Source organism: Streptomyces sp. NBC_00669, from assembly GCF_036226785.1.
Classification (GTDB): domain Bacteria; phylum Actinomycetota; class Actinomycetes; order Streptomycetales; family Streptomycetaceae; genus Actinacidiphila.
The window spans coordinates 7819105-8049790 of record NZ_CP109018.1 but is presented as its reverse complement, the minus strand read 5'-3'; the positions used below and the strand labels follow the sequence as shown (position 1 = coordinate 8049790).

Below are 230686 nucleotides of genomic sequence, written 5' to 3'. Positions count from 1 at the left end.
TGACACGGAAGAGGTCACTGGTTCAATCCCAGTATCGCGCACGCGCCATCGGTATCACCTGAATCACCAGCAGCAGCACCAGCACCACCGCAGTATCTTGCGCGGCACCATCCCGGACGATTAGCTCAGCGGGAGAGCGCTTCCCTGACACGGAAGAGGTCACTGGTTCAATCCCAGTATCGTCCACACTCGGCGAGGGCCGGAGACGAAAGCGTCTCCGGCCCTTTCGCATGGGCCGAAGTAGCCGTGGGCCGAAGTAGCCGTGGGCGGGCGCGGTCGTGAGCGGGCGCGGTGGTGGGCGGGCGCGTCCGCGAACCGACACGTCCGTGGGTTGACGCGGCCCGGAAACAGCGCTGTGCCCGGGTATCGGCTGATACCCGGGCAACCGCTGCCGTCCGCCCTACCCCCGTCCCCACGGGGTTGAGACCGGTGATCCCCGACCCGGACCGCTCTTCCGGGCCTGAAGCGTGGTGTGACGCCTCAACAGGCCGATCACGGACGACGTCTGCGCGACCCCGCCGCAGGGTGCGGCGGTGATCGAATCCGTGTTGTTCACGTCTGGGCGGCGGACGCTTGACCTCGGGGGACGAGTACGTCGCCCGCCGCTTGACCTCAAATCTATGGGCCGTGGCCGCCCGGGTCGTCATGCCTCCGGACCCCTTTCCGGCCTCCCGGAGGATGACGTCCCATCCGTCGCATACTCCCCAGGGTGGACGTCGGCCATGGCCGCCTCAGGGGTGTCCCGGAGGCCGTCCGTGGCTGATCAGGGCGCGGGTGGCCGGGCGGGCACGGGCGCGGCGGGCCCGGGGACCGGGTCCTCGCGGGGCACGGGGTGCTCGACGAGCGCGAGCACGCGCGTGGCCATGAAACGGGCGGTGCGCACCGCGGTGCCACTGCGGGTGACCTCGCTCACCTCCACGACCCCGCGCCGCACCGCGGTCTCGACCCTGCGGCCTGCGCGGGTCGCGGTCACCTCATAGGTGCGGGTGGTGTCACCCGCGTCGACGACTATCTCCACACGATCACCTTTCACGGCGTCACTCCCCCTTGGTGGACTGCCCGTTGGCGACTTCCCCGGGAGTGCCGCGACCTGCCGCCCGACCGCCTCTCCCGGCCGGCGTCCGCGTCCCGCGTCATCTCCCGTCCCCTCAGAATGCCACCAGGCACTGACAATTCACGGCCCGTCGCCTGCGAGGCATCAACGCGCGGCGGGACTTGAGTACGTAAGCTGTGGGCGGCCGACCGGCCAGCGACGCGGAGTGGGGCCCTCTCCCCCACCACCGGAGGTAGGGGACGGACAGACATGGCGATGATGCGGCTCCGGCGCGAGGACCCGCGGGTCGTCGGCTCGTTCCGGCTGCATCGGCGGCTGGGCGCGGGCGGCATGGGTGTGGTGTACCTGGGCGCGGACAAGCGCGGGCAGCGGGTGGCGCTGAAGGTGATCAGGCCGGAGCTGGCCGAGGACCAGGAGTTCCGGTCCCGGTTCGCCCGTGAGGTGTCGGCGGCGCGGCGGATCAGGGGCGGCTGCACCGCCCGGCTGGTCGCCGCGGACCTGGAGGCCGAACGGCCCTGGTTCGCCACGCAGTACGTCCCCGGGCCGTCGCTGCACGACAAGGTCGCGGAGGGCGGCATCCTGCCGGCCGCCGAGGTCGCCGCGATCGGGTCGGCGCTCGCGGAGGGTCTGGTGGCCGTGCACGAGGCCGGCGTCGTGCACCGCGACCTGAAGCCGTCGAACATCCTGCTGTCGCCCAAGGGCCCGCGGATCATCGACTTCGGGATCGCCTGGGCGACCGGGGCGAGCACCCTGACCCACGTCGGGACGGCGGTCGGCTCGCCCGGATTCCTCGCGCCCGAGCAGGTGCGGGGCGCGGCGGTCACGCCGGCCACGGACGTGTTCGCGTTCGGGGCGACGCTGGCGTACGCGGCGACCGCGGACTCGCCGTTCGGGCAGGGCAGCTCCGAGGTGATGCTCTACCGGGTGGTGCACGAGGAGCCCGATCTCGTCGGGGTGCCCGACGCGCTCGCGCCGCTGGTGTACGCGTGTCTCGCGAAGGACCCGGAGGAGCGGCCGAGCACCGTGCAGCTCTCCGAGCGGCTGTCGGAGATCGCGACGCGGGAGGCGCGGGGGCTGGCGACGGTCCGGCCGCCGCGACCGGAGCGCCCCACCGGGCGGCGCGCCGAGGAGTACGCGCAGCAGCGGACGGAGCGGGGCGCGGCGGTCTCCAACGGGGGGCGTACGGCGGGGGGTTCGACCGGCGGCGGAGGAAGCGAGCGGGTCGAGCGAGCTGAGCGGGCGGGGCGGGGGGCGCAGCGGACCCCGGCGAGGACTCCGGCGCGGACCCCCGCCGCGCGGACGCCCGCGGCGCGGGCGCAGGGGACTCCCACGGGGCGGACGACGGGGACGCGGACCCCCGCGAACCGGACCCCCGCGCAGCGCAGGCCCGGTGCTCCCGAATCCCGGCGGCGGCTGCTCCGTCAACGGGTGTTCGTGTTCGTGATCGTCACGCTGATCGCGGCTGTGTGCATCGCGGTGCTTCAGGCGGCATAGCGCTCCCCGAGTTGAGCCGCAGGGTCGCGCCGCGGTGCGCCGTGTTTCGCTCCCGGGTGCCGCCCGGTGGGTGGGTCGGCGCTCCGCTCTCCCCCAGAGGTTCGCCTGGGTGGTACCCCCACGCGCCCCCAGGGGGTGCCCCTTGCGGCCCGCCGTCAGCCGACCGCCGCACGCGGTTGCGCGCGCAGTTCCCCGCGCCCCCAGGGGGTGCCCCTTGCGGCCCGCCGTCAGCCCACCGCCGCACGTGGTTGCGCGCGCAGTTCCCCGCGCCCCCAAGGGGTGCCCCTTCCGGTCCGCCGTCAGCCCACCGCCGCACGTGGTTGCGCGCGCAGTTCCCCGCGCCCCCAAGGGGTGCGTGCCCCTTCCGGCCCGCGTTCAACCGACCGCGCCATGCGGTTGCGCGCGCAGTTCCCCGCGCCCCCAAGGGGGCTGCCCCTTCCGGCCCGCGTTCAACCGACCGCCCCATGGGGTTGCGCGCATGACGGGACTGTCCCTGGCGGTCCTTGCGGGTGCGCGGGCGGCTCAGGGGGCGGGTGGTGAGGCGGCGGGCCGGGCCGGGGCGGGGCGGCTTCGTCGATGCCGGGGACATCGCGGCCGTCGCCGTGCGCGCCCTGGCCGACGCGCACGCCCCGAACACCGATCTCGTCCTCACCGGCCCGGGGGCGCTCGGCTATGACAACAACACCGCGATCGTCACCGAGGCCACCGGCCGGCGCGTGGTCCACCAGCGGCTGGCCCCCGAGCAGATGCGCGACCGCCACGCGCGGGAGATGCCGCTGGAGTTCGCCACGATGCCGGCGCGTTACGGGCAGGCTGGCGCGGGGGTTCCGCGAGTTGCTCGGAGCGAGGCCGGCCGGGTAGCGGCCTCGGGCAGCACCGGAGTAGCACCGGCCGGGTGGCACCGGGGTGGCTCCGGGGGGAGCATCGGTCAGGTCGTGCCGGGGGTTCGAACAGCCATGGTTCGAACAGCCCTAGGCACGAGCGCGGATGTCCGCTACGTTAACAAGCGCTTGCTTAGAGACGTGGGTGGCCGGGAAGACGGGAAGGGCGGCAGCGCGATGGCGAAGGGCCGGGAGGCGGAGCACGGCGGGGAGGACGGCGCCGTGGACGCGGCGGAGCTGCGCGGACGGGTGCGGGAGCTGCTGGCCGCGCACCCACCGGGAGCCGTCTCCCCCGAGGAGTTCCTGCGGGCCCGGTTCGACGCGGGCCTGGCGTGGGTGCACTTCCCGCGGGGCCTGGGCGGCCTCGGCGCCCCGCGCTCGCTCCAGCCCGTGGTGGACGCGGAACTCGCCGCGGCCGACGCGCCCGACAACGACCCGCGCCGCATCGGCATCGGCCTGGGCATGGCCGCGCCGACCATCCTCCGCTACGGCACCGAGGAGCAGAAGCAGCGCTTCCTGCGCCCGTTGTGGACCGGCGAGGAGCCGTGGTGCCAGCTGTTCTCCGAGCCGGGCGCCGGCTCGGACCTGGCGGGGCTGCGCACCCGGGCGGTCCGCGAACCCGGCGGCGACTGGATCGTGGACGGCCAGAAGGTCTGGACGTCCAGCGCCCACACCGCGCGCTGGGCGATCCTCATCGCCCGTACCGACCCGGACGTGCCCAAGCACCAGGGCATCACGTACTTCGTGTGCGACATGACCGACCCGGGCGTGGAGGTCAGGCCGCTGCGGCAGCTCACCGGCGAGGCGGAGTTCAACGAGGTCTTCCTGACCGGGGTGCGCATACCCGACGCGCACCGGCTCGGCGCGATCGGCGACGGCTGGCGGGTCGCTCAGGCCACCTTGATGAACGAGCGGGTCGCGATCGGCGGCCGGGTGCTGCCGCGCGAGGCGGGCATGGTCGCGGCTGCCGCGGCCACCTGGCGGGAGCGGCCGGAGCTGCGTACCCCCGAGCTGCACGACCGGCTGCTGTCCGCGTGGGTCGACGCGGAGGTGGCGCGGCTGTCCGCGGAGCGGGTCCGGCAGCAGCTCGCGGTCGGCTCGCCCGGGCCGGAGGGCGCCGGCCTGAAGCTCGCCTTCGCCCGGCTCAACCAGCGGATCAGCGGCCTGGAGGTCGAACTCCTCGGCGAGGACGGCCTGCGCTACGGCGACTGGACGATGGTCCGCCCACGCAGCGTCGACTTCTACGGCCGCGACGCGGGCTACCGCTATCTGCGGGCGAAGGGCAACTCCATCGAGGGCGGCACCTCGGAGATCCTGCGCAACATCATCGCCGAGCGGGTGCTGGAGCTGCCCGCGGAACCCCGTACCGACAAGGACGCCGCCTGGAAGGACCTGCCCCGATGACCGCGCCGACCCAGCCCGCCGACCGTTCCCAGGCCCACCCCGCGGCCCAGGCCCATCCCGCGGCCCAAGTCCGCCCCGCGGCCCCGGACCTGCTCTACTCCGACGTCGAGGACGACCTGCGCGCCGCGGTGCGCGACCTGCTCGCCGACCGCTGCCCGCCCGGCGCGGTGCTCACCCGGGTGGAGGGCGAGCAGCCGTACGACCCCGAGCTGTGGCGGCTGCTCGCGGCCGAACTCGGCCTCGCCGGACTGCTGGTGCCCGAGGAACAGGGCGGCCAGGGCGCGACCGCGCGCGAAGTGGCCGTCGTACTGGAGGAGTTGGGCGGCGCGGTGGTCCCGACACCGTTCCTCGGCAGCGCGGTGCTGGCCACCTCGGCACTGCTGCGCTGCGACCTCGCGGACGAGGCGGTCGCCGGCCTGCTGGGGCGACTGGCCGCGGGCACCACGACCGCGGCCCTGGCCGTACCGCTGTCGGCGGCACCCGGTGGCGACTTCCCCGCGACCGTACGGGCCGACGCCGAGGGCCGGCTGACCGGGCGGGTGACCAGCGTCGCGGACACTCCCGGCGCGGGCGTGCTGGTGGTGCCCGCGGTCGGCCCGGACGGCCCGGGGCTGTACGAAGTGGCCGCGGCGGACGCCTCGGTCGGGGTCGAGCCGTTCAGTTCGCTGGACCTCACCCGACCGCTCGCGGACGTGTCCTTCGCCGGCAGCACCGCGCGCCCGCTGCCCTCCGCCGACGCGCCCGCCGCACTGGACGCGGCCCTGCTGACCGCTGCGGGCCTGCTCGCCTCGGAACAGCTGGGGGTGGCGCAGTGGTGCCTCGACGAGACGGTCCGCTACCTCGGGCAGCGGCACCAGTTCGGGCGGGTGGTGGGCTCGTTCCAGTCGCTCAAGCACCGGCTGGCCGACCTGTGGCTGGAGGTCGTCTCCGCACGGGCGGCGGCGCGGGCCGCGGCCGACGCGCTCGCGACCGGCTCCCCCGACGCGCCGGTGGCCGTGGCCGTCGCCCAGTCCTACGCGGCCGGCGTCGCGGTGCACGCGGCCGAGGAGGCGGTGCAGTTGCACGGCGGGATCGGGATGACCTGGGAGCACCCCGCGCACCTCTATCTCAAGCGGGCGAAGGCCGACGAGATCGCACTGGGCACCCCGGGCCGCCACCGCGCCACCCTCGCCACCCTGGTCGAACTCCCCCCGCCCAACTGACCCCCCGCCCGGGGCCGGTTGCCGTACCACCTGCCACTCCAGCCCGTTGGTCCCACCCCGCCCCAAGGCCACAACACGCCGATGTGTGATAATCACGCCGCGCGCTGGCAAGATGACACGCGGTATTGGTTACGTGTCGGCCCTGCGTGGCCGACAGGGGGAGGGGTCCCATGGTTCAGCCGGACGGAGATGGCGACTTCAGTGGGATTGAGCCGCAGCAACTCTGGAACATGATCAACTCGATCAAGAACAGGACCAGTTGGGACGGCAACGGCAGCGGGGCTCCGCTGGTGGCGAGTTGGCTGAGTCAGGCGGGCAGGATCGGTCTCGACGCCACCCGGCTCAACACGATCAACAAGCACTTCTCGTGGGCCCAGGACCAGTTGCCGATGTTGCGGCGTCGGCACAGTCTCGCGGCAGCCGAGGCCAAGGAGGAGAGCGACTTCGGCGCCTCGGGCATGGTCACGGCGGGCTCGGGCGACCTCGGGAAGTACAAGACCCAGGAAGCCGCGCAGAAGGCCGGCAAGGATGCCGCAAAGAAGTACAAGGACGGTGACATCACCGCCCAGCAGTACCTGCAGCTCATGCAGCAGAACGAGGACGACCCGGACTTCGCGGCCGCTTCCTGCAAGGAACTCGGGCAAGCGCGGCTGGCCGAGCTGGAGCCGTACTCCAGCCAGTTGGACAGCGACAATCCGGACGCCGGACGCTCCGTGTTCGCCAACTTCGTGGCCACCTCCATGCGGGGCGGCATGCAGTACAAGGACTCCGCGGGCCACGAGGACATCGACTTCCTCGCCCCGTTGGTCACCGAGGCGAACTTCCCCGCCGACGTCCTGACCGACCTGGGCACCCAGGCGCTCCTCCCGGGCAACACCGTGTACTCCGACCAGGTGTGGAAGGCGCTGGCCGCCGACCCCAAGGCAGCCACTCAGTTCGTGCACGACAACATCAAAATCCTGCCCACCTTCATGCAGTCGGATTCCGAGCACCGTGGCGGGCTGATCAATCCGAACGCGAAGGACTTCGCCGCAGTACTCAGGGCCGGCACAATGCCCGGCCCCGGCTCGGATCCGAACATGGCCGCCGACAACACGACGAATCTCGCCAAGTACTACTCCAATCACCCGGACGACCACACCCATCCGGAGATCCAGCAGGTATTCGCCGACGACATCAAATTCTACTTCTCCGACCTTGAATCTTCTCTTACCGACCCGGCGCCGGTCGATCAGGGAAAGGGGCATGTGAACCTCAAAGCTGAGGAATGGGAGGGGTTCATGCACGAGGCGATGCAAGACCCCTCATCTACAGCTGCGCTACTGGCGTACAGTTCCGAGCAGACAGATCTACTCGCCGACGGCGACCCGCACAATCCGGAGGTCGAGCAGGCCGCCGGACTTATCGATGGCACCTTTAGCTTCGAGGCAACGAAGGTCTTCCAGGAGAAGCAAGCCGCTGGCGACAAGACAGCTGAGGACTGGCAGGAAACCGTCACCGAACGACTCAACAAGACGATCGAGACGGGTGTCGAAGTCGCCTTCGAGCCGGGCGACGCCGTCAAGATTATATCCAAGGCGTCCATCGGCTACGTACTCACTACGTTCACCGACTCGATGGTGAAGACCAGCCCCGCCGACTTGGGCCCTGCACCCTCAAAGGTGAAGTGGCAGCACGAGTGGATGGAAGCAGCCTCACACGCCTATGTCGACAACCCCGATGTCGGAAATCCGAAGCAGTACGCTCAGACGTACTCCGGTGGGAAGCCGTTCCTGACGAGCAGCGGGCAGTTGGTTCCGAATGCCAATGCCGGACAGAAACAGGCGTACAACGAATGGCTGAAGGACCCCACCACATCCAAAGCCATGTACTCGATGTTCCTCCAGCGCGACCACGGACGTGTCGCAGCCATCACAGGAAGCTGAGCAGGTATGAAACTCCGTGGCCGCGCCACCACTTGGGCCGCACTGCCCGCCGTCGCCCTCACCTTCGCGGTGAGCGGGTGCGGCGGCGGAATCAGCAGCTCGGAGGGCACGAAGCAGGCGAAAGAGGTCCGATCCTCAACGGCCATGGTGTACTGGAAGGTCCGCAGCATGATGCCGACCTCACTACACCTCGACACGCCCGAGGGGAGTGGCAACTTCGTCGCCTGCTCCGAGGACGAGAAGAACGGCAAGGGAGCCGTGAAGTACGACCTCGCCGATTACCTCGACCCTGAGAACAAGCTGACGATGGCCCAGTTGGTGTCAGGTGTGGAGAACGGGCTGAAGCCGCTGGGGTGGACCTTCGCCACACGGTCCATCCCCACGAAGAGCATGCCAGATGCCAAGAAGGAGAAGCTGTACGGCTGGGCCGCTCACAAGGGGGACTTCACCATCGAGCTCACCTTCCATGAGGCGAGCAAGGGGAAGTCAGCCGCTGGTTATTTCGACGTGCTCAGCGCGTGCAAGAAGTACGGAAAAGCCCAGAAGAAGCTGCTCTCCCAGTACGCCAACGGAAACAGCTTCGACACGTACGATCCGCGACCCGGAACTCCGCAGCCCGTTCCGACTGGCTTCCCCAGCCCCGCCCTCTGACGAACCGGCAGGCCGCACTTGCAAGGTGCGGCCACTTCATGGACCGGCAGCCCACCGGACGGACCGCCGAACGCCTAACAACCAACCACACCACCACCCCACGCACCACCAACGGGAGGAAGCAGCGCCATGGCAGACAAGAAGGTGCCCAGCCCCATGTGGCAGGCACTCAGCGACCTGCACACCGAGGTCCAGAAGGACCTCGCGACCGTCAACGGCTCGCTGAAGGACGCCGACAAGCGGATGGCCGGCGGCAAGGGCGACGTGTGGGTGGGCGCCACCGCACGCGCCTGGGCGAGCGACCTGGCCGGGGCGGCCAACGACGTCACCACGCAGGCCAACGGCTTCGCCGAGTACGTCAGCCGCGAACTGGCCGCCCACCCCAAGGAAGTCACCCAGGCCGAGGCCGACAGCGAACGCCGCGTGCTCGCCGGCCGGATGGGCTGACCCGCGAGCCGCCCTCGCCCGGGCACCGCACACGCGATGTTCCTCCAGCGCGACCACGGACGTGTCGCGGCCATCACAGGAAGCTGAGCAGGTATGAAACTCCGTGGCCGCGCCGCCACTTGGGCCGCACTGCCGGCGGTCGCCCTCACCTTCGCGGTGAGCGCGTGCGGGGGCGGTTCCGGCCCATCGCGCAGCCCCCAGTCCATACGGTCCTCGCTGGCGAAGACGTACTGGAAGGTCAACGCCGCACTACCCTCGACGGTCGACGTGTCGGTCGGTAACGGCAAGTTCGTCAAGTGCTCAGCCGACAAACCGAAGCTAGCCGTCTACAAAGTGGAGAACGAGCTCAACGCCAAGGACGGCTCGATGACCGCGGCCCAACTCCTGGCTCAGTTCCGGACCGCGCTGGCCCCGCAGGGATGGAAGATCGGGCTCGACAAGGTGCAGCCGAGTCCGACCGAGAGCGCCACCATGTCCAAGACAACGGGCTACGTGGCGAACAAGGACGGCATGCAACTGCAACTGCTGATCCAGGAGCGAATGTCCGACGTCCCGGCGGGCGGCTTCATGGACCTGTACAGCGGTTGCGCCAAGCTCGGGAAGGACCAGAAGAACATCCTGGCCACGTACGCTCCGGGCGACTCGGTGGACCTCTACCAACCGACGAAGACCACCCCGCGCCCCGTCCCGACCGGGCCGACCACGGCGCCGTAGTCACCCCAACAACACTGCGGCACCCGGGGATCAGGTGCGGGTGGTGTAGAAGGCGACCGCGGAGGCGGCGGCTACGTTGAGGGAGTCGACGCCCGCGGCCATGGGGATGGTGACGCGGGTGTCGGCGGCGCGGAGGGCCGCGGGGGTGAGGCCATCGCCCTCGGTGCCGAGCAGGAGGGCGAGCCGGGGCGGGCGGCGGGCCGCGAGCGCGTCGAGCGGTATCGCGTCGTCGGCGAGGCAGAGGGCGGCGAGCAGGAAGCCGTGGGCGCGCAGGAGTTCGAGGTCGTGTGGCCAGTCGTCGAGCCGGGTCCACGGCACGGAGAAGACCGCACCCATGGAGACCTTGACCGCGCGCCGGTAGAACGGGTCGGCGCAGCGCGGGCTGAGCAGGACCGCGTCCACGCCGAGCGCGGCGGCGGAGCGGAACCCGGCACCGAGGTTGGCGTGGTCGACGGTGTCCTCGAAGACGGCGACCCGGCGCGGGCCGGGGCCGAGCCCGGCCAGCAGCGCGTCCACGGAGGGCAGCGGGGTACGGGCCATCGAAGCGAGCGCGCCGCGGTGCACGTGGTAGCCGGTGACCTCTTCGGCGAGCGCGGGTGTCACTTCGTACACCGGGGCGGTCGCCGCGTCGATCACGTCGCGCATCGGGCCGAGCCACTTCGGGGAGAGCAGCATCGAGCGCATCGGGTAGCCGGCGGCCAGGGCGCGCCGGATCACCTTCTCGCCCTCGGCGATGAACAGCCCTTCGGCGGGTTCGCGGCGGCGGCGCAGTTCGACGTCGGTGAGGGAGGTGTAGTCGGCCAGGCGCGGGTCGGCGGGGTCCTCGACGGCGACCGGTTCAGCCACGCGCTCCCCCAGCAGCTCCCCCAGCAACTCCCCCAGCAACTCCCCCAGCGGCTTCCCCACCTGGTACGCCACCCGTTACGCCACCCGCTGTGCTCCCCGCCCCGCCACGCGCTCCCCCGATCGGGTCCGCGGCGGGCCCCGAAGCCCCCGCCGCCCGCGCCGCATCGGCGACCGCCCCGCCCACGGCCACCACATCGCCGATCACGATCACCGCCGGCGGCCGCACCCCCTCCTCGGCGACCCGGCGGCCGACCGTGCCGAGCGTGGCGTCCACCCGGCGCTGCGCGGCAGTGGTGCCCTCCTGGACGACAGCGACCGGGGTGTCGGCCGACCGGCCCTGCGCGACCAGGGCCGCCGCGATCGGCTCGATCCGCTCCACCGCCATCAGCAGCACCAGGGTGCCGCGCAGTTTCGCCAGCGCCGCCCAGTCCACCAGCGAGCGCGGGTCTTCCGGCGCGACGTGCCCGCTGACCACGGTGAACTCGTGGGCCACTCCCCGGTGGGTGACCGGGATACCGGCGGCGGCCGGCACGCTGATCGCGCTGGAGATGCCGGGCACCACCGTCACCGGGATGCCCTCCCGGGCCAGCGCCTCCGCCTCCTCCATGCCGCGCCCGAACACGTACGGGTCGCCGCCCTTGAGCCGGACCACGGCCTTGCCCGCCTTCGCGTGCTCGACCAGGGCCGCGTTGATCGCCTCCTGCGCCATCGCCCGGCCGTACGGGATCTTCGCCGCGTCGATCACCTCGACGTGCGGGCCGAGTTCGTCGAGCAGGTCGCGCGGGCCGAGCCGGTCGGCCACCACCACGTCGGCCTCCGCGAGGAGCCGGCGGCCGCGCACCGTGATCAGGTCCGGGTCCCCCGGGCCGCCGCCCACCAGGGCGACCCCGGCGGTGCGGGCCCGGTGGTACGGCGCCACCAGCGTGCCGTCCCGCAGCCCCGCGACCACCGCGTCACGTACCGCCGCCGAGCGCCGCGGGTCCTGGCCGGTCAGCACCGCCACGGTCACGCCCTCGGTCCGGCCGGTCGCCGGGGTCCACGCGGTCGCCGCGTCCGCGTCGTCGCTGCGTACGCACCACACCCGGCGCTCTTCCGCCTCCGCGCCCGCCGCGGCGTTGGCCGCCTCGTCCGTGCTCGCGATCAGCGCGTACCAGGCGCCCGCGAGGTCGCCCGCACGGTACTTGCGGCGCTCCCACCGCAACTCGCCCGCCGTCACCATCGCCTCGACCGAAGCGGTGGCCGACGGTGACACCAGCACGATGTCGGCTCCCGCGGAGACCAGTGCGGGAAGCCGCCGCTGAGCGACCTGGCCACCGCCGATCACCACGACCCGCCTGCCGGCGAGCCGCAGCCCAACGGGGTACGCGGGGGCGTCGTCGTGCGGCATGAGGGCTCCTTGCTGTGCGGGCTTCTTACTTTACGGTTCAGCGCCGTTACGGTTGCGGTGCACTGCCGACCGCAGGCCGGTGACCTGCTAGGGGGACGTCCCCGCGCCCCTGACGTGGCTGACCGCCGCTGCCACCTGCGGAAGAACTCCTCGCCCACAAGGGCAAAGGGCAGGGGCGCAGCGGGGAACAGCCCGTGTTCAGGGGCCCGGGGACGGGCCGGGAGTCGTAGCGACGGGGACCCGATTACCCCTTTTCGGTGACGCCCGCGGCGTCGAACGTGGCGACCTCGTGCATCACCCGGGCCGCGCTCTGGACCAGCGGAAGCGCGAGCAGCGCACCCGTCCCCTCACCGAGCCGCAGATCGAGGTCGACCAGCGGCCGCAACCCGAGCGTGGTGAGCGCGGCGACATGCCCGGGCTCGGCGCTGCGGTGACCGGCGATGCACGCGGCGAGCACCTCGGGGGCGATCGCGCGGGCGACCAGCGCGGCCGCGCCGGCACTGACCCCGTCGAGGATGACGGGCGTACGCAGGGCGGCGGCGCCGAGCAACAGCCCGACCATCGCGGCGTGTTCGAGCCCGCCGACGGCTGTGAGGACGGCGACGGGGTCGCCCGGGTCGGGCCGGTGCAGGTCGAGCGCGCGCCGGACGACGTCGATCTTGCGGGCGTGCATCTCGTCGTTGATGCCGGTGCCGCGCCCGGTGACCTCCGCGGGGTCCGCACCGGTGTAGACGGAGACGATCGCGGCGGACGCGGTGGTGTTGGCGATGCCCATCTCGCCGGTCAGCAGCGCCTTGTTGCCCGCGGCCACCAGGTCGCGCGCGGTCTCGATGCCGACCTCGATCGCCTTGAGCACGTCCTCGCGGCTCATCGCCGGACCGGCGGTGAAGTCGTCGGTGCCGGGCCGTACCTTGCGCGGCAACAGCCCCGGGGTGGCGGGCAGTTCGGAGGCGACACCGACGTCGATGACGCAGACCTCGGCGCCGACCTGGTTGGCGAAGGCGTTGCAGACCGCTCCGCCGCCGAGGATGTTGGCCACCATCTGGCCGGTGACCTCCTGCGGCCAGGCGGTCACGCCCTGGGCGTGCACGCCGTGGTCGCCGGCGAACACCGCGACCGCGGCGGGCTCGGGGATCGGCGGCGGGCACTGCCGGGACAACCCGCTGAGCTGCGCGGAGATGATCTCCAGCATGCCCAGCGCGCCGGCCGGCTTGGTCATCCGCTTCTGCCGCTCCCACGCCTCGCCGAGCGCCTTCGCGTCCAGCGGGCGGATACCCCGCAGGGTCTCCTCCAGCAGGTCGTGCGGCTCCTCGCCGGGCAGCGCGCGGTTGCCGTACTCCTCGTCGTGGACGACCCAGGACAGCGGGCGGCGCTGCGACCAGCCCGCCTGCATCAGCTCGGGGTCCTCCGGGAACTCGTCGACATACCCGACGCACAGGTAGGCGACGACCTCCAGGTGCTCGGGCAGGCCGAGTTCGGCGACCATCTGGCGCTCGTCGAAGAAGCTGACCCAGCCGACGCCGAGCCCTTCCGCGCGGGCGGCGATCCAGAGGTTCTCCACGGCGAGCGCGGAGGAGTACGGCGCCATCTGCGGCTGGGTGTGCCGGCCGAGGGTGTGCCGGCCGCCGCGGGTCGGGTCGGCGGTGACCACGATGTTCACCGGGGTGTCGAGGATCGCCTCGATCTTCAGCTCGCGGAACTGCCGGGCCCGCGCCTTGGGCAGGGACTTGGCGTACGCCTCGCGCTGGGCCATCGCCAGCTCGTGCATCTTCTCGCGGGTCTTCTCCGAGCGGATCACCACGAAGTCCCACGGCTGGGAGTGGCCGACGCTGGGCGCGGTGTGCGCCGCCTCCAGCACCCGCAGCAGCACGTCGTGCGGGATCGGGTCGGACCGGAAACCGTTGCGGATGTCGCGCCGCTCCCGGATCACCCGGTGGACGGCGTCGCGCACGGCCGGGTCGTACGGCTCCGCGGCGGACCCCTGCGACGCGGGCGCGGCGGCGGCCGGGGCCTCCTCGGGCTCCCCGGGCTCCTCTGCCTGCGCGGGCTCGGGTGCTTCGGACACGTCCGGCTCCGCGGGCGCCGCGGGCTCCTCGCCCTGGTCCGCCTGCGCGGCGGGTACGTCCTCGGCGGCGACGGGCGCCGCGGCCGGTACGGCAACGGGCTCGGCGACGGCTTCGGCCTCCGGCTCGGCTTCGGCGACGGGAGCCGAGGCCGGGGCCGGGACGACCACGACCTCGGGTGCGGCCTCCGGTGCGGGCTGCGGCGCGGACTGCGCTGCCACCGGCTGCGGTTCGGGCTGCTGGACCGGCTCGGCGTCCTCCGGCGCCGGGGCGGCCCGGCGCTTGCCGCGGCGGCCTCGGCCGGGGGCGGCAGCCGCGGCCTGCTCAGCGGCGGCGGGGTCCGCGGCGGGCGCGGGCTCCTGCTCCGGCGCCTGCTCGGTGGGGGCTTCGGCGTCCGTCTCGGCGACAGCCGCCGGTACGGATTCGGGTGCGGGTGCGGGTGCGGCGGCGGGCGCGGGTGCCTCCGCCGTCGGGGCCACCTCCGGTGCGGCCGGGACCGGTTCGGCCTCGGCCACGACCTGCGGCGCGGGTTCCGCGACGGCCTCGGGTGCGGCCTGGGCGGCGGTCGCGACCGCCGCCGGAACCGGCGCGGCGGCTGCCTGCACGGCGGCCTGCTCCGACTGCTCCGGCGGCTGGGGCACCGCGAAGCCGCCACCCTGCGAGGCGACCGGGCCGCCCTGCGCGGGTACGACCGGCTCGGGCGTGGCCGGGACGGCCTGCGCGGCGGGTGCGGGGGCAGGGGCGGGCGCCTCCGCCACGGGCTGCGCTGTCGCGGCCGGTTCGGCCTCGGCCACGACCTGCGGCGCGACGACCGCTGCCTGCGGCTGTGCCTGCTCCTGCTCCTGCGCGACCGCCTCCGTCTGCGGTTCGGCCTGCGCCTCGACCGGCGGTTCGGCCTGAGCCGCGTCGGCCTCAGCCGCCTCGGCCTCAGCCGGGACCGGCTCGGCGGCGGCCACCACGCTCTGGGCCACCTCGCTCTGCGGCTGCTCCGGCTGTTCCTGCTGCTGGGGCTGCTCCTGCTGCGGCTGCTGCGCGGCCGCCTCGGTCGCCTGCGGCGCGGTGACCGCGCCCTGCACCGGGATCGCGGCATCGGCCGGACGCGGCACGCTGTCCGCGCGCGGGATCAACGACTGCTGCGAGGCGTCGCCGGGCGCGGCGGGCCACGGGCTGCCCGGGGTGACGACCGCGGCGGCACCGGGTTCACCGGTCTGCTGCGCGGGGATGCCGTTCACGTCGTCGCGCGGCACGTCGAGGTACTCCGGGCCGGACGTCGGCGGCCCGGCCACGGTCACCGCGGGTCCGCGGTCGGCGAGCGACCGTACGGAGACGCCGCCGCTGGGCGTGTCGGTCACCGGCGGGCCCATGTGCAGAGGACGGCGGGGCACGGCGGCCTGCTGGGGCACCGCGGGCGCCTCGTGGGGCGCGTTCCACCCGGGTGCGGCGGGCTGCTGCTGTGCCGCGTCGCCGTCGGCGGGTTCGGCCTGGGCCGCCACCGGCGGTACGCCCGCGGCCCCTTCGCCGTCGCCGGCCTGCGCGGCGGCGGGGTCGGGGTACGCGGTGAGGTCCAGTCCGGGACCGCCCTGCTGCGGCTGGACGTACTGGGCTTGCTGCGGCTGCTGGGCGACGAAGACCTGCGCGCCGTTCCCGAGCACCGGCGGCGCCATCGTCTCCAGCGGCACCTCGACCGGCACCTCCACGGAGATCGGCAGATCCATCGACGGCTGCTGCAAGGAGACCGCCTGCGGGTGCTGCCCGTTCTGGAAGTGCGCGGGCTGCTGCGCCGGTACGGGCGCGGGCGCCGGCACCGGCTGCGGGTCGCTCCAAGAGCCCTGCGGCCCTGGCATCAGCAGCACGTCGTCCTCGTCGTCGAGCACCGCGCCGGGCGGCGCCGGGTGGTCGAGGTACGCGTATCCGGGCGCGGGCTGCTCGCTCGCGGGCGCGGTCCCCCAATCCGGCTGCGGCGGCGCGCCGTTGCCGGGGAAGGCCGTGTGCGGCGGGAGAAGCGCTTCGGCGCCTGTGTCCGCGCCAGCGTTCTCCGGCAGCCCCTCGCCGGGGATCTGACCGGTGTCCGTCATGCGTGCCCCTCGCCCATCGGTTTCGCTCCTTCCAGCCGCTGCGCCCTGCCCGACCCGACCCTCTCCCTACAACAACGAGCGGGTCCGGTATGCGGCACGTCGGACACGGGCGCCCGCACTGCTCGACGGCCCGTCAACGTGTGATGACGGCACAACGATCCGTCAGCCTACCTTGGGCACGGCCGCGGTCAGGCCGGTAGTCCGCACCTCGGGACGTATCTCACACCCGCCTGGTAAGTACCGCTGCCACCAGGGGAAACGTCTTTCGCACCCGTCTCGGCGACCTTGTCGGGGGGGTTGCGCGGAGCCCCCGAACAGGGGCCTGCGGACGGCTTGTTGGCGGCCGGCGGTCAGCGCCGGGAACCACAGAGCGCGAAGCTCACCGATCGCTCACGCTCGGCCCAGTCGCTGTCCAGTTCGACCGATTGGAGCAGGGTGCGCTCCACGTCGTAACCGCCTTCGGACAGTGCCTGGGTGATCGCCTCGGCCTGGTCCCGGTTGCCGGCCGCGGTGACGATCCGCTCGGGCCGGCGGGCCGCGCAGGCGGCGGCGACCTCGGGGTCGGCGGTGCCGATCCGGACCACGTCGGGCTCGGGCAGGTCCTCCAGCGCGGTCGGCGCGGTGCCGTGCACGACCTGGAGTTGCACCCCGGTTCGGCGGGCGGTCGCGGTGATCCAGTCGCACGCGTCGGCGTCGCGGTCCACCGCGATGACGGCGGCACCGAAACCGGCCGCCTCCACCGCGAGCGAGCCGTCGGCGGCGCCGATGTCCCACACCAGGTCCCCGGCCCGCGGGCCGAGCCGGGCGAGTTGGAAGGCGCGCAGCTCCGCCGGGAGGTGGCCGCCGTACTCGGCCGCGGGCAGCGCCCAGCCGCGCACGGCGCCGGGGAAACCGGGGTCGCGGCCGGCGATCCAGCCGCCGCCGGAGTGGGTGGCGGGGCCGCCCAGCGCGGCGATGCCCTGTCCCGGGGCGGAGATCCCGCCGACCACCAGCACCACGTTCGGGTCGCGCCATATGTGGTCGGCGACCTTGTCGGAGGTGAGGACGGACACCTCTTCGTGCTCGGTGCCCAGTGCCTCGCAGATCACGAAGGTGCGGTGGACTCCCGTGAGCATCAGGGCGAGTTCGGCGGGGCCGGCGCCCGGCGCGGTGAGCACGGCGACCTTCGCGCTGGCGCGGCAGACGTTCACCGCCCGGCGCAGGGTGCGGCTGGTCGCGACGACCACGCGCGCGTCGTCCCACGGCATCCCGGCCCGGGCGAAGGCGCGCGCGACCGCGGAGACGGCGGGGACGACCTCGACCTCCAGGCCGAGTTCGGGTGCCCGCAGCGCCCGGACGACGCCGAAGAAACCCGGGTCGCCGTCGGCGAGCACCACCGCGGTGCCGCGGTGCCCGGCGACCCGGCGGGCCGCGATGTCGATACTGCCGAGCACGATCTGCTCGGCGCCCTTCGGGACGTACGGCAGCGCGAGGTGGTGGCGGGTGCCGGCCACGAGCGTGGCGGCGTCGAGCGCGGCCCGCGCCGCGCCGGACAGCGGCGAGCCGTCCCATCCGATCACGGTGACCCGGTCGGCCATCGTCGTCTGCCTCCATGGCGTGTGAGGGTCCCGCCAAACCTTAACCCGCCCCTGACCCTCCAGGGTGGTCGGTGCTGTCGGTTCGGGGACCACCTGCCGGTGACGGGTTGCGCGCGCAGTTCCCCGCGCCCCCGAGTATGTGCGGCTTCTTCCCCGAACAGAAGGCCAAGCACCCAGGGGCGCGTGGGGGTACCTCCCAGGCGAAGCCCTCGGGGAGAACCGCGCGCGCAGCAGACCACCGGCCTGCGGCCGGGCACTTGACTCGACCACAACGGCGCGTAGCCGAAGGGGCGCGGGGAACTGCGCGCCCAACCCCCGCTTACCGCAAGATCCGGGCGGAAACGCCGACGGGCACCCCGGGCGGTCCCGTTGAAGCGTCAGCGCCAGTCCGCGAAGGCGGTGTAGTCGTCCGCGTAGTTCGCCGCACCGGCATCCGCACGGCGCCCGGCGCCGGCCGACCCGCCAAGGTCCCCCGGGTAGTCGAGGTCCTCCCGGAGCAAGCTCCACACCAGCAGGTCGGTACGGACCTCGGTCCACGCCCCGGCGGGGTCCGCGTCGGGCCGGGCCCGGACGATCCCCGCGCTGCGCAGCACCCCTTCGCTGACGCACCCGATCTTCTGGGCGACCTGCTGCGACGCGGTGTTGTCCGCGGCGGTGCGCAGCTCGACCCGTTCGAAGCCCTGCTCCCGGAAGAGCCAGCGGCACACGGTGAGCACGGACTCGCAGGCGTATCCCTCGCCGCGGGCCCAGTGGGCGGTGAGGTACCCGGCCTCGGTGCCGCGGATACGCCAGTCCGTGTGCTGGAGCGTGACGGTGCCGACCAGCCGCTGGGTGAGCATCTCGGTGACGGCCAGCACCAACCCGCGGCCCTGCTCGCGTTCGGCGGGCGCGGTCCGGGTGACGAAGTCCCGCGCGTCCGCCGCGGTGTACGGCTGGGGCATGTTCGTCCACGCCGCGATCAGGTCGTCGTTCATCATCTCCACGAGTGCGGGGATGTCGTCCTCGTCGTACGGGCGCAGCACCAGCCGGTCCGTACTGAGTGAGATGTCCGGAAAGGTGGAGGTCATTCGTGCTCCGTAACCAGGGCATGGGTGGATTGCACAGCATGCAGTATCGCGCCCGGCGCGCGCCGGGCAGGGTGGGCGCGGTGCGGCGGCGTGGCGCGGGCGGCGCGGGTGAACTCGCTTCCAGGGTAGGGGGAATGGGCGGGCGACCGGGTGTCCCGCCGTTCGGTCCTGGTATCCGTGAACGTCATCCGATCCTGCTACCGTCAGCCCGCGTGAGAGTGCACCACGCAGCAGGAGTCGGCTATCAGCGGGCCGCGGGGGTCTACGAGCGCTCCCGGCCCTCCTACCCGCTCGCGGCGCTCGCCGCCCTCGCGGACGCGCTGCCGCTGGAGCGGGGCCGTACCGTGGTCGATCTGGGGGCGGGCACCGGCAAGTTCACCCGGCTGCTGGCGCTGACCGGGGCCGAGGTGCTCGCGGTGGAGCCGGTCGCGGAGATGCGCGAGCGGCTGGCCGAGCTGCTGCCCGGGGTGGCGGTGACCGCGGGCACCGCGGAGGACAGCGGGTTGCGGGCGGGGTGCGCGGACGCGGTGGTGGCGGCGCAGTCCTGGCACTGGTTCGAGGCGGACCGGGCGCTGGCGGAGGTCGAGCGGCTGCTGCGGCCGGGCGGCGCGCTGGTGCTGGTGTGGAACACCTACGACACGTCGGTGCCGTGGGTGCGGGACTACCAGGACATCTACTTCCGGCTCGCCCCGCGCGACCTGCCCAGCCCCCCGCTGGCCTCGGGCCCGGGCAGTGCGGGTGCGGGTAGGCGGACGCCCTCCGGTCCGGTTCCGGCCGCGGGGGCCGGCCTGGAGGCGCCCGGCGACCCCGCCCGCGCCTGGCGCGAGGCTTTCGCCGCCCGCCCGGGCTGGGGCGCGATCGAGGAGCGGCACTGGCCGAACCCGCACTCCACGACCGTGGCCGACGTGGTGGAGCGGATGATGTCGTCCAGCCACATAGCCGTGCTCGACCCGGCCCGGCAGGAGCGGGTGCGGGCGGAGCTCCAGGCGGTGCTGAGCGCGCACGACGCGACGCGGGGCAGCGGTGCGATCGAGATGCCGTACACCACGGACGTGTACTGGGCGCGGCACCGCTGAGCAGGGGCGGAGCAGGGGGCAGGGTACCCGGTCACCCGGGAGCGAGAGCGGTTCGGCGCCCGTAATACAGTCGTCGCATGCTCGATTGGGTCATCTGGACGGTCTCCGTGCTCGCGCTGCTGCTCGCGGCGTGGTGCGGCTGGGCCGCGTACCGCGACTCGGCGACGAAGGACTGGCACTTCGCCGGGATGGCCGTGGTCACCCTCGCGGTCCTGGTCCAGCTGGTGATCTCCATCGTCCAGCTCACCCGGGGGGACCGGCCGGAGCACGGGCTGGCGGTGTTCGTGCCGTACCTGATCGGCGCGGTCTGCGCGATCCCGGCGGCGGCGGTCATGTCGCTCGCGGAGCGCACCCGTTGGGGCTCGGCGATCGTCGCGGCGGGCGGGGTGATCCTGGCCGTGCTGGAGCTGCGGCTGGACCAGATCTGGGGAGCGGGACATGGCTGAGGGCAGCACCGGTAACACCACCGGGAACACAGTGGAAGGCAGCGACGTGACGTCACCCCAGCCGGCGGCCGAGACGGCGGCAGCGCGGACGACCCCGCAAACGGCTCCGCGAACCGCTCCGCAGGAGGCAGCGCCGGCGCCGGCGCCGGCGGAGCAGGCGAAGATCGGCACCGGACCCGGGCGGCTGCTGCTGTCGCTGTACGGGGTCTTCACGGTGGCCGCGCTGTCCCGCTCGATCGTGCAGCTCAGCACGAAGTTCCACGAGGCGCCGCTGGCGTACGTGCTGTCCGGGGTGGCCGGAGTCGTCTACGCGGTGATCACCGTGGCGCTGTGGCGGGGCGGCGAGTCGGCCCGCAAGGTGGCCCTGGTCTCCTGCTCGGCGGAGTTGCTCGGGGTGATCACCGTGGGCATCCTGACCGTCGTCGACTCCTCGGCCTTCCCCGACGCGACCGTGTGGTCCGACTTCGGGATCGGCTATGTCTTCCTGCCGATCGCGCTGCCGGTCGCCGGTCTGCTGTGGCTGCGCCGCTCCGCCCGGCAGGGGGCGGAGACGGCGCCTGTACGGCAGACCGGGACCGGCGGCGAGTAGCGCGCCCGACCGCGGCGGCGCGGGTCAGGCGGTGGCCGCGTAGCTCCCGGCGGGGGCCGGCGGCTGCGGTGCGGACTTCTCCATGTGCACCAGGCTGAGCCGGCGGTTGACCGGTTCCGCGACGCCCACCTGTTCGTACCCCAGCTTGCGGTACATCCGCTGGTGCACCTGGCTGCGGTGCCCGGTGAAGAGGCGGTAGCGCTTGGCCTCGGCTTCGGCGGCGAGGCGGTCTTCGAGTGCGGCGAGCAGGCGCCCGCCGAGTCCGTGCCGCTGCAGGCGCGGGTGGACGATGAGCTTGCCGATGCGGGCGGTGCCGTCGTCGTCGACGGCACCGCGGACGGAACCGACGACCTCCTCGCCGAGCCGCGCCACGAGGACGGTGCCTCCGGCGAGTTCGGCGCGCAGTTCGTCGAGGGTCTGGGTGAGCGGTTCGATGGTGTAGTCGCCGTAGAGCTCGGCTTCGCCCTGATAGCACAGGTACTGGAGTTTCAGGATCTTCTCGGCGTCACCGTGGTTCGCCGTAGAGATGGTCACGCTCATGCCCATGTCGCGCGGGCCTCCCCTTCGAAATCCGTCCGGGCGGGTGAGGGTGTGGTGGGCGCCCGGAACGTGTGCCTGTGCGGAGTTGATACGAATGTGCGCTCGATGTCGCCTCCGCTGGCGCCGATGATCGCACAAACGAACCGGCCGGGTACCGCTGCTGCGGTGTCCGGCACAGCGCCGCCAGGGCGGGCCGGAAGCACACCGGGACGTCGGCTGTTTACCGTGCATTACCCCGTCCCACCGGGGATTCAACCCTCCGATTCACGACCGGCCCCGGCTCGTACCGGCCGCCGGGGCGCGACCTGGGCGGCACCCGCCTGTGAGATTCCCAACTCCCGCCGCGTGCGCGGGAAGACGGCCCGGTCGCGCCGGCGCCGCGCACACGCGTCGCGGCCTGCGCGGACCCGCGGTATCCGGTGGGTGAACCCGGCGTGCGCGGGGGGCCCTGGCGGAAGTATCGTCAAGACGTACGGGCCGGTAGGGTCGGTCCGCAGGTTGACGTCCGTACGAGCCCGGAGGGGTCCGTTGTCCCGCATGTCCCGCAGCGTGCTGAAGGCGATTCTGCTGGTGCTGATGCGTGTGCTGTACCGCCCGGTGGTGGAGGGCGTGGAGCACATCCCGGCCGACGGCCCGGTGATCCTGGCGGGCAACCACGTCACCTTCATCGACTCGCTGTTCCTGTCGCTGGTGGTCGACCGGCAGGTCTACTTCATCGGCAAGGACGAGTACGTCACGGGCAAGGGCGTCAAGGGCCGGCTGATGGCCTGGTTCTTCACCACCTGCGGCATGATCCCGGTCGACCGCGACGGCGCCCGCGGCGGTGTGGCGGCCCTGATGACCGGGCGCCGGGTGCTGGACGAGGGCAAGATCTTCGGCATCTACCCCGAGGGCACCCGCTCCCCCGACGGCCGCCTCTACCGCGGCCGCACCGGCATCGCCCGGCTCGCGCTGATGACCGGCGCCCCGGTGGTCCCGTTCGCGATGATCGGCACCGACAAGGTGCAGCCCGGCGGCAACGGCATGCCGCGGCTCGCCCCGGTGAAGGTCCGCTTCGGCACCCCGCTGGACTTCTCCCGCTACGACGGCATGGACCGCGACCGCTACGTGCTGCGCGCGGTCACCGACGAGGTGATGTCCCAGGTGATGCACCTCGGCGGCCAGGAGTACGTCGACATCTACGCCACCAAGGCCAAGGCCGCGTAGCCGGGTGCGCCTGACCCTCCGGGGTTGGCCCCCGTCCGCCGGTTGAGGGACCGCTTGCCGGTGGGGAGTCGCGCAACGGTTCTCCCCCAGTGCTTCGCCTGGCAGGTCCAGCCACGCCCGCCCCCGAGTACCTTCGGCGGGGCAGGTGCCAGGACAGGAACCGCCGGGGCGCGGGGAACGTCACTTGCGGTACGGGTGACGTCACGCGGAGGAGGCCCTGTGGTCGTCGGTGCGGTAGGGCGTGGAACGGGGGCGGCCACGGCCGCCGGGTTACTGCTGGTGGTGGGTGTCCTGGGTGCGGGCGGCTGCGCCGCTCCCCCGGGGCCGGACACCACCGGGAGACGGGCGCACAGCACCGAACGCGCGGTACCCGCCGACGTGCCCGCGCAGGCACCGGCTGACGACCAGTCCTGCCACCCGCTGGAGAGCTACCGCCCCCAGGGCGCGCTGCCGCGGCCCGGGCACATGCCGGCCGGTTCCACGATGGCCGCGATCGTCAAGCGCGGCCGGCTGATCGCGGGCGTGGACCAGAACTCGTACCTGTTCGGCTACCGCAACCCGCTCACCGGGCAGTTGGACGGCTTCGAGATCGAGCTGCTGAAGCGGATCTCGACCGCGCTGTTCGGCTCGCCGAACCGTATCCAGTTCAAGACGATCTCCTCCGACGCCCGGCTCTCCGTGCTCCAGCCGGACCCGAAGACCCGTCAGTCGTCGGTGGACATCGTCATCGACTCGATGACGATCAACTGCGACCGGTGGAAGTCCGTGGCGTTCTCCACCGACTACCTGGACGCGGGCCAGCGCGTGCTGGTGCCGAGGTCGTCGACCGCGAAGTCCATCGACGACCTCGGCGGGAAGCGGGTGTGCGCGGCCTCGGGCACCACGTCGATCGACACGCTGAAGGGGCTGAAGAAGCACCCGGTGGTGCCGGTGGCGGTCAAGGACTGGACGGACTGCCTGATGCTGATGCAGCTCGGCCAGGTGGACGCGGTCTCCACCGACGACACGATCCTGATCGGGCTGGCCGCGCAGGACCCGAACACCAAGCTGATCGGCCCGCGCTTCACCGACGAGCCGCACGGCATCGCGATGCACCAGGACCAGACGGACTTCGTGCGCTTCGTCAACGGAGTGCTGGAGCGGATGCGGCAGGACGGTTCGCTGACCGCGCTGGAGAAGCAGTGGCTGGGGGCGAACGCGAGTTCCTTCGTGCCGCCGCCCAGCCCCGCCTACAAACCGGAGTGACCCGGACTACGCGCCGGAGCCGCCCGTCCCGGTGCCGTCCTTGGCCGTCGCCCAGGCGTGCTGCGCGGCCAGATCTGCCTTGACCTCGGCGAGTTGCACGGCGACCGCCGAGGGCGCGGTGCCGCCGCGGCCGTTGCGGGCGGCGAGCGCCCCCGGCACGTTGAGCACGTCACGCACCTGGGGGGTCAGGTGCGCGGAGATCTTGGCGAACTGCTCGTCGGTGAGCTGGTCGAGTTCGATGCCCTCGGCCTCGCACACCTTGACGCACTCGCCGGCCACCTCGTGCGCGACCCGGAACGGGACGCCCTGCCGGACCAGCCACTCGGCGATGTCGGTGGCCAGCGAGAAACCGGCCGGGGCCAGCTCCGCCATCCGCTCCTCGTGCACGGTGAGGGTGGCCATCATGCCGGTGAACGCCGGGAGCAGCACCTCCAGTTGGTCGCAGGAGTCGAAGACCGGCTCCTTGTCCTCCTGGAGGTCCCGGTTGTAGGCCAGCGGCAGCGCCTTGAGGGTGGCCATCAGGCCGGTGAGGTTGCCGATCAGCCGGCCGGACTTGCCGCGGGCCAGCTCGGCGATGTCCGGGTTCTTCTTCTGCGGCATGATCGAGGAGCCGGTGGAGAAGGCGTCGTGCAGGGTCACGAAGGAGAACTCCTTCGTGTTCCAGATGATGATCTCCTCGGCGATCCGGGACACGTTGATCCCGATCATCGCGGTGATGAAGGCGAACTCGGCGACGAAGTCCCGCGAGGCGGTGCCGTCGATGGAGTTGCCGGCGCTGCCGTGCTCGAAGCCGAGGTCGCGGGCGACCGCCTCCGGGTCCAGGCCGAGCGAGGACCCGGCGAGCGCGCCGGAGCCGTACGGCGAGACCGCGGTGCGCTCGTCCCACTGCCGCAGCCGCTCCGCGTCCCGGGACAGCGCCTGGGCGTGGGCGAGCACGTGGTGGGCGAAGAGCACCGGCTGGGCGTGCTGGAGGTGGGTGCGGCCGGGCATCGCCGCGTCCGGGTGTGCCTCGGCGAGGCCGACCAGCGCGTCCTGGAGGTCGGCGATCAGGCCGCCGACGATCCGGGCGTGGTCGCGCAGGTACATCCGGAAGAGCGTGGCGACCTGGTCGTTCCGGGACCGGCCGGCCCGCAGCTTGCCGCCGAGGTCGGGGCCGACCCGCTCCAGCAGGCCGCGCTCCAGCGCGGTGTGCACGTCCTCGTCGGCGATGGTGCCGGTGAAGGCGCCCGCGGCGACGTCGGCCTCCAGGGCGTCAAGACCGGCGATCATCCGGTCCAGCTCGTCCGCGGTCAGCAGATCCGCCTGGTGCAGCACCCGGGCGTGCGCCCGGGAGCCGGCGATGTCGTACGGCGCGAGCCGGAAGTCGAAGTGCACGGACGCCGACAGCTTCTCCAGCGCGGCGGACGGCCCGTCGGCGAACCGGCCGCCCCACAGCTTGAGGTCCGGCCCGCCGGTGCCGCCGTCCGCGGCTCCGCCGGTCACTGGTCCAGGTCCCGCTTGGCGGCGATCTTGCTGGACATGCCGAACAGCTCGATGAAGCCCTTGGACAGGGACTGGTCGAAGCTGTCGCCGGTGTCGTAGGTGGCGAGGTTGAAGTCGTAGAGCGACTGGTCCGACCGCCGGCCGCTGACGACGGCCCGGCCGCCGTGCAGGGTCATCCGGATGTCGCCCGAGACGTGGCTGTTGGCCTCGGCGATGAAGCCGTCCAGCGCCCGCTTGAGCGGGGAGAACCACAGGCCGTCGTAGACCAGTTCGCCCCAGCGCTGCTCGACCTGCCGCTTGTAGCGGGCGAGTTCGCGCTCGACGGTGACGTTCTCCAGCTCCTGGTGGGCGGTGATCAGGGCGATCGCGCCGGGGGCCTCGTAGATCTCCCGGGACTTGATGCCGACCAGCCGGTCCTCGACCATGTCGATCCGGCCGATGCCCTGGGCGCCGGCCCGCACGTTGAGCTGCTGGATCGCCTCCAGGACGGTGACTTCCTGGCCGTCGATCGCGACCGGGACGCCCTGCTTGAAGGTGATGACGACCTCGTCGGCCTCCCGGGGGGCGGCCGGGTCCTGGGTGTACTCGTAGATGTCCTCGATCGGCGCGTTCCAGATGTCCTCGAGGAAGCCGGTCTCGACCGCCCGCCCGAAGACGTTCTGGTCGATGGAGTACGGGGACTTCTTGGTGGTGGCGATCGGGAGGTTCTTCGCCTCGCAGAACGCGATGGCCTTGTCCCGGGTCATCGCGTAGTCCCGGACCGGGGCGATGCAGTTCAGGCTCGGCGCGAGCGAGGCGATACCGGCCTCGAAGCGGACCTGGTCGTTGCCCTTGCCGGTGCAGCCGTGGGCGACGGTGTCGGCGCCGTGCTTGCGGGCGGCGGCGACCAGGTGCTTGACGATGGCCGGCCGGGACAGCGCGGAGACCAGCGGGTAGCGGTCCATGTACAGCGCGTTCGCCTGGATCGCCGGGAGGCAGTACTCCTCGGCGAACTCGTCCTTGGCGTCGGCGACCTCGGCCTCGACGGCACCGCAGGCGATCGCGCGCTTGCGGATCACGTCCAGGTCCTCGCCGCCCTGGCCGACGTCGACCGCGACAGCGATGACCTCGGCGCCGGTCTCCTCGGCGATCCAGCCGATGGCGACGGAGGTGTCCAGGCCGCCTGAGTAGGCGAGTACGACGCGCTCGGTCACGGGTCTCTCCTTACGATGCATCCTCTGACTGGTATAAGTATGCACTCCCCCGCATGAAACGTCAAAGTGCCAGGTCAAGGTCCCGAACGCAGAAAAACCCGCGCCCCCGAAGGGGCGCGGGAAACTGCGCGAGCAACCGCGAGAGACCACAAGGTCCGGCGTCCCGCAGGGCGGGGCAGCCGGAGGGAGTCAGTCCCCTTGGGCGAGCCGCAGCAAGTGGTCGGCCAGCTTCTGGCCCCCCTCCGGGTCCCGTGAAATGAGGACCACGGTGTCGTCGCCGGCGATCGTCCCGAGGATGTCGTAGACCTCGGCCTGGTCCATCGCGGACGCGAGGAACTGGGCCGCACCCGGCGGAGTGCGGACCACCACCAGGTTCGCCGACGCCTCCGCGGAGATCAGCAGCTCCGCGGCGAGCCGCCGCATCCGCTCCTCCTTGACCGACTCCCCCAGCGGCGCCTGCGGCGTGCGGAACCCTCCCTCGGAGGGCACCGCGTAGATCAACTCACCGTCGTTCGTACGGATCTTGACCGCGCCGAGCTCGTCGAGGTCCCGGCTGAGCGTCGCCTGGGTGACGCTCAGCCCGTCGTCGGCGAGCAGCTTCGCGAGCTGGCTCTGCGACCGCACCGGTTGCCGCCCGAGCAGGTCCACGATCCTGCGGTGGCGTGCGGTACGGGTCTGCGGGACTGCCTGGCCCCCGCCATGCGCTTGCGGCTCGGTCATCGCGTACGGATCTCCGTCATTCTCCCGGTCGGTCGGCCTGTGCGGCCCGGTACACCTCGTCGAGCACACCCGGCAGCGCCTGGAGGAACGCGTCGGTCTCCGCGTCGCCCACGACGAGCGGAGGCGCCAGCCGCACCACGTCGGGCACGGCCGCGTTCACCAGGAGTCCGGCATCCTGCGCCGCCCGTTCGACCTTGGCGGACAGCGGCTCGGTGAGCACGATACCGATCAGCAGCCCGGAACCGCGCACATGATCGACCAGCGGGTGGTTCAGCGCCTCCACGCCCTGCCGCAGCTTCTCGCCCTGCCGCTTGACGTTGTCGAGCAGATCCTCGGCCGCGATGGTGTCCAGCACGGCCAGCGCGGCGGCGCAGGCGACCGGGTTGCCGCCGAAGGTGGTGCCGTGGCTGCCGGGGGTGATCAGGTCGGCGGCCGGGCCGAAGGCAACCGCGGCGCCGAGCGGCAGGCCGCCGCCGAGCCCCTTGGCGAGGGTGACGACATCGGGCTCGACGCCCTGCGCCAGGCACTCGAACCAGTGGCCGGTCCGCCCGACGCCGGTCTGCACCTCGTCGAGCACCAGCAGCGTCCCGGTGGCCGCGGTGATCTCCCGGGCCGCCTGGAGGTAGCCGGCCGGCGGCACCACGACGCCGTACTCGCCGAGGATGGGTTCGAGGATCACCATCGCGGTGTCGGTGCTCACCGCGGCGCGCAGCGCGGCCACGTCGCCGTACGGCACGTGGGTGACGTCGCCGGGCAGCGGCTCGAAGGCGGTGCGCTTGGCGGGCTGGCCGGTGAGCGCGAGGGAGCCCATGGTGCGGCCGTGGAAGGCGCCCTGGGCGGCCACCACATGGGTGCGGCCGGTGAGCCGGCCGATCTTGAAGGCGGCCTCGTTGGCCTCGGCGCCGGAGTTGGCGAAGAACACCCGGCCCGGGCGCCCGAAGTGCTGGAGCAGCCGCTCGGCGAGCTGGATGGTCGGCTCGGCGAGGAAGAGGTTGGAGATGTGGCCGAGCGACCCGATCTGCCGGGTGACCGCCTCGACCACCGCCGGGTGGGCGGTGCCCAGCGCGTTGGTGGCGATGCCGCCGACGAAGTCGAGGTACTCCTTGCCGTCGGCGTCCCAGAACCGGACGCCCTCACCGCGGGCGAGGGGCAGCCGGGGGACGCCGTAGCTGTTCATCAGCGCGCCCTGCCAGCGCTGGGCCAGCTCCTTGTTGCCGGTCACCGTGCTCCCCCTTCTGCGGACGTGTCCGCGGTCGCCGTGCCTTCGGAAGTCGCCGCGCCGTCGGAATCGGGCGCGGAGCCGAGCGTGGAATCCAACCCCGGCGCGGAGCCGAGCGCCGGCGCGGAGTCGAGCGCCGAATCGAGCCCCGGCACGGAGTCCAGCCCCGGCCGGAATTCGGAATCGGGCTCGGGCTCCGACTCGGGCTCCGGGTCGGGCACGACCATCGTGCCGATGCCCTCGTCGGTGAAGATCTCCAGCAGGATCGAGTGCTGCACCCGGCCGTCGATGACGCGGGCGGTGGTCACGCCGTTGCGCACCGCGTGCAGGCAGCCCTCCATCTTCGGCACCATGCCGCTGGACAGGTCGGGCAGCAGCTTCTCCAGCTCGGTGGCGGTCAGCCTGCTGATCACGTCGTCGCTGTTCGGCCAGTCCTCGTACAGGCCCTCGACGTCGGTGAGCACCATCAGCGTCTCGGCTCCGAGCGCGGCGGCCAGCGCGGCCGCGGCGGTGTCGGCGTTGACGTTGTAGATGTGGCCGTCGTCGGCGGCTCGGGCGATCGAGGAGACCACCGGGATACGGCCGTCGGCCAGCAGCGCCTCGATGGCGCCGGTGTCGATCGCGGTGATCTCGCCGACCCGCCCGATGTCCACCGACTCGCCGTCGATCGTGGGGCGGTGCTTGACGGCGCTGATGGTGTGCGCGTCCTCGCCGGTCAGGCCGACCGCGAGCGGGCCGTGCCGGTTGAGCAGGCCGACGAGTTCGCGCTGCACCTGGCCGGCGAGCACCATCCGCACCACGTCCATCGCCTCGGGCGTGGTGACCCGCAGGCCCGCCTTGAACTCGCTGACCAGGCCGTGCCGGTCGAGCTGCGCGCTGATCTGCGGGCCGCCGCCGTGCACGACGACCGGCTTGAGCCCGGCGTGCCGCAGGAACACCACGTCCTGGGCGAACGCGGCCTTGAGCGCCTCGTCCACCATGGCGTTGCCGCCGAACTTCACCACCACGGTCTTGCCGTGGTGCCGGGTCAGCCACGGCAGCGCCTCGACCAGGACCCGGGCCTTGGGCAGCGCGGTGTGCTTGCGCGGGGTTCCCCCGGGACGGGGGTCGGCGTCGGTCATGAGCTGTACGCGCTGTTCTCGTGGACGTAGTCGGCCGTGAGGTCGTTGGTCCAGATCACGGCGGACGCGTCTCCGGCGGCGAGGTCGGCGGTGATGACGACCTCGCGGAAGCGCATGTCGACCAGGTCGCGGTCGTCGCCGACCGAGCCGCCCCGGCACACCCACACGCCGTTGATCGCGACGTCGAGCGCGTCGGGCTCGAACGCGGCGGAGGTGGTGCCGATCGCGGACAGCACCCGGCCCCAGTTGGGGTCCTCGCCGTGCACGGCGCACTTGAGCAGGTTGTTGCGGGCGATGGAGCGGCCCACCTCGACGGCGTCGTCCTCGGTCGCGGCGTGCACCACCTCGATCCGGATGTCCTTGCTCGCGCCCTCGGCGTCGCCGATCAACTGGCGGGCCAGGTCGGCGCAGACCGCGCGCACCGTGTCGGCGAACTCGGCGTACTCCGGGACGACTTCGGACGCGCCCGAGGCGAGCAGCAGCACCGTGTCGTTGGTGGACATGCAGCCGTCGGAGTCGATCCGGTCGAAGGTCTGCCGGGTGGCGTCCCGCAGCGCCTTGTCCAGGGTGCCCTGGTCGACGTCGGCGTCCGTGGTGAGCACCACGAGCATGGTGGCCAGGCCCGGCGCGAGCATGCCCGCGCCCTTGGCCATACCGCCGACGGTGAAGCCGGACGGGCCGGTGGCCACGGCGGTCTTGTGCACGCTGTCGGTGGTCTTGATCGCGATGGCGGCCTTCTCGCCGCCGTGCGCGGACAGTTCGGCCGCGGCGGTGCCGATGCCCGGCAGCAGCTTGTCCATCGGGAGCGGCAGGCCGATCAGCCCGGTCGACGCGACCGCGACCTCGCCCGCGCTGTGCCCCAGCACCTCCGCGACGCGCTCGGCGGTCGCGTGCGTGTCCTGGAAGCCCTTCGGGCCCGTACAGGCGTTGGCGCCACCGGAGTTGAGCACCACCGCGGTCACCGCGCCGCCCTTGAGGACCTGCTCCGACCACAGCACCGGGGCGGCCTTCACCCGGTTCGACGTGAAGACGCCCGCGGCGGCCCGGCGCGGCCCGGCGTTGACCACGAGGGCCAGGTCCGGGTTGCCGTTCTCCTTGATCCCGGCGGCGACCCCCGCCGCCGTGAACCCTTTCGCTGCCGTCACGCTCACGACCTGCTCCTGTTCTCCCCCAGGGCTTTCGCCTGGGTGGGGGTGCCCCCGGCGGAGCCAGGGGGAGTACCCCCACCGCCGGCCCGGCACGAAGCCGCGGCCATCGTCGTCATCTGCCGCCCGGCGGCCTCGCGGACGTCGCTCACGGCGCCACTCCGATCGTGGAAAGTCCCGTGCCCTCAGAGAACCCGAGGGCGATGTTCATGCTCTGTACGGCGCCGCCCGCCGTGCCCTTCGCCAGGTTGTCGATCGCGCTGATCGCGATAACCCGGCCGGCGTCCTCGTCGTAGGCGACCTGGACGTGCACGGCGTTGGAGCCGTAGACGGAGGCGGTCGCCGGCCACTGGCCCTCGGGCAGCAGGTGGACGAACGGTTCTTCGGCGTACGCCTTCTCGTACGCGGCGCGTACGTCCGCCGCCCCCACGCCCGGCCGCGCCTTCGCGGAGCAGGTCGCGAGGATGCCGCGCGGCATGGGCGCGAGGGTGGGCGTGAAGGACACGCCGACCCGCTGCCCGGCGACCGCGCTCAGGTTCTGGATCATCTCGGGGGTGTGCCGGTGGCCGCCGCCGACGCCGTACGGGGTCATCGACCCCATCACCTCGGAGCCGAGCAGGTGCGGCTTGGGCGCCTTGCCCGCGCCGGACGTGCCGGACGCGGCGACGATCACCGCCTCGGGTTCGACGAGGGCGGCGCCGTACGCCGGGAACAGCGCGAGCGAGACCGCCGTCGGGTAGCAGCCGGGCACCGCGACGCGCTTGGACCCCTCCAGCGCGGCGCGGCCACCCGGCAGCTCGGGCAGCCCGTACGGCCAGCTGCCCGCATGCTCCGACCCGTAGAACCGCTCCCAGTCGGCGGCGTCCTTGAGCCGGAAGTCCGCGCCCATGTCGATCACGAGCACGTCGTCGCCCAGTTGCTCCGCGACGGCCGCGGACTGGCCGTGCGGCAGCGCGAGGAAGACCACGTCGTGGCCGGCCAGCACCTCCGCGGAGGTCTCCGCGAGCACGCGCCCGGCCAGCGGCACCAGGTGCGGCTGAAGCGCCCCCAGCGGCTGCCCGGCGTTGCTGTTCCCGGTCAGCGCCCCGATCTCGACCTCGGGGTGCCCGACCAGCAGTCTGAGCACTTCCCCGCCGGCATACCCGCTGGCTCCGGCCACCGCCACCCGCACCGTCATCGACTCCTCCTTCGACAGCATGACTATACGGCTGGGCGCACTTTTATGCAATGTACTGCGCAGGTCACCGCCCTGCGCGGCGCCCGTACGCGTGGACGGGGCCGGGCGGGAGCACGGGGCGAGCCGTCAGGGCCGCGTCCTTCCCTCGTCGTCATCGGGGCGGGCGGGGTGCAGCAGGGCGAGCAGGAGCACCGCCGCGGTGGCCGCGAGGACGAGGACCGCGAGCAGGCGGGTCCAGCGGTGGTGGGACAGCGGCAGCACGGCGGCGGCGAAGACGGCGGCGCAGGTGCCGAGCGCGAGGAGCACCGGGGCGAGGGGGCGGGCCGCGCGGGGCGCCCGGGGGCCGGTGGCGCCGGAGATCCAGGGGTCGGTGAGGAGCAGGTAGCCGATCAGGAGGGCGGTCACGCACGCGCCGAGCCACAGCGGCGGCCCCGTCACGGCGGCCAGCACCACCGCGGCGGCCGCGAGCACCGTGGGGGCGCGCCGCCGGGCGAGGGCGGGCCGGCCCACAGAAGCGGCCGGCGGGCGGTCGTCGGCCGCGGGCGCCAGCCACCAGGCGAACCCGGCGGCGGCCACGGCCAGCAGCCCCACCGGGACCCCGACCCGGAACGCGGCGGGCACGTCGCACGCGGCGGCCACCAGCAGCGCGGCGACGGCGCGGGTGAGCAGGCGAAGGGCACCCGGACTCCTCCACGTCCCCGCCGTCCGCCCCGTCTGCGCACCCGGCCTGCCCGCCCCCACCGGCTTGCCCAGTCCCGGGTCCCTCGGCGTCATCGGCGTCATCGGCAGCCTCCGGATACGGATATGGATACGGATGCGGGCACGGGCATGGTGACGACCGTGCCGTGGCCCGCACGGCCCGCGGCGCCTGGCGCACGCTCGCGCGGGGCGGAGAGCCGTCCTGGTGGTGCGGCTGCCAGGACCGGCCCGACGACACTCAAGACGTTCGCCCGGGCTTCGCCGGACGTGCCCGGCCCCGCCGCCGGCCGGGCGGGACGGTGGGGACGCGGCTCATGGCCCGCCGTCGTACCGCTCATCGGGAACCCCCGCGGATACGGGTGCGCAGCAGCGGCGCCAGCGCCAGGTCGAGGGTCTGGCCCGGCTGGTGGGCGATCAGCGCGATGCCGCGCTCGGTCAGCGCGAAGCGCATCGCGTCGCGGTCGGCCCGCCACAGCCGCAGCGCGAGTTCCGCGGTGGTGTCGCCGTGCGGCGCGGGCGGGTCGCCGGAGGGGATCTCGACCACGACGAGCGGGTTGGCGCGGGAGCGCACCTGGTCGAGTACGTCCAGGATGCGCTGGTCGGTGAGCGGGGTGAAGACGTAGACGAGGGCGCCCTCGGGCAGCGCGGGCGGCGGCAGCCGGCTGAGTTCCGGGTCGCGCTGGACCAGGTCCTTGCGGACCTCCAGCACGCTCTCCACGATCCGGTAGAAGTAGGCGTCGCCGCTGCCGGGTTGCAGCCACCGCGTGGTCCCGCCGACCGCGACCACCCCGACCCGGTCGTGCGTCCGCAAATACGCCCGGACCAGCCCTGCCGCCGCACGGAACGTCTCGTCCAGCGACGACAGACCCGTCACCGGATCACGGATGTCGCCCAGCACATCGAGCATCACCACGGTGTCAGCGGCACGCTCCGCCGCGAACTGATGCAGTTGCAGCGACCCGCGCCGCGTCGTCGCCGGCCAGTTGATCCGCCGCTGCCGCTCCCCACGCACGTACGGATGCACTCCGATCACCTCGATCCCCTCCCCCCGCTGCGGCGACGCGTGCTCCCCCAGCCGGGTCGGCAACCGCACCGGAATCGGCGTCAGCCCCGCCGCCGCCGGCAACGGGAAGACCGCCACCTCACCCAGATCCACCCGCACCGTGCGCCGCGCCACACCCCCCGCGTCATAGAGATCGACATCCACCGTGCCCAACGTCCACCGCCCCCACCGCTCGGCGGTGAACCGCAGTTCCAGATGGGCCGTACCCACGGTCAGCGCGTCCAGCCGCACGCCCGGGCCGAGCGTGACCCCGGGGTCGAGCCGCCCCTCGCCTCCGTCGTGGACGACGGCGATCCTCGCCACGACCTGCTCGCCCTCGAAGCAGCGCCGCGCGGCCACCTCCACGGTCGCGGTGAGATGCCCGGCCCGGGGCGTCCGGGGCAGTGCCAGCGCGAGCAGCACCAGCGGACCGGCGGCCAGCGCCAGCAGCCACGGCCGGCCGGTGACGAGAGCGGCGCCCAGCGCGAGCGCGGCCACCGTGCCGTAGCGCAGGGCGCGTTCGCCGGCCCGCCAGCCGTCCGGCGGCTCGGGCGGCGCCTCGGTGGGCCGACCGGGCTCCGACTGCCGCCCGCCGAGGGCGCGTTCGACCGCCTCTGATCCGGTCGCACCCTCCACGACGATGTCGCCGGACCCCGGTACGGACGCGGGCGCGGGCTCGGACGGGATCGGCCCCGGTGCGGACGCAGGCACGGGTTGCTCCTTCATGACGCGGTGCCGGTGCTGGTGCCGGTGCCGGTGCTGGGCGCGGTCCGCGGCGCCGGGACGTCGCCGGGTACGGGCTGCCCCGGATCTGCGGGCTGCTCCGGATCGCCCAGCGCTTCGAGCCGCTCCAGGAGCGCGCGCAGCACCCCCTCGGGCACGGACGGCCGCGGCGGCGGCTCGGCCGGGTCGATCCACGGCCACAGCTCCGCACCGACCAGCGCGCGGGCCCGTTCGGGGGCGCGGTGCAGGTCCGTGCCGTGCCGGGCGGCGAGTCGGGCGGCGAAGAGCCGTTGCAGGTGCGGGCGCAGCCGCTGGGCGAAGTACGCCTCGCCGTCGGGGCCGAGGGCGTTGTGCACCAGCCACTCCCAGCCGCCGAGCGCGGGCTCGCTGCTGCCCAGCAGCCTCACCGGCCTGCGGTAGTCGCCGTCGCGGGCGCCGGCCCCCGCGACATAGCGGGTGACGCAGAACCCGGCCGCGGCGGCCACGGCCAGCCCCACCAGGGCCACCGCGAAGCCGTCGGTGACGCCGAGCAGCAGGACGCCGACGGAGGCGACGGCGACCAGCAGCGTGACGGAGTGGCGGGCCGAGCCCGGCGCGGCGCGCATCCGGGTGCGGGCCGCCGTGCCCGCACCCGGGTGGTGCTCTGTTCCGAGGGTGTCGGGTTCTCCGGGCCCGCCGGCAGTGCCCGAGCGACCGGACCGTCCGGACCTGCGGCCCCCGGCGGACCTGCCGGGGTTGCCGGGGTTGCCGAGAACTCCGGGCAGTTCGAGCAGGGCCGCCCCCGCGGTGCGGCCCCCCGGCGCCGTGCCCGGACCCGGTCCCGCATCCGCGCCCGCATCCCGGGCCGTGTCCGCGTTCCGAGCCATGTCCCTACCCTGAGCCGCGCCCGCATCGCGAGCCGCGTCCCCATCCCGAGCCGCGTCCCCATCCCGAGCCGCGTCCCCATCCCGAGCCGCGTCCCTACCCCGAGCCGCGTCCGTGGACGGCCTCGGGCCCGACACCGGTCCGCCCGTGTCCGGCGAGTCCGTTGCCCTCACGCCCCCTCCTCCGCCCTGGCTCCGGTGCGCGGCGCGGCGAGCCGTTCCGCGAGGTCGGCGAGTGCGTCGGCCGCCTGCGCGCGGTGGGCGTCGCCCATCGGGTGGCTGGAGTAGCGGGCCTCGCGGAACAACTCGGTGAGCACGGAGGCGCTGCCCTCGGTGCGCAGGCCACTCGCGGCGGCGCGTACCAGCAGGTCGTTCGGGCTGTCCGAGACGTGCCGGGACACGCCCGAGCCGGCCAGCGAGGTCTCCATGGCGACGTAGCAGGCGATCACCGCGGTCCGGGCGTCGCCGTTGTCGCGCAGGGCGCGCCGGCCGGACTCCACCGCGTCGGCGAGCAGCCGGGCGTCCTCGTGCGGGTCCCTCCGGGCACGTCGCGGCCCGCGGACGTACTCCGCCCGCAGCCGCCGGTACGCGACGACGAACGCGGCCACGAGCGCCACACCCGCGACCACCAGCAAGGTGACGATCAGCCAGGGCGGCGGGTTGTGCGGCGTGTCGTGCCCGAGGTCGCGCGAGGGGCGCGGGTGGCCGACACCGAACTCGCCGGGCTCCAGCGGCCCCGGGTCGTAGGGCGATCCGAACCGGTGCATGGCCAGGACCGCGGCCGGTACGGCGGCGGCGCCGACCAGCAGCGTGGCGCGCACGACGGCCGCGAGCCGCTGCTCGACCGGGCTCAGCCGGGTGTCGATCCGCGGCCGGACCCGGTACCGGGCCAACAGCGCCAGGCAGCCGACCGCCCATCCGATCGCGAGCAGCGCGACGGCCGGCCCGCTGCGGACCACTCCCGCGCCGCGTCCGACGGACCCGGGCCGCAGGACCAGCGCCGCCAGCACGGTCCCGGCGACGACCACGACGACCAGCGCCGTCCGCGTGTCGCCCGGCACTCCCCTGGTCGAGAGCGCTCTCCGCCCCATCCCTCCACCCCCTCCGTACGCTTCCGCGCCTCGCAGCCTCGCACACGGGTACGGCCCGCCGCGAGGCCCCACCCCGCCCCCGCCGCCGTCAAACCGGGGGCTTGTTCGAGGAAGCGAGGGCAACGGGATATCTTGATATCAAGCAATGTTGGAGACTGGAACGGAGACCAACCGGTGGCTGACTCGACCATCATCTACACACACACCGACGAGGCCCCGGCCCTGGCGACGTACTCGTTCTTGCCCGTGATCCAGGCGTACGCCTCGACCGCCGGGGTCACCGTCGAGAGCCGGGACATCTCGCTGGCGGGTCGGATCATCGCCGGCTTCCCCGAGTACCTGGAGGAGGGCCAGCGGATCGACGACGCGCTGGCCGAGCTGGGCGAGCTGGCGCAGCGGCCCGAGGCGAACATCATCAAGCTGCCGAACATCTCGGCGTCGATCCCGCAGCTCAAGGCGGCCGTCGCCGAGCTGCGCGAGCAGGGCTACGCGCTGCCGGAGTACCCGGACGACCCGAAGACCGACGAGGAGCGCGACATCCGCGCCCGCTACGACAAGGTCAAGGGCAGCGCGGTGAACCCGGTGCTGCGCGAGGGCAACTCCGACCGCCGCGCGGCCGCCGCGGTGAAGAACTACGCCAAGGCGCACCCGCACCGGATGGGCGCCTGGACCGCCGACTCGAAGACGAACGTGGCGACGATGTCCGCCGACGACTTCCGCTCCACCGAGAAGTCCGCGGTGGTCTCCGAGGCCGGCACCCTGCGGATCGAGCTGCACGGCGACGACGGCAGCACCAGCGTGCTGCGCGAGTCCGTACCGGTGCTGGCCGGCGAGGTCGTGGACGCGTCGGTGATGCGGGTCGGCGCGCTGCGCGAGTTCCTCACCGCGCAGGTGGCCCGGGCGAAGGCCGAGGACGTGCTGTTCTCCGTGCACCTCAAGGCCACCATGATGAAGGTCTCCGACCCGATCATCTTCGGCCACGCGGTGCGCGCCTTCTTCCCGAACACCTTCGCGGAGCACGGCGCCACGCTCGCCGCGGCCGGGCTGACCCCCAACGACGGCCTCGGCGCGATCCTGGCCGGCGTGGAGAAGCTGCCGGAGGGCGACGCGATCAAGGCGTCCTTCGCCGCCGAGCTGGCCGACGGCCCGGCGCTGGCGATGGTCGACTCCGACCGCGGCATCACCAACCTGCACGTGCCCAGCGACGTCATCGTGGACGCCTCCATGCCGGCCATGATCCGCACCTCCGGCCACATGTGGGGCCCGGACGGCAAGGAGGCCGACACCCTCGCGGTGCTGCCCGACAGCAGCTACGCCGGCGTCTACCAGGTCGTCCTCGACGACTGCCGCGCGCACGGCGCCTTCGACCCGGCCACCATGGGCTCGGTGCCCAACGTGGGCCTGATGGCGCAGAAGGCCGAGGAGTACGGCAGCCACGACAAGACCTTCGAGATCCCGACCACCGGTACGGTCCGGGTCGTCGACGGCAACGGCGAGGCCGTGCTGGAGCAGGCGGTCGGCGCCGGTGACATCTTCCGGATGTGCCAGACCAAGGACCTGCCGATCCGCGACTGGGTGAAGCTCGCGGTCACCCGCGCCCGCGCCACCGGCGACCCGGCCGTCTTCTGGCTGGACGAGACCCGCGCGCACGACGCGGCGCTGATCGCCAAGGTCGAGGCGTACCTGCCCGAGCACGACACCGAGGGCCTGGACATCCGCGTGCTGTCGCCGGTCGAGGCGACGAAGCTGTCGCTGGAGCGCATCCGGCGCGGTGAGAACACCATCTCCGTGACCGGCAACGTGCTGCGCGACTACCTCACCGACCTCTTCCCGATCCTGGAGCTGGGCACCAGCGCCAAGATGCTGTCGGTGGTTCCGCTGATCAACGGCGGCGGCCTCTTCGAGACCGGCGCCGGCGGCTCCGCGCCCAAGCACGTGCAGCAGCTGGTCAAGGAGGACTACCTGCGCTGGGACAGCCTCGGCGAGTTCCTCGCGCTGGCGGTGAGCTTCGAGCACCTCGCGCAGACCACCGGCAACGCCCGCGCGCAGATCCTCGCGGACACGCTCGACCGCGCCACCGGCACGTTCCTCAACGAGGACAAGTCGCCGTCCCGGCGGGTCGGCGGGATCGACAACCGCGGCAGCCACTTCTACCTGGCGCTGTACTGGGCGCAGGAGCTGGCCGGGCAGTCCGACGACGCGAAGCTCGCGGAGGCGTTCGGGCCGCTGGCCAAGACGCTGGCGGAGCAGGAGGAGACGATCGTCGCCGAGCTGATCGCGGTGCAGGGGTCGCCGGTGGACATCGGTGGGTACTACCAGCCCGACGCGGAGAAGGCGACGGCCGTCATGCGGCCGTCCGCCACGTTCAACGCGGCGGTGGCGTCCCTCGGTTGAGCCGTTCCCGGGGTACCGCTCGTCCTTGCGGGCGGCGGTGCCCCGGGGGGCGTGTTACTTGGTGCTGCGGAGGACCACGAACTTCGGGTGGGAGGCGACGACGTCGCAGTTGCCGAAGAGGCGGCGCAGGCGGGCGTGGTAGCCGAGGTGACGGTTGCCGACGACGCGGAGTTCCCCACCCGGCCGTAGCGCGGCCCTCGCCGTGGTGAACATGCGGCGGGCGGCGGCGTCGGTGGTGGCGCGGTGGGAGTGGAACGGCGGGTTGAGCAGGACGAGGTCGACGCTCTCGGGCGGCAGCGCGGTGAGCGCGTCACCGACCGTGAACTCGGCCTTCGCCCCCGGCAGGGCGTTCGCCCGGAACGTCTCCTCGGCGGAGGCGACCGCCTGGTAGGACTCGTCGGTGAAGAGCACCTCGGCGGCCGGGTTGGCGAGCGCGGCGGCGGTGCCGACGACGCCGTTGCCGCAGCCGAGGTCGACCACCCGGTCCGGCCCGGTGCGCTGCGGCAGGTTCGCGAGCAGCAGCCGGGTGCCGAGGTCGAGCCGGTCCGCGCAGAACACCCCGGCGTGGTTGACGACCGGATGCCCGGACATCGGCCCGATGTCGTCGGGCAGGGCGTACCGCACGGGCCACGGGTTCGTACCGCGGGCCAGGCCCGGTTCGGGCGTGCAGAAGATCAGCCGGGACTTGCGGACCGCCAGCGACGTGGTGGTGGGGCCGATGATCCGCTCGAAGAGCCGGAGCGTGGAGGTGTGGATCTCGCTGACCATGCCGGTGCCGAGCACGGTGGTGCCGGAGTGCACGGCGGGCGCGAGCCGGTGCAGCTGGTCCTCCAGCAGGGCGAGGCTCTTGGGCATGCGGACGATCAGCAGGTCCACCCGGCCGGGCGGGTCGTCCCGGGTGGTGCGCAGGTCGGCGCCGGCGGCCGGGGCGTTGCGCCGCAGGTTCGCCTCGGTGGCCGACCGGCCGAGGAAGGAGTCGGTGACGAGGGTGGGGCGGGTGGCGCCGTGCGCGGCGAGCGCGGTGGTCAGGGCGCCCCAGCGGTCGCCGAGGACGACGGTCGCGCCGGGCGAGGCCGGTCCCCCGGTGTCGGCGAGGTGCTGGAGCGCGTACGCGTCGGCGGCGTCCCAGGCCCGCAGCTGCTCGCGCGGGTCGGCCGGGAAACGGGTCAGGTCGAGGTCGCCCCACGGCGAGCTGAATCGGTGCATCGTGCGACCAGCGTATCCGGAACGTAGGTGAGGCCCGGGGCCTTGTCCTGGCCCCGGGCCCCGCTGATGCCGCCCTGTGCTGCCGTCGGCCCGTGTTGCCGCCCCGGGTGAGCTTCACCTCGCGCGTGATGCCTTTTCACTACCGCCGCACGAGAGCGGCGGGCCGGAGTCGAACCGGCATTTCGCGATCCCATTCCCCAAGACGGTCGGCCGGCGGTCGGCGGCACATGCTGAGTCTGGAGCGAGAGTCTGAGATTCAGTGCGGCGCCGCTGCGTGCGGTCGCCGCCTCACGACAAGCTTCAGTTTCAGCTTTGCGCTCCTCGCGCTCCCCTCCGCTGGGCGAAGGGGCCCCTCCGCACTCGGGCGGAGGGGGCTTGACGGGGGTTACGACCCCAGCAGGTAGCCGAAGACGGCATCCCCCACCCGCTGGTCGGTGACCTCTGCGCCGTTCGCCTCCTCGCGGGCGAACTGCACGGCCTGCTGCAGCTTCTCCACCCGCTCCAGCACCTCGTTGACCCGGCGGGCCGGCAGTGCGCCGGAGAACTTCACCGTGGTCCAGTAGCCCACCGCGATGTCCTCGTAGTAGACCTCGACCTGCGCCGGGTGCTGCTCGGTCGCCTCGGCCTTCACGTGGTTGCGCGGCACCTTGCGGGTGCGGATGGTGCGTACCGGCTCGGTCTTCCAAGCGTCGGTGGAGGCGTCGAGGTTCCACGCCTCGGCGGCGTCGAGCACCGGCAGCTTGCGGATGAACTGGCCCAGCTCGACGAGCTGCTTCTCCAGGAAGAGCAGGTACGTCACCGGCACGTCGCGGACCAGCTCTCGACCGTCCACGGTGATGTCGGCGCGTGCCTCGCAGTTGGCCCAGTCCTTGGTGGCGGTCACGTCGAAGAGCCGGGTCAGGGCGGTCGTCGCGGACCGCAGCACCTGCTCGGCCTGGACCTGGACCCGGGTGGACTCGGGCGGCAACTGCTCGCCTTCCTCGTCCTTGGGCTGGTAGGTCCTGGCAATGCCGGACAGCAGTGCGGGCTTGAGCAAGTCGCGCTGAGCGGACGCCAGTTCGTGGTGGGCCTTGGACTTGGCGCCCTTCTCGACTGCGATGATCTGGTTGAGTTTCGCCACGGGAAGAACGTAACAGCGGAGCTGATCGACGTACGAACGGTTTATCCGATCACGACCGGGCCGTGACAGGGCCACGACCCGGCCGCGACATGCCGTACGGCAGCGGCGCACCGTACGGCAGTTGACGGATCGTCAGGTCACGGCGTGCGCACCCGGGTCGGGTAGTGCTCGGCCACCACCTCGGTCATCGCGCCCAGCGGGTCGGCGGTGACCTGGGTGGCGGAGAAGTAGATGTTGCCGCGCACCTGCGGGTAGTCCGCGTCGAAGGTGAGGTGGCGGGACAGCTCGGCCGGGTCCTGCCACTGCGCGGGCTGGCCGGCGACGCCGACCTTGTAGAGCGCCTCCCCCACGTAGAGCTTCGCCCGGGTGCCGGCCACGACGTCGGACCACCAGGGCACCAGCACCCCGTAGTCGGCGGCGGCGAAGCCGATGTTCCAGTAGACCTGAGGGGCGATGTAGTCCAGCCAGCCGCGCTTGACCCAGCCTCGGGTGTCGGCGTGCAGGTCGTCGTAGGTCTGCACGCCGGCCTGGGTGGCCGAGCCGAGCGGGTCGGTGGCGGCGTTGCGCCAGACCCCGAACGGGCTGATGCCGTACTGGGTGCCGGGCCGGATCTGCTTGATCCGCGCCGCCATCTCGCTGACCAGCAGGTCGGTGTTGTGCCGGCGCCAGGCGTCGCGGTCGGGGAAGCCGGCGCCGTAGCGGGCGTAGCTGGCGTCGTCGGCGAAGGTCTGGCCGGCCACCGGGTACGGGTAGAAGTAGTCGTCCCAGTGCACGGCGTCGATCGGGTAGCGGCGCACCGCGTCGAGCATCGCGTCCTCGACGAAGCGGCGGACGGCCGGCTGCCCGGGGTCGTAGTACAGCTTGCCGCCGTAGGGCAGCACCCACTCCGGGTGCAGCCGGGCCGGGTGGGTGGGGGCGAGCGTGCCGGGGTCGTCGGTCATCGCGACCCGGTACGGGTTGAACCAGGCGTGCAGTTCGAGGCCCCGGCGGTGCGCCTCGTGCACGGCGGTGCCCAGCGGGTCCCAGCCCGGGTCGCGGCCCTGGGTGCCGGTGAGGTACTGCGACCACGGCTCGTACGGCGACGGCCAGAACGCGTCGGCGGTCGGGCGGACCTGGAACATCACGGCGTTGAGCCGGCGTTCGACCGCGGTGTCGAGCAGGTCGATCAGTTCGGCGCGCTGCTCCCGCGGCGACAGGCCCGGCGCGGACGGCCAGTCGGTGTTGGCGACGGTGGCGATCCACATGCCGCGCAGCTCGCGGCGGGCGGTGGGCGGCCGGTGCGCGGGGCCCGCCGGGCGGGCGGCCCCGGCGGTGCCCGGCGCGAGGCGCGCGGCGGCGGTCGGGGTGGGCGCGGTGGCCTGCGCGGTGCCGATCGCCGCGGCCGAGGCCAGCGTGCCGGCCGCCGCCACGGTGAAGGTTCTACGGGAGAGTGGGTCCATACCGTCCTCCTGATCTACCGTCCAGATCCGCCGATGATGGTGGTCCGGGGCAGTGGCGGCAACCGCCGAATGGTCCATCCTCTGAAGGGGCAGGGCGCCGGGCCCGGCGGCTCCGGTGGGCGGTAACGTCTGTCCGGTACACGATCAGGTACGAGCCAGGTATGCGATCAAGCGCCTGCCGGGTGCAGGCAGCGGCAGGCCGGACACGGCCGACGGTCGGGAGGCTGACGAGTGAGTGACATCCAGCGCGTCGGAGTGGTGGGCGCGGGCCAGATGGGTTCGGGCATCGCCGAGGTGTGCGCGAAGGCCGGGCTCGACGTCCGGGTCGCCGAGACCACCGGCGAGGCACTGGAGTTGGGCCGCGCCCGCCTGGCGAACTCCCTCGGCAAGGCCGCCGAGCGCGGCAAGCTCACCGAGCAGGAGCGGGACGCGGCGCTGGACCGGCTCAGCTACACCACCGACCTCGCCGAGTTCGCCGACCGCGACCTGGTGATCGAGGCGGTGGTGGAGAACGAGCAGGTCAAGCTGGACATCTTCAAGACCCTCGACCAGGTCGTCACCCGCCCCGACGCCATCCTCGCCTCCAACACCTCCTCCATCCCGCTGGTCCGGCTCGCGGTGGCCACCTCGCGGCCCGACCAGGTGGTGGGCATCCACTTCTTCAACCCGGCGCCCGTGCAGCGCCTGGTCGAGGTGATCCCGGCGCTCACCACCGGCAGCGAGACCGTGAAGCGGGCCGAGGCCCTGGTCACCGACATCCTCGGCAAGCACCCCATCCGCGCCCAGGACCGCTCCGGTTTCGTCGTCAACGCCCTCCTGGTGCCGTACCTGCTCTCCGCGATCCGCATGTACGAGTCCGGCATCGCCACCCGCGAGGACATCGACAACGGCATGGAGATGGGCTGCGCCCACCCGATGGGCCCGCTCAAGCTCTCCGACCTGATCGGCCTCGACACCGTCGCCGCGATTGCCGACTCCATGTACGCGGAGTACAAGGAGCCCCTGTACGCGGCTCCGCCGATCCTCCAGCGCATGGTCGACGCGGGCCGCCTCGGCCGTAAGTCGGGCGCGGGCTTCTACGCGTACTGACGGCCCCCTGACGTCGGGACGGCCGCGCGTGCGGCCGGGCCCGTCGTGGCGTATCCCCCGAGGTCAGACGACGTGCGGACGGCCCAATGGCGCCTCGCCCGCGCCGGGCCGCGGCGGCGCAGCGGCTCCGGGGAGCGGTCCGGCAAGCAGCTGGTGCCCCGGCCCCCGGAGCCTTTCAGCGCTGTCCGAGCCTTCCGTGCATGCACGGAGGAAAGTCCCTCGGATGTCCCTCCGACAGAGCTGAAAGTCCCCGAAAAGTCCCTGGCTCCGTCCTGCCGGCAGGAACAGCACTCAGCTTGTTCTTTATCTACCAGGATCTTCCGGGCTTGCCGATGGCCTTGAGGGTCTCGGGGCGTTTGACGGTCTTGCCGACGTCGTAACGGGGAGCCCGGTGCTTGTTCTTGGCGCCGGGTGGCCGTCCGGGGCCGGTTCCTCGGGGTTGGGGAACATGGGTCGGGCATGCGAGGTGAGCGCGGATGTTCCTGAACCCTCGGCGGACCCGGGCCGGGGTGAGCCGGTTGGAGGTGGTGGGTTTCTCCCACGGCCGGCGGAAGTCTTCGGCGAGCGGCCGGGCGAGCCGGAGCTGGGTGTGGCACGGCCGAGCGGCACGCCAGGGAGCGGGGGCCGCGGCGACAAGGCCGACCCGGAGAGCGTCCACTCGACACGACAGTCCGGCCCTCAACCTGCTCCAATACCGAAAAATCCCACTACGGGAACCCGGACTTCCTGCCAGTGGTTTGACGGACTCATGAACGATAAAGGCTGGTAGCGAAACCTCGGTGCGAGTAGCCTCAGCGTTTATGAACAAGTCCGGCTCCCGGAATAGGGGCGGCAAGAACACCAGGCGCGGGAACCCCAAGATGGTGTTCCTGATGTCCCTGGTACTCGCCCTAGGTTCCTTAGGGGCTCTCATATTCGTGCCGAAGGTCGCCGCCGAAGCGGTCGGTAAGTCGGGCTACACGCAAGCCCATGGCCTGGCACGAAGCGGGATCGTGACCAGAGTGACGAACCACCATGGCAAGGTCCCGTTCGCCGACATCGAGGTCCGACTGGGGGAGCCGGTCGACGGCCAGGCGACGACCACCGTGCACGACCCCTCCCTCACGTCCCTGAAGCCTGGCGCGGCGGTTCGGGTCCTGGTCGATCCGAAAGGCCCCGGCTACGCCGAGTTTCCCGGTCGGCGGTTCAACGGGAATTCCACATCTCAGCAGGACGCCGTCAGGTTGCTTTTGCTCGTCTGTTGTGCCGCCTTCGCTTTCACGGCGGCCTGGTGGGGTCGGGAGTGGTACCGCGACCACAAGCACCGGCAAACAGCCGAATTTCAGGGAGCGACAGGAGCGACGCAGGGCTGATGCCTTCAGGAGCGACCGTCAGCGGTTGCGGGCCGGGCTCCTTCGGCAGCGAGTCCGCGCAGGAGCACGGCCGCGCCGGCGCCGTCGTGACCGCTCCCCTGCCCTAAGCCTTGTTCTATCTACCGGCCTCGAATGGCATCTCGAACTGAGTCGCTCACCTGGGGATTCGCCGGACACGTGGGCGGCCTTCGTCTGATCGTGTGTTCCGACCAAGGAATGCACGTGACCAGGACGAAGGCCGTGAGGGTGGTGCTGTGTGCGGACGGTGCCGTGAAGTCCCCGGTGGTCTTGACGTTGTTGCCCGAGCATCGTCGTGGGCACGGCGCGATGTACGGCGGCCTGAACCACGGCCGGATGGACAATGCTCGGCTGCGGACGGTGCTGGCCGGGCTGTCGCTGCCGCGGTTCGACGGCGGGCGCCTGGTCCTGGCGGTCGATGTGTCGCCGTGGCTCCGCTCGGACGCGCCGTGCTCGGCGGACCGGCTGTTCTGCCACGTCTACGGCCGCGCGAAGACGGCGTCGCAGTTCATTCCGGGCTGGCCCTACTCCTTCGTCGCTGTGCTGGAGCCGGGGTCCACGTCCTGGACCGCGATCCTGGACGCGGTCCGGCTCGGCCCAATGAACGACGCGACCGTCATCACCGCCGACCAACTCCGGGGGGTCGTCGAACGGCTCATCACCGCTGGTCAGTGGCACGTCGGGGACCCGGACATCGTGATTGTCAGCGACGCCGGCTACGACGTCACCCGCCTGGCCTGGGTCCTGCGCGACCTCCCCGTCGAGCTGGTCGGCCGGGTTCGCTCCGACCGCGTGATGCGTCTGCCGAAACCACCGAGAACGCACGGCGTCAACGGCCGGCCGCCCAAGCACAGCCCGGAATTCCGGTTCACCAAGCCGGAGACCTGGCCCGAGCCCGCGATCACCACGGTCACCGACACCACCAACTACGGCAAGGCCGAAACCCAGGCGTGGGACCGGGTCCACCCCCGGCTCACCCACCGCTCCTCATGGCTCGACCACGACGGCGAACTACCCATTATCGAGGGGACGTTGATGCGGTTGAAGGTCAAGCACCGGTCGAAGGACCGGGATGCCCCGCCGCTGTGGTTATGGTCCTCCAAGACCGGTGCCACCCCGGACGACGTTGACCGCTTCTGGCAGGCATTCCTCCGCCGCTTCGACCTGGAGCACACCTTCCCCTTCGCGAAACAGACCCTGGGCTGGACCACCCCGAAACTCCGCACTCCCGAAGCGGCGGACCGCTGGACCTGGATTCTGATCGTCGCCCACACCCAGCTCCGGCTCGCCCGGCCGCTCGCCGAAGACTTCCGCCGGCCGTGGGAGAAACCGACCCCCTCCAACCGGCTCACCCCGGCCCGGGTCCGCCGAGGGTTCAGGAACATCCGCGCTCACCTCGCCTGCCCGGCCCGTGTTCCCCAACCCCGAGGAGCCGGCCCCGGACGGCCACCCGGCGCCAAGAACAAGCACCGGGCTCCCCGTTACGACGTCGGCAAGACCGTCAAACGCCCCGAGACCCTCAAGGCCATCGGCAAGCCCGGAAGATCCTGGTAGATAAAGAACAAGTCAGAGGGCGGGAAGTGACTGTCTGACCGTATTCAGATCGCTCGTTCGTGTGGGTATGGGTGGGAAGCGGCTGTACAGCGCGTTTGGCTGTGTTGGGCTGGCGGGGTGGTTGAACGCAGGGACTATCCGAGTGATCTGACCGACGAGCGGTGGGCGCTGATCGAGCCGATGATCACGGCGTGGAAGGCGGCGCATCCCTCGGTCAGCAGCCATCAGGGCCGTTACGCGATGCGCGAGATCATCAACGCGATCTTCTACCAGTCCCGGACCGGCTGCCAGTGAGCCTACCTGCCCGGCGACCTACCCCCGCCCGGCGCGGTGAAGTACTACTTCTACAAGTGGCGTGACGATGGCACGACCGAGACGATCCACGAGATCCTGCGCTGCCAGGTGCGCGAGGCGGTCGGCCGCGCCGAGGACCCGTCCCTGGTGGTGCTCGACTCCCAGAGCGTGCACGCGGCGGTCAATGTCCCCGCGGCCACCACCGGCAAGGACGCGGGTAAGAAGGTCCCGGGCCGCAAGCACGGGATCGCGGTCGATGTCCTGGGGCTGATCATTGCGGTGGTGGTGCTGGCCGCGAGTGTGCACGAGAACACGATCGGCACCGCGCTGCTCGACCGGGTCGCTGCCCGCACCCCAACGGTCACCAAAGCCCTGGTCGACCAGGGCTTCAAGACCGAGGTCGTCGAGCACGGCCTCGCAGTGGGCATCGATGTCGAGATTGTGCAGCGCAACCCGCAGGAGAAGGGGTTCGTGCCCCAGCCGATCCGCTGGCGGGTCGAGCAGACTCTCGGCACCCTGATGCTCCACCGACGCCTGGTGCGCGACTACGCGATCAACCCGGCCACCAGCGAAGCCCGGGTGTACTGGGCGATAACCGATGTGATGGCCCGCCGGCTGACCGGCACCTCCACCCCGACCTGGCGCGGAGCGTAGAAGGACACGGCGATGACCACGAGATCGATCCTGGACCTGCTCACCGAGCGCGAGCAGGCCGTACGCACCCACGCCGAGTACCTTCGCGTGCAACTCGAGCAGCTCACCGGCCAGGTGAACGAACTCGAGGCCGAACTCGCCGACCTGGCCACCACCCGCAAGGTCCTACTCGCCCTCGAAACCCGCGAGACCGAGCGCACAGGACCGGCGAACCTACCCGACAACCCCGTCTACCAGCACATCCTCACCGCGCTGGCCGACACCGACCGACCCGTGCGCGCGAAAGACCTGTGCCGGGCCCTGGATACCGGCTTCGAACCCAAGCGCATCGAGGGCATGCGCTCCAAGCTCAAGCGCCTGGTCAGCCTCGGGCTGATCACCGAGACCGAGCCGGGACTGTTCGCCCTACACCGCCAGTGAACTCATGCAACATCGCTGACCAGCAGCCCTGAACCACATTCAAAGATAAACCGGACAAGGGCTCGCTTCCCGCCCTCTGAGCGCTTCACGACCACGAGACGCGAACCTCCCACGGGCCGGCGGACGCACCGCGGCAGCGCCGTCCATGACGAGGCGCCCGCTACCTGCACGGTCCTGGCCGGGGCTGAGGTTCCGCTACCGACCCGGCCCGACCTCGGACCGCCTGGAGAAGCCCAGGTCAGGGGGTGACGATGGAGAAGTCCGGGTCGCCTGGGTCGAGGACGCCGGCGAGACGGGACAGGGCCGATGCGTCGCCGGTGACCTTGATGCCCGCCTTCGCGAGGGCGTCGGCGGTGAGCCCTCCTGCCGCGAGCGCAGGGAGGGCCCGTGCCGTCGTCGCGAGGGTGACGTCCGCGTCGCCCGTCTGGGCCGCTGCGCTGTAGGTGAGCGCGCCGTTGGCCAGCCGCAGGCGGTACCGCTGGTCGGTGTCGGTCAGGACGACGTCGATGGTCAGTTTCTCGTCCCACGCCTCAGGGCCGTTGACCTGGATGGCGATGGCGTCGAAGAGCATCTCCGGGGTGAGGGCGGAGACGACATCCGCGGACGCCGATACGGTCGGCGTGCCGAACTTCCCCTCGCGCAGTTCGGTCGCGCCCGACAGGTAGATGTTGCGCCACACGCCGTTCTCCGCGCCGTAGCCGAGCTGCTCGAAGGTGTCGGCCAGCAGTTCGCGTGCCGCCGCGTGGTCGGGCTGGGCGAACACGACATGGCTGAGGACCTCCGCACTCCAGCGGAAGTCGCCCGCCTCGAACGCGGCGCGCGCCTTTTCGACGACGGCGTCCGCGCCGCCGCCGAGTTCGACGTACCGTTTGCCCTGCTCGACGGGCGGGTGCTGCCACAGGTGCGCGGGGTTGCCGTCGTACCAGCCCATGTAGCGCTGGTAGATCGCCTTGAGGTTGTGGCTCACCGAGCCGTAGTAGCCGCGGGCGTGCCAGGCGTGTTCGAGCACGGGCGGGAGCTTGAGCTCCTCCGCGATCTCGATGCCGGTCCAGCCCTTGTTGATCAGGCGCAGGCACTGGTCGTGCAGGTAGGCGTACAGGTCGCGCTGCTCGGAGAGGAACTTCGTGACCTGGTCATTGCCCCAGGTGGGCCAGTGGTGGGACGCGAAGACCACCTCCGCCTCCGCACCGAAGAGGTCGATGGTCTCGGTGAGGTAGTTCGACCAGGCGTGCGGGTCGCGGACCAGCGCCCCGCGCAGGGTCAGGAGATTGTGCAGCGTGTGGGTCGCGTCCTCCGCGGCGCACAGCGCCTTGTGCTCCGGGAAGTACACGAGGTACTCGGCCGGTGCCTCGGTTCCCGGGGCCATCTGGAAGATCATCCGGACGCCGTCGACCGTCTCGGTCTGCCCGGTCTCGGTGATGTCCAGCGTCGGGGCGATGAGCGTGATGTTGCCGGTCGCCACGGTCTGCGCCAGCCCGGTGCCGAGGGCGCCGTGCGGGCTGCGAGCCAGTGCCGCACCGAACATGTACGCCGAGCGCCGCGACATCGCGGTTCCGGCGTAGACGTTCTCCGACACCGCGTGCTCGGTGAACTCCGCCGGGGCGATGACGGGCACGCGGCCTGCGTCGACGTCTTCCTGCGTGGTGATCCCGCGGACGCCACCGAAGTGGTCCACATGCGGGTGGGTGTACAGCACGCCGGTGACGGGCCGCTCGCCGCGGTGCTCGCGGTACAGCGCGAGCGCGGCCGCCGCCGTCTCCTGCGTCACCAGCGGGTCCAGCACCAGGACCCCGGTCTCGCCCTCGATGAACGTCACGTTCGACAGGTCGAACCCGCGCACCTGGTAGATACCGGGCACGACCTCGAACAGCCCTTGGATCGCGTTGAGCGTCGACTGGCGCCACAGGCTCGGGTTCGCGGTGTCCGGCGCGTCGCCCCGCAGGAAGTCGTACGTGTCGTTGTCCCAGACCACCGCGCCCTCGGCGTTGGTGATGGCGCTCGGGGCCCGCTTCCCGAGGAAGCCGCGTTGCGCGTCATCGAAGTCCTGGGTGTCGGAGAACGGCAGGCTGTTCAGCAGGGCCTGGTTCCGGCTGACGACGGTCGGCGAGACAGGCTTGGGCGTCAGAGACATAGCACTCATACTGGGCGTGGTGGTCCGTCCCCGCACGCCGAGCGGTCGCTCACCGACCGAGCGGCTGCGGACGCGCTTCGGAGCCGGTGGCATCGAGAAGATCGACGACGTAAGGCTCGCGACGCCGGGAGACCACCCAGGGCGTCCTCGGCGCGGGCACTTCCCGAGCAACGCCCGTATAGCCGCAGCGAATGATCATGTAGCCATGGATGGTGGCTCCGGGCGCGGTGCGGGGGCCGGGAACCGTGGCCGCGGCTGCGGCGGCGGCCAGTTCGAGGTGGGAGTTCATGTCCAGCTCGAACCGGCCGTAGGGGTTCCCGTGGGTCCAGAACAGCGGGGACAGGGCCCGCCGGTCCGCGGAGTTCCAGTTCTCCACGACCTGGACCCCGTCGTTGATCTCGCGCCACCGGTCCGCATCAACTCGCGGCAACCCGCCCAGGTCCGTGATCCGCTGAAGCCGACCGCGACCCGGAACCGCCCGCACTGTCAGCAGCCCGTCACCATCGTCGCGCTACCGGCCACCCCGGGGGCAGCCCGGCCGACGATGCCACGCCACCGCACCGACGTCGTCCCCCTGCGACGGACCCCCCCTGACCGGCCGGTCGACGGTTACTCGACGCGGGGCAGCACACCCAGAAGCGCCGAGGTGAAGGAGAACCGCAGCGCGTCACGCAGTTCCAGGTTGAGCACGCCGAGGGCGGGCTCGTCCGCGTAGGCGGCAAGGAGGCTGGGCGGCGGCGGGACGTACGCGGACAAGGCGCCCGCCGAGACCAGGCTCATCAGGCAGAACAGTTGTGTGCCGTCGCCGAGTTCGGGCACGTGGCGGCGCACGAGCTCGACCATGTCCGCGAGCCGCGCGAGGGAGGAGCGCTTGTGGCGCTTGACCACCTCGACCGAGACGTTGTGCTCCAGGACGCCGCCCTGCGCGCCGAAGAGGTCGCACAGCACCACCCGGCCGGCCAGTGACCGGCTGAGGATCTCGGCCAGTTGGGCTGCCCGCACTTCCGGGGCCGCGTGCGCCTCGATGCCCGCGGCCAGCTCCTCCGCCACCTCGGCGAGCCAGTTCCCCAGAAAGACGTCCAGGAGTTCGAGCAGCACCGCCTCGCGGGACTCGAAGTACCGCAGGACGTTCGACTTGGCCAGGCCCACCCGCCGGCTGAGTTCGTTGAGGCTCACCTCGGCCACGGGCATCTCGTCGAGCATCGCCGCCGCCGTGTCCAGGATCGCCCGGCGGCGGATCTCCCGCTGCTCCTCGCTTCGCGCCCGCTGGAATGTCACGCCCTCAGCCTAGCTTAAAGACCGCCGGTTCCTTGACATGAGACCTGCGGTCTCTTACGTTGGAGGCCTTAACAGACCGACGGTTTTTTAGGAGTGCGCCATGAGCGGCGACTGGACCGAGCAGCACATCCCCGATCAGCACGGGCGGGTGGCGATCGTGACCGGCGCCAACACCGGGCTGGGCTTCGAGACCGCCCGGATGCTCGCCGCGCGCGGGGCGGCGGTGGTCCTGGCCGTCCGCGACGTCGAGAAGGGCGAACGGGCAGCCGCGCGCATCACCGGCGACGTCACCGTCCAGGCCCTCGACCTGACCTCCCTGGACTCGGTCCGGTCCGCGGCGGCCGACCTGCGCGCCACCCACCCGCGCATCGACCTTCTGATCAACAACGCGGGCGTGATGTACACCCCGAAGCAGACCACCGCCGACGGCTTCGAGCTGCAGTTCGGCACCAACCACCTCGGCCACTTCGCCCTCACCGGCCTGCTGCTGGACCGGCTCCTGCCCGTCCCCGGCTCACGCGTCGTCACGGTCAGCAGTACCGGCCACCGCATTCGGGCCGCCATCCACTTCGACGACCTGCAGTGGGAGCGCTCGTACGGCCGCGCCGCCGCCTACGGCCAGTCCAAGCTCGCCAACCTGATGTTCACGTACGAACTGCAGCGCCGGCTCGGTCCGCACGGCACCACGCTCGCGGTGGCCGCCCATCCCGGCGTGTCCAACACCGAGCTCATCCGCAACACACCCGCCGCGCTTCGGGTGCCCATCGCCTGGCTCGCGCCGCTGCTCACCCAGAAACCCGAGAGGGGCGCCCTGCCCACCCTGCGCGCCGCCACCGATCCGGCCGTCATCGGCGGCCAGTACTACGGTCCCGGCAACCGGGGGGAGATCCGCGGCTACCCGAAGCTGGTCGAGTCCAGCCCCGACTCCCACGACCAGGCCACGCAGCAGCGGTTGTGGACCGTCTCCGAGGAACTCACCGGGGTGACGTTTCCCGTGCCGGCCCCGCAGCGGACGGACTCCTGAGGCCGGGCCGGCCCCGCGGCCGACCCCGTCGTCTCGCCGCCGACCCGGTCCCGCGCGTGCTCTTCGGTCGCCATCGGTGCCGCCCTTCCGTCTCCGTGCCGCGTGTGCGCGCCGTTCATCCTTGGACGGTGGGCCGGACGACGAGTTCGTTGACGTCCACGTCGGCGGGCTGGTCGATGGCGTAGTGGACGGCTTCGCCGATCGCGGTGGCGGGGATCGCGATGCTCATCTGCGTCTCCACCGCGTCCTTGATCCCGCTGTCGCCGATGGAGGCGGTGGGTTCGCTCCGGGTCAGGCCCGGGCTCATCACGGTGACCCGCAGTTCCCGGCTCTCCTGGCGCAGGCCCTCCGACAGGGCGCGGACCGCGTGTTTGGTGGCGCTGTAGACGGCCGCGGTCGGGTCGACCCGCAGCCCTGAGACGGAGGAGATGTTCACGATGTTCCCGCGGCGCTGGGCCCGCATGAGCGGCAGGACGGCGGCGATGCCGTGCAGGACCCCGCGCAGGTTCACGTCGATCATGCGGTTCCACTCGTCGACCCTCAGAGCGTCCAGACGCGACAACGGCATGACGCCGGCGTTGTTGACCAGGACGTCGATGCGCCCGTACCGGTCGTGGGCGGCCACGACGAAGGACCGCACGCCGGCCTGGTCCGTCACGTCCAGGACGTGCGGGAAGACGCTGCCCGCCCGGGCCTCGATCTCCTGGGCGAGGGCGGTGAGGCGGTCGGTGCGCCGCGCCCCGAGGACCACGTGGTGCCCCGCGGCGGCGAGCCGTCTGGCGGTGGCCGCTCCGATGCCGCTGCTGGCTCCGGTGATCAGGACGACCTTCGGGGCGGGCGGGGTGAGCGGGGCGACCGGGGTGGAGGGGGTGGTCGGGGCGGACTGGGCGGGCCGGGTGGGCATGTTCTTCCCTTCGGAGTGCGAAGTGCGGTCGGCCGCGCATGCGACTGCGACGACCGGTGCCGCCAGGATGTGTCCGATCCCGCGCATGCGGCAGGACGGGCTTTCCTGGGTGCGCCACTCCCAGGAACCGGCGACGTACGATCCCGGCATGAGCGGCAATGAACTGGGGGAATTCCTGCTGGCACGGCGCTCCCGGCTCAGCCCGACGGACGTGGGTCTGCCCCGCTCGCGAAGCCGCCGGGTCAGCGGGCTGCGGCGCGAAGAGGTCGCCGTACTGGCCGGAGTGAGCGCCGACTACTACACCCGTCTGGAACAGGGCCGCGAGCGGCATCCCTCCGGCCAGGTCGTCGACGCCCTCGCGCGGGCCCTGCGGCTGGACTCCGACGCCTGCTGGCACGCCTACCGCCTGGCCGGGCTCGTACCGAGGGACCGAGCCCACACCCACGCCTCGGACGAGGAGCGGGTCTCCCCCGAACTGCTGCGGCTGATGGACGCCTTCCCGGCGGCCGTGGCCTACGTGGTCAACCGGCGTCTCGACGTCCTCGCCTCGAACGCGCTCGCCGACGCCCTGCTCTCCCCGCTCACGGACCCGCGCGGCATGGCCCGTTCCCTGTTCTGCGACCCCGCGGCCCGCGAACTGTTCGCCGACTGGCACACCGTGGCCCGTGACACCGTCGCAGCGCTGCGGCTGGCCCAGGGCCACGACCGGAACGACCCGCGCATGCTCGCCCTGATCGACGGCCTGTTCGCGCAGAGCGAGGAGTTCGCGGCGCTCTGGAGCCGTCAGGACGTCAGCCGCCTGGGCAGCAAGACCAAGACCTTCCACCACCCGCGGGCCGGACAACTGACCCTCGTGTACCAGACGTTCGAGGTCCAGGGCGCTTCCGGCCAGTGCCTCCTGGTCGGCGCCGCCGAGCCCGGGAGCCCCGACGCCCGCGGCCTGGCCTCGCTCGGCGCTCACTGCGCCGCGGGCGAACGGAGCGGCGCGGCACACCGGCGGTGACGCCGGGCCTGCGCTCGGGTCCTCCGCTTGGGCCTCCGCTCGGGTCGTCCGCTCGCGGAGCCGGCTCGGGACCTCGCCGTGGGCAGTCATAACTGTTACGGTTACAACAGGACGGAGGTGAGGGACGACATGGGAGCCAACAGCAGGCTGACCGTCGCCGCGCACGCCCTGACCTGGATCGGGCTGTACCAGCGCCGCGGCCACGAGGTCGCCACCTCCGAGCAGATCGCGACGAGCGTCAACACCAACCCCGTGGTGATCCGCCGCCTGCTCGCCCAACTGCGCAAGGCCGGCCTGGTCGACTCGCGCAGAGGCGCCGGCGCCGGCTGGACGCTGTCGCGGGGCCTGCCGACGATCACCCTGCTCGACGTCTACGAAGCGGTGGAGCCGGGGCCGATCTTCGCCCTGCATCCCGCCACACCCGACCCCGAGTGCGTCGTGGGCCACGGCATAGCGCCGGTGCTGAGCGTCGTCTACGACGGGGTCGAGACCGCTCTCCGCGCGGAACTGGCGAGAACCACGCTGGAAGATGTGCTGCACGACGTACTGAAAGCCACCTAGCTTCGACCGCGGGCCCGACCGGGCCGCGCCGGCAGCGCGCTTTTCGCGGCCCTCAATGTAACCACAACCGTTACATCAACTCATTCGGAGAATGCCATGGGACAGCTGGACGACAAGACCGCCCTCGTGACCGGGGCCTCCACCGGCATCGGCCTGGCCATCGCCCGCCGGTTCGCCGCCGAGGGAGCCACCGTCTACCTCACCGGCCGCCGCAAGGCCGAACTGGAGCACGCCGTCGAACAGGTCGGCGACCGCGCCATCGGCATCCGCAGCGACGTATCGGAACTCGACGACCTCGACCGGCTCTTCGCCGAGATCACCGAGCGCGGCGGACGTCTCGACATCGTCGTGGCCAACGCCGGCGTCGGCGAGTTCGGCCCGCTCGGCTCGATCACCGAGGAGGAGTACGACCGCACCACCTCCATCAACCTCAAGGGCACGATCTTCACCGTCCAGAAGGCGCTTCCGCTGCTGCCGGCCGGCGCCTCGGTGATCCTGCTCTCCTCCAGCGCGGCCCTGCGCGGAGTCCCGGGCCTGGGCGTCTACGCCGCCACCAAGGCCGCGATCCGCAGCCTCGCCCGCACCTGGGCCGCCGAACTCGCCGACCGCGGCATCCGCGTCAACGCCCTCACCCCCGGCCCCGTCACGACCCCCGGCGCCGACGAACTGCGAGCCGCGCTCCCGCAGGACGGCGACGCCGCCGAGCCCCCCGCGCCCACTCCCCTCGGCCGGGCGGGCCGCCCCGACGAGGTCGCGTCCACCGCCCTCTACCTGGCCGGGGACCAGAGTTCCTTCACCACCGGCGCGGAACTCTTCGTCGACGGCGGCACCACCCAGCTCTAGTCACCCAGCCCGCCCCCGACCCACCCCCGCGCCGGGGGCGGGCTGGCCGGCGCGGAAGATGGCGGCGGTTCGGGCCACGCGGCGGCCGAGGTGTTCCGCGGTGGCGATGTCGGCTTTGTGGACTGCCTCGGCGCCCTGGTCGACGTTCGTCTGGGCGGCGGCACCGAGGTGGAAGCCGAGCCGGTTGAGGTCGTTCTCGGATGCCTGGGAGGTGTTCCAGCCGGGCTGGAGGCCGAGGTTGATCCAGTGCATGCCGAGTTGGGCGGCGAGCACGGTGCAACTCTTCCACCGCACCACGCGCCAGGTCACGTTGACGCCCGCCGGCGAGGTCCTGCTGGGGGACGCACGCACGGCACTCGACGCGGTCAGTGCCGCCGGCCGGCGGGCCCGGCACGCTGGCGAACCCACGCAGAAGCTGCGGCTCGCGCTCAAGGCCGACGTCGATGGCGGCCTGCTGCCTGCCATCCTCCACGCGTACGCCCGCGAGGAGGCGGCCCTACCGGTCGCGCTGGTGCTCGGCCGCTACGGCGAGCAGGTTCAGGCGGTACGCGACGGCCGTGCGGACGCCGCGGTGCTGCTCGGCCCCTTCGACGAGCGCGGGCTGGACTCCGAGCAGCTGGTCACCGAGCCGTACCTGATCGCCGTCGCGGCCGACGCCCCGCCGGCCGCCCGTACGTCCGTTCGCCTCGCCGACCTGGCGGGCTGGGAGCTGCCCGACGGGTCCCCCGCGGACCAGGGGCCGGTCGCTGCCCACGGCGGGCTCGGCGAGGCGCGCACCCGCCCATCCGGGCCGGATCGGGACCCGGACCAAGGCCAGGACCGGGACCAGCCGTCCGCGGCGGCGCAGGACTCCTCGGACCTGCCGCAGACCTTCAAGCTCATCGAACTCGGCAGCATCGTCTGCTTCTTCCCCGCCTCGCTCACCCGGCGCTATCCAGCCCCGAGATCGCCTACCGGCCGGTCGAGTACCATGCGCCGGCCACCCTGTCCGTGGTCTGGCCGGAGCGCTCCCGCCGCCCGGCCGTCGCCGCGTTCGTCCGGGCGGCCACCAAGGTGGCGGAGGCCGCCCGACCGGAGCCGGGCACCCCGCGGGCCGCCACCTGACAGAGCACCGCTCCCCCGGTGATCGGCCACGGCAGCGCGCCCGCCGCACTTCCGTCGGCCCCGCATCTGCGCGAACACAGCTGCCTGGCGAGCACCGATGCCCCGCGACGTCGCCGAAGCGTGAGCGAAGCCAGGCACCGCGCAGCAGGAGGATGCGGCCGACCGTCCGCACACCGGACGGCGAGCGGCAGGTCGAGGGCTCCCGCCCGCTGCCGGCGGAGGGCCCCACGACAGCCCCTTCGCGATGCCCGACACACCGTGATGCCGCGGCAGCGGTGGAGCGCTGACTCCGCGTCACCAACCTTCTTGGCCGTAGCCGACACCCGGGGCAGTGGGGGCGTGCAGCATCCCGTCGGAACTCACCGCGGCCTCGCGTACGACGGGATTGGAGTACACGAGCGACTCGTAGTACGTGGTGTTCGAGATGGCCATGCACAGGTGGGCGTTGACGATGCCCGATCCGTGCACCTCGGCCCGGAGTTGAAAGCTGTCGGCGAGGTGGGCGATCCTGAGCGCACCGGTGACGCCGCCCTTGTACTGCGCACTCGTCCGCACGTAGCCCGCGGTGCCGGCCGCGATGAAGTCCGCCGCGTTCAGGTGCGCGCCGTCCGAGGTCTCCGCGACGAGCAGGGGGACGCGCACTCGTTCGCTGAGCCATCGGTACGCGGTGACGCTGAACTCCCGCATCGGTTCCTCGTACCAGGTGTACCCGGCCTCGGTGAGCGCCTGGCCCACGTAGACGGCGTCGGCCAGGTCGAAGCCGGCCGAGCCGTCGTACATCAGCGGCACCGCGTCACCGACGTGGGCGCGTAGCTTCTGGCACAGCTCGGCGTCCGCCCGGGGGTCTCCCCAGGCGTGCAGCTTGATCGCGGAGTAGCCCGCCTCCAGGCACTGGTCGGCGACATCGAGATACTCCGCCACGCTGGAGAAGGTGACCGTGCTCGCATAGGCGGGCAACGCGTCGCGGTAGGAACCGAGCAGACGGTACAGCGGCATTCCCGCGGCCTTCGCCGCGAGGTCCCACAAGGCGACGTCGACCAGTCCGAGCGCATAGATCGGAAACTCTTCTATCCGGTCCAGTTCCCACAGGCGGTGCCAGAGCAGTTCCCGGGCGAGCGGGTCCCGGCCCAGCAGGTCCGCACGGATTCGGCGCTCCACCAGGTCGGCCACGATGATGCCGCGCCGGGTGTGCGCCTCCCCCTCCAGGCCGTCATCGGTACGGATGCGCAGGATGCCCCCGGTCACCGGACTCTCGGAGCCCGGCAGCCCGTCGCGCCAGCGGAACGGCGGTTGCGCGGGCAGATCGACGAGTTCCACCGTGATGTCAGTGATACGCATGACCGTCCTTCGGGTCCCTGGAATCGTGTGGATCAGGAAGAAGCGTCGTCGCCGGGAAGCAGCCGCTTGCGGATCTCCCGCTGGAACTGGCTGACCGTCATGTCGATGTGCGCGGCCATCAGAGAGGCCGCCCGCTCGTCGTCTCCCGAAGCGATGGCCACCCCGATCGCCTGGTGCTGCTCGGCGGCCACGACGAGGGAGCCGCCCGCGGCGCCGGCCAGCCCTATGACACTGACCTGCCGCTGCAGACGTTGCACGGAGTCGACCGTCGCGGCGAAGAACGTGTTCGTCGCCGCTGCGCCGACGGCGGCGTGGAACACCTCATCGGCCTGGTTGAAGACCTCGATGTCGCCCTCGGTCGCCGCCTCCATCGACCGGCTGGCCGCCTCGCGGATCGCCTTGACCTGCGCGGGAGTTGCCCGCTGCGCGGCCAGTCCCGCCGTCGCGGTCTCCACGTGCCGGCGGAACTCGAACATCTCGTCCACCTGCCGCAGGTCGGCGGGCAGGAACTTCGAGAACGACTCCTGCCAGCGCGCACCCTCGGGTTCGGCGACGTAGATGCCGCGGCCCTTCTGCACGGAAAGGCGGCCCACCGCCGAGAGGATCTTCACCGCTTCCCTCACCACGGTCCGGCTCATCTCGACCGCGTCGGCCAGATCCTTCTCGGTGGGCAGGCGGGTACCGGGGGCCAGTTGCTCCTTGACGATGTACTCAAGGATGCGTTCGGCCGCGATCTCGTAACCGGGCCGGTAGCCGCCCGCACCGGACGCCGGACGACTCCTGGATGGCGGTTCAAGCGTCACGTCGTATCCCTCTCACATCACCTGGGCTGCCTGCGGAACCGGCCTGACGCGCCCGCCTCACCCCGTGCATGTTTCATATCTATTTATCCGCTCAGTGCCTCAGTTAATCATAACCAAGCCCTTGACGCGAGAGGTCGGGCGCGCTCAGACTCGTCTCGCTCCGGGTGGGCTGTACACCGTCCCACCCCTGCGGTCTCGCCACTGGAAATCGATCTCGCCCAGGCGTGAGTACCTCGCACGTCCGGACCGCTCGCGGCCGGTGACGACAGAGTGCCACAGCGATATTTCCGATACATGTCGACGCACTTCGCAGGAGAGGCGCTTGCCATGCGTAGTCGATCAGCCAGAAGTCCGTGGTGCGGCCGGTGGTCCGCGACCCCTTGGGGAACTCCTCTCGCGGTCCCCGGCCTGCTCACGGGCACGGCGGGCGGCCTGACGAAAGGACTCCGGGCATGAACGACCTCAGGCTCGGCGTGATCGGCCTGGGCATCCGCAGCGATCTCGTCGGCCTCGCCCACCGACCGGGATCGGGGGCTCGGCTGGTGGCCTGTTGCGACCGCGATCCGGTCCAACTCCGCCAGGCCCGGGACCGATTCGCTCCCGGCGTGCTCGCCGTGTCGAACCACCGCGATCTGCTGCGAGCGGACCTCGACGGCGTCTTCGTCCTCACCCCGGACCACACCCACGAGGCGATCGGCCTGGACTTCCTACGGGCCGGGGTCCCGGTGTTCCTGGACAAGCCGCTCGCCATCACCACCGCGGGGTGCGACCGGCTGCTGGCCACCGCCCGGGAGAGCGGGACACCGCTCTATGTCGGCCACAACATGCGGCACATGCCGGTCGTCACCGCCATCCGCCAGGTCATCGCGGAAGGACACATCGGCGCGGTGAAGGCGATCTGGTGCCGCCACTTCGTCGGCCACGGCGGGGACTTCTACTTCAGGGACTGGCACGCCGACCGGCGCAACACCACCGGTCTGCTGCTGCAGAAGGGAGCCCACGACATCGACGTCATCCACTGGCTCGCCGGCGGGTACTCCCGTCGGGTGAACGCCATGGGCGGGCTGACGGTCTACGGGACCATCGGCTCGCGCCGGGAGCGCACCGGGGAGCGCATGACGGACTGGCTCGCGCCCGACGCGAACTGGCCGCCGCTCAGCCTGCGCGACCTCAATCCGGTCGTCGACGTCGAGGACCTGAGCATGATGCAGATGCAGCTGGACAACGGCGTGTTCGCCAGTTACCAGCAGTGCCACTTCACACCGGACTACTGGCGCAACTACACCGTCATCGGCACCGAGGGGCGGCTGGAGAACTTCGGCGACGCCGAGGGGGCGGTCGTCAAGGTGTGGAACCGCCGGTCGGACTACCGGGTGGACGCCGACATCACCGTGCCCGTCCACACGCCGCCCGGCACGCACGGGGGCGCGGACCCCGTCCTCATCGAGGAGTTCCTGCGGTTCCTCACCGACGGCGGCACCACCGTCACCTCCCCTGTCGCCGCCCGCGAGGCGGTCGCCGCCGGGTACGCCGCCACCGTCTCCCTGCGCAACGGGGGCCAGGTGGTCGAGGTGCCGCCAGCCGACCGCGCGACGGCCGCGTACTTCGACGGTGTCCAGGCCGGGCCCCGCACGAGCCGGCCGCGCACCGGGGGTCCGACCATCCGGAGCTGAACCGGAGCACCCGGCCGCGACGCCCCGCGCGGGCGTTCGGCCCCACTCCGGCACGCCCGCGCTTCACACACTGACGCACTCATCCCACCCGAAAGGGACGATCTCGTGGGAAAGCGACGAAGCACTACCCTGAGAGCAGCGGTACCGGTGCTGGTCCTCGTCATGGCGGCCGGTTTCGCGCCTGCCGCGCAGGCCGCCTCCACCGCACGCCAGTTCACCATCCAGGCCGGTGCGCTGCGCATCGGCCTGGACTCCACGGGCACGGTCACCAGCCTGATCGACCCGGCCCACCACCGGGACTACGCCGACGCCCAGCATCGGACCCCGCTGATCAGGCTCGTCGTCGACGGCGCCGAGCAGAGGCCCACCGCCCTGTCCTACGACGCGGCGAAGTCGACGTACACCTTCACCTTCGGCGGGAAGGGCGTCACGGTCGGCGTCCGCGTCACCGCCGACGCCGGCTACTCCACGCTCGAAGCGACCAGCGTCGACGCCCCCGCCGGAGTGGACGTGCAGACCCTGCTGTGGGGCCCGATCACCACCAGCATCACCCAGACCGTCGGTGAGACCGTCGGGGTGGTCCACGACGGCGACTTCGCGATCGGCATCCACGAACTCAACGACAAGACGGTCGGCGGCTGGCCCGACGAGTACGACAACCTGACCTACCCCGACGGGCCCCCGAAGGTCGGCGTTTCGTCCAGTTGGGCCTTCGGCTGGTTCAGCGCGTCCCAGACCGACTGGGGCAGCATCCTGCAGGCGTACACGTACGACTACACCAAGACCCGCCACCGGTACGTGGGATGGGGGGACAGCCACGAACCGAACGAGCCGGTCCCCGCGTTGAGCGGCGACGACGCGCAGATCAAGGGCTCCAAGATCGCGCTGTTCGGCACCGCGCCCGGCGACGTCCTCAACACCCTCTCGCACATCGAGACCGGGCAGGGCCTGCCACACACGAAAGTGGACGGCCAGTGGGAGAAGACCTCACAGGGCGCGTCCCAGTCCTTCCTGGTCCTGAGCGACCTCGACACCGCCGACGTCACGGACGCCGACAAGTACGCCACCCAGGCGGGGATGCGCTACGTCTACTCGCTGCCGGGCGCGGACGGGCCGTGGCAGTCCGCCGGGCACTACCGGTTCGACTCCGCCTTCGGTGGCTCGGACGCCGGCGCGACCCGGCTGGCCGCCACGGCGGCGACCGGCGGGGAACGAGTGGGCGTGCACACCCTGTCCAATCTGGTCGACACCAACGACCCGTATGTGACGCCGGTTCCCGATCAGGGGCTGGCGACGATGGGCTCGGTCAAGCTGACCAGGCCACTGGATGCGACGTCGAAGACGGTGTACGTCGACTCGGACTCCGTGTTCACCGGCGGGAACGAGAACGTCCTGCGGGTCGGGGACGAACTGCTGAACTTCGGCGCGGTGACCAAGGTGCCGGGCTCCGCGAGCGAGTACCAGGTCGCCATCGACTCCCGCGCCCTGTGGGGGACGACCGCGGCCTCGTACCCGGCCGGCACGGACCTGACCCGGATGCAGCGCTACGCCTACGGCGAGTTCGTCGCCGGCATGCCGCAGATCCCCGAGGTCGCCGGCCGGCTCGCGCAGATCTTCAACACCACCGGGATCAAGGCCATGTCCTTCGACGGCCTGGAGACCGCCACCCTCACCGGGTACGGAACCTTCGCGACCAACAAGCTGGTCAACGGCATGTACCGGAAGATCGACTCCACCGACGACTTCATCTCCGAGGCCAGCAACGTCCTTCCGGGCACCTGGGACGCGACCGGCCGGGCGAGCTGGGGCGAGACCTGTTGCACCAGCCTGCAGGAGCGCTACGACCACCAGTCCTACTACCAGCGCAACTACCTGCCCCAGATGATGGGCTGGGTCTCCTACAGTCCGAGCGACTCGGTCCTCTCCCAGGAGTGGCAGCTCTCCAAGATGGCCGCCTTCAACGCCGGCGCCGGACTACAGGCCAGCGTCTCCGCCCTCAAGTCGAGCGGCAACACCGACCAGGTCCTGGGCGCCTGGAAGGAATGGGAGGCCGCCCGCAACGCCCACGCCTTCACCCAGACCCAGATGACGGCCATGCAGGACCCGAACTCCTACTGGCACCTGGAGACCGTGCGACCGGGCAAGGAGTGGAACCTCTACAACGTCGAATACCCCGCTGACGCCGTCACCGCGCCGAGCGACGGCACCACCAGCACATGGAAGTACACGAACACGCATGACGCGCAGCCGCTGCAGTTCCAGTTGCAGGCTTCCGGCGGCAGCGTGACGAACCCGTCGGTCACCCTCAACGGCAAGACCGTCACCTTCCCCGCCACCGTGCCCACCGACGGCTACCTCGTCGCCGACGGCACCAGCACCGCCAAGGTCTACGACAAAACCTGGCACCAACTCACCACCGTCACCGCCCAAGGCGCCGCCACCTACACCACCGGCGACCAGAACATCAGCTACACCGCGACCGGCACCAACGGCTCCACCGCCAAGATCCGCTTCCTCACCTACAGCGCACCCCAACACGTCAAAGCCCCGGTCACCCTCGACGCCCCGACCACCGTCCAGCGCGGCAGCACCGCCACGGTCACCTCGACCTACACCAACACCGGCACCACCACCCTCCACCACACCACCCTGTCCCTGGTCGTGCCCAAGGGCTGGACCGCCAAAGCCACCCACGGCGCCGGCACCCACACCCTCGCCCCCGGCAGGACCATGACCGCCACCTGGCACCTCACACCCCCCGCCGATGCCAAGCCGGGCGCCAACCCCCTGGTGACACAAGCCACCTACGACGGCGCCCGGACCAGCACCGAGACCACCGCACAGATCACGGTGCCCGCTCAGTCACGCGATCGAGGAGTCAGCTGATGGCACACCGCAGTTCCCCGCGCCGGCGCGTTCTCCTGGCCGTGCTCTCGTCGCTGGTCTGTGTGAGCGGCCTGGCCGGATTCTCGCGACCGGCGGCGGCAGCGGACACCGAACCGATCTACCTGGACACCCACTACTCCTTCCAGGAGCGCGCCGCCGACCTGGTCTCGCGGATGACGCTCGACGAGAAGGTCCAGCAGCTGAACTCCGACGGCATCGGCGGCATCCCCCGGCTCGGAGTACAGGACTACTCCTACGGCAGTGAAGGCCAGCACGGCGTCAACGACCTCGGGAACGACACCGACCCGGGACCGACCGACGGCGGCGCCCACAAGCCGGTGCACGCGACGAGCTTCCCCAGCAACTTCGCCGCCACGATGAGCTGGGACAAGAGCCTGATGTACCAGGAGACCACCGCGATCTCGGACGAGGCACGCGGTTTCCTGGACAAGTCCCTGTGGGGCGTCGCGCAGAACGACCTGGGACTGTCGGCGGCGAACTACGGCGCGCTGTCCTACTGGGCGCCCAACGTCAACATGGACCGCGACCCGCGATGGGGCCGCACCAACGAGGCCTTCGGCGAGGACCCGTACCTGGTCGCGCAGATGGCCGGCGCCTACGTCAACGGCGACCAGGGCCAGACACCGGACGGCAAGCCGACCGGGAAGTACCTGAAGGTCGCCGCGACGGCCAAGCACTACTCCCTCTACAACGTGGAGGACAACCGGTTCGCCAGCGACTCGGTCGCCGGCGACGCGGACATCCACGACTACTACACCGCGCCGTTCAAGAGCCTGATCGAGAACTCCCACGTCGCCGGACTGATGACCGCGTACGACGAGGTCAACGGCACCCCGACGGTGGCGAACACGTACCTGGACAACCAGATCGCCCAGCGCAGTTACGGTTTCGACGGGTACACCACCTCCGACTGCGGCGGCGTGGAGACGGTGTACGGAAACGGCGGGTCCGGCGCCAACTGGGCTCCGCCCGGGTGGACCACCGACAAGCAGGGCCGCGGCGGCACCTGGACCGACACCGCCACCGGGCAGAAGATCCCTGCCATGGCGGGCGGGCAGGCCTGGGCGCTGCGGGCCGGCACCGACTCCAACTGCGGCGGCCCCGAGGCGACCCCGCAGAACATCGGGGAGGCGATCAAGGACGGTGTGCTCAGCGAGGGGGTGATCGACAACGCGCTGGTGCACATGTTCACCGTCCGCATGGAGACCGGCGAGTTCGACCCCCCGAGCGAGAACCCCTACACGAAGATCACCAAGGACGTGATCCAGTCTCCGGCGCACCAGTCGCTGGCGCGGAAGGTCGCGGACAACTCGCTGGTGCTGCTGAAGAACGACAAGGTGGCCGGGACGAACGCGCCGCTGCTGCCGGCGGACCCCGCCAAGCTCGGCAAGGTCGTCATCCTCGGGAACCTGGCCGACCAGGTGACCCTCGGCGGCTACTCCAGCTCCCCCAAGCTCCAGGTCAGTGCCGTGCAGGGCATCACCGACCAGGTCAAGGCCGCCCACCCGGGCGCCGACGTGGTCTTCGACGCGGCGAACACCTCCTCCACCGCGAACTCCGGCACACCCGCGGTGCTGTCCGCGCGGACCACCGCGGACATCAAGAGCGCCGACCTGGTCGTGGTGTTCGTCGGCACCACGACGGACAACACGAACGAGGGCCTCGATCGCGGCAACCTGAACATGCCGGGCAACTACGACTCCCTGATCAGCCAGGTGACGGCGATCGGGAACCCCCGTACCGCGCTGGCGATCCAGTCGGACGGTCCGGTCAGAATCGACGACGTCCAGGGCGAGTTCCCCGCCGTGGTCTACAGCTCCTACAACGGGGAGAGCCAGGGCGATGCGCTGGCGGACGTGCTGTTCGGCAAGCAGAACCCCAGCGGGCACCTGGACTTCACCTGGTACAAGGACGCCTCGCAGCTGCCGGCGATGAGCGACTACGGTCTGACACCGGCCGCCACGGGCGGGCTGGGCCGCACCTACCAGTACTTCACCGGGACACCGACGTACCCGTTCGGCTACGGGCTGAGCTACAGCACCTTCGCCTACTCCCACATCAAGGCCGACAGGTCCTCGGTGTCGGCCGACGGCACGGTGAAGGTCGGCTTCGACGTGCGGAACACCGGCAGCGTGCCGGGGGCGACGGTCGCCCAGCTGTACGCTTCGACGCCGTTCAGCGTGCCGGGAGTGGAACTCCCCAAGGAGCGGCTGGCGGGATTCGAGAAGACCCGGGTACTGCAACCGGGCACCGGCCAGCACGTCGTGCTCCAGGTCAAGGTCTCCGACCTGGCCCTGTGGGACAGCAAGGCGGCGAAGAACGTCGTCCACGACGGCCCCTACCGGTTCCAGGTCGGCCCGGACGCCGCCGACATCGCCGGTGCCGCCACGGTGGACGTGCACGGCACCTGGACACCGAAGGTGCAGACCGTCACGGTGCAGCCGGAGAACGTGGAGTACACGGCGGGCGAGACCCTCGACCTCACCGGCAGGAACCAGTGGATCAAGGACGACACCACGCCTGCCAATGAACCGGACCGCAATATGAGCGTCCAGGCCGACCACGTCGTGGAGGCGGTCGCCAACGACGGCTCGTTCCTCGACCTGGCCAAGGCACACGTCCGCTACAGCAGCAGCGACCCCTCCGTGGCCACGGTCGACGGCAAGGGCCTCGTCACCGCCGTCGGCAACGGCGTCGCCACGATCAAGGCGACCGTCGACGGCGTCACCGGTTCCGTGCCGATCACCGTGCACCACACGCTCGCCGTCACCGCGCCGCAGATCGCGAAGGCCGGCTCCACCACGACGGTGACCACGACGTACACCAACTCCGGCTCCCGCACGCTGCGGAACGCCTCGGTGGCCCTGACGCCTGCGAGCGGACTCACCGTGCGGGCGACCTCGCCGACCGCCTTCGCCGCGATCGCCCCCGGGCGGTCCGTCACGTCCACCTGGCAGATCACCGCACCCGCGGACGCCAAGCCCGGCAGCTACCCGCTGTCGGCGCGGGCCACCTACGCCGGTGCGCGGAGCGACGACGAAACGGTCGGCCAGGTCGTGGTGGCCTATCCCTCGGTGAGCGCCACGTTCGACAACGTCGGGATCAGCGACGACGCCTCCCCCGGCGAGGGTGACTTCGACGGCGGCGGCCGGAGCTTCTCGGCCCAGACCCTCGCCGCGGCCGGGCTCACCCCCGGGGCCCAGGTCACCCATGACGGCGTGACCTTCACCTGGCCGAACTCCGCACCCGGCACACCCGACAACGTCATCGCCGGCGGCCAGTCCTTCCCGCTCACCGGAACCGGCGGCACGCTCGGCTTCCTGGCCACCGGCGCGGGCGACGCCTCGGGCACCGGCACCGTCACCTACACCGACGGCACCACCCAGACCTACTCCCTCGCCGTCAACGACTGGACCGACAACAACGCCTCCGCCCCCGGCAGCGACATCCTCGCCACCCTCCCCCACCGCAACGCCAGCGGAGGCGGCAGTACCGACATCCCCGTCCACGTCTACGGCACCACCGTCGCCCTCCAGCCCGGCAAGACGGTCGCCTACCTGACCCTCCCCGACGCGCCGAGCCTGCACGTCTTCGCCACCGCGATCGGCTGACCCGCGACGGGGAGCCGGCCTCGGATGCCCCCTGCACATCGGCGAGTACGCATGAGCGTCCGGGCCAGGTCATGGCCGCGACCGTCAACGGCGTCACCGGTTCCGTGGCCATCACCGTGCACCACTGACCCACCGTCAGCACGACCCGGCCGCGGGCAGCGCGAGGCCGGTTCCAGCACGCCGGTGACCACGATGTCCGCCGGCACCGGCTCCGCGCTGTCCGCAACACCTCGGTAGCTCTGCCGCGCGCCGACGGGTTCATGGTCGGGCGACCTCACCGACCGCGTCGCCCCCGGGCAGTCCGTCATGTCCACACGGCAGGTCACCACACCCGCACTCATCCACCCAGAAGAGGAGAACTCGTGAGAAAGCGCCGAAGCACGACCCTGAGAGCAGCGGCACCGGTACTGGTGCTCGCCATGGCGGCAGGCTTCGCGCCCGCCGCGCACGCCGCGTCCACCGGGAGCCGGTTCACCATCCAGGCCGGTGCGCTGCGCATCGGGCTGGACTCCACGGGCACGGTCACCAGCCTGATCGACCCCGCACACGACCGGAACTACGCCGATCCCCAGCACAAGACCCCGCTGATCAGGCTCGTCGTCGGCGGAGCCGAGCAGAAGCCCACTGCCCTGTCGTACAACGCGGCGAAGTCGACGTACACCTTCACCTTCGGCGGGAAGAACATCAAGGTCGGCGTCCGCGTCGCCGCCGGCGCCGGCTATTCGACGTTCGAGGTGACCAGCCTCGACGCCCCGTCCGGGGTGGACGTGGAGACCCTGCTGTGGGGGCCGATCACCACCAGCATCACCCAGACCGTCGGTGAGACCGTCGGGGTGGTCCACGACAGCGACTTCGCGATCGGCATCCACGGGCTCAACGACAAGACCCCCGCCGGCTGGCCGGACGAGTTCAAGAGCATGAGCTACACCGAGGGAACCCAGGAGCCGCTCTTCAACTGGCCGTACGGCTGGTTCGCCGCGCACCAGACGACCTGGGGCAGCATCCTGCAGGCGTACACGTACGACTACACCAAGACCCGCCACCGCTACGTGGGGTGGGACGACGAGCACGAGTCGAACGAGCCCATCCCCCCGTTGAGCGGCGGCGACGCGCAGATCAAGGGCTCGAAGATCGCGCTGTTCGGCACCGCGCCCGGCGACGTCCTCAACACCCTCTCGCACATCGAGACCGGGCAGGGCCTTCCGCACACCAAGGTCGACGGCCAGTGGGAGAAGACCTCGCAGGGCGCCTCCCAGTCCTTCCTGGTGCTGAGCGACCTCGGCACCGCCGACGTCACGGACGCCAGCAAGTACGCCAACAAGGCCGGGATTCGCTACCTCTACTCGCTGCCGGGCGTCAACGGACCGTGGCAGTCGTCCGGTCACTACCAGTTCGACTCCGCCTTCGGCGGCTCGGACGCCGGCGCCGCCGGCCTGGTCGACACCGCGGCCGACTACGGGCTCAAGGTCGGGGTCCACACGCTGTCGAACCTGATCGACACCAACGACCCCTATGCCACCCCGGTGCCCAGCGACGGGCTCGCCACCATGGGTTCGGTCAAGCTCACCCGCCCGCTGGCCGCGGACGCCAAGACCGCCTACGTCGACGGCAACGCCATCTTCACCGGCGGCAACGAGAACATCCTGCGCGTCGGCGACGAACTCCTGAGCTACGGCGCCGTGACCAAGGTCCCCGGCTCCGCCACCGAATACCAGGTCACCCTCGACTCCCGCGCCATGTGGGGGACCACCGCGGCCGCCGAGCCGGCCGGCAGCGACCTGACCCGCATCCAGCGGTACGCCTACGGCCAGTTCGTCGGGGGCATGCCCCTGATGGACCAGATAGCCGGCCGGCTCGCCCAGATCTCCAACACCACCGGTGTCAAGGCCATGTCCTACGACGGCCTGGAGACCGCCTCGTTGGCCGGCTACGGGCTGTTCGGCACCACCAAGCTGGTCAACGGCACGTACCGCAAGCTCGACAGCGGCGACGACTTCATCTCCGAGGCCAGCAACCTGCTGCCGGGCACGTGGGACGCGACCACCCGGGTGGGCTGGGGCGCGGAGAACGGCGACCTGGGCGGGACCGGCTGGCCACCCACCGCGATGCAGTTCCAGCCGTACTACGACCGGAACTACATGCCCCACATGATGGGCTGGCGCGGCTACGGTCCCGGCGATTCCGTGCTGTCCCAGGAATGGGAGCTGTCGAAGATGGCGGCCTTCAACGCCGGCGCCGGCATGCAGACCAGCGTCGCGGCGCTCAAGTCGAGCGGCAACACCGACCAGGTCCTGGGCGCCTGGAAGGAATGGGAGGCCGCCCGCAACGCCCACGCCTTCACCCAGACCCAGATGACGGCCATGCAGGACATGAGTTCCTACTGGCACCTGGAGACCGTGCGACCGGGCAAGGAGTGGAACCTCTACAACGTCGAATACCCCGCTGACGCCGTCACCGCGCCGAGCGACGGCACCACCAGCACATGGAAGTACACGAACACGCATGACGCGCAGCCGCTGCAGTTCCAGTTGCAGGCTTCCGGCGGCAGCGTGACGAACCCGTCGGTCACCCTCAACGGCAAGACCGTCACCTTCCCCGCCACCGTGCCCACCGACGGCTACCTCGTCGCCGACGGCACCAGCACCGCCAAGGTCTACGACAAAACCTGGCACCAACTCACCACCGTCACCGCCCAAGGCGCCGCCACCTACACCACCGGCGACCAGAACATCAGCTACACCGCGACCGGCACCAACGGCTCCACCGCCAAGATCCGCTTCCTCACCTACAGCGCACCCCAACACGTCAAAGCCCCGGTCACCCTCGACGCCCCGACCACCGTCCAGCGCGGCAGCACCGCCACGGTCACCTCGACCTACACCAACACCGGCACCACCACCCTCCACCACACCACCCTGTCCCTGGTCGTGCCCAAGGGCTGGACCGCCAAAGCCACCCACGGCGCCGGCACCCACACCCTCGCCCCCGGCAGGACCATGACCGCCACCTGGCACCTCACACCCCCCGCCGATGCCAAGCCGGGCGCCAACCCCCTGGTGACACAAGCCACCTACGACGGCGCCCGGACCAGCACCGAGACCACCGCACAGATCACGGTGCCCGACCCCGTGGCGATCACCACGCCCGCGCTCGTCAAGGCCGGTGCCACCGGCACCGTGACCACCACCTACACCAACGGCAGCACCCGTGACCTGCCCGACGCCACCGTCGCCCTGACGACACCCGCGGGCTGGACCGCCAAAGCGACCACCCCGGCGACGTTCCCCTCCCTCAAGGCCGGACAGACCGCCACGACCACCTGGCAGGTCACCCCGCCCGCCGACGCCAAGCCCGGCGCCAACACCCTGACCGCCAAGGCCACTTACCGCGGCTCACCCGTCACCGACGAGGCCGACGGCCAGATCGCCGTCCCCTACGGCTCCGTCCGGGCCGCGTTCGACAACGCCGGCATCAGCGACGACAGCAACCCCGCGGCGGGCGACCTGGACGGCGGCGGCCGAAGCCTGTCGGCACAGACCCTCACCGCGGCCGGCCTCACCCCCGGAGCCCAGGTCACCCACGACGGCGTCACCTTCACCTGGCCGGACGCCGCATCCGGCGCACCCGACAACGTCAACGCCAACGGCCAGACCATCGCGCTCACCGGCACCGGCGCCACGCTCGGCTTCCTGGCCACCGGCACCGGCGACGTCTCGGGCACCGGCACCGTCACCTACACCGACGGCACCACCCAGACCTACTCCCTCACCGTCAACGACTGGACCCGCACCAGCCCCGCGACCGGCACCGACATCCTCGCCACCCTCCCCCACCGCAACGCCGGCCGGGGCGGCAGCACCGACATCCCCGTCAACATCTACGGCGCCACCGTCGGCCTCAAGGCGGGCAAGACCGTCGCCTACCTGACCCTGCCCGACGCGAGCGGCCTGCACATCTTCGCCGCCGCGACCGGCTGACGCCCCGGCGGCCGGCGCCCTCGAAGGCGCCGGCCGCCCCTCTCATCGAACTCACCTTGTGCCACGGGCACTTCGAGACGTCGACGAACGAAACGGAGCGGGGATGGCTGATGCACTGACCCAGGCGGCCGAGGCGCCGCCCGCTGTCCTGAGAGGGCGCCGGACACCGTCGGGCTCCCCGGCGCGATGGATGTTCCTGCTGCGCCGGCTGGGGTTCTACCTCGTGACGGCGTGGGCCGCCATCACCTTGAACTTCCTGATTCCGCGGTTCATGCCGGGCGACCCCGCGGCGTCACTGCTGAAGAGCCTCCAGCAGACCACGGGCGCGGCGCCCAACGCCGCGAGCGTCAAGGCGGTGCGGCTGTTCTACGGTGACCCGACCCACGACCTCTTCCACCAGTACCTCAGCTACTGGGACAGCCTCGCCCACCTGGACTTCGGGCTGTCGACCAGCCACTACCCGACACCGGTGTCGAGCCTGGTGGCCCAGGCGCTCCCCTGGACCCTGCTGCTGGCCGGCAGCACGACCGTTCTCGGGTGGCTGCTCGGCACGCTCGCCGGCGCCTACACCGGCTGGCGGCCGGGCGGCCGCTTCGACTCGGTCTTCACCCCCGTCACCACCTTTCTGTACTCCCTTCCGCCCTTCTGGCTCGCCCTGCTGGTGGTGTACGTCTTCGGGTTCTCGCTGGGCTGGTTCCCGATCTCCGGTGGCTACGACCCGAACGTCCCCTTCCAGCTCAACAACTTCTGGTTCCTGCTCAGCGTGCTCCGCTACGGCGCCCTGCCGGCGTTCACCCTGATCTTCATCGGCGTCAACGGATGGTCGTTCTCCATGCGCAATGTCATGGTCACCACGGTCAGTGAGGACTACGTACTGCTCGCCCGGGCCAAGGGCCTGAGCCGGCGCCGGGTGATGCTGCGCTACGCCGCGCGCAACGCCCTGCTGCCCAATGTGAGCGGGCTCGCCCTGGCGTTGGGCTCGATCTTCGGCGGAGTCGTCTTCGCCGAGATCGTCTTCACCTATCCGGGCCTCGGCTACCTGCTCTACCAGGCCGTCACCAGTCACGACTACCTGCTCATGCAGACGATCTTCCTCATGATCACGCTGGGCGTTCTCGTGGCGAACCTCATCGCCGACTCGGTCTACGTCCTGCTGGACCCGAGGACCAGGGAGGAGCGGTGAGGGAGTTCCTGGCCAGCGGCAAGGTCCGCACCGGGCTGGTCGTCTTCGGCGCCTTCGTCCTGCTCGCCCTCATCGGGCCGTGGCTGGTCGGCAGCGTGTTCGGAACCGATCCGCACCGTATCGACTACTCCGCCCTGGGCGCCGCGCCCTCCGGCCGCCATCTGCTGGGCACCACCACGTCGGGGCAGGACGTGCTGGCCCAACTGATCACCGGCTGCCGCGGTTCGGTGGTGGTGGGCTTGGTCTCCGGACTGCTGGCCACCGCCCTGGCGATGCTGATCGGGGTCACCGGCGGCTTCCTGGGTGGCAGGACCGACCAGGTCCTGACCTCCTTCACCAACGTCTTCGCCACGCTGCCGAGCTTTCCGTTGATGCTCGTCGTGGCCGGCTACCTCAGCAAGGTCAGCTCCCTCACGATCGCCGTGCTGATCGCGGTCTTCGAGTGGCCGGTCTCCGCCCGCTACCTGCGGGCGCAGACGCTCTCGCTGCGCACCCGCGACTTCGCCGTCGCCCTGCGCATGATCGGCGAGAGCCGCCGGCGGATGATCTTCGTGGAGATCATGCCGCACCTGACCGGACTCCTGTCGTCGCTGTTCCTGCGCGCGGTGGTGATCGGGGTCTTCTCGGAAGCGGGTCTGCGCTTCCTGGGCATCGGCGGCGGCGACACCATCACCTGGGGAACGATGATCGCCCTGGCCCAGCAGCAGGAAGGCGTGCTGCGGGGCATGTGGTGGTGGTTCGCACCGCCCGGACTGTGCATCGCGCTCATCGGCACCGCCACCGCCCTGGTGAACTTCGGGGTGGACGAGATCGGCAACCCCACCCTCAAGTACCACAGCGGCGCCGCTCGTCGCCGGTCGGCGGCGTATCTGGCATCGCGACGCTCCGGCCGTACCGTCCGGGAGGCGGCGTGAACACCTCGCGGACACCGCGGTCCTCGCAGACACCGCAGCCCTCGCCGGCTCCCGCGTCGACGGGCAGCGAACTCCTCATGGAGGTGTCGGCCCTGACGGTCGAGTACGTCACCGACAAGGGCCCCGTGCCTGCTTGCCAGGACGTGTCGCTCACCTTGCGGCGCGGCGAGATCCTGGGTATCGCCGGGGAGTCCGGTTCGGGCAAGAGCACCCTGGTCACGGCCCTCACCCGCCTGCAGCGCCCGCCGGCACTCACCACCGGCGGCCAGATCCGCTACCACCCGCCGGGCCGGGAGCCGGTGGACCTGGTCACGCTGGACGAGCGCGGGCTGCGGCGCCTGCGGTGGACGGAGCTGTCGATCGTCCTGCAGAGCGCGATGGCCGCGTTCAACCCGGTCATGCGGCTGGGCGCGCAGTTCGCCGACGTCATCGCCGAGCATCACAAGGGCATCAGCCGCGCGGAGACCGACGCACGCACCGCCCGGCTGCTGCGCATGGTCGGCATCGCACCCGACCGCGCCCGCTCCTACCCCCACGAGCTGTCCGGCGGGATGCGGCAGCGCGCCCTGATCGCCCTCGCCCTGGCCTGCGATCCGGAACTCGTCGTGATGGACGAACCGACCACGGCCGTGGACGTGGTGATGCAGCGGCAGATCCTGATCCAGATCCTCCGCCTCCAGCGGGAGCTGGGCTTCGCCGTGATCTTCGTGACCCACGATCTGTCCCTGCTCATCGAACTCGCCGACCGGATCGCCATCATGTACGGCGGGCGCGTCGTGGAGACCGGCCCGGCACGGCAGCTCTACTCCGATCCGAAGCACCCCTACACGCGCGGGCTGCGTGACGCCTTCCCGCCGCTGCACGCTCCTTTGTCACGGCTGTCCAGCATTCCCGGCAGCCCACCCGACCTGCGCAACCCGCCACCGGGGTGCGCCTTCGCGCCCCGGTGTGCCCATCGCAGGGACGCCTGCACGCACGTCCTGCCCGAACTGCGGGCCGTCCCCTCCGACACCGGCGACCGGCAGGTGGCCTGCGTGCTGCACCAGCACCCCGACGGACAGGTGATGACTCCATGACCTCCACGACACCGGACGCAGGGTCCCGCCACGACGACGCCGCCACCGTGCTGGAAGCGGTCGACGTCACCAAGCACTTCACCGTGCGGGACTCCCTCGGCCGCAAGTCCACCGTACACGCCGTCGAGCACGCGAGCGTCACCTTGCGTCAAGGGCGGGTCGTGGCCCTGGTGGGCGAGAGCGGCAGCGGCAAGACCACGCTGGCCAGGCTGCTGGCCCAGTTCCATCCCGTCACCTCCGGGGAGATCCGGCTGGCCGGCCGGCCGGCGCCCAAGGCCGGGCCCGGCTACTTCCGCCAGGTCCAGCTGATCTTCCAGGACCCCTTCTCGTCGCTGAACCGGCTGCACCGGGTGCGGCACATCCTGGGACGCGCCCTGCAGATCCACGGCCACGCCCGCACCCGCGCCGAAGTCGAGCGGCAGGTACTGGAGTTGCTGCGGAAGGTCAATCTGACCCCCGCCGAGGAGTTCATCGACAAGCGCCCGCACGAGATGTCCGGCGGGCAGCTCCAGCGGATCTCCATCGCCAGAGCGCTGGCCGTGCGGCCGACCGTCCTGCTCGGCGACGAGCCCATCAGCATGCTGGACGTCTCCATCCGGCTGGACGTACTCAACCTGCTGGCGAAGCTGCGTGACGAGGACGGCCTCGCACTGCTCTACATCACCCACGACATCGCCGGCGCCCGCTACCTGTGCGACGAGGTCCGGGTGATGTACGCGGGGCAGATGGTCGAGGGCGGGCCCAAGGAGGCGGTGATCCAGTCGCCCAAACACCCCTACACCCGGCTGCTCGTCGACGCCTCCCCCGATCCTGACCGGCCGGGTGGCGGGCTGCGGGACCAGCCGGGCACCGCGGACCCGGGGGAACCACCGGACCTGACCGACCCGCCCGCCGGCTGCCGGTTCCATCCCCGCTGCCCGTTCGCGATGGACGACTGCCGGCGCTCGTTCCCGGAGCGCACCACGTTCGACGACGGCCAGTGGGCGCACTGCTGGCTGCACCAACACGGCCGTTCGGCCGAACTCGAAGAGCACCCCATCGGAAAGGACCGCCCATGAAGCGCCTGCTGAGTGCCGGGATCGCGATGGCCGCCACCTGCTGCGTGCTGTCCGCGTGCAGCACCACCCACAGCACGTCGTCCTCGGCGACGGACACGGTGCGGCTGACCACCGGACCCACCCAGTCGTTCCAGAAGGGCTGGAACCCGTTCGCCCCCGCGCCCAACGCCGGTGTGTCGTTCTTCTACGAGCCCCTGCTCCGGGTGGACCCGCAGCACACCACACCGCAGAAGTGGCTCGCCGACTCCTGGGCGTTCAGCGACGGCGGCAGGACCCTCACCTTCCACCTGCACGGCGGGGTCAAGTGGTCCGACGGCCGGGCGTTCACCGCGAACGACGTGAAGTTCAGCCTCGACGTCCCCCTCGAACACCCCGAGCTGAACGTGACCGGGGCCCAGTACACGTCCGTCGACGCGCCCGACGCGTCGACGGTCGTGGTGCACTACCCCAAGCCCGCCTTCACCGACCTGAGCGCGTTCGGCAGACGGGACATCTATCCGGAGCACATCTGGGCGACCCGGAACCTGAAGACGTACACCAACCCCGATCCGGTCGGCACCGGCCCGGTGTCGCTCGACTCCTTCAGCCCCCAGCAGATCACCCTGAAGATCCGCGGCGACTACTGGAACGGCGCCTTCCCGCACGTGAAGAAGGTGGCGATCGTCGCGGCCCAGGAGTCCAGCACGAGGAGCCTGCTGCTGAAGAACCAGCTGGACTGGAGCACCATGTCCTGGCAGGGCGCGCAGCAGAACTTCGTGGCGCCGGACGCCGCGCACCACCAGTACCAGGTGTACGCCCTCATCGGCTCGGAAGGCGTGCTGTTCAACACGCGGCGTGGCCCCACGAGCGATGTCCACGTACGGCAGGCCCTCACCAAGGCCCTCAAGGTGGACGACGTCCTGAAGGTGATGGGCACCGGGCAGCCGGCCGTCAACCCGTCCGGCCTCAACAACACCCTGGGGCGGACCTGGATTCCGTCCGATCTGGCCGGCAAGGTCCTGGAGCAGGACGTGGCCGGCGCCAGGAACGAGCTGGCCGCCGGTGGTTGGAGCGTGCGGGGCGGCCGGCTCACCAAGGCCGGCAAGAGCTACCCGCTCACCCTCGACGTCTACCAGCCGTACGCCAACTGGGTGGACATGGGCGCGGCGCTCAAGGACCAGTGGAAGAGGGCCCTGGGTCTCGACGTGACCGTGACGAACATGCCCGACGCCACCTTCGTGCAGAAGGAACCGGTCGGCGACTTCGACATGGAGACCGCGTTCACCCCGCCGTCCGGCGACGGCAGCATCTACGGCGCCCTGGCGGCGTTCAGCGGCGACAACGCGAAGCCGCTCGGGAAGCCCGCCACCGCCGACTTCGGCCGCTTCGACGACCCCGCCTACACCAAGCTGATCAAGGAGATGGCCGCCGTGGACCCCGCCGACACGGCGAAGCTGGCGCGGCTCACCGGGCCGGCCCTGGACATCCTCGCCCAGCAGGCGCCCTACCTGCCGATCGGCGCCTCGGCGTCGTTCGCCGACATCAACACCTCCCGCTGGACCGGCTGGCCGACCCCCGACAGCGCGCAGTACACCCCGTACACCTCCGCCGGCCCGGACACCACGCTGACGCTCCAGCACCTGCGGCCGGCCTCCTGACCGGCGGCCGCACGCCGGGACCGCGTGATCGACGCCTCCCGGCACCTCCGGGCGGGCGGCACTCCCCTGCCGCCCGCCCGGCGTTCCCCTTCCGCTCGTTCGCCTAGGAGAGCTGTGACCGCCACTCCACCCGCCGGCGCGGAGCTGACCCTCACCGATTCCGGTCTGCTGCGCGCGGGAGCGCCGCATCAGATCGTGTCCGCGGCCATCCACTACTTCCGGGTCCACCCGCAGCTGTGGGACGACCGGCTGCGGCGGCTGCGCGCCATGGGCGTCAACACCGTCGAGACCTATGTCGCCTGGAACGTCCACGAACCCGCCCCGGGGCAGCACGACTTCACCGGGCCGGCCGACATCGCCGCCTTCGTCACCCTCGCCGGCCGGCTCGGTCTGGACGTCATCGTCCGGCCGGGCCCTTACATCTGCGCGGAATGGGAGTTCGGCGGTCTGCCCGGCTGGCTCCTGGCCGATCCCGCCCTGCGCCTGCGCCGCGGCGACGAACGGTATCTGAAGGCCGTGGACGCCTGGTTCGACGTGCTGCTGCCCGTCCTCGTGCCTCTGCTGGCCGGCAACGGCGGACCGGTGGTGGCCCTGCAGATCGAGAACGAGTACGGAAGCTACGGCAACGACACCGCCTACCTCGAACACCTGCGGCAGGGGCTGGTGCGCCGGGGCGCCGGCTGCCTGCTGTTCACCGCCGACGGCGCCACCGACCCCGTCCTGCGCGCCGGCACCCTCCCCGGAGTCCTCGCCACCGCCACCTTCGGTTCCGACCCCGACGAAGCACTCGCGGCGCTCCGCCGGCACCGACCGACCGGCCCGCTCATGTGCATGGAGTACTGGAACGGCTGGTTCGACCACTGGGGCGAGAAGCACCACACCCGCGCCCCCGAGGAAGCCGCCGACGACCTGGACCGCATGCTCGCCCGAGGCGCCTCCGTCAACATCTACATGGGCCACGGCGGCACCAACTTCGGCTGGTGGAACGGCGCCAACCACGACGGGAACGCTTACCAACCCACCTGCACCAGCTACGACTACGGGGCCCCGGTGGGCGAGGCGGGCGAGTTGACCGCGAAGTTCCACGCCTTCCGGGACGTCATCGCCCGGCACACCGGCGGGATCGTGCACGAGCCGCCCCCACCGTCCGACCGGCTGACCCCGCGGTCGCTGCACGTCACCGGCAGCACGACGCTGCGAGAGTCGCTGGACGTCCTCTCCACCCCGGTGCGCCGCCTGTCACCCGAACCCATGGAGGCACTCGGACAGAACACCGGACTGATCCACTACCGCACCCGCCTGAGCGGACCCGTGCCCACGGCGATGCTGCGCGTCGACGGCCTCGCCGACCGCGCGCAGGTCTTCCTCGACGGCGTCGCCATCGGCGTCCTCGATCGCAACGACCCGCAGGCCGGACTGCCGGTCGAGGTGCCGGCGGAGGGCGCCGATCTGGAAGTGCTGGTGGAGAACATGGGCCGGATCAACTACGGCCCCCTGCTCGGCGATCGCAAGGGCATCACCGGCGGGGTCCGCCTGGACACCCGCTTCCAGTTCGGCTGGGACATCCGCACGCTGCCCCTCTCCGACCTGACCGGGCTCCGGTTCAGCCCCCGACCCGCGGACCGGCACCCGGCCTTCCACCTCGTCGAGGCCGACCTCGACGCGCCCGCCGACGGGTTCCTCGCGCTGCCCGGCTGGACCAAGGGCATGGTGTGGGTCAACGGCTTCGCCCTGGGCCGCTACTGGGATCGCGGCCCTCAGCGCACCCTCTACGCGCCGGCCCCGGTCTGGACCGCCGGCCGCAACGAGATCGTGGTCCTGGAACTCCACCGGGCAGGCCCCACCCTCGACATCCGCGACGCCCCGGACCTGGGGTAGCCGGGGGCCGAGGCTCTGCCTTCGGCGCGCACGTCAGGGCCCGTCCCCCCGCTGCCGGGGGGACGATCGAGCACGCAAGGGATCTGACGGGTCCCGCGGGCCCGCACCACCCGACGGGTGGTGCGGGCCCGTGTGGTCGATCGCCTCGGGTCGGGCGGGATCTGTCGGACCGGCCCTACCTACAGGTGAGGACGGGGGCGGCCCAGTCGGCGTGGTCGTTGCCGTTGCCGTTGCCGCCGTCGCCGACGTCCAGGTCGAGGATCTGGCCGTCGGTGACGGGGACGTCGATGCTGACCGGTGTCGACTGCCCGGTGAGGACCGGGGTGGTGGTGAGGACCTTGCCGTCGAGGATGACGGAGAAGGTGGACGAGCCCGGGTCGCCGTTGTCGATCCCGACGGTGGCGGTGAACCTGCTGCACTGTCCGCCGAGGTAGATCTGCACGTCGCTGGGCGCGTTGGTGCCCAGTCCCTTGGCGTAGACGGTGCCGCCCAGCGTGAGCGGAGTGCCGTCGTCCGCGGCCTGCCCGCCGACGCTCTGGTCGCGTTCGACCGGGCCCCAGCCGTTGCTGGCCGACAGGAACGTAAGGTCGCTGACCTGGTCGGTGCCCGCGGGCGGCGGGGCGGGGACCGAACCGATGATCCGCTCGTCGGTGACGGTCCGGGAGCGGCCGCCTTGCCGGAACCGCACGGTGGTGGTGAGCGGGTTCACCTTGCCGGGGGTGGCCGGCGGGGTGACGGTCCAGGTGAAGGTGGCGGAGGTTCCGCCGCGCACCCGGACGGGGTTCGTTGCCGAGGTCTTTCGGGTGACGGTCCAGCCGTCGGGGGCCGCGATCGTGGCGGTCACGTGGGTGGCTTCGGGGGTGCCGGCCGGCACGCTGACCATCGTGGTCGCGGTGAAGGACGTGCCGCCCTGGACCGATCCGGGCACCTGGAGGGCGGCCGACAGCTGGTGCGGGGCGGGCATGGCGTACTTCTTCGCGTCGTACCCGGGGCTGTCGTTCTGCGCGACCTTCAGGGCGGAGGCGTAGCTGCCGTAGTCGGTGAGCTGGACCTTGCCGAGGCCGCCGGTGCTGCCGTCGAGGTTCCACACGGCGATGGCGATGGTGTTCCTGCCCTGCGGGTCCAGCACCCCGTTGGGGACGGGGAAGCTGTGCTGGGGGCCGAGGTAGTTGACGTAGTTGCCCATGTCCCAGCCGTTGACGTAGATCTCGGCGCGGTACTTGCGGGACGGGTCGTCGGTGAGGGTGAGCCCGAGGGAGGTGTCCTGCCCCTTGGGCAGGCGCAGGTTGACGTCGGTGGTGTACCAGGAGACGCCGGGGGTGGTGTCGGTGGCGGGCAGGGTGGTCGGGGTCCAGCCCTTCGTCGGGTAGCCGGGCAGCATGTAGCCGGCGCGCTCGCCGTACAGGCCGCCGGTGGCCAGCGGGCCGCGGACGGGGTCGACGGGGGTCTGACCACCGCGGTTGCCCTGCAGCCGCCAGGTGATGGTGCTCAGCGGGTCGCCCACCAGGTTGGCGCCGGTCAGGCCGCGGACGGTGCTGGCGTCGGACCGTCCCCAGTTCTCGTCGTGTCCCATGTTCACGGTCAGCACGGAGACGACGTTGTCGCCGCCGAGTTTCACCAGGCCCGCGGGGAAGGTGTACGTCTTCTGGCCGTCGGCGGTGGAACTGCCCAGGAAGGTGCCGTTGAGCCACACCGAGGAGGCCGCCGCGCCGCCGCCGCTCGTGGTGGACAGGGTGATGCCGGTCGTCTTGCTGTCGCCGGTGAAGCGGCCGCGGTACCAGACGGACCCGGTGTGGAAGCCGTAGTCGTCGGCGGACAGCACCGGAAGGGTGGCCGGCGTGGTGATCTTCGAGGTGGTCTTGTCGGCCACCTGCCAGGACGAGTCGTCGAAGCCGGGCTGCGACTCCGGCGACTCCTGGATGTGCTTCCAGTCGGTGAGCGCGGGCAGGGTGACCGCCGCGGCGGTCGGGAGCGTGCCGGTGAGGCTGCCGTCCTCCGCCGTGCGGGTGTGGACCGGCAGGCCGTTCCAGGTCAGGGACTTGGCCGCGGACCAGACCTCGATGGAGCCGTCGGTGCCGGTGTCGCCGGTGAGGGCGAACGCGGTGCCGTGGGACGAGGCGCCGCGCAGCAGGTGGGTGCCGCGGACCAGGACCGGGCCGGCGGCGGTGTCCTGCCGCCAGAAGGTCTTGGCGGTCGCGGTGTCGGCGAGCAGCAGCAGGAGCGGGTGGCCGCCGCCGCTGATCCGGACCTGGGTCAGGCCGGTGTGCTGGTAGTTCAGTCGCAGGTCGCCGGTGGTCGCGTCCCAGGTGGAGGTCACGGTGCCGCCGGTGGAGGCGACGGTGGGCTTCTTGTCGTAGTGCAGGACCGTCTCGCCGTCGGTGCCGTGGTCGCCGTAGAGGACCGCGACGTCCCGGCCGCCGATGGTGTCGTCGGTCATGATCTGCGAGGTCGAGTAGCGCAGCAGGTTCTTCTGGCCGAGGTCGTAGTTCGCGACGACGATCGAGGACTCGCGGCCGTTCAGGGTCAGCGACGTGCCGGGCTGCTGCGGAACGGTGTACGTCCGCGCGCCGAGGTCGAGCGTCAGGTGCGCGCTGTCGGTGCTCGTCGCGTTCGAGTCGGCGTGCCGCAGCACGTGGAACTGGGTGCCGGTGTCGGGGTTGACCCGCGCGGTGTCCACGATCTTGGTGTTGTCGGTCGTGACCGAGGGCAGGGCGTCGGTCTTGGTGAGCGGGGCGACGGCCTGCGTGAAGTAGCCGATCAGCTTGTCCTGGTCGTACTTCGGGTCGAGTTGGCGTGTCTCGCGGATCGCGGCGCCGTAGTCGTAGGACGTGTAGTGGCTCATCATGCCGAGCCAGCCCCAGTTGGTGCCGCCGTAGGCCATGTAGAAGTTCTGCATGGTGGCGCCGACGGCGATGTTCTGCTTGTAGTACACGTCGGCGAACTGGTCGTTGTACTGCTGCGCGTAGACGTCGTAGCCGGGCCCGCCCCAGTTGTCGAACCAGCCGCCCTGGTATTCCGCGGTCACCAGTGGCTTTCCGGCCGGGTGGTCGTAGCTGATGTCCGGGACGCCGCACTGCGACGCGTCGGCGCAGAATCCCCCGGGGTAGGAGTCGACGCCGTCCACGTCCAGGGCGCCCGTGCCGGAGTTGAAGGTGCCGTTGTTGTTGCCGACCAGCGGCACGCTGATGCCGTCCGCCCTGGCCTTGTCCTCCAGGTGCTGCATGTACGCCCGGGCGTCCGAGCCGCTGTCGTAGAACTCGTTCTCGACCTGGTACTGGATCACCGTGCCGGTGCCGTTGGTGAGCTGGTGGCGGGCGAGGATGCGGTCGATCTGCGTCTGCCACTGGTCGGAGTACTTCAGCCAGGTCGGGTCGGTGGTGCGGGTGGAGGTGACCTCGTTGTGCAGCCAGGCCGGGAATCCCCCGCCGTCGACTTCGGCGTTGATGTACGGGCCAGGCCGGGCGATCACGTACATGCCCAGCTGGTCCGCCATGTCCAGCAGCTTGTCCACGTCCCGCACACCGGTGAAGTCGTAGACCCCCGGCGCGGGCGAGTGGTAGCCCCAGTCGAAGTACACCGACACGGCGTTGAACCCGGCCGCCTTCATCTTCTGCAGCACGTCCAGCCACTCGCCCTGGCTGGGCAGCCGGAAGTAGTGGAACTCACCGGACCACAGGTAGGTGCGCTTGCCGTCGATCAGGTACGAGTAGCCGTCGTACGTCACCGAATGCCGGGTGCCCGCGGAACTCGCGGACCGCCCGGACTGCGCTGCGTCCGGCCGTGGTGCCGCCGTCGCGCCGCCGGCCACGCCAAGTCCCAGGCCGCAGAGCAGCGCGACGACCGTGGCGGTGGCCAGGAACCGGTGCAGGAGCCGGCGTCTGACGCCCCTCAATCTCATGGAAACCTCCGTTGTCGGTGATGGCGCGGTCGCCTACTGGGCGAGCGCCGGGTAGTTCCACTGCTGGCTGGGCTTGGTGGCGTCGCAGGTCAGCTGCACGAGCGGTGCTCCGTCGCTCGTGGACGATCCGTCCAGGTCGAGGCACTTCCCGCTGTTCACCGAGACCACCTGGTAGGCGCTGCCGCCGGGGAGCTGGACGAACGTCCACTGCTGGCTCGGCCTGGTGGCGTCGCAGGCCCACTGGACGATCGGTGCTCCGTCGCCCGTGGACGCCGCGGTCACGTCGAGGCACTTGCCGCTGCTGCCCGACACCAGCCGGAAGGCGCCGCTGTTTCCGGGAGCCTGGACGAACTGCCATGTCTGGTTCGGCTTGTTGGTGCCGCAGGGCCACTGGATGATCGACCCTCCGTCGCTGGTGGACCCGCCGGACACATCCACGCACTTGCCGCTGTTCACGTCGGTGATCGGGCCCCGGTCGGTGGAGTCGACGCTGATCTCCGCCGCGGACGCGTAGCCTCCGGTGGTGGTGTCGGCTTCGAGGCGGACATAGCGAGCCGCCCGGGCCGGGAAGACGGCGGTCTTGGGGGTGCGGTCCGCCCGCCACTTTCCGGTGGCCGCTTGGTGGAAGGTGGTGCCGTCGGTGCTGGTGTAGACGGTGTACCGCGTGATCGTTCCCGTGGCGCCGCGTCCCTGCGGAGGCAGGTAGGACAGGGCGCCGGCCTTCTTCACCGCGCCGAGGTCGACGGTGACGGACTGGGGCCTGCGGGACGTCTCGCTGCTCCAGGCGGTCGCCGGGTCGCCGTCGACGGCGTTGCGGGCTCCGCTTCCGGCGCGCTGGCTGGTGGCCGTGGCCGTGGCGTGGGTGGTGCCGGCCGGAGCGGTGACGGCGACGTCGGTGAAGTCGACCTTGGCGAAGCTGCCGACCTCGAAGCCGGTCTGCCCGGTGGCGTGGCTGGTGTCGGTGAGGGTCGCGACGCGGGTGTGGTCGATGGACGCCTCGATGGTCGAACCGTTCATGCTCAGCGCCAGGTTGTGCCAGCTCCCGGTGCCGGGCGCGGGGACGGTGCCGCTCGCCAGGGTGGTGTCGGTCGCGCTCTGGTTCTCGGTGTAGAGGCTCCAGGCGCCGTCGGTGCCGAGCTTGAGATGGTACGCGGAGCGGTCGTGGTCGGCGTGGTCGACGCGGCCGAGCAGTTCCGCCGAGGTCGACGGCTGTTCGAACCGGACGTCGGCGCTGGCCTGGTAGTCCTTCCACGCGGGGTCACCGAGGAAGGTGGTGGGGGTGTAGTTCATGTCCGTGTGCCACGGCAGAGGGGCATGGGTGAGGACCTGGCGCAGGCACCCCCGCGTTCCGGAGTCGCCGGGGCACGTCGCGGTCTCGAACGCGCCGGCCCAGTCGTGGAAGTACCGGGGTGAGGTTCCGGCGGGGTAGGTGGAGAAGTCGTTCCGGTAGGGCAGCGGCTGGGTCTGCGAGGGCGGCGGGACGGCGGCGCCCTTGGCCTGGTGGCGCGTGGTGGTGAGGGTGTAGACGGAGCCGGGCTGGAGGGTGAGCGAGTAGGTGCCGTCGTGGGGGGTGATGCTCGCTTCCTGGTCGAACCACTGGGCGGGATCGGTGGAGGCGACGTTGCTGTGCCAGACCTGCACGGCCTTGGTGGACAGGCCGCCCTTCACGGTGAGGCTGACGGTCTGGGGCGCTTGGGCGTCGGTGGTCTCGATGACCGTGCTGTAGTCCCGCCCGGACTTCAGCGTCACGTAGCTGCCGCTGTGTGGATCGCCGCCGCTGCCGCTGCCGGCGAGGTAACCGCCGGCACCGTCGAGGTACTTCCATCCCGGCTGGGCGAACTGCGTGGTGTGCGCCATGACCCAGATGTCCCGGCCGACCGTGTAGGACCCGGACCAGGGCTGGTCGGCCATCAGCGGGGCGGCGCCGTAGAACGGCTCGTTGGACGGCCAGGAGCCGACCAGCGGCCACTTGATGTCCGCGGTGACCTTGGCGTCGATGTACTCGCGGTTGAGGTTGCGGGCCAGCGCCTGCGGGTTCGCGCCGTCGCTGTCGTTGTCGTCCTCGGAGACCCACAGCGGCTTGTCGAGTCCCTCCGCGACCGTGCTGCCGGGGCAGCCGGTGTACGAGGGACTGGAGTGCCAGCACACGCCGTGCAGTCCGACGACCCCGACCGCGTTGTCGAACGCGCTGTCGCCGGCGAGGTCGTCGGCGATCGACCAGCTCCCACCGGTGTTGTCCTCGTCCGGCGCCACCAGCTTGACGGCCGAGTCGCCGGTGGCGTCGAGGTGCTTGCGCAGGGCCTCGAAGTACGTCTTGTCGGTGGGGTTCTCGTTCCACCCGCCGAGGTAACCGACCTTCAGATGGTGGGACTTCGCGCAGCCGAGCCACGTGGTGAGGTAGTCCATGTTGTCCTTGGACCACATGTAGGGCTGCCCGGGCGAGGGGTTGCCGGGGTCGTCGACCCCGATCCAGCCCGGTGCGGCCCATTCCAGGCCGACGAACGTGATGTTCGGGTTGCGGGCGGCGGCCTGCTCCATGATCCACCACTCGTAGCCGGCGTCGCAGTTCACCTTGCCCTTGGTGCGCTCGATGCTGGGTTCGGGTCCGTCGGTGGAGTTGGCGTCACCGCCGATCTCCACCTTCAGGATCTGCATGCTCGCGCCGTAGTCCGGCTTGAACAGATAGTCCAGGATCTGGCTGCGCTGCGGCTCCGGATAGTCGATCAGCGCACGGGAGTTCGCCCCGCCACCGCTGACCGTGCCGATGCCGTCGAAGGTGCGGCCGGGCGACGTGCCGTCCACGGTGATCGACGTCGTGGTGGCCGCACCGGCTCTGGCCGGGGCCAGCAGCACCGCCACCGAGGCCATGATCACGGCCAGGACCGCGGCCAGCGCCACGAAGCGGCTCTCACCGCCTGTCCATCGTCGTTGCCTGTACGTGTCCATGTGCCTGCCTCCTGGAGGACCGCGTCCTCGTCACGCGGATGACAACCGACTCGGTGGAGCGAAGCGGGAAGGGGCGAGCAAGGAATCCAACCGAATCGAACTCAACCGACCAGATTCACTCAGCGGCCAGAGGCTAGACAGGCCCCCGCAGCGCGTCAAGGTTTCACTCCGGTAACTTGCACGTGACGAGGCGCGGTGATCATCGCCAACGGCACTGCCCTGCTGGGCACTTGAGAGAGTGGACCGATCGGGGCAGAACGGGAGGACACGGTCGCGCCGAGCGGCGTTCGACGTCTGTACGGACTCGCTCGCCACGGCCCGCGCATGGCAGCGAAGCCGCCGACCGCACCGGGAACGCCCGGCGGCGAGCGATCAAGAACGCCCATCCAAGCGCTCACGAACGCCCATCCGGTGGACCGCGCCGGCAGCAACAACGCCCGAACGGAGGCTTCCTGACGGCGGGATAGGGTTCGGTCCAGAAGATCCACTTGGCGCAGGCGAGTCGTACCGGGGCCGGACACGGTGGCCGCTCGAGGAGGGACCCGATGCTGGAGGCTCTGGGGCTGGGCGCGCCCGAAGAGGCCGTGTACATGGCGCTGTTGGCCGGGCCGGCAGCCTCCGCGCAGGACCTCGCCTGGCAGACCGGCCTCGAAGAGGCCACCAGCGAGCGGATACTGCGGGACCTCACGGGACGCGGCTTGGTGGCCGTCGCCACCGACACCCGGGCATCGGGCCCGGCCGGGCTCGAAGCCGGACCCGCGCCCGTAGCCGAACCCGGACCTGCACCCGTAGCCGGGCCTACACCCGCACCCGCACCCGAAAAGCCCGGGCCCGAGGCCCCCCGGCCCACCCGCTACCGGCTCACCCCACCGTCGGTGGCCCTGGCCCCCCTCCTCGTCGAGCAGCGCAACGCCCTGCACCTGGCCGAGACCGCGTACGCGAAGCTGACCGAGCGGTACCGCCACACCGCCGCGCACACGGACGGCGGTGTCGTGGAGGTGGTCGTCGGCGCGGAGCAGGTCGCGCACCGGTTCCACCAACTGCAGTGCGGCGCCCAGCGGGAACTGCTCGTCTTCCTCGTCGGCGAGGCCGTCGCGGTGGCGAGGGAGGATGCCGACTCGTCGGAGAGCTCCGCCCTGGGCCGGGGGGTCGACTTCCGGGTGGTGGCCGCCAAGGACTATCTCGACGGTGACGACGTGGTGCGGGACGTGCGGGAGTCCGTCATGGCGGGTGTCGCGTTCCGCCTGGTCGACTCGCTGCCGCTGAAGATGGTCATCTCGGACCGGGAACGCGCCATGGTGCCACTGGAGATGACGGACTCCGGCGGTGTGCCGAGCGCGGTCGTCGTCCACCGCAGCGGCCTGCTGACGGCCCTGGTGCACCTCTTCGAGAAGGAGTGGGCCCAGGCCCGGCCGGTGTTCACCGGCACGGGGACCCTGGAGGACCCGGCCGGCGACCCGCAACCGACCGCGGAGGAACTGGAGGTCCTCGCCCTGCTGCTGGCCGGGGTCTCCGACCGCCGGGCGGCATCCCAACTCGGCCTCTCCATCCGCACCGTGGAGCGACGGGTGCGCCGGCTGACGGACCTCGCCGGCGGAGGGTCGCGCCTCCAACTCGGATGGCACGCCGCACGCGCGGGCTGGCTCTGAGCGGATCACCGCCGTAGCGGCCGTCCGCGGGGAATCCGTCCGCGGAATCCGCCCGCGGAACCGACCCCGCGCGGCGGAACGACCCGGCGGACACGGCCGATTGTCGGAATGCCGTCACGCGGGAGACCCGTCACCCGCGGCGCGTCTCAGCGATCCGTATCCCTGCCAGGATGCAGCCGAGCATGGCATGTCCACGGCTTCGAGTAGGGAGACTCATGCATCCAATAGCGCGGATGGCCCTGGGCGCGGCGACCGCCGCCGTCCTGGCCGTCACCGCCGGCGCGCCGTCCGGGGCAGCGACCGCGCCCCCTGACGGTGCCTCCGGGCAACGTCCCCTCACCGGCAGCGGAACCGCGGCGACGGGCGGCAGGCAGGTCACCGTCACCCTCGTCACCGGCGACAAGGTCGTGGTGACCACGGACCCGTCGGGCCACAGCTCGGCGGCCGTGCTGCCCCGCGAGGACGGCACCCAGCCGCTGGTGGAGACCTTCCAGTCGGGCAAGGACCTCTATGTCTACCCGGCGGACGCCGCCCAGGCGATCGCCGAGGGCAAGGTGGACCAGCAGCTGTTCAACGTCACCGGGCTCATCCGCCAGGGGTACGACGACGCCCACAGCAGCACGCTGCCCCTCATCGCCACCTACCAGAACGGGGTGAATGTCGCCGCCAGCGCGCCGGCCGCCCCGCGGGGCGCCGAGCAGGGCCTGAGCCTCCCGGCCGTGGACGGCGTCGCGCTCAAGGCCGACAAGTCCACCGCCGCCACTTTCTGGCAGGACATCACCGGCACCCGGTCGCGTTCCGCCACCTCGCTGAAGAAGCTGTGGCTGGACAGCAAGGTCAAGGCGACGCTGGAGCAGTCCACCCAGCAGGTGCGCGCGCCGCAGGCCTGGGCCGAGGGCTACGACGGCAAGGGCACCAAGGTCGCCGTGCTGGACACGGGTGTGGACGCCGAACACCCGGACCTGGTCAACCGGATCGCCGAGTCGAAGAACTTCACGGACTCCGACAGCACCGACGACCGGCAGGGCCACGGCACGCACACCGCCTCCACCGTCGGCGGCTCCGGAGCCGCGAGCGACGGCCGCGAGAAGGGCGTCGCCCCCGGAACCTCCCTGCTCATCGGCAAGGTCCTCGACGACAGCGGCTCCGGCGACACCTCCTGGATCATCGCGGGCATGCAGTGGGCCGTCGACCAGCAGGCCGACGTCGTCTCCATGAGCCTGGGCAACCCCGAGATCGGCGACTGCTCCGACCCGCTGGCCCAGGCCGCGCAGGATCTCTCGCAGAACACGCACACCCTGTTCGTCGTCGCCGCCGGCAACTCCGGTCCCGGCACCGAGACCGTCTCCTCGCCCGGTTGCGCGCCCGGCGTGCTGACCGTCGGCGCCGTCGACCAGAAGGACGCCACCGCGTCCTTCTCCAGCCGCGGGCCGGTGGCTGTCACCCACACCCTCAAGCCCGAGATCGCCGCCCCCGGCGTCGACATCCTCGCGGCCAAGGCGGGCGGGCGGGGTGTCTACGCCTACCAGACGATGTCGGGCACCTCCATGGCCACCCCGCACGTCGCCGGCGCGGCGGCCGTCGTCCGCCAGGCCCACCCGACCTGGACCGCGCAGCAGATCAAGGCCGCGCTGGTCTCCTCCGCCCGTACCGGCGGCAAGGTCGCGGGCGCCGACCAGACCGGGGGCGGTGTCCTCGACGTGTACGCGGCGGTGCACCAGAAGGTGCTCTCCGCGCCGGCCGTGCAAGGCGGCAGCTACAACTGGCCGCAGGACGCCTCGGACCGCACCACCGTGCAGGTGCCCTTCACCAACACCGGCACGGCCGCGGTCACCCTGGGTCTCAAGGTCAGCGGCGTGCACGGCAACGACGGCAGCGACGTGGGCTCCCCCGTCATCAAGCCGGCGCAGGGCAAGGTGAGCGTTCCCGCGGGGGCCACCGTCCAGGTGCCGGTGCGGATCGATCCGACCGCCCGTCTCACCGCCGCCCAGTACGGAGCGGTCACCGGCCGGATCACGGCCACCGGCGGCGGCGCGCACGTCTCCGTGCCGGTCACGCTCTACGTCCAGCCGGAGACGCTCACCCTGCGGGTCAAGGTCGTCGACCGCAACGGCGCGCCCGCGACCGGCGCTTCGTCCGTGGACCTGGTCAGCCTCGACACCGCCAAGGGCGAGCGCCGCAGCAACGACGGCGCGAGCGACCAGACGTACAGCGTGCGGCCGGGCGACTACGCCCTCTCCGGCTTCGTGGCCACCTACGACGCGGACAACGCCGTCGAATCCATCGGCTACCTCGCGCGCCCGCAGGTCCACCTCACCCGGGACACCACCATCGTCCTGGACGCCCGCACGGCGCACCGGTTGAGCGTGCGCACCGACCGCCCCTCGACGGTGAGCCACACCACCTTCAGCTACGGCCGCACCTGGGACGACACCTGGCAGCTGAGCGGCTCGCTGATGGCCGGCAGCGACGTGCAGAAGTTCTACGCCTCCGTCGACGGGCGCGCGAAGAAGGGCACCTTCGAGTTCCGGCCCACCTGGCGCGCGACCGGTACGCAGAACGGCTCGCCGTACGTCTACAACCTCTCGTTCCCGACGCAGGGCCCGCTGACGTCCGACCAGGTCTACCGGCCGCGGGACACCAAGCTGGCCCAGGTCACCGAGAAGTGGTACGCCCTCGGCAAGGAAGCCGACTACATGGACGGGCTGTTCCTCGTCCCCTCCTGGGACAGCGGCACCAGCATCACGGTGAGCCTGTTCGACCCGGTCCACGTACCGGGGACGCGGACCGCCTACTACACGACCGGCGACGACGTCTGGCAGCACGGCGCGATGACCAGCTTCCCGTTCGCCGCGTACATGGGCGACCAGAACCGCACCTACCGGGCCGGCGAGCGCCGTACCGAGGAGTGGTACCGCGGTCTCCTGCGGCCGGCGGCGCCGCGCGACACGGACGGCAAGTTGGAACTGGCCGCCGAGCGCCAGGGCGACCTGATCGGCTTCCAGAGCGCGCTGTGGCTCGACGCCTCCGGTGACCACTGGTCCGGCGGCGCGTCGTTCGGCGACCTGGGCAACCTGGTGCTGAAGCGCAACGGCGAGCAGATCGCCACCAGCGCGTATCCGTACGACGTGTTCACGGTGCCGCCCGAGGACTCTGCCTACGAGCTCACCCAGAACCTGTCCAAGATCCCGACCTCGGACCCGAACTGGCTGCGCTCCACCGCCGTCACCACCACCTGGAGCTTCCGCTCGCACCTGGAGCCGGAGGTCTCCTCCCGTGGCCTGCCGATCCTGTTCCCGGCGTACGACCTGCCGGTGGACGGTACGAACACGCTGCCCGCGCGGAGCGGCATCACGGTCGGCCTGTCGGCGGAGGGCCACGCCGGGTACACACCGGGCGCGATCACCGCGGCCGCACTGTCCTACTCCTACGACGACGGCGCCACCTGGACCCAGGCGCCGACCCGTCAGCAGCACGGGAAGTGGACCGCTGTCCTCGACCACACCGGCGCCGCCGGGAAGCAGGTCACGCTGAAGGTCTCCCTCACCGACGCGAACGGCAACGCGGTCACCCAGACCGTCACCCGCGCCTACGACGTGCGGTAGCCGGACAGGCAGACGGAGGAGCGGGCCCGTGTCAGGGACACGGGCCCGCTCCTTTCGGCTATCGCGCCGCCTTCCGGGTGGTCACCTCAGCCCGATGCGGTCGACGGGAATGCGGCGGTAGCCGGGAAGTTGCGCGGCGATCCGGTCGTCACCTCCCAGCCGCGCCGTCCCGTCGGTGACCGTCACCACCCCTGGGTCGGCGGTGAGCGTCAGGTTGTGGTCGACGGTTCCGTAGGTGAGCGCGGACGGGGCAATGCTCAGCGCGGGGGTGCCGTACAGCGCGTTGTACTCGACGGTGTTGTCCTTCGGGTACGCCGGGTCGTCGTCGGTGATGGTCGCGAGGCGCGGATAGCGCGACCGCCAGGGCTCGTCCTGGTAGGGGACGGCGGCCAGCAGGTCGTACATCCCCCAGGCGCCACCGGGTGCCAGGTCCGCGGCCGCCCAGTTGAGTCCGCGCTCGTCGAGCATCACCGAGTGCATGCCCGACAGCATGACGTTGTTGGTGATGACGTTGTCCCGGCCGCCGCCGATCTGGAAGCCCGTGTGGACCTGGTAGAAGATGTTGCCGGACACCGTCGTGCCGCAGTAGCAGTCATCGAGGTAGACGCCCGAGGCGAGGTCGCCGCCGGGGGTGCCGACGATGTCGTGCAGGAAGTTGTAGCGGATGACGGTGCCGCGTCCGGTCCAGTCGCGTCCCGCGTAGATGGCGCCGGCGTCGTTGGTCTGCTTCACCACGTCGTTGATCTCGTTGTACTCGATCAGGTGGTCGTTGCCGCGGAACAGGACCGCGACGTGCGGCGCGTCGTAGATGTGGTTGTTGGCCGCGCGGTTGCCCACGCCGGCGAGTTCGACCGCGGGGCTGTACGTCGCCTGGAGCCGGCTGTAGTCGTGGATCTCGTTGCCGACCGCCTGGTTCCTCGCCGGGGTGAGGGTGGCCCGGTCACCGCCGGCGAGGGAGATGCCGCCCTGGCCGGTGGCCAGGATGTGGCAGCCGCTGACCTCGTTGTGCGATCCGCCCCCCGGTCCGTCCGGCGTGCTCGCGTCGCCGAACCTGACCGCCCGCCCGCCCAGGAGTTGCAGCGTGCAGTCGCGGACGGCGTTGGCGGTGCCGTCGGTGACGACGACGCCGTCACCTCGCGCTCCTTCGAACACCAGGTTCGCGAACGTGACGTTCGAGCAGCCGTCGAGCACCGCCATCGGGTCGGCCAGCAGCGACAGCAGCACGGTCGCGCCGGACAGCGCGTCCGGCGGGTACAGGTACAACTTCCCGGTGTCCCGGTCGAGATACCACTCCCCCGGCGTGTCGAGTTCCTCCAGGACGTTGTAGTAGTAGTACCTCTGACCGGCCCGGACGCTGTACATGCTCGCGGTCTCGGTGGAGATCTGCTGCGCTGCCTTGTCGATCGCCTTGATCCGGAGGTTGCCGTCGGCCCAGTCGTAGAACCAGTAGCCGTACATCCACACGTCGCTGGTGTCGGCCCAGGTCGACGGCCGGGGGTCGGTGTACGCGAAGGTCGCGCCCTTGGCGAACTCCGCCGCCATCTTCGCGGGGTCGCCGAGGACGCTGCGGGGGTTCCCGCCGGGGTCGACGACCTTGCCGACGGTGAGGAAGTCGGCGCTCGGGTAGCGGGCGAGCGTCATCGCCGAGCCGTTGAAGAAGAGTTCGGGCGGGGTCACCGCGGCGGGCAGGCCGTAGCCGGTCTGCACGATCCGGCCGTAGTCGCTGATCCCGAGCGCGGCCAGATCGACCTCCTGGACGAGGTCCCGGACGGCGGCGGGGAGCCGGTCGAGGACCGCCTGGTCGGCGACCGGGGCGAAGCTCGCACCGGGCAGTTCCAGGCCGCCGACGAGCCGTACTTCCTCGCCGTTGTACGCGGTGTAGGTGACCGGTCGGCCCGGTGAACCGGAGTCCCGCGCGTCGAGCGTGAAGCTCTGCGTCCGCCGGTACACGCCGCCCCGGAGCTGGACGGTCACCGGTGCGGTCGCGCGGTCCTTCGACCCCTTCCGCCATTTCCGGATCGCGTCACGCGCTCCTTCGAGCGTCGCGAGCGGCGCGGCCCGCGTGCCCGGGGCGGTGTCGTTCCCACCCGGTGCCACGAAGAACTGCCGGACGGGCTCGGGCTGTCGGCCTCGCCCGTGGGCCGGCTCGGCATGGGCGGCCGGCCCGGTGGCGACGGCTGCCGAGACGGCCGCCGCGGTGGCCCCGGCGGCCTTGAGCAGATCGCGTCGAGAGAACTGGGACATGTGGTGCCTTTCGTGGGTGCCTGCTGGAACCGGGCACCGGTTCGGGCGCAGCGCGCCTCCCCCCACCGGGCCCTCGTTGCACGATGCGGCTTCCTATCGATAATGGCCGAGAGACAAGTAGCCTGTGGCCGACGAGAGTTGTCAAGAGTTCTTGCGTAATCCAGCGGAACCCGCCGTACCTGGGGCTATATCGGCGGTCTGGATGTTGCGAATGGGTAACGCTGGCGTCAACGGCCCTTGACTCCCGCCCAGTTCGCCCCCGAAAGTGAGCGGGCTATCGATAACCGATAGGAACTGAGGGAGGGTTCGATGGTTTCGGGTTCTCACCGGCGCCTGGCCAAGCTGGGTGCCATCGCCGTATCCGCCGCGATGCTGACGGCCTGCTCGACCGGTACCGGCTCGGGCAAGGGCGGCACCGACATCCGGATGCTGGTCAACACCACACCCGTGCTGACCAAACAGTTCTACGAAAACCTGGTGGCGCCGTACGTCGCCGCCCACCCGGGCGTGAAGGTCACGATCGAGGCACCCACCGGCAAGGGCGTCACGGACTCGCTCCAGCAGGATCTGGCCGCGGGCAGGCCGCCGGCCATCATCGCCGGCGGGCAGAACACCCAGTTCGCCGACCAGATGGCACCCCTGCCGGACGAGCCGTGGGTGAGGAACGCGCCGTTCTCCCAGTCCGCCAAGCTCAAGGGCAAGGTCTGGATGGTCGGCACCGGCGTCCAGATCCAGTCGCTGGTGTTCTACAACAAGGCCGCCTTCCAGAAGGCCGGCATCACCGACCCGCCCAGGACGGTCGACCAGTACACCGCGGATCTGCGCAAGCTCAAGACCGCCGGCTACACGCCGCTGCAGACCGGCGGCGAGTGGACCACCGGCTCGCAGTTCCTCATGCTCGCCAACCCGAACGTGATGAACACGGCGCCGGACTGGTACGCGCAGCGCAACAAGAACGCCGTCTCGTTCGCCGACAGCAACTACGCCAAGTACCTCGACGTCTACCAGTCCTGGATCAAGCAGGGCCTGGTCCCCAAGGACGCCGACGGCACCAAGTACCAGGACATGATCACCGACTTCACGACCGGCAAGTCGGCGACCATGGTGATGGGCAGCTGGCTGGTGGCCTCGGTCGACAGCGCGAAGCCGTCCTTCGGCGTCGGGGTCTTTCCGGTCCCGACGTTCGACGGCTCCGAGCCGCCGCAGGCGAGCAACCCGGCCATGACGTACTCGGTGCTCAAGGCGTCCAACCAGCAGACCGCGGCCATGGGCCTGGTGAAGTACCTGGTCAGCGACAAGGCCGCGATCACCACCTCGCTCAAGGCCGAGGGCAACTTCCGTACCGGGTACAGCTACGACGCCTCCCTGCTGACCGACGAGGTCGGGAAGATCCTGGACGCGGCCCACGGCAAGGTCGTCGCCATCGGTCCGGGCCTGGGCGACAACTCCGCCCCGGCCGGATTCGAGGACGAGATCAACACGCAGATCCAGAGCCTGTATCTCGGCACGAAGCCCGCCGCGGTCGCGGCCGCGATGGACAAGTGGTGGACGTCGAATGCGCCCAAGTGAGCTGACCGCCACCGCTCCGGGACCGGCGGACGACCCCCCGGCGCCGCGGTCCACCCGTCACACCGACCTGCCCAGGAACCGCCGCCCGCTGCGGCTGCGCGCCGTCGGTGGCCTGACCGACATGGTGATGGTCGGCCCCGCGCTGCTGGCCGTCGTGGTCTTCGTGCTCATCCCCATCGTGGTGGCCGCCAAGCTCAGCCTCACCAACTGGGACGGCTACTCCCCGCACCCGGAGTTCCTGGGCCTGGCCAACTACCGGCGGCTCTTCTCCGACCCGGGCGTGGCGAGCGCAACGCACGTCACGCTCGTGATCGCGGTCGTCGGCACCGTGGCCTGCAACGTCCTCGGTCTGGGCCTGGCGATGATGCTCAACGGCACGGGCCGGCTCAAGGCGGTCCTGCGCGGCCTGTTCTTCTACCCGCACGTGCTGGGCGCGGTGATCATCGGTTTCCTGTGGTCGGCGGTGCTGAGCAGCGACGGCGCGGTCAACGCGGTGCTGACCGCGGCGCACCACGGGACGATCCCGTTCCTGGCCGATCCGCACTGGGCGCTCGCCGCGGTCGTCTTCGTGGTGGTCTGGTCGACGTTCGGCGTGAACGTGGTGCTCTACCTCTCCGGCCTTCAGACCATTCCGGAGTCGCTGCTGGAGGCCGCGCGCCTGGACGGCGCGTCGCGCTGGCAGACCTTCCGCCATGTCGTGCTGCCGATGCTCGCGCCCACCGTGACGATCAACGTGGTCCTGGTGCTCGTGCAGTTGCTGCGGGTCTACGACCTGGTGCTCGCCATGACGGACGGCGGTCCGGCCGGCCACACCCAGACGTACGCCTACATGGTGCTGGCGTCGTCCTTCCGCAACGGGCAGATCGGCTACGCCCTGGCCCAGAGCGTCGTGCTCATGGTCGCCACGGCGGTCCTCGCCATCGTGATCGTGCTGCTGCGCCAACGCAGCGAGAAGGCGGTGGAGGCATGAACCGCAGGATCGGCAGCTGGACTGCCGCGGGCGTGCTCGGCCTGTGCGCGCTGGTGATGCTGGTGCCGCTGTACCTCGTGGTGGTCAACGCCTTCAAGTCGGACGCGGTGATCAGGCAGAAGCCGTTCGCCGCCGGCCCGGGCGGGCTGTCCACGCACTACCTGCGGGCGGCGCTGTCGTCGCCGGACTACAACGTCGCCAAGGCGTTCGGCATCACGGTGCTGTTCGTGGTGCTGGTCAACGCGCTGTCGCTGGTACTGGCCGGCCCGGCCGCCTACGTCGTCGCCCGCGGGACCCGGCCGTGGCACAAGCTGCTGCTGCTGGTGTTCCTGGCCGGACTGTTCATCCCCGGGCAGGTGCTGGTCATCCCGGTGATCTACGTCCTGCGCTACACGGGTCTGATGGGCACCATCCCCGGCTTCGTCCTCTACGAGACGACGCTGACCGTGCCCCTGTCGATGTTCCTCTACGTCGGCTACATCAAGACCATCCCGCGTCAGCTCGACGAGGCGGCGCAGATCGACGGCGCCGGCCGGCTGCGGATCTTCTGGCAGGTCGTCTTCCCGCTGATGCGCCCGGTCGTGATCACGGCCGTGGTCCTGCACACCATCGGCGTCTGGACGGACTTCGTGAACCCGCAGATCGTGCTGGGCCCCACGTCGGGCGTCTACACCGTGATGACCGGCGTCTACGCCGCGATCGGCCTGCACACCACCGACCTGTCCGTGGTCTATCCGACGCTGCTGCTGGCGATCGCGCCGGTGCTGATCTTCTTCGTGATCATGCAGCGCAAGATCGTCGGCGGCCTCACCGCCGGCGCGACGAAGGGCTGACCGTGACCGAGCAACCGGCAACCGGGCAACCGGTATCCGAGCAACCGCTATCCGGGCAACCGGCGACCGTGACCGTGACCGCCTCCGTGCCGGCCGGCGAGCCGCCGGCCTGGGCCGTGCTGCAGCGGCGGCTGTTCTCCGCGCTGGACGAGGTGTGGAGGGTCTTCGAGGAGAGGTACTGCGACCCCGACGGCGGGCTCCGCTTCGACGGGACGCTTCAAGGACGCGACGGGGCGGACGACTTCTACGAGCCGTTCTTCAACTGGCCCATGCTCTACCTGCTCGGCGGGGCGGACGACCTGCTCGACGCGTGCAAGAGGCACTGGAACGGCGTCACCCGGCAGCTGACAGACGCCGGCTTCCTGATCGACGAGTACGAGCGCGGGTACGACTGGTTCCACCAGGGCGAGTCGCTGCTCATGTTCTACGGGATCTGCGCGGCCGACCCGTCCGACGAGGAGTTCCGCCGGCGGGCGCTGCGCTTCGCCGACCTCTACCTGCCCGCCTCGCCCGCGGGCAACGTGGACGGGCCGCGGCGGATGATCCGGGCCCCGCACACCGGAAGCGGCGGACCGCGCCGGGGCGTCAACGAGGAGTGGGCCGCGGGCTACGGCGCCGAACTGGCCGGCATGCGGCCCTACGGCCTGCCCCTGGAGGACCTGCCCGGCATCGACACCTGGGACGACCTCGCCGACCCCGTCAACGCGCGGCGCATGGGCGAGGAGATGGACCGCCGGCTCGGCGACGGCGACGTCGCGGTGAACCTCGCCTCGACCTCGCTGATCGCCAACGCGTGGCTGTACTCGCACGAAGCCCGCTACCGCGACTGGCTCGTGGCGTACGTACGGGCCTGGCAGGAGAGGACGGCCGGCTGCGGCGGCGCGGTCCCCGACAACGTGGGACCGGCCGGGCAGGTCGGTGAGCTGCACGGCGGCCGCTGGTACGGCGGGGCGTACGGCTGGACCTGGCCGCACGGTCTGCACAGCGTCGGCGCGGTCGCGGTCATCGCCGCCATGAACGCCGCTCTGGTCACCGGCGAGAACGGCGCGTGGTTCGACCTGGCCCGGGCCCCGTTGGACCAGGTGCTGGCCGAGGCGACCCGCGGGCCGATCCGTGACGGGGACTCCAGCATGGCCATGACCTGGCGCCAGCGCCTGGGGGCCGAGGCCGACGGCGACCTGCAACTGGTGCCGTACCGGCGCGGCCTGCACGGCTGGTTCGACCGCCAGCCCCTGCAACTCGCCTTCCCGGCCTGGATCTGGTGGTGCTCGGGCGAAACGCGGGACCAGCGCCGGCTCAGCCGGGTGGAGGCCGAGTGCGGCTACGACTGGACGACCGTGCACGCCTTCCGCGACAAGGAGGAGGCCGGCCACGAGGCGCCGTGGCTGTCCTACCTGGCCGGCCGCAACCCCGACTACCCGGCCCGGGCGCTGGCCATGGCGCTCGGGCAGGTCGCCCGCAGGATGGCGCTGATCCGGGCGGACGACCCGGCGGTGGACCCCGGTGACATCCACCGCTGGCAGCGGCTCAACCCGGTGGTGACGGAGATCCTGGTGCAACTGACCACCGGCGCTCCCGCCGCCCTCTACAACGGCGGGCTCCAGCAGGCAGGGGTGCGCTACTGGGACGCCGACCGCGCCCGGCCCGGCCTGCCGGCCGACGTCGCCGCCCTCGTCGAGGACATCGACCCCGCCCGGATCGTCGTCCACCTGGTGAACCTGAGCAACACCGGCGAGCGGCGCGTGACGGTGCAGGCCGGCGCGTTCGCCGAGGACCGCATCGACCAGGTCGTCGTGGAGGAGCTCGAAGACGGCTACCCAGGCCGGAGCCGCGCCTACCGGGCCGACCGGTTCACCACCAGCACCCGGCGCATCGACGTGGCGGACAACCACCTGCTGGTGATCCTGCCACCGGGAACCCGGCTGCACCTGACCCTGTCGGTCAGCCGCCGTCAGTTCACCCCGAGCCACCCGACGTTCGACCGATTCCAGGAGAAGCAGAAATGACGCATGTTGAGCAGGCCCAGCCGGTGTTCCCCCTTCCGGTGCGCGGCGACGCCTACCAGCGCGCCGACGCGGCGACGGTGGCGCAGATGGGCCAGGTCAGCAGCGCCACCGCGTGCGCGAAGCTCCACGCCCTGGGGATCAGGCGCACCTGGATGGAAGGGCCGCGGCCGCTCGACGCCGGGCAGCGGATCACCGGGTCGGCGCTGACCCTCCAGTTCATGCCGCAGCGCGAGGACATCGCCAGCGGCCTGGCCCAGGAGGCCGTCGAACGCCAGACCGCCCTGTGGGCGGTGCTGGAGGAGGTGCAGCCCGGCGACGTCCTGGTCATCCAGGCGTACGGATCGGCGTTCAGCGGCTGCCTCGGCGACATGCTGGTGCGCTACTTCAAGCGCAAGGGCGGCGCCGGGATCGTCGTCGACGGCAGGATCAGGGACGCGCCGCGGGTCCGCGAACTCGGCGTGCCGATCTGGTGCACCGGCACCACGCCTCACTACGCCTCCCAGTCGGAGCTCTTCCCCTGGGCGTACGACGTGCCGATCGCGGCCGGCGGAGTGCTGTGCATGCCGGGCGACATCGTGGTCGCCGACGACGACGGCGCCGTCGTCGTCCCGCAGCGCACCGCGCCGCAGGTGGCGGCCCACGCCCAGGACCACCAGGACTGGGAGGCGTTCAGCCGGATGCGCCTGGACCAGGGCGCCCGGCTCAGCAACTACTACCCGCTGACGTCGGAGTCGCGCGCCGAGTACGAGCAGTGGCGCGACCAGACCCGGGCGGGGCGGTCATGAACCGCGTCTCGGACCGGACCCTGCTGGGCCGCACCGGCCTCACGATCGGCACGCTCGGCCTGGGGTGCGCGCCGCTGGGCAACCTCTACGAGCCGGTCTCCGAAGCCGACGCCGCGGGCACCGTGCGTGCGGCACTCGACGGTGGGACCCGCCTGTTCGACACCGCCCCCAGGTACGGCAACGGCGTGTCCGAACGGCGCCTGGGCCACGCGCTGGCCGAGGTGCCCAGGTCGCGGGTGGCCGTCGCCACCAAGGTCGGCTACCGCTCGGCCGCCGGGGACCCGAGCAGGATGGAGCCGGACTTCTCCTACGACGGCACCATGCGGTCCCTGGAGGAGAGCCTGACCCGGCTCGGCCTGGACCGCGTGGACATCGCGCACGTGCACGACCCCGACGATCACGAGCAGGAGGCGCTCGCGGGGGCCTTCCGCGCGCTGGCCGACCTGCGGGAACAGGGCGTGGTGGCCGCGATCGGCGCGGGCATGAACCAGAGCGAGATGCTCGAACGGATCGTCGCCCGGGTCGACGTGGACTGCGTGCTGCTGGCCGGCCGGTACACCCTGCTCGACCAGGGCGCCCTGTCCGGCCTGCTGCCCTCGTGCGAGGCCCGTGGCGTCGCGGTTATTCTCGGCGGGGTGTACAACTCCGGCCTGCTGGCCGACCCGCGGCCGGACGCGCGGTACGACTACCGGACGGTGTCGCCGGACCGGCTCGCCGCCGCCCTGGCCGTCCAGGAGATCTGCGCGCGTCACGGGGTGCCGATGAAGGCGGCGGCCCTGCGGTTCGCTCTCGGGCACCCCGCCGTCGCCGCTCTGGTCGTCGGCGCCAGGACCGCCGCCGAAGTGCGGGAGAACCAGGCGATGCTGGACGTCGCGGTCCCCGCGGAGGTCTGGTCCGAGCTGCGGGCGGCGGGCCTGCTCGAAGCGGCGGTGCCGACGCCGTGATCACCGTCGACGCACATGTCCACCTGTGGGACCCCGACCTGCACGACCACGCGTGGCTGCGGGCCGCCGGTGACGCCGAACTGCGGCGCTCCTTCGGCCTCGACGACCTCGTGGCGGCCGCCGCGCCTTCCTCGACGCACATCGTGGTGCAGGCCGGGCGGACGGTCGCGGAGAGCCGTTGGCTGCTGGGCCTGGCGGCGCGGTCCGCGCGGATCGCGGGTGTCGTCATCCACGGGGATCTGGGCGACGCCGCCGTCGTGGACACCATCGACGCGCTGCGTGCGGGCGACGGGGGTTCGGCGCTGGTCGGGCTGCGCGACCCGGTCGGGGCAGGCGACGGCGCCCGTCTCGGCCTGGCCCGGGTACGGCGCTCGATGGCGGCGCTGGCCGAACGCGGCCTGACCGTGGACCTGTTGCTGGGCAACGGCACCCTGGACGACGCCTACCAGGCCACCAGGGATCTGCCGCAGGTGCGGTTCGCCGTCGACCACGCCGCCATCTCGGCCGTCGACGTGCGGCGGGACGGCCTGCGCGGATGGGCCGCGCGGCTGGCACCGCTGGGCACCCTGCCGAACGTGGTGGCCAAGCTGTCCGGACTCGGCAAGGCCACCGCGGAACCGGGCGGGGTGCGGCTGCCCGACGTGGCCCGGGTGGCGCTCGACGTGTTCGGCCCGCACCGGCTGATGTTCGGCTCCGACTGGCCGGTCAGCACGCTGTGGGCGCCGTACGGGGACGTGGCCCGCACCACGGCCCGCGCGCTGGGCGGGCTGACCGCGGACGAGACCGCCGCGGTCTGGGGTGGTACCGCCGCCGCTGCCTACGGACTCGGACCGCCGGACACCGCCGGTAGCGCGAATAGAATGACGACACTCTTGCAGGGGGAGAACCCATGACTGGGCTGAATGATCTGCTCGAACAGAGCAAGGGCATGGCATCCGGCGGCCTGCTGTCCGACCGCGTGTACCGGCTGCTGCGCTCGGCCATCCTCAGCGGCGAGATGGTGCCGGACCAGCGGATCGTGGAGTCGGACATCGCCAAGCGCCTGGGCATCAGCCAGGCCCCTGTGCGCGAGGCGGTCAAGCGGCTGGTCCACGAGAGCCTGGTCACGCACGTGCCGCGGCTGGGCAGCCGGGTTGCCAGCATCTCGGTCGAGCAGGCCGAGCAGGCCCGCGAACTGCGCGGCCTGCTCGAGGAGTACGCCGCCCGAGCCGCCGCCAAGCGCCGCGCCGAGGGGTACGTCGACCAGCTGCGCGCCGTGGTCGACGACATGCGGCGGGCGGACCGGCAGGACGATCCGACCAGCTTCCGCGACAGCGACATGGCCTTCCACCGCCTGGTCTGCCAGGCCAGCGGCGACCACCTGCTGCCCCGGCTGTGGGAAGTGATGGAACCCAGCCTCTGGAGCCTTCGGGTGATCTCCAACCCGTTCTACACCGGCGGTCTCAACACGCTGGTCGCCGAACACGCGCGCCTGGTCGAGATGCTGGCCGACGGCCGGGTGGAGGAGGCCGCGCTGGCCTTCCGCCTGCACGCGACCGGCGAGGCCCAGATCGGCTCCAAGCCGCCGCCGGAGGACGACGAACAGCTCCCCATGTCGTAAGGGCGCCGGCTTCCGCGGCAGAGCGTGACCCGTCCGGAGCGGGCTGATCCGTCACTCGCGGGCGTGACCCGTGCCCGCGCGTGGGTGTCCGCGTCCGCGGTCGACGGCACGGGGCGCCCTCGGCGGGGCACCGAATCACCCTCTGCGGTTGCGCCGAACCGGCGGGCGCGCGGGCGCTGGTTTCGCGGTCCGGCGGCGCTTCGGCCTGCCCCGGAGCCGGCCGAAGCGGCCCGCCTGCCGCCGGTGCCCCTGCCCGCCGCCACGGCACCCCCGGGTGGCGAAGTCCCCTGCTCCGGCTGCCCGACGGCGTAGGCCGCTGCCTGCCTTTGACACGCCCAGCCGCGCACCACCCCGTATCGGAGGTTCCGTATGACCCGGCAAGGCGCGCACTCCACCGGCAGCGCCGACACCACCCGGATACTGCTCACGGGCGCCGCGGGCCGGGTCGGCACGCAGTTGCGGCCGCCGGCGGCGCGTGCGGGCCGCACCCTGCGGCTCCTCGACATCACCGCGCCTCCCGCCATCGAGGGGACCGGCGCCGAGGAGACCGTGCTGGCCTCCCTCACCGACGCCGAGGCGCTGCTGGAGGCATGCCGGGGCGTCAGCGCTGTCGTCCATCTCGGCGGCCAGAGCGTCGAGTCCACCCTGGACGACGTGCTCGACCGCAACGTGCGCGGGACGCTGAACCTCCTTCAGGCGGCCCGACTGGCCGGTGTCCCGCGGGTCGTGCTCGCCTCCTCGACCCACGCCGTCGGCTTCCACCGCTACGACGGCGCTCCGGTCGCCGCCGACGTGCCGGCCCGCCCGGACACGCTCTACGGCTGGAGCAAGGCCGCGATCGAGTCGGCCGGGCGGCTCTACCACGACCGCTTCGGCATGGACGTCATCTGCCTGCGCATCGGCAGCTGGTTCCCGACGCCGGTCGGCATCCGCGGGCTGTCCACGTGGCTGTCGCCGGCCGACGGCCACCGGCTCGTCGAAGCCTGCCTGAGCTGCCCCGATCCCGGCTACCGGATCGTCTGGGGGGTCAGCCGCAACACCCGCGGCTGGGTGAGCCTGGCCGAAGGTGAGGCGATCGGCTACCACCCGCTCGACGACGCCGAGCAGTTCGCGCCCGAGGTGATCCGCCGATCGGCCGCACCGGGCCCTGCCGACCCGGGTGCGCCGCGCCTCGGGGGCTCCTGGTGCGCCGTTCCCCTGGGCCGGCCCGGCTGACCCCCGTCCACCCGTGACCACCGCCCGTCCGTAAACACCACCCGTCCGTGACCGTCACCCGTCCATGACCGTCGGCCGAGCACCACCTGGGCCGACACCACCCCTGAATCGGAGATTTATCCATGAACGTCATGAAATGCGAGGTGCGAGGATGCGACTCTCCGGACTGCTCTCCTTTCCGCTGACTCCGTTCGACGATGACGACAACGTCGACCTGGACGTCTTCGCCGACCACCTCGAAGCGCAGATCGCGGCCGGCCCCAGCGGGCTGTTCGTGGCGTGCGGCACCGGCGAGTTCACCGCGCTCGGGCTCGACGAGTACCGGCAGGTCGTGAACGCCGCGGTGACACGGGCCGCCGGACGCCTGCCGGTGTTCGCCGGAGCGGGCGGCGGCCCGCGCATCGCGCGGGAGTTCGCGCGGGTCGCGCGGGAATGCGGCGTCGACGGACTGCTGCTGTTGCCGCCCTACCTGCTGACGCCCACGCCGCAGGGGCTGGTGCGGCACATCCGCTACGTCGCCGATGCCACGCCCCTGCCGATCATCGTCTACCAGCGGGCCAACGCGGTCCTGGACCCGGCTTCCGCGGTCGAACTGCTCGACATCCCGACCGTCGCCGGCATCAAGGACGGCCGCGGCGACGTCGACGCGATGCTGCGCCTGGTCACCGCGGTGCGCACCAGCCGGCACTCCCGCGCCGCCGAGTTCGCGTTCCTCAACGGCCTGCCGACCGCGGAACTCAGCGCCCGTACCTACGGGGCGATCGGCGTGGAGAGCTACTCCTCGGCGGTGCACTGCTTCGCCCCCGACATCGCCACCGCGTTCCACCGGGCCGTGCGGTCCGGCGACGAGGAGGCGCAGCAGGTCCTGCTGACCGAGTTCTACCAGCCGTTCGCCGCGCTGCGTGACCTCGTTCCCGGCTACGCGGTCTCGCTGGTCAAGGCCGGTGCGGAGCTGGCCGGGCTGGCCGTCGGCACCGTCCGCCCGCCGCTGGTGGCGGCCACACCGGAGCATGTCGCGGAGCTCGCCGCCATCGTGGCGCGTGGACGCGCCGCACGTCATCGACTGGAGGAGTCCCGGGTATGACGACCGATTTCCCCACCGAGAGCGGCCTCGCCGGGGCGCAGAGCCCCTCGGGGCGCGCCACGATCATCGACGTGCGCATCACGCCCATCGCGTTCCCCGATCCGCCGTTGCTCAACGCCGTGGGCTGCCACGAGCCGTGGGCGTTGCGCGCGATCGTCGAAGTGGACTGCGGGGACGGCCTGGTCGGGCTCGGCGAGACCTACGGTGACGCCTCGCACCTGACGGTGCTGCGTATGGTGGCACCGCTGCTCGTCGGGCTGGACCCGTTCCGGACCGAGCATCTCAGGTCCGTGGTGGACCGGTTGCTCGGCACCGCCGAGGCACCGGCGGAGAAGCTCGGGCCCGCCGGCGGGATGGGCCCGGAGAAGACGGCGCTGCGGGTCTTCTCCGCGTTCGAGGTCGCCTGCCTGGACCTCCAGGGCCAGGCGATCGGCCGTCCGGTGCACGACCTGCTCGGTGGCCGGGTGCGCGACGAAGTGCCGTTCTCGGCCTACCTGTTCTACAAGTGGGCGCGGCATCCCGGCGGCGACGCGGACCGCTACGGCGCCGCGCTCGACCCGGACGGGATCGTGGCGCAGGCCCGGACGATGGTGCGGACGTACGGCTTTCAGTCGATCAAGCTGAAGGGTGGCGTCTTCGCTCCCGACGAGGAACTCGACGCCATCCGCGCGCTGCGCGCGGAGTTCCCCACGCTGCCGCTGCGCATCGACCCCAACGCCGCCTGGAGCGTGGCGACTTCGCGCCGGGTCGCCGCCGAGACGCAGGGTCTGCTGGAGTATCTGGAGGACCCCACCGAGGGTCTGGCCGGAATGGCCGCCGTCGCCGAAACGGCGGGGATGCCGCTGGCCACGAACATGTGCGTGGTCTCCTTCGACCACCTTCCCGAGGCCGTCGAACGCGGGTCAGTCCAGGTCGTCCTCTCCGATCACCACTACTGGGGCGGGCTGCGGCAGTCCGTGCGGCTGGCGGGAATCTGCGAGACCTGGGGGCTCGGCCTGTCGATGCACTCCAACAGCCACCTCGGCATCAGCCTCGCCGCGATGACCCATCTCGGCGCGGCCCTGCCGCAGATGGCGTACGCCGCGGACACCCACACGCCGTGGCAGCTCGGCGTCGACGTGGTGGAGCATCCGCTGACCTTCGTGAACGGGGCCGTGCCGGTGCCGACGTCGCCGGGGCTCGGCGTGCGGCTGGACCGGGACGCGCTCGCCCGGCTGCACGAGAACTACCTGCGGCAGGGCATCACCGGCCGCGACGACACGGGCTACATGCGGCGGTTCCACCCGGACTTCGACCCGGCCAAGCCGCGCTGGTGACCTGAGCGCCGGTCGGCCCGGCAGCGGTTCCGAGTTCATGGGCGGAGAGGGGGCAGGGGCGGAGCGGCATGTCCGACGGCTCGCCGGGAGCGGTCAGGGCTCGACCAGGTCCAGTACCGCGGCGAGTTCGCGCTCCAGTTCCTCGATCCGCGGGCGGTCGGGGCCCATCACCGCGTAGCGCCAGTGGGTCCCGGCCCCGCTGGGACGGGCGGCGCCGCCGGCGTACAGGACGACGCCTTCGCCGTGCGTGGAGCCGTAGGCCAGTCCGGTGGTGTCCAGGCGCCGGACGGCCTGGGTGAGCGTGTGCGGGGTGCGGGCGGTCCGTTTGGCGATGAGCCAGGCGGGCGCCGGGCGGCCGGCGGCGTGGCCGAGGCGGGTGACCATGGCCTGCGGTGTGGTGGTGGCCGTGCGCCGTACGTTGCTCTCGGTGGCGTGGAGCGTTCCGTCGTCGTCCAGGAGGGCGTCGATGCTGTACGGCCCGGCGTACCCGTGGTCGGCGAGGTGCTGTCCGAGGGCGACGCCCCACGCGTGCAGTTCCGCGATCACCTCGGCGGGTACGTCGCGAAGCGGTGAGCGGTAGCCGGTGAACGAGGCGTCGTGGGTGAGCATCTCGCCGCTGAACACGACCCGTGGCCCGGCCGCCTCGACGACGCACTGCACGCTGACCTCCTTCGTGTACTGGACGCAGCGCTCCACGACCCACAGCCCGGTCCCGTCCGGTTCCGCTCCGGCGGCCGGGTCGCCGCGGGAGACGAACCGCATGCCGACGCCGCCCGCGGAGCGGTCCGCCTTGACCACCACCCGCCCGAACCTGGACACCATCCGCGCCACCGCACCCGGCACTTCGGCGCCTTGGCACACCTGGCCTTCCGGCATCCGGATGCCCCGCTCCCGCGCGACGGCGCGGAACCCGGTCTTCGTGTTGAGCCGGTCCACCGCGCCCAGCACGCCGGCGCCGGGCCGGCCGGACGCGAACGGGAAGACCTGGATGCCGAGTTCGGCGGCCAGCGCGACCGCCGCGCCGTCCAGCACGAGAGGAAGCAGCCGTGTCCCGGGATGCCGGCGGGCCAGGTCCTGGAGGGTTCCGCCGAGTCCGTGCCGCCGGACGGCCTCCGGCATGCCGGTTCCCGGCAGGTCCGGAACGACGACGACCTCCACCGTCTCGTGGGGGAACCCGAGCAGCCCTCCGGCGTAGCGCCGGAAGTCCTCCGGGATCGGGACCGGGCTGACCAGCACGTCACCGGGCCGGGTCAGCCAGACCTTCCGGGGCGCCTGCTCCGACCACCCCCGCACCGCCTCGCTCGCGTCCAGACTCGCCGGCACCGGGGAAGCGAAGTTCGCGAGAAGAACCAGCGGAGCGACGTCGTCGTGCTCCGGAATCATGATCCGGTCCTTCCCGTTTCCCGTTTCCCGCTTCCCCGTTGCCACATCTCGGGTGGTCGGCTCAGTCGTCGTTCGAGTCGGGGACCAAGACGCTCTGGCCGAACTCGCTGACGGCCCGCTCGCCCGGGCCGACGATGCGGAGCAGGTCACCCGAGCAGTGCGGGCCGCTGTAGACGACCACCGGCTGGTCGGTCTGGTTGTCCACGGTCAGCGGCCACCGGTTCGAGTCGTAGCAGCCCTGCGGGTTCTGGTAGGCGCGTCCGTCGACGATCAACGTGCCCGCGGCCGCCTGGGCGAACGCGGGGACGGCCATCGCGATGCTCGCGGCAGCGGCGAGGGTGCCCAGCGTCTTCATGGCGCGTTTCATCGGTCTCCTCCGTGCAGACTCGGCCGCCGTGTGCGGCCTTCACCGGGATCATGAAGGGCGCCGACGGTGACATACCGTAGCGACGCCGGATCAGTCACCGGGAAAGCGGCAGATAGACCTGACCAGCCGACACGCAGTGTCAAGGTTGCGACCGGGATCGCGCCCGGGCATCCGCGTCGCGCGAAGCAATCCGCACCGCGCGAGGCGTTCACCGCCCGGGACGGCGTGTGGCGTGCCCGACAACTCCGTCGGGCACGCCACCCGCTGAGCGCTCAGAGCTCAGCGGTCAACGGTCAGTTGGGCAGGCCCCAGTGCTGCGCGCCGGTGCCGTTGCAGTCCCAGATCTGGAGTTGGGTGCCCTCGGACGTCGAACTGTTCGGGTCGTCCAGGCACTTGCCGGAGTTGGGGTTGAGCAGCGAGCCGTTGGACTGGGGCTGCCAGACCTGGGCGGAGGTGCTGTTGCAGTCGTAGAGGTCGACGGTGGTGCCGTCCGCGGTGCCGGAGTTGTCCACGTCCAGGCATTTGCCCAGCGCCTGGAGGGTGTTGCCGGCGGCGACGGTCCACTGCTGGGCGGAACTGCCGTTGCAGTTCCAGATCTGCACGGGGTTGAGGTTGGTGGTGTCGGAGGAGCGGTCGTCCACGCACAGCGAGGAGGAGACGCCCGAGACGATCGGCCCGGTCCCCTGCGGGCTGGTGCTTCCGCTGCCGTTGAAGGCACCGAGGCCGTTGGGGGTGCCCAGGCCGGTGGGGCCGTCGTAGCCGGCGGTCGCGGTGCACAGGTAGGAGGGGCTGCACGAACCGTCGGAGCCCGACGTCACGTCGTTGAGCGCGGACGCGTGGCCGTAGAGCACGGACGCGGCGTTCGTGGCGGGGGCGCCGGCGAGCGCGAAGGTCGAGGCGATGATCGGCGAGGAGGCGCTGGTGCCGCCGACCACGAACCAGCCGCCCTGCCCGTAGGTGTCGTAGACGGCCACGCCCGTGCCCGGGTCGGCGACCGCCGAGACGTCGGCGACGGTCCGGTTGCCGCCGCAGCCGGTGTCGGTCTGCCAGGCCGGCTTGGACTCCCACGACGAGCAGCCCGCCCCGGAACCGGACCAGGCCGACTCCGTCCAGCCGCGCGAGGTACCGGAGTCCTGGTGCAGGCTGGTGCCGCCGGCCGCGACGACGTACTTCGAGGTGGCGGGGAAGCTCACCCCGTAGCCGCCGTCGCCGGAGCTGGCGACGTCCACCACCCCGGCGTGGTCGAAGTCCGCGTCGGCGCCGGCGTCGCCCGAACCGTCGCCGGTCCCCCAGCTGTTGGAGATGAAGTGGGCGCCGAGCGACACCGCCAGGTTCTGCGCCGCGTCCAGGTCGCCGGCCTCGATCACCAGGATGTGGCACAGCGGGCACACCGCGGAGACCATGTCGACGTCCAGCGACGCCTCCGTGCCCCAACCCGGGTCCCCGCCGGGGTAGTCGCCCTGCTGGCCGCTCCCGTTGACCTTCCGGAAGCACCCGTTGGCCGTGGTGCACGCGGGCAGGCCGTACTGCGAGCGGTACGTCGCCAGGTCCGACTCGAGGTTCGGGTTGTCCGCCAGTTCCGTGACGGCCACGGTCGCCCCGCCGCCGCTCGACGCGGCGGCGGAGGCCAGGTTGTACGCCTGCTGGAGGTCCGAGGGGCCGTAGCCGGACGGGTTCGCCCGCGGGGACAGCGCGTCGTCATGGAGCGCGTGCAGGTCGGTGCGGACCAGCGCGTAGCAGACCGGGGCACCGGGGTGCAGCGGCGCGGAACACGCGTGTGCGGTCTTCACCTGGCCGGATGAGCCGGATGAGCCGGGCGCGCCGGCCGGAGCGAGGGCGTGGGCCGCGGCCGGCGACGCGGCGGCGAGCCCCGTCGCGGCGGCCAGCGTCAGCACCCACTGGACCAATCTCTTCATGCTGTCACCTGCTCGTGTGGGGGTGGCGAGGGTCCCAACACGGCGGCGGGGACGGGCAAGGACCGCCGACGTGCCGGGAACGCTCTCCCGCGGGTGGCGTCCGAGGTGCGGGGCGCGCGGCTGGACCGGGCGGGCGGACACCATCCGACAACGTTGCCGAGACACCCTGACAACGTTGCCAAATCGTCCCCGGAGTCCGGGAGTTCGCGCATGGAACGGAGCAACCGCCGGGGCGGCCGTGACGGTGGAGGCGGACGCGGGCCATGAGGAGAGCGCTCACCGAAATTAACCAGGCGACATGCACGCGTCAATAGTCTGGACTAACGCCACGCCTCGGCACGCGGCACGGCAGGCGCACGGCGGTGCGGTGCGGCAGCGTGGCGCCTCGCGGTGCGGTGCGGGTGCGGTGCGGGTGCGCCGGAGCGGACCGCTGCCGCGCCGGTGCGGTGCGGCAGCGGGCGCGCGGCGGCCCGGCTACGGACCGCCGCGCCGCGCACCAGGTGCGGCCGGGGAGTCAGCGCTTGATGCCGACGCCGCCGTAGAAGCCGACATGCGCCAACTCCTCCTCCGTCGGCACCGGTTCGTCAGGGCGCCAGAGCGGCGGTTGGACCAGCCCTGGCTCGACCAGCGCGAAGCCGTCGAAGAAGCCCAGCACCTCTTCGTGGGAGCGCAGGGTGAGGGTGGCGGTGGCCCCCTTGTCCCGGTAGACGTCCCGGGCCTCCCCCGCGTCGCCGTCCAGCCGGTGGAAGTCGCCGGTCGTGTGGCTGAGCAGCAGGTGGCTGCCGGCGGGCAGCGCGTCCCGGTAGGCGGCCACCAACCCCGCGGGGTCCTCGTCGTCCCGGATGAAGTGCAGGATCGCCACCAGCATCAACCCGACCGGCTGGTCGAAGTCGATCAGCTCCCTGATGGTCGGATGGCCCAGGATGCTCTGCGGGTCGCGCAGATCACCGAGGAGGAATCCGGTGTTCCCCGCACCCAGCAGATGCGCCCCCGCGTACGTCGCCACGATCGGGTCGTTGTCCACATACGCGACCCGCACCTCGGGCGACACCTCGTGCGCCACCTGGTGGGTGTTGGGCACGGTGGGTATGCCGGTACCGATGTCGATGATCTGCCGGATACCGCTGTCCACCATGTACCGCACCGCCCGGTGCATGAACTGCCGGTTGCCCTGCGCCATCGTCACGATGTCAGGGAACAGGTCGATCACGCGCTGCGCGGCCTCGCGGTCGACCTCGTAGTTGTCCTTGCCACCGAGGTAGTAGTCGTACATGCGGGCCGGGTGGGGCCTGCCGGTGTCGATCTCCTCCACGGAGAACCCCTGATCGGTCAACGCCGTCCTCCCATTCCTTCCATCCGCCCTGCCGGGCCGTTCGGACCGCGCGGCACGGACACCCGTACGCGAGAGCGCGGCCAGGACGCCGGCACCAGATCCTGACGCCGGTGCCGATGCCGGTGCCGGTGCCACCGTAGTCGCCGGCATGGCTCAACTCCTGGGCCATGCACGGCGATCCCCCCGGGTCCGGCTCCGCCAGTGTCCCATCCCGAGCGCGCGACGCGCGGGGGGAATCGTCGGCGATGCCGGCCCGGCCGACGTGGGAAGACACCAGCAGCCCATCCGTCCCCACCTGCCACATCACCGCCGACCTGGCCGCCGGCCCGGCGCCACCGGCGAGCCGGTACCGGCCGCGTCGCCGGCTCGGACGTCGTACTCCCCCGGTAGCCGCGTGAGCGGCGATCCCGGTGCCTCAACCGGCATTCGACACGCTCGACCCGCCTGCGCCAACGCCGGGTCGGCCAGACCAGCGGCGGTAGTCTCGCTCTTCGCCCCTGCCGCTCCGGTCCGGTCCGGGAGACGGTCCAGCGCGCCGCCGACGCCGTGACGGGGGGAGCCGAAGGAGGAGCCCGCGACCGTCGAGGCCGCCGTCGTGCGGGGGTTGCCGGCCGCGAGACGCCTGTTGGAGCGTGATCACATGACCGACCCCACCCGCGACCCGTACCCGACATACGCGGCCATGCGCTCCGCGTGCCCGGTCCAGGCCGTGCCCACCGGTTCGGACGGGGAAGCCGGTTCGGACGGGAAGGCCCGCGCGGACCGGGAATCCGGCTACCTGGTCCTCGGCTACGAGGAAGCCCGGCAGGCGCTGGCCGACCCCCGGCTGTCCAAGGACACCGCCGCCTTCTTCGCCGGCCGGAACTCGCGGCGACGCATGCACCCGGCGGTCGCGCAGACCATGGTGGCCACCGATCCGCCCCGGCACACCAGCCTCCGCAAGCTGGTGACCAGGACGTTCACGACCGGCGCCGTCACACGGCTGCGCCCGTTCATCGCCCGGACCACCGACGCACTGCTGGACCGGTGGCCGGTCGGCGGGCAGGCCGACCTCGTCGCCGACCTGGCGGTGCCCCTGCCGGTCATCGTGATCTGCGAGTTGCTCGGTGTCCCGGAGCCCGACCGGCCCGACGTACAACGCTGGTCCGCCGAGCTGTTCGCCGCCGGGGAACCCGACCTCATCGACGCGGCATCGCACTCCCTGGCCGCGTACGTGACCGGTCTCGTCGCCGCCAAGCGGGCCCGGCCCGGCAACTCGCTCCTGGACCGGCTCATCGCGGCGCGCGACGGGCAGGACCACCTCAGCGAGCACGAGTTGGTCTCCCTGGCGGTGCTGCTGCTGGTGGCCGGCCACGAGACCACCACCAACTTCCTCGGCAACGCCGTCCTGGCGCTCCTCCAGCACCCCTCCGCACTGGAACGCCTGCGCACCGACCCCGAACGCATCCCCGCCGCCCTCGACGAACTGCTGCGCTACGACCCGCCGGTCAGCACGGCCACGTTCCGGTTCGCCACGCGGGCCCTCACGCTCGGCGGCACCGAGATCCCGGCCGACGTCCCCGTGCTGGTGAACCTCGGAGCCGCCAACCGCGACCCGAAGCGCTTCCCCGCGCCGGACCGGCTCGACCTCGACCGCGAGGCCACCGGCCATCTGGCCTTCGGCCACGGCATCCACCGCTGCGTCGGGGCCCCGTTGGCCAAGGCGGAAGCGGACATCGCCCTGCGCGCGATCCTGAGCCGCTTCCCCCGGCTCGGGCTCGCCACGCCGGTCGACCGGTTGGAGTGGCGCCGCACCCGCCTGATGCGCGGACTCGTGTCCCTCCCCGTCCGGACCGGCTGACGCGGTGACGCGGTGAGGCGGTGACGCGTTATGGCACTGAGGAGTTGAGGCAGGCGCCGGAGTGCCGCGCCCGCTACCGCCTGCGGATGAGGCCGAGTTCGGTCGCGGTGGCGACGGCGGCGGTGCGGGAGTCGACGTCGAGCTTGGCGTAGATGTGCGCCAGGTGGGACTTGACCGTCCCCTCCGTGAGGTGGAGCCGGTCGCCGACGGCCCCGTTGGACAGGCCCGTGGCGACCAGGGCCAGGACCTCGGTCTCGCGCCGGGTCAGAGTGGCGCCGGGGGTGCGCAGCCGGTGCATCAGCCGGTCCGCGACGGTGGCCGCCAGGGTGGTGCGGCCGGCGGCGGCGGTGCGTACGGCGGCGGCCAGCTCCTCCGGCGGGGCGTCCTTGAGCAGGTAGCCGGTCGCGCCGGCCTCGATGGCGGGCAGGGTGTCGGCGTCGCTGTCGTAGGTGGTGACGACCAGCACGCGGGGCGCGCCGGGGCGGGCGGTGATGGCGGCGGTGGCCTCGGCGCCGTTCATCCCCCTGCCGAACTGGAGGTCCATGAGGACGACGTCGATGTCTCCTCGGGCGGCGCGGGTCACGGCCTCCTCGGCGGTGGCGGCTTCGGCCACCACGACGAGGCCGGGTTCGGTCTCCAGCACGGCGCGGAGCCCCGCCCGTACGACGGGGTGGTCGTCGGCCAGGAGCAGGCGGATGGGGCGGTCGGTCACGAGCGGGCCTCTGCTGCGGGCGCGAGCGGAAGGCGCGCGGCCACGGAAGCGCCGTGGCCGGGAGCGGACTCGACGGCGAGGGCGCCGCCGAGGGCGTGCACGCGGGCCCGCATCGCCGCCAGCCCGAACCCTCCGGCCTCCGGGTCGGGGACGGGCAGCCGCCCGGGGTCGAAGCCGTGCCCGTCGTCGACGACGTCCACGGCGATGCGGTCGTCCAGGTAGCTGAGGGTGACCTCGGCGGTGGTGGCCGCGGCGTGCCGGACGGTGTTGGCGAGGGCGGACTGGGCGATGCGCAGCAGGGCGACCTCGTGCGCGGTCGGCAGCGTTACGGGGTCGCCGACGACCTGGAAGCGCGCGGTGAGCTGGTGCCGGGTGCTGGTGGCGGTGCACAGGCGTTCCAGGGCGCAGGCGAGGGTGGTGCCCTCCAGAGCGGGCGGGGCGAGGGCGACGACGAAACGCCGCGCCTCGGCGAGGTTGTCCACGGCGGCGTTCCGTGCCTGGTCGACGTAGCGGGCGGCGCTGTCCGGCCGGTCCGGCAGGGCCCGTTCGGCGGCGCGCAGCAGCAACTGGATGCTGGACAGGCCCTGGGCGAGGGTGTCGTGGATCTCGCGGGCCAGGCGCTCGCGTTCGGCCAGCACACCGGCGGCGTGCTGCGCGGCGGCCAGGTCGGCACGGGTGGCGGTGAGCTCCTCGACCAGGCGCCTGCGGTGTTCGCTCTCGCGGTACAGGGCCTGGTAGCCCCAGACCACTGCCACCGCCACGGCGGCACCGAGGGCCGGTCCGATCGCCATGGCCGCGCTGAAGGAGCCCTGGTGTGCGGAGTAGCCGGCGATGGCCGACACCGCTGTGGCCGCGACCGCGGCGAGTCCGGCGCGGCGGGGCAGCAGGTGGAGCTGGAGGAAGTAGAGCGGGAACGCCAGCCACACCCCGTCGGAGGACAGGGCCAGCAGCACCAGCCAGACGGCGCCCATCGCGGCCAGCCACAGTGCGGCGGCCCGGCGCGAGCTGTGCACCCGGGGCAGCACGGGTCCGGCCGCGTACGTCACGGCGCACGCCGCGGCCGCCGCGATGACCGCTCCGGCGTGCGGGCGGTGGTCGATCACGGCCTGGCCGGCGGCCAGGGCGAGCAGGGCGACGACCAGCAGATGCAGGCACCAGGCCAGGGCGCGGGTGGTCGGGGTCAAGGCGGGGGCGGTGACGTTCACGGGGGCGGAGACGTTCGCGGGGGCGGTGATGTTCACAGTCCCTCCAGGCTAAGCAGACGCGGCCGCTCCCGGCCTCCGTCGAAAGTTACAGACCGGGTGCGGCCTTTCGGTGCGGCAAGTGCTGTCCTGGGCCAGATGCCCGGGTGCGGTCCTGACGGCGACGGTGGAGGCACACACCGCGTCCACCCCGCCGGCGGCGGAGGCACACCGCGTCCACCTGCCCGGCGCACGTGACGCACCTCGCGTCCACCCGCCCGGCGAACGTGACGCACCTCGCTTCCACCGCCGCGCCACCCCATGAAAAGGCAGGCCCCAGCCGTGTTCGTCGCCTGGAGAGACCTCAGGTTCGCCAAGGGGCGCTTTGCCCTGATGGGGGCCGTCATCGTGCTGATCACCCTGCTGGTCGGGCTGCTGTCGGGGCTGACCGCCGGGCTGGGCCGGCAGAACATCTCCGCGATCACCGGCCTGCCCGCGGACCGGATCGCCTTCGGCGTGCCGGCCACGGGCGAAGCGCTGTCGTATGCCGACTCCACCGTCACGGAGAAGCAGTGGCGGCGGTGGGCCAGGACACCCGGCGTGAGCAGCGCGGAACCGCTGGGCATCACCACCACCAGGGCGACCGCGGGCGACCGGAGCACCGGGGTGTCGGCCTTCGGGGTGCGGCCGCACTCCCCGCTGGCCCCCGACAGCGACGAGATCGACGACCACGCGGTGGTCCTGTCCACGGCCGCCGCCGACCATCTCGACGTCTCCACGGGCGACAGCATCGCCCTCGCCGGCCGGCAGGTCACCGTCGCGGCGGTGCGCGGGAACGCCTCCTTCAGCCACGTCCCCGTCCTGTGGACCAGCCTCGACACCTGGCGGAAGGCCGCACCCCCTACGGGCACGGCCGGTGGGCCGACCGCCACGGTCATCGCGTTGGCGACCTCTCCCGGTGTCGACGTGAAGGCGGCCGACGCGGCCGCGGGCACGAGGACGGTCGGCAAGGACGACTCGCTGTCCGCGATCGGCTCCTACACCTCCGAGAACGGCTCCCTCCAGCTGATGCGCGGCTTCCTGTTCGCGATCTCCGCGCTGGTCGTCGGCGCCTTCTTCACCGTGTGGACCATCCAGCGCAGTGGAGACGTCGCGGTCCTCAAGGCGCTGGGCGCGTCCACCGCCGGCCTGCTCGGGGACGCCCTCGGACAGGCCCTGGTCCTGCTGGTCGGCGGCACCCTGGCAGGCACCGGTATCGCCATCGGCGTCGGCGCCCTCGTGGCCGGCTCGGCCGTGCCCTTCCTCCTCGAACCCGCCACCGTCCTGGTCCCGGCCGCCGTGATGATCGCGCTCGGCGCGCTCGGCGCCGCCCTGTCCGTCCGGCGCATCACCTCCGTCGACCCGCTGACCGCCCTGGGGAGCACCCGATGAGCCTCGACATCGCCGGCATCACCCTCACCTATCCCGACGGAGGGTCCCGCCTGACCGCCCTCGACCAGGTCACCCTTCAGGTCCCCAAGGGCACCCTGACCGCCGTCATCGGCCCCTCCGGCAGCGGGAAGTCCAGCCTCCTCGCGGTGGCCGCGACCCTCGTCACCCCCGACACCGGCACCGTCACGATCGACGGCACGCCCACCGAGGCCCTGAGCCGCGGCGAACTCGCCGGCCTGCGCCGCCGCAGGATCGGCATCGTCTTCCAGCAGCCCAACCTCCTGCCGGCCCTCACCGCCGCCGAACAGCTCCAGGTCATGGCGCGGATCGACGGCCGGCGGCCCCGTACGGCCAGGAACCGGGCCATGGACCTGCTCGATGCCGTCGGTCTGGCCGACCAGGCCGCACGCCGCCCCCACCAGCTCTCCGGCGGCCAGCGCCAGCGCGTCAACATCGCCCGCGCCCTGATGAACGACCCCACCGTGCTCCTGGTCGACGAACCCACCAGCGCCCTCGACCACGAACGCGGCGCCGCCGTCATCGACCTGATCGCCCGCCTCACCCGCCACCGGTCCACCGCGACCGTCCTGGTCACTCACGACCACGCCCACCTGACCGCGGCCGACCGGATCGCCGAAATCCACGACGGCCGCCTCCGCCCCCCGGCCACCCCCGATCAACCGAGGTGAACCGCCGTACCCGGTCTCATGGTTGGGCGGGGGTGGCGTCGGTGAGGTCGCTTTCGGCGCGGGCCAGGAGGTCGGCCAGGTTCCGGGCCGCCGTTCCGGGGTCGTCCGCGTCGGCCACGGCCTGGCGCACCCACTCCGCGACCGCGTGCACGGCATCCTCCTGACATGACATGAACAGCCGTCACGCGGCGGTCACAGGGTTCGGCGGACTCCGGCCTGCCGTTCGATGTCCCGCAGTTGGCCGGCGAGGTCGCTGCTGGTGGCGCGGGCGGGGCCGATACGGCCGACCGGCAGGACGGCGCGTCCGCGGGTCTCCTCGAAGAGCAGCGCCCAGGCGGTGTACATCGCGGCCCCGGCGAGCAGGAAGCCGAGGTGGCCTGGACGGCCGGTGTCGCTGCACTGCACGAGCGTCGCGTCACTCCCATGGGAACATCGCGCGTCCATCGACATATCCGCGCCGAAAGGTCCCTCGCGGGCCCGAACGCGCACTGCGAGGAACCGAATTCCCTGCGTGTGCACGGCGGTCCGCCGCGACCGCTTCGCCGGGCGGCTGGGAAGGTGACGGCGCGGTGACGCACCGGTGATCCGGTGGTCCCAGGCTCGTCGTACGGCCCCCGGTACTCCGGTGTCGGGGAACGGCAAACGGCCGGTGCCCTCATCTGCGCCCTGGTGATCAGCCTGAACGCCTACCTCATCGTGACCATGGTGTAGGCGACCGAGATCCCGGGACGCCCGCCCGCCGCGTACGCCCCGGCCGGGCCGTCCCGACGCACCACCCCTGCACCCGGACCGCGGCAACCGGCCGAAAGGTGCAGGTGGGCGACGCGCGCCGGACAATGGTGGTGAGCCGGTGGGGGGATCGGCCGCGCACCTCACGCGAGGGAAGGTCCGAGATGCCCGACAGCGGTTCCTTCAGCTTCGATGCCCGGGGGCGGGTGACGGCGGTACGCAGCTCCGCGCAGATCCCGCCGGCCGCCCTGACCGACGCCGTCGGCGAATCCGCCCTGCACGTGCTGCGGGACCTGCTGGAAGCGAGCGAGACGGACGGCACGCCGGTCGTCCAGTTCGACGCCTGGCGGAGCGACGAGGGCACCGTGCTGTCCGCGGTCGGATCGGCGGCCAGCCCGGGAACGGCCCGGGTGCAGAGCGCCTACATGCCGTCGGCGTTCGAGAACGCCGTCGCGGGCCTGGAGTTGTACGACATCCGGCAGACGGTGGTGCGCAGCAACGCGGCCTGCCTGGCCGTGCGCGGCCTGCCGGCCGACGACGTCGTCGGTCACCGTGTGGAGGAGCTCGACTCCACGCTGCCGCTGAGCCCGCTGGTCGGCCGGGCCATGTCGGAGGAGCGGGCCGCCGGCGCGAGCCCGGTCGTCGTCCAGGACGTCCGGAAGGGGCCGGAGGTCTACTCCGTGCTCGCTCTTCCGCTGCGCGAGGGCACGGATGTCGTCGGGGCGGCGACGATCATGCACAACGTGACGGAGAGCGTCCGGTCCCGGGACGCGGAGCGACTGCTCGTCACGATGCACAAGAAGCTGGGCACGGAACTGGGCGTGATGCAGACCGCGCAGGAACTGGCGTCGGCGGCCACCGAGGAGTTCGCCGACGTCGTCTCCGTCGACCTGGCGGAGGCCCTCTTCCACGGCGAGGAGGCCCCGCTTCCGCCGCTGAGCGCCACCTCCCCCCTGCGCCGGGCCGCGTTCGTCTCCGTCACGGAGTTCACCAGCCTGTACGCGGTCGGTGAGCCGAGCCGCTTCGCGTTCCCCACTCCGTACAGCCAGGCGCTGGCGGACACGAAGCCGCGGCTGGTGGACCCGCGCAGCAGCCCGTCGGACTGGCACATGCACGACGCCGCCCGCGCGGGAATCCTGCGTTCGGCGGGTGTGCACTCGATGATCCTGGCGCCCCTGGTGCAGCGGGGCCGCGTGCTGGGGCTGGCCTGCTTCTACCGGGCCGGGCGGGACACCACGCCGTTCGATCGGCATGACCTGGCGCTGGCCGAGCAGATCACCGCCCGGGCGGCCGTCCACATGGAGAACGCGCGCCGCTACACCCGCGAGCTCAACGCGGCGACGACCTTGCAGCGCAGGCTGCTGCCGCAGCGCCTACCCCAGGTGCCCGCCGTCCGCACGGCGTACTTCTGGAACCCGAGCAGACACCAGACCCACTGGTTCGACGTGATCCCGCTGTCCGGCGCCCGGGTGGGCCTGGCCATGGGCCAGATCCCGCAGCACGGCCTGCGCGCCTCGGTGGACATCGGGCGGTTCCGGACCGCGTTCGCCACGCTCGCCCGGATGGACCTGGCCCCTGACGAACTGCTGGCGCACCTGGACGACGTGACCCACACGATCCAGCAGGAGGACGCGGCGTCGCCCGAGGCGCGAGCGGACAACGGCAACGTCGCCGGCCCCGCCGCGGGCGAAACCCGCTGCCTGTACGCGATCTACGACCCGATCGCGGGTGGCCTCGCGCTCGCCTCCGCGGACTGGCCCGCACCGCTGGTGACCACCGCGGACGGCGTCACCACCCCGATCGAGGTGCCGCTGGGCCCCGCGCTGGGCCACCACTCCAGCTACGAGACGGCCCGCACCACGCTCGCGCCGGACACGCTGCTGACCTTCTACTCGGCCTCGATGCTGCACCCGCCCGGCGACGACGACGCCCTCGCGCTGCTCCGGCGCGCGGCCGGCAGGTCGGCGGGAGACGCCCAGGTGGCCTGCGACAACATCGTCTACGCCCTCATGGGCGACCGGGTCGGCGGCGCCCGCGACGGCGGCGCGGTGCTGACCGCGGAGGTCAGACGGCTCGCCCCGGACGACCACGTGTCGTGGACGTCGCCCCGGGAGCGCGCCGCCGTCGCCGACTGCCGGGCGCGCGCCCGCGAGCAGTTGGAGGCATGGCGGCTGGAGGACCAGGTGTTCGCCACCGAGATGGTGGTCAGCGAACTCGTGACCAACGTGCTCCAGCACGCGGGCGGGAAACCGCGGGTCCGCCTCATCCGGGACGAACACCTCACCGTGGAGGTCTCGGACGACTCCACCACCTCCCCCCATCTGCGGCACGCCCGGGCGCAGGACGAGGGCGGCAGGGGCCTGCTGATCGCCGCCACCCTGGCCAGCCGCTGGGGCACCCGCTACGGGGAGGAGGGGAAGACGATCTGGGTCGAGCAGGATCTCCCCGAGGAGGGGCCCCGCTGAGCCCCGACCGGCGCTCAGGGCCCGCTACTTGGTGAAGGACTCGGGGCCGAAGCGGCCGACCGCCACGAACAGGATCAGGGCGAGGTAGACCACGTTCACCAGGACGTGCACGAACTCCCGGCGGCGGGACTCCACGACCGCCGCGCCGATCATGACCAGACCCAGGCCCACCGCGGCGCTCGGCGCCAGGATCTGCGCGATGCCGAGCCAGCCGGGCAGGACCAGTCCGGCGGCGCCCACGACCTCCACGGCGCCGAGGGCCTTGACGAACCCGGCGTCGAAGTCCAGGGCCCATCCCCCGCCGGGGGCCTTGGCCAGCTTCTCCCGGGGGATGAACAGCTTGTTGGCGCCGGCGACCAGGAAGGCCGCGGCCAGCAGCCCGGCGACGATCCACAGAGCGGTGTTCACGTGATCTCTCCTCGACATGTCCTCAGCGGGTCCTGAGCGGGTGGCGGTAGCGGGCCGGGGACGGTCCGACATCCCCGGCCCGCCGCGTTCCGCCTCCTTGGACGAGGAGGGCTGCCGAGAGGTAACAACCTGGTGCACCACGCGGTGGTCCGCGCCGCTGCGTCGCACCGACGCGCCAGGCATCGGGCCGCACCGACGCGCCAGCCATCGGGCCGCACGGACCCGCCAGGCATCCGGTCGCACGGACGGGCCCGGCGACGGATGCCGCCGGGCCCGTGGGCGAGAGGTGGGTCAGCGCTCCAGCAGGCGCATCTGGGCCTCGTTGTGGGTGTCGCCCGCGGCCGGGGGGAGGCTGCTGAGCCGCGCGAGCTGCTCCTCGTCGAGGCGCACCGCGTCGGCGCCGATGTTCTCCTCCACCCGGGCCACGCGACGGGTGCCGGGGATGGGGGCGATGTCGTCGCCCTGGGCCAGCAGCCAGGCGAGCGCGACCTGGGCCGGGGTGGCGCCGATCTCGGTGGCCACGGCGGCGACCGCGTCGGCCAGGCGGAGGTTGTGCTGGAAGTTCTCCTCCGTGAACCGGGGGTTGTCGGCGCGGAAGTCCGCCGGGTCGATCTGGTCGGTGGAGCGGATGGTGCCGGTCAGGAAACCGCGACCGAGCGGCGAGAACGGTACGAAGCCGATGTTCAGCTCGCGCAGCACCGGCAGCACGCGGGCCTCGGGGTCACGGGTGAACAGCGAGTACTCCGACTGGAGCGCGGTGACCGGGTGGACGGCATGGGCGCGGCGGATCGTGTCGGGTCCGGCCTCGGACAGGCCGATGGCGCGGATCTTGCCCTCGGTGACCAGCTCGGCGAGCGTCCCGACCGTCTCCTCGATCGGCGTGCCCGGGTCGACGCGGTGCTGGTAGTACAGATCGATGTAGTCGGTGTCCAGCCGCTTCAGGGAGCCCTCGACCGCGGTGCGGATGCTCGCCGGGCTGCTGTCGGTGCCGTCCTGGCGGCCGGTGTGCGAGATCAGCCCGAACTTCGTCGCCAGCACCACCTCGTCCCGGTGGCCCTTCAGCGCGCGCCCGACGAGTTCCTCGTTGACGTAGGGGCCGTAGACCTCCGCGGTGTCGATGAACGTCAGGCCCAGTTCCAGGGCCCGGTGGATGGTACGGATCGACCCGGCGTCGTCGGTCCCCGCGCCGACGTAGCCGTGGGACATGCCCATCGCGCCCAGGCCGATGCGGGAGACGTCCAGGTCACGCAGCTTGATGTGCTTCATCGCTTCTCGATTCTCCTGATGATCTCGGTGGTACGAACGGTCGGTGGCGGGCGGGGAATTCCGGGGTGGCGGAGGCCGTCCGGCACGGATCGCGGGGTCGTCCCGCACGGAGGGCGGAACCCGCCGCGCACGGACGACGGGGCCGGCCGCGGTCCCGTACGGATATCGCTCCACACCTACGAGCCTGCACCCGCGCGGGCGCTTCCGGCAGGCCGGGATCTGCCGGGGAACGGCCAGCGGGGGTGTGACAGGGCCCCCCACCTCGGGCGTGTCGGGCTGACGGCGGCGGGAGACTGGAGCCATGGCACCCGAGCAGCACGGCGGCGGCCACAGCGGCGGCGAGCAGTTGGGCCGCTTCCTGCGCGCCCGCCGTACCCAGACCAGCCCGCAGGCCGTCGGCCTGACCCCGGGGCCCGGCATCCGCCGCACCCCCGGCCTGCGCCGCGAGGAGCTGGCCACGCTCGCCGGTGTCAGCATCGACTACTACACCCGCCTGGAACGCGGCAAGGAGACCCGCCCGAGTCCCGCGGTGGTCGACGCCCTAGCCCGCGCCCTGCAACTGGACGACGCCGAGCACCAGCACCTGCGCGAACTCGCGGTGCGTGCCGCCCGCTACGCGCCGCAGCCCGTCCCGGCCCCGACCCGCGCCGTGCGCTCCCCGGTGAAGCTGCTGCTGGAGACGGTACGTCCGAACCCCGCCTACGTCCTGAGCCGCAGCATGGACCTGCTCGCCCACAACCCCGGTGGGCTCGCCCTCTACTGCGGCATGGACGACTGGCCCGCCACCCAGCGCAACCTCGCCCGCTACCTCTTCCTCCACCCGACCGCGCGCGAGCTCTTCCCCGACTGGGGCAACCAGGTCCGCGGCTGCGTGGCCCGGCTGCGCGCGCTGGCCGGCACCGACCCCGACGCGCCCGACCTCGCCCAGCTCGTCGGCGAACTCCTGCTGAAGAGCCCGGACTTCGCGGGTCTGTGGGAGCGCTACGAGGTCACCGGCCGCAAGCACCTCACCAAGACCTTTCTGCACCCCCAGGTCGGGGAGATCACGCTCGCCTTCCAGGGCATGGCCCTCGAAGGCACCCCCGGGCACCGGATGGGCGTCTACTCCGCCGACCCCGGCACCCCCGACCACGACGCGATGCAGCTGCTCGACATGACGGCGTCCCAGGCGTCCGCCGAACACGAGCCGCACCCCGGGCACGAACCGCACTCCGGCCACGAACCGCACCCCGGCCACCAGCCCGGCTGACCGGGTGGAGGCCGGGGTGGCGGCCGGAGCGGCGGTGGCGCCGTCAGGTGCTCAGCCGAGTGCCCAGATCTGGTTGTAGCCGCCGTTGCCCACCCACTGGACGACGGGGTCGCCCGCCGTGGTCGACTGGTTGGCGACATCGGCGGCCCAGCCGGTCGCCAGGTTCACCAGCACGAACCAGGAGTCGGTGGGCGAGGTGTACGTCCCCGCGGCTTCCACCGCCCAGCGCTGGTTGCTGCCGCCATCGCACGTCCGCTGGTCGAGTTGCGTGCCCTGGTCGGCCGAACTGCCCGGCACCTCAAGGCACTTGCCGCTGGCCGCGCTCGTCAGGGTGTAGACGTTGCCGTCCACCCTGGACATCGTCCACTTCTGGTTGGCGCCGCCGTCGGCGCCCCACTGGATCACGGCGGCGCCGTCCGCGGTGGAGCCGCCGCTGACGTCCATCAGCAGCGAACTGTTGGCGTTGGCCAGGGTCCTGGTGCCGTCGGCGGGGTTGGAGGAGCCGTTGGACCAGGTGCCGGCCGCGGGGTCCAGCGTCCAGGAGTTCTGCCAGCCGACCGACAGGGTGCTGCCGCTGATCGTCATGGGCAGCCAGACCAGCGCGGAGGACCCCAGGTCGGAGGTGTTCCAGCGGTCGCCGGCGTAGATGTACGTCGTCCCGGACGAGCCCTGGACGGGGATGATGTTCGCGGTCTGGCTGTCGTAGGTGCTGGTGCCGGCCGCTGCGAAGGGGCGCCAGCCGGACCACGGGCCGGCGAGCGACGTGGCGGTGGCGTAGTCGTTGTCGTTGGTGCTCCAGCCGCTCAGGTGCGAGCCGAGCAGGAAGTACCGGCCGCCGACCTTGGCCATCGCGGGGGCTTCGTAGTCGGGCAGGACGGCGACCGCGGACGTCACCGAGAGGTAGTCGGCCGACAGCTTGTCGATCCGCAGGCCGTTGGAGCGGTCCTCGCTGAGCAGGTAGGCGGTGCCGTCGGTGTCCTGGAAGAGGTTCAGGTCACGGCTCTCGAAGCCGAGCGGCCGGAAGCTGCCGCGGTACGTGTACGGCCCGCAGGGCGTGCTGCTGGTCGCCACGCCCACCTTGGCGTCACCGTAGGAGGAGGAGTCGATGTGCAGGTACATCACGTAGGTGTGGGTCGAGGCGTTGTAGATCACCTTGGGGCGCTCGACGACCCGGTTCGGGCCCAGGTCGCCGTCGGCCTGCCGGGTCAGCGCCTGGCCCTTCTTCGTCCAGTGCGCCAGGTCGGTGCTGCTGTAGCAGGGGATGTCCTGGAAGGACGCGTCGCCGGAGTTCTCGCCGGTCTTGTCCTCGCCGAAGCCGTACCAGGTCGAGCCGGACTTGACGATGCCCAGTCCGTGCAGTTGCAGCACCCCGCCGGCGCTGTCCTGCCACGTCTGGCCGGGGTTGAACTGCGCGGTCGCCGCCGCGTGGGCGGCGGTCGAGGGCAGCGCGAAGGCCAGCACCGCGGCCAGCCAGGTGACAAGGGCGGCGGTGAAGGTCGCGGCGCGGCCTCTGCGCGGCCCGCCGGTGAGGGCGTGTCGGGTTCTGGCATGTCCGGTTCTGGCATGTCCGGTTCTGGCATGTCGCAAGGGGAGCATGAGGGGTCCTCGGGAAGGGTCGGCGGTCCGGGGGGACCGCGGGTGGGTGAGGGGATTCGTTCGCCGACGGAACGTCAGGGATGGCCGCGCGGCCCGGCCCGCACGGGCGGCGCCGCCGCCGGAACACGGCTCAGCCGGCGGCCCATTGCTGGTTGCCACCTCCGTTGCAGGTCCACAGCTCCGCGGGCGTGCCGTTCGCGGTGCCGGCGTTGGTGACGTCCAGGCACAGGCCCGAGGCAGGGTTGCGGATCGTGCCGTCCGCGCCGAGCGTCCACTGCTGGCCGGCGGCGCCCGCGGTACAGGTCCACAGGACGACCGCGGTGCCCGGCGCGGTGCCGCCGCCGGAGGCGTCGAGGCACATGCCCTGCACGGTGAGGGTGCCGTTGCGCGCGCGGGTCCAGGTCTGGTTGACGCTGCCGTCGCAGTCCCAGATGTCGACCTTGGTGCCGGGGGTGGTGACGGCACCCGGATCGTCGAGGCAGCGGCCCGAGGCGGCGCCGACGACAGGGCCGCCGGGAAGCAGGCCGATGGTGACCGGGCCGAGGGTGCGCGCCTGGGTGGCGGGGGTCCCGGTGACCGCGGCGACGGGCCTGGCGCCGACCGGGTCGGCGACCTGCTGGACCAGGTAGGAGGAGCCGGCGACGGCGGGAACGGAGATCTGCGCGTTCCCGGTCGAGGCGACGACGACGGTCTTCTCGTCCGTGCCGTCGACCACCTGGATCTGGTGTCCCGGCCAGGGGTTGCGGACCTTGATGGCGCCGGTGGAGCCGGCGTTGATCCCCACCGTGGTGACGACGCCGCCATGGGCCTGGACGGAGACCTTGCTGCCGCCCTGGATGAAGACGGTGCCGTCGGCGTCCCAGCCGGGCGGCAGCGCGGGCGCGATGCGCACCAGGCCGTCGTAGTCCTGGACCAGCGCCTCGTCCAGCGTCGCCGCCACCACGCCCTGCTGTTCGGCGTACGGTTCGTTCCCGACGAAGGTCGCGAGCCCCGAAGGCAGCTTCTGGTACGCCTCGGTGATGCCGGTGAGGGTGCTCGCGACCTCGCTGCCCAGGCCGAGCCGGGCGGCCTGGAGCGGATCGTTGGACCAGTCGTTCGCCAGCTTCTCGGGCCGGTCGGTGTAGGTGCGCTTGGCGAGGTCGGTGAGCGGGCTCGCGTCGCCGATCAGGCCGTAGGGCCAGACCGGTTCCAGGCCGACGTTCTCCGAGTTGTGCGCGCTCGCGGCCGGGTCGTAGGAGGGGGCGATGACATCCGCGCCGGCGGCGTCGTCGGCGGGGGTGAGCAGTTGGGTCCGGGTGGCGGCGTCGGTGCGGGCGTAGGGGCGGATCTCGGGGATGGCGGCGTCGAGCCGGGTGACGAGGTCGGCGTCCTGGCCGAGCAGCCGGGCGGCCTGCACCGTCGCGGGGAACAGCGCCTGCATCGCGGCGATGTCGGTGGTCGGGTCGTGGACGTCCCACTGCGTCTCGTGGGCGTTGGACGGATAGGTGTGCAGGTCGCCGTCGGAGCCCGTGGTCGCGTACGCCAGCAGGAAGCGGGCCGCCTGCGCCATCAGCGGGTAGTTCGCGGTGAGGAACGACCGGTCGCCGGTCATCCGGTACTGCTGCCACACCCACAGCCCGACCTCGGCACCGGTGCTGATCGTCCGGGCGTTGTAGTACGGGCCCGAGCCGGCGTCGCAGTTCAGGCCCGGGGAGGACAGCCAGGTCTCGTACTCGTAGCCCTGCCCGTTGAACCGCATCGTCTCCGGCACGCACGCGCCGGCCCGGCCGCCCATGTGGGCGGTGGTCCAGGTCTGGATGGCGGGGAGGTTGTCCCGGTAGAGGCGGAAGTAGGGGTCGTTGAGCGCGAACGCCCCGGCGGACAGGTTCGCCTGGACCTGCATCCGCAGGTTCCACTGCCAGTACGCGCTCGGGTCCCACTGGTGGGAGTCCTGGTACGGGGAGAACAGGTCCGCGACGCCCGCCTGCGAGCCGGGATAGGTGTCCCGGCTCTCGGCGGCGGCGTCGTACAGGTCCAGGGTGCGCAGGTTCTCCATGTAGTCGGCGCTGCCGTCCGCCGAGGAGAACTCGGTCAGGCCCACTCCGTTCCAGAAGGTGTGCCACCACGACAGGTGTCCGGCGCTGAGGGTGGCGGCGCCGGCGGTCGCATCGCTGCCCAGGAGTGCCGAGGCGGTGGCCTGGGCGTCGCCGCCGGCCCAGTGCGGCGCGGCGGCGATCACCCGGAAGGAGCCGTCCGGGTGCGGTGTGAAGGAGACCTGGACCGTCCGGTCGTCGACGACGCTCGCGCTCACGCCCTGGCCGCCGGCGGTGATGCCGCCGAGCGAGCCGAAGGTGGCGCCGCCCGACCCGGGCCGGCCGGTGTCCTTCCAGGTCTCGGCGAGCGTGCCGATCCCACCGCCCGCCTGCGCCTGGGGCGAACGCCCCGACCACAGGCCCAGCCGCGCGGTCTGGGCGACCGCGGGATCGGCGCCGGTCACCTCGACGACGAGCTCGTCCTTGTCCGCGCGGGTGTAGACGGTGGCGGTCATGCCGCCGCCGGACTCGACCAGGGTGCCGTCGTACAGGTCGAGGTGGGCGGAGAAGTCGGCGGCGTCGGTCAGCCGGGACAGGCCCGGGATGGTCACCCAGCCGGGGGACTTGCGGTCGGGGAGGGTGTCGGAGCGGTTGAGCTGCGCGGTGAAGCCGCCCGCCGCCCAGACCGCCGCGCCCATCGTGCCGTTGCCGAGCGGCATCGCCTGCGCGGGGGTGGTGTCGGGACGCCCGAGGACCACATCGGACCGGCGCACCACGTCGGGCGTGTCCACCGTGAACCGCCCGGCCTGCCAGGCGGTGGTACCGGAGGCGGCGGTGCCGGAGGCGGCGTGGGCGGTGGACCGGCCGGGGGCGATCCCGGCGGGTCCGAAGGCGCCCAGCAGGGCCAGGACGAGGCCGAACACGGTGCCGAGAACGATCGTGCGAGGGGTCATGACATGGCTCTCCAATGCCGAGTCCTGGTGGTGCCGCCGGCGACGGAAGCGCTCCGCGCGGAGCACCTGGCGACGCGCGAGACGTCCGAGGCGCACAGAACGCACAGGGCGTACGAGGCGCACGCGGGCAGGCGAGGGCGGCACCTCGTTCGTCTTCAAACAAGATCGATCACAACAAGCCGTGACCGAACACGGGCTGTGAGTGCGCCATTGGTAGCGCCGACACGTCGTAGCAGTCAAGGGTTGTCGCAGAGTGCGGGCGAAGTTTGCGTAAACACTTGACGCGCGTCCGCGGACGCAGTTCCCTGAGCCCGCCACGTTCGATTGTGAGTGTTTTCGGTTGACTGCGTTGGTTCTCTGGTCAACCTTCCGACCCGCGGGAGTAGCGATGGACCAGCCGGCAATGCCAGGAAGCGGCGGGCTGAGCCGCCGCGGCGCGATCAGACTGCTGGGCGGCGGTGCCGCGGCGGTCATGAGCGCCCAGATCGCCGGGGCCCTGCTGTGGCCGTCCCGGGCGGTGGCGGCGACGGGCACCGTGGGCGCGCCGGTGACGCTGACGAACGTCGGCAGCGGCTGCCTGCTCGACGTCTACGGCGGATCGACGGCGGACGGCGCGCAGGTCATCCAGTGGACGGCCAGTGGCGCGGCCAACCAGCAGTGGACCCTGCTCGACCAGGGCGACGGATGGACCGCCCTCAGCCCGATGCACTCGGGCACCAGGCTCGACGTCAGCGGCGGATCGACGGACGACGGCGCGCAGGTCATCCAGTGGCACGCCACCGGAGGCCCCAACCAGGAATGGCGGCTGGACGACGCGGGCCAGGGGCGGTTCAAGATCGTCAGCAGGCCCAGCGGAAAGCTGCTGACCGTCACGGGCGACGCCACCGCCCCCGGGGCCACGGTCGAGATCCGCTCGGACGCCGACGACCCCGGCCAGTGGTGGACCGTCGCCACGGCCCCGTACCGGCTCGACGCCACGACCACCGAAGCGCGCACCGACGACCCGCTGGCCGGCGCCGGCGGTGTCGCCGCCGGTGTCAGCTACGGCGTGACGCGCAACGGCTGGTCCAGGAACGGGGCCGCCTGGTATCCCGTCAGCGGCGAACTCCACTACGTCCGCTGCTCCGACCAGCGCTGGGAACGCGAGCTGGGCAAGCTGCGTGCCGCCGGCCTCGGCATCGTGTCGACCTACGTGTTCTGGAACCACCACGAGCAGCCGGAAGGAACCTGGGACTGGACCGGACGCAGGAACCTGCGCGCCTTCCTCACCGCCGCCCAGCGCCAGGGACTGCTGGTCTGGCTGCGCGTCGGCCCCTACATCAACGCCGAGACCACCAACGGCGGCATCCCCGACTTCGCCCTGTCCGGTGCGCGCAGCGACGACCCCGGCTACCTGGCCAAGGTGGACGCGTACTTCGCCCAACTCGCCGCGCAGGCCGACGGACTGTTCGCGAAGGACGGCGGCCCGATCGTCGGCATCCAGCTGGAGAACGAGTACGCCTCCGGCGACCCCGCCCACATCACCACGCTGCGCACGATGTGCGCCGACCACGGCATGGTGGTCCCCTACTACACGGTCACCGCCAACTCGGTGTTCGCGCCGGACACCGCGATCCCGCTGCAGGGTTCGTACTGCTACCGCGGCTGGGAGACCGGCGCCGGCACCGAGGCGGTCTCCGGCTTCGTCTACGGCACCGACGAGTGGACCGCCGACACCGACCTCGGCGGCGCCACCTACGACACGCTCGCCTACCCGCGCGGCTTCTGCGAGTTGGGCACCGGCAGCCCGATGCGCGGCACCGACCGCTTCCTGGTCGAGCCCGACCACGTCGTGGGACAGGCGTACGACAGCGTCGGCCGCGGGGCCAACTACCTCGGCTACTACATGTTCCACGGCGGCACCCAGGTCGCGGGCCTGTCCGGGAGTTGGCCGCTCACCTACGATTTCCAGGCGCCGCTGGGCGAGTTCGGCCGGACCAGGGAGTCCTACCGCCGCTACCGGCGGCTGCACACGTTCGTCACCACCTGCGCCACCGAACTGGTGCGCACCAGGATCAGCCGGGACCCCGGACAGCTCCTCGACCCCACGCAGACCCGGCGGCTGCGCTACATCGGCCGGTTCGACACCGACGGCCGCGGCTTCGTCTTCGTCAACAACACCCAGCGCAACGTCACCATGCCCAGCCGCGGCGACGTCCAGCTCCAGATCCACACCGCGGGCGGCACCGTCACCCTCCCCGCCGCGCCGCTGACCATGCCACCGGACCGCAGCACCTTCTTCCCCGTCATGACCGACCTCGGCGGTGTCGACCTGCGCTGGGCCACCGTCGAACCCCTGGCCAAGCTCGCCGGCGACGACCTCCCCACCTGGGTCTACTGGGCCCCCGACTGGACCGACCGCACCCTCGCCTTCGACCGGTCCGTCGCCCTCACCGACGAGTCGGGCACCACGACGCGGCAGACCACCGGCACCGAACTCGTCGTCACCGTCCCGGCCGGCCGGCGCACCTCGCTGCTGGTGCGGGCATCCGCGACCGCGGCTCCCTGCGCCCGGATCGTGGTGCTGACCGAGGCCGAGTCGCTCGACGCGACCGTCGCACCGCTGAACGGCCGCGACCGGCTGATCATCACCACCGCGGGCCAGGTGACCGGCGTGCAGCCGACCGTGCGCTTCGCCGCTGCCGCGGATTCGACCATCAGTGCCGACGTCTTCCCGGCCGGCGGGCTGGCGCCGGCCGCCGGCTGGGAGAGCGCCGGCGGCCAGGCCACGCCGTTCGCCCGCTTCACCTACCGGCTCGCCGCGGCGCCGCCCGCGCCGCGGATCACCGCCACGGGCACCGGCCGGTGGCGGATCAGCGCCGACCCCTCGACGTTCGCCGGCCTGGCGGAAGCCCGCCTGGAACTCGACTACCGGGGCGGCGACGCCACTCTCCTGTCCGGAGGGACGGCGATCGCCGACGACCTCTACCACGGTGAGACGTGGTCCCTCGACCTGATGGACCTCGACGACAGCGCCCTCGCCGACCTCACGCTCCAGGTCACCGCGTGGGACGGCACGATCCAAGGGGTCACCCCGCCTGCGGGCTCGACGCCCGCCCTCGCCGGCTCGACCTGGACGCCGCTGCGCGAAACCGGGTGGAGTGCGGCCGCGGACCACGCGGGCTGACGTGCGGCCGCCGTCGAGGGCGCGCGTCGGGTGACCCGTCAGGACCCGTCCGGGCGCGCGTCGGGTGACCCGTCCGGGCACGCCTCGGGCCGCTCCTCGGGGCGCCCTTGACGCGCGCCCCGACGGGCGCCTCTCCACGGGCCTACTTGTGCCAGAAGAGGTGGTGCGTCACCCCGCTCGGGCTGGGGACGACGTCCAGGTGGAAGCGGTCGCGGAGTTCGTCGGGCGACTCCCAGAGGCGCAGCCCGGACCCGTACTTCACCGGCGAGACGGCGACGTGCAGGGTGTCGACGAGGTCGGCGTCGAGGAACTCCCGGATGGTGGTCACCCCGCCGCCGAGCCGGACGTCCCTGTCCCCCGCCGCCTCGCGGGCCCGTGCGAGGACCGTGGCCGGGTCGCCGTCGACGAAGTGGAACGTGGTGTCGGAGAGGGTGAACGAGGGACGCTCGTGGTGGGTCATGACGAACACCGGTGTGTGGAACGGGGGTTCGTCGCCCCACCAGCCCTGCCACTCGTGGTCCTGCCAGGGCCCGCGCTGGGGCCCGAACTTGTTGCGGCCCATGATCTCGGCGCCGATGTTGTGGCTGAAGTCCCTGGTGAGGTAGTCGTCCAGGCCGCGGCTGCCCGCGGAGTCGGTGCGCAACGGCCAGCTCGCCGTGGCGCCGGCCCAGGAGAACAACTTCCCGGGATCGACATGGCCGAACGGCCGCTCCAGGGTCTGGTCCTCCCCGGCGGCGACCCCGTCGGCGGAGACGGTGAAGTTCTGCACGCGAAGCAACTGGGCCATGGTTTTCCTCCTGCTGGTGTCGGTCTCGGTGATGAGACTCCTCCGGCCGGGAAAACTCATCGCCGCATCCGTGACCGATCGGGGCACGCCGTCACGTACCGGCCACCCACGCGTCAGTAGGGGGCTACGCCGTCAGTAGAGGGCGGCGAAGAGGTCCTTGACGTTGCCGGCCAGGGTGGGGGCGTTGGCGGCGCCGTTGGACTGGGTGCCGGCGAGCGCGACGGGGGTGGTGCCGGTGCAGGTGATCGTGAGGTTGGAGAAGGTGTTGCCGGACAGCAGCCAGCGGGTGCCAGCGAGGTCGGTGGCGGAGACGTCGCTGTACCAGAGGGTGTTGCCGGTGAAGGTGGGCGGCAGCACGCCGCTGACGACGACGCCGCTGCCGGGGTCCTGGCTGGTGCCGCCGATCGGGAAGGCGGTGCCGGCGTTCCACAGTTCCCCGGCACCGCCGTTGGAGTGGTTGAAGGTGTTGCCGGTCAGGCTGCCGTGCGCCCAGTTGTCGGAGGTCAGGGCGCCGTAGGGGCTGGTCCGGGCGAAGGAGTAGTAGGCGCCGTAGCAGCCGACGACGCTGTTGCCGTGGATGGTCCAGTTGCCGGAGGAGTTCCAGATGGCCAGCCGGCAGTAGGCGAAGCTGTTCGCGGTCAGCTGGGAGTACTCGCTGCGGTCGGCCGCGGACACGCCGAAGTAGCAGTTGAGGAAGGCGTTGCCGGTGAGCTTGACCCGGTAGGCGAAGTAGTCGTCGGCGCTCGACCCGTTGACGGTGACGCCGGCGCCGCGCCAGTTGGTGAAGTCGCAGTCGGTGATGCGTACGTCGGTGCTGCGGGTCAGCGCGACGGCGACGTGGTGGAAGGACGGCGCGGTGTCGAGGGGGTTGCCGGCGCGGCCGAGGAAGCGCACGCCGGTGACGGTGATCGTGCTCCTGCCGGTGGCGGTGAGCGCGCCGGTGCTGTCGTCGGCGACCGTGACCGTGGCGCCGTTGCCCTGGATGTGGCATCCGTCGGGGAGCGCGACGGCGGCGGCGAGGGTGTAGGTCGCGCCGGGCAGGAGCTGGACCTGCGGGGTCGCGGCGAGGACCGCCGCCCAGTCGTCGCCGGGTTGCAGCACGGGAAGCGCCCCGGTCGGCGTGGCGGGGGTGGTGGCTCTGGCGGGGGTGGTGGCCAGCGTGGTGGTCAGTGCCGCGCCCGCGGCCAGGCCGAGCCCGGTCAGGGCCCGCCGGCGGGACGGGGCGCTTGCGTCGGAACGGCTCATGGGGGGCTCCCTCGGGACGGCGCGCCGGGCGAAAGGCGAGGCGGGGGCGGCGGCGTCGGGGACACCTTCCACCCACCGGATGGGACAACCGACATCTGATGTCTTATGTGTACGGTGACCCTAGGGGCGCCCGCGTCGGACCGTCAACCCCCTGCGGCACCCCGCGACATGCGGGTCCCGGCCGCCCAAGTCACCTTCCGCGCAGGGATGTTCCGCCGTCCCGCTCGCCCCTCGGACGCGCGACCGCCCCGCTCGGGCGGACCCGGCGGGGCGGACGGTGACGCGCGGCGGCGCCCGGCGCTTCACGTGCGGGGATGCGCCTGCTCGGCCCGCGGAAGCGGAGCTACTCGCGGATCGCCTCCGGCGCGACGCCGGTGGTCTCCTCCTGGGCGACGTGCGCGGAGTCCGCGGACGCCTGCCGCGTCGCCGCGGTGTTCGCCGGAGCGCCGCAGAACACCGGGTCCAGGGCGGCCCGTTCGGCGGCGAAGACCGTCGAGTTGTTGGACGCGTTCGCCGAGATGGTGACCTGCCGCGCACCGTCGACCGTGGTGTAGGAGTAGGTCTGGTAGCCCTGCACGATGCCGTCGTGGCCGTACACCTGGGTGCCGCAGGACAGGGTGTACTCGCGCATGCCGAGGCCGTACGAGGAGGTCCCGGCGGCGTTCTCCGGGTGCATGGTCTCCATCTGTGCGAGCTGCGCCGCGGGCAGCAGGGTGCCGCCGGTCAGCGCCCGCCAGTACTTGTTGAGGTCCGCGGTGTCGGAGATGGCGGCGCCGGCGGTCCCGATCCACGACGCGGTCTGCTCGGTCGCGTCGAAGAGCGGCTTGGAGCGGTCGTCCTGGGTGAGGTAGCCGGTGGCGTGCGGGCCGCCGAGGCCCGTTTCGGGCACGACGTACCGCGTTCCGGTCATGCCGGCCGGCTTCAGCACCCGCTGCTGGAGGTTCTCGGCGAAGGGCTTGCCGGTGACGTGCTCGATCAGCAGGCCGAGCACCACGAAGTTGGTGTTGGAGTACTGGTACTGGGTGCCGGGGGTGAACTGCGACCCGTGGGTGAGCGCGTCCGCGACCTGGTCGGCCGGGTCGAAGGTCTCGTCGCGGAACTGCTGGAAGCCGGTGACGGTGTCGCCCACGAGAATGCCCGGCAGGTCGTTGGTGTAGTCGTACAACCCGCTGGTGTGGTCCAGCAGTTCGCGCACCGTGATCGGCGAGTCGGCCGGCAGCACCCCGCTGGGCAGGTATCCGGCGGCGGGGGCGTCGAGGTCGACCTGGTGCGCGGCGACGAGTTGCAGGGTGAGCACGGCGTCGAAGTTCTTGGTGATGCTGCCGATACGGAACTCCCCCGCGGGGTCGACCGGCGTCTGGGCGGTGAGGTCGCCGGTCCCGGCACTGGCCGTGCCGCCGGCTCCCCCGCGGTCGCTCACGAGCGCGAACGCGCCTGGCGCGCCGGCGGTGACGACGTTCTGCAACGCCTGCTGCAGGCCCGCGTAGTCGGGCGCGGGCAGGGCGGTCGCCGGAGCGGCGCCCGCCGAGCCCGACGCGAACACGGTCGAGGCGAGGGCCACCGCGGCGGCCGCCACGACGAGGGAGCGGCGCTTGGCACCGCTGGAACGAGAAGGCACGACGGGACTCCGCTTGCGTTGTCGGTACGGGTGTGTCGGCTGTGGCGAGTGGGGATGATCTTCACTCTGCCAGACGACACACGGGTAGCCGTGGTTGCAACGAGCCGCAGATCCGCCGCGGGCCGCGCCTTCCACCGAACGGCAGACCCGCCGCGGGCCGGGGAGTTTCCGGTCCCTGCCGGGTCCCTCGTACCGGTCCGTCGTACCGGTCCCTGCCCGGTTCCGCGTACCGGTGTACCGGTCCCTGTTCCGCTCCCCGGCCCGCGCCTCACGCCTCGCTGAGGAGCGGGTCGTAGGCGGTGGAGCGGGCCCGGCCCGCCATGAAGGAGAGGAAGTCCTGCACGAACGCGCTGCGGGAGTACCGGACTTCACCGTCCGTCATGGTGCGGCGGAATCCGGTACGGAACAGCGCCCGGTACTCCTCCGCGTCGATGACCTGGTTGCCGTCCGCGTCGGTGACGTCGAAGAGCACCTCGGCGACCCGGATCAGCGCGGGCCCGGCGAGGGACGGCACCGCGGCGGCGTACTCCTCCGCGCTGATCCGGCCGTCGCCGTCGATGTCGATGTCGGACTGGAGTTCCTTCCACCAGGCGGCGAAGGCGTTGTAGAGCCGGGTCTCCTCCGGCTCGTCCAGATCGAGCCGGGAGGACAACTCCCGTGCCATCGCGGCGAGATCGGGCCAGTCCAGATAGCCGTCACCGGTCTGGTCCAGCACCTCGGTGAAGAACTCGGCGGCGCTCCTGGTCCCGGCCTCCGCCCGTACGGGACCGCGCTCCCGGTCCCGGTCCTGCTCGCTTCCCCGTGCGGGACCGAGGTCCTCGTCGTGCTCGTGGCCGCGCGGCCCGGGCAGCGGCACGACCAGCCGGAACAGCGCTCCGGCCCGCTTCACCTGGTCGCGCAGCGCGTTGAGCGTCGCCGCCTGGGGGTCGGCGCTGTCCGGGGTGAGGTAGAGGAGGTTGGTGACGCTCTCGGTCCGCACCCAGCCCTCGGGCAGGAAACGGGCCAGGCCGGCCGCCATGTACGCGCCCTGCATCAGGGTCTGGGCGCCCGGCGTCTCGGGCAGCCCGGCCCGGCGGCGGAACGGCTCCGGCAGGGACGCCACGGTGATCGTGCCGATCACCGGCCCAGCGAGCGCGCGGCCCGCGGCCCACACGGTGGGTAGGCCGTCCAGCAGAGGCGGCGCCGGGAGGTGGTCGAAGAGCTTGTAGAGGATGACGCGCACCGCGTCCGTGTTCTCCAGCTCCTCCTCGACCACGCGGTCGTAGTACTTCCAGAACTCCGGCAGGGTGGGCGGCAGATGGCCGCCCTTGTCCCCCAACGCGGCCAGGTACGCGAGGAATTCGGCGTACAGCCGCGCCATCGTGGCCTGGTCGAGCGGCTGTCCGCTCAGCCGGCACATGGTGACCGAGCTCTCGAAGAGCGTGGCGACCACCCAGGCGCGGACCTCCGGGTCCATGGCGTCGTAGGCGCGGTTCTGGGCGTCGGTGCCGGACAGCCTGGCGTGCAGGCGGTTGAGGCGCGCGGCCTCCCGCTGCCGGATGTGCTCGTCGGGGCCGAACATCCGCTGCAGGCTGACGAGGGTGTTGCGCAGCCGCCGCCACGGATGGGCGACGAACGTCGAGTTGTCGATCAGGGCGGCACCCACCTGCGGGTGGGCGGCCTCCAGCACGGTGGCCCGCACCACGGCCAGCGCCCAGCGCGGGTCGTCGAAGAACCGGTGGAACTGCGAGTCGGGGCCGAACAGGGAGTCGTCCGAAGGGACTTCGGGGCGGGGCGCCGAAGAGGCGCCGCCCGGACCGGTGTTCGTCGGGCCGCCGCTCCTGGGGCCGGTGCGCCTCGCGCCGCTGCTGCTGCCAACGTCCGTCACAGGTGGGTCTCTCCGTTCGGGTGCGGGGTCACGCCGCCGAAGCGGCGATCGCGGTGCTGGTAGGCGCGTACGCACTCCAGGAAGTGCGGCGCGCGGAAGTCGGGCCAGAGCACCGGCGGGAAGATCCACTCGGCGTAGGCGACCTGCCAGAGCATGAAGTTGGAGATGCGCTGCTCGCCGGACGTACGGATCACGAGGTCCACGTCCGGGGTGTCGGGAAACGGCAGATGGGCGGCGAAGTGCCGCTCGTCGACGTCCTCGGCCGGGGTCTCGCTGCGGATGAGGGAACGCGCCGCCTCGACGATGTCCCGGCGGCCGCCGTGGTCGAACGCCACGGTGAGCGTCATGCCCCGGTTCGGCGCGGTCAGCGTCATCAGGTCGGCGAAGTCGCGGGCCAGCGGCGCCGGAATCCTCGGGTCCGTGACGCCCAGGAACCGGCAGCGGATGCCGCGCGCGTGCAGGAGCGCGGCGTGCTTGCGCACGACGCGGCGCACCAGCCGCATGAGGAAGTCGACCTCGGTGCTCGGGCGGCGCCAGTTCTCCGTGGAGAACGCGTACAGGCTCAGCCACTTCACCCCGGCCGACCGCGCCGCCTCGATGACCTCGATCACCGGTGTCTCGGCCGCCCGGTGGCCCGACGTCCTTGGCAGGGACCGCTGTTCGGCCCATCGGCCGTTGCCGTCCATCACGCAGGCGACGTGCCGCGGTACGGCCCTGGGCCGCCCCTCGTCGGGCGGAGGGGGAGAGTGGGGCGGGCGGGACGGATGCGGACGGGCCCGCGCCGGGACCGCGGAAGCGGCCGGGTCCGCCGGCGACGCGGCGGCCGGGTCTGAGGCCGGGTCCGGGGCCGGAACCGGGTCCCGGGCCGGAGTTGGGGCCGAACCCGGTGCCGGGACTGGGGCCGGAATCGGTGCCGCACCGTCTCGTTCATCGACCGTCACATGTGCCCCCCGCTGTCCGCGCACCCTCCCCCCGCCGCGGACCGGCCCGGCAGGGCCCGACCGCGATCGGTCCGGCACTCAGCAGAGTGCCCACCCCGGGGCGCGGGCGCAGGAAGATCGGCGGGGATTCACCCGTAGCACGCCAGCCCGATTATGCGGCGCCCGCTCCGCCGCTCAGCGAGTGGCCGCCGCTCCGGCTCGACGTCGCCGACCGCGGCGCCGTCACCGCCGCCGCCGGGCGGGCCGCCGGGACCTTCGGCCACCTCGACATCGTCGTCAACAACGCCGGCTACGGCCTCTTCGGCATGGTCGAGGAGACCACCGAGGAGCAGGCCCGCGCCCAACTCGACACCGACCTGCTCGGTCCGCTGCGGGTGACGCAGGCCGCGCGCTGCCGTTCCTGCGCGCCCGGCGCGGCGGGCATTTCATCCAGGTGTCCAGCATCGGCGGCGTCGCCGCCTTCCCCGCCCTCGGCCTGTACCACGCCTCCAAGTGGGCGCTCGAAGGAATGAGCGTGGCCCTCGCCCAGGAGGTCCGCCCGTTCGGCATCCACGTCACGATCGTCGAACCCGGCCCCTACGGCACCGACTGGTCCGGCGCGTCCGCGGTGCACACCGAACCCATCGCCGCCTACGAGCCGGTCCGCGAGGCGAGGCGAGGCGCGCCGCGCCGGCGCCCGCGCCCGCGCGCCACAGGACCCGGGGGCCACCGCCGACGTCATCCTCGAACTCGTCGACACCGGCGAACCGCCACTCCGGCTCTTCCTCGGCACCTACCCCCATCCCGTCGTCGAAGCGGCCTACCGGCAGCGGCTCGTCACCTGGAACGCCTGGCGCCCGCCGGCCGCCAAGGCATGACCGACACGGCGTGACCGATACGGCTGTGACGTGGCTGCGTGCACTCCCCCGGTCCCGGGCGCGCGGGCGGCGCGGTCTTGCGTGGCTACCGACCGTATGCGCCTAATGTGGGCAACGTGATCAAAGCCGTCGCCCTCGACATCGGCGAAACCCTCGTGTCCGACAGCCGTTTCTGGGCCGGGTGGGCCGACTGGCTCGGCGTGCCCCGGCACACCGTCTCCGCGCTGGTGGGAGCGGTGGTCTCACGCGGCGACGACAACGCGGACGCCATAAGGCTGTTGCGCCCCGGCCTGGACATGGAGGCCGCCTACGCGGCCCGCGAAGCCGCCGGGCGGGGCGAGCACCTCGACGAGACGGACCTCTACCCGGACGTACGGCCCTCGCTCGCCGCGCTGCGGCAGGCCGGCGTCCGGGTGGTGGTGGCGGGCAACCAGACCGCCAGGGCGGGGCAGTTGCTCCGCGACCTCGACCTGCCGGCGGACGGCGTCGCGACATCGGGCGAGTGGGGCGTCGCCAAGCCCGACCCGGCGTTCTTCGTCCGCCTGCTGGAGACCACCCGCACACCGGCCGCCGAGACCCTCTACGTCGGCGACCACCCGGCCAACGACATCCACCCGGCCAAGGAAGCGGGCCTGCGCACCGCGCACTTGAGGCGCGGCCCGTGGGGACACCTGTGGGCGGACGACCCGCGGGTGGTCGCGGCGGCGGACTTCCGGGTCGACTCGCTGACCGAACTCGCCGGCCTGCTCCAGGACTGAGCCGCCCTCCCGCTCATCCCCGGCCGGCTCCCTTTCCCTTCACCGGTCAGCTCCTCTCGTACGCGTCCACGACCTCGTCCGTGGGTCCGTCCATGAGGAGTTCGCCCTTCTCGATCCACAGCACCCGGTCGCAGGTGTCGCGGATGGACTTGTTGTTGTGCGACACGAGGAAGACGGTGCCGGCCTCCTCGCGCAGTTCCCGGATACGTTCCTCCGAGCGCTTCTGGAACGCGCGGTCGCCGGTGGCCAGTGCCTCGTCGATCATCAGCACATCGTGGTTCTTCGCGGCGGCGATCGAGAAGCGCAGCCGGGCCGCCATGCCGGAGGAGTACGTGCGCATCGGCAGCGTGATGAAGTCGCCCTTGTCGTTGATGCCGGAGAAGTCGACGATCTGCTGGTAGCGGGCCTGGACCTCCTCCTGGGTCATGCCCATCGCCAGCCCGCCGAGGACCACGTTGGTGCCCCCGGTCAGGTCGTTCATCAGCGCGGCGTTCACCCCCAGCAGCGACGGCTGTCCCTCGGTGTAGACCCGGCCGCGCTCGGCCGGCAGCAGTCCGGCGATCGCCTTGAGCAGCGTGGACTTGCCGGAGCCGTTCGACCCGATGATGCCGATGGCCTCGCCCCGGTACGCGGTGAACGACACGCCGCGCACCGCGTGCACCAGGTGGATGTTGGGCGAGCCGCGCCGCAGCACCATACGGGCCAGCGCCGTGGCCGCGTTGCTGTGGCCCGATCCCGCGGTGTGGATGCGGTACACCACGTGCAAATCGTCCACCACGACCGTCGGAACGAGCGGAAGCACCGGCCCCCCGCGTTCCCTGGCGCCCTCGGCCGGCCCATCGGCCTCCGCCTCCGCCCCCTCCTCAGCCGCCAACCGCGTCGGCGCGGCCTCATCCATCTCCGCCCGCGCCTCTTCGGACTCCGCCCGCTCCAACTCCTCCATCCGCTCGATCCGCGCCATCCGCTCCACCTCGTCGGGTGACTCGGCGCCGCGTCCGCCGCCCGGACGCTCCGGCTGCTCCGGGCGACCGCCCCCACGCCCAGCGCCCTCATCCGCCACGTTTCCACTCCTCCGTGAGCCACCATTCACCACCTTCGCGCATTTCGCCCTCTTACGTACCCCCGTGCCCCCCGGCTCCACCCCTCGCCCTCAACGCTCACGCCCCACTCCGCGCCCGACAACGACGAGCAACCACCACAGGCAGCCCCGGAATGGCCGCACCGACCCAGGGGCGCGTGGGGGCACTCCCCCTGGCTCCGCCGGGGGCACCCCCACCCAGGCGAAGCTCTGGGGGGAACTGCGAGAACGACCACCCACCGGCAGGTGGTCCCGGGACGGACAGGACGGGGGCACCCGGGGGGTGGGGTTAGCTGTAGTACGAAAGCGGGATGCTGACTTCATGTTGCCGGGCGCCCGCAATCCGTAGCGTCGAACTCGACGGGAAAACGGATGGCGAGGAGAGGTCGGAACCATGCGCGGCAACGGGGTCGGGTCGAAAACAGCCAGCTCGCAGGGCACAGGAGGAACCACCCGGGAGGCACTGCGCCTCTCATCGGTGACGAAGGTCTACGAAGGCGCGGGTCACCCCGTCACCGCTCTGGACGGCGTCTCGCTCACCCTGGCAAGCGGCACCTTCACCTCGGTGATGGGCCCCTCGGGCTCCGGCAAGAGCACCCTGCTCCAGTGCGCGGCCGGCCTGGACCGGCCGACCGAGGGCCGGGTCCTGGTGGCCGGCGACGAACTGCCCGGCGGCGGCGAGGCGGAACTGACCAGGTTCCGCAGGTCCCGGATAGGCTTCGTGTTCCAGCACTACAACCTGATCCCGTACCTGACAGTGGCGCAGAACGTGATGCTGCCGCAGCGGCTGGCGGGTCGGCGGGCGCGCCGCGGCGAAGTGGCGGCGGTCCTCGCGCGGCTGAGCATCGCCGACCTCGCCGACCGGCAGCCCGCCGAACTGTCCGGCGGTCAGCAGCAGCGCGTCGCGATCGCCCGGGCCCTGGTCAGCCGCCCGGCGGTGCTCTTCGCCGACGAGCCGACCGGCGCCCTGGACACCGCGAGCGGGCGGCAGGTGCTGGCGCTGCTGCGGGAGAGTGTCCAGCAGTTCGGGCAGACCGTGGTCATGGTCACCCACGACCCGGTCGCCGCGTCGTACGCAGACCGGGTGCTCTTCCTCGCCGACGGCGCGCTGGTGGACGAACTGCCGGACCCGGACGCGGACGAGGTGGCCCGGCGGATGGCGCACCTGGACGCGCGGGCCGCGACGGCCGCCGCCGCCCGGACCACCGGTGCCCCTCCCCACTCCGCGGCCGCGGGGGCCCGCGTGACCGGCCTCGCCCCGAAGGCGGTGGCGTGATGGCGACCGGACTGGCGCGTGCCTCCGTCCGGCACCGGCGCGGCGGCTTCCTGGCGGGCTTCCTCTCCGTCTTCCTCGGCGCGGCGATCCTGATGGCGTTCGCCTCGATGCTCGACACCGCGGGCGCCCCGGGCGTGCACGGCACCGACCGGACCACACTGACGATCATGGCGATGGTGGTCGGCGGCTGGGGCGCGATCGTGGTGGCCTCCGCCGTCGGCACCACCCTGGCGGTCGCCTCCCGGCAGCGCGCCGCCGAACTGGCGCTGCTGCGCAGCCTGGGCGCCACGCCCGGACAGGCGGTGCGGCTGGTGGTGGGCGAGGTGGCACTGGTCGGCGCGGCCGGCGCGCTGCTCGCGATCCCGTTCGGCTACGGCGGCGGATACGGACTGCTGCGCATACTCCAGGACACCGACCAGGTGCACCACGGCATCGGCTACCGCTTCGGCACGGCCGCGCTCGCGGTCGGTGCCGGCGGCTGCCTGCTGGCGGCACTGGCCGCGGCCTGGATCACCGCGCGCCGCACGGCCCGCCGCCGGGTGCGGGACGCCCAGCTCGACGCCGCCGGCGGCGGGCACCGCACCAGCCGGTTCCGCCTGGTCGCCGGAGTGGTGCTGGTCCTGGCCGGTGCGAACTGCGCGGTGCTGACCGCGACCGTGGTCGACGGCAAGCAGCTCCAGAGCCAGTCCGTCGCGGGCGAGGGCGCGATCCTCTCCTCGATCGGCTTCGCGCTGCTGGCACCGGTGATCCTGCGCGCGGCGGTCGCCGTGCTCGGGCCGCTGCTGGAAACCCTGGGCGCCGGCGGACAGCTCGGCGTGCTGGGGGTGCGCCGGCGGCTCCAGCGGGCGGCGACCCCGATGATGCCGATCGTGGTGTGCACGGCGATCTCCGTCGGCACCCTCTACATGCAGGCGATCTGGAACTCCGCGCACCCGGTGATGAACGCCGACGACAAGAGCACCGCGACCCTCAACTACGTGGTGGTCGGCATGCTCGCGGTGTTCGCCGCCGTGATGCTGGTGAACCTGATGGTGGCCGATACCAGCGCGCGGCACCGGGAGTTCGCACAGCTGCGGCTGACCGGCGCGACACCGCGGCAGATCCTCCGGCTGGTCGGTGCGGAGACCGTGCTGACGCTGGTCACCGGGGTGCTGTTCGGCTCGCTCGCCGCGCTGCTGTCGATCGTGCCCTACAGTCTGGCCGTGACCGACAAGGCAGTGCCCGACACCTCACCGGGGATCTACGTCGCCGTGGTGGCCGGTGTCGCCGTTCTGACGCTCGCCGCCGGGCTGGGCTCCGCCCGCCGTACCACCCGCGTCCCGGCCACCGCCGTGCTGCGGGGAGCGGTGGCGTCGTGACCACCGACCCCGGTGCGCTCCGGGCAGGTGAGCGGCGGCGCCGGCCCGGCTGGGGTGCGCTGCTGTGGTGGCAGGCGGCGGCCTCCGTGCCCCTCGGACTCGCCCCCACCATCGTGTGGATGGCGGGCCCGTCGCACTACTTCTGGCCGCGCTGGGTGTGGTTCGGCCTGGGGCTGAACCTCGTGACGCAGTGCGCGCTGCGGTGGGCGCTGGACCGGCCGCCGGGGCGCACCCGGGCGTTCACGGTGCAGGCCGCGCTGAGCGCCGTGTACATCGCGCTCGACGTCACCGTGTGGGCGCTGTCCGGTCGCGGATTCTTCTGGCCCGTGTTCACCATCCCGGTGGTGACGCTGGCACTGCTCGCGCACGCCTGGTGGTTGCCGCTGGCCCGGGAGCGGGAGCGGGAACTGACCGAGCGGGTCGCCGCGCTACGCCGTACCCGCAGCGGCGTGCTGGACGTGCAGGCGGCCGAACTCAAGCGGATCGAGCGGGACCTGCACGACGGGGCGCAGGCCCGGATGGTGTCGCTGGCGATGAACCTGGGGTTGGCCGGCGAGTTGCTGTCGCGCGACCCGGACGCCGTGGCCGAACTCCTCGTCGAGGCCCGCGGCACCACCCTGACCGCGCTGGAGGAGTTGCGCACCGTCATGGAGGGCATCCAGCCCCCGGTCCTCGCCGACCGGGGCCTGGTCGGCGCGGTCGAGGCGGTCGCGCTCGACCTGGCACTGCCGGTGGAGGTCACCGCCGACGTACCCGGGCGGCTCGAAGCGCCGGTCGAGTCGGCGGTCTACTTCGCGATCACCGAATGCCTGGCCAACGTCGTCAAGCACAGCCGGGCCGCCGGCGCGTGGGTCCGCCTCGACCACCGCGCCGATACCCTGTCGGTCGTCGTCGGTGACGACGGGGTCGGCGGCGCCGCACCCGGCGCCGGTACGGGGCTGAGCGGGGTGGCCCGCCGGCTGGAAGTCTTCGACGGCACCGTCACAGTGGACAGCCCGCCCGGTGGCCCGACCCGGGTGGCGATGGAGGTACCTTGCGCGTTGTCATCGCCGAAGACCTCGCCCTCCTCCGGGACGGCCTGACCCGGCTGCTGGGCGCCCACGGCTTCGAGATCGCCGGAGCCGTAGGCGATCCCGAGGCACTGGCGGAGGTCCTGGCCCGCGAGAAGGTCGACGTCGCGATCGTCGACGTCCGGATGCCGCCGAGCTTCACCAACGAGGGGCTGGTCGCGGCGCTGGAGGCGCGTGAACGGCGCCCCGGCCTGCCGGTGGTCGTGCTGAGCCAATACGTCGAGCAGCTCTACGCCCGCGAGTTGCTGCGGTCCGGCGAGGGCGCCATCGGCTACCTCCTCAAGGACCGGGTGGGCAACGTCCCGGACTTCGTGGAGACCGTACGGCAAGTGGCCGGCGGAGCGACGGTGCTCGACCCCAAGGTGGTGGCCGCGATGGTCACCCGCCTCGGCGGCCACGAACCCCTCACCCGGCTCACCCCCCGCGAACGCGAGGTGCTTTCCCTCATGGCGCAGGGCCGTTCCAACGCCGGGATCGGCTCCGCCCTCGTCATCACCGAGAACGCCGTCAGCAAGCACATCAACAACATCTTCACGAAGCTGGATCTGCCGACAGCCCCCGACGACAACCGCCGAGTCCTGGCGGTCCTCCAATACCTCCGCGACCCAGGGCGCCCCTGACCCCCGGGTTCCCCCGCTCCGGCCCCGGGGCCACCCGCCAGTAGTGGGTTGCTCGCTCCTTTCCCCCCGGCGAAGCCAGCGGAAGCCCACCCACGCGCCCTGGAGTTGCGTGGCTCCTCCCCGAAAGGAGGGCCACCTACCAACGGACGCGGGGAACTGCGCCCTCAGCAGACCACCACCCGCAGCCGGGAACGCACCGCGCCCCAACGGCGCACAGCCGAAGGGGCGCGTGGGGGTACCACCCAGGCGAAACTCGGGGGGAGGACGGAGCGAGCAACCCGCTACCGGCGGAAGCCGGGATCAGACCGGGACCGTCGCGGCGGGGGGCCGCGAAGCCCCCCACCGGCGGGTGGTCCCGGGACCCCACAGGACGGGGGCACCCGGGAGGGTCCCGCTAGCTCCGCAGCACCGCGTCGGTGCGCTCTGCCGCGCGGGCGACCGCCGCATCGCGGGCGGCGGACGCCTCCTCCGCGGTGAGCGTCCGATCGTGCGCACGGAAGCGCAGCGCATACGCCAGGGACTTGCGCCCCTCCCCGATCTGCGAACCGGTGAAGACGTCGAAGAGCCGCAGGGACTCAAGGAGTTCACCGGCACCTTCACGCAGCGCCGTCTCGACCTCGGCGGCGGGCACGTCGGCCGCGACGACGAGCGCGACGTCCTGCGTGGCGACGGGGAACGTGGACACCCGCGGCCCCGCCGGGCGTTTCCCGGCCCCGGCGAACTCGATCAGGTCGAGGTCGACCTCCATCGCCGAGGTGCGCTCGGGCACACCGAGCGCCTTGGTGACGCGCGGGTGGAGTTCACCGCCGTGCCCGATGAGCAGCTCCGTGCCGTCGGGGGCGACGGCGTAGAAGGCGGCGCACCGGCCGGGGTGGTAAGGCGCGTGGTGGTCCTGACGCAGGATCAGCTCGACCCCGGCCTCGCGGGCGACCGTACGGGCCGCCTCGATCGCGTCGGCCCAGCCGGCCGGGTGCCCCGGGCCCCACCAGCCGGCGGGCTCGCGGGCCCCGGCCAGCACGACGGCGGCGTGCCGCGGCTGGTCCGGCAGCGCGGCCTCCAGCGCGGCGATCTCCTCCGCGGTGGGCCGGCGGTCGACCGGCGGCCGCGGCGGGCTGCCGGCGCCGTCCTTGGGGTGGAAGACCAGGCCGGTCTCGAAGAGCGCGAGGTCGTGGGTGCCGCGCCCGTCGTTGCGGCGCAGCGCCCCGAGCAGCCCGGGCAGCAGGGTGGTGCGCAGCGCCGGCTCGTTGTCGTACAGCGGGTTGGCGAGGCGGACGGTGCGGCGGCGCGGGTCGTCCGCGTCGAGGCCCAGCGCGTCGAAGACCTCGGCGCCGAGGAAGGGGTAGGTCGGCGCTTCCACGTACCCGATGCCGGCCAGCGCGCGGCCGATCCGGCGGCGCAGCAGCTGGGAGTCGGTCAGGCCGCGCTGCGAGGGCACCTTGGGCAGGGTGGAGGGCAGGTTCTCGTAGCCCTCCAGCCGGATGACCTCTTCCGCGAGGTCGTTGGGGAAGGCGAGGTCGGGCCGCCAGCTCGGCACGCTGACGACCAGGTCGTCCGAGCCGGTGACGTGGCAGCCGACCTGCTGGAGGCGGCGCACCACGGTCTCGCGGCCGTACGCGGTGCCGGCCACCCGGTCCGGGTGGTCGGCGGGCATCGCGACGGTGCGCGGCTCGGCGGGCACGGCGACGTCGGTGACGCCGGGCTCCGCGGCGCCGCCGGCGAGCAGCACCAGCAGGTCCACCGCGCGCTGCGCGGCGGCGGCGGTGGCCTGCGGGTCGGTGCCGCGCTCGAAGCGGCGGGCCGCCTCGGAGCTCAGCTTGTGCCGGCGGGCGGTGCGGGCGATCGACACCGGGTCGAAGTGCGCGGCCTCGATGACGATCTCGCTGGTGCCGGAGTCGACCCCGGAGTCGGCGATCTCGGTGTGCGCGCCACCCATCACGCCGGCCAGGCCGATCGGCCCGGTCTCGTCGGTGATCACCAGGTCCTCGGCGTCCAGCACCCGCTCGACGCCGTCGAGGGTGGTCAGCTTCTCGCCGGCCTCGGCGCGGCGCACCCCGATCGGGCCGGTCAGCCGGGTCCGGTCGTAGGCGTGCAGCGGCTGCCCGACCTCGAACATCACGTAGTTGGTGATGTCCACGGCGAGCGAGATCGGCCGCATGCCGACCTTCTGCAGCCGGCGCTGGAGCCAGATCGGCGAGCGGGCCTCGTGGTTGACGCCGGTGACGGTGCGGGCGGTGAAGCGGTCGCACCCGGCCGGGTCGGAGACCTGCACCGGGTAACCGCCCTCCTTGGGCCCGGGCACGTCGATCAGCGCGGGGTCGCTCAGCGGCAGCCCGAACGCGGTCGCGGCCTCGCGGGCCACGCCGCGCAGCGACAGGCAGTAGCCGCGGTCGGGGGTGACCGCGATGTCCAGGACGTCGTCGACGAGTTCGAGCAGGCCGATCGCGTCGGTGCCGACCTCGTGCTCGGGCGGGAGGACCACGATGCCGTCGTGGTCGTCGCCCATGCCGAGCTCGCGGGCCGAGCAGATCATGCCGTGCGAGGTCTTGCCGTACGTCTTGCGGGCGGAGATCCGGAAGTCGCCGGGCAGCACCCCGCCGGGCAGGATCACCACGACCTTGTCGCCGACCGCGAAGTTCCGCGCGCCGCAGACGATCTCCTGCGGCTCGCCGGACCCGTTGGCCTTGCCGACGTCCACGGTGCAGAACCGGATCGGCTTCTTGAAGCCCTCCAGTTCCTCGATGGTCAGCACCTGGCCGACGATCAGCGGCCCTTGCAGCCCGGCGCCCACGTGCTCGACGGTCTCGACCTCAAGACCGGCGGAAATGAGCTTGGCCTGGACGTCGCGGCCGGTGGTGCCGGCCGGCAGGTCGACGTACTCCCGCAGCCAAGAAAGCGGGACCCGCATCAGATCTCCATCCCGAACGGAAGGGTGAAACGCACGTCACCCTCGACGATGTCTCGCATGTCCTCGACGTTGTGGCGGAACATCATCATCCGCTCGATGCCGAAGCCGAACGCGAAGCCGCTGTACTTCTGGGGGTCGACACCGCAGGCGATGAGCACCTTGGGGTTGACCATGCCGCAGCCGCCCAGCTCGATCCAGCCCTCGGAGGAGCAGGTGCGGCAGGGGCGGTCGGGGTTGCCGACGGACGCGCCGCGGCAGACGTAGCAGAGCATGTCCATCTCGGCGGACGGCTCGGTGAACGGGAAGAAGTTCGGCCGCAGCCGGGTCGTCATCCCCTCGCCGAAGAGCGCGACCACCATGTGGTCCAGCGTGCCCTTGAGGTCCGCCATGGTCAGGCCCTCGTCCACGGCCAGCAGCTCGACCTGGGCGAACACCGGGGTGTGGGTGGCGTCCAGCTCGTCGGAGCGGTAGACCCGGCCGGGCGCGATCACGTACACGGGCAGCTCGCGCGCCAGCAGGGCGCGGATCTGCACCGGCGAGGTGTGCGTGCGCAGCACCATCCCGGACGGCTGGGCGCCGTCGGGGCCGGCCACGAAGAAGGTGTCCTGGGCGTCGCGGGCCGGGTGGTCCGGCGGGAAGTTCAGCGCGTCGAAGTTGAGCCATTCGGACTCGACCTCGGGGCCCTCGGCGACCTCGTAGCCCATGGCGACGAAGATGTCCTCGATGCGGTCGCCCAGGGTGGTCAGCGGGTGGCGGGCGCCCGCCGGGACCCGGCCGTAGGGCAGCGTGACATCGACCGCCTCCTCGACCAGCACCCGCGCGTCGCGCTCGGCTTCCAGCTCGGTCTGGCGGGCGGCGAGCGCCTTGTTCACCTGGCCGCGGGCCTGGCCGACCCGCTTGCCCGCCTCGGCCTTGGCCTGCGGAGGCAGCGCGCCGATCTCGCGGTTGGCCAGCGCGAGCGGCGAACCGCCGCCGGCGTGCGCGGTCTTGACGTGGGTGAGCGCGTCCAGATCGGCGGCGGCCGCGATCGCGGCGAGCGCGTCGTCGCGCATCCGCTCGATCTGCTCCGGCTGCAACGCCTCGACCTCGACTGGGTCGTACGACTTGTTCGGTGCCGACATCTCTTCCCGTTCCGAATTCGGATGCTCTTGGCGGTGACCCCGAGGCGGTGCCTCCGGGGGAGGATCTGCCCGACCGGACCCATGCCAAAGGCCGAGTCTATCGGCCATGGCGGTTCCGCTCGGCTACCGGCGGTGGCGCCCGTCGGGACGGCTGCTCCGCGGTCCGCCCGGGCCGGTGGACTCACCGGTGCGGCTAGGACAGATACGCGGGGGCCCCGACGGGCAGGATAAATCGGAACTCGGCGCCGCCGCCGGGCGCGCGCCCGACGCTGATGGTGCCGCCGTGCGCCTCGACGATGCCCTTGACGATGTACAGCCCCAGGCCGGTGCCGCCGCGCTTGCTCCCCCGCCAGAAGCGGGTGAAGACGCGGCCCATCGACTCCTCGGGGATGCCGGGCCCTTCGTCGCTCACGGTGACTGCCGTGCCCTCCGTCGTACGGTCGTCGCCGCCGATGCCGGCGGCGCGGGTCACCTCGATGGTGACAGTCCCGTCGCCGTGCCGCACCGCGTTTTCCAGCAGGTTGCCGAGGATCTGGTCGATCTTGTCCGGGTCGGCCCACAGCGCCGGCAGCGGCCCGGGCACCCGCACCGCGAACCGCTCGGCGCTCTGCCCGGCCGCGACGTGCGCCTCGACGTGGTGCCGGACGGCCGCGGCGATGTCCACCGGCTGGCGGCGCACCTCCAGCCGGCCGGAGTCGATCCGGGAGATGTCGAGGAGTTCGGCGATCAACCGGGTGACCCGGTTGGCGTCGGCGTCCACGGTCTCCAGCATCAGCTTCTTCTGGTCCTCGGTGAACCGCTCCCACTTCGCCAGCAGCGTGGCGGTGAAGCCCTTGACCGAGGTGAGCGGGGAGCGCAGTTCGTGGGCGACGGTCGCGATCAGCTCGGCGTGCGAGCGCTCGGTACGGCGCCGCGCCTCGGTGCCGCGCAGCGTGACCACCAGCCGCCGCACCGGCCCGCGCGGCCGCTGCCGGACGTACCGCGCCGAGACCAGCACCTCGCGTCCGCCGGGCAGCAGCAGGTTCCGCTCGGGCTGCGCGACACGGATGGCGAGTCCCCCGTACGGGTCGGTGAGCTGCCACCAGCGGCGCCCGTCCAGGTCCTCCAGCGGGAGCGCCTGCTCCATCGGGCGGCCGAGCGCGTCGGCAGGGCGCAGCGCGGTGATCCGGGCGGCCGCGGCGTTGAAGCAGATCACCCGGCCGTGTTCGTCGGCGACCACCAGGCCATCGGGCAGGTCGTCGGGGTCGATGCCCAGCTGGTACGGGTCGGTGGCCGATCCGGCCGCCGCTACCGCGGGCGGCTCCTGACCGGGCGCGGGTACGGCGGCGGCCCATCCCGCCGGCACACCGCGCATGCCGTTCTGCGGCATTACGTCCAACCCCGCCACCCCCCTCTCAGGGCCCCCGGGCGGCCACCCTACTAGCTTCAAGTGACGCTGCGGCACCCCGCGGGCGAGCGCTGCGCCCGGGCGGAGGCGTACAGGCACACCGCGGCGGCCGTCGCGAGGTTCAGGCTCTCGGCCCGGCCGTGGATCGGCACCCGCACCACCGCGTCGGTGAGCGCCCTGGTCTCCTCGGGAAGTCCCCACGCCTCGTTGCCGAACACCCAGGCGGTCGGGCCGAGCATCCGGCCCTCGTCGAGTTCCGCGTCCAGGTCGTGCTCCCCCGCGCCGTCGGCGGCCAGCACCCGGACGCCCTGGGCCCGCAGGCGAGCGACGGAGGTCTCCACCGGCACGCCGACCGCGACCGGCAGGTGGAAGAGGCTGCCGGCGGAGGCGCGTACCGCCTTGGGGTTGTACAGGTCCACGGAGGCGTCGGTGAGCACCACGGCGTCCGCGCCGGCCGCGTCGGCGCAGCGCAGCACCGTGCCGGCGTTGCCGGGGTCGCGGACGTGCGCCAGGACCGCGACCAGCCGCGGCCGCGCGGCCAGCACCTGCTCGAACGGCGTGTCCAGGAACCGGCAGACCCCGATCAGCCCTTGCGGGGTGACGGTGTCCGACATCTCCGCGATCACCTGCGGTGTCGCTCGCAGCAGGGACGCGCCTGCCGCGCGGGCGGCCGCGACCAGTTCGGCGTGCCGCTCCTCCGCCTCCGGCGTGACGTACAGCTCGACGAGCGTCCGCCCTTCCGGGCCACCCTGGTGTGCGACGGCTTCGCGTACCGCCTGCGGGCCCTCCGCCAGGAACCGGCGCTCCTTCGCCCGGAACGACCGCTTGGCCAGCTTCCGCGCGGCGGTCACCCGCGCCGAGCGCAACGAGGTCAGATCCGCGGGTGGGCTGGTCACGGGCTTGGCTTTCTCTTCGTGGTGCGGTCGTCGTGCGGTCGTCGTGCGGGGGTTCGGCTCCGCGCCGTGGAGGTCCGTGTTCGCTGCCGGGTGCCGACCGGTGAGTGGTCCCTGAACCGACAGAACGGGGCACCCCAGAGGAACCGGGGCACCCCGTCAAGCACCGTCACACCGGCTGAGCCCAGCGCAGCGTCACGCGGCCTTCGGCGCGTTGACGTCGGAGGGCAGCGCCTTCTGGGCGACCTCGACGAGCGCGGCGAACGCGGGCGCGTCGGTGACGGCCAGCTCCGCGAGGATCTTGCGGTCCACCTCGACGTTGGCGGCCTTCAGACCCTGGATGAAGCGGTTGTAGGTGATGCCGTTCGCACGGGCCGCGGCGTTGATCCGCTGAATCCAGAGCTGGCGGAAGTCGCCCTTGCGCTTCTTGCGGTCGTTGTAGTTGTAGACCAGGGAGTGGGTGACCTGCTCCTTGGCCTTGCGGTACAGGCGCGAACGCTGACCGCGGTAGCCGCTGGCCTGCTCAAGAATCGCCCGGCGCTTCTTCTGGGCGTTGACTGCCCGCTTGACGCGTGCCACTTGATAACTCCTTCTAGGGGACCGCGGTACCTGGTCACGCGGTCCGAAAGCGATGGGGGTCCCGGATCGGACCGCGCGCCCCGCTCGGGGGCGCGCTGGTCACTTGCCGAGAAGCTTCTTGATCTTCTTGGCGTCGGCCGGGGCCACCTCGACGGTGCCGCTCAGGGCGCGCGTCTTGCTGGACGGCTTGTGCTCCAGGTAGTGGCGAACGCCGGCGCGCTCACGGACCACCTTGCCGGAACCGGTGATCTTGAAGCGCTTGCTCGCACCACTGTGGGTCTTGTTCTTCGGCATGGCGCCGTGGTCTCCTCGTCGCTGGCCCTCCCGGGCGCCCGGTCAAGGGCGTACGGGGAGCGTCAGTCCTGCTATTACCACCCGAAGCCGCCCGCTTCCTGCGGGCGGTGCTTGCGGGGTACTACTCGAGCCGCGGTGTCAGCCGGCGTCGGCCGGAGCCTCGACCTGCTCCTCCGCCTCGGCGATCTCGCCGTCGTCACCGTCGTGGCCGGCGTCGCCCTGGCGCTCCGCCTTGCGGGCTGCCTGGGCCTCGCGGGCCTCGGCCATGGCCTCGGTCTTCTTCTTGTGCGGACCGAGGACCATGATCATGTTGCGGCCGTCCTGCTTCGGGTTCGACTCGATGAACCCGAGGTCCTGGACGTCCTCCGCGAGCCGCTGGAGCAGGCGGTAGCCCAGCTCCGGGCGGGACTGCTCACGGCCACGGAACATGATCGTGATCTTGACCTTGTCGCCCTGCTTGAGGAACCGGACGACGTGACCCTTCTTGGTGTCATAGTCGTGCGGGTCGATCTTCGGCCGGAGCTTCATCTCCTTGATGACCGTGTGCGCCTGGTTCTTGCGCGCCTCACGGGCCTTCATGGCCGACTCGTACTTGAACTTCCCGTAGTCCATGAGCTTGCACACGGGCGGACGGGCGTTCGCCGCGACCTCGACCAGGTCGAGGTCGTACTCCTGCGCAAGCTCCAGTGCCTTGGCAAGCGGCACGATGCCTACCTGCTCGCCACTGGGACCGACAAGTCGCACCTCGGGAACGCGAATCCGGTCGTTGATGCGGGGCTCGGCGCTGATGGGGCCTCCTCGGTTGCACGACGCGACTGACTGGCCGACAGCCGCGCTTTGGGTCGTCTTCTGCTACTACCCTGTGCGTCGGTCCCGAACGTCAAAAACGCCCCGTACGGCACACAGGCGGGCTCCTCACAACCGGGAGCACCGCCGCGTTATTCCGCGGGGCGCATCGGACGGCGGGAGCCGGGCGCGCGACACGCCGACCGAAGCCGTCTGACCGGGGACCCGTCGGCCGACGGGCCGAACAGGTGGGAGATCGGAGCCTCCACTTGGTGGCCGGACACGATGATGTCCGACCGGTCGTTCACCAAGCATAGCAGCGCGGACCCCAAGGCAGTAATCGGCCGGACGGGGCATATCGTGGCGGCCATGAGCGACGCACCGGCCCCCACTGACGCCTCGGCCCCCGCCGCGGCACCCGACTTCGACGACCTGACCCGCGACATCGCGGACGTCCCGGCGGTGGAGGTGATCACCACGGTAGCGGTCCACCTGATGAGCGCCGCCGCGGTGAACCTGGGGCTGGCCGAGGAGGGCGAGCAGCACAAGGACCTCGACGAGGCCCGCAAGCTCATCCAGGCGCTCGCCGGACTGGTCAGCGCCAGCGCCACCGAGATCAGCTCCTTCCACGCCGCCCCGCTGCGGGACGGGCTGAAGTCGCTCCAGCTCGCCTTCCGCGAGGCGTCGGTGGTACCCGACGAGCCCGGCCAGGGCCCGGGCGAGAAGTTCACCGGACCGGTCTACGGCTGACCGCCGCCCTCCTACGCCGCCCCGCCCTCCTGGGTGCGGGCGGCGCTCTCCGCCTCGACGGCGGCGGCGCGGGCGGCCTTCGCGGCGGCCATCGCCGGGTGGGTGGTCTGGTGCACGAGCGCGGCGATCACGGCGCCGACCAGCGGGGCGACCAGGAAGAGCCACACCTGGGTGAGCGCGGGGCTGCCGGCGAACAACGCCGGGGCGAGGCTGCGGGCCGGGTTGACGCCGGTACCGGTGAGCGGGATGCCGACCAGGTGGATCACCGCCAGCGCGATACCGATCGGCAGGCCGTCGAAGCCGACCACGGCGATCTTGTGCGTCACCGCGAGCACCACGAAGACCAGCAGGAAGGTCAGGATCACCTCGGCGACGAACGCGCCGAAGATGTTGATGCCGACCGCCGAGCGCGTGCCGTAGCCGTTGGTGCCGAACGCGCCGTACCGCCTGAAGCCGGGCACCTGCTCGGCGACCAGCAGCAGGAGCGCGGCGCCCACGATCGCGCCGACGAACTGGGCGACCCAGTACTCGACCGCCCGGCGCAGCTCGATCCGACCGGCCAGCAGCATGCCGAGCGTGACCGCCGGGTTGACGTGGCTGCCGGAGATGGGCCCGATCGCGTAGGCGATGGCCAGCAGCACGAAACCGAAGGCCAGCGCGATGCCGAGGGTGCCGATGTACGAGCCGGACAGCACCGCGGCGCCGACCGCGAAGAAGACGAGCGCGAGCGTGCCCACGAATTCGCAGATGACAGCGCGGGTGTCGGTGGGGCGGTAGTTCATCACGTCCGCGGCGGTGAAGGTTGGCCGATCCATCGCGCCTCCTCGAAATGATCAGTCCCTGCCTCTGCATTGTCGGCACAACGGGTGAATCACACATCTCGGGGCATATGCGGCGCCCGTCCGGTGTGGGAAACGGACGCGTGATCGGCGCGGGGCCCCGGTTCGGGGCCGGTGCGCGGCTGACCGGCGCCGGGCCCCGGCGCGAGGGCGGTGGGCGCGGGGCTGCGGACGGGTCCGACTGGAACGCGGGCGCGGCGGGGCTACGGACGGGCCCGGCTTGGAACGCGGGCGCGGCGGAGCGGCGGCGCCCGGCAGGCGCTCAGCGGGTGAAGAGCGGCTCTCCCGGGAGGCTCGCCGTCGGCGGGAGGAGGGCCAGGTCCAGGCCCTGGACCAGTGCGGCGCGCAGCGTCTCGTCGCCGGCCAGCGCCCCGGCCAGCCGGTTCGCGGCGGCGGTCACGTCGGCGCCGTCGGCGAGCACCAGGGTCAAGGTGCCGTCGGTGCCCGGGCCGCCGGGGGTGAGGTGGGCGCGGGCGATGCCCGGCTCCGCGGCGACGGCGGCGCGCAGCGCGGACCGCACCTCGGGGTCGGTCAGCGGGTCGGTACGGGCCGGTCCGGCCGCGGCGGAGCGCAGCGCGGCACCGGTCAGTTCGTACGTCACCGGTCCGGCCAGGTCGATCAGCAGCGTGTCCGCCTGCTCGTGGGCGAGCGCCTGGAGGGCCTGGTGCAGCGGCACGGCCACCGGGCGGGCGTCCGCGCGCCAGCTCGCCAGCGACCGGGTCGAGGTGAAGGCGGGCAGCGCCCGCCGCCCGTCCGGCGCCTGGATGGTCGGCACCGCCATGTCACTGCTCTTCTCCCGGGTCAGCCCGTCGGGTCCGGTCTCCGCCTCGCCGAGCACCGCCACGACCGGGACGAGCAGCCGTGCCCCGTGCAGCGCCGCCACCACGTCCGCGTCCGAGGCCCGCCCCGCCGCGTAGGCCGCGAGTGCTTCGGCCAGCGCCACGTCCGCCGACCCGTCGTCCTCCGCGAACCCGGAGTCCGGAATATTCTTCAACGCCACGAAGGCACCCTATCCGCCGGGCCGGGCGCCCCCCGGCGCGGTGCCGCCTGCACTGCCACACCACGGCCCTGGCCGCCCGCCGACGCCCCGCGCCTTCCGCCGTGCCGCGCGGTGCGAACCCGCTCTCAGGTCCGCCGGCGGACCCGGAAGTAGAGCAGGCCCGCCACGGCGATGAGGGCGGCGCCGACCGCGGCGAAGGCGGTGGCCGCGCCGTTGGCGAGGAGCTGGGACGAGGAGGCCGCCTCGGGCGGGGCGGTCGGGCCGGGCGCGAAGTACGCGTGCGGGTAGGCCGCGGGCGTGGGCAGCACCGGGGCCGGCTTGAGCTTCTTCGCCGCGGCGAGCGCGGCCGCGGGGTCGATCAGCCCGGTGCCGACCTCGTCGTTCCGCCCGCCCGCGGGCTTGTCCCGCGTGGTCTCCTCCAGCACCTGCTTGACCTGCGCCGGGCTGAGCTTCGGGTTCGCGGAGCGGATCAGCGCGGCGGCCCCCGAGGCGTACGCGGAGGCCGCGCTGGTGCCCCATCCGTTGTAGTAGGTCCGGTCGGGGTCGGCGATGACGACCTCGACGCCGGGCGCGGAGACGGACGCGTACCACCGGTGGGTGGAGAAGGAGGCGTGCTCGCCGTGCCGGTCGACCGCCGCCACGGCGATCACCCCGGGATAGGCGGCGGGGTAGGACGAGCGGTCGGCGGCGTCGCCGCCGTTGCCCGCGGACGCGACGACCACGACGCCCTTGCCCAGCGCGTAGCGGATCGCGTCGTCCTCGGCGGCGACCGGCGCCGCGGTGGCGCTGTCGTCGCCGAGCGAGAGGTTGATGACGTCGGCGCCGTGGTCGACGGCCCAGCGGATGCCGGCGGGCAGGGCGTCGCCGCGGTCGGTCCTGGCCTTCTGCCGCTGCGGGTCCTTGTCCTCCAGGATCACCCGGACCGGCAGGATACGGGCCTGCGGGGCGATGCCGAGCACGCCGTCGCCGTTCCCCGGGCCGTGGCCGTGTCCGGCGATGATCGCCGCCATCCCGGTGCCGTGCTTGGCCCACGCCTTGTCACCGGGTTTCGCGCCGAACCCGACCTCGTCCTTGCCCTGGAGCACCTGGCCGGTGAGGTCGGGGTGGGTCGGGTCGACTCCGGTGTCCAGCACCGCCACGGTGACGCCGGCGCCCTTGGTGGTCCGCCACGCGGCTTGCGCGTGCAGCGCGGACAGCGCCCAGTCGGAGGCGCGTGCGCTGTCGGCGGCGGCGGGAGCGGCGGCGAGCGCGACCGTCGCACCGGCCGCCACCAGCGCGGCGAGGGCGCGGACGGCGGCGCTGGTGGCGCGTGCCGGGCGACGAGCGGGAGTGGCGGCGGCCGTGGTGGCGGGCGTGGTGGCGGGCGTGGTGGCGACCGGAGTCGCGGCGCCGCGTGCGCGCTGGGCGGGTGTCATCCGTGGTGCTCCGGGCCGGTGGTCGGCGGGTGGCGCAGCGCGGCGACGGCCGTCTGCAGGTGGTCGTCGACGGCGGAGGCGAGCCCGGTGGCGTCGAAGCCGAGTCCGGCCTGCGCGGGCGGGGTGGTGGCGCCTTGCGCGTCGGCCTTGTCCGCGGGCTGCGGCTGGGGGACGGTGCGGGCGTCGGCGAAACCGCTGACGGCGTAGACCACGAACGGCAGGTCGGCGGAGACCTGGACGTCCCAACTCCCGCGCTGGCGGTCCCCGAAGCGGGCGGCGGGGGTGCCGGGGAACGCGACGGGCTTCGGCAGCAGGTCGATCCGCTCGCCGAGGTGCTGGTCGGTCCACCGCTTGGCGAGCGCGTTCATCGCCGGGGCCTGGCCGGAGCCGACGAGCAGGCCGACCGTGGTGACGGTGGTCGAGGTGCTGTCGACGTACGTGGCGCGCAGCAGGCGTGTGCAGCCGGCCGGCGCCAGCACCTGCTGGAGCAGCGGGTCGAAGGCTCCGGTGCAACTCGCGGGCGCGGCCACGCCGATCCGGGTCCAGGAGCGGTCGGCGCCGCCGGGCCCGCCGTCCTTGCCGTCGACGGAGGGCGGGAACAGCTTGTCCACCGGGGTGTTGCGCCACACGTCGCGGGCCTGCGCGAACGCCTGCGGGCTGCCGTCCGCGACCGGCGCGGGCGGGTGCGGACTGTGCGTGATCACGGCGCCCGCGACGGCCCCGCCGACCAGGCCGAGCCCGACCACCAGGCACGCGGCGGCGAGCACCCGCCGGCTCCGGGTGGACGCGGCCCTGGCCGGCGGCGCGGGGACGGCCGGGTGCGGGTACGCAGGCGCGGGCGGCGCCGGCGGCGGCACGGACTCGGCTGCGGCTGCGGCTGCGGCTGCGGCAGGCGGCTCAACGGGCGCCGGGGGAACGGCCGGTGCGGGCGGCGGGGATGCCGGGGGCGGCGGTATGACGGGGGCCGCCGCGGTCGCCGGGGGGCGGGACGGCGGCGCCGGGGGCGTCGTGGGAGAGGTGCGCGGGGTCGCCGTGGCCGGTGGTCCGGCCGGCGGGGGCGGAAACGCCGAGGGCGGGACCGCGGACGGCGGCGCCTGGTGCGGCTGCTCCGCCGGCAGCGGTTGCGCGGCGGGCCGGGGCGGCACGGAAGGCGGCGGGGGCACGGGAGTTGAGCGCTCCCGTTCCGGTGGGCCGGGTGGGCCAGGTGAGCCAGGTGGGCCGGGTGGTGGCGGGGGCGGTCCGGCCGGCGGTCGGCCGGCGGTGGGATGGAGGGTGGGGAAGGAAGCAGGCGGGGTGCTTCCGTTGTCCACTCCGGTGCTCACCCGGCGCTCCCTCGTGACCGTTCCCGTCGATGTGCGCGTCACTCTACGGGGTTGCCGCGGGGTGCGGTTGCCACTGGGCGGAGCCGAGGGGTCTACCGCTCGGTAGGTGTGTCTGGCAGGCTGCGTCCATGGCCCACCGCACTGCCGACCGGGTCCGGTACGACCGGGCCACCGCGCACCTCGACGCGCCGCTGGCGATCGTCGATCTCGATGCCTTCGACGCGAACGCCGCGGACCTGGTCCGGCGGGCGGGCGGGAAGCCGATCAGGATCGCCTCGAAGTCGGTGCGCTGCCGCGCGCTGCTCGAACGCGCCCTGGCCCGTGAGGGTTTCGAGGGCATCATGTCCTTCACCCTCGCCGAGTCGCTGTGGCTGGCCCGCACCGGTTTCACCGACGTGCTGCTGGCCTACCCGTCCGCCGACCGGGAGGGCTTCGCCGAGCTGACCGCCGACCCGAAGCTGGCCCGTACGGTCACGGTGATGGTCGACGACCTCGCGCAGCTCGACCTGATCGACGCGGCGCGCGGTGCGGGCGGCACCGAGACGGTCCGCGTTTGTCTCGAACTCGACACCAGTCTGCGGAAGTTGGGCGGCCGGCTGCGGATCGGCGCGCTGCGCTCGCCGCTGCACTCGCCGGAGCGCATAGCCGACACGGCCCGCGCGATCGGTGCCCGGCCGGGGTTCCGGGTGGTCGGCATCATGGCCTACGAAGGGCACATCGCGGGGGTCGGTGACACGCTGAAGGGCCGCCCCGCACGGTCGTTGGCGATCCGGCTGATGCAGTCCGCGGCACGCCGGGAGCTGGCGGCGCGGCGCGCGGAGGCGGTGCGGGCGGTCCGCGCGGTCGTGCCCGACCTGGAGTTCGTCAACGGCGGCGGCACCGGCAGCGTGCAGTCCACCGCGGCGGAGAACGCGGTCACCGAGATCGCGGCCGGCTCCGGCCTCTACGTGCCGCGGCTGTTCGACAACTACACGTCCTTCCGGGGCCGCCCGGCCGCGCTGTTCGGCCTGCCCGTGGTGCGCCGTCCCGGCGTCGGCGTGGTCACGGTGCTCGGCGGCGGCTACCCGGCCTCGGGCGCGGCCGGCCCGGACCGGCTGCCGGTGCCGTACCTGCCGGAGGGGCTGCGCTACGACGCGCAGGAGGGTCCGGGCGAGGTGCAGACCCCGCTGCTCGGCTCGGCCGCCGACGACCTGCTGATCGGCGACAAGGTGTGGTTCCGGCACGCGAAGGCGGGCGAACTGTGCGAGCGCTTCGACCGGTTGCGGCTGATCGAGGGCGACCGGGTGGTGGCGGAGGTGCCGACGTACCGGGGCGAGGGCAAAACGTTCCTGTGAGCGGCGAGGTGGCAGCTCCCGAACGGTCGGGAAGCCGCCACCTCGTTACCGGATCGGCGGCGGCCGGGGCTGTCAGGCGCCCGGGCCGCCGGTCAGACGCCGGTGCCGCCCGTGCTCCCGCCGGAGCCGGCGCTGCTGTCGGCCTTGATGCCCTGGGTGATCTGGTCGATGACGTCCTGACCGGGCGCCTTGGCGGTGATGTCGAAGCCGAAGCGGACGATGACGATCTGGCTGCTGTGGCTCGGTGACGGGAACGCGAGCGACTCGACGTAGCCGCCGGTGCCCGACTTGGTGCTGATCTTCCAGCGGACCAGGTAGCCCTGCTGTCCGGCGACGGTGACCGCCTTGGACTGGAGCTGCTGGTGCGAGGTCGTCGCGCCGTAGGTGTCGGAGTTGTAGGACGAGGACGCGTTGCCCGCGATGTCCTGCTTGGCGGCGGCCTCGGCCGTGGTCGCGGTGATCTTCAGCGACTTCGCGGGTTCCGAGTAGGCGCCGCCGAGCGAGCAGGACTGCTGGCCGGTGGTGTCGTTGGGGCAGTCGTAGCTGCCGGTGGAGACGCTGGCGCTGCCGTCCTGGGAGGTGCCGCCGGTCCAGCCGTCGAGGACGGGCAGGCTGATGCCGTCGAGGAGGTCCACGGCCGGGCCGCCGTCGGAGGGGGCGCCGGGGTCGTCGGGGTTGCTCGGGTCGTCCGGGTTCTGCGACTGCGGGTCCTGCGGCCCGCCGGTGTGCTGCGGCAGGGTGGCGCTCGGCGCCGGGCTGCTCTTCTTGTCGGCGCTGTCGCTGCCGTTGTTGCCCACCGCGACGACCGCGGCGACGATGCCGCCGATGACGACGAGCGCGACCACGATGGCGATCGCCACGGTGCGCGGGCGCCGGTTGCCGCCGCCCGGCGAGCCTATGACGTCACCCGAGGGGTACGGCGCGTACGAGGGCTGGCCGCCGTAGGGCTGCTGCCCGTTCGCGGGGGCACCGGTCGGCACGGGCGCCGTCCTGGTGTACTCCGTCCACGTGGTCCCGTCCCACCAGCGTTCCATGGCCGGGCCGTTGCCTGTGTGCCCGGGCTCTGGGTACCAGCCGGGCGGGGTCGTCGTCGTCACGGCGTCACCTTATGGCCCCAGCATGAGAATCCTGTAAGGACGGGGGTCACATCCCGGTCACGCCCCGGGTCCGGTGCCGCCGGGGCCGCGCGTGCGCCGCGGGCGCCTGCCGCCGGCCGGTGGCACGGGGTACGTCCGGGCGCCGCGCAGCGCCGCCCCGAGGACCGCGGGCGCCTCCACCAGCGAGGGTCCGTACCAGGTCAGGTGCCGTCCGCTGACCAGCGCGGCGGGCAGCCCCGGGAACGACTCGGGGCCGTCGTCCGCGGTGAAGCGGTAGGGCTCGTCGGGCAGCACGACGAGGTCGGGGGCGGGCAGGCCGGCCGGGTCGAAGCGCGGGTAGCGCTCGTCGTGGCCGGCGAGGACGTGGTCGACGCCGAGGCGGGCGAGCAGGTCGCCGGCGAAGGTGTCGCGGCCGAGCGCCATCCAGGGGCGCCGCCAGATCGGGACGACCGCGCGCAGCCGCAGCCCCGCCGCCGGAGCGGACCCGCCGGGGTGTAGGTGCTGCGGCCCGTCGGCGGGCACGTCGTCCGGTACGTCGCGGGACGCGGGCGCGCGTACGTTGTCGTGCCCGTCCGGCCGCGGGCCGTCCTGCTCGTCCGTCCGCACGGGCGGCAGGTCGCGCCACGCGGACTCGGCGGCGTCCAGCCAGCCGGGCCGGCGCAGACCGCAGCCGTCGACCAGCACCCGGTGGAGCTCGGCGAACGCCTGCGGCAGCGAGCGGACCTCGGTGACCAGCACCCGCAGCCCGGCCGCCCGCAGGTCGGCCAGGTCCGGCGCGCGGTTCTCCTCCTCGTTGGCGATCACCAGGTCGGGGGCGAGGGCGGCGACCGCGGCCGTGTCGGGGTTCTTGGTGCCGCCGATCCGCGCCACGTCCAGGTCGGCAGGATGGGTGCACCAGTCGGTGGCGCCGACGAGCAGACCGGGCGCGGTCGCGGCGACCGCCTCGGTCAGCGACGGCACCAGGGACACCACCCGCCGTACCGCCGGCCGGACGGGCTCCTGTTCGGTCATCACCCCACGGTACGGCGGCCTGTCGGTGGGGCGTGCGATGCTGGCCGCGTGACGAACGAGAAGCCAGGCGGCGGCGACCGCACCGGCGGGGAGCTGCTGCTGCTCGACACCGCCAGCCTCTACTTCCGCGCGTACTTCGGGGTGCCGGAGTCGGTGCGGGCGCCCGACGGCACCCCGGTCAACGCGGTGCGCGGCCTGATCGACTTCATCGCGCGGCTCGTCACCGACCACTCCCCCACCGCGCTGGTGGCGTGCATGGACGCGGACTGGCGGCCCCAGTGGCGGGTCGACCTCATCCCCTCCTACAAGGCGCACCGCGTCGCCGACCCCGAGGCGGGCAGCGAGGAGGTGCCCGACACGCTCTCCCCGCAGGTCCCGGTGATCGAGGCGGTGCTCGACGCGGTCGGCATCGCCCGGGTCGGCGTGCCGGACTACGAGGCGGACGACGTGATCGGCACCCTCGCCACCGCCTCCACCGGGCCCGTGGCCATCGTCACCGGCGACCGCGACCTCTTCCAGCTCGTCGACGACGACCGAGGGGTGCGCGTGCTCTACCCGCGCAAGGGCGTCGGCGACTGCGACGTGATCGACGCGGAGGCCATCGCGACCCGCTACGGGGTCCGGGCGGACCAGTACGCCGACTTCGCCGCGCTGCGCGGTGACCCGAGCGACGGACTGCCCGGGGTCAAGGGCATCGGCGAGAAGACCGCGGCCGAACTGGTCACCCTCTACGGCGACCTGGCCGGTGTCCGCTCCGCCGCCGACGAACCGTTCTCCAAGCTCACCCCGGCCCGCCGCCGGAACATCCTCGCGGCCTCCGGGTATCTCGACGTGGCCCCCAAGGTGGTGCGCGTCGCCACCGACGTTCCGCTTCCCGCGTTCGACGCCACGCTTCCGTCCCGGCCCGCGGACCCGGCCGCTCTCGCGGCCCTCACCGAGCGCTGGGGACTGGCCAACCCGCTCTCCCGCCTGCTCGCGGCACTGGGCTGAGCCGCCGGTCGGCCCCACCGGGAGCGGCACGACCTGAGCCGCCGGGTCACCGCCCCGGCGCTCACCCCAGGGGCGCAGCAGCGCGCGCCCCGGCGCTCAGGCCGACTCGCGGATGACCTGTGTGAGCCACTGGCGGTAGGCCGCCTTGTCCGTGCGGAAGGCGCGGCTGACCACGACATGGCCGGCGGACACCCTCCAGCCGGCCGATCCCGCGACCGGCAGCACGGTGATCGTCAGCTCGAACGGGCGGGCCCTGCGGCCGATCTCCGCCTCCACCGCGGCCACAAGGCCGTTCTCGCTGCCGGGTGTCCTGAGCGGCGAGGCTTCGTGGTGCCGGTCGGCGCTCCACCGCGCGGCGTCGTCATGGCACGCGTCCACCAGCGCGCCGAGTTCCGCGCCCTTGAACCCACGGTCCGGCCGGTGGAAACCTCGCCCGGGTCCGTCCTGCCTCGCCAACTCCTGGTCCCACCAGCGCGCCCACTGCACCGACGCCGCCGGTACGGCGAGCGGAGCGAGGTCCGCCCGGATCTCGACGGCAGGCACCACGGCCGGCACCTCGACCGCCACGACCGGCTGCAGACCGGCGGCGTCACGGAGGTACAACCCCATCAGGAGGCCGACAGGCGTGTCGATTCTCATCAGCCGGCTCGACGATCCCACGTACTGCATGGCGCCATGCTCCCGCCGACCGCGATCCGCGTCACCAGGAACCCCGAAGTCCGCGTTCCCGGCAGCATGTTCGGCCCCGCCACGCGGTGTGCGCGGCGGGGCCGAACGACGTGACACAGCGTCAGTTCTCCTTTTCGGAGGTCGAGTCGGCGCCGGTCAGGACGCTTTCCCGCGCGCCCGGTTGACGGCGGCGAGCACCGAGCGGACCGAGGCGGTGAGCACCGAGGTGTCCTGTCCCGCGCCCCACCAGGTGTCCTCGCCCGACCTGATCCGGACGTACGCGACCGCCGCGCTGTCGGGGCCGGGGCCGGTGGCGTGTTCGGCGTAGTGCTCGATGTGCACGCGGACGCCCGCGGTCGCCAGCGCGTCGGCGAGCGCGGACAGCGGCCCGTTGCCGGCGCCCGTGACCGTACGACCGCGGTCCGGGGCCGCCTGGTTCGCCGGGTCCGCCGGGTCCTCGGCAGTGGCGTCGTGCAGGGTGCCGGTGAACTCGTGGCGTCCCGGGGCGACTTCGGCGGCGTGCCAGCCGGTCAGGGTGAGCGGGCCGCGGTCGGCGGGCATGAGGTAGGCGCTCTGGAAGAGGTCCCACAGGGCCTTCGCGGTGACCTCCTCACCGCTGTCGTCGGCGGCGGCCTGCACGATCCGGGAGAAGTCGGCGCGCAGGGCCGGCGGCAGGTCCAGGCCGTACCGGTCCTTGAGCAGGTAGGCGATACCGCCCTTGCCGGACTGGCTGTTGACGCGGATCACCGCTTCGTAGTCGCGCCCGAGGTCGGCGGGGTCGATCGGCAGGTAGGGCACGTCCCAGGGCGCCTGGGCCGGCGGCAGGCCCAACTCGGCGGCGCGGCGGGCGTGGTGCTCGAAGCCCTTCTTGATGGCGTCCTGGTGGGTGCCGGAGAAGGCGGTGTGCACCAGGTCCCCGACGTAGGGGTGGCGGCCGGGCACCGGCAGGCGGTTGCAGTACTCGACGGTGGCGCGGATCGCGTCGATGTCGGAGAAGTCCAGCATGGGGTCGACGCCTTGGGTGTGCAGGTTCAGCGCGAGGGTGACCAGGTCCACGTTGCCGGTGCGCTCGCCGTTGCCGAACAGGCAGCCCTCGACGCGCTGCGCCCCGGCGAGCAGGGCGAGTTCGGCGCAGGCCACGCCGGTGCCGCGGTCGTTGTGCGGGTGCACCGACAGGATCACCGCGTCCCTGCGGTCGAGGTGGCGGTGCATGTACTCGATCTGGTCTGCGTAGATGTTGGGTGTGGCGATCTCCACGGTGGCCGGGAGGTTGTGGATCACCGGGCGGTCCGGGGCGGCGTCCCACAGCGCGGTCAGGCCGTTGCAGACCTCCAGGACGTAGTCGGGCTCGGTGAGGTTGAAGACCTCGGGCGAGAACTGGAAGCGCACGCCGGGCCGCCCGTCCCCGAGCCGGGCCATCAAGGTGGCCGACTCCTCGATGAGCGCGCGCAGTTCGGCCCGTTCCCGGCCGATGACGACCTCGCGCCAGACCGGCGCGGTCGCGGTGTACAGGTGCACCACCGCGCGCGGCAGGCCGGCGATCGAGGCGAAGGTCCGCTCGATCAGGTCGGCCCGGGCCGCGGTGAACACGACCACGGTCACGTCGTCGGGTACCGCGCCGGAGGTGGCGAGGTGGCGGACGAAGTCGAAGTCGGCGCGGCTCGCCGAGGGGTAGCCGACCTCGATCTCCTTGAAGCCCATCGCGACCTGGACGTCGAACATCCGGCGCTTGCGGGCCGGGTCCATCGGCTCGGCGAGCGCCTGGTTGCCGTCCCGCAGGTCCACCGGGACCCACAGCGGCGCGTGCTCGATCCGCTGGGAGGGCCAGTACCGTCCGCCGGTGGTCCGCACCTCGACGCGCTCCCGCGCCGGGCGGTAGCGGTGGTACGGCATCGCGCTGCCGCGCTGCGGGTTCCACCAGGGGGCTCCGGCGGGCACCGGGCCGGCCGGGGTGCGCAGCGCGGGCGCCGCGGCGTCGCCGGGGGCGCTGCCGGTGGAGGCGTCGGGGCGGGCGGCGGGTACGGCGCCGCCCGCCGGCTGGGCGGGGTGCGGGTCGCCCGGGCGGGCGCCGCCGGCCGGGTGGTGTGCGGGGTGCGTGGTCATGGTGGGGCCGATCCGTTCGTGGTCGCCGGTTGGTCGACCGGCAGCACGAAACCCCGCGGCGGGGTGCCGGTCTCCTCAGGCCCCGCCGCGGCGGCCGAGAAGAAGGCTCCGCTGCGTCATGGCGGATACCTTAGCCACATCTCAGGTCCTCAGACAAGCTGAGAGGTCATCCCAGCCGATAGAGTCGGGGCCCCGAGGGGTGGACGGAGAGGTGGAGACGGCAATGGCGCTCGGTTCGCTGCGGCCCAGCCCGCTGGTCGAGCAGGCGGCGGAGCGGCTGCGGGAGCAGATCACCGGCGGGCAGTGGCCGGTCGGCACGAAGCTGCCCGGTGAGACCACGCTCGCCACCCTGCTGGGGGTGGGCCGCTCCACCGTGCGCGAGGCGCTGCGGGCGCTGGCGGGCGCGGGGATGGTGCGGACCCGGCAGGGCGCGGGGGTCTTCGTCATCGCCGACCGCCCGGTCCAGGACTGGCCGGCCCGGCTGCGGCGCGCCGCCCTGGCCGACGTCTACGAGGTGCGCGCGATGCTGGAGGTCCAGGCCGCGCGGCTGGCGGCGGTCCGGCGCAGACCGGAGGACGTGGCGGCGCTGCGGACGGCCCTCGCGGTGCGGACGGCGGCGGCCGACGACGTCTACGGCTCGGACGGCACGCACCGTACGGACCGTACGGACGACGGCGGGGACGGGGACGGGGACGGCAGCGGAAACGGAAGCGGCGGCGGGGCGGCCGGTGGACCGGGCGCGGCCTTCATCGACGCGGACATCGCGCTGCACACCGCCGTGGTCGCCGCCGCGTACAACCCCGTGCTCACCGACCTGTTCGCCGAGTTCGCGCCCGTGCTGCGGGAGAACATGCTGGCGCTGCTCGACCTGATGGACGTGCGTACCCACGACGAGGAGCACGGAGAGGCCGCACACGCGGCGCTGGTGGAGGCGATCGCCGCGGGCGAACCCGATCTCGCGGCGCGCGTGCTGCGTGACGAACTCTCCACCACCCAGGCTCACCTGAGGGACCGTCACCCGCACGGCGAGGACGACCCGTCGTGACCGCGTTGCTGCCACGGCCACGCAGCAGCCCGGCGCCGGGCGCGGTCCACGTGCCCGGCTGGCTCGCCCCGGACCGTCAGCGCGCACTGGTCGCCGCCTGCCGGGAATGGGCGAGCGGGCCGGTACCGATGCGGCACACCCGCCTGCCGCGCGGCGGGGTGATGTCCGTACAGACCGTCTGCGTCGGCTGGCACTGGCGCCCTTATGCCTACTCCCGCACCGCGCCCGACGTGAACGGTGCCCGGGTGGCCGCATTCCCCTCCTGGCTGGCGGAGTTGGGACGTGCCGCGGTGGCCGACGCCTACCAGGACCCGGCGGCGGGCGCCGGGTACGCACCCGACACGGCGCTGGTCAACTTCTACGACGGCGCCGCCACGATGGGGATGCACCAGGACAAGGACGAGCGCTCCGACGCCCCCGTGGTCTCCCTCAGCATCGGCGACACCTGCGTCTTCCGCTTCGGCAACACCCGCACCCGCACGAAGCCCTACACCGACGTCGAGTTGGAGTCCGGGGACCTCTTCGTCTTCGGCGGCGCCTCGCGCTACGCCTACCACGGCGTCCCCAAGGTCCGCCCCCACACCGGAGATCCGGCAACGGGCCTCGCCTCAGGACGACTGAACCTGACACTGCGGGTCACCGGTCTCCCCGGGTGACCCAGCGGCCCCGGGGGAACGGCGCGAGCCCCCGTCGCCCACCAGCAAGGCGGGCGACGGGGGGCCGCGGGAAGCCGCAAGTCCTTCAGCGGCTAGTCCTTCAGCAGCGCGAAGTTCGTCGTCGTGGTGGCCCCCTTCTTGATCTTCACCGTGGCCACGGTCGGCTGGTAGCCGTCCTTCGCCACGATGAGCTGGAGCGGGTTGTTACGCGTGTCGAGCCAGAGCGCGTAACTCCCGTCGGTGGCCGTCTTCAGGGTGTAGTGCGTGGCCCAGGTGTCGATCTGGACCGTCGCCCCGGCGAGCGGCGCGCCCCCGGAGGCGGAGACAACGCCGGTGATCTTCCCCCAGGTGGCCGGGGGCTTGACGGTGAACGAGACGCCGACCGGGGCGACCCGGTACGGCGTGTCGCTGGCGAGGTTCAACGATGCGGTGTAGGTGCCGGGTTGGGTGATCTCGGGCACCGACGCGTCGAGCGTGACCGTGAAGCTCGCGCTCTTGCCAGGCTGCACCGTCACCGTGTCCGTGCTCTCCGACAGCCACGTGACGTCGGTGGAGCCGACCTGGTCGTAGCCGGGCAGCACCTCGGCACTGCCGTCCGGCGTGCTGCCGACCAGACCGCCGACGGCGTAGAAGCCGGCCGAGCCGCCACCCCGGTAGAGCGAGGAGTTCGCGTTGGGCAGCGCACTCCAGGAGTTGGCGGTCGGGTCGTACGCCCAGGTCTGGTTGGTCAGCGCGGCGGCGTTGTTGACGGCGCCGCCCTCGACCAGCAGCAGGCCGTTCGCGGCGGTGTACGCGGAACCCCACGCGTCGGTGGGCTGGTCGGCGATCGGCGACCAGGAGTCCGCGGCGGGGTCGTAGACGTAGCCGTGGGTGATGCTGCCGGCGTCGGTGGTGCCGCCCGCGCAGTAGAGCTTGCCCGCGACCGCGCCGCAGGACTCCCACGCCACCGACTCCGGGTAGGCCGCGGCCGTCGACCAGGAGTCGCTGGCCGGGTCGTACACGGTCACGTCGGTGGTGCCGCAGGCGGTGGCGGTGCAGCCACCGACCGAGTACAGCTTGCCGTCGAGTACGGCCGTGCCCGAACCGGCGTACGGCTTGGGCGAGTTCGCACCCGTCGACCAGGTGTTGCCGGCGATGTCGTAGATCTCCAGTTTGGCGTCGGGCGAGCCGTCGGGGCCCCAGCCACCGGCGGCGTAGAGCTTGCCGTCGATGATCCCGTGCGCGGGCGACTCGCGGGTGTCGGCGGCCGAGGCCAGCTTCGTCCACGCGCCGGTGTCCGCGCTGTACGCGTACAGGTCGCTGGTGTCGGTGGCGCCGGTGAAGCCGAACGCCGAGTAGACGGTGCCCTGCCAGGTGTCGACCGTGTTGTCACCGGTCGCGACCGGCAGGTCGGGGACGGTCTGCCAGGCGTCACCGGCCGCGCCCTGCGCCGCGGTCGCGGCCTGGGGCGTGGCACCGGCCTTGCCCGAACCCGCCTTGCCCGCACCGGGCTTGGCGCCGGCGCTGCCGTGCTTGGCGAGGGCCAGCGGCGAGTAGTCGCCCTTGACGAGGTTGAGCGGCGCGCCCTTGGCCTGCACCGTGACGCCGCCGGGGTTCTCGCCCACCGTGACGGTGGCCGGCGCGGTGCCGGTGTTCTTCACGGTGACCTTCTGCGTGGCGCTCTTGCCCCAGGCGACGGTCTTGTCGATCGAGGCCGGCGTCACGCTCAACTGCCCGGCCTTGAGGGTGAGATCGGTGTCCACGACGCCGTCGGACGGCACGTTGGAGGTGGCGGTGGCGGAGGTGTAGTGCGAGGCCGCCGCCGTCAGCGGGTGCTTGCCGGTCTTGTGCGAGAAGAGCCAGTAGAAGCCGTCGCCCACGTTGGGGTCGTCCGGCGTGGCCACGGTGGTGGTGTGGTCGTCGGGCGCGTCGCCGCTGGTGACGGTGGCGCCGTTGACGCCGTCACCGGTGTTGGCGTCGGTGACGTTGCCGACCACGATGCCGCCGGCCACCGGGTTGTAACTGCGCTGGCCGACGAAGACGTTGTCCAGCTCCCACCAGTAGGCCCAGTCGCCGGTGTAGTGGAAGCGCACCTTGACGTCGCTCTTGCCCGCGTAGTCGGTCAGCGGCACCTCGACGTGGCCGTTCACGGCCGTGGTGGTCTTGTTCCACACCGTGGACCAGGTGCTGCCGCCGTCGGTGGAGACGTCGACGTCGGCGACGGAGCCGGTGTACGACTTGTAGTCGGTGTCGAAGCTCAGCAGCGGGCCGGTGGCGGAACTGAGGTCGAAGGACGGCGACACGAGCGAGGTGTCCTGGCTCGCGCCCTGCCCGATGTGGTCGCTGTCGACGATGGCGAAGCCGCCGTCGCCGCCGGTGAGGTTGCCGCGGGAGCCCGGGTCGTCGAAGGTCCAACCGCCGTTGCTGCCATCGGCGTTGGAGACGGTCCAGCCGTCCGGCGGGCCGGTGGTGGAGGTGAACGGCTCGGTCGGTCCGCTCAGCGAGACCGAGTAGCCGGGAGCGTCGGTGGAGGCCGGGTCGACCGGCACCGAGACGTTGGCGGTCTCGTCGGCGGTGCCCACGGTGACCGTCTTGTCCACGGCCTGGTAGCCGGGGTAGTCCGCGGTCACGTGCAGCGTGTACGAGCTGCCCTGGGGCAGGTTCAGGGAGAAGTCGCCGGTGGTCGGGTCGGTGAAGACCGGGCCGCCGGGCACGCCGGCCGCGGTGATCTTCGCGTACAGCGGCCAGCCGTGGCCGGAGCCGTCGGTGACCTTGCCGGAGACGGTCTGCTGCGGCACCGAGTCCAGCGCGAACGACTCGGTGACGGTGGCTCCGTCGTCGAGCTGCACGCCGGTGGCCGAGCCGTCCGCGTAGCCGTACGCGGAGGCGGTCAGGTCGTAGGCGCCCGGCGGGATGTCCAGCTTGTAGCTGCCGTCGGCGCCCGAAGTGGCGCTGTGGTCACCGGCCTTGACGGTCGCGCCGGAGATCGGGTCGCCGGTGGCGTGGTCGGTGACCTTGCCGGTGATCACGCCGTGCGGGCCGCTGCGGAACGCGGCCAGGCCGTTGGGCGTGCCGAGCCCGGTCGGGCCGTCGTAGCCGGGACCGGCGGTGCACAGGGCGGCCGGGGTGCAGCTGCCGTTGTTGCCGGTGGTCACGTCGTTGAGCGCGCCGGCCTGGGCGTAGGGGTACGCGTTCGGGTACGTGCCGTCGCCGGGGGTGCCGGCCGACGCGTAGACGCCCGCGATGATCGGGGACGACGCGCTGGTGCCGCCGTACACCGACCAGCCGCCGCCACCGTAGGTCTGGTAGACCGAGACGCCGGTCTCGGGGTCGGCGACCGCGGAGACGTCGGCGACCGTGCGGTTGTCGCAGGCGGTGTCGGTCTGGAAGGCCGGCTTGGGCTCGTAGAGCGAGCAGCCGGAACCGGGGCCGCCGTAGGCGTTGTTCCACACCGACTCGGACCAACCGCGGCTGGTGCCGGTGTCCTTGGTGAGCGCGGTGCCGCCGACGGAGGTGACGTACTGCGAGGCGGCCGGGTAGCTCACCCCGTAGGCGCCGTCACCGGAGGAGGCCACGACCGCCACGCCCGGGTGGTTGTAGTACGGGTCCATCGAGGTCGCCTCGGAGGGGTCCTCGCCGCTGCCGGGGGTGGAGTCGTAGCCGGTGCCGTAGGAGTTGGAGACGTACTTCGCGCCGAGCGCGACCGCCTCGTCCACCGCGGCGCCGAGGTCCTCGAAGTTCGCCGTGTCCGCCTCGACCAGCAGGATGTGGGCGTTCGGGGCGGCCGCGGAGACCATGTCGATGTCGAGGGAGATCTCGCCGGACCAGTCGGGGTCGGGCGAGGGCAGGTCGTCGGTGCCGCCGCGCTGGCTCACCTTGGTGAAGCAGCCGCTGTCCACGGTGCACGCGGGCAGCCCGAACTGGTCGCGGTAGACGGCCAGGTCGGCCGCCGCGTTCGGGTCGTCGTACGCGTCGACGATGGCGACGGTCTGGCCCGCACCGCCGTCCGCGGGAAGCGCGTACGCGCTCTGCAGGTCGCCGGCGCCGAAGCCGGCCGGGGTGGCGGCGTGCGGCTGGACCCCCTTCTTGGCGGGCACGTCGGTACGCCGCAGCGCGAAGCAGGCGAACTGGCCGGGCTTGGGGGTGCCGCACGCACGCACCGCGCTGGTATGGGACTTGGTGGCCGCGGGCGCGGCCGATGCCGTTGCCGCCAGGGGCACTTGCAGCCCCAGCGCGGCGAGCGCGGCAGTCGTGAGCGCGGCGACCACGCCGCGTCTGAGGAAGGGTATGCGCAAGGTGGGTCTCCCTTGGGCGTGACCTGATGCCGGGTGTTCGCCGGCTGCGGCCCGATCGAACCGCTGGCGTATACCTGTGCATCACCGACCCCATGGGAATCCTTTACGCATTGACGGATACCTGACATCGTTGCCACGCATCGGACCGTCACGTTTACGCCACCCGGCTCACCGCGCCCACACGGCACCCTCACCACACCCGCAGCGGATCGCCACCGCACCCACACCACACGCCTCTTGACGCAGGCCGCCGACCTGCGGTGCACCCGCCCTCGGATCAGCCCGGTTCCCGCGTGTCCACCCCCGCGAGCAGGGCGAGCCCGCTCTCCGCCTCGCCACCGGGCGCGGTCGTGCGGGCCACGATCCGCGCGTCGCCCCGGTGGGCGGCCAGGACGTCGCAGTCGAGTTCCGGCCGCGAGGTCGCGTACGCCCGGACCCGGCCCCCCGACCCGGACCCGGCGGCCGTTCCGGTCAGTCCAGCCAGCCGTTGCGGGCCGCGTGCCAGACGAGCTGGATGCGGTTGTCGACACCCGCCGTACGCTGCATCGCCGCGATCCGGCGCTGGACGGTGCGGATCGCGACGCCGAGCGAGCGGGCCATGGCGGCGTCGGTGCTGCCCATCACGAGCATCGCGAGGATGCGCTGCTGGAGGGTGCTGTCGCCCGTGCCGGGGCGGGCCAGCGGCACCCCGCCGGACCAGACGCTCTCGAAGAGCATCACCAGGGCGTCGAGCAGGCCGCTCGCACCGATCACCAGCATGACCGGTTCGGGCGGCAGGGTGTCGGCGCCGAGCAGGACGAGGGCCACCGAGCGGTCCGCGACGCACATCCGGATCGGCAGCCTGTCGACCACGCGGACGTCCGCGCCCGGTGGCAGGACGTCGAGGGCGCTGTCCACGCCGTCGGGCTCCTTCTGCACCGCGGCGCGCTCGACGACGACCCGGCGGCGGACCGTGGACACCCCCGATCCGATGGCCTGGAGGAATCCGGCCGGCCCGCCCGCTGCGGCGAAATCCGCCGAGCCCGCCTGCCCGTCCGCCCGGTCCGGGCCGCCCGACGCGCCCGGGCCACCCGCAGCGCCCAGCTCACCCGGCCCACCCGACGCGCCCAGCTCATCCGGATCACCCGGATCACCTGGATCACCCGGATCACCCCGCCCCCCGGGCAACTCCGGCTCCACCACCTCCGTGCCCCCGGGTGCGAAGACCAGCAACTCCCCCCGGGCCTGCCGCAGTACGGCGTCCAGCCGGACCCGTACCGCCTCGGCGCCCGCTACGGCCTGGACCACCTCCTCGGCCCGGTGGCCCTCGTGCACCCGCTGGTACTCCACCGCGAGCCGGTCGAACAGCGCCCGGCCGCGCACCAGTTGCTCCTGTACGCGGGACAGCATCGGGAGCAGCCCCTCGTGCGGCGGCAGCGGGTACCAGCGGTCGTCCAGGCCCAGCCGGGCCAGGCCGCGTGCGGCCAGTTCCACGCACGCGGCCCGCGCGGCCTCCTCGGACAGCCCCGCCTGCCGGGCCAGTTCGGCGACCGCCACTCCCCTGGTCGCCACCAGCAGCGGATAGGCCCGGTCCGCGTGGGCACTCAACCCGAGTGCTTCAAACGGGCGTTCGGTCATGATCGTGAACTGTAGTCCCCGGCCCCCGGCCGAATGTCGGACTTTGCCGATCCCGTCGCACCCCCGACCGTACGCGGGCGATCCGCGCACAAGGGGTCAGCTACGCAAGGGAGCCCATACACGACCGATACGTGACCGACGGGTCACCGACCGTGTCCGCCCGGCCGCGGCGGACCCACGTGCCCGCCGCGGCCGGGACGTTCACTCCCGCTCGACTCAATCGCGCTCGGCCGACAGCGCCGCCAGCTCCCGTTCCACCGCCCGCTCGTGCGCCTCGGCGTCCTCGCGGGCCCGCTTCGGGCTCCACCGTCCGGCCATCACGAACACGAACGGCACGAACAGCACCTGGCCACCGACGCAGATCCACCACCAGTCACGCCACTGCCCGGGCCCGTCCGCGGACGCCTTCTGCACCTTCGCACCATAGGAGTCGAGCACCGCGAGCTGCGGCTGCGCCTTCGCCACCACGGCCAGCCCGTCCGGCCCGACCTGCTGAACGGCCTGCGCGGTCAGGGCCGCCGGGGCCTTGCCGGGCGGGTACTTGCCGAGCTCCGCGAACAGTTGCGGGTGCTGCTTGACGATCGCCAGCGCGGGCCCTGCCGTCTGCGAGGCCGCGGTGACCTGCGCGCCGTGGTCGACCAGCGGCGTGACCGAGGTGACCAGCACCGGGATGAACGCGGCCGACACGGCGACCACGATCCGTACCGTCCAGCCCCACACCGCCAGTCCGGTCGCGGTCGCCGCCGGGTTGCGCTTCTCCACGGTCTCGGTGAAGCCCGCCATCCACGGCCCGTAGGCGATGCCGCTGAAGACCCCGATGCCGATGAAGAGCCAGGCGAAGGTGTAGTAGCCGGTGCTCTGGTGGGTGGCCCGGGAGGCGAACACCGCGGTGACCGCGATCGATCCGACCGCGCCGACCACCATGAACGGCTTGCGGACCTTCAGCCGGTCCGAGAGCAGCCCGACCGCGACCAGGGCGATCGCGTTCGCCGCCCAGTACCAGTTGGCGAGGGCGTTGGCGCGCTGCTCGCTGTAGCCGAAGGTGGTCGCGAAGTAGACCACGAAGTTGCCGACGGCCGCGTAGTACAGCAGCAGGAACAGCGCGATGGCCAGTGCCGAGCCCGCCACGTCCAGCCGCAGCATCCCGCGCCACTCGCCGCGCCGGGAGGCGGCGGGCTCGATGCCCTTGGCGCGGGCCTCGACCAGCGCCCGGTCCCGCAGGCTGACCATGATCTGGTCGCGGACCGCCGGCGCCAGCTCGCGCAGCGCCACGAGCGCGACCACGAACACCGCGAAGCCCGCGATCCCCGAGTAGCGCAGCTCGTCCTGCCAGCTCGCGCTGTCCAGCGTGTGGCTGGTGACCATGGTGACCACGAGGCTGCCGATCACCGGCCCCATCGTCCAGTACCCCATCGCCGTGGCCCGCCCGAGCTGCGGCGAGAAGTCCCTGATCAGCGCGGGCGTGGCCACCAGCACGATGCCCTCGACAAAGCTGACCAGCGCGAAGAGCACCAGGTAGGTGGCCTTGCCGCCCGCGTGCGGCAGCCCGAAGAAGACCAGCCCCGACGCGACCAGCAGCCCGTAGACCACCATGTTCGCCCGGCCCCACCGGTCGGCGAGCCCGGCCAGCAGCGACGCGAACGCGCCGACCGCGTTGCCGATCACCGACACCCACACGAAGTAGCGGTACGTCATCCCGAAGTGCGTGATGATCGACGTCGCCACGGCGTACTGCACGTAGAGCATGTAGTAGAGCACGATCGTGGTGAGCACCACGATCGCCAGGCAGCCGATCCGGCGCGCGGTGGGCGGGTAGCCGACCAGGTCGCGCCGGTAGAGCCGGGTGAGCGCGCCGCGGGGTCCGGCGCCGGGTGCGCCGGGGCCGGGTCTGTCGGCTTCGAACGAGGTCGGGGTGGCGGACATACGGCTCCTCCTGGAGTGCTGGACCCCGGGCACACGTGCCGCGGGACCACGGCCGAGGTTGCGGTGAGGGTAGTACCGACCAGTCGGTATGCCTAGGGGGTGCGCGCATCCGGAACGGGGGGAAGCGCGCCGGGCGGACGGGGAAAAGGACGTCGAGCGTGACGGGGGACGGCGCGCCGCTCCGGACCGCGCGCCCGTGACCGCCTACGGACTTTGTGGAAGGGTCGTAACAAGCCCTGTGGGACTGCTGGTTCACGATGGCCGGCGCCGACAGATCTCGGATACGGTGCCGGCATGGTTGCGCACGGGGGGCAGGACGAGGGCCGGAGCTTCGACCTCGACGGGAGCGGCGCGACACCGCTGACCTCGGAGGACCCGCGCCGGATCGGGCCGTTCCCGGTGATCGGGCTGCTCGGCGTCGGCGGGATGGGCCGGGTGTACCTCGCGGTCGCGGAGGACCGCTACACCGCGGTCAAGCGGGTCCATCCGGTGCTGGCCCAGGACCCGGACTTCCTGCGCCACTTCAAGCACGAACTCGACAACCTGGCCAGGCTTCCCGCGGGCGTCAGCGTCCCGCTGCTGGCCACCGACCGCACCGCGAACCCGCCATGGTTCGCCACCGAGTACATCCCCGGGGTCACCCTCACCGAGGCGGTACACCTGCACGGCGGACCGCTGCCCCGGGCGGCGCTGTGGTACCTGCTGCGCGAACTGGCCGCCCGGCTCAAGGCGTTGCACGCCCTGGACATGCTGCACCGGGACGTCAAGCCGTCCAACGTGATGCTGACGCTCGACGGGCTCGCCCTCATCGACTTCGGCATCGCGCGGGCCGCCGACCAGAGCCGGCTGACCAAGACCGGGATGGTGCTCGGCACGCCCGAGTACATGGCACCCGAACAGGCCGAAGCCGTACGCCCGTTGACCGCGGCCGCCGACGTGTTCGCGCTCGGCAGCCTGCTCTTCTTCGCGGCGACCGGCGCCTCGCCCTTCGGCCCGGGCTCCGGCCTCGAAGTGCTCTACCGCATCGTGCACACCGAGCCGGACCTGTCCGCGCTGCGCGGCCTGGACCGCGAACTCGCCGACCTGGTCGCCGCGTGCCTCGACAAGTCCCCCGCCGCCCGGCCCACCGCGGCGGACCTGCTCGACCGCGTCGCGGAAGGCGCCGCTCCCGCCGCCGCCGACTGGCCGACCGCGGTCGCCGAACAACTGGAGCGCCGCGCCGCGTTCGCCGCCGCCGTGCCGGCACTTGATGAACTCACCTCCGCCACGGTGGACTTGAAACCGGCGCCTCCTGCCGCGCCGGCCGCGGCGATCGCGGGGGCGGCGGCGACCGGGCAGGAAGGCACGTCGGCGGAGCCGCCACCCGCCGGCCCTCCGGAAGCCGGCGGCGACCCCGAGAAGCGCGTACGCCCGCCCGAAACGCCCAAGCGGCGCTCCCGCAAGCTCGTCCTGATCATCCCGATCGTCCTGGCGGCGGGCGGGGTCTCCGCCGTCACCCTCCTGCCGTACGCGTTCTCGCACACCGACGGGAAGCCGTCCGCCGCTCCCTCGTCGGGGCCGTCCGTGTCGCCGTCCGCCGACCGCGGCGGGCCGTCGTCCTCGGCGCGCCCCGGCCACTCGACGTCGGCGTCCGCGTCGACCTCGGGGCACTCCTCCGGCGCGGGCGCGAAGTCGGGCGCGACATCGGGCGCGGGCTCGAAGAAGTCGGGAACGGGGTCGGCGGGCGGAACCGGCGGCTCGCACAGCGGCGGCAGCGGCACCAGCGGGGGAAGCGGGGGCACGTCCGGGGGCGGGTCGTCCTCGTCGGGGGGATCGTCCTCCGGCGGGTCGAGCGGGGGGAAGCGGCGGGAGCGGGGGCACGACGAAGATCGGCTCCGCCGGGACCTACCGCATCAAGAACGCGTCCAACGGCCGCTGCCTGGAGCTGGACACCAGCACCGGCAACGGAAGCATGTTCGCGCAGACCGGTACCTGCTCCCCGGAGAACAGCCCTTACTACGAGTGGACCTTCAAGCCCGCTTCGAGCGGCACGTTCGAGGTGATCAACAAGGGCAACGGCTACTGCCTCACCGGCTTCCTGTCGGACAACTGGGTGAGCGCGGCGCCGTGCGGTTCGACCGGCCAGTACTGGCGGATCGGCAGCGCGAAGTCCGCCGGCAGCACCCTGGAGAACACCAGCTCCTGGCAGTGCATGAATCTGGACACCGAGGCGAAGGTGACCGCCTGCAACGCCTCGTCCTCCTCGCAGCTCTGGAGCTACGCCAGCAAGGGCTGACCCGGCAGCGACCCCAGGGCGCTGATCCCCGCACAGCTGCGCCAAGCCCCCAAGAGGCCCCGCCCCACCAGATGTCAAGGAAACCTTGACAACGTGGGCGCGTCAAGGTCTCCTTGACACGGCGCCGGCCCTGCCGCTTCCCGCCGACGGGCGCCCGGCGGCCGCGGACCGCCGCGGACCGCCGCGGCACGACACCCACGAAGGCAGACAGCGATGAACAGCGAGGAACTGCTCGACGCCCAGGAGGCCGCTCGGGTCCGTGAGGGAGTCGCGGAGGCCGTCCTGCGGGCCCCCGAAGGGCTGGCCGAGTCCCTGGAAGACGACGCGACGGGCTTCCTGCGCCTGGTGGACGCCACCCGGATCGGCGCCGAGGAGACGAACCGGCTGCTGCGCGAGGCGGTCCAGGGCGCCCGGGCCGCGGGCCACAGTTGGGACACCGTGGGCCGGGTGCTGGGCGTGAGCCGGCAGGCCGCCCAGCAGAGGTTCGCCGGCAAGGCAGCCGACGCCGTCTCCGCCGGCCCCGGCACCCAGGGCCCCGGCGCCCAGGGCCCCGACGGTCCGGAGCGACGCGTCCTGACCCCGCTGACCGCGTTCAACGAAATGGCGGCGCTCGCCCAAGCCGGCGCGGACGGTTGGCAGTTGGTCGGCTACGGAGCCCTGTACCACGAGGTCGAGGCATCCGACCGCCGCTGGGAGCACTGCCGGGTCACGATCGCGGCCGCCGCCCGGCGCCGGCGCATGGAGGCCGAAGGGTGGGTCCCGGTCGGCGCGGGCTGGTTCCCCTGGCGCTACTACAAGCGGCCGCTGCACCAAGCCGCGGCAGACTGTTGAAACGCCCCCGAGCCGTGCCCGGCACCGGCTCGGACTCCGCGAGCCGCTACCTCGAATCGGTCTCGTCACGGCGCCTGCGCTATGTTCCCCGCCATGACCGAGCTAGGACCAGATGTCTGGCCGCCCGCCCCGATCAGGACCGAGCGGCTCGTGCTCCGCGAACCCGAGGCCCGGGACCGTCCGGCGATCGTGGAGCTGTTCTCCTCACCGGAGGTGGGCACCTACACCGGTGGCGCCCGGCCTCGCGAGGAACTCGAGCGCGCGGTGCCCGAGGTGCCGAGGCGGCGCCCCGGGCTCTTCGTGGTCGACCTCGACGGAGCGATGATCGGCATCATCGAACTCAACCACCGTGACGCGGACCATCGCAGCCAGGTCCGCCCGGATGACGGCGAGGCCGAACTCGGCTACCTCTTCCTGCCGCAGGCGTGGGGGCACGGGTACGCCGCCGAAGCGTGCGCGGCGGCACTCGACTGGTTCGCATCCGCGCTTCCCGGCGAACCGGTGACGCTCGTCACCCAGACCGCCAACGACCGCTCGATGCGCCTCGCGGTGAAGCTGGGGTTCGTCGAAGTGCAACGGTTCGAGGAGTGGGGCGCCGCACAGTGGTTCGGCCGGTGGTCCTCTCCCCCAGCGTCCGCCTGACCCGCGGCCCCTGACGGCACACACGCGGGCCGGCCGATCCGAGGACCGGCCGGCCCCCGCCGGCTCCCGACGCTCGGCGCCGGGTGAACCACCGTACGGATCAAGCTCAGCGGCTGCCCGCGCCCGTCACGAGGCGGTGCAGCTGAGCGCGGGCACCGTGAACGCGCCGGCGGCGGTGCCCTGCAGGCCGAACGTGGTCGAACCCGCCGCCGGCAACGCGCCGTTGTACGACAGGTTCGTCGCCGTCACGGCGCTGCCGGACTGCGCGAGGTCCGCGCCCCAGCCGCTGGTCTCCTGCTGGCCACCGGGCCAACTCCACTTCACCGTCCACCCGTTCACCGCCGCCGCACCCGCGGTGACGGTCACGGTCGCGGTGAAGCCGGCGTCCCACTGGTTGTCCACGTGCAGAGCGGCGGTACACCCGCCGCTCCCGGCCCCGCCGGTCGAGCCCGCGGACGTGCCGGACGAGGTGCCCGAGGAGGTGCCCGACGACGTCCCCGCGCTGGTGCCGCTCGACGCACCCGAAGACGTGCCCGAGGAGGTACCCGACGACGTGCCCGACGACCCGCCGCCGGACGTACCGCCGCCGTCGAATGCGGGTGCCTTGATGCTCGCGAGATACCCGTCCTTGACCGTGTCCACGGTCTGCCAGTCGCCCTCCAGGATGCCGCCGGTGTCACCGGAGTCCGGATTCCACGACCAGAAGGTCCAGTTGAAGCTGTCCCCGCCGTACGTGGACGTCGGACGCAGGTAGGTCACCAGCGCCTTGAGCCACTGCTGGTCGGTGGTCGACTGGAGCGTGGTGCCGAACTCGCCGACCCACACCGGGGCGATGTTCTGCTCGAAGAGGTAGCCCCAGTACTTCGACCAGATCCCGGGCATGTTGGCCGGGAAGGTCGGGTCGTCGAACCAGCTCTGCTGCGCGACGCTGGTGGCGTAGTCGTGCGCGGAGTACACCACCCGGTTCGGCACGTCGAGTTCGACCGGGTACTGGCCGGCGCCCATCAGGTTGCCGCCCCACCACCCCGAGGTGCCGTTGTAGGTCTGGATGCCCTCGACGAAGATCAGCAGGTCCGGGTTGACGCCGAGGACCGCGTCGCCCGCGCGCTCGGCGGCCAGCCGCCAGTCGATACTGGTGTCACCGCAGCCCCAACAGGCCGGGTCGTGCGGCTCGTTGTGGAGGTCGATGCCGATCACCGCCGGGTTGCCCTGGTAGCGGGTGGCGAGCGCCTTGAGGTCGGTGATCCAGGTGCTCTCCGGGACCGACGCGGTGTACCAGAGCGCGGACTGCCCGCTCGCGTCGGGCCGGTGCCGGTCCAGGATCACCCGCAGGCCGATCGACCCGGCGTAGTCGATGATCTTGTCCATCACCTGGAGCGAGTCCAGGCCCTGGAGGTCGGCGTTCATGTTGTAGAAGTTGATGCTGTCCGGCATCGTGCCCGGCTTGAAGATGTCATCGCTGTACGGCAGCCGGATGGTGTTGTAGCCGAGCGACTTCATCTGGTCGATCATGCTCTTGTAGTCGCGCGCCCAAAGGCCGTGCGCCACATGGTTGTCGGTCTCGAAGCCGAACCAGTTGACGCCCGCGATCCGGACCGGCTGGTCGTTCGCGTCGAGGATCTGCCGGCCGCTGGTGTGCCAGTAGCCGGTGCCGGCGTCGGCGGTCGTGGCGCGCCCGCCGGCCGCGGCGGGGTCGGCGGCGGCCGTCGCGGACGGCTGGCCGGCCGCCGCGAACAGCGCCATCAGCGCGGCCGCGACGAGGCCGGCGAGCACGGCTCGCAGCCGGGCGGGCGTCACGCGCGTTCTCGTGGGGCTCGGGGAGGTCTCGGGGCTCGGGGAGCCCGGGTAGGGGACCACGGTGGTGATTCCTCTCGGTGGGGGGAGGACGCGACGGAGGAGCGGTGAGCTGTGGGAGCGCTCCCAAGCCGCGCCACCCTGTATGGAAGCGAGGTTGGGCTTCGGCCGTCAAGGGGCCGCGCAGGGTTCAAGAGGTGAAGCGGAGAGGGGAGTTGGCGAATACCCGGGCCGGGCCGAGCGGGTGGGGCGAACGCGTGGGCCCGGCTGCGCGGGTGCGACCGGCCGCACCCGCGTCCGTCTCCGCGCCACCGCCCCCCTACCTGTGACCGTGCGTGTTCGCCGGGGTGAATAATGCCCCGCATGGACCAGGGACTTGCTGCGTTACTGGGTGCGACGGTAGGTGTCGTCGGGACGGTCGCGGCGTCGGCGATCTCCAGTGGGGCGACGCGGCGGCAACTGGAGGGGCAAGCCAAGGTCGAGCACTCGCACTGGCGCAGGCAACTGCGGCGCGAGGCGTACAGCGCCTTCCTGGCCCCGGCCAACGAGTCGCGCACTGCTCTGAAGATGGCCGCACGAGCCCTGGTCGGCGATGCCCCGGATATGGCGGAAGCCGATCGGCAACTCAGGATCGGGCAAGATCAGTTGGCTCTGGTGCAGGCGACTTGGGCCGGCCTCGCGGTCGAGGGGCCCGAGTCGGTGGAGCAGGCGGCCCACAGCGTCCACCTGGGCCTCCACTCGATGCATACGACTCTTCTCGCCTGGCGCGACTCCTCGGGCGCCCCGGATCACAACGTCAACTTCGTCGAGCGTCACGCCGTCGAGGTGACCATGGTCTCCGAGCGCCTCAGCAGCTTCACGTCGGCTGCTCGCACCGCCTTGGACGACACCGACCTTCTGCCAAGCAGGCCCCACTGAGGGTGCGGCGCCGACGGCGAGAACCGCTGCCAGTCGTCTGTCAGCGCCTCGGTGTTCACGCCGATCAGCGTGCCGCAGGGCAGCGACACGAGTGTTTGTCAGCACTTCCTTTGGGCGTCAGCACGCCGGCGTTTCGGGGCTCCACTGCCGTACCAAACCGATCCGGCTCCACCGGTACGCCGCGACAGTCCACGCCCGGGTCAGGAGGGCCTGCGCATCGCTCTCTTGTGGCGTGATCGGACATCGGATGACTTCGTTCCGGACCGGTAAGCGGGCACGTTTGCGCGGTATCGAGCCCGAGGACTGGACGGTGTTCGGTCGCCGGGCCCGCAACATCGCGCCGAAATCCACGATCGGGCACGTCAGAGCAGCTGGAGCACCTCGGCCAGCGCACCGGGACGCCGGTCGACGGGCAACGGATCGACCAGGTGGACCCGGCACCCCAGCGTGGCAGCGCCGGTGTCCGCGACAGGCTCGTCCCCCACCATGAGTGCATCGCCGGGCGCCACGCCGAGCTTGTCGCACGCCATCTGGAAGATCCGGGGATCGGGCTTCTTCACCCCGCACTCGAAGGAGAGGAAGTAGGCGTCCACGAGGTCATCGACACCGTGGTCGCGGAAGACAGTGCGCATGTCCCAGCCGATGTTGCTGACGACAGCGACCGGGATGCCTCGCCCGCGCAGGGCGCGGAGGGTTTCCTCGGTGTCGGGGTAAGGCAGCCACGCCCCGGACACTTGGGAACGTTCGTACAGGGCCTCGGCCAGGTCGGCGGCGGGCAGATCCGATTCCCGGGCAAGGGCCGTGAAGGCAGCCCGGTGTCGTTCGGCGGTCAGATCGCGCTCCCGCCACAGTGCCTCCAGACGGGGCGGCACCGTGCGCGGAGGAACCCCTCCGGGTTGAGCCCCGAACTCTTCCAACCGGCCGACGCACGAGTCGAGTTCACCCTCGGGCACGTCCAGACCGGCCTTCGTTGTCACCGCGCGCAGCCACTGCGCGGCAGATTCGATCCGGAAGAGGGTCCCGGAGAAGTCGAACATCACGCCCTTGATCATGCAGCCGATCCTGGCGGCGTCGACGAGCCGGCCGCAAGCCCGAGACGAGCACATCTTCGACCCGAGCAATCCACCAACGTCCTCAGGCACTTGAGACCCTTGATGCTCTTGATGCTCCTGAGGCCCTTCAGGTCCGAAGTGGGGCCCACACAACTCCGCGCACTGGAGTCGAGACAAGTGCTTGTCGGGTGTGTCCGTGGTGAGGTAGGTAGCCTGCCTTCATGGTTGCGGGCGAGGGGGCCGAACACATCGGTGCCGATCTTGAGGGTCAGGGCTGGGGTGCGACGCGCGCCTGGGTGGAGAAGGGGCTGGGCGAGGCGGAGCGCATCGAGGAAGTCGTGCGGTTGCGTGGCGGCTGGACGTCGCAGATGCGTCGTCTGGACATCCGCGGGCCGGGCGGTCGACGCTCGCTGGTCCTGCGGTCCTTTGCCAAGCCCTTCTTCGTTCGGCACGCGGAGGGCCTGCTGACCCGCGAGGCCGCCGTGCTGCGCCTGCTCGGCGACTCGGACGTGCCCGCGGCCTCGCTCGTGGCGGTGGACGCGACGGCGCAGTACTGCGACCACCCCTCCTTGCTGATGTCCCTGCTGCCCGGGACCGTGTGCCTGGGCGATGAAGGGGCCGATCGGCGTGCCGAACTGCTGGCCCGTCAATTGCTGCGCGTCCACCGGCTGCCGGTGACCGCGGAGGCCCGGCCTCGCACGTATCAGGCGTGGACCTCTCCCGAGCGGGTGAGCCCACCCGAAGACACCGAGCGGCCTGAGCTGTGGCAACGGGCCGTGGACGTGATCCGCCGCGAGCCCCCGGAGTACCGGGCGTGCTTCCTGCACCGGGACTTCCATCCCGGCAATGTCCTCTTCACGGGCGACGGCGTCGGCGACGGCGACGATCTGCGGATCAGCGGCGTCGTCGACTGGGTGGAGACCTCCTGGGGGCCGGCCGACCTGGACGTGGCCCACTGCTCGACGGCCCTGGCCCTGCTGCACGGGGTTCCCGCGGGCATGCGCTTCGCCGACCATTACCTTGCGGCGGGCGGGACGCCGGCCGAAGACCGCGCCGCTCATCTCTACTGGCGTCTGCTGGACGCGTTGGCCTTCGCTCCGGACGCCGAGAAGGTCGCGGTCCCCTGGCGCGAGGTGGGGCGTACCGATCTGACCCCCACCGTGCTGACCAGGCGGCTGGAGGGATACCTCCAGGCGCTTTTCGACCGATACGCGTGAATCCGGATCGGTAGCCTGCGGGCAGGAGACCCGCGGTCGGCGGGGCTGTCATGCCGCGGGTTCTTCGGGGCGTTCGACGAGGCGGCCGCGTGCGAAGCGGGCTGCGGCGCGAACCAGCGCGACGGGACGGGGTGCGGCCACGGCGCGCCGTCGGGCCCGGGCGGACTCGATCGGCTTGACGACCAAGGCCGGTCCGGCGACCCGGCTGCCGGCGCCGTGGTCAGGCGGCCGGACGGGCGGTGTGGCCGCGGCCCGAGCCGGCTCGGCGGACGTCCCGGGCGGCCAGGGCGATCATGACGGCGGGAATGAGGATGTCGTTGGCGAGGATGCCGCCCGTGTTTCCGGCGGCGTGGTCGCCGTTGGCGAACCACTGGTAGACGTGGCCGATCGTGGCTCCCCAGAGGAACGCCGCGGCCGCCAGCCCGCTGGTGAGGCGCTCGCGGGGCGACGCGGACGCGGCGCGGAAGCCCAGTACGGCGAGGCCGAGGTTGGCGAAGGCGATCTCGAACTGGAACGGCGAGTGGGCGAAGCCGATGGTGTCGGCCATGCCCTTCGGGACCGCCAGGAACGAGATCGTGATCCACACGCTTCCGATGCCGAGGGCGCCGACGGCCCACCAGCGCTGCCAGATCTCCGCCGCCGGCCGGTCCGGGCCGCGGCGACGGCAGCTCAGCAGCGCCCCGAGCGCGGGCACCAGCATGAAGAGGAGCGGAAACGTGGTCTGAACGGCGTACGGGAGGTTGTCCATGAGCTGAGTGTTGCATGGTTAATATTAACGACGCAACAGTCAGGTAGAGTGGACGCATGGACGAAGGACTGGCAGAGCTCCTGTACCGCGTGGTCATGCTGATGGGCGAGGCGGCCCGGCGCCGCTCCGGCCCGAACCAGCGCCTCTCCCACAGCCAACTGCGGCTGCTGGGCACCCTTGAGGAGATCCAACCCGCCACCCAGCACCAGCTCGCCGAGGCCCTGGCCCTGTCCGACCCCGCCATCAGCCGCGCCCTGCGCCCGTTGGAGGAGCAGGGGTACGTGACGATCACCGTCGACCCCGCCCACCGGCGCCGGCGCCTGGTCGCCCTCACCCCGATCGGCCAGGACACCTTCCTGGCCGAGGGCAAGCCCCTGGAGGAGGAACTCCGCACCGCCCTCCTCCAGGCCGGCTTCCCCTACGAGCGCTACCTCGCCGACACCCACCGGCTCGCCGCGCTGCTGACACCCGCGCAGCCACGGCGCGCAGCCACGGCCCGGCAACCGGACGGCGCACCGGACGGCACGTCGCAACCGGATCGATCGGGGCCGGCGTGAGCAAGGAGAAGGTGAATCCCGCCCCGCACGAAATCCGGGCCGCCCTGGCACCGTTCGCCACCCGACCGCACAGGGTCGTCGGTTAGGCTTACCTAAGTGCCTGGCGGCCCGGGCGTGCAACGCGGAGGCCGCCCGGAGCGTGCGCACGGCATGCACGAGGCACACGGACAGCCGAGCGCGCGAGACAGCGCGAGGAAGCGGGCGCATCGATGGCGGAACGACCGCAACGCAGGACCCCCACCCCGAAGCGCGCGACCGTACTGCGCGGCGAGAGGATCACCCCGCACATGGTCCGGGTGGTGCTGGCCGTGGACCCGGCCGCCACCCTGGACATCGGGGAGTACACCGACCACTACGTCAAACTGCTCTTCCCGGCCGAGGGCGAGACCTTCCCCGAGCCGCTGGACATCGAGGCGATCCGCCGCGACCAGCCCCGGGAGCGCTGGCCCCGGACCCGCACCTACACCGTCCGGTCCTACGACCCGGGCACCCGCGAGATGGCGGTGGACTTCGTGGTCCACGGCGACGAGGGCGTCGCCGGTCCCTGGGCGGCCCGGGCGCAGGCCGGCGAGGTGCTGTACTTCAGTGGTCCGGGCGGCGGGTACACCCCCGATCCGGCCGCCGACTGGCATCTGCTCGCCGGCGACGAGAGCGCGCTGCCCGCGATCGGCGCCGCGCTCGACCGGCTGCCGGCCGACGCGACCGCGAAGGTCTTCATCGAGGTCTCCGGGCCCGAGGAGGAGCAGAAGTTCGACGTCGGCCCCGGCACCGAGGTGGTGTGGCTGCACCGCGGCACCGGCCAGGTCGGCGCCGCGCTCGTCGAAGCGGTCACCGCACTCGACTTCCCGGCCGGCCGCGTGCACGTCTTCGTGCACGGCGAGGCCACGTTCGTCCGCGACCTGCGCCGCCACCTGCGCCTGGACCGCGGCATCCCGCGCGAGGACCTGTCCATCTCGGGTTACTGGCGCCGCGGCAAGGACGAGGACGGCTGGCAGTCCTCCAAGCGGGAGTGGAACGCGGAGGTCGAGCGCGAGCAGGAGGGCGCACCGGCCGCCTCGTAACGGCAGGGCGTACGGGAGGCGGCACCCGCCGAGGGGTGCCGCCTCCCGCCCGGTCCCGGATGCCCCGGAGGATCAGACGGCCTTCTGGTACGACCGCAGGGTGCGGGTGGAGAGCCAGACCGCGGCCAGGGCGAGCGCGACCAGGGCGCCGCCGCGGGTGAGGACCAGCGAGCCGTCCGGGTGCGCGGCCATGGCCGAACGCCCGGCGACCAGCGCCCAGTTGACGGGGTTGACGGCAGCGACGTGCCGCATCCAGGCGGGCATCAGGCCGGGGGCCATGAAGGCCGAGGAGAGGAAGGTCAGCGGCAGCAGCAGGAAGGTGTTGATGCCGATGATGCTCTCGCGCTGCCTGACCAGCATGCCCAGCGCGTTGGAGAACGCGCCGAAGACCGTGCCGAGCAGGACGGACGCCACGACGAGCAGCGCCAACCCGCCGACGCCGCCCGGGTAGTGCGCCCCGCCCGCCTTGCCGAGCAGGATGATCACCACCGACTGGAGCGCGGTGATCAGACCCTGCTGGACCACGCCGGCGTTCATCAGGGCGGCCCGGCTGACCGGGGTGATCAGGAAGCGGTTGAGGGTGCCGCGCTCGATCTCCTCCAACATGCCCATGCCTGCCCACATGTTGGAGGACACCGCGCTCATCACCACCACCCCGGGCACGAGGTAGTCCAGGTAGGAACCGGCGCCGAAGCCCGGCAGTTCGACGACCTTGCGGAAGAGCGAGCCGAACAGGAAGAGCCAGATGACGGGTTGGACCAGCGTGATGACGACCACGACCGGCTGGCGCACGATCGCGACGATCTGACGCTGCGTCATGTACCAGGTCTGGGCGAGGACTTCACCCCCGCGCCGGACCCTTCCTGGGTCGGTCGCGGCGGAGGCGGCGGATGAGGCGGCGGACCCGCCGGGCGCCGAGGTGTGCGGGGTCGCGGTGCTCATCGGGCGTCTCCGGAAGTCGTGGCGGCGGTACGGGCGTCGGCGGGCGGGTTCGTGGCGGTGGTACGGGCGTCGGGGAGGACTCCGGTCCCGCCGGGGCCCGCGCCCGTATCGGCGCCGGCCTCGGCGAACCGCCGCCCGGCGTACCGCAGATACACGTCGTCCAGCGACGGCCGGGCGACCGTGACGGCCGCGACCGCCGCGCCCTGCCGCTCCAGAGCGGCCAGCACGTGCGGTACGGCGGCGGGCCCGTCGTCGGCGCGGGCACTGATCCGGCGGCCGTCGACGTCCACCTCCCGCACCCCGGCGAAGGTGTCGAGCGCGGTCCGCAGCAGCCCGGCGTCGACCGGGCCGGGCGCGTCGCGCAGCTCCACATGGACCGCGTCGCCGCGCAGTTCGCCCTTGAGGGCGTCCGGGGTGCCCTCGGCGACGACCCGGCCGCGGTCCACGATGGCGATCCGCTCGGCGAGCCGGTCGGCCTCGTCGAGGTAGTGGGTGGTGAGCAGGATGGTCAGGCCGTCGTCGCCGGCCAGCCGGGCGATCTCGGCCCACATCGCGGTGCGCGCCTCCGGGTCGAGCCCGGTGGTGGGCTCGTCCAGGAAGAGCACCTCGGGGCGGTGCACCAGGCCGAGCGCGACATCGAGCCGGCGCTGCATGCCGCCGGAGTAGGTGTTGACCTTGCGGCGCCCGGCGCCGGCCAGGTCGAACCGGTCCAGCAGTTCGTCGGCGCGCCGCGCCAGCGCGGCGCCGCGCAGCCCGTACAGCCGGCCTTGCAGCAGCAGGTTCTCCCGGCCGGTGGCGACCGGGTCGGCGCCGGAGCGCTGGGCGACGACGCCGATGGCGCGCCGTACCCGCTCCGGGTGACGCAGCGCGTCGTGCCCGGCGACCAGGACGGCGCCGGAGTCGGGGCGGGCGAGGGTGGTCAGGACCCGGACGGTGGTGGACTTTCCGGCGCCGTTCGGGCCGAGCAGGCCGAAGACGGTGCCGGGCGCGACGGTGACGGACATGCCGTCCAGGGCCCGGACGTCACCCGGGTAGGTCTTGACCAGGTCGGTGGCCGCCACGGCGGGCGGATGCGTGCTCATGAGGGTTCCTCCGTGGGAAGGGTGGCCGGGGCGCGCGAGGGCGCCGCCGGTCGGCGGAGGCATGAGCGGCTCCCGAGGGAGGAGCCGGGCTATCGTGGGTGTGCCGCACCTCGATCACCTGGCACCCGCTCATGCGCGGAGTGCCCCCAGAAGGCTCTGGGGACGGTCGTGGTTGGTGTTCCGGCGTCCGCTGTTGCAGCAGCGGGCGCCGGTCTTGCTCCCGGGCCGTCCTGTCCCCGGGCCCCGCACCTTCGTGCGCGAGGGGTGGCCGGCGGGTCCTCTCCCCCGGTGCCGTCGTGCCGTACGGACGGGGTGGCCGGCTCCGACCCGCGGACAGCGCCGCGGGCCAGGGGGTGGGTCGGATCAGAGCGTCGGGTCAGAGAGCCAAGTCGATTCAGGTCAGGTCGGGTTCGGGGTCACCCGCTCTCCTCGCGCTCCCCGGGCGGGTCGGCCGCCTCGGCAGGGGCGAAGCCCTCCATCCGTTCCTCCAGACGGGACCACTCGTCCGGCACTTCGCCGGTCTCGTGCCAGCTGCGCCACTGTCCGATCCCGTCGAGGGTGCCGTCGGCGAACTCCTGGTACGTCGCGCGCAGCCAGGCGATCTGCGCCCGCACCATGTGGAGTTGGTAGTCGGTCTCGATGAGGAACATCCGCGGGAGTTCGCCGTCCAGCGCGTCCAGCACCCCGCGCAGCCCGGCCGCCTGGACCTCCAGCGCGCGCAGCCGGTCCCTGAGCAGGTCGGTCGCCTCGTCCGGGTGCAGGGCTCCCATCAGCGAGAGCGCGGTCTCGAAGAGCGGGTACTCCTGCGCGGGCACGGCGACCAGGTCGGCGAGCCAGTCGTGCATCTCGATCCGGCCGTCGTCGGTGAGCCCGTAGACGGTCCGCTCGGGGCGGTTGCCGTCCCGCTGCACGCCCGCGACCTCGACCAAGCCGTGCTTTTCGAGGTTCTGCACCACGGTGTAGAGCGAACCGAAGTTGATCTTGATGCTGTTTTCCTTGCCGCGTTGACGCAGCAGCCGCGCGATCTCGTACGGGTGCATCGGGCGCTCGGCGAGGGTCACCATCACCGCGAGGGCCAGCGGATTCGTCAGCTTGCGGCGCCGCGCCACCGGCACCCACCTCCTCACTCGTCGCCGTATATCCGGGTACGAATATATCGCGACTGTCGGCATCCGACAAGTGCGATGTATCGCGAGTTTCGCGATCCGGCGATGCGGCCCTCCCGCTCCCGGCCCGGTCCCGGCTCGCGCTCCCGGCCCGCTCCCGCCTCGCCCTCCTCCGCCCCGCGCACGGGAACGCGAAAGCCCGGCTCCGCTCGGCACGTTGGAAGTGCCGAGCGGAGCCGGGCTCGTCCCGGGCGGCGCGCACGCCGCGCCGGGTCCCGGTGCTCGCGGATCAGCCGGGCAGCCGGGCAGCCGGGCGACCAAGCCCCCGGTCACCCGCTCACGCCATGGTCAGCGCGTCCTGCCATGCGGTGCGGTCGGCCACGGCGGTACGCCACCGGCGCAGCGTGCGCGGCGGGATGCCGATCCCCAGCACCCCCGTCAACCTCTCACCGGAGCGGTAGGCGACGAGGAAGCGGCCGTCCGCGGGGTCGCCCTCCACCACCTGCGCCTGGTCGCTGCCGCGCAGCATGCCGTACGCCTGGATCTTGACGTCGTACTGGTCGGACCAGAAGTACGGGATCGGGGCGAAGGGCCGGCCGTCCTGCGGGTGCAGGAGGTTGCGGGCGACGGCCATGCCCTGCTCGGCCGCGTTGGTACGGTGCTCCACCCGCATCGGAGTGCCGAAGAGCGGGTTGAGCCATCGCGCGACGTCCCCGGCGGCGTACACACCGGGTGCGGCGGCGCTGTACTCGTCGCATTCGACTCCGTCGGCCACGCCCAGTCCGCTGCCGCGCAGCCATTCGGTGTTGGGGAGCGAGCCGATCGCGGTGACCACGTCGTCGGCCGGGAGGACGGTTCCGTCCGCCAGCCGCACTCCGGTCACCCGGCCCTCCTCCGCGGTGATCCCCGCGACCGCCGTCGCGGTCCGCAGGTCCACGCCCCGGTCGCGGTGCACCTGCGCCAGGTGGGCGCCGACCTGGTGCCCGAGCGCGTCGGCGAGGAGCACGGCGGACGGCTCGACGAGCGTGACGGCGGCGCCCAGGGCGCGGGCGGCGGCGGACACCTCGGTGCCGAGGAACCCGCCGCCCACCACGACCAGGCGCCGCCCGGCGGCCAGCCGGTCCCGCAGGACCACGGCGTCCTCCAGGTCACGCAGGACGTGGAGGCCGGCGGTGCCGGACGGGGCCAGGCGGCGCGGACGGACTCCGGTGCAGACGACCAGTCCGTCGTAGCCGAGTTCGGCACCGTCCGCCAGGGTCAGCGTGCGGCCGGCCGCGGAGAGGGCCGCGGCCGGCACGCCGAGCCGCAGGTCCACGTCGAGGGCGTCCAGGTCGGCCGGCCCGCGCAGGGCGGTGCGCTCGACCGGCCACTGCCCGGTGAGGACCTGCTTGGACAGCGGCGGCCGGTCGTAGGGAAGGTGCTTCTCCGACCCGACGAGGGTCAGGGCGCCGTCGTACCCGTCGCGGCGCAGGGTCTCGGTCGCCGCCAGCCCGGCGGCCGAGGCTCCGACGACCACCACGCGGCGCGGGGGAGCGCTGGTCACTCACTCACCAGCCGGATCGCCGCGGCGGGGCAGAGCGCGGCCGCCTCCTTCACGTCCTCGTACCGGTCGGCTCCCGGCCGGTCCGTCAGCATCTCCACGATGCCCTCGTCGTCCTGGTCGAACACGTCGGGCGCCGCCAGCACGCACTGCCCGGACGCCACGCACTTGGGCTGTTCCACTTCGACACGCATGGGGTACCTCGCTTTCGGACGGACAACTGCTACCAGGTGACCGGGAGTTCGTAAACGCCGTAGACCAGTCCGTCGTGCTTGTAGTCCAGTCGGTCCGCGTCCACCGCCAACTCCAGCGTCGGGATGCGGGAGTAGAGGGTGCTGTAGACGACCTGGAGCTCGACCCGGGCCAGCGGCTGGCCGAGGCACTGGTGGACGCCGAAGCCGAAGGCCACGTGCTGCCTGGCGTCGCGGGTGACGTCGAGGCGGTCCGGGTCGGGGAAGACCCGCGGGTCGCGGTTGGCGGCCTCGCCGGCCAGGATGACGCCGTCGCCGGCGCGGATCACCTCGCCGTCGATCTCGATGTCCTCGAGGGCCACGCGGCGGCGCCCGGAGTGCGCGATGGTGAGGTAGCGCAGCAGTTCCTCCACCGCCGCGGCGACCACCTTGGGGTCGTCGGTGTCGCGCAGCAGGGCGAGTTGGTCGGGGTGCCGCAGCAGCGCGACCGTGCCGAGCGCGATCATGTTCGCCGTCGTCTCGTGTCCCGCGCTGAGCAGCAGGACGCCCATCTGCGCGGCCTCGTGCCGCGTCATCTGCCCGGTGTCCACGCGCTGCCCGGCGAGCGTGGACAGCAGGTCCTCGCCGGGCCGGGCCTGCTTGTCGCCCAGGAGGTCGTCCAGGTAGTCGACGAGGGCGTTCTGCGCGGCGACGACCTCCTCGGGCGTCGAGGTGCGGCGGACGATGACCCTGGTGTTGCGCTGGAAGAAGTCGTGGTCGTCGTACGGCACTCCGAGCAGTTCGCAGATGACCAGGCTGGGCACCGGCGTCGCGAACGCCTCGACGAGGTCGACCGGCCGCGGGCCGTCGAGCAGGCGGTCGATCAGCCCGTCGACGATGGTCTGCACGGACGGCCGCAGCGCCTCGACGTTCTTGATGGCGAAGGGAGCGGTCACCATGCGCCGCAGCCGCGCGTGCTCCGGGTCGTCCATCGTGAGGAAGGTCCGCCGGATCTGGTCGCCGGCCCGGCCCGCCGCGTTGCGGTACGGGTAGCCGGGGTTCGCGGTGTCGGCGCTCAGCCGCGCGTCGCCGAGCAGGGCGCGCATGTGGTCGTACCGGGTGACGAGCCAGGGGCTGGTGCCGTCCCAGATGCGCACCCGGGCGAGCGGTTTCTGCTCTTGCAGGGTCAGCAGTGCGGGCGGCGGGTCGAAGGGACACCCGGCCGCTCGGGGCATCGGGTAGTCGGGGTGTTCGAGGTGTTCGGACGGCGTGACCGTCGAGATCTCGGCCATACGTGCCTCCTCGGCAGGAGTGGCCACCCAACATCCCTAACGGCGTTAGGTGCCATGGGCAACGATATCGACACCGTGCGTCACATCAACACCACGGAGGGCGCCGTCGTCGCTATTCGGCCATCACGCGGTCGAGCAGGTCGTCCGCCCGGTGCGCGATGCTCTCCAGGTCCGCCTCGAAGGGCAGGGCCATCGTGATGGCCACGATCCCGTGCAGGGCGGACCACAGCAGCAGCGCGTCCTTGCGGTCCCGCTCCGCACCCGGCCGGGCGGCGCGGCAGGCGGCCACCGCGTCCTGCCACACCCCGTACAGCAGCCACACCGGGTGCTGCGGGGACTGCTCGCGCGGCGCCGTGACCCGCTCAAGACCGAACATCAACCGGTAGCGCGTCGGGTTCTCCAGCGCGAACCCGCAGTACCGGTGGGCCATCGCGCGCAGCGCGGCCGGCGGCCCGGAGTGCTCCTGCCGGTCCCATGTCGCGTGCAGGTCGGCGACCAGCGTCTCGTACGCCTGCTGCGTCACGGCCGCCACCAGGTCGGAACGGTCCTTGAAGTGCAGGTAGATGCTGGGTGCGGAGATCCCGACCTCCCTGGCGACGGCGCGCAACGACACCGCGTCCTCGCGCCCGGCCGCGGCCAGCAGCCGCGCCGCCGCCGACAGGATCTCCGTCTTCAGCGCGGCCCCCTCACCCCACTGGCTCGGTGTGCGCCGCTTGAACGTCTCCGCCATCCCCGCTCCTTCCGCCGCCCTTCCCCGGAGCATTATCGAAGCTGACCGGAACCGGACCGTCCCCCGCGACGCACCCTTGCCAGGCGCGCGCCCGCGTGAACGCCTCGCCCCCCGAAGGCTGGGCTCCGGTCCGGCCCCTGGTCCGGGCCTGATCCGGCCCTGGTTCGGACCTAGTCCGGGACGGGCACGGACGAGGGGCGGCGGAAGATCCGTTCGCGGGTGAACCAGCCGAGCGCGCCGCAGGCGACGAAGAGCAGCGAGCCGACCAGCATGCACCAGAAGCCGAAGTCGACGTGGACGGCGTACGCCATGTCCCGGCGGCCGGGGTCGGTGCCGCCGATGGCGAAGACGGTGAGGTGGGTCGGCACGGCCGCGCGGCAGATCCCGAGCAGGACGAGGGCAGCCAGGCCGATCAGCCCGCCGGGGCCGGCGCCCTCACCCGGGTCGCTGTCGTCCTGGGGAGCGGAGTCCGCCGAGGAGACGGGGGACGCGGGGGAAGTGGGGGACGCGGGGGACGCGGCCGAAGCCACCGGAGCCGTCCGATCCGCCGGGCGGGAGCCACCGCGCCGCCAGTCGGACAGCGCCGGGACCCGCCACCAGCCGCGCAGCGCCCCGAACCAGCGCCCGCCCTCCAACAGCATGAACACCGGCCCGAGCACCCCCAGCCAGTGGACCGAGAACGCGCCGTAGCCATGGCCACCGGTGCCCAGTGGCGCCCCGCTCGGCGGCATCGTGCTGAACCAGTGGGTGACCAGCCCGAGGAAGCCGGCCACCCCGCCCGCCACGAAACCCCAACTCCACCACGGCAGACGGCGGTTCACCGGGCACCCTCCTCGCGCTCGGCCACTGCGGAGACGGACGCGGGCACCGCCGCCCTGGCCCCCGCGGGCCCCGCCGCACCGGGCGCCGCCACTCCCGACGGCTCCTCCTCCGCCGGCAGCGTCCCCGCCGTCACCCCCCAGTGCGCGGGCACGACCTCGCGCGCCGCGGCCAGGAACGCCGCCGCGTGATCGGCCGCCGCCGGCCCCTCGAAGAAGAAGCTGACGAAGTCCGGTTCGCGCAACGTGGTGTCCGCCCCGCCGTTCGCCTCGGCCAGTTCCGGCAACGTACGGGCCAGCAGCGGCCGTTCCTCCGCGGCGACCCCCGCGCCGTGCCGTACGGCCACCGCATGGGTGCCGCGCAGGTCCATCGCGACGGCCGCGGTCAGCGCCCGGGCGCTGAACCGCGGGGTGCGGAACTCCCACGGCTTCATCGCCGGAGGCGGGAAGCCGTGCTCCTCCAACTCCTTGAGGATCAGGCGCCGTTGGTGGTCACCCTTGCTCTCGCCGTCGTCGTCGAGGGTGGCCAGCGCCATCAGCACCGGTCCCCCGCAGTAGTCCTGGCGCTGCACCTGGGTCAGGAACCGGCCCAGTGGCGGTTCCTGCCCGCGCAGCACCAGCCGCAACTGGTACGTGGAAGGGGTGTTCGCGGTGCCCGACCCGCGCTCGGAGTAGACCAGGCCGGCGATGTCCGCCCAGGCGAAGCGCCTGCGGCGCACCACCCGCTGGATGGTGACGCCCTGGTCGTCGAAGACCAGCTTCACCAGGAACCGCATCTGGAGCCAGTGGAAGACCACCACCGACCCCAGCACTGCCAACGCCCACCAGCCGCGCACATCCGTGTGCGTGGAGAACGCCACCACCGCGTACACGACGACGAAGTACCCGAGGTCGACGCCGAGCGCCCTCGAATGCTCCTCAAGCAGCGGACTGAGCCGCACCGTAGTGGCCATGCGCCAGAACCTACGCGAACCCCGCGGGCCCGCGGGCCCGATCCGCGCGAGTCACCGGCCCCCGGCGACGATGGCGGCCGGCCCGCCCGCAACCCGAGTGACGGGGGCGAGAACAGGGCCGCCCGGGGCGTGAGTTGCTACCGGGCCCGGCCCGGGGCGCCCACCGACGTCGGCAGGACCTGCTCCGGTGTGCGCAGCCCTCCCCCGCTCCGCCCGGTCGGCGTGCCACGGCCGCGGCCGCGCTGCTTGATGCGCCGGCACGGCTCCTCCACGAGGAAGTAGGAGGCCAGCGCCATGATGAAGGTGGCGAGCAGCGTGGAGGGGAAGAGCATGCGCTCGACACCCAGGTCGCTCAGCAGGTGCATCAGCGGGTAGTGCCACAGGTAGAGCCCGTAGCTGAGGTTGCGGCCGATCCAGGCGAGCGGGGCGAGCGAGAGCACCCTGTTCAGCGGCGAGCCCGGCAGGAGTTCCAGCGAGGTCAGCAGCACCACGGCGAGCAGCGCGGTGACGAGGAAGCCGATGGTGTACTCCGGCGCGATCCACGCGCTGTCGCCCGTGATCTGCAGCTGCCAGGCCATCAGGCCCAGCAGCGCGAACGCGGGCACCCACAGCCGCGCCGACCAGGTCCGCATCGTCTCCCGCCAGGGGTCGTCCGGGGCGAGCCGGGCGAGCACGATCGCCAGCACCGCACCGGCCAGCAGCTGGTCGGCGCGGGTGTCGGGCCCGTTGTAGATGCGGTGCGCGGCCTCGGCGTTCCACAGGTGGAAGCGCCACAGCACGGGCAGCAGCGTGAGCACGGCCGCGGCGATCAGCACCGTACGGGCCCTGAGCCGGCGCAGCAGCAGGAGCAGCACCGGCGGCCACAGCAGGTAGAACTGCTCCTCGACGCCGAGCGACCAGGTGTGCCCGAGGGGGGCGGTCACACCGGTGTAGGCGCCGGACTGGGCCGCGCGGACCAGGTTGACCAGCGAGAAGGCGGCCAGCAGGGCCGCCGACACGCCGTGCCGGAAGGACTGCACCGGCGCGAAGCTCAGCAGCGCGGTCACGGCGCAGACCACCAGGAGCGCGGGCACCAGCCGCAGCCAGCGGCGGCGGTAGAACTGCCGCAGGCTGATGTCGCCGGTCCTGGCGAACTCCGCGATGAGCAGCCGGGTGATCACGAAACCGCTGATGGTGTAGAAGACGTCCACACCGATGGAGCCACCGGGCAGCTTGTCCGGGTTGAAGTGGTAGACGATGACGAGCATCACGGCCAGCGTGCGCAGCCCGTCGATGCCGTTGACCCGCTTGCCGGGGGTCCTGACCGCCGAGGGAAACGGCGCGGTCTCCGGTCCTCCTGTTGCCGCCTCTCGTTGGCCGCTGTCCTGGCGCGTGCTGGTGGGGGGTTGACTGCTCACGCAGGTACCGCTTCCCTGCTATCGCTGATTGATGGCAAATACATTCGCCTCAGCCAAGCAGTGTTCTGGTAAACGCCCCATAAAACGGAACCGTGTTCTCACACGATCCGCACAGCTCAGAGCCGGTGGAACGCGCCGAGTGGCAGGTCACGGCGGTGTCCGGGAAACCCGTGGCGGGCCCAAGTCGCGGCAGGCCGCCGGGGAGTTGGCGAGGGCTCGGCGGACGGCGGCGGCGGACCGGCCCGGATCGGGCGGCCCGCCGCCGCCGTCAACGCGGCGTGGCGAAGTTCACCCGACCGAGGAGTACGCCACCACGCCGCGCAGCAGCCCGTCCACCGCCTTGCGGGCGTTGCGCCGCACCGGGCTGCCCTCGGGCGCCGCGTTGCCGATCTGGCCCAGCACGTCGATGAGCTGCTTGCACCAGCGCACGAAGTCCCCCGCGGGCATGTCGGCGTCGGAGAGCACCGCGTCCAGGCCGTGGCCGGACGCCCAGCGGTACGCGGGCCACGCGAAGCCGAGGTCGGGCTCGCGCTGGCCCACGCCCTCGGTCTGGTTGATCCGGTGGTCCTCCTCCAACGCGTCCAGCCGGCCCCAGATCCGCACCATCTCGCCGAGCGCCGCCTTCGCGTTGCCGGTCGGGAGTTTCGGCATCACGGCGTCGTCGGACTGCCGGGACTCGTAGACCAACGCCGATGCGCACGCGGCGAGTTCGGCCGGGCCGAGGCCGTCCCACACGCCGTCCCGCAGGCATTCGCTGGCCAGCAGGTCGAGTTCGCCGTAGAGCCGGGCCAGTCGGCGCCCCTCGGGGGTGACGGTGTCGCCGTCGAGGTAGTCCAACTCGGCCAGCACCGCGCAGACCCGGTCGAAGGTCCGCGCGATGGTGTTGGTACGGCCTTCGATCCGCCGCTCCAACTGCTGGGTGTCGCGGCGCAGTCGGTGGTACCGCTCGGCCCACCGGGCGTGGTCCTCACGGTCGGCGCAGCCGTGGCAGGGATGCGCTCGGATCTCGCTGCGCAGCCGGGCGATCTCGGTGTCCTCGGCGGCGGCCGAACGCTGCTTGCGGTGCCGGGCCGGCGCCGCCCAGCCGGCGGTGCCGGCCTTGGTGCGCATCGCCGAGGCGAGGTCGCGCCGGGACTGCGGGCTGCGCGGGTTGAACGACTTGGGGATGCGCATCCGGTCCAGCGCCTCGACGGGCACCGGGAAGTCCATCTGCGCCAGCCGCTTGACCTGGCGTTCGGCGGTGAGCACCAGCGGGCGCGGCCCGTCGTGGTACTCCTCGCCGCGCCGGGGGCCGGCGGCCCGCCCGGCGGGCACCCCCGGGTCCAGCACCAGCGCCAGGCCGGCGTACTTCCCGGCCGGCACATGGATGATGTCGCCGGGCTTCAGCTTCTCCAGCGCGTCCGAGGCGGCCGCCCGGCGCTGCGCGGCGCCCTGCCGGGACAGTTCGGCCTCGCGCTCCTTCAGCTCGCGGCGCAGCCGCATGTAGGCGTCGAAGTCGCCGAGGTGGCAGGTCATCGACTCCTGGTAGCCGTCGAGCCCTTCCTCGTTGCGCTGCACCTGCCGGGAGATGCCGACCACCGAGCGGTCCGCCTGGAACTGCGCGAACGACGTCTCCAGCAGCTCCCGGGAGCGGTGCCGCCCGAACTGGCCGACCAGGTTGACCGCCATGTTGTACGACGGCTTGAAGGACGAGCGCAGCGGGTACGTGCGGGTGCCGGCCAGGCCGGCGACGGCGGTCGGGTCGAAGCCGCGCTGCCACAGCACCACCGCGTGGCCCTCGACATCGATGCCGCGCCGCCCGGCGCGGCCGGTGAGCTGGGTGTACTCGCCGGGGGTGATGTCGGCGTGGGTCTCGCCGTTCCACTTCACCAGCTTCTCCAGCACCACCGAGCGGGCCGGCATGTTGATGCCCAGCGCCAGTGTCTCGGTGGCGAACACCGCCTTGACCAGGCCCTTGACGAACAGCTCCTCGACCACCTCCTTGAAGGTGGGCAGCATTCCGGCGTGGTGGGCGGCGATGCCGCGCTCCAGGCCCTCCAGCCACTCGAAGTAGCCCAGGACGTGCAGGTCCTCGTCGGGGATGGCGCGGGTGCGCTCCTCGACGATGGACCTCACCCGGGCCCTGGCCTCGTCGTTGTTCAGCCGCAGGCCCGCGTACAGGCACTGCTGGACGGCGGCCTCGCAGCCGGCCCGGCTGAAGATGAAGGTGATCGCGGGCAGCAGGCCCTCGTTGTCGAGCCGGTCGATCACCTCGGCCCGGCTGGGCGTCCAGATCCGGCTGCGGGAACGCCGCTCGCGCTCCCGGTCCGCCTCCCGGCCGCGCTTGCCGCGCGGGTAGGTGCGCTGGTTCTCCATCCGGGCCAGGCGTTCGAGGTCGGTGTTGACCTCGCGGCGCCCGCCGGGGTCGGCGGGCCCGGACTTCTCCTCGAACAGGTCGTACATCCGCCGCCCGGCCAGGACGTGCTGCCACAGCGGCACCGGCCGGTGCTCGGAGACGATCACCTTGGTGTCGCCGCGGACGGTGTCCAGCCAGTCGCCGAACTCCTCGGCGTTGGAGACGGTCGCGGACAGCGACACCAGGGTCACCGACTGCGGCAGGTGGATGATCACCTCTTCCCACACGGCGCCGCGGAAGCGGTCGGAGAGGTAGTGCACCTCGTCCATCACCACGTAGCCGAGGCCGTCGAGTGCGGGAGAACCCGCGTAGAGCATGTTGCGCAGGACTTCGGTGGTCATGACGATCACGGGCGCGTCGCCGTTGACGCTGTTGTCGCCGGTGAGCAGGCCGACCTTGTCGGCGCCGTAGCGCTTCGCCAGGTCGTTGTACTTCTGGTTGGACAGGGCCTTGATGGGCGTGGTGTAGAAGCACTTGCGGCCCTCGGCCAGGGCCAGGTGGACGGCGAACTCGCCGACGATGGTCTTTCCCGAGCCGGTGGGCGCGGCGACCAGGACGCCGCTGCCGCCCTCAAGGGCGCGGCAGGCGTCTATCTGGAACGGGTCGAGGCCGAACTCGTACAGCTCGCGGAACTGCGCGAGCGCGGTGGCGTTCTCTTCAGCGCGGCGACGGCTGGCGGCGTAGCGCTCGGCTGGCGACATCTCATCGGTCATCTCCCGCACGAGCCTACCCGGGGGCACCGACACCGTGCGTGACCTTTACCGCCCGGCTGCTCTCCCGGATACGGTTCCGGGCCCGCCGCGGCACCCCCGCGCGCCGGTCCGCGCGCCGTTCAGACCAGCAGCCGCAGCGCGCCCGGCACGGTCTGCGCGGTCAGCGGGAGCGGCCCGACCGGCTCCCCGTCGGCGTATCCGGTGACGCCGACCGCGGCCAGCCGCACCCGCGCGGCACGGTGCACGGTGACCACCGGGTGGCTGGGGTGGGTGCCGCGGTAGACCCGCGGGAAGACCCGCAGCAGCGTGGTGCGGCTGCACGGGCCGACCACGCACACGTCGAAGAGCCCGTCGTCCATCTGCGCGTCGGCGCAGATCCGCATGCCGCCGCCGTAGGAGGAGCCGTTGCCGACCGCGATGAGGGTCGCCTCCAGTTCCCGCTCGTCGGTGTCGTCGAAGGCGACGGTGTAGCGGATCGGGCGCAGCGCGGCCAGTTCCGCGAGCATCGCCACGTCGTACCGGAAACGGCCGCCGGGGAAGCGCATCCGGTTGCCGCGGTCGTTGACCCGCGAGTCGAAGCCGGAGGCGAGCACCGTGCCGAACCAGCGGTGGCCGCCCGGCCCGCCGCCGACCCGCCCGAGGTCCAGCGACCTCGTACGGCCTTCCGTCAGCGCCCGTGCGACGACCCGGCCCGCGGCGGCCGGGTCCCGCACCGGCAGGCCGTTGACCCGCGCGAAGTCGTTGCCGGTGCCGACCGCGACCACGCCCAGCGGGGTGGCCGTGCCCGCCACGGCCTGGAGCGCCAGCGACACCAGGCCGTCGCCGCCGACCGCCACGAGGGCCCCCGTCCCGCGGGTGACCGCGGCGCGGGCCCGGACGAGCGCGTCCCCCGCGTCGGTGCCGACCACCGTGCGGACGGCGAAGCCGGCCGCCCTGAGTTCCCGGGCGGCCGGCTGCGCCGCCTTGGCACCCCGCCCGCGGCCGGCGGACGGGTTGACGAAAAGGGTGATCTCGCTGGTCACCGGCGCGACGATATCGTTCCGCGGACCCCCCGCGGTAGATCCGGGCACCATCCGGATGCCCCGCACGGTGCCCTACCGTCCCCGGGTCCGCGGCGGTGCGCTGCGGAGCAGCCGCACCTGCTCAGGGGCGCGGGGAACCGCGCGACCGGCCCGCCACCGGGCGCACCCGGCAGCGGACCGGAACCGTCACGGCGGGGAACCGCACCCGCGGCAGAGGAATCCGCTCAGGTCGCGTCGTCGTAGTCGTCGTCCGCGGTCCGCCGCTCGGCATCCGCGTCGAACGCCTGCGCATCGACCTGCTCGGGCACGTAGTCGAGGCCGGAAGCCTCATCGGGGTCGAGCCCGAAATCGGGGTCGGCCGCGCGGCGTCGGTCACGGCGCCGGTCGTTGAAGAAGCAGACACCCATCGCCAGGAAGTACAGCAGCACGATCGGCGCGGCCAGCAGCGACATGGTCAGCGGGTCGCCCGTCGGCGTGGCGACCGCGGCGAAGACGGTGATGCCGATGACCATCCCGCGCCACCAGCCCAGCATCCGGCGCCCGGTCACTATCCCGGTGAAGTTCAGCAGCACCAGCACGAGTGGTAGCTCGAAGGCGAGGCCGAACACGACGATCATCCGGGCCACCAGGTCCAGGAAGTCGTCGAGCGGCAGCAGGTTGGTGGTGTCGCTCGGCACGAAGCCGATCATGATCCGCGCGGTCTGCGGCAGGATCGCGTAGGCGAGCACCGCACCCGCCAGGAACAGCGGCACGCCGGCGGCGACGAAGCCCAGCGTGTAGCGCTTCTCGCTCTTGTGCAGGCCGGGCGCGAGGAACGCCCACAGCTGGTAGAGCCACACCGGGGAGGAGACGACCACGCCGGCCATCAGCGAGACCTTCAGCGCGATCGAGAAACCGCCCAGCAGACCGCTGACGGTCATCTGCGCGCACGCCTCGGTGTGCTCCTTCTGCTGCGACGCGGGCATCGCGCCGTTCACGCAGCGCACACCGGCCGGAATGCGGTGCTGGAGCAGCTCGATGATGTGCTTGTAGAACACCGCTGCCACGATCGTGACAACGAGGATCGCCAAGACCGACTTGAACAGCCTGTTGCGCAGCTCACGCAGATGGTCCGCGAGGGGCATCCGGCCCTCGGGGTCCTTGGTCTGCTTGCGGGCAGTCTTGAGCACCCACGTCCTCGTCTCGTGCGGCAGCCGTCACCGGCGCGACCGGTCCCGGCTTGGTCCTTCACCTGTCGCCGGCCGCCGCAGGGGACGGCCGGACGCGGTAATCGGTCTCGGATCAGCTCTGGCTGGTGGTGCGCTCCGGCTCGCTCACCGGGCGGGCGCTGGCGGTGTCGCCCGGGGCGGACTGGATGGTACGAGCGGCGGTCTGCGGCGCGGCGGGCTCCTCGGCCGAGGACGACGCGTGGTCGTTCTTCATCGCCTTGGCCTCGCTCTTGAGGATGCGGGCGGACTTGCCGACCGAACGCGCCAGGTCCGGAAGCTTCTTCGCACCGAACAGGACGACGATGACGGCGACGATGAGGAGGATTTCCAGGGGCTTGAGGTTGCCGAGCATAAGAGGTCTACCTTCTCACCTTGGCGGCGTGGTCCGTGCGTCCGCGGTGCGGAGCCGGGCGGGTGCCCGGAGCCGTGCCGCGCAGTGATCGTAGCGCGCGGCGGTGAACGGCGGAGAGAGCACCGTCGTCCATCCGGCTGCGGCCCGAGCCGCGCGTCGTTCGCGGGCCGCCCGGGCCAGAGTACCCTCACCTGCCGGAATCGCGGCAGGGCTCAGGGCCGCGAGATCTCTCCGGTCCGTTCGGCCAACGGCCGGGCCGCCCGCCGCAACCGCTCGCTCGCCGCGGTCAGCGCCTCGGTGCTGGCGGCGACCTGGTGGGCGAGCGCCTGGACGGCCGCGAAGACGCGTACCGCCAGCACCCCCAGCACCAGGAGCCCCGCGGTCGACAGGCCGACGTAGAGAAAAAGCCACCACATGGGCCGCGAGCCTATCGGTGGACGGCCCGGCCGGGTGCGATCGCCCCGTGCGGGGCCTCAGCGGCCGGTCAGCCGCATCGTGGGGACCCCGCCGCCGGTGAGCAGCTCGATGATCCGCTCCCCCGCCGGCTTGCGGACCGCCTCGCCGCACTCGGGGCAGGTGAAGGAGTAGAAGGTGGTGCGGGACGAGGCGCCGATGGCCAGCCGCAGGGCCGCGGCGTCCAGCTCGAAGCTGCTACGGCAGTGCGTGCAGTTCGCGCGGAACAGGACGGCGGGCACGGCGGGCACCGCGGACGCCGACGGCGGTGGCGACGGCGACTGCGGGCCGTTCTGCGGCGGGCACTCCACCGGGGCCGTACCGCCGCTCGTCCCCTCACTCACCGTAGGCGGCCAGGGCCCGCACCGCCGCTTCGCGGGCGCCGTCGGCGAGGTCGGGCGGGGAGACGATCCGGCCGTCGCGGCCCAGCCGCAGCGCGAGCCGCCGCAGCGAACCGGGGTCGGGCGTGCGCAGGGTGATCCGCAGTCCGCCGTCGGGCAGCTCCTCGGCGCTGTCGTGCGGGTAGTACTCCGCGACCCAGCGGCCGCCGGGCCCCACCTCGACCACCACCTCGGGGTCGTCGCCGGCCGGCTGCACCAGCCCCTGCGACAGGTCGCGCGGCTCCATCCGCGGCGGGTCGGACGGCTCGTCGAGCAGCCGGATCTCGGCGACCCGGTCCAGCCGGAAGGTGCGGCGGTCCTCCGACAGCCGGCACCAGCCCTCCACGTAGGTGTGGCCGACCGCGAAGAGCCGGATCGGGTCCACCTCGCGGTCGGTGAGGGTGTCGCGGGCCGGCGAGTAGTAGCGCATCCACAGCCGGCGGCGCTCGGTCAGCGCGCGGTCCACGGTGGCGAACACGCTGCCCTCCGACTCGAACGTCACCGACAGCCGCCCGCTCGCCCCGGCCGCCTCACCGGCCGCCGTCTCCAGCTTCGCGGCGGCCCGCTGCAACGCCTGCCGGTCGCCCTCGCGCAGCCCCGGCAGGTTCGCCACCGCACGGGCGGCGACCAGCAGCGCGGTCGCCTCGTCGGCGGCCAGCCGCAGCGGCTGCGCCACGTCGTCGGCGGTGCCCGGGTTGTGCCACCAGATCCGCTCGCCGTCGGTGTCGATGTCCAGCAGGTCGCCGCCCCTGAAGCTGGTGCCGCACAGCGGCAGCACGTTCAGGTCGCCGATCAGCTCGGCCTCGCTGACCCCGAAGGCCCGCGCCACCTCGCTCACCCGCGCCCCGGGCCGCTCGCGCAGATACGTCACCAGGGACAGCATCCTGCGGGTCTGGTCGATCGCGTTGCTCATCGGTCACTCCCCCACTGGCTCACAGGTCGCTCGGGCCGGGTCCGCACAGGGCCCCGAAGGGATGTCTCGGCCATCGCCTAGCCCTTCGCCACCGCGCGCAGCCGGTCCACCAGGTCCGCGCGCAGCTCGTCGGGGGCCACCACGACCACGTCGGGGCCGAACTCCGCGAGCCAGGCGTCCAGGCCGTGCCCGTACGGGACCTCCAGCTCGTCCCAGTCCGCGTCGACCGGGGTGGTGGCGACCGCGCGGGCGCGCAGCGGGTAGCCGCTGTCCCGGCGCAGCCTGATCCGCGCGGTGGCGGCGGTGGCGCCCTCACCGGCCCAACGGGCCACGGTCTCACGGACGTCGATGTGGTCGGGCACCTCGGCGGTGAACGCCCCGCGCACCTTGACCCGGCCGGAGATCCGCGACAGCCGGAAGACCCGGACATCGCCGCGGTCGCGGTCGTGGCCGGCCAGGTACCAGTGGCCGCGCCAGCACTCCAGCGCCCACGGCTCGACCAGCCGCGGCTCGGGCCGTACCGCGTTCGCCTTGCGGTAGTCGAAGGCGACCGCCTTGCGCTCACGGGTGGCGACCATCAGCGCCTCGAAGGCCGGCTCCGGGGCCGGAATCCGCGGCTCCAGCGCGCTGGTGGCGTCCTCGTACGGCACACCGGCCGCGCGCAGCTTCTGCAGCGCCCCGCTGGCGGCCTCGGCGAGCCGTGCCTGCTGCCAGACCTTCGCGGCCAGCGCGAGCGCGGCGGCCTCCTCCGGGTCCAGGGCGATGTCCGGCAGCCGGTTGCGGTCGCTGCGGGCGAGGTACCCGAAGTCGCCGTCGATGCTCTCCACGGTGTCGATGACCAGGCCGAGTTCGCGCAGGTCGTCCTTGTCGCGCTCGAACATCCGGTTGAACGACTCGTCCGAGGTGACCTCGTGGTACGCCTCGATCGACGCGCGCAGCTCACGCTTGCTGACCGGGCGCCGGGTGTTCATCAGGCACAGCGCAAGGTTCATCAACCGCTCAGCCTTGGCAATCGCCATCTGCAAGCCCTCCGTTTGCGCCCTCGCCGCTGACCGTACCGCTCCTGGGCGTCGACCCAAAACCGCGGCCCCCGCCGGGTGGGCGGGGGCCGCGGTCACGGGCAGCGCCCTGGGTTCACACGTGAACGTGTCCAGGTCGCCCCGGTGGGCGAGCCAAAGGGCGCGCCGGTGTCGGAAGGAAGAACACGCGCGGGCCCCGACGAAGGCGGGGCCGAGCATGATCGACCGTCGACACCGAGAGGGGGGTCAGACGGCGACCAGGTCGCAGACGAAGATCAGGGTCTCACCCGGGCGGATCGCGGCGCCGGCGCCGCGGTCGCCGTAGGCGAGGTGCGAGGGGATGGTCAGCTGGCGGCGGCCGCCGACCTTCATGCCCTGCACGCCCTGGTCCCAGCCGGCGATGACCTGGCCGACACCGAGCTGGAACTGAAGCGGCGTACCGCGGTTCCAGCTCGCGTCGAACTCCTCGCCGGTGGAGAACGCCACGCCGACGTAGTGGACGGAGACGGTGTCGCCGGCCTTCGCGACCGGGCCGTCGCCCTCCCAGATGTCCTTGACCTCCAGGTCGGCCGGCGGCTCGCCGCCCGGGAAGTCGATCTCGGGCTTGTCGATGCTCACTGCGGTGCTCCTTGTGCTGTTGCGGGCAACCTGGACAGTCTTGCAGACCTCACAGGATGGCCAGCACGTCGAGCGTGAACACCAGCGTCGCGTTCTTCGGGATGCCGCTGCCCGAGGGCGGGTTGGCACCGTAGGCGAGCGAGCCCGGCGTCACCAGCAGCACCCGGCTGCCGGCCTTCTTGCCGACCAGGCCCTGCTGCCAGCCCTGGATGAGCTGGCTCAGCTCGAAGGCCGCCAGCTCGCCGCGGCTGTAGCTGGAGTCGAACTCCTTGCCGGTGCTCCACACCTTGCCCTGGTACTGCGCCAGCACCGCGTCGGTGGACTTGATCACCGGGCCGTCGCCTTCGAGGATGTACTCGGAGACGAGCTTGGTGGGGGCCTTGACGCCCTTCGGGATGGTCAGCGACGGGATCTTGCCGTCGGTGTTGGTGCCGGACTTCGGCAGGTCCGCATTGGTCTGCGGCACCACCTTCCCGGTCGACGAGCTCTTCCCGTTGAAGCGGTTGAGCACGTCGATGACGAACACCAGCGTGTCGGTGCCCTTGATGCCGGCCTGCGAGTTGCCGCTGCTGCCGTAGCCCAGCGACGGCGGGATCGCCATCTCCACCCGGCTCTTCACCTGCTGGCCGACCAGGCCCTGGTCCCAGCCCGGGATGAGCTTTCCCTGGCCGATCACGTTGGTGTACGGGCTCTTACCGAAGGAGGTGTCGAAGACCTTCGCGGTGTTCCAGATCTGGCCCAGGTAGTTGACCTGGACGTAGTCGCCGCTGACGATCTTCGGCCCGTCGCCCTTGATCACCGTCTTGACGGCGAGCTTGGTGGAGGGGGTGCCGGTGCCCTTGGCGATGGTCGGCTTCTGGTCGAAGGCCGTGCCCGCGGTGATCGCCGGCACCGGGCCGGAGACGATCTCCGCCTTCGGGGTCGCGGAGGTGGTCGGCGACGTGGGCGGCGTCGTCGAGGACGTCGTCGAGGGCGTCGAACTGGACTTCGCCGACCCGCTCTTGCTGTCTTTGCCGCAGCCGGCGGCGGTGAGCATGAGCGCGGGGACTGCGAGCAGTGCTGAGCGTCGGCGCACGGAGTTCCTCGTTACTGTCGTCGGGGTGGGGGGCGTGCTGGGGACTGACGGGTGGATCATGGGGGGAACACAAGTACAGCCCCATACCCTACGGCGTGCGACAGGCCCCGTACGAGATACGCACGGGGCCTGTGTGGATGCTGTGGTGGATACGCCCGGTCACCTCACACCGGTCGCATCCGTCCGGGTCACATCCCGGCGATCAGCTTCTCCACCCGGTCGTCCACCGACCGGAAGGGGTCCTTGCACAGCACGGTGCGCTGCGCCTGGTCGTTCAGCTTCAGGTGCACCCAGTCGACGGTGAAGTCGCGGCGCTGCTCCTGGGCGCGCCGGATGAAGTCACCGCGCAGCCGGGCCCGGGTGGTCTGCGGCGGCACCGACTTGGCCTCGAAGATCTTCAGGTCGCTGCAGATCCGCTTGGCCTGGCCCTTCCGCTCCAGCAGGTAGTACAACCCGCGGCGGCGGTGGATGTCGTGGTAGGCGAGGTCTATCTGCGCGACCCGCGGGTGGGACATGGTGATGTTGTCGCGGTTCCGGTAGCGCTCGATGAGCTGGTACTTCATCACCCAGTCGATCTCGGTGCCGATCTTCGACAGGTCGCCGCTGCCGATCGACTCCAGGGCGCGGCCCCACAGCTCCAGGACCTGGTCGATGACACCGCTGCGGATGCCGCGGCGCTCGCAGAACTCGACGGCCTTGGAGTAGTACTCCTGCTGGATGTCGAGCGCGGACGCCTCCCGGCCGGAGGCGAGCCGGACCTTGCGGCGGCCGGTGATGTCGTGGCTGACCTCGCGGATGGCCCGGATCGGGTTCTCCAGCGTCAGATCGCGCATCACGGTGCCGGCCTCGATCATCCGCAGCACCAGGTCGGTGGCGCCGACCTTGAGCAGCATCGTGGTCTCCGACATGTTGGAGTCCCCGACGATGACGTGCAGCCGGCGGTACCGCTCGGCGTCGGCGTGCGGCTCGTCACGGGTGTTGATGATCGGACGGGACCGGGTGGTCGCCGAGCTGACGCCCTCCCAGATGTGCTCGGCGCGCTGGCTCACGCAGAAGACCGCGCCGCGCGGGGTCTGCAGCACCTTGCCCGCGCCGCACAGCAACTGACGGGTGACGAGGAACGGAATGAGGATGTCCGCCAGCCGGGAGAATTCGCCGTGCCGGGCGACCAGGTAATTCTCGTGGCAACCGTAGGAGTTGCCGGCCGAGTCGGTGTTGTTCTTGAACAGGTAGACATCACCCGCGATGCCCTCCTCGTGCAGGCGCCGCTCGGCGTCCACCAGAAGGCCCTCAAGGATGCGTTCACCGGCTTTGTCGTGCGTGACGAGTTCGGTGACGTTGTCACACTCGGGAGTGGCGTACTCCGGGTGCGAGCCGACGTCGAGATAGAGGCGGGCCCCATTGCGGAGGAAAACATTGCTGCTGCGGCCCCATGACACGACACGGCGGAAGAGGTACCGCGCCACCTCGTCAGGGGACAGACGCCGCTGTCCCCTGAACGTGCATGTGACGCCGTACTCGTTCTCCAGCCCGAAAATGCGGCGGTCCATGTCTGAACATTACGCCTGATGCGACGTGCTGAAACGGGGATCGGGGCCACGGTTTGGATCTTTTTCCGCAACACCCCGATCGGTTTCGACCTCCCGCACCGTCAGGATTCGCCCGGTCGACAGCAGTACGCCCAGCGCCACGGCACCGCACACCGCGCAAACACCGAATCCCGCGGAGGTTCCGACGTGTTGCGCGACCACCCCGGCGACCGCCGTGCCGAGCGCCGCGCCGACCCCCATCGCGGTCACCACCCAGGAGAACGCCTCCGTCACCGTGCCCGGCGGGGCGTGGCGGTCGACCACCAGGAAGCCGCACGCGAGGGTGGGCGCCAGGAAGAGCCCGGCCAGCGCGGCGAGCGGCAGCATCCAGCCCAGCGCGGGGACCAGCAGCAGCGGCGGGTAGCAGGCCGCCAGGCCCACCGCGAGCAGCCGCAGCCGCCGCTCGGGGGCGCCGGCGAACGACCGCCCGCCGTAGACGAGCCCGCCGACCAGCGCGCCGGCCCCGTTGGCGGCCAGCAGGTACGCCGCGGCGGAACCGCCGCCGTGATCGTCCCCGTAGGCGACCGCGGCCAGCGAGAAGGCGCCCAGGGCGATGCCGACGAAGAAGCAGGACCCCAGCAGCGCCAGCAGCCCGGGTGAGCGCAGCGCGCCCAGCCAGTGCGGCTCGCGGGCCTTGGCGCGCCACTGCCGGGACGGCCCCGAGGTGACGACGATCAGGGTGCCCGCCACGCCGAGCAGCCCGGCGAGCACCAGCGCGGCGGCCTGCGAGGCGACCGCGACCGCCGCGGTGACCAGCAGCGGGCCGAGCGTGAACAGCACCTCCTGGGCCGCCGCGTCCAGGGCGTAGGCCCGCTGCACCTGCTCCTCGCGGTCCAGCACCATCGGCCACAGCGCCCGCAGGCCGCCTTCCAGCGGCGGCGTGGCGACCCCGGCGAGCAGCACCGCGGCGATCGCCACCGGCAGCGGGCGCGGTCCGTTGACGGCCAGCAGCGCGAAGCCGGCCGCGGCCAGCAGCGCTGCCGACGCCATCACCCGCGGCTGCCCCCTGCGGTCCACCGCCCGTCCGAGCAGCGGCTGCCCGAGGGCCACCGCGAGCCCGTAGAGCGCGGACAGGGTGCCGGCCAGGCCGTAGCCCGCGCCGTGCGCGCGCAGGAACAGCACGATCGCCAGCGCGGACATCCCGTTGGGCAGCCGTCCCAGCAGGGTCCCGCCGAGCAGCCGTACCGCGTGCCGGGCCCGCAGCAGGTCGGCGTAACCGCTCGCCATTGCCCCTCCCCCAGTCAAGTGTTACGTATAACGTCAGCGTCATACGTACCATGACGGCAGCTCACGGGTCCAGGCCGTGGGACCGGTTCCGGAAGGTGGCGGGCGGTGTGGCCGGAAGCGATCGACCCACCTCACGGGATGTGGCGCGGGTGGCCGGCGTGTCGCAGGCGACGGTGTCGCTGGTGCTCGGCGGGAAGTGGCGCGGGCGGGTCTCGGAGCGCACCGCGCTGGCGGTGCGCGCGGCGGCCGGCGAGCTGGACTACCGGCCGAACCTGGCCGCGCGCAGCCTGCGGCTCGGCCGGACCAGGACCGCGCTGCTGGTGGTGCCCGCGCTCACCCACGAGTACTTCGCCCGGGTCTACGCGGGCGCGGCGCGGGTGGCCGACGCGCACGGCTTCGGGGTGGTGCTCTACCCGTCACCCGAGGGGGTCGGCCCGGCCCGCGACCCGTTCGGCTCCGCGCGCGCCGCGATCGACGGGGTGATCGCCTCCTCCATGGCGGCGGACGCGCTCGCCGGGATCGCCGACGGCGGGCTGCCGCTGGTGATGCTGGACAGCGGGCCCGGTACGGAGGGGGGCCCGCCGACCGTGGATCTCGCCGTCGCGGACGGCATCCGCCAGGTGGTACGGCACCTGGTCGGCCTCGGCCACCGCCGGATCACCCATCTCGCCGCCGACGTGGACACCTGGACGTTCCGGGTCCGCGCGCAGACGGTCCGCGAGGAGCTGGGCGGGGTGGACGGCGCGCACCTGGCGACCGAGCGGTGCGGGCTGGATGTCCGCTCCGCGCGTGAGGCCGCGGTGCGCGCGCTCACGGCTTCCGGCGAGCGCCCCACCGCTCTCCTGTGCGACGGCGACGTTCTCGCCGCGGGCGCCTGCAAGGCCGCCCGCGGGCTCGGGTTGAGGGTGCCGGACGACGTGTCCGTTTCCGGCTTCGACGATCTGGAGCTGGCGACCGCGCTCGACCCGGAGCTCACCTCCGTCCGGCTTCCCGCGGAGGATGTGGGCGCGCGTGGAATGTCGGCGTTGCTGGCGGCGCTCGACGGGGTGCCCGTCGCCCCGGTCGAGCTCCCGGTCCAGCTTGTGGTCCGCGGTTCCACGGGGCTCCCGCCGGCGCCGTAGGGCTCCGCCGCCGGACCCGAGCACAGCACCGTCGTGGCGGGTCGCGCACCTCCCCGCGCCCCCTGGAGTGGCCTCTCCTCCCGGAGAAGCCGCGCGAATTCAGGGGCGCGGGGAACGCCCTACTCCTCGTCGTCGGAGGGCTCGTCCGTTTTCGTGGTGGACGCGCTTTCGGTGTCGAGCAGGCGGGACAGTTGGCGGCCCAGAATCCGCTTGAACTTCCGCTGCTGCGGCCGGGTCCGGTCCAGCACCGCGACTTCGAGCTGCTCGGCGGTGAGCTGCCGGTCGCTGCCGCCGTTGGAGTCCCGCCCGAGCGACTCGACGGCCAGCGCCAGCGCCTCCGCGAGGGTCATCCCGTCACGGTGCCGCTGGTCGAGGTAGCTGCCGATCTGGTCGGAGTTCCCGCCGACGGCGACCGCGCCGTGCTCGTCGACGATGGAACCGTCGTGCGGCAGGCGGTAGATCTGGTCGTCCTCGGGAGCGGCACCCACCTCCGCGACGATCAGCTCCACTTCGTACGGCTTCTCGCCGACGCTGGAGAAGATGGTGCCGAGGGTCTGCGCGTACACGTTGGCGAGGCCGCGGGCGGTGACGTCGTTCCGGTCGTAGGTGTAGCCGCGCAGGTCGGCGTAGCGGACGCCGCCGATCCGGAGGTTCTCGAACTCGTTGTACTTGCCGACGGCGGCGAAGGCGATCCGGTCGTAGATCTCGCTGACCTTGTGCAGCGCCCGGGACGGGTTCTCGGCGACGAAGACGATGCCGTCGGTGTACTGGAGGACCACGACACTGCGGCCGCGCGCGATGCCCTTGCGGGCGTACTCCGCGCGGTCCGCCATTGCCTGCTGGGGCGAAACGTAAAACGGCGTGGACACCGGCTCAACCGTGCCTTTCTGCTGTCGTCGGCGCTGCGTGGTGGGTCAAGGGGCGCGGGGGGCGCGGCGGGTGAACGGGCGTCACAGCACCTCGGCCTGCGGGCCGTCGGGGTGTTCGAGCCGGCCGTCGAGCACCGAGCGGGCGATCGCGGCGACGTCGGACTCGTCGAGCCGGCGGAAGCCGTCCTCGGTGATGACGGTGACGATCGGGTAGATCCGCCTGGTCAGGTCGGGGCCGCCGGTGGCCGAGTCGTCGTCGGCCGCGTCGTACAGCGCCTGGATGACGGCGGTGACGGTCTGCTGCTCGGTCAGGTCCTTGCGGTAGAGCTTCTTCAGGGCGCCGCGGGCGAAGACCGAACCGGAGCCGGTGGAGGCGAAGTTCGCCTCCTCGCTCCGGCCGCCGGTGACGTCGTAGGAGAAGATCCGGCCCTTGGCGCGGTCCGTGTCGTAGCCGGCGAAGAGCGGGACCACGGCGAGGCCCTGCAGGGCCATCGCGAGGTTGCCGCGGATCATGGTGGACAGGCGGTTGGCCTTGCCCTCCAGGGAGAGGGTGGCGCCCTCGATCTTCTCGTAGTGCTCCAGCTCCAGCTGGAAGAGCTTGACCATCTCGACCGCGAGGCCGGCGGTGCCGGCGATGCCGACCGCGGAGAACTCGTCGGCCGGGAAGACCTTCTCGATGTCCCGCTGGGCGATGACGTTGCCCATGGTGGCGCGCCGGTCACCGGCGAGCACGACGCCGGAGTCGAAGACGGCGGCCACGATGGTGGTGCCGTGCGGCAGTTCGACCGCTCCCTTGACCGCCGGCAGCGCGCGGTTCCCCGGCAGCAGCTCGGGCGAGTGCTCGCCCAGGAAGTCGAGGAACGACGACGAGCCGGGCGTCAGGAAGGCAGCCGGCAGATGCCCGGGCTTACGAGTGTTGGCTTCCACGCGATTCCTTCCACACGATCATGGTGTTTGCTACGGACCCTACCCATGGGCCCGGCGTCCATCCGCCCCGCGGTCCGGGGGACGCGGGGCGGACGGACGGCGAGCGGCTACTCGCCGCCCTTCTGGACGAAGGAGCGCACGAAGTCCTCGGCGTTCTCCTCCAGGACGTCGTCGATCTCGTCGAGAACCGAGTCCACGTCGTCCGAAAGCTTCTCCTGGCGTTCCTTGAGGTCGTCGGCGGCCTTGGCGTCCTCCTGGACCTCCTCGACCTCGTCCGTGGAACGCGTAGCCCGCTGCTGTCCGCCGTCGGTGTCCTTGGTAGCCATGTCCCTCACCCCGCTCGGTTGCGTGCGTACAAGATCAGACCCTACAAGGAGGGTCCGACTGCGGCCCTCGAATACGACAACGTCCGAGTGCTACGGACTTGATTCCCGGTTCTGGACCGTTTCAGCCGCGGATCATCCCCCGGACAGGATGCGGACCAGTTCCTCGGCCGTACGACAGCGGTCGAGCAGCTCTTTCACGTGGTTGCGGGTGCCCCGCAGCGGTTCGAGGGTGGGGACGCGCTGCAAGGAGTCATGGCCCGGCAGGTCGAAGATCACCGAGTCCCAGGACGCGGCGGCCACGTCGTCGGCGTACTGCTCCAGGCAGCGGCCTCGGAAGTAGGCCCTGGTGTCCTCCGGCGGCCGCTGTACGGCCCGCAGGACCTCCTCCTCGGTCAGCAGCCTCTTGATCCGTCCGCGGGCCGCCAGGCGGTTGTACAGGCCCTTGTCGGGACGCACGTCGGCGTACTGGAGGTCGACCAGGTGCAGGCGGGCGGCGTCCCAGTCCAGGTTGTCGCGGCGCCGGTAGCCCTCCAGCAGCTCCAGCTTGGCCACCCAGTCCAGCTCGCCGGCCAGGCTCATCGGGTCGCTCTCCAGCCGGCCCAGGACGTCCTCCCAGCGGGCGAGCACGTCCCTGGTCTGCTCGTCGGCGTCGCTGCCGTAGCGCTCCTCGACGTACTTGCGGGCGAGGTCGAAGTACTCCATCTGAAGTTGTACAGCGGTCAACTTCCGGCCGTTGCGGAGCGTGACAAGCCGTTGCAGCCCGGGGTCGTGGGAGACCTCGTGCAGGGTCCGCACCGGCTGGTCCACCGCGAGGTCCACCTTGATGAACCCCTCCTCGATCATGGACAGCACCAGCGAGGTGGTGCCCAGCTTGAGGTAGGTGGAGATCTCCGACAGGTTGGCGTCGCCGATGATGACATGCAGCCGGCGGTACTTCTCCGCGTCGGAGTGCGGCTCGTCGCGGGTGTTGATGATGGGGCGCTTGAGGGTGGTCTCCAGGCCGACCTCGACCTCGAAGTAGTCCGCGCGCTGGCTGAGCTGGAACCCGTCGTCGTGGCCGTCCTGGCCGATGCCGACCCGGCCCGCGCCGGTGACCACCTGCCGGGAGACGAAGAACGGCGTCAGGTGCCGGACGATGTCCGAGAACGGGGTCTCCCGGCGCATCAGGTAGTTCTCGTGGGTGCCGTAGGAGGCGCCCTTGTTGTCGGTGTTGTTCTTGTAGAGCAGGATCTGCTGGGCACCGGGCAGCTGCGCGGCGCGCACCGCCGCCTCGGCCATGATCCGCTCGCCGGCCTTGTCCCACAGCACCGCGTCGCGCGGATTGGTGATCTCCGGCGAGGAGTACTCCGGATGGGCGTGGTCGACGTAGAGCCGGGCGCCGTTGGTGAGGATCACGTTGGCGAGGCCGATGTCCTCGTCGGTGAGCTGGGTGGAGTCAGCCGCCTCCCGGGCGAGGTCGAAGCCGCGGGCGTCCCGCAGCGGGTTCTCCTCCTCGAAGTCCCAGCGGGCGCGCCGCGCCCGGTGCATCGCCGCCGCGTAGGCGTTGACGATCTGGGACGAGGTGAGCATGGCATTGGCGTTGGGGTGGCCGGGGACGGAGATGCCGTACTCCGTCTCGATGCCCATTACTCGCCGTACGGTCATGCGGCCCTCCTTGCCCTGCTCCGGCCCATCCGAGCCGAAAACACACCGGCTGCGGGTACCCGCTGGTCGGGACCCGCAGCCGGAGGGTAGTGCTTACAGATACTGTCCGGTGTTCGCCACGGTGTCGATGGAGCGTCCGGTGTCCGCCCCCTGCTTTCCGGTCACCAGGGTGCGGATGAAGACGATCCGCTCGCCCTTCTTACCGGAGATCCGCGCCCAGTCGTCGGGGTTGGTGGTGTTCGGCAGGTCCTCGTTCTCCTTGAACTCGTCGACACAGGCGGCGAGCAGGTGGTTGACGCGGAGCCCGCGCTGGTCGTGGTCGAGGAAGTCCTTGATGGCCATCTTCTTCGCCCGGTCCACGATGTTCTGGATCATCGCCCCGGAGTTGAAGTCCTTGAAGTACAGGACCTCCTTGTCACCGTTGGCATAGGTGACCTCCAGGAAGCGGTTCTCCTCGGTCTCGGAGTACATCCGCTCGACCACCGACTGGATCATGGCGTCCACGGTGCCGGCCGGGGACTGGCCGTGCTCGGCCAGGTCGTCGGAGTGCAGCGGGAGGGTGTCGAGGAGGTACTTGGTGAAGATGTCCTTGGCCGCCTCGGCGTCCGGACGCTCGATCTTGATCTTCACATCCAGGCGGCCGGGCCGCAGGATGGCGGGGTCGATCATGTCCTCGCGGTTGGAGGCGCCGATCACGATGACGTTCTCCAGACCCTCGACGCCGTCGATCTCGGCGAGGAGCTGGGGGACGATGGTGTTCTCCACGTCGGAGCTGACACCGGAGCCGCGGGTGCGGAAGAGGGACTCCATCTCGTCGAAGAAGACGATGACGGGGGTGCCCTCGGACGCCTTCTCCCGGGCCCGCTGGAAGACCAGGCGGATCTGCCGCTCGGTCTCGCCCACGTACTTGTTGAGCAGCTCGGGACCCTTGATGTTCAGGAAGTAGCTCTTGCCCTGCGGCTGGCCGGTGACCTCGGCGACCTTCTTGGCCAGCGAGTTGGCGACCGCCTTGGCGATGAGCGTCTTGCCGCAGCCGGGCGGGCCGTACAGCAGCACACCCTTGGGCGGCCGCAGTTCGTACTCCTTGAAGAGGTCGGCGTGCAGGTAGGGCAGTTCGACCGCGTCGCGGATCTGCTCGATCTGGTTGCCGAGGCCGCCGATCTGCCGGTAGTCGATGTCGGGGACCTCTTCGAGGACCAGCTCCTCGACCTCGCTCTTGGGCACGCGTTCGTAGACGTATCCCGAGCGGGGTTCGAGCAGCAGCGCGTCGCCGGTGCGCAGGGTGCCGTCGAGCAGCGGCTCGGCGAGCCGGACCACACGCTCCTCGTCGGTGTGCCCGATCACCAGGGCGCGCTCGCCGTCCTCAAGGATCTCCTTGAGCGTGACGATGTCGCCGACCAGCTCGAACTCCATCGCCTCGACCACGTTCAGCGCCTCGTTGAGCATCAGCTCCTGGCCGCGCTTGACGTCGTCGAGTTCGACGGACGGGCTGACGTTGACCCGCAGTTTGCGGCCGCCGGTGAAGATGTCGGCGGTGCCGTCCTCGTTGGCCTGGAGGAACACTCCGAAGCCGGCCGGCGGCTGCGCGAGCCGGTCGACCTCCTCCTTGAGGGCCACGATCTGGTCGCGGGCCTCGCGGAGCGTGTTCGCAAGCCGTTCGTTCTGTGCGGAGACGCCGGCCAGGTTGGTCTGCAGCTCGACGATCCTCTCCTCGAGAATCCTCGTGTGCCGCGGAGAGTCGGCGAGCTTGCGTCGCAGGACGGCGATCTCCTGCTCAAGAAAGGCGACCTGGCTCATGGGGTCTTCCGAACCACGAGCGGGTCGGCCGCCACGGTTGAATTCGTCGTCGTGGGCCGCCACGGTCCTCACCTCCTCCAAGGGGAGCTGGACGTTCCCAGACCCTACCTGGGCTGGTAGGGGTTGAAACCCCTAGATCACAAAGACGATCGCGGTGTGTCCGATCTTCACCCTTGCGTACGTCCCTTCGCCACTGAGATACCCGCCGATCTCCATCCGAAAGCCGCCGGTTGTATCGTCGTTTCGGTCAACAGCCGCCGAGGGCTGTTGCTTCCCCGATGATTCCCGAACGACGAACGGCAGGGATGGGTTCCGTGAGCGACAGCCAGGGCCAGGGCACAGCCGAGGCGCTTGAGGTCTGGATCGACCAGGACCTGTGTACGGGCGACGGGATCTGCGTCCAGTACGCGCCCGAGGTTTTCGAGTTGGACATCGACGGCCTGGCGTACGTCAAGGGCTCGGACGACGAGCTGCTCCAGTCCCCTGGTGCCACCGTACCCGTACCGCTGCCGCTGCTGACGGATGTCGTGGACTCGGCCAAGGAGTGCCCGGGCGAGTGCATCCACGTGCGGCGGGCCGCCGACCAGGTCGAGGTGTACGGCCCGGCGGCGGACTGAGCGGGGGGCCGGCCCCGGGCGGGGCCGGCCGGTGGGCCAGGGCGCCGTCAGATGGCGTTGGAGGCCGGGCCGGGCAGCGCCACGTAGCGGCCGTCGCGCCACTCCCAGGTGTAGGTGCGCTTCAGGTCGGGGCAGCAGCGCGGGGTGTCGTCGCTGGAGAAGCCGAGCACGGTGGCCTTGACGCTGTCGCCGTCGAGCCGGAAGTCGGAGATCTGCCGGTCGTCCTTGGGGTTGACCAGCGTGACCGCGATCTTGGGGGCGCCGCCCGGGTGGGCGGGCGCGGACAGGACGTACACGCCGCTGGGCGGGGTGCCGGTGTCGGAGTGGCAGCGGACCACCACGGCGGTCTCGGGGCGCCCGTCGCCGTCGAAGTCGGCGCTGACCTGCGAGATCACCTCGGCCTTGGCGCCGGGGGCGCAGGTCAGCGGGTAGGTCGCGGCGTGCGGGTCGGGGGCGGGCACCGGCGGCCCGGACGGCGCCGGCGGTCTGGCGTCGGCCTTGGGGCTGGCGTCGGCGGGCTGCACCACGGCCACGGCCGCGACCAGGGCGCCCAGGGCCGCGGCGGTGGTGATCCAGTGCACGGCGCGGCTGTGCGTGTGCGGGAGGGCCGGACCTGCGGAGGGCTGCACTCGCCTGACTCCTGGGGGGTTCTGGTCTGCGGGGGTGGCCAGCATGGTGCCACACGTCACATCGGCGCGGAACGGCGGGGTGCCGGGGTGGTCCGGTGGGGATGCCGGTGGGGGTTCCGATGAGGGCGAGCCGGAGCGGCCGGAAACGTCGCGCGCCGCCGCCGGTGTCCGGAAGGACAAACCAGCGGCGGCGCGGTGAAGTTGGCCGAAAACGGGTCTCAGCTCTCTGCTTCGGCTGTCCCGTTCCCGCTGCCGCTGCCGCTGCCCGGCCCGGTGTAGTCCTCGCCGTAGGCACCCTTGGCAGGGCGGCGGCGGCGCAGCGGCGGCTCGACGCCGTCGGCAAGGCGGCGGGCGGTGAGCAGGAAGCCGGTGTGGCCGATCATCCGGTGGTCCGGGCGCACCGCGAGTCCCTCGACGTGCCAGGTGCGCACCATCGACTCCCAGGCGGCCGGCTCGTTGAACGTGCCGTGCTCGCGGATCGCCTCCACGGTGCGGGCGAGCTGGGTGGTGGTGGCCACGTAGGCGCACAGGATGCCGCCGGGCACCAGCGCCTTGGCGACGGGCTCCAGGCACTCCCAGGGCGCGAGCATGTCGAGGATGACCCGGTCGACGTCGGTGTCGGAGAGGTGGTCCTGGAGGTCGCCGACGGTGAGCTGCCAGGCCGGGTGCGGCCCGCCGAAGTAGCGCTCGACGTTCTGGGTGGCGATCTCGGCGAAGTCCGCCCGGCGCTCGTAGCTGTGCAGCATGCCGTGGTCCCCGATGGCGCGGAGCAGGAAGCTGCTCAGCGAGCCGGAGCCGACGCCTGCCTCGACCACCCGGGCCCCGGGGAAGATGTCGGCCATCGCCAGGATCTGCCCCGCGTCCTTGGGGTAGACCACGGCGGCGCCGCGGGGCATGGACAGGACGTAGTCGGGGAGCAGGGGGCGCAGCGCGAGGTAGGCGACGTTTCCCGTGGTCCGCACCACACTGCCCTCGGGGGCACCGATCAGCTCGTCGTGCGGGAAAGCGCCCTTGTGGGTGTGGAACTGCTTTCCGGCTTCGAGCGTGAACGTGTAGTGGCGTCCCTTGGGGTCGGTGAGCTGGACCTGGTCCCCGACTCTGAAAGGCCCGCGCCTGCGGGCTGCACCAGTCGGTTCGGACATAGGACCACCCTAGTCGCTGGCCGGGGCCGCTCCGGACGGGCCCGGGGCCCGCCGGCGAACCGGGCGACCGATCAGGCCGCGCGGGTCGAGCAGCACGGGTCGAGCAGCGCGGGTCGAGCCCGGCGGCTCAGGCCGCCCGGGACATGGCGGCCACGAAGGCGCGTTCCACGTCGGCGGTGGACAGCACGCCGTAGATCTCTCCGGTGGGCTCGACCACGAGGTACTCGGTGGAGGGGGTGGCCCGCAGGGTGTCGAGGAGTTCCTCGCCGGTGAGGTCGGCGGAGACCCGCATCCCGGGCCGCAGGTCGTTGGACAGGCCGCTGACCGCGACCCAGGGGCGCCGGTGCTCGGGCACCGAGATGATCGCCGACTCCCGGACGAGCGCGGTCGGGTCGCCCTTGCCGTCCACCACGACCAGGGCGCGGGCGCCAGCTTCGTTGGCGCGGCGCAGCGCCTCGGACAGCGGGGTGTCGGAGGAGACCGGGACGGCCCGCCGGGTGAGCGTGCGGGCCCGCAGGTCCGGCAGGCGCTCGCGCAGCCGGGCCATCCGCAGCCCGTTGCCGGCGCCGGTCCACATGATCGCGGCGAGGATCGCGGCGAGCAGCGCGTCGGTGAGGGAGTCCGCGCCGCTCTCGCCGTTGCCCCGGGCGTAGGAGAGCATCGGCAGCCCGATCAGGACGGCCAGGGCCAGCACCCGGCCGGCCCAGGCGGCGGCGACGGTGCCCTTCATCGGGTTGCCGCTGAACTTCCAGACCACGGCCCGCAGCATGCGGCCGCCGTCCAGCGGCAGCCCGGGCAGGAAGTTGAAGATCGCCACGATCAGGTTGCTGATCATCAGCCCGGCGAGCAGCACCCCGGGCACGGTGCCGCGCTCGACGAGCTGCATCCCGCCGAAGAAGACGCCGGCGAGCACCAGCGACAGCAGCGGCCCGACGAAGGCGAGCATGAACTCGCGGCCAGGGGTGTCGGAGTCCTTCTCGATCTCGGAGACGCCGCCGAAGAACTGGAGCTGGATGCGGCGCACCGGCAGGTCGAAGCGGATCGCGGCCACGGTGTGGGCCAGTTCGTGCACCAGCACCGAGGCGTAGAAGGCGACCGCGAAGAAGAGCGACACGAGGTAGCGGACCCGGCCGAGTTCGGGCAGCACGGTGTCGAGCTGCCCGCCGAAGACCCAGGTGATCAGGGCGGCGACCAGGAACCAGCTCGGGGCGACGTAGATCGGGACGCCGAGGAACCGGCCCATCAGGATGCCGCCGCCGGGCTCCCTCGGCTGCTTGTCGGTGCCGTCGTCGCCACCTCGGCCCGGGGTGCGGGTGTTCTGGGACGGCGGACGGCCGCTCTCGCTCACTGGTTCCCCTTCTGAAAACAGACCCCCGTGCCGATCATGCGGCACGAGGGGCATCGCCCCCATGGTATTGCCCAGCCGATCGGCGCACACCGGCGCGTGTCCGTGTCGGTGCCAGGCCGTAAGGTCGTCTGCCATGGGGACCCCCGCCGACAGCACCCGAACTCCCGACAGCGCGTCACCCGGCCCCGTCCCGCCCGAGGGCGCGCCGCCCGAACCCGCGCCCGGGCTGGTCCCGGCCGGGCGGACCTCCCCGGAGGCCGGGCCGAGCGGGCCGGAGAGCGGGCCGGTGCCCCCGGAGGGCGGGCCGGTGCCGCCGGAGAGCGGGCCCCGCGGGGGCCTGCCGCCGCGCCCGCCGGTGTCGCTCTCGCCGTCGCGGGCCGCGGACTTCATGCGCTGCCCGCTGCTGTACCGGCTGCGGGTGATCGACCGGCTGCCGGAGAAGCCGAGCGAGGCGGCGACCCGCGGCACCGTCGTCCACGCGGTGCTGGAGCGGCTGTTCGACGCCCCGGCGGTGGAGCGCACACCCGAGCGGGCCCGGGCGATGGTGCCCGGCGAGTGGCAGCGGCTGCTGGCGGCCCGTCCCGAGCTGGCCGGGCTGTTCAGCGCGGCCGAGGGCGCGCTCGACGCGGCGGCGCTGTCGGCCTGGCTGGAGAGTGCCGAGCGGCTGGTGGAGCGCTGGTTCACCCTGGAGGACCCGACCCGCCTGGAGCCCGCCGAGCGCGAGCTGTACGTGGAGACGGTGCTGGAGTCCGGCCTGACCCTGCGCGGCTACGTCGACCGGCTGGACGTGGCACCGGCCACCGGGGACCTGCGGGTGGTGGACTACAAGACCGGCAAGGCCCCCCGCCCCGAGTACGCCGACGAGCCGCTCTTCCAGATGCGCTTCTACGCCCTGGTGCTGTGGCGGCTGCGCGGGGTGGTGCCGCGCCGGCTCCAGCTGGTCTACCTCGGCAGCGGCGACGTACGGACCTACGACCCGTCGGAGGCCGACCTGCTGCGCACCGAGCGGCGGTTGCTGTCGCTGTGGGAGGCGATCCAGGAGGCGACGGCCAGCGGTGACTGGCGACCGCGGCGGACCCCGCTGTGCGGCTGGTGCGACCACCAGGCGCTGTGCCCGGAGTTCGGCGGGACTCCCCCGCCGTACCCGCTGGCGCGCATCGCCGGGACCGGGCCCGCCGTGGGCGAGAATGGTCCGGTCTAGCGAAGGAGTACTCGTGGCGATCCGCGTCCTGTTGGTGGACGACCAGCCCCTGTTGCGCACCGGCTTCCGGATGATCCTGGAGGCCGAGCCGGACCTGGCCGTGGTCGGTGAGGCCGGTGACGGCCAGCAGGCGCTGGACCAGGTGCGGGCGTTGCAGCCCGACGTGGTGCTGATGGACATCCGCATGCCCCGGATGGACGGCGTCGAGGCGACCCGCCAGATCACCGGCCCGGACCGGTCGGGCCCGGCAAAGGTGCTGGTGCTGACCACCTTCGACCTGGACGAGTACGTGGTGGAGGCGCTGCGCGCCGGGGCCAGCGGCTTCCTGCTCAAGGACGCGCCGGCCGCTGAACTGGTGCAGGCGATCCGGGTGGTGGCCGCCGGCGAGGCGATGCTCGCGCCGAGCATCACCCGGCGGCTGCTGGACAAGTACGCCGGCCGGCTGCCGTCGGGCGAGGAGTCGGTGCCGCAGCCGCTGCACGCGCTGACCGAGCGCGAGGTCGAGGTGCTCAAGCTGGTCGCCCGCGGCCTGTCGAACGCGGAGATCGCCGCGGAGCTGTTCGTCAGCGAGACCACGGTCAAGACCCACGTCGGCCATGTGCTCACCAAGCTGGGCCTGCGCGACCGGGTGCAGGCGGCGGTGTACGCGTACGAGAGCGGCCTGGTGCGCCCCGGCGCGAGCTGAGGCCCCGCCCGGCGCGCCGGGGTCCCCGTACACCCGGGGGGCAGCCACCCGCACACGCGAACGCCCCCGCGCGGCCCTTCCGGGCTCGTCGCGGGGGCGTTCGCCGTGGGGCGGGTGCGCGGTCAGCCGGAGGCGCCGCGGCCCAGCTCCCAGAACTGCGTGGTGGTCGAGGCGTTGAGCGCCCACTCCGCGCCGGTGATGTCGTTGCGGGCGGCGATGTACTGGTTCGCCTGCCACAGCGGGAGCATCGGCACCTGCTCCGCGACCAGCTTCTGCGCCGCGCCGAACGCGTCGGTGGTGGCGCTGCGCTGGGCCTGGCTGCGGGTCTCCGGCAGGATCGTGTTCCGGATCTCCGTCAGGTTGTACGGCAGCGGGATGAACGTCTCCTTGTCGAAGAACGGGGCGATGTAGTTGTCCGGGTCCGGGAAGTCCGGCAGCCAGCTCAGCGCGAAGACCTGGTACTTGCCCTCGCCGGCGGCCTTCAGGAAGGCGTTCCACTGCTCGGCCTCGACGTGGACGTCGAAGAGCCCGGACGCGTCGAGCTGCTTCGCGATCGCCTCGGCCTCGGCCTTGTTCATGGTGCCGCCGTTGTCGCGGCGGAAGTTGATGGTCAGCGGCACCTTGCTGGTGATGCCGGCGTCCCTGAGCGTCTTCTGCGCGTTCTTGACGCTGGGCTCGCCGTAGGTGTCGTAGAACGAGTTGACGTGCGTGGTGATGCCCTGCGGGACCACCGAGTACAGCGGCACCGCGGTGCGCTGGTAGACGTCGCGGGTGATCGCCTGCCGGTCGATGAGCTGGGCCATCGCCTGGCGGACCGCGACCTTCTTCAGCGACGGCGCGTCGGTGTTGAGGAAGAGGTAGCGGGCCTCGCCGCCGGAGGACTGGGTGAGCTTGAAGTCCGGGTCCGGGTTGCTCTGCAGAGCCTGGATCTGGTCCGGCGACAGCTGCCGGCTCATCACGTCCAGCTGGCCGGACTTGATCGCGTCCTCCATCTTGTTGGAGTCCGCGAACATCTTGAGGGTGACGGCGCTGTTGTGCATCTTCAGCGTGCCGTCGTAATGCGAGTTCTTGGAGAACACCGCCTGCTTGCCCGCGGTCCAGGAGTCCAGCTTGTACGGGCCGGAGCCGACCAGCCGCCAGCCGGTGTACGGCTTCTTCGCCGGGTAGACCGTGCTGTCGACGATCGCGGCGGCCGGGGTGGCGAGCTTCGCCGGGAACGTCGCGTCGGGATGCTTGAGGTGGAAGACCACCGTCTGCGGGTCGGGCGCGTCCACGCTCTTGACGTCGGATATGAGCGACGACGGGCCGTCGGACCAGTGGATCTTCTGCATACGGTCGACGGAGAACTTCACGTCGGTGGAGGTGAGGGAACGGCCGGTGGAGAACTTCTCGCCGTCCCGCATCGTGCACTGGTACGTCAGACCCGAAGTGCCCGCGTAGTGGCACTCCTTGGCGGCGTCGGGGGTCGGCGTGGTGCTGCCGCGCTGGTAGGTCAGCAGCATCTGGAAGGTGTTGTAGAACACGTTCCAGGTCGCGCTGTCGTACGACGTCGCCGGGTCGAGCGGCGCCGGGTTGTCCTTGGTCAGCTCGATGCTGTCGGTGGTACCGACGACGATGGGTTTGCCACTGCCGCCGCTGCCGCCGGAACTGCCGCACCCGGTGATCGCGGGTGCCAACGCGCCGAGCAGGGCCGGCAGCACCAGAAGCTTGCGGTTCATCGTTGGTCGTTCTCCTCTTGCGCATGTGCCGGGGGCTCGTGACGCGCCCATAAGGCCCAACAAGGCCGCCCGCGCACCCGGATCGCAGGTGTACGGGCTGGAGGCAGCGCGGGGCACGCTGGGGCGACGATACCGAGGTTGCCGGTGATCAGCACCAACGGGTGGCCAAAGTTGGCGGTCCCGACGAGCGGAACCGCCCCGGCGGCACACTCAGTGAAGGGACGTGCGCAAGGAGCGCAGAAAAGGGACGGTGAGGTCCTCCAGCGACCGGACCACGGTCCGTCCCGGCGCGGGCGGGATCGGCACCACCGACGGCACCGCGACCACCCGGCAGCCGGCCGCCTCCGCGGACGCGACACCGGTGAGGGTGTCCTCGACGACCACGCAGTGCGCGGGGTCGGTACCGAGCCGGGCGGCGGCGGCCAGATACGGGTCCGGGTGCGGCTTGGTGCGGCCGATCTCGTCGCCGGCCAGGGTGAAGGCGAAGTGCTCGGGGCCGAGCGAGCGCAGCATGACGTCGATGGTGCGGCGGTGCGAGGCCGACACCAGCGCGGTGGGCACGGCGTGCGCGACCAGGTCGGTCAGCAGCCGGCGGGCACCGGGCATCAGCGGCGCGCCCTGGGCGACCAGGTGCTCGAAGCGGCTGTTGATGGCGGTCATCAGCTCGGCCGCCGGAGCGGTGGCGCCGGTGACGTCGATCAGGTGGCCCACGCTGCGGGCCATCGGGCCCCCGACCACCACCGCGCGGTGCGCCTCGTCCAGCACGTGGCCGAGGTCCGCGAAGACCGCGGACTCCGCCGCCCACCACAGGCCCTCGGTGTCCACCAGGGTGCCGTCCAGGTCCAGGAGCACGGCCCAGGGCCCGCCGGGCCCCTTCGCCGCACGGGTGTCGGCGACCGGAATGCTGCTCGTCATAGGCCCCACTCCTCGGTTCTGGGGGACACAGAGGCCGGTCGCCGCACCCCGCTGAACAGCGCGGGGAGGCGACCGGCCTCTGCCGGACCCACCAGTGTACGTCGGGCCGTTGCGGACCGCGCAACGACAGGCGAACCGCTGGTCAGCGGGCGTTGAAGTACTTCGCCTCGGGGTGGTGGATGATGATCGCGTCGGTGGACTGCTCGGGGTGGAGCTGGAACTCCTCGGAGAGCTTGACGCCGATCCGCTCCGGCTCCAGCAGGTCGGCGATCTTCGCCCGGTCCTCCAGGTCGGGGCAGGCGCCGTAGCCCAGCGAGAAGCGGGCGCCGCGGTACTTCAGGTCGAACATGTCGGTGACGGCGGAGGGGTCCTCGCCGGCGTAGCCGAGTTCGGCCCTGACCCGGGCGTGCCAGTACTCGGCGAGCGCCTCGGCGAGCTGCACGGACAGGCCGTGCAGCTCCAGGTAGTCGCGGTAGGAGTCGGCGGCGAACAGCTCGTTGGCGGCCTCGGAGACGCGGTTGCCGACGGTGACCACCTGGAAGCCGACCACGTCGGTCTCGCCGGAGTCCTCGGGGCGGAAGAAGTCGGCCAGGCACAGCCGCCGGCCGCGCCGCTGGCGCGGGAAGGTGAAGCGGGTGCGCTCGGTGCCGTCCTCGTGCAGCACGATCAGGTCGTCGCCCTTGGAGACGCACGGGAAGTAGCCGTAGGTGACGGCTGCCTCCAGCAGGTGCTCGGACTGGAGTTTGGTGAGCAGGCCGCGCAGCCGGGGGCGGCCCTCGGACTCGACCAGTTCCTCGTAGCTCGGGCCGTCCGCGCGGGACTGCTTCAGGCCCCACTGGCCCTTGAAGAGGGCGCCCTCGTCCAGCCAGGAGGAGTAGTCGGCGAGTTGGATGCCCTTGACCACCCGGCTGCCCCAGAACGGCGGGGCCGGCACCGGGTTGTCGACGGCGACGTCGGAGCGGACCTGGCCCAGGTTGGGCTCTTCCGGCTGCTCGGGCTGCTCCCGCTTGGGCACCCGGCGGGCCTTCAGCTCCGGCAGCGCCGCGCCGGGCACCCCGCGCTTGACGCCGATCAGCGCGTCCATCAGCCGCAGCCCCTCGAAGGCGTCGCGGGCGTAGCGGACCTCGCCGGCGTAGATCTCGTGCAGGTCCTGCTCGACGTAGGCGCGGGTGAGGGCGGCGCCGCCGAGGATCACCGGGTACTTCGCCGACAGGCCGCGCTGGTTGAGCTCCTCCAGGTTCTCCTTCATGATCACGGTGGACTTCACCAGCAGCCCGGACATCCCGATCACGTCGGCGCGGTTCTCCTGGGCCGCCTCCAGGATCGAGGAGACCGGCTGCTTGATGCCCAGGTTGACCACGTTGTAGCCGTTGTTGGACAGGATGATGTCGACCAGGTTCTTGCCGATGTCGTGCACGTCGCCGCGGACGGTGGCCAGCACGATCGTGCCCTTGCCGGCCTCCTCGCCGTCGGCCACCTTCTCCATGTGCGGTTCCAGGTAGGCGACCGCGGTCTTCATCACCTCGGCGGACTGGAGCACGAACGGCAGCTGCATCTGGCCGGAGCCGAACAGCTCGCCGACCACCTTCATGCCGGCCAGCAGCGTGTCGTTGACGATGTCCAGGGCGGAGCGCTCGGCCAGTGCCTCGTCCAGGTCCGCGGACAGGCCGTTCTTCTCGCCGTCGATGATCCGGCGCTGGAGCCGCTCGTCCAGCGGCAGCGCCATCAGCTCCTCGGCGCGGCCGGCCTTCAGCGACTTGGAGTCGACGCCCTCGAAGAGCTCCATCAGCTTCTGCAGCGGGTCGTACCCCTCGGCGCGCTTGTCGTAGACCAGGTCGTACGCGGCCTGGCGCTGCTCCTCGGGGATGCGGGCGATCGGCAGGATCTTGGCGGCGTGCACGATCGCGGAGTCGAGCCCGGCCTTGACGCACTCGTCGAGGAAGACCGAGTTCAGCGCGGTGCGGGCGGCCGGGTTGAGGCCGAAGGAGATGTTGGACAGGCCGAGCGTGGTCTGCACGTCGGGGTGGCGGCGCTTGAGTTCGCGGATCGCCTCGATGGTGGCGATGCCGTCCTTGCGGGACTCCTCCTGGCCGGTGCAGATGGTGAAGGTCAGGCAGTCGATGAGGATGTCGGACTCGCGGATGCCCCAGTTGCCGGTGAGGTCGTCGATCAGCCGCTCGGCGATCGCGACCTTCTTCTCGACGGTACGCGCCTGCCCCTCCTCGTCGATGGTCAGCGCGATCAGGGCGGCGCCGTGCTCGGCGGCGAGCGCGGTGACGCGGGCGAAGCGGGACTCGGGGCCGTCGCCGTCCTCGTAGTTGACCGAGTTGAGCACCGCGCGGCCGCCGAGCTTCTCCAGCCCGGCCCGCAGCACGTCCACCTCGGTGGAGTCCAGCACGATCGGCAGGGTGGAGGCGGTGGCGAACCGGCCGGCGATCTCGGCCATGTCGGCGACGCCGTCCCGGCCGACGTAGTCCACGCACAGGTCGAGCAGGTGGGCGCCCTCGCGGATCTGGTCGCGGGCCATCTCCACGCAGTCCTCCCAGCGGCCCTCCAGCATCGCCTCGCGGAACTTCTTGGAGCCGTTGGCGTTGGTCCGCTCGCCGATCGCCAGGTACGAGGTGTCCTGGCGGAACGGCACGGTCTGGTAGAGGGAGGCGGCGCCCGGCTCGGGACGCGGGTCGCGCGGCGCGATGTCGTGGCCGCCGATCCGGTCCACCAGCTGGCGCAGGTGCTCGGGGGTGGTGCCGCAGCAGCCGCCGACCAGGGACAGGCCGTACTCGCGGGCGAACGTCTCGTGCGCGTCGGCGAGTTCGGACGGGGACAGCGGGTAGTGCGCGCCGTCCTTGGTCAGCACCGGCAGGCCCGCGTTGGGCATGCAGGTCAGCGGGATGCGGGAGTGGCGGGCGAGGTAGCGCAGGTGCTCGCTCATCTCGGCCGGGCCGGTGGAGCAGTTCAGGCCGATCAGGTCGATGCCGAGCGGTTCGAGCGCGGTCAGGGCGGCGCCGATCTCGGAGCCGAGCAGCATGGTGCCGGTGGTCTCGACGGCCACCGAGCAGATCAGCGGGACGTTGGCGCCGGCGGCGGCCATCGCGCGGCGCGAGCCGACCAGCGCGGCCTTGACCTGGAGCAGGTCCTGCATGGTCTCCACGACCAGCGCGTCGGCGCCGCCGGCGATCAGGCCGGCCGCGTTGGCCTGGTAGCCGTCGCGCAGGGTGGCGTAGTCGGTGTGGCCGAGGGTGGGCAGCTTGGTGCCGGGGCCGATCGAGCCGAGCACGAAGCGGCGGCGGCCGTCGGCGGCGAAGCCGTCGGCGACCTCGCGGGCCAGCCGGGCGCCGGCCTCGGACAGTTCCTCGATCCGCTCGGGGATGTCGTACTCGGTCATCGCCGAGTGGTTGGCGCCGAAGGTGTTGGTCTCGACGCAGTCGACCCCGGCCTCGAAGTACGCCTCGTGGACGGAGCGGACGATGTCCGGGCGGGTGACGTTGAGGATCTCGTTGCAGCCTTCGAGCTGCTGGAAGTCGTCCAGCGTCGGGTCCTGCGCCTGGAGCATCGTGCCCATCGCGCCGTCGGCGACGACGATGCGGGAGGCCAGCGCCTCACGGAAGGCGGTGACCCGGGCCGCGTCGTACGCGGACGAGGCGTGGCTGGACGAGGGGGACGGCAAAGCCATGGACTGCTCCCTGGAGTGCGACGGCTGTCGGCTATGCGCTGGCCGCGCGGGTCGGCCGGGAAAGGCCGCGCCCGCACGGCACGCACTCCGCCAGCGTAGCGGGCGCGGCCGGAACGGCTCGGCCGATTCCAGAGAGCGGACGGGTGGCGCTGGTGAGGTGCCCACCCCGCTCTGCCATGATGAAGAATGATGAAGGTCGACATTGTCGACCCGGAGCTTCGTCGACCGTGCCCGCCCCGGCCGCATCCGGCCGCCGGCGAGCACCGGTCGGCGACCCGCGCCGTCCCGTACTTCTTGGAGCGCCCGCCATGCCAGGTCCCATCCAGTCACTGGAACGCGCCGCGGCGATCCTGCGGCTGCTGGCGGGCGGTGAGCGGCGGCTGGGGCTGTCGGACGTGGCGTCCTCGCTCGGCCTGGCCAAGGGCACCGCGCACGGCATCCTGCGCACCCTCCAGCAGGAGGGCTTCGTCGAGCAGGACCCGGTGTCGGGGAAGTACCAGCTCGGCGCGGAGCTGCTGCGGCTGGGCAACAGCTTCCTGGACGTGCACGAGCTGCGGGCCCGCGCCCTGGTGTGGACCGACGACCTGGCCAGGTCGAGCGGCGAGGCCGCGTACCTGGGGGTGCTGCACCAGCAGGGCGTGCTGATCGTGCACCACGTCTTCCGGCCGGACGACAGCCGCCAGGTGCTGGAGGTCGGCGCCATGCAGCCGCTGCACAGCACCGCGCTCGGCAAGGTGCTGGCGGCGTACGACCCGGTCGCGCACAGCGAGGCGGCCGAGGGCGAGCGGGCCGCGCTGACCGGGCGGACGGTGACGTCCGCCGCGGACTTCGAGGCGGTGCTCGACCTGACCCGGGCCCGGGGGTGGGCCGCGGACCTGGAGGAGACCTGGGACGGCGTGGCGTCGGTCGCCGCGCCGGTGCACGACCGGCGGCGGATGCCGGTCGGCGCGGTGGGCATCACCGGCGCGGTGGAGCGGGTCTGCGACGACAGCGGGATCAGGCCGCGGCTGGTCGCGGCGGTACGGGACTGCGCGCGGGCGGTCTCCCGCGACCTGGGCGCGGGGCGGTTCTGATCCACCCGCGACCCGGGCGCGGGGCGGTGTCCGGTCACCCCGCCCGGCCCTCCTGGCGGCACGGCGGGCGTCTGCTCCGTCACAGCACTCTTGACCTGGTCAGCGCGGAGGGCGAGACTTTCGACCTGCGGTCGACAATGTCGAACAACGGACGGAAGTCGGATCGCGGCTCAGGGACTGGGACAAAGGAGTCGACGTGTCCAACGGCCACATAGTCATCGGCGAGCTCTTCGGTACCGCCGTTCTGATCCTGCTCGGCGGCGGCGTCTGCGCCGCGGTGACGCTCAAGAGATCCAAGGCCAAGGACGCCGGCTGGGTGGCGATCTCCTTCGGCTGGGGCCTCGCGGTGCTGGGCGGCGCCTACATCGCCAACGGCTACTCGGGCGGCCAGCTCAACCCGGCCGTCACCTTGGGCATCGCCATCAAGACCGGCGACTGGAGCACCATGCCCTACTACCTGATCGGCGAGTTCGGCGGTGCGATCATCGGCGCGGTGCTGGTCTGGGCGGCCTACCTCGGGCAGTTCCACGCGCATCTGACCGACCCCGCGGTGGTGGGCGCGCCGGCCGCCCCGGCCGAGGGCGGGACCGGCGACGCGTCCGGCGACGCGGCCGGCACCGCGTCCGCGCCGAAGGCCGACCCGGCCGGGCCCACCACCGGCAACCAGGCGCAGCCCGGCGGCCCGGTGCTCGGCATCTTCTCCACCGGCCCGGAGATCCGCAATCCGGTGCAGAACCTGCTCACCGAGATCATCGCCACCGCGGTGCTGGTGCTGTTCATCCTCACCCAGGGCATGACCAAGGGCCTGGCCCTCAACGGCACGGGCATCCTGCTCACCGCGCTGCTCGTGGTCGGCATCGGCCTGTCGCTCGGCGGCCCCACCGGGTACGCGATCAACCCGGCGCGCGACCTCGGCCCGCGGATCGTGCACGCGCTGCTGCCGCTGCCCAACAAGGGCGGATCGGACTGGGGATACGCGTGGATTCCGGTGGTCGGCCCGCTTGTCGGCGCCGCGATCGCGGGCGGGCTGTACAGGCTGGCCTTCATGTAGCGCGGACCCGCGTCCGTACGGTGCGACCCGCGCCGTACGGACGTACCGCGGCCGCCGTACCGACCCGCACCACCCGCCGCGCACCGCGCACCGCGTGCCGGCCCTCGCCCACCGCCTCGCCAAGACCCGCCCGCACAGGACGCCAGACCCAGCAGGAGCTCACCGTGACCGACACCCCGACCGGCACCGACACCGCCGCCGGCACCGCCTCCGCCACCCAGGCCGCCGGCGGCTCCGCCGGCTCCTCCCACGGCTCCGGGCCGTTCATCGCGGCCATCGACCAGGGCACCACGTCCAGCCGCTGCATCGTCTTCGACCGGGACGGCCGGATCGTCGCCGTCGACCAGAAGGAACACGAGCAGATCTTCCCCAAGCCGGGCTGGGTGGAGCACGACGCCGCCGAGATCTGGACCAACGTCCAGGAGGTGGTGGCCGGCGCCATCCGCAAGGCCGCCCAGGACATCCCCGGCTTCCAGCCCGCCGACGTCAAGGCGATCGGCATCACCAACCAGCGCGAGACCACGCTGCTGTGGGACCGGCACACCGGCGAGCCGGTGCACAACGCGCTGGTCTGGCAGGACACCCGCACCGACACGCTCTGCCGCGAACTGGGCCGGGACGTCGGCCAGGACCGGTTCCGCGCCACCACCGGGCTGCCGCTCGCGTCGTACTTCGCCGGCCCCAAGATCCGCTGGCTGCTGGACCACGTGGACGGCCTGCGGGAGCGGGCCGAGGCCGGCGACATCCTCTTCGGCACCATGGACTCCTGGGTGATCTGGAACCTCACCGGCGGAGCGAACGGCGGCGTGCACGTCACGGACGTCACCAACGCCTCCCGCACGCTGCTGATGGACCTGCGCACCCTCGACTGGGACCAGGACATCCTCGACGCGATCGGCGTGCCGGCCGCGGTGCTGCCCCGGATCGGCTCCTCCTCCGAGGTCTACGGCACCGCGGACATCGGCGGCCTGTCGGACGTCCCGGTGGCCTCCGCGCTCGGCGACCAGCAGGCCGCGCTCTTCGGCCAGACCTGCTTCTCGCCGGGCGAGGCCAAGTCCACCTACGGCACCGGCACGTTCATGCTGCTCAACACCGGCGAGACCCCGGTCGACTCCCGCAACGGCCTGATCACCACGGTCGGCTACCGGATCGGCGACGCCGCCCCGGTCTACGCGCTGGAGGGGTCGATCGCGGTCACCGGCGCCCTGGTGCAGTGGATGCGCGACCAGATGGGCCTGATCAGCACGGCGGCCGAGATCGAGACGCTGGCGCTGACCGTCGAGGACAACGGCGGCGCCTACTTCGTGCCGGCCTTCTCCGGGCTGTTCGCGCCCTACTGGCAGGACGACGCCCGCGGGGTGATCGCCGGGCTGACCCGCTACGTCACCAAGGCGCACATCGCCCGCGCCGTCCTGGAGGCGACCGCCTGGCAGACCCGCGAGATCGCCGACGCGATGACCAAGGACTCCGGCGTCGAGCTGGCGGCCCTGAAGGTGGACGGCGGCATGACCTCCAACAACCTGCTCATGCAGACCCTCGCCGACGTGCTGGCCGCACCCGTGGTGCGCCCCATGGTCGCCGAGACCACCTGCCTGGGCGCGGCCTACGCCGCCGGCCTCGCGGTCGGCTTCTGGCCGGACACCGACGCGCTGCGCGCCAACTGGAAGCGGGCAGCGGAGTGGACGCCCCGGATGGCCGACGCCGACCGGGACCGCGAGTACCACAACTGGCGCAAGGCCGTGACCCGGACCATGGGCTGGATCGAAGAAGAGGAGCACTGAGAAACGCCATGACCACCCTGCAACGCGTCCCCGCCCTGGGGACGCACCCGACCGCCGGCGCGAACCCCGGGCGGGCCCAGACCCGCGACCTGCTCGGGCACGCCACGTACGACCTGCTGGTGATCGGCGGCGGCATCCTCGGCATCACCACCGCCTGGCACGCCGCCCAGTCGGGACTGCGGGTGGCGATGGTGGACGCCGGCGACTTCGCCGGCGCCACCTCCTCCGCCTCCTCCAAGCTGCTGCACGGCGGCCTGCGCTACCTCCAGACCGGAGCGGTGCGGCTGGTCGCCGAGAACCACGTCGAACGGCGCGCGGTCTCCCGGGACGTGGCGCCGCACCTGGCCAACCCGCTCACCTTCTACCTGCCGGTGTACAAGGGCGGTCCGCACGGCGCGGCCAAGCTCGGCGCGGGCGTGTTCGCGTAC

Annotated in this window: 177 protein-coding genes, 2 tRNA genes and 7 pseudogenes (2 of these 186 running past the window's edge); 82 read left to right on the top strand and 104 right to left on the bottom strand. The window is 72.2% G+C overall.

Annotated elements, in window-relative coordinates:
• Both OG896_RS33975 and OG896_RS33970 read left to right on the top strand, forming a co-directional pair.
• Window positions 1-41 (top strand) — tRNA-Val (locus OG896_RS33975); it begins 31 nt to the left of the window's first position.
• Window positions 42-114: 73 nt separating this feature from the next.
• Window positions 115-186 (top strand) — tRNA-Val (locus OG896_RS33970).
• A gap of 577 nt (window positions 187-763) precedes the next feature.
• Here OG896_RS33970 and OG896_RS33965 read toward each other — a convergent pair.
• Complete coding sequence (locus OG896_RS33965; protein WP_329371510.1) at window positions 764-1033, bottom strand: hypothetical protein; 270 nt, start codon at window positions 1031-1033, stop codon at window positions 764-766.
• 270 nt (window positions 1034-1303) lie between these two features.
• Between OG896_RS33965 and OG896_RS33960 the strand changes: the two genes are divergently transcribed.
• The 7 genes from OG896_RS33960 (at window position 1304) to OG896_RS33930 (ending at window position 9772) form a co-directional block, all read left to right on the top strand.
• Entirely contained in the window at window positions 1304-2548 is a 1245-nt protein-coding gene (locus OG896_RS33960; RefSeq protein ID WP_329371508.1) for a serine/threonine-protein kinase, read from the top strand.
• A 1058-nt stretch (window positions 2549-3606) separates the two neighbouring features.
• Complete coding sequence (locus OG896_RS33955; RefSeq protein ID WP_329374439.1) at window positions 3607-4833, top strand: acyl-CoA dehydrogenase family protein; 1227 nt, start codon at window positions 3607-3609, stop codon at window positions 4831-4833.
• On the top strand, window positions 4830-6035 hold the full coding sequence (locus OG896_RS33950) for an acyl-CoA dehydrogenase family protein (protein WP_329371506.1): 1206 nt from the start codon (window positions 4830-4832) through the stop codon (window positions 6033-6035). The genes OG896_RS33955 and OG896_RS33950 overlap by 4 nt, the downstream gene beginning before the upstream one ends.
• Before the next feature lie 170 nt (window positions 6036-6205).
• Entirely contained in the window at window positions 6206-7960 is a 1755-nt protein-coding gene (locus OG896_RS33945; RefSeq protein ID WP_329371503.1) for a hypothetical protein, read from the top strand.
• A gap of 6 nt (window positions 7961-7966) precedes the next feature.
• Window positions 7967-8611 (top strand): hypothetical protein, encoded by a 645-nt coding sequence (locus OG896_RS33940; RefSeq protein WP_329371501.1) that lies wholly within the window; start codon window positions 7967-7969, stop codon window positions 8609-8611.
• 129 nt (window positions 8612-8740) lie between these two features.
• Window positions 8741-9058: a hypothetical protein gene (locus OG896_RS33935; RefSeq protein WP_329371500.1), complete on the top strand. Its 318-nt coding sequence runs from the start codon at window positions 8741-8743 to the stop codon at window positions 9056-9058.
• Between the two features lie 93 nt (window positions 9059-9151).
• A complete protein-coding gene (locus tag OG896_RS33930; protein ID WP_329371498.1) occupies window positions 9152-9772 on the top strand; it encodes a hypothetical protein in 621 nt (206 codons plus the stop codon).
• Window positions 9773-9802: 30 nt separating this feature from the next.
• Here OG896_RS33930 and OG896_RS33925 read toward each other — a convergent pair whose 3' ends face one another.
• The 5 genes from OG896_RS33925 to OG896_RS33905 all read right to left on the bottom strand — a co-directional run bounded on the left by OG896_RS33925 (window position 9803) and on the right by OG896_RS33905 (window position 18787).
• Window positions 9803-10618, bottom strand: coding sequence for a TrmH family RNA methyltransferase (locus tag OG896_RS33925; RefSeq protein WP_329371496.1), 816 nt, complete (start codon window positions 10616-10618; stop codon window positions 9803-9805).
• Entirely contained in the window at window positions 10611-12005 is a 1395-nt protein-coding gene (gene cobA / locus OG896_RS33920) for a uroporphyrinogen-III C-methyltransferase (protein ID WP_329371495.1), read from the bottom strand. Before cobA ends, OG896_RS33925 begins: the two co-directional genes overlap by 8 nt.
• Window positions 12006-12249: 244 nt before the next feature.
• Window positions 12250-16143, bottom strand: a complete 3894-nt coding sequence (cobT, locus tag OG896_RS33915; RefSeq protein ID WP_329371492.1) for a nicotinate-nucleotide--dimethylbenzimidazole phosphoribosyltransferase — start codon at window positions 16141-16143, stop codon at window positions 12250-12252.
• A 350-nt stretch (window positions 16144-16493) separates the two neighbouring features.
• Window positions 16494-17720 carry a precorrin-6y C5,15-methyltransferase (decarboxylating) subunit CbiE gene (gene cbiE / locus OG896_RS33910; protein ID WP_329371490.1) on the bottom strand — a complete coding sequence of 409 codons (1227 nt, stop codon included), beginning with the start codon at window positions 17718-17720 and terminating at the stop codon, window positions 16494-16496.
• Between the two features lie 377 nt (window positions 17721-18097).
• A complete protein-coding gene (locus OG896_RS33905) occupies window positions 18098-18787 on the bottom strand; it encodes a GNAT family N-acetyltransferase (protein ID WP_329371488.1) in 690 nt (229 codons plus the stop codon).
• A 212-nt stretch (window positions 18788-18999) separates the two neighbouring features.
• Here OG896_RS33905 and OG896_RS33900 point away from each other — a divergent pair, with 212 nt between their 5' ends.
• The 3 genes from OG896_RS33900 (at window position 19000) to OG896_RS33890 (ending at window position 20898) form a co-directional block, all read left to right on the top strand.
• The gene (locus OG896_RS33900; protein ID WP_329371486.1) at window positions 19000-19863 is read left to right on the top strand and encodes a class I SAM-dependent methyltransferase; all 864 of its coding nucleotides are present in this window, start codon (window positions 19000-19002) and stop codon (window positions 19861-19863) included.
• 77 nt (window positions 19864-19940) lie between these two features.
• Window positions 19941-20309 (top strand): hypothetical protein, encoded by a 369-nt coding sequence (locus tag OG896_RS33895; RefSeq protein ID WP_329371484.1) that lies wholly within the window; start codon window positions 19941-19943, stop codon window positions 20307-20309.
• A 163-nt stretch (window positions 20310-20472) separates the two neighbouring features.
• Window positions 20473-20898, top strand: coding sequence for a hypothetical protein (locus OG896_RS33890; RefSeq protein ID WP_329374438.1), 426 nt, complete (start codon window positions 20473-20475; stop codon window positions 20896-20898).
• Between the two features lie 24 nt (window positions 20899-20922).
• On the opposite strand, the gene OG896_RS33885 is transcribed toward OG896_RS33890, so the two are convergent.
• On the bottom strand, window positions 20923-21444 hold the full coding sequence (locus tag OG896_RS33885) for a GNAT family N-acetyltransferase (RefSeq protein ID WP_329371482.1): 522 nt from the start codon (window positions 21442-21444) through the stop codon (window positions 20923-20925).
• Window positions 21445-21975: 531 nt separating this feature from the next.
• Between OG896_RS33885 and OG896_RS33880 the strand changes: the two genes are divergently transcribed.
• Window positions 21976-22644 carry a lysophospholipid acyltransferase family protein gene (locus tag OG896_RS33880; RefSeq protein ID WP_329371480.1) on the top strand — a complete coding sequence of 223 codons (669 nt, stop codon included), beginning with the start codon at window positions 21976-21978 and terminating at the stop codon, window positions 22642-22644.
• 279 nt (window positions 22645-22923) lie between these two features.
• The gene (locus OG896_RS33875; protein ID WP_329371478.1) at window positions 22924-23889 is read left to right on the top strand and encodes a glutamate ABC transporter substrate-binding protein; all 966 of its coding nucleotides are present in this window, start codon (window positions 22924-22926) and stop codon (window positions 23887-23889) included.
• Between the two features lie 6 nt (window positions 23890-23895).
• On the opposite strand, the gene argH is transcribed toward OG896_RS33875, so the two are convergent.
• From argH to OG896_RS33820, 11 genes and pseudogenes are all read right to left on the bottom strand, one after another.
• A complete protein-coding gene (gene argH / locus OG896_RS33870; RefSeq protein WP_329371476.1) occupies window positions 23896-25371 on the bottom strand; it encodes an argininosuccinate lyase in 1476 nt (491 codons plus the stop codon).
• On the bottom strand, window positions 25368-26564 hold the full coding sequence (locus OG896_RS33865) for an argininosuccinate synthase (RefSeq protein WP_328461664.1): 1197 nt from the start codon (window positions 26562-26564) through the stop codon (window positions 25368-25370). The genes argH and OG896_RS33865 overlap by 4 nt, the downstream gene beginning before the upstream one ends.
• Before the next feature lie 189 nt (window positions 26565-26753).
• Window positions 26754-27284 carry an arginine repressor gene (locus OG896_RS33860; RefSeq protein ID WP_329371474.1) on the bottom strand — a complete coding sequence of 177 codons (531 nt, stop codon included), beginning with the start codon at window positions 27282-27284 and terminating at the stop codon, window positions 26754-26756.
• Window positions 27285-27300: 16 nt separating this feature from the next.
• Window positions 27301-28506 (bottom strand): acetylornithine transaminase, encoded by a 1206-nt coding sequence (locus OG896_RS33855; RefSeq protein ID WP_329371473.1) that lies wholly within the window; start codon window positions 28504-28506, stop codon window positions 27301-27303.
• A 209-nt stretch (window positions 28507-28715) separates the two neighbouring features.
• Window positions 28716-29624 (bottom strand): annotated as a pseudogene (gene argB, locus OG896_RS33850) (acetylglutamate kinase); the annotation flags it as partial.
• Window positions 29621-30775 carry a bifunctional glutamate N-acetyltransferase/amino-acid acetyltransferase ArgJ gene (gene argJ / locus OG896_RS33845; protein WP_329371471.1) on the bottom strand — a complete coding sequence of 385 codons (1155 nt, stop codon included), beginning with the start codon at window positions 30773-30775 and terminating at the stop codon, window positions 29621-29623. The gene argJ and the pseudogene argB, both read right to left, overlap by 4 nt.
• A gap of 142 nt (window positions 30776-30917) precedes the next feature.
• A complete protein-coding gene (gene argC / locus OG896_RS33840) occupies window positions 30918-31946 on the bottom strand; it encodes an N-acetyl-gamma-glutamyl-phosphate reductase (protein WP_329374437.1) in 1029 nt (342 codons plus the stop codon).
• A 126-nt stretch (window positions 31947-32072) separates the two neighbouring features.
• Window positions 32073-32729 carry a hypothetical protein gene (locus OG896_RS33835; protein ID WP_329371470.1) on the bottom strand — a complete coding sequence of 219 codons (657 nt, stop codon included), beginning with the start codon at window positions 32727-32729 and terminating at the stop codon, window positions 32073-32075.
• A gap of 250 nt (window positions 32730-32979) precedes the next feature.
• Window positions 32980-34398, bottom strand: coding sequence for a DUF58 domain-containing protein (locus OG896_RS33830; protein WP_329371468.1), 1419 nt, complete (start codon window positions 34396-34398; stop codon window positions 32980-32982).
• 11 nt (window positions 34399-34409) lie between these two features.
• Entirely contained in the window at window positions 34410-35276 is an 867-nt protein-coding gene (locus tag OG896_RS33825) for a hypothetical protein (protein WP_329371466.1), read from the bottom strand.
• A 167-nt stretch (window positions 35277-35443) separates the two neighbouring features.
• Entirely contained in the window at window positions 35444-36364 is a 921-nt protein-coding gene (locus OG896_RS33820) for a DUF4129 domain-containing protein (protein WP_329371464.1), read from the bottom strand.
• Between the two features lie 174 nt (window positions 36365-36538).
• On the opposite strand from OG896_RS33820, the gene OG896_RS33815 reads away from it, so the two are divergent.
• Window positions 36539-38758: an NADP-dependent isocitrate dehydrogenase gene (locus tag OG896_RS33815; protein WP_329371463.1), complete on the top strand. Its 2220-nt coding sequence runs from the start codon at window positions 36539-36541 to the stop codon at window positions 38756-38758.
• 54 nt (window positions 38759-38812) lie between these two features.
• Here OG896_RS33815 and OG896_RS33810 read toward each other — a convergent pair whose 3' ends face one another.
• From OG896_RS33810 to OG896_RS33800, 3 genes are all read right to left on the bottom strand, one after another.
• Window positions 38813-39964, bottom strand: coding sequence for a methyltransferase (locus OG896_RS33810; protein ID WP_329371461.1), 1152 nt, complete (start codon window positions 39962-39964; stop codon window positions 38813-38815).
• A gap of 385 nt (window positions 39965-40349) precedes the next feature.
• Window positions 40350-41084, bottom strand: coding sequence for a DUF7873 family protein (locus OG896_RS33805; protein ID WP_329371459.1), 735 nt, complete (start codon window positions 41082-41084; stop codon window positions 40350-40352).
• 137 nt (window positions 41085-41221) lie between these two features.
• On the bottom strand, window positions 41222-42523 hold the full coding sequence (locus OG896_RS33800) for a glycoside hydrolase family 10 protein (RefSeq protein WP_329371458.1): 1302 nt from the start codon (window positions 42521-42523) through the stop codon (window positions 41222-41224).
• Between the two features lie 231 nt (window positions 42524-42754).
• Here OG896_RS33800 and OG896_RS33795 point away from each other — a divergent pair, with 231 nt between their 5' ends.
• The gene (locus tag OG896_RS33795; RefSeq protein WP_328461693.1) at window positions 42755-43612 is read left to right on the top strand and encodes a 3-hydroxybutyryl-CoA dehydrogenase; all 858 of its coding nucleotides are present in this window, start codon (window positions 42755-42757) and stop codon (window positions 43610-43612) included.
• A gap of 307 nt (window positions 43613-43919) precedes the next feature.
• On the opposite strand, the pseudogene OG896_RS33790 reads toward OG896_RS33795, so the two are convergent.
• A pseudogene (locus OG896_RS33790) lies at window positions 43920-44204 on the bottom strand (NF041680 family putative transposase); the annotation flags it as partial.
• A 208-nt stretch (window positions 44205-44412) separates the two neighbouring features.
• Here OG896_RS33790 and OG896_RS33785 point away from each other — a divergent pair.
• From OG896_RS33785 to OG896_RS33770, 4 genes and pseudogenes are all read left to right on the top strand, one after another.
• Window positions 44413-44964: a hypothetical protein gene (locus OG896_RS33785; RefSeq protein ID WP_328461695.1), complete on the top strand. Its 552-nt coding sequence runs from the start codon at window positions 44413-44415 to the stop codon at window positions 44962-44964.
• A 249-nt stretch (window positions 44965-45213) separates the two neighbouring features.
• Window positions 45214-46536: pseudogene (locus tag OG896_RS33780) on the top strand (NF041680 family putative transposase); the annotation flags it as partial.
• A 117-nt stretch (window positions 46537-46653) separates the two neighbouring features.
• Window positions 46654-47484: pseudogene (locus OG896_RS33775) on the top strand (IS5 family transposase).
• Between the two features lie 12 nt (window positions 47485-47496).
• Window positions 47497-47904, top strand: coding sequence for a hypothetical protein (locus tag OG896_RS33770; protein ID WP_329371455.1), 408 nt, complete (start codon window positions 47497-47499; stop codon window positions 47902-47904).
• Window positions 47905-48142: 238 nt separating this feature from the next.
• On the opposite strand, the gene OG896_RS33765 is transcribed toward OG896_RS33770, so the two are convergent.
• The 3 genes from OG896_RS33765 to OG896_RS33755 all read right to left on the bottom strand — a co-directional run bounded on the left by OG896_RS33765 (window position 48143) and on the right by OG896_RS33755 (window position 51313).
• Entirely contained in the window at window positions 48143-50035 is a 1893-nt protein-coding gene (locus OG896_RS33765; RefSeq protein WP_443057192.1) for an alkyl/aryl-sulfatase, read from the bottom strand.
• Between the two features lie 49 nt (window positions 50036-50084).
• The gene (locus OG896_RS33760; protein ID WP_329371453.1) at window positions 50085-50465 is read right to left on the bottom strand and encodes a hypothetical protein; all 381 of its coding nucleotides are present in this window, start codon (window positions 50463-50465) and stop codon (window positions 50085-50087) included.
• A gap of 179 nt (window positions 50466-50644) precedes the next feature.
• Window positions 50645-51313, bottom strand: a complete 669-nt coding sequence (locus OG896_RS33755) for a TetR/AcrR family transcriptional regulator (RefSeq protein ID WP_329371452.1) — start codon at window positions 51311-51313, stop codon at window positions 50645-50647.
• Between the two features lie 100 nt (window positions 51314-51413).
• Between OG896_RS33755 and OG896_RS33750 the strand changes: the two genes are divergently transcribed.
• Window positions 51414-52337, top strand: coding sequence for an SDR family NAD(P)-dependent oxidoreductase (locus OG896_RS33750; RefSeq protein ID WP_328461703.1), 924 nt, complete (start codon window positions 51414-51416; stop codon window positions 52335-52337).
• A 115-nt stretch (window positions 52338-52452) separates the two neighbouring features.
• Here the strand turns inward: OG896_RS33750 and OG896_RS33745 are convergent, their stop codons facing one another.
• Complete coding sequence (locus OG896_RS33745) at window positions 52453-53241, bottom strand: SDR family oxidoreductase (RefSeq protein ID WP_329371449.1); 789 nt, start codon at window positions 53239-53241, stop codon at window positions 52453-52455.
• A gap of 148 nt (window positions 53242-53389) precedes the next feature.
• Between OG896_RS33745 and OG896_RS33740 the strand changes: the two genes are divergently transcribed.
• The 3 genes from OG896_RS33740 (at window position 53390) to OG896_RS33730 (ending at window position 55648) form a co-directional block, all read left to right on the top strand.
• Window positions 53390-54244, top strand: a complete 855-nt coding sequence (locus OG896_RS33740; protein WP_328461707.1) for a helix-turn-helix domain-containing protein — start codon at window positions 53390-53392, stop codon at window positions 54242-54244.
• Between the two features lie 129 nt (window positions 54245-54373).
• The gene (locus tag OG896_RS33735) at window positions 54374-54805 is read left to right on the top strand and encodes an Rrf2 family transcriptional regulator (RefSeq protein ID WP_329371446.1); all 432 of its coding nucleotides are present in this window, start codon (window positions 54374-54376) and stop codon (window positions 54803-54805) included.
• 96 nt (window positions 54806-54901) lie between these two features.
• Window positions 54902-55648: an SDR family NAD(P)-dependent oxidoreductase gene (locus OG896_RS33730; protein WP_329371444.1), complete on the top strand. Its 747-nt coding sequence runs from the start codon at window positions 54902-54904 to the stop codon at window positions 55646-55648.
• Here OG896_RS33730 and OG896_RS33725 read toward each other — a convergent pair.
• Window positions 55649-55921 (bottom strand): annotated as a pseudogene (locus OG896_RS33725) (NADPH-dependent FMN reductase); the annotation flags it as partial. It abuts the gene before it with no gap.
• Here OG896_RS33725 and OG896_RS33720 point away from each other — a divergent pair.
• Window positions 55899-56774, top strand: coding sequence for a LysR family transcriptional regulator (locus OG896_RS33720; RefSeq protein ID WP_329371442.1), 876 nt, complete (start codon window positions 55899-55901; stop codon window positions 56772-56774). The pseudogene OG896_RS33725 and the gene OG896_RS33720 overlap by 23 nt on opposite strands.
• Window positions 56775-57046: 272 nt before the next feature.
• Here the strand turns inward: OG896_RS33720 and OG896_RS33715 are convergent, their stop codons facing one another.
• Together OG896_RS33715 and OG896_RS33710 are read right to left on the bottom strand one after the other, a co-directional pair.
• Window positions 57047-58090 (bottom strand): enolase C-terminal domain-like protein, encoded by a 1044-nt coding sequence (locus OG896_RS33715; RefSeq protein ID WP_329371440.1) that lies wholly within the window; start codon window positions 58088-58090, stop codon window positions 57047-57049.
• 32 nt (window positions 58091-58122) lie between these two features.
• Window positions 58123-58893 carry a FadR/GntR family transcriptional regulator gene (locus tag OG896_RS33710; RefSeq protein ID WP_329371438.1) on the bottom strand — a complete coding sequence of 257 codons (771 nt, stop codon included), beginning with the start codon at window positions 58891-58893 and terminating at the stop codon, window positions 58123-58125.
• 452 nt (window positions 58894-59345) lie between these two features.
• Between OG896_RS33710 and OG896_RS33705 the strand changes: the two genes are divergently transcribed.
• The 10 genes from OG896_RS33705 to OG896_RS33660 all read left to right on the top strand — a co-directional run bounded on the left by OG896_RS33705 (window position 59346) and on the right by OG896_RS33660 (window position 78807).
• Window positions 59346-60566: a Gfo/Idh/MocA family protein gene (locus OG896_RS33705; RefSeq protein ID WP_329371436.1), complete on the top strand. Its 1221-nt coding sequence runs from the start codon at window positions 59346-59348 to the stop codon at window positions 60564-60566.
• Between the two features lie 147 nt (window positions 60567-60713).
• Entirely contained in the window at window positions 60714-63452 is a 2739-nt protein-coding gene (locus tag OG896_RS33700; protein WP_329371434.1) for an NEW3 domain-containing protein, read from the top strand.
• Window positions 63452-67084 (top strand): glycoside hydrolase family 3 C-terminal domain-containing protein, encoded by a 3633-nt coding sequence (locus OG896_RS33695; RefSeq protein WP_329371432.1) that lies wholly within the window; start codon window positions 63452-63454, stop codon window positions 67082-67084. Before OG896_RS33700 ends, OG896_RS33695 begins: the two co-directional genes overlap by 1 nt.
• Before the next feature lie 362 nt (window positions 67085-67446).
• Window positions 67447-71061 carry a COG1470 family protein gene (locus tag OG896_RS33690; RefSeq protein ID WP_329371430.1) on the top strand — a complete coding sequence of 1205 codons (3615 nt, stop codon included), beginning with the start codon at window positions 67447-67449 and terminating at the stop codon, window positions 71059-71061.
• Window positions 71062-71164: 103 nt separating this feature from the next.
• A complete protein-coding gene (locus tag OG896_RS33685; RefSeq protein WP_328461726.1) occupies window positions 71165-72244 on the top strand; it encodes an ABC transporter permease in 1080 nt (359 codons plus the stop codon).
• The gene (locus OG896_RS33680; RefSeq protein ID WP_328461727.1) at window positions 72241-73158 is read left to right on the top strand and encodes an ABC transporter permease; all 918 of its coding nucleotides are present in this window, start codon (window positions 72241-72243) and stop codon (window positions 73156-73158) included. The genes OG896_RS33685 and OG896_RS33680 overlap by 4 nt, the downstream gene beginning before the upstream one ends.
• Before the next feature lie 77 nt (window positions 73159-73235).
• Complete coding sequence (locus tag OG896_RS33675; protein WP_328473863.1) at window positions 73236-74234, top strand: ABC transporter ATP-binding protein; 999 nt, start codon at window positions 73236-73238, stop codon at window positions 74232-74234.
• Entirely contained in the window at window positions 74231-75292 is a 1062-nt protein-coding gene (locus OG896_RS33670) for an ABC transporter ATP-binding protein (protein WP_328461728.1), read from the top strand. Before OG896_RS33675 ends, OG896_RS33670 begins: the two co-directional genes overlap by 4 nt.
• Window positions 75289-76929 carry an ABC transporter substrate-binding protein gene (locus OG896_RS33665; RefSeq protein ID WP_328461730.1) on the top strand — a complete coding sequence of 547 codons (1641 nt, stop codon included), beginning with the start codon at window positions 75289-75291 and terminating at the stop codon, window positions 76927-76929. The genes OG896_RS33670 and OG896_RS33665 overlap by 4 nt, the downstream gene beginning before the upstream one ends.
• Window positions 76930-77043: 114 nt before the next feature.
• Window positions 77044-78807, top strand: coding sequence for a glycoside hydrolase family 35 protein (locus OG896_RS33660; protein ID WP_328461732.1), 1764 nt, complete (start codon window positions 77044-77046; stop codon window positions 78805-78807).
• A 175-nt stretch (window positions 78808-78982) separates the two neighbouring features.
• Here the strand turns inward: OG896_RS33660 and OG896_RS33655 are convergent, their stop codons facing one another.
• Window positions 78983-82705, bottom strand: coding sequence for a beta-galactosidase (locus OG896_RS33655; protein ID WP_329371428.1), 3723 nt, complete (start codon window positions 82703-82705; stop codon window positions 78983-78985).
• Between the two features lie 33 nt (window positions 82706-82738).
• Window positions 82739-85651, bottom strand: coding sequence for an RICIN domain-containing protein (locus OG896_RS33650; RefSeq protein ID WP_329371426.1), 2913 nt, complete (start codon window positions 85649-85651; stop codon window positions 82739-82741).
• A gap of 545 nt (window positions 85652-86196) precedes the next feature.
• Here OG896_RS33650 and OG896_RS33645 point away from each other — a divergent pair.
• On the top strand, window positions 86197-87300 hold the full coding sequence (locus tag OG896_RS33645) for a helix-turn-helix domain-containing protein (protein ID WP_329371424.1): 1104 nt from the start codon (window positions 86197-86199) through the stop codon (window positions 87298-87300).
• A 215-nt stretch (window positions 87301-87515) separates the two neighbouring features.
• Window positions 87516-90905, top strand: coding sequence for a S8 family peptidase (locus OG896_RS33640; RefSeq protein WP_329371422.1), 3390 nt, complete (start codon window positions 87516-87518; stop codon window positions 90903-90905).
• Window positions 90906-90986: 81 nt separating this feature from the next.
• On the opposite strand, the gene OG896_RS33635 is transcribed toward OG896_RS33640, so the two are convergent.
• Window positions 90987-93149, bottom strand: coding sequence for a right-handed parallel beta-helix repeat-containing protein (locus OG896_RS33635; RefSeq protein ID WP_329371419.1), 2163 nt, complete (start codon window positions 93147-93149; stop codon window positions 90987-90989).
• Between the two features lie 309 nt (window positions 93150-93458).
• On the opposite strand from OG896_RS33635, the gene OG896_RS33630 reads away from it, so the two are divergent.
• The 11 genes from OG896_RS33630 to OG896_RS33580 all read left to right on the top strand — a co-directional run bounded on the left by OG896_RS33630 (window position 93459) and on the right by OG896_RS33580 (window position 105471).
• Complete coding sequence (locus OG896_RS33630; protein ID WP_329371417.1) at window positions 93459-94718, top strand: ABC transporter substrate-binding protein; 1260 nt, start codon at window positions 93459-93461, stop codon at window positions 94716-94718.
• Window positions 94705-95688: a carbohydrate ABC transporter permease gene (locus tag OG896_RS33625; RefSeq protein ID WP_329371415.1), complete on the top strand. Its 984-nt coding sequence runs from the start codon at window positions 94705-94707 to the stop codon at window positions 95686-95688. Before OG896_RS33630 ends, OG896_RS33625 begins: the two co-directional genes overlap by 14 nt.
• Complete coding sequence (locus OG896_RS33620) at window positions 95685-96521, top strand: carbohydrate ABC transporter permease (protein WP_329371414.1); 837 nt, start codon at window positions 95685-95687, stop codon at window positions 96519-96521. Before OG896_RS33625 ends, OG896_RS33620 begins: the two co-directional genes overlap by 4 nt.
• A 68-nt stretch (window positions 96522-96589) precedes the next feature.
• Window positions 96590-98527: a hypothetical protein gene (locus tag OG896_RS33615; protein WP_329371413.1), complete on the top strand. Its 1938-nt coding sequence runs from the start codon at window positions 96590-96592 to the stop codon at window positions 98525-98527.
• The gene (locus tag OG896_RS33610; protein ID WP_329371412.1) at window positions 98524-99312 is read left to right on the top strand and encodes a ribonuclease activity regulator RraA; all 789 of its coding nucleotides are present in this window, start codon (window positions 98524-98526) and stop codon (window positions 99310-99312) included. Before OG896_RS33615 ends, OG896_RS33610 begins: the two co-directional genes overlap by 4 nt.
• Complete coding sequence (locus tag OG896_RS33605) at window positions 99309-100256, top strand: aldo/keto reductase (RefSeq protein WP_329371409.1); 948 nt, start codon at window positions 99309-99311, stop codon at window positions 100254-100256. Before OG896_RS33610 ends, OG896_RS33605 begins: the two co-directional genes overlap by 4 nt.
• Window positions 100253-101149: an amidohydrolase family protein gene (locus OG896_RS33600; RefSeq protein WP_329371407.1), complete on the top strand. Its 897-nt coding sequence runs from the start codon at window positions 100253-100255 to the stop codon at window positions 101147-101149. The genes OG896_RS33605 and OG896_RS33600 overlap by 4 nt, the downstream gene beginning before the upstream one ends.
• Window positions 101146-101856 carry a GntR family transcriptional regulator gene (locus tag OG896_RS33595; protein ID WP_329371405.1) on the top strand — a complete coding sequence of 237 codons (711 nt, stop codon included), beginning with the start codon at window positions 101146-101148 and terminating at the stop codon, window positions 101854-101856. The genes OG896_RS33600 and OG896_RS33595 overlap by 4 nt, the downstream gene beginning before the upstream one ends.
• Before the next feature lie 369 nt (window positions 101857-102225).
• A complete protein-coding gene (locus OG896_RS33590) occupies window positions 102226-103071 on the top strand; it encodes an NAD-dependent epimerase/dehydratase family protein (protein ID WP_329371403.1) in 846 nt (281 codons plus the stop codon).
• A gap of 151 nt (window positions 103072-103222) precedes the next feature.
• Entirely contained in the window at window positions 103223-104155 is a 933-nt protein-coding gene (locus OG896_RS33585) for a 5-dehydro-4-deoxyglucarate dehydratase (protein WP_329371401.1), read from the top strand.
• Window positions 104152-105471, top strand: a complete 1320-nt coding sequence (locus OG896_RS33580; RefSeq protein WP_329371399.1) for a glucarate dehydratase family protein — start codon at window positions 104152-104154, stop codon at window positions 105469-105471. Before OG896_RS33585 ends, OG896_RS33580 begins: the two co-directional genes overlap by 4 nt.
• Window positions 105472-105564: 93 nt before the next feature.
• Here OG896_RS33580 and OG896_RS33575 read toward each other — a convergent pair whose 3' ends face one another.
• From OG896_RS33575 to OG896_RS33560, 4 genes are all read right to left on the bottom strand, one after another.
• On the bottom strand, window positions 105565-106854 hold the full coding sequence (locus OG896_RS33575; RefSeq protein ID WP_329371396.1) for a peptide ligase PGM1-related protein: 1290 nt from the start codon (window positions 106852-106854) through the stop codon (window positions 105565-105567).
• Window positions 106855-106915: 61 nt separating this feature from the next.
• Window positions 106916-107221 carry a hypothetical protein gene (locus OG896_RS33570; protein ID WP_329371394.1) on the bottom strand — a complete coding sequence of 102 codons (306 nt, stop codon included), beginning with the start codon at window positions 107219-107221 and terminating at the stop codon, window positions 106916-106918.
• Window positions 107222-107514: 293 nt separating this feature from the next.
• Window positions 107515-109137, bottom strand: a complete 1623-nt coding sequence (locus OG896_RS33565; RefSeq protein ID WP_329371392.1) for a ricin-type beta-trefoil lectin domain protein — start codon at window positions 109135-109137, stop codon at window positions 107515-107517.
• Between the two features lie 514 nt (window positions 109138-109651).
• Window positions 109652-110470, bottom strand: a complete 819-nt coding sequence (locus tag OG896_RS33560) for an SAM-dependent methyltransferase (protein WP_329371390.1) — start codon at window positions 110468-110470, stop codon at window positions 109652-109654.
• Between the two features lie 640 nt (window positions 110471-111110).
• On the opposite strand from OG896_RS33560, the gene OG896_RS33555 reads away from it, so the two are divergent.
• Window positions 111111-112310 carry a cytochrome P450 family protein gene (locus OG896_RS33555; protein WP_329371388.1) on the top strand — a complete coding sequence of 400 codons (1200 nt, stop codon included), beginning with the start codon at window positions 111111-111113 and terminating at the stop codon, window positions 112308-112310.
• Window positions 112311-112383: 73 nt separating this feature from the next.
• Here the strand turns inward: OG896_RS33555 and OG896_RS33550 are convergent, their stop codons facing one another.
• On the bottom strand, window positions 112384-113022 hold the full coding sequence (locus tag OG896_RS33550; RefSeq protein WP_329371387.1) for a response regulator transcription factor: 639 nt from the start codon (window positions 113020-113022) through the stop codon (window positions 112384-112386).
• Window positions 113019-114227: a sensor histidine kinase gene (locus OG896_RS33545; protein ID WP_329374435.1), complete on the bottom strand. Its 1209-nt coding sequence runs from the start codon at window positions 114225-114227 to the stop codon at window positions 113019-113021. Before OG896_RS33545 ends, OG896_RS33550 begins: the two co-directional genes overlap by 4 nt.
• Before the next feature lie 318 nt (window positions 114228-114545).
• On the opposite strand from OG896_RS33545, the gene OG896_RS33540 reads away from it, so the two are divergent.
• Both OG896_RS33540 and OG896_RS33535 read left to right on the top strand, forming a co-directional pair.
• The gene (locus OG896_RS33540; RefSeq protein WP_329371385.1) at window positions 114546-115634 is read left to right on the top strand and encodes an ABC transporter permease; all 1089 of its coding nucleotides are present in this window, start codon (window positions 114546-114548) and stop codon (window positions 115632-115634) included.
• Window positions 115631-116323: an ABC transporter ATP-binding protein gene (locus tag OG896_RS33535; protein WP_329371383.1), complete on the top strand. Its 693-nt coding sequence runs from the start codon at window positions 115631-115633 to the stop codon at window positions 116321-116323. The genes OG896_RS33540 and OG896_RS33535 overlap by 4 nt, the downstream gene beginning before the upstream one ends.
• Before the next feature lie 16 nt (window positions 116324-116339).
• Here OG896_RS33535 and OG896_RS33530 read toward each other — a convergent pair whose 3' ends face one another.
• Both OG896_RS33530 and OG896_RS33525 read right to left on the bottom strand, forming a co-directional pair.
• Complete coding sequence (locus OG896_RS33530; RefSeq protein ID WP_329371381.1) at window positions 116340-116474, bottom strand: hypothetical protein; 135 nt, start codon at window positions 116472-116474, stop codon at window positions 116340-116342.
• 41 nt (window positions 116475-116515) lie between these two features.
• Window positions 116516-116767, bottom strand: a complete 252-nt coding sequence (locus OG896_RS33525) for a hypothetical protein (RefSeq protein ID WP_329371380.1) — start codon at window positions 116765-116767, stop codon at window positions 116516-116518.
• A 449-nt stretch (window positions 116768-117216) separates the two neighbouring features.
• Between OG896_RS33525 and OG896_RS33520 the strand changes: the two genes are divergently transcribed.
• Window positions 117217-119517, top strand: coding sequence for a SpoIIE family protein phosphatase (locus OG896_RS33520; protein ID WP_329371378.1), 2301 nt, complete (start codon window positions 117217-117219; stop codon window positions 119515-119517).
• A gap of 24 nt (window positions 119518-119541) precedes the next feature.
• On the opposite strand, the gene OG896_RS33515 is transcribed toward OG896_RS33520, so the two are convergent.
• Together OG896_RS33515 and OG896_RS33510 are read right to left on the bottom strand one after the other, a co-directional pair.
• On the bottom strand, window positions 119542-119925 hold the full coding sequence (locus OG896_RS33515) for a DoxX family protein (protein ID WP_329371377.1): 384 nt from the start codon (window positions 119923-119925) through the stop codon (window positions 119542-119544).
• Window positions 119926-120216: 291 nt separating this feature from the next.
• Entirely contained in the window at window positions 120217-121191 is a 975-nt protein-coding gene (locus tag OG896_RS33510) for an aldo/keto reductase (protein ID WP_329371376.1), read from the bottom strand.
• 301 nt (window positions 121192-121492) lie between these two features.
• On the opposite strand from OG896_RS33510, the gene OG896_RS33505 reads away from it, so the two are divergent.
• Window positions 121493-122440: a helix-turn-helix transcriptional regulator gene (locus tag OG896_RS33505; RefSeq protein WP_329371374.1), complete on the top strand. Its 948-nt coding sequence runs from the start codon at window positions 121493-121495 to the stop codon at window positions 122438-122440.
• Between the two features lie 51 nt (window positions 122441-122491).
• On the opposite strand, the gene OG896_RS33500 is transcribed toward OG896_RS33505, so the two are convergent.
• The gene (locus OG896_RS33500; protein ID WP_329371372.1) at window positions 122492-124036 is read right to left on the bottom strand and encodes an RICIN domain-containing protein; all 1545 of its coding nucleotides are present in this window, start codon (window positions 124034-124036) and stop codon (window positions 122492-122494) included.
• 130 nt (window positions 124037-124166) lie between these two features.
• Window positions 124167-127001 (bottom strand): RICIN domain-containing protein, encoded by a 2835-nt coding sequence (locus OG896_RS33495; RefSeq protein ID WP_329371370.1) that lies wholly within the window; start codon window positions 126999-127001, stop codon window positions 124167-124169.
• A 388-nt stretch (window positions 127002-127389) separates the two neighbouring features.
• Here OG896_RS33495 and OG896_RS33490 point away from each other — a divergent pair, with 388 nt between their 5' ends.
• Entirely contained in the window at window positions 127390-130167 is a 2778-nt protein-coding gene (locus OG896_RS33490; RefSeq protein ID WP_329371368.1) for a beta-galactosidase, read from the top strand.
• Between the two features lie 142 nt (window positions 130168-130309).
• On the opposite strand, the gene OG896_RS33485 is transcribed toward OG896_RS33490, so the two are convergent.
• The 5 genes and pseudogenes from OG896_RS33485 to uppS all read right to left on the bottom strand — a co-directional run.
• Entirely contained in the window at window positions 130310-130954 is a 645-nt protein-coding gene (locus OG896_RS33485) for a dihydrofolate reductase family protein (protein ID WP_329371366.1), read from the bottom strand.
• 132 nt (window positions 130955-131086) lie between these two features.
• A complete protein-coding gene (locus OG896_RS33480) occupies window positions 131087-132199 on the bottom strand; it encodes a right-handed parallel beta-helix repeat-containing protein (protein ID WP_329371364.1) in 1113 nt (370 codons plus the stop codon).
• 343 nt (window positions 132200-132542) lie between these two features.
• The gene (locus OG896_RS33475) at window positions 132543-133817 is read right to left on the bottom strand and encodes a serine hydrolase domain-containing protein (protein ID WP_329371362.1); all 1275 of its coding nucleotides are present in this window, start codon (window positions 133815-133817) and stop codon (window positions 132543-132545) included.
• Between the two features lie 268 nt (window positions 133818-134085).
• A complete protein-coding gene (locus OG896_RS33470) occupies window positions 134086-135561 on the bottom strand; it encodes an oxygenase MpaB family protein (protein WP_329374434.1) in 1476 nt (491 codons plus the stop codon).
• 119 nt (window positions 135562-135680) lie between these two features.
• A pseudogene (gene uppS / locus OG896_RS33465) lies at window positions 135681-136400 on the bottom strand (polyprenyl diphosphate synthase); the annotation flags it as partial.
• A 311-nt stretch (window positions 136401-136711) separates the two neighbouring features.
• On the opposite strand from uppS, the gene OG896_RS33460 reads away from it, so the two are divergent.
• The 3 genes from OG896_RS33460 (at window position 136712) to OG896_RS33450 (ending at window position 138240) form a co-directional block, all read left to right on the top strand.
• Complete coding sequence (locus OG896_RS33460) at window positions 136712-137137, top strand: SDR family oxidoreductase (RefSeq protein WP_329371360.1); 426 nt, start codon at window positions 136712-136714, stop codon at window positions 137135-137137.
• Complete coding sequence (locus tag OG896_RS33455) at window positions 137059-137496, top strand: SDR family NAD(P)-dependent oxidoreductase (RefSeq protein ID WP_329371358.1); 438 nt, start codon at window positions 137059-137061, stop codon at window positions 137494-137496. The genes OG896_RS33460 and OG896_RS33455 overlap by 79 nt, the downstream gene beginning before the upstream one ends.
• Before the next feature lie 102 nt (window positions 137497-137598).
• Window positions 137599-138240 (top strand): HAD family hydrolase, encoded by a 642-nt coding sequence (locus OG896_RS33450; RefSeq protein ID WP_329371356.1) that lies wholly within the window; start codon window positions 137599-137601, stop codon window positions 138238-138240.
• Window positions 138241-138286: 46 nt separating this feature from the next.
• On the opposite strand, the gene OG896_RS33445 is transcribed toward OG896_RS33450, so the two are convergent.
• The gene (locus OG896_RS33445; RefSeq protein ID WP_329374432.1) at window positions 138287-139138 is read right to left on the bottom strand and encodes an ABC transporter ATP-binding protein; all 852 of its coding nucleotides are present in this window, start codon (window positions 139136-139138) and stop codon (window positions 138287-138289) included.
• 574 nt (window positions 139139-139712) lie between these two features.
• Between OG896_RS33445 and OG896_RS33440 the strand changes: the two genes are divergently transcribed.
• Genes OG896_RS33440 through OG896_RS33425 form a run of 4 tightly spaced genes read left to right on the top strand, consistent with a single transcriptional unit; the run spans window position 139713 to window position 143642 of the window.
• Entirely contained in the window at window positions 139713-140594 is an 882-nt protein-coding gene (locus tag OG896_RS33440; RefSeq protein WP_329371354.1) for an ABC transporter ATP-binding protein, read from the top strand.
• A complete protein-coding gene (locus OG896_RS33435) occupies window positions 140594-141952 on the top strand; it encodes an FtsX-like permease family protein (RefSeq protein WP_329371352.1) in 1359 nt (452 codons plus the stop codon). Before OG896_RS33440 ends, OG896_RS33435 begins: the two co-directional genes overlap by 1 nt.
• Window positions 141949-143034 (top strand): sensor histidine kinase, encoded by a 1086-nt coding sequence (locus tag OG896_RS33430; RefSeq protein ID WP_329371351.1) that lies wholly within the window; start codon window positions 141949-141951, stop codon window positions 143032-143034. Before OG896_RS33435 ends, OG896_RS33430 begins: the two co-directional genes overlap by 4 nt.
• Window positions 142986-143642 carry a response regulator transcription factor gene (locus OG896_RS33425; RefSeq protein WP_329371349.1) on the top strand — a complete coding sequence of 219 codons (657 nt, stop codon included), beginning with the start codon at window positions 142986-142988 and terminating at the stop codon, window positions 143640-143642. The genes OG896_RS33430 and OG896_RS33425 overlap by 49 nt, the downstream gene beginning before the upstream one ends.
• A 394-nt stretch (window positions 143643-144036) precedes the next feature.
• Here OG896_RS33425 and pheT read toward each other — a convergent pair whose 3' ends face one another.
• The 7 genes from pheT to infC all read right to left on the bottom strand — a co-directional run bounded on the left by pheT (window position 144037) and on the right by infC (window position 151610).
• Window positions 144037-146547 carry a phenylalanine--tRNA ligase subunit beta gene (gene pheT, locus OG896_RS33420; protein ID WP_329371347.1) on the bottom strand — a complete coding sequence of 837 codons (2511 nt, stop codon included), beginning with the start codon at window positions 146545-146547 and terminating at the stop codon, window positions 144037-144039.
• On the bottom strand, window positions 146547-147668 hold the full coding sequence (pheS, locus tag OG896_RS33415; RefSeq protein ID WP_329371345.1) for a phenylalanine--tRNA ligase subunit alpha: 1122 nt from the start codon (window positions 147666-147668) through the stop codon (window positions 146547-146549). Before pheS ends, pheT begins: the two co-directional genes overlap by 1 nt.
• Before the next feature lie 193 nt (window positions 147669-147861).
• Window positions 147862-149037, bottom strand: a complete 1176-nt coding sequence (locus tag OG896_RS33410; protein ID WP_443057277.1) for an ATP-binding protein — start codon at window positions 149035-149037, stop codon at window positions 147862-147864.
• 56 nt (window positions 149038-149093) lie between these two features.
• A complete protein-coding gene (locus OG896_RS33405; protein ID WP_329371341.1) occupies window positions 149094-149951 on the bottom strand; it encodes a TrmH family RNA methyltransferase in 858 nt (285 codons plus the stop codon).
• Window positions 149952-150143: 192 nt separating this feature from the next.
• Window positions 150144-150527 (bottom strand): 50S ribosomal protein L20, encoded by a 384-nt coding sequence (gene rplT, locus OG896_RS33400; protein WP_103886373.1) that lies wholly within the window; start codon window positions 150525-150527, stop codon window positions 150144-150146.
• A gap of 99 nt (window positions 150528-150626) precedes the next feature.
• A complete protein-coding gene (gene rpmI, locus OG896_RS33395) occupies window positions 150627-150821 on the bottom strand; it encodes a 50S ribosomal protein L35 (protein ID WP_328461867.1) in 195 nt (64 codons plus the stop codon).
• A 138-nt stretch (window positions 150822-150959) separates the two neighbouring features.
• A complete protein-coding gene (gene infC / locus OG896_RS33390; protein WP_328473869.1) occupies window positions 150960-151610 on the bottom strand; it encodes a translation initiation factor IF-3 in 651 nt (216 codons plus the stop codon).
• 366 nt (window positions 151611-151976) lie between these two features.
• Between infC and OG896_RS33385 the strand changes: the two genes are divergently transcribed.
• Entirely contained in the window at window positions 151977-152357 is a 381-nt protein-coding gene (locus OG896_RS33385) for a DUF1844 domain-containing protein (protein WP_329371337.1), read from the top strand.
• A gap of 11 nt (window positions 152358-152368) precedes the next feature.
• On the opposite strand, the gene OG896_RS33380 is transcribed toward OG896_RS33385, so the two are convergent.
• From OG896_RS33380 to OG896_RS33365, 4 genes are all read right to left on the bottom strand, one after another.
• A complete protein-coding gene (locus OG896_RS33380; protein ID WP_402445602.1) occupies window positions 152369-153172 on the bottom strand; it encodes an MIP family channel protein in 804 nt (267 codons plus the stop codon).
• Window positions 153173-153458: 286 nt separating this feature from the next.
• The gene (locus OG896_RS33375; RefSeq protein WP_329371336.1) at window positions 153459-154196 is read right to left on the bottom strand and encodes an SseB family protein; all 738 of its coding nucleotides are present in this window, start codon (window positions 154194-154196) and stop codon (window positions 153459-153461) included.
• A 125-nt stretch (window positions 154197-154321) separates the two neighbouring features.
• On the bottom strand, window positions 154322-155611 hold the full coding sequence (gene mycP / locus OG896_RS33370) for a type VII secretion-associated serine protease mycosin (RefSeq protein ID WP_329371335.1): 1290 nt from the start codon (window positions 155609-155611) through the stop codon (window positions 154322-154324).
• Window positions 155608-156378, bottom strand: coding sequence for a hypothetical protein (locus OG896_RS33365; protein ID WP_329371333.1), 771 nt, complete (start codon window positions 156376-156378; stop codon window positions 155608-155610). The genes mycP and OG896_RS33365 overlap by 4 nt, the downstream gene beginning before the upstream one ends.
• A gap of 683 nt (window positions 156379-157061) precedes the next feature.
• On the opposite strand from OG896_RS33365, the gene OG896_RS33360 reads away from it, so the two are divergent.
• Entirely contained in the window at window positions 157062-158267 is a 1206-nt protein-coding gene (locus tag OG896_RS33360) for an amino acid deaminase/aldolase (RefSeq protein ID WP_329371331.1), read from the top strand.
• A gap of 92 nt (window positions 158268-158359) precedes the next feature.
• Here the strand turns inward: OG896_RS33360 and OG896_RS33355 are convergent, their stop codons facing one another.
• On the bottom strand, window positions 158360-159364 hold the full coding sequence (locus OG896_RS33355; protein WP_329371329.1) for a DUF2510 domain-containing protein: 1005 nt from the start codon (window positions 159362-159364) through the stop codon (window positions 158360-158362).
• 57 nt (window positions 159365-159421) lie between these two features.
• Window positions 159422-160375, bottom strand: coding sequence for a helical backbone metal receptor (locus tag OG896_RS33350; RefSeq protein ID WP_329371327.1), 954 nt, complete (start codon window positions 160373-160375; stop codon window positions 159422-159424).
• 96 nt (window positions 160376-160471) lie between these two features.
• Here OG896_RS33350 and OG896_RS33345 point away from each other — a divergent pair, with 96 nt between their 5' ends.
• Entirely contained in the window at window positions 160472-161365 is an 894-nt protein-coding gene (locus tag OG896_RS33345) for a 5'-3' exonuclease (RefSeq protein ID WP_328473873.1), read from the top strand.
• 96 nt (window positions 161366-161461) lie between these two features.
• On the opposite strand, the gene OG896_RS33340 is transcribed toward OG896_RS33345, so the two are convergent.
• Both OG896_RS33340 and OG896_RS33335 read right to left on the bottom strand, forming a co-directional pair.
• Window positions 161462-162034 carry a hypothetical protein gene (locus OG896_RS33340; protein WP_329371325.1) on the bottom strand — a complete coding sequence of 191 codons (573 nt, stop codon included), beginning with the start codon at window positions 162032-162034 and terminating at the stop codon, window positions 161462-161464.
• A 156-nt stretch (window positions 162035-162190) separates the two neighbouring features.
• Entirely contained in the window at window positions 162191-163927 is a 1737-nt protein-coding gene (locus OG896_RS33335) for a 2-isopropylmalate synthase (RefSeq protein ID WP_329374427.1), read from the bottom strand.
• Window positions 163928-164360: 433 nt separating this feature from the next.
• Between OG896_RS33335 and OG896_RS33330 the strand changes: the two genes are divergently transcribed.
• Both OG896_RS33330 and OG896_RS33325 read left to right on the top strand, forming a co-directional pair.
• A complete protein-coding gene (locus OG896_RS33330; protein ID WP_329371323.1) occupies window positions 164361-165182 on the top strand; it encodes a FadR/GntR family transcriptional regulator in 822 nt (273 codons plus the stop codon).
• The gene (locus tag OG896_RS33325; RefSeq protein ID WP_329371322.1) at window positions 165179-165838 is read left to right on the top strand and encodes an alpha-ketoglutarate-dependent dioxygenase AlkB family protein; all 660 of its coding nucleotides are present in this window, start codon (window positions 165179-165181) and stop codon (window positions 165836-165838) included. The genes OG896_RS33330 and OG896_RS33325 overlap by 4 nt, the downstream gene beginning before the upstream one ends.
• A gap of 92 nt (window positions 165839-165930) precedes the next feature.
• On the opposite strand, the gene OG896_RS33320 is transcribed toward OG896_RS33325, so the two are convergent.
• The 3 genes from OG896_RS33320 to OG896_RS33310 form a co-directional block, all read right to left on the bottom strand.
• On the bottom strand, window positions 165931-170112 hold the full coding sequence (locus tag OG896_RS33320; protein ID WP_329371320.1) for a carboxypeptidase regulatory-like domain-containing protein: 4182 nt from the start codon (window positions 170110-170112) through the stop codon (window positions 165931-165933).
• Window positions 170113-170583: 471 nt separating this feature from the next.
• Window positions 170584-171729, bottom strand: a complete 1146-nt coding sequence (locus tag OG896_RS33315; protein WP_329371318.1) for a hypothetical protein — start codon at window positions 171727-171729, stop codon at window positions 170584-170586.
• Between the two features lie 216 nt (window positions 171730-171945).
• A complete protein-coding gene (locus tag OG896_RS33310) occupies window positions 171946-173652 on the bottom strand; it encodes an MFS transporter (RefSeq protein WP_329371317.1) in 1707 nt (568 codons plus the stop codon).
• A gap of 294 nt (window positions 173653-173946) precedes the next feature.
• On the opposite strand from OG896_RS33310, the pseudogene OG896_RS33305 reads away from it, so the two are divergent.
• The 4 genes and pseudogenes from OG896_RS33305 to OG896_RS33290 form a co-directional block, all read left to right on the top strand.
• Window positions 173947-174738 (top strand): annotated as a pseudogene (locus OG896_RS33305) (serine/threonine-protein kinase); the annotation flags it as partial.
• 781 nt (window positions 174739-175519) lie between these two features.
• Window positions 175520-175927, top strand: a complete 408-nt coding sequence (locus OG896_RS33300) for an RICIN domain-containing protein (protein ID WP_329374426.1) — start codon at window positions 175520-175522, stop codon at window positions 175925-175927.
• 213 nt (window positions 175928-176140) lie between these two features.
• Window positions 176141-176758, top strand: a complete 618-nt coding sequence (locus OG896_RS33295; protein WP_329371315.1) for a hypothetical protein — start codon at window positions 176141-176143, stop codon at window positions 176756-176758.
• 93 nt (window positions 176759-176851) lie between these two features.
• Window positions 176852-177400, top strand: a complete 549-nt coding sequence (locus OG896_RS33290; protein WP_329371313.1) for a GNAT family N-acetyltransferase — start codon at window positions 176852-176854, stop codon at window positions 177398-177400.
• A gap of 126 nt (window positions 177401-177526) precedes the next feature.
• On the opposite strand, the gene OG896_RS33285 is transcribed toward OG896_RS33290, so the two are convergent.
• Window positions 177527-179143 (bottom strand): cellulase family glycosylhydrolase, encoded by a 1617-nt coding sequence (locus OG896_RS33285; protein ID WP_329374424.1) that lies wholly within the window; start codon window positions 179141-179143, stop codon window positions 177527-177529.
• Window positions 179144-179557: 414 nt separating this feature from the next.
• Here OG896_RS33285 and OG896_RS33280 point away from each other — a divergent pair, with 414 nt between their 5' ends.
• On the top strand, window positions 179558-180112 hold the full coding sequence (locus OG896_RS33280) for a hypothetical protein (protein ID WP_329371311.1): 555 nt from the start codon (window positions 179558-179560) through the stop codon (window positions 180110-180112).
• Window positions 180113-180474: 362 nt separating this feature from the next.
• On the opposite strand, the gene OG896_RS33275 is transcribed toward OG896_RS33280, so the two are convergent.
• Window positions 180475-181164: an HAD family hydrolase gene (locus tag OG896_RS33275; RefSeq protein ID WP_329371309.1), complete on the bottom strand. Its 690-nt coding sequence runs from the start codon at window positions 181162-181164 to the stop codon at window positions 180475-180477.
• 221 nt (window positions 181165-181385) lie between these two features.
• Here OG896_RS33275 and OG896_RS33270 point away from each other — a divergent pair, with 221 nt between their 5' ends.
• Window positions 181386-182381, top strand: coding sequence for a phosphotransferase family protein (locus tag OG896_RS33270; protein WP_329371307.1), 996 nt, complete (start codon window positions 181386-181388; stop codon window positions 182379-182381).
• A 220-nt stretch (window positions 182382-182601) separates the two neighbouring features.
• Here the strand turns inward: OG896_RS33270 and OG896_RS33260 are convergent, their stop codons facing one another.
• Window positions 182602-183129 (bottom strand): DUF6790 family protein, encoded by a 528-nt coding sequence (locus tag OG896_RS33260; protein ID WP_329371305.1) that lies wholly within the window; start codon window positions 183127-183129, stop codon window positions 182602-182604.
• A gap of 56 nt (window positions 183130-183185) precedes the next feature.
• On the opposite strand from OG896_RS33260, the gene OG896_RS33255 reads away from it, so the two are divergent.
• Entirely contained in the window at window positions 183186-183686 is a 501-nt protein-coding gene (locus OG896_RS33255) for a MarR family winged helix-turn-helix transcriptional regulator (RefSeq protein WP_329371303.1), read from the top strand.
• A 209-nt stretch (window positions 183687-183895) separates the two neighbouring features.
• Entirely contained in the window at window positions 183896-184747 is an 852-nt protein-coding gene (locus tag OG896_RS33250) for a siderophore-interacting protein (protein WP_329371301.1), read from the top strand.
• 72 nt (window positions 184748-184819) lie between these two features.
• Here OG896_RS33250 and OG896_RS33245 read toward each other — a convergent pair whose 3' ends face one another.
• From OG896_RS33245 to OG896_RS33140, 22 genes are all read right to left on the bottom strand, one after another.
• Entirely contained in the window at window positions 184820-185566 is a 747-nt protein-coding gene (locus OG896_RS33245) for an ABC transporter permease (protein WP_329374422.1), read from the bottom strand.
• Between the two features lie 119 nt (window positions 185567-185685).
• Window positions 185686-186771 carry an ATP-binding cassette domain-containing protein gene (locus OG896_RS33240; protein ID WP_329371299.1) on the bottom strand — a complete coding sequence of 362 codons (1086 nt, stop codon included), beginning with the start codon at window positions 186769-186771 and terminating at the stop codon, window positions 185686-185688.
• A gap of 416 nt (window positions 186772-187187) precedes the next feature.
• Window positions 187188-187880, bottom strand: coding sequence for a PadR family transcriptional regulator (locus tag OG896_RS33235; RefSeq protein WP_329374420.1), 693 nt, complete (start codon window positions 187878-187880; stop codon window positions 187188-187190).
• Between the two features lie 334 nt (window positions 187881-188214).
• Window positions 188215-189420, bottom strand: coding sequence for an NAD(P)/FAD-dependent oxidoreductase (locus tag OG896_RS33230; protein WP_329371297.1), 1206 nt, complete (start codon window positions 189418-189420; stop codon window positions 188215-188217).
• Complete coding sequence (locus tag OG896_RS33225; protein WP_328461917.1) at window positions 189417-189611, bottom strand: ferredoxin; 195 nt, start codon at window positions 189609-189611, stop codon at window positions 189417-189419. Before OG896_RS33225 ends, OG896_RS33230 begins: the two co-directional genes overlap by 4 nt.
• Window positions 189612-189640: 29 nt before the next feature.
• Window positions 189641-190879 (bottom strand): cytochrome P450, encoded by a 1239-nt coding sequence (locus tag OG896_RS33220; RefSeq protein ID WP_329371296.1) that lies wholly within the window; start codon window positions 190877-190879, stop codon window positions 189641-189643.
• Window positions 190880-190991: 112 nt separating this feature from the next.
• Window positions 190992-191609, bottom strand: a complete 618-nt coding sequence (locus OG896_RS33215; protein ID WP_329371295.1) for a TetR/AcrR family transcriptional regulator — start codon at window positions 191607-191609, stop codon at window positions 190992-190994.
• Between the two features lie 170 nt (window positions 191610-191779).
• Complete coding sequence (locus OG896_RS33210; RefSeq protein ID WP_329371293.1) at window positions 191780-192430, bottom strand: hypothetical protein; 651 nt, start codon at window positions 192428-192430, stop codon at window positions 191780-191782.
• The gene (locus tag OG896_RS33205; protein ID WP_329371291.1) at window positions 192427-193380 is read right to left on the bottom strand and encodes a PH domain-containing protein; all 954 of its coding nucleotides are present in this window, start codon (window positions 193378-193380) and stop codon (window positions 192427-192429) included. Before OG896_RS33205 ends, OG896_RS33210 begins: the two co-directional genes overlap by 4 nt.
• Before the next feature lie 137 nt (window positions 193381-193517).
• On the bottom strand, window positions 193518-194777 hold the full coding sequence (locus OG896_RS33200) for an acyltransferase family protein (protein ID WP_329371289.1): 1260 nt from the start codon (window positions 194775-194777) through the stop codon (window positions 193518-193520).
• Window positions 194778-195065: 288 nt separating this feature from the next.
• Window positions 195066-197885 carry a DEAD/DEAH box helicase gene (locus OG896_RS33195; RefSeq protein ID WP_329371287.1) on the bottom strand — a complete coding sequence of 940 codons (2820 nt, stop codon included), beginning with the start codon at window positions 197883-197885 and terminating at the stop codon, window positions 195066-195068.
• A gap of 119 nt (window positions 197886-198004) precedes the next feature.
• Window positions 198005-198907, bottom strand: a complete 903-nt coding sequence (locus OG896_RS33190; RefSeq protein ID WP_329371285.1) for a diacylglycerol kinase — start codon at window positions 198905-198907, stop codon at window positions 198005-198007.
• 224 nt (window positions 198908-199131) lie between these two features.
• Window positions 199132-200076 carry a twin-arginine translocase subunit TatC gene (gene tatC, locus OG896_RS33185; protein WP_329371283.1) on the bottom strand — a complete coding sequence of 315 codons (945 nt, stop codon included), beginning with the start codon at window positions 200074-200076 and terminating at the stop codon, window positions 199132-199134.
• A gap of 112 nt (window positions 200077-200188) precedes the next feature.
• Entirely contained in the window at window positions 200189-200467 is a 279-nt protein-coding gene (tatA, locus tag OG896_RS33180; protein ID WP_328461935.1) for a Sec-independent protein translocase subunit TatA, read from the bottom strand.
• 212 nt (window positions 200468-200679) lie between these two features.
• Window positions 200680-200883, bottom strand: coding sequence for a hypothetical protein (locus OG896_RS33175; protein ID WP_328461937.1), 204 nt, complete (start codon window positions 200881-200883; stop codon window positions 200680-200682).
• 57 nt (window positions 200884-200940) lie between these two features.
• Complete coding sequence (locus tag OG896_RS33170) at window positions 200941-201171, bottom strand: hypothetical protein (protein ID WP_328461939.1); 231 nt, start codon at window positions 201169-201171, stop codon at window positions 200941-200943.
• An 85-nt stretch (window positions 201172-201256) separates the two neighbouring features.
• Window positions 201257-202213: a helix-turn-helix transcriptional regulator gene (locus OG896_RS33165; RefSeq protein ID WP_328461941.1), complete on the bottom strand. Its 957-nt coding sequence runs from the start codon at window positions 202211-202213 to the stop codon at window positions 201257-201259.
• Window positions 202214-202290: 77 nt separating this feature from the next.
• The gene (locus OG896_RS33160) at window positions 202291-203232 is read right to left on the bottom strand and encodes a helix-turn-helix transcriptional regulator (RefSeq protein ID WP_329371279.1); all 942 of its coding nucleotides are present in this window, start codon (window positions 203230-203232) and stop codon (window positions 202291-202293) included.
• A 246-nt stretch (window positions 203233-203478) separates the two neighbouring features.
• Window positions 203479-203850, bottom strand: coding sequence for an FKBP-type peptidyl-prolyl cis-trans isomerase (locus OG896_RS33155; RefSeq protein WP_328461945.1), 372 nt, complete (start codon window positions 203848-203850; stop codon window positions 203479-203481).
• Window positions 203851-203899: 49 nt separating this feature from the next.
• Window positions 203900-204925: an FKBP-type peptidyl-prolyl cis-trans isomerase gene (locus OG896_RS33150; RefSeq protein WP_329371277.1), complete on the bottom strand. Its 1026-nt coding sequence runs from the start codon at window positions 204923-204925 to the stop codon at window positions 203900-203902.
• Between the two features lie 188 nt (window positions 204926-205113).
• Window positions 205114-206475: a Pup--protein ligase gene (pafA, locus tag OG896_RS33145; RefSeq protein WP_328461949.1), complete on the bottom strand. Its 1362-nt coding sequence runs from the start codon at window positions 206473-206475 to the stop codon at window positions 205114-205116.
• Between the two features lie 9 nt (window positions 206476-206484).
• Window positions 206485-207741: an MFS transporter gene (locus OG896_RS33140; protein ID WP_329371276.1), complete on the bottom strand. Its 1257-nt coding sequence runs from the start codon at window positions 207739-207741 to the stop codon at window positions 206485-206487.
• Between the two features lie 107 nt (window positions 207742-207848).
• On the opposite strand from OG896_RS33140, the gene OG896_RS33135 reads away from it, so the two are divergent.
• On the top strand, window positions 207849-208862 hold the full coding sequence (locus OG896_RS33135; protein WP_329371274.1) for a LacI family DNA-binding transcriptional regulator: 1014 nt from the start codon (window positions 207849-207851) through the stop codon (window positions 208860-208862).
• A 119-nt stretch (window positions 208863-208981) separates the two neighbouring features.
• On the opposite strand, the gene prcA is transcribed toward OG896_RS33135, so the two are convergent.
• The 5 genes from prcA to arc all read right to left on the bottom strand — a co-directional run bounded on the left by prcA (window position 208982) and on the right by arc (window position 214488).
• Window positions 208982-209731, bottom strand: a complete 750-nt coding sequence (gene prcA, locus OG896_RS33130; RefSeq protein WP_329371272.1) for a proteasome subunit alpha — start codon at window positions 209729-209731, stop codon at window positions 208982-208984.
• An 81-nt stretch (window positions 209732-209812) separates the two neighbouring features.
• On the bottom strand, window positions 209813-210658 hold the full coding sequence (prcB, locus tag OG896_RS33125; protein ID WP_329371270.1) for a proteasome subunit beta: 846 nt from the start codon (window positions 210656-210658) through the stop codon (window positions 209813-209815).
• Window positions 210659-210765: 107 nt separating this feature from the next.
• Window positions 210766-210984 (bottom strand): ubiquitin-like protein Pup, encoded by a 219-nt coding sequence (locus tag OG896_RS33120; RefSeq protein ID WP_328461957.1) that lies wholly within the window; start codon window positions 210982-210984, stop codon window positions 210766-210768.
• A gap of 132 nt (window positions 210985-211116) precedes the next feature.
• A complete protein-coding gene (dop, locus tag OG896_RS33115; RefSeq protein ID WP_328461958.1) occupies window positions 211117-212628 on the bottom strand; it encodes a depupylase/deamidase Dop in 1512 nt (503 codons plus the stop codon).
• 93 nt (window positions 212629-212721) lie between these two features.
• Window positions 212722-214488 carry a proteasome ATPase gene (arc, locus tag OG896_RS33110; RefSeq protein WP_328461959.1) on the bottom strand — a complete coding sequence of 589 codons (1767 nt, stop codon included), beginning with the start codon at window positions 214486-214488 and terminating at the stop codon, window positions 212722-212724.
• Between the two features lie 251 nt (window positions 214489-214739).
• Here arc and OG896_RS33105 point away from each other — a divergent pair, with 251 nt between their 5' ends.
• A complete protein-coding gene (locus OG896_RS33105) occupies window positions 214740-215042 on the top strand; it encodes a ferredoxin (RefSeq protein WP_328461960.1) in 303 nt (100 codons plus the stop codon).
• Window positions 215043-215089: 47 nt separating this feature from the next.
• On the opposite strand, the gene OG896_RS33100 is transcribed toward OG896_RS33105, so the two are convergent.
• The 3 genes from OG896_RS33100 to OG896_RS33090 form a co-directional block, all read right to left on the bottom strand.
• Window positions 215090-215671, bottom strand: a complete 582-nt coding sequence (locus OG896_RS33100) for a hypothetical protein (protein ID WP_329371266.1) — start codon at window positions 215669-215671, stop codon at window positions 215090-215092.
• A 218-nt stretch (window positions 215672-215889) separates the two neighbouring features.
• A complete protein-coding gene (locus tag OG896_RS33095) occupies window positions 215890-216813 on the bottom strand; it encodes a tRNA (adenine-N1)-methyltransferase (protein WP_329371264.1) in 924 nt (307 codons plus the stop codon).
• 127 nt (window positions 216814-216940) lie between these two features.
• Window positions 216941-218161 (bottom strand): site-2 protease family protein, encoded by a 1221-nt coding sequence (locus OG896_RS33090; RefSeq protein WP_329371263.1) that lies wholly within the window; start codon window positions 218159-218161, stop codon window positions 216941-216943.
• A 133-nt stretch (window positions 218162-218294) separates the two neighbouring features.
• Here OG896_RS33090 and OG896_RS33085 point away from each other — a divergent pair, with 133 nt between their 5' ends.
• Window positions 218295-219362 carry a RecB family exonuclease gene (locus OG896_RS33085; RefSeq protein WP_329371262.1) on the top strand — a complete coding sequence of 356 codons (1068 nt, stop codon included), beginning with the start codon at window positions 218295-218297 and terminating at the stop codon, window positions 219360-219362.
• A gap of 13 nt (window positions 219363-219375) precedes the next feature.
• Window positions 219376-220047: a response regulator transcription factor gene (locus tag OG896_RS33080; protein ID WP_328461965.1), complete on the top strand. Its 672-nt coding sequence runs from the start codon at window positions 219376-219378 to the stop codon at window positions 220045-220047.
• A gap of 122 nt (window positions 220048-220169) precedes the next feature.
• Here the strand turns inward: OG896_RS33080 and OG896_RS33075 are convergent, their stop codons facing one another.
• From OG896_RS33075 to metH, 3 genes are all read right to left on the bottom strand, one after another.
• Window positions 220170-221765, bottom strand: coding sequence for an ABC transporter substrate-binding protein (locus OG896_RS33075; RefSeq protein ID WP_329371259.1), 1596 nt, complete (start codon window positions 221763-221765; stop codon window positions 220170-220172).
• A gap of 210 nt (window positions 221766-221975) precedes the next feature.
• Complete coding sequence (locus OG896_RS33070) at window positions 221976-222680, bottom strand: HAD family hydrolase (RefSeq protein WP_329371258.1); 705 nt, start codon at window positions 222678-222680, stop codon at window positions 221976-221978.
• A 142-nt stretch (window positions 222681-222822) separates the two neighbouring features.
• Entirely contained in the window at window positions 222823-226353 is a 3531-nt protein-coding gene (gene metH / locus OG896_RS33065; RefSeq protein ID WP_329371256.1) for a methionine synthase, read from the bottom strand.
• Window positions 226354-226661: 308 nt separating this feature from the next.
• On the opposite strand from metH, the gene OG896_RS33060 reads away from it, so the two are divergent.
• The 4 genes from OG896_RS33060 to OG896_RS33045 all read left to right on the top strand — a co-directional run.
• Complete coding sequence (locus OG896_RS33060; RefSeq protein WP_329371254.1) at window positions 226662-227426, top strand: IclR family transcriptional regulator; 765 nt, start codon at window positions 226662-226664, stop codon at window positions 227424-227426.
• Between the two features lie 196 nt (window positions 227427-227622).
• Entirely contained in the window at window positions 227623-228477 is an 855-nt protein-coding gene (locus OG896_RS33055) for an MIP/aquaporin family protein (RefSeq protein ID WP_329371252.1), read from the top strand.
• Window positions 228478-228743: 266 nt separating this feature from the next.
• Complete coding sequence (gene glpK / locus OG896_RS33050; RefSeq protein ID WP_329374418.1) at window positions 228744-230258, top strand: glycerol kinase GlpK; 1515 nt, start codon at window positions 228744-228746, stop codon at window positions 230256-230258.
• An 8-nt stretch (window positions 230259-230266) separates the two neighbouring features.
• Window positions 230267-230686, top strand: partial view of a glycerol-3-phosphate dehydrogenase/oxidase gene (locus OG896_RS33045; RefSeq protein ID WP_328461971.1) — the 5' portion only. Its footprint extends 1194 nt past the window's final position; 420 of the gene's 1614 nt are visible here — the first part of the coding sequence; it begins with the start codon at window positions 230267-230269; the stop codon falls past the right edge of the window.

Excerpts from the sequence above, each read along its gene's own strand:
- OG896_RS33380 (WP_402445602.1), bottom strand. The coding sequence starts at position 153,172 with ATGGATCGGCCAACCTTCACCGCCGCGGACGTGATGAACTACCGCCCC.
- OG896_RS33490 (WP_329371368.1), top strand. The coding sequence starts at position 127,390 with ATGGACCAGCCGGCAATGCCAGGAAGCGGCGGGCTGAGCCGCCGCGGC.
- OG896_RS33280 (WP_329371311.1), top strand. The coding sequence starts at position 179,558 with ATGGACCAGGGACTTGCTGCGTTACTGGGTGCGACGGTAGGTGTCGTC.
- OG896_RS33330 (WP_329371323.1), top strand. The coding sequence starts at position 164,361 with ATGGCGCTCGGTTCGCTGCGGCCCAGCCCGCTGGTCGAGCAGGCGGCG.
- OG896_RS33220 (WP_329371296.1), bottom strand. The coding sequence starts at position 190,879 with ATGGCCGAGATCTCGACGGTCACGCCGTCCGAACACCTCGAACACCCC.
- OG896_RS33785 (WP_328461695.1), top strand. The coding sequence starts at position 44,413 with ATGAACAAGTCCGGCTCCCGGAATAGGGGCGGCAAGAACACCAGGCGC.
- OG896_RS33175 (WP_328461937.1), bottom strand. The coding sequence starts at position 200,883 with ATGTGGTGGCTTTTTCTCTACGTCGGCCTGTCGACCGCGGGGCTCCTG.
- OG896_RS33825 (WP_329371466.1), bottom strand. The coding sequence starts at position 35,276 with ATGGCTCGGAACGCGGACACGGCCCGGGATGCGGGCGCGGATGCGGGA.
- OG896_RS33565 (WP_329371392.1), bottom strand. The coding sequence starts at position 109,137 with ATGAAGAGATTGGTCCAGTGGGTGCTGACGCTGGCCGCCGCGACGGGG.
- OG896_RS33595 (WP_329371405.1), top strand. The coding sequence starts at position 101,146 with ATGACTGGGCTGAATGATCTGCTCGAACAGAGCAAGGGCATGGCATCC.
- OG896_RS33750 (WP_328461703.1), top strand. The coding sequence starts at position 51,414 with ATGAGCGGCGACTGGACCGAGCAGCACATCCCCGATCAGCACGGGCGG.
- OG896_RS33635 (WP_329371419.1), bottom strand. The coding sequence starts at position 93,149 with ATGTCCCAGTTCTCTCGACGCGATCTGCTCAAGGCCGCCGGGGCCACC.
- OG896_RS33060 (WP_329371254.1), top strand. The coding sequence starts at position 226,662 with ATGCCAGGTCCCATCCAGTCACTGGAACGCGCCGCGGCGATCCTGCGG.
- mycP (WP_329371335.1), bottom strand. The coding sequence starts at position 155,611 with ATGACACCCGCCCAGCGCGCACGCGGCGCCGCGACTCCGGTCGCCACC.
- OG896_RS33570 (WP_329371394.1), bottom strand. The coding sequence starts at position 107,221 with ATGAAACGCGCCATGAAGACGCTGGGCACCCTCGCCGCTGCCGCGAGC.
- OG896_RS33160 (WP_329371279.1), bottom strand. The coding sequence starts at position 203,232 with ATGGCGATTGCCAAGGCTGAGCGGTTGATGAACCTTGCGCTGTGCCTG.
- OG896_RS33960 (WP_329371508.1), top strand. The coding sequence starts at position 1,304 with ATGGCGATGATGCGGCTCCGGCGCGAGGACCCGCGGGTCGTCGGCTCG.
- OG896_RS33610 (WP_329371412.1), top strand. The coding sequence starts at position 98,524 with ATGACGCATGTTGAGCAGGCCCAGCCGGTGTTCCCCCTTCCGGTGCGC.
- OG896_RS33620 (WP_329371414.1), top strand. The coding sequence starts at position 95,685 with ATGAACCGCAGGATCGGCAGCTGGACTGCCGCGGGCGTGCTCGGCCTG.
- OG896_RS33905 (WP_329371488.1), bottom strand. The coding sequence starts at position 18,787 with ATGACCTCCACCTTTCCGGACATCTCACTCAGTACGGACCGGCTGGTG.
- OG896_RS33655 (WP_329371428.1), bottom strand. The coding sequence starts at position 82,705 with ATGAGATTGAGGGGCGTCAGACGCCGGCTCCTGCACCGGTTCCTGGCC.
- OG896_RS33685 (WP_328461726.1), top strand. The coding sequence starts at position 71,165 with ATGGCTGATGCACTGACCCAGGCGGCCGAGGCGCCGCCCGCTGTCCTG.
- OG896_RS33480 (WP_329371364.1), bottom strand. The coding sequence starts at position 132,199 with ATGAGCCGTTCCGACGCAAGCGCCCCGTCCCGCCGGCGGGCCCTGACC.
- OG896_RS33510 (WP_329371376.1), bottom strand. The coding sequence starts at position 121,191 with ATGAAGCACATCAAGCTGCGTGACCTGGACGTCTCCCGCATCGGCCTG.
- OG896_RS33485 (WP_329371366.1), bottom strand. The coding sequence starts at position 130,954 with ATGGCCCAGTTGCTTCGCGTGCAGAACTTCACCGTCTCCGCCGACGGG.
- OG896_RS33605 (WP_329371409.1), top strand. The coding sequence starts at position 99,309 with ATGAACCGCGTCTCGGACCGGACCCTGCTGGGCCGCACCGGCCTCACG.
- OG896_RS33730 (WP_329371444.1), top strand. The coding sequence starts at position 54,902 with ATGGGACAGCTGGACGACAAGACCGCCCTCGTGACCGGGGCCTCCACC.
- OG896_RS33215 (WP_329371295.1), bottom strand. The coding sequence starts at position 191,609 with ATGGCGGAGACGTTCAAGCGGCGCACACCGAGCCAGTGGGGTGAGGGG.
- OG896_RS33720 (WP_329371442.1), top strand. The coding sequence starts at position 55,899 with ATGCCGAGTTGGGCGGCGAGCACGGTGCAACTCTTCCACCGCACCACG.
- OG896_RS33940 (WP_329371501.1), top strand. The coding sequence starts at position 7,967 with ATGAAACTCCGTGGCCGCGCCACCACTTGGGCCGCACTGCCCGCCGTC.
- argC (WP_329374437.1), bottom strand. The coding sequence starts at position 31,946 with ATGACGGTGCGGGTGGCGGTGGCCGGAGCCAGCGGGTATGCCGGCGGG.
- OG896_RS33930 (WP_329371498.1), top strand. The coding sequence starts at position 9,152 with ATGAAACTCCGTGGCCGCGCCGCCACTTGGGCCGCACTGCCGGCGGTC.
- OG896_RS33385 (WP_329371337.1), top strand. The coding sequence starts at position 151,977 with ATGAGCGACGCACCGGCCCCCACTGACGCCTCGGCCCCCGCCGCGGCA.
- OG896_RS33500 (WP_329371372.1), bottom strand. The coding sequence starts at position 124,036 with ATGCTCCCCTTGCGACATGCCAGAACCGGACATGCCAGAACCGGACAT.
- OG896_RS33665 (WP_328461730.1), top strand. The coding sequence starts at position 75,289 with ATGAAGCGCCTGCTGAGTGCCGGGATCGCGATGGCCGCCACCTGCTGC.
- OG896_RS33820 (WP_329371464.1), bottom strand. The coding sequence starts at position 36,364 with ATGGGGCGGAGAGCGCTCTCGACCAGGGGAGTGCCGGGCGACACGCGG.
- OG896_RS33715 (WP_329371440.1), bottom strand. The coding sequence starts at position 58,090 with ATGCGTATCACTGACATCACGGTGGAACTCGTCGATCTGCCCGCGCAA.
- dop (WP_328461958.1), bottom strand. The coding sequence starts at position 212,628 with ATGACCGTACGGCGAGTAATGGGCATCGAGACGGAGTACGGCATCTCC.
- OG896_RS33290 (WP_329371313.1), top strand. The coding sequence starts at position 176,852 with ATGACCGAGCTAGGACCAGATGTCTGGCCGCCCGCCCCGATCAGGACC.
- OG896_RS33075 (WP_329371259.1), bottom strand. The coding sequence starts at position 221,765 with ATGAACCGCAAGCTTCTGGTGCTGCCGGCCCTGCTCGGCGCGTTGGCA.
- OG896_RS33440 (WP_329371354.1), top strand. The coding sequence starts at position 139,713 with ATGCGCGGCAACGGGGTCGGGTCGAAAACAGCCAGCTCGCAGGGCACA.
- OG896_RS33165 (WP_328461941.1), bottom strand. The coding sequence starts at position 202,213 with ATGAGCAACGCGATCGACCAGACCCGCAGGATGCTGTCCCTGGTGACG.
- OG896_RS33800 (WP_329371458.1), bottom strand. The coding sequence starts at position 42,523 with ATGGACCCACTCTCCCGTAGAACCTTCACCGTGGCGGCGGCCGGCACG.
- pheS (WP_329371345.1), bottom strand. The coding sequence starts at position 147,668 with ATGTCGGCACCGAACAAGTCGTACGACCCAGTCGAGGTCGAGGCGTTG.
- OG896_RS33350 (WP_329371327.1), bottom strand. The coding sequence starts at position 160,375 with ATGACCGAACAGGAGCCCGTCCGGCCGGCGGTACGGCGGGTGGTGTCC.
- OG896_RS33225 (WP_328461917.1), bottom strand. The coding sequence starts at position 189,611 with ATGCGTGTCGAAGTGGAACAGCCCAAGTGCGTGGCGTCCGGGCAGTGC.
- OG896_RS33285 (WP_329374424.1), bottom strand. The coding sequence starts at position 179,143 with ATGGCGCTGTTCGCGGCGGCCGGCCAGCCGTCCGCGACGGCCGCCGCC.
- OG896_RS33695 (WP_329371432.1), top strand. The coding sequence starts at position 63,452 with ATGGCACACCGCAGTTCCCCGCGCCGGCGCGTTCTCCTGGCCGTGCTC.
- OG896_RS33535 (WP_329371383.1), top strand. The coding sequence starts at position 115,631 with ATGAGCCTCGACATCGCCGGCATCACCCTCACCTATCCCGACGGAGGG.
- OG896_RS33340 (WP_329371325.1), bottom strand. The coding sequence starts at position 162,034 with ATGCAGTACGTGGGATCGTCGAGCCGGCTGATGAGAATCGACACGCCT.
- OG896_RS33630 (WP_329371417.1), top strand. The coding sequence starts at position 93,459 with ATGGTTTCGGGTTCTCACCGGCGCCTGGCCAAGCTGGGTGCCATCGCC.
- OG896_RS33585 (WP_329371401.1), top strand. The coding sequence starts at position 103,223 with ATGCGACTCTCCGGACTGCTCTCCTTTCCGCTGACTCCGTTCGACGAT.
- OG896_RS33810 (WP_329371461.1), bottom strand. The coding sequence starts at position 39,964 with ATGCACCGATTCAGCTCGCCGTGGGGCGACCTCGACCTGACCCGTTTC.
- OG896_RS33885 (WP_329371482.1), bottom strand. The coding sequence starts at position 21,444 with ATGGGCATGAGCGTGACCATCTCTACGGCGAACCACGGTGACGCCGAG.
- OG896_RS33705 (WP_329371436.1), top strand. The coding sequence starts at position 59,346 with ATGAACGACCTCAGGCTCGGCGTGATCGGCCTGGGCATCCGCAGCGAT.
- OG896_RS33955 (WP_329374439.1), top strand. The coding sequence starts at position 3,607 with ATGGCGAAGGGCCGGGAGGCGGAGCACGGCGGGGAGGACGGCGCCGTG.
- OG896_RS33735 (WP_329371446.1), top strand. The coding sequence starts at position 54,374 with ATGGGAGCCAACAGCAGGCTGACCGTCGCCGCGCACGCCCTGACCTGG.
- metH (WP_329371256.1), bottom strand. The coding sequence starts at position 226,353 with ATGGCTTTGCCGTCCCCCTCGTCCAGCCACGCCTCGTCCGCGTACGAC.
- OG896_RS33070 (WP_329371258.1), bottom strand. The coding sequence starts at position 222,680 with ATGACGAGCAGCATTCCGGTCGCCGACACCCGTGCGGCGAAGGGGCCC.
- OG896_RS33360 (WP_329371331.1), top strand. The coding sequence starts at position 157,062 with ATGGCCCACCGCACTGCCGACCGGGTCCGGTACGACCGGGCCACCGCG.
- OG896_RS33315 (WP_329371318.1), bottom strand. The coding sequence starts at position 171,729 with ATGACCGAACGCCCGTTTGAAGCACTCGGGTTGAGTGCCCACGCGGAC.
- OG896_RS33525 (WP_329371380.1), bottom strand. The coding sequence starts at position 116,767 with ATGGACGCGCGATGTTCCCATGGGAGTGACGCGACGCTCGTGCAGTGC.
- OG896_RS33835 (WP_329371470.1), bottom strand. The coding sequence starts at position 32,729 with ATGACGCCGATGACGCCGAGGGACCCGGGACTGGGCAAGCCGGTGGGG.
- OG896_RS33895 (WP_329371484.1), top strand. The coding sequence starts at position 19,941 with ATGCTCGATTGGGTCATCTGGACGGTCTCCGTGCTCGCGCTGCTGCTC.
- OG896_RS33095 (WP_329371264.1), bottom strand. The coding sequence starts at position 216,813 with ATGTCCGAACCGACTGGTGCAGCCCGCAGGCGCGGGCCTTTCAGAGTC.
- OG896_RS33260 (WP_329371305.1), bottom strand. The coding sequence starts at position 183,129 with ATGGACAACCTCCCGTACGCCGTTCAGACCACGTTTCCGCTCCTCTTC.
- OG896_RS33880 (WP_329371480.1), top strand. The coding sequence starts at position 21,976 with ATGTCCCGCAGCGTGCTGAAGGCGATTCTGCTGGTGCTGATGCGTGTG.
- OG896_RS33120 (WP_328461957.1), bottom strand. The coding sequence starts at position 210,984 with ATGGCTACCAAGGACACCGACGGCGGACAGCAGCGGGCTACGCGTTCC.
- OG896_RS33650 (WP_329371426.1), bottom strand. The coding sequence starts at position 85,651 with ATGGACACGTACAGGCAACGACGATGGACAGGCGGTGAGAGCCGCTTC.
- OG896_RS33745 (WP_329371449.1), bottom strand. The coding sequence starts at position 53,241 with ATGCCCACCCGGCCCGCCCAGTCCGCCCCGACCACCCCCTCCACCCCG.
- OG896_RS33765 (WP_443057192.1), bottom strand. The coding sequence starts at position 50,035 with ATGTCTCTGACGCCCAAGCCTGTCTCGCCGACCGTCGTCAGCCGGAAC.
- OG896_RS33950 (WP_329371506.1), top strand. The coding sequence starts at position 4,830 with ATGACCGCGCCGACCCAGCCCGCCGACCGTTCCCAGGCCCACCCCGCG.
- OG896_RS33580 (WP_329371399.1), top strand. The coding sequence starts at position 104,152 with ATGACGACCGATTTCCCCACCGAGAGCGGCCTCGCCGGGGCGCAGAGC.
- OG896_RS33445 (WP_329374432.1), bottom strand. The coding sequence starts at position 139,138 with ATGGATGAGGCCGCGCCGACGCGGTTGGCGGCTGAGGAGGGGGCGGAG.
- cbiE (WP_329371490.1), bottom strand. The coding sequence starts at position 17,720 with ATGGCCGACCGGGTCACCGTGATCGGATGGGACGGCTCGCCGCTGTCC.
- OG896_RS33935 (WP_329371500.1), top strand. The coding sequence starts at position 8,741 with ATGGCAGACAAGAAGGTGCCCAGCCCCATGTGGCAGGCACTCAGCGAC.
- OG896_RS33520 (WP_329371378.1), top strand. The coding sequence starts at position 117,217 with ATGCCCGACAGCGGTTCCTTCAGCTTCGATGCCCGGGGGCGGGTGACG.
- OG896_RS33335 (WP_329374427.1), bottom strand. The coding sequence starts at position 163,927 with ATGCCGTACCACCGCTACCGCCCGGCGCGGGAGCGCGTCGAGGTGCGG.
- OG896_RS33625 (WP_329371415.1), top strand. The coding sequence starts at position 94,705 with ATGCGCCCAAGTGAGCTGACCGCCACCGCTCCGGGACCGGCGGACGAC.
- OG896_RS33575 (WP_329371396.1), bottom strand. The coding sequence starts at position 106,854 with ATGATTCCGGAGCACGACGACGTCGCTCCGCTGGTTCTTCTCGCGAAC.
- OG896_RS33740 (WP_328461707.1), top strand. The coding sequence starts at position 53,390 with ATGAGCGGCAATGAACTGGGGGAATTCCTGCTGGCACGGCGCTCCCGG.
- OG896_RS33410 (WP_443057277.1), bottom strand. The coding sequence starts at position 149,037 with ATGCCGCAGAACGGCATGCGCGGTGTGCCGGCGGGATGGGCCGCCGCC.
- OG896_RS33255 (WP_329371303.1), top strand. The coding sequence starts at position 183,186 with ATGGACGAAGGACTGGCAGAGCTCCTGTACCGCGTGGTCATGCTGATG.
- pafA (WP_328461949.1), bottom strand. The coding sequence starts at position 206,475 with ATGGACCGCCGCATTTTCGGGCTGGAGAACGAGTACGGCGTCACATGC.
- OG896_RS33770 (WP_329371455.1), top strand. The coding sequence starts at position 47,497 with ATGACCACGAGATCGATCCTGGACCTGCTCACCGAGCGCGAGCAGGCC.
- OG896_RS33645 (WP_329371424.1), top strand. The coding sequence starts at position 86,197 with ATGCTGGAGGCTCTGGGGCTGGGCGCGCCCGAAGAGGCCGTGTACATG.
- OG896_RS33555 (WP_329371388.1), top strand. The coding sequence starts at position 111,111 with ATGACCGACCCCACCCGCGACCCGTACCCGACATACGCGGCCATGCGC.
- OG896_RS33495 (WP_329371370.1), bottom strand. The coding sequence starts at position 127,001 with ATGACCCCTCGCACGATCGTTCTCGGCACCGTGTTCGGCCTCGTCCTG.
- OG896_RS33590 (WP_329371403.1), top strand. The coding sequence starts at position 102,226 with ATGACCCGGCAAGGCGCGCACTCCACCGGCAGCGCCGACACCACCCGG.
- OG896_RS33245 (WP_329374422.1), bottom strand. The coding sequence starts at position 185,566 with ATGACGCAGCGTCAGATCGTCGCGATCGTGCGCCAGCCGGTCGTGGTC.
- OG896_RS33270 (WP_329371307.1), top strand. The coding sequence starts at position 181,386 with ATGGTTGCGGGCGAGGGGGCCGAACACATCGGTGCCGATCTTGAGGGT.
- OG896_RS33675 (WP_328473863.1), top strand. The coding sequence starts at position 73,236 with ATGGAGGTGTCGGCCCTGACGGTCGAGTACGTCACCGACAAGGGCCCC.
- OG896_RS33310 (WP_329371317.1), bottom strand. The coding sequence starts at position 173,652 with ATGTCCGCCACCCCGACCTCGTTCGAAGCCGACAGACCCGGCCCCGGC.
- rpmI (WP_328461867.1), bottom strand. The coding sequence starts at position 150,821 with ATGCCGAAGAACAAGACCCACAGTGGTGCGAGCAAGCGCTTCAAGATC.
- OG896_RS33435 (WP_329371352.1), top strand. The coding sequence starts at position 140,594 with ATGGCGACCGGACTGGCGCGTGCCTCCGTCCGGCACCGGCGCGGCGGC.
- OG896_RS33250 (WP_329371301.1), top strand. The coding sequence starts at position 183,896 with ATGGCGGAACGACCGCAACGCAGGACCCCCACCCCGAAGCGCGCGACC.
- tatA (WP_328461935.1), bottom strand. The coding sequence starts at position 200,467 with ATGCTCGGCAACCTCAAGCCCCTGGAAATCCTCCTCATCGTCGCCGTC.
- OG896_RS33240 (WP_329371299.1), bottom strand. The coding sequence starts at position 186,771 with ATGAGCACGCATCCGCCCGCCGTGGCGGCCACCGACCTGGTCAAGACC.
- OG896_RS33860 (WP_329371474.1), bottom strand. The coding sequence starts at position 27,284 with ATGACCGAGCCGCAAGCGCATGGCGGGGGCCAGGCAGTCCCGCAGACC.
- OG896_RS33670 (WP_328461728.1), top strand. The coding sequence starts at position 74,231 with ATGACCTCCACGACACCGGACGCAGGGTCCCGCCACGACGACGCCGCC.
- OG896_RS33195 (WP_329371287.1), bottom strand. The coding sequence starts at position 197,885 with ATGACCGATGAGATGTCGCCAGCCGAGCGCTACGCCGCCAGCCGTCGC.
- OG896_RS33945 (WP_329371503.1), top strand. The coding sequence starts at position 6,206 with ATGGTTCAGCCGGACGGAGATGGCGACTTCAGTGGGATTGAGCCGCAG.
- OG896_RS33505 (WP_329371374.1), top strand. The coding sequence starts at position 121,493 with ATGGCACCCGAGCAGCACGGCGGCGGCCACAGCGGCGGCGAGCAGTTG.
- cobT (WP_329371492.1), bottom strand. The coding sequence starts at position 16,143 with ATGACGGACACCGGTCAGATCCCCGGCGAGGGGCTGCCGGAGAACGCT.
- OG896_RS33085 (WP_329371262.1), top strand. The coding sequence starts at position 218,295 with ATGGGGACCCCCGCCGACAGCACCCGAACTCCCGACAGCGCGTCACCC.
- OG896_RS33295 (WP_329371315.1), top strand. The coding sequence starts at position 176,141 with ATGAACAGCGAGGAACTGCTCGACGCCCAGGAGGCCGCTCGGGTCCGT.
- pheT (WP_329371347.1), bottom strand. The coding sequence starts at position 146,547 with ATGCGGGTCCCGCTTTCTTGGCTGCGGGAGTACGTCGACCTGCCGGCC.
- cobA (WP_329371495.1), bottom strand. The coding sequence starts at position 12,005 with ATGCCGCACGACGACGCCCCCGCGTACCCCGTTGGGCTGCGGCTCGCC.
- OG896_RS33275 (WP_329371309.1), bottom strand. The coding sequence starts at position 181,164 with ATGATCAAGGGCGTGATGTTCGACTTCTCCGGGACCCTCTTCCGGATC.
- OG896_RS33140 (WP_329371276.1), bottom strand. The coding sequence starts at position 207,741 with ATGGCGAGCGGTTACGCCGACCTGCTGCGGGCCCGGCACGCGGTACGG.
- OG896_RS33205 (WP_329371291.1), bottom strand. The coding sequence starts at position 193,380 with ATGGCCACTACGGTGCGGCTCAGTCCGCTGCTTGAGGAGCATTCGAGG.
- OG896_RS33640 (WP_329371422.1), top strand. The coding sequence starts at position 87,516 with ATGCATCCAATAGCGCGGATGGCCCTGGGCGCGGCGACCGCCGCCGTC.